The sequence below is a fragment of the Streptococcus infantis genome, from assembly GCF_047463175.1.
In the GTDB taxonomy this organism is placed as follows: Bacteria; Bacillota; Bacilli; order Lactobacillales; family Streptococcaceae; genus Streptococcus; species Streptococcus infantis_AC.
Window position 1 is genome coordinate 57,672 of the sequence record NZ_JASHEJ010000002.1, and the last position, 230,686, is coordinate 288,357.

At 39.8% G+C, this 230,686-nt stretch carries 212 protein-coding genes, 1 other RNA gene, 8 pseudogenes and 3 riboswitches (2 of these 224 only partly in view); of the genes and pseudogenes, 35 read left to right on the forward strand and 186 right to left on the reverse strand.

Translation table 11 applies throughout. From position 1 onward, the window contains the following. Positions 1-666, reverse strand: the 5' portion of a protein-coding gene (gene codY / locus QM859_RS04105) for a GTP-sensing pleiotropic transcriptional regulator CodY (protein WP_006150201.1). Its footprint begins 123 nt before the window's first position; the window shows 666 of its 789 coding nt (coding positions 1-666); its start codon is at positions 664-666; its stop codon lies beyond the left edge, outside the window. A gap of 273 nt (positions 667-939) precedes the next feature. After that, positions 940-2,514 (reverse strand): DEAD/DEAH box helicase, encoded by a 1,575-nt coding sequence (locus QM859_RS04110; RefSeq protein WP_036753502.1) that lies wholly within the window; start codon positions 2,512-2,514, stop codon positions 940-942. A 341-nt stretch (positions 2,515-2,855) separates the two neighbouring features. Between QM859_RS04110 and QM859_RS04115 the strand changes: the two genes are divergently transcribed. From QM859_RS04115 to QM859_RS04135, 5 genes are all read left to right on the forward strand, one after another. After that, positions 2,856-4,172, forward strand: a complete 1,317-nt coding sequence (locus QM859_RS04115; protein WP_414262221.1) for an FAD-containing oxidoreductase — start codon at positions 2,856-2,858, stop codon at positions 4,170-4,172. Positions 4,173-4,270: 98 nt separating this feature from the next. After that, positions 4,271-5,614, forward strand: a complete 1,344-nt coding sequence (murT, locus tag QM859_RS04120) for a lipid II isoglutaminyl synthase subunit MurT (RefSeq protein WP_414262222.1) — start codon at positions 4,271-4,273, stop codon at positions 5,612-5,614. After that, positions 5,614-6,396 carry a lipid II isoglutaminyl synthase subunit GatD gene (gene gatD / locus QM859_RS04125; protein ID WP_414262223.1) on the forward strand — a complete coding sequence of 261 codons (783 nt, stop codon included), beginning with the start codon at positions 5,614-5,616 and terminating at the stop codon, positions 6,394-6,396. Before murT ends, gatD begins: the two co-directional genes overlap by 1 nt. Before the next feature lie 115 nt (positions 6,397-6,511). Further along, positions 6,512-7,594 carry a M24 family metallopeptidase gene (locus tag QM859_RS04130; RefSeq protein ID WP_414262224.1) on the forward strand — a complete coding sequence of 361 codons (1,083 nt, stop codon included), beginning with the start codon at positions 6,512-6,514 and terminating at the stop codon, positions 7,592-7,594. A 12-nt stretch (positions 7,595-7,606) separates the two neighbouring features. Further along, positions 7,607-8,503 carry a hypothetical protein gene (locus QM859_RS04135; RefSeq protein WP_414262225.1) on the forward strand — a complete coding sequence of 299 codons (897 nt, stop codon included), beginning with the start codon at positions 7,607-7,609 and terminating at the stop codon, positions 8,501-8,503. 82 nt (positions 8,504-8,585) lie between these two features. On the opposite strand, the gene nadE is transcribed toward QM859_RS04135, so the two are convergent. The 17 genes from nadE to QM859_RS04220 form a co-directional block, all read right to left on the reverse strand. Next, complete coding sequence (gene nadE / locus QM859_RS04140; protein WP_414262226.1) at positions 8,586-9,410, reverse strand: ammonia-dependent NAD(+) synthetase; 825 nt, start codon at positions 9,408-9,410, stop codon at positions 8,586-8,588. Further along, on the reverse strand, positions 9,407-10,867 hold the full coding sequence (locus tag QM859_RS04145; protein ID WP_414262227.1) for a nicotinate phosphoribosyltransferase: 1,461 nt from the start codon (positions 10,865-10,867) through the stop codon (positions 9,407-9,409). The genes nadE and QM859_RS04145 overlap by 4 nt, the downstream gene beginning before the upstream one ends. Positions 10,868-10,974: 107 nt before the next feature. Then, entirely contained in the window at positions 10,975-11,463 is a 489-nt protein-coding gene (locus QM859_RS04150; RefSeq protein ID WP_006148151.1) for a DUF6773 family protein, read from the reverse strand. Beyond that, positions 11,453-11,662 carry a helix-turn-helix transcriptional regulator gene (locus QM859_RS04155; RefSeq protein WP_006151491.1) on the reverse strand — a complete coding sequence of 70 codons (210 nt, stop codon included), beginning with the start codon at positions 11,660-11,662 and terminating at the stop codon, positions 11,453-11,455. The genes QM859_RS04150 and QM859_RS04155 overlap by 11 nt, the downstream gene beginning before the upstream one ends. 148 nt (positions 11,663-11,810) lie before the next feature. Beyond that, positions 11,811-12,221, reverse strand: a complete 411-nt coding sequence (locus QM859_RS04160) for a GNAT family N-acetyltransferase (RefSeq protein ID WP_414262228.1) — start codon at positions 12,219-12,221, stop codon at positions 11,811-11,813. Between the two features lie 98 nt (positions 12,222-12,319). Further along, positions 12,320-13,693 carry an amino acid permease gene (locus QM859_RS04165; RefSeq protein ID WP_414262229.1) on the reverse strand — a complete coding sequence of 458 codons (1,374 nt, stop codon included), beginning with the start codon at positions 13,691-13,693 and terminating at the stop codon, positions 12,320-12,322. Between the two features lie 82 nt (positions 13,694-13,775). Beyond that, positions 13,776-14,258: a transcription elongation factor GreA gene (gene greA / locus QM859_RS04170; protein WP_006148148.1), complete on the reverse strand. Its 483-nt coding sequence runs from the start codon at positions 14,256-14,258 to the stop codon at positions 13,776-13,778. A 74-nt stretch (positions 14,259-14,332) separates the two neighbouring features. Continuing rightward, complete coding sequence (gene mltG / locus QM859_RS04175) at positions 14,333-16,015, reverse strand: endolytic transglycosylase MltG (RefSeq protein ID WP_414262230.1); 1,683 nt, start codon at positions 16,013-16,015, stop codon at positions 14,333-14,335. 82 nt (positions 16,016-16,097) lie between these two features. Next, entirely contained in the window at positions 16,098-16,592 is a 495-nt protein-coding gene (locus tag QM859_RS04180; protein ID WP_036753537.1) for a GNAT family N-acetyltransferase, read from the reverse strand. Next, a complete protein-coding gene (locus tag QM859_RS04185; protein ID WP_414262231.1) occupies positions 16,589-17,104 on the reverse strand; it encodes a GNAT family N-acetyltransferase in 516 nt (171 codons plus the stop codon). The genes QM859_RS04180 and QM859_RS04185 overlap by 4 nt, the downstream gene beginning before the upstream one ends. A gap of 8 nt (positions 17,105-17,112) precedes the next feature. Further along, on the reverse strand, positions 17,113-18,447 hold the full coding sequence (murC, locus tag QM859_RS04190; RefSeq protein ID WP_414262232.1) for a UDP-N-acetylmuramate--L-alanine ligase: 1,335 nt from the start codon (positions 18,445-18,447) through the stop codon (positions 17,113-17,115). An 11-nt stretch (positions 18,448-18,458) separates the two neighbouring features. Continuing rightward, on the reverse strand, positions 18,459-19,052 hold the full coding sequence (locus QM859_RS04195) for a cystathionine gamma-synthase (protein ID WP_371499028.1): 594 nt from the start codon (positions 19,050-19,052) through the stop codon (positions 18,459-18,461). A gap of 46 nt (positions 19,053-19,098) precedes the next feature. Beyond that, positions 19,099-22,197, reverse strand: a complete 3,099-nt coding sequence (locus tag QM859_RS04200; RefSeq protein WP_414262233.1) for a DEAD/DEAH box helicase — start codon at positions 22,195-22,197, stop codon at positions 19,099-19,101. 91 nt (positions 22,198-22,288) lie between these two features. Then, entirely contained in the window at positions 22,289-23,455 is a 1,167-nt protein-coding gene (locus QM859_RS04205; protein WP_414262234.1) for a MalY/PatB family protein, read from the reverse strand. A gap of 4 nt (positions 23,456-23,459) precedes the next feature. After that, on the reverse strand, positions 23,460-24,554 hold the full coding sequence (locus QM859_RS04210; RefSeq protein ID WP_414262235.1) for a cystathionine gamma-synthase: 1,095 nt from the start codon (positions 24,552-24,554) through the stop codon (positions 23,460-23,462). Positions 24,555-24,699: 145 nt separating this feature from the next. Next, positions 24,700-26,658: a peptide ABC transporter substrate-binding protein gene (locus tag QM859_RS04215; RefSeq protein WP_414262236.1), complete on the reverse strand. Its 1,959-nt coding sequence runs from the start codon at positions 26,656-26,658 to the stop codon at positions 24,700-24,702. Positions 26,659-26,859: 201 nt separating this feature from the next. Next, positions 26,860-28,482, reverse strand: a complete 1,623-nt coding sequence (locus QM859_RS04220; protein ID WP_006155559.1) for a putative polysaccharide biosynthesis protein — start codon at positions 28,480-28,482, stop codon at positions 26,860-26,862. A gap of 105 nt (positions 28,483-28,587) precedes the next feature. Between QM859_RS04220 and QM859_RS04225 the strand changes: the two genes are divergently transcribed. Continuing rightward, positions 28,588-30,033 carry a UDP-N-acetylmuramoyl-L-alanyl-D-glutamate--L-lysine ligase gene (locus QM859_RS04225; protein ID WP_414262237.1) on the forward strand — a complete coding sequence of 482 codons (1,446 nt, stop codon included), beginning with the start codon at positions 28,588-28,590 and terminating at the stop codon, positions 30,031-30,033. A 33-nt stretch (positions 30,034-30,066) separates the two neighbouring features. Here the strand turns inward: QM859_RS04225 and QM859_RS04230 are convergent, their stop codons facing one another. From QM859_RS04230 to QM859_RS04335, 22 genes and pseudogenes are all read right to left on the reverse strand, one after another. Further along, entirely contained in the window at positions 30,067-30,717 is a 651-nt protein-coding gene (locus QM859_RS04230; protein ID WP_414262238.1) for a DUF1803 domain-containing protein, read from the reverse strand. Further along, positions 30,701-31,213 carry a YiiX/YebB-like N1pC/P60 family cysteine hydrolase gene (locus tag QM859_RS04235; protein WP_414262239.1) on the reverse strand — a complete coding sequence of 171 codons (513 nt, stop codon included), beginning with the start codon at positions 31,211-31,213 and terminating at the stop codon, positions 30,701-30,703. Before QM859_RS04235 ends, QM859_RS04230 begins: the two co-directional genes overlap by 17 nt. A 63-nt stretch (positions 31,214-31,276) precedes the next feature. Then, the gene (locus QM859_RS04240; RefSeq protein ID WP_036755260.1) at positions 31,277-32,212 is read right to left on the reverse strand and encodes a manganese-dependent inorganic pyrophosphatase; all 936 of its coding nucleotides are present in this window, start codon (positions 32,210-32,212) and stop codon (positions 31,277-31,279) included. 84 nt (positions 32,213-32,296) lie between these two features. Beyond that, positions 32,297-32,581 (reverse strand): GIY-YIG nuclease family protein, encoded by a 285-nt coding sequence (locus QM859_RS04245; RefSeq protein WP_414262240.1) that lies wholly within the window; start codon positions 32,579-32,581, stop codon positions 32,297-32,299. Then, complete coding sequence (locus tag QM859_RS04250) at positions 32,571-33,320, reverse strand: tRNA1(Val) (adenine(37)-N6)-methyltransferase (protein ID WP_004252383.1); 750 nt, start codon at positions 33,318-33,320, stop codon at positions 32,571-32,573. Before QM859_RS04250 ends, QM859_RS04245 begins: the two co-directional genes overlap by 11 nt. Before the next feature lie 48 nt (positions 33,321-33,368). Continuing rightward, positions 33,369-33,731 (reverse strand): S1 RNA-binding domain-containing protein, encoded by a 363-nt coding sequence (locus QM859_RS04255; protein WP_004252382.1) that lies wholly within the window; start codon positions 33,729-33,731, stop codon positions 33,369-33,371. 1 nt (position 33,732) lies between these two features. Beyond that, on the reverse strand, positions 33,733-35,133 hold the full coding sequence (locus tag QM859_RS04260) for a bifunctional Cof-type HAD-IIB family hydrolase/peptidylprolyl isomerase (protein ID WP_414262241.1): 1,401 nt from the start codon (positions 35,131-35,133) through the stop codon (positions 33,733-33,735). Between the two features lie 80 nt (positions 35,134-35,213). Then, positions 35,214-35,282: pseudogene (locus QM859_RS04265) on the reverse strand (GNAT family N-acetyltransferase); the annotation flags it as partial. Between the two features lie 262 nt (positions 35,283-35,544). Continuing rightward, positions 35,545-35,784, reverse strand: coding sequence for a 30S ribosomal protein S18 (gene rpsR, locus QM859_RS04270; protein ID WP_000068664.1), 240 nt, complete (start codon positions 35,782-35,784; stop codon positions 35,545-35,547). Positions 35,785-35,815: 31 nt separating this feature from the next. Beyond that, entirely contained in the window at positions 35,816-36,286 is a 471-nt protein-coding gene (gene ssbA / locus QM859_RS04275; protein WP_016466131.1) for a single-stranded DNA-binding protein SsbA, read from the reverse strand. A gap of 11 nt (positions 36,287-36,297) precedes the next feature. After that, on the reverse strand, positions 36,298-36,588 hold the full coding sequence (rpsF, locus tag QM859_RS04280) for a 30S ribosomal protein S6 (RefSeq protein ID WP_002896497.1): 291 nt from the start codon (positions 36,586-36,588) through the stop codon (positions 36,298-36,300). Positions 36,589-36,717: 129 nt separating this feature from the next. Further along, positions 36,718-37,374 carry a CBS domain-containing protein gene (locus tag QM859_RS04285; RefSeq protein WP_006148127.1) on the reverse strand — a complete coding sequence of 219 codons (657 nt, stop codon included), beginning with the start codon at positions 37,372-37,374 and terminating at the stop codon, positions 36,718-36,720. A gap of 261 nt (positions 37,375-37,635) precedes the next feature. Beyond that, positions 37,636-38,346 (reverse strand): ABC transporter ATP-binding protein, encoded by a 711-nt coding sequence (locus tag QM859_RS04290; protein ID WP_006151996.1) that lies wholly within the window; start codon positions 38,344-38,346, stop codon positions 37,636-37,638. Then, positions 38,346-39,110 (reverse strand): ABC transporter ATP-binding protein, encoded by a 765-nt coding sequence (locus QM859_RS04295; RefSeq protein WP_414262242.1) that lies wholly within the window; start codon positions 39,108-39,110, stop codon positions 38,346-38,348. Before QM859_RS04295 ends, QM859_RS04290 begins: the two co-directional genes overlap by 1 nt. Next, complete coding sequence (locus QM859_RS04300) at positions 39,110-40,066, reverse strand: branched-chain amino acid ABC transporter permease (protein ID WP_414262243.1); 957 nt, start codon at positions 40,064-40,066, stop codon at positions 39,110-39,112. Before QM859_RS04300 ends, QM859_RS04295 begins: the two co-directional genes overlap by 1 nt. Before the next feature lie 3 nt (positions 40,067-40,069). Next, positions 40,070-40,939 carry a branched-chain amino acid ABC transporter permease gene (locus tag QM859_RS04305; protein WP_004252371.1) on the reverse strand — a complete coding sequence of 290 codons (870 nt, stop codon included), beginning with the start codon at positions 40,937-40,939 and terminating at the stop codon, positions 40,070-40,072. Positions 40,940-41,054: 115 nt separating this feature from the next. Next, positions 41,055-42,212: an ABC transporter substrate-binding protein gene (locus tag QM859_RS04310; protein WP_414262244.1), complete on the reverse strand. Its 1,158-nt coding sequence runs from the start codon at positions 42,210-42,212 to the stop codon at positions 41,055-41,057. A gap of 88 nt (positions 42,213-42,300) precedes the next feature. Then, the gene (locus tag QM859_RS04315; RefSeq protein ID WP_414262245.1) at positions 42,301-42,570 is read right to left on the reverse strand and encodes a YlbG family protein; all 270 of its coding nucleotides are present in this window, start codon (positions 42,568-42,570) and stop codon (positions 42,301-42,303) included. A 78-nt stretch (positions 42,571-42,648) separates the two neighbouring features. After that, positions 42,649-43,239 carry an ATP-dependent Clp protease proteolytic subunit ClpP gene (gene clpP / locus QM859_RS04320; RefSeq protein ID WP_000613459.1) on the reverse strand — a complete coding sequence of 197 codons (591 nt, stop codon included), beginning with the start codon at positions 43,237-43,239 and terminating at the stop codon, positions 42,649-42,651. A 160-nt stretch (positions 43,240-43,399) separates the two neighbouring features. Next, on the reverse strand, positions 43,400-44,029 hold the full coding sequence (gene upp / locus QM859_RS04325) for a uracil phosphoribosyltransferase (RefSeq protein ID WP_004252365.1): 630 nt from the start codon (positions 44,027-44,029) through the stop codon (positions 43,400-43,402). A gap of 88 nt (positions 44,030-44,117) precedes the next feature. Continuing rightward, a complete protein-coding gene (locus QM859_RS04330) occupies positions 44,118-44,585 on the reverse strand; it encodes a deoxycytidylate deaminase (protein WP_254724389.1) in 468 nt (155 codons plus the stop codon). Positions 44,586-44,603: 18 nt separating this feature from the next. After that, complete coding sequence (locus QM859_RS04335) at positions 44,604-45,161, reverse strand: TetR/AcrR family transcriptional regulator (RefSeq protein ID WP_004252362.1); 558 nt, start codon at positions 45,159-45,161, stop codon at positions 44,604-44,606. Between the two features lie 124 nt (positions 45,162-45,285). Here QM859_RS04335 and QM859_RS04340 point away from each other — a divergent pair, with 124 nt between their 5' ends. Then, positions 45,286-46,131, forward strand: a complete 846-nt coding sequence (locus QM859_RS04340) for a DegV family protein (RefSeq protein ID WP_070677979.1) — start codon at positions 45,286-45,288, stop codon at positions 46,129-46,131. Between the two features lie 56 nt (positions 46,132-46,187). Next, a complete protein-coding gene (locus QM859_RS04345; RefSeq protein ID WP_004252358.1) occupies positions 46,188-47,363 on the forward strand; it encodes a BaiN/RdsA family NAD(P)/FAD-dependent oxidoreductase in 1,176 nt (391 codons plus the stop codon). Positions 47,364-47,404: 41 nt separating this feature from the next. Here the strand turns inward: QM859_RS04345 and QM859_RS04350 are convergent, their stop codons facing one another. Beyond that, positions 47,405-48,145, reverse strand: coding sequence for a MerR family transcriptional regulator (locus tag QM859_RS04350; RefSeq protein ID WP_414262246.1), 741 nt, complete (start codon positions 48,143-48,145; stop codon positions 47,405-47,407). Between the two features lie 230 nt (positions 48,146-48,375). Here QM859_RS04350 and QM859_RS04355 point away from each other — a divergent pair. Continuing rightward, positions 48,376-49,717 (forward strand): annotated as a pseudogene (locus QM859_RS04355) (sodium-dependent transporter). Positions 49,718-49,759: 42 nt separating this feature from the next. On the opposite strand, the gene manA reads toward QM859_RS04355, so the two are convergent. The 3 genes and pseudogenes from manA to QM859_RS04370 form a co-directional block, all read right to left on the reverse strand. After that, entirely contained in the window at positions 49,760-50,704 is a 945-nt protein-coding gene (gene manA / locus QM859_RS04360) for a mannose-6-phosphate isomerase, class I (RefSeq protein ID WP_414262247.1), read from the reverse strand. Between the two features lie 120 nt (positions 50,705-50,824). After that, positions 50,825-50,980 (reverse strand): annotated as a pseudogene (locus tag QM859_RS04365) (family 1 glycosylhydrolase); the annotation flags it as partial. Positions 50,981-51,214: 234 nt separating this feature from the next. Further along, the gene (locus QM859_RS04370) at positions 51,215-51,475 is read right to left on the reverse strand and encodes a SemiSWEET family transporter (RefSeq protein ID WP_025170330.1); all 261 of its coding nucleotides are present in this window, start codon (positions 51,473-51,475) and stop codon (positions 51,215-51,217) included. Positions 51,476-51,797: 322 nt separating this feature from the next. Between QM859_RS04370 and QM859_RS04375 the strand changes: the two genes are divergently transcribed. Beyond that, positions 51,798-52,142, forward strand: a complete 345-nt coding sequence (locus tag QM859_RS04375) for a LapA family protein (protein WP_414262248.1) — start codon at positions 51,798-51,800, stop codon at positions 52,140-52,142. Between the two features lie 177 nt (positions 52,143-52,319). Here QM859_RS04375 and QM859_RS04380 read toward each other — a convergent pair whose 3' ends face one another. The 5 genes from QM859_RS04380 to QM859_RS04400 form a co-directional block, all read right to left on the reverse strand. After that, the gene (locus tag QM859_RS04380) at positions 52,320-52,667 is read right to left on the reverse strand and encodes a VOC family protein (RefSeq protein WP_020901924.1); all 348 of its coding nucleotides are present in this window, start codon (positions 52,665-52,667) and stop codon (positions 52,320-52,322) included. 110 nt (positions 52,668-52,777) lie between these two features. Then, entirely contained in the window at positions 52,778-54,553 is a 1,776-nt protein-coding gene (gene spxB, locus QM859_RS04385; protein WP_049503130.1) for a pyruvate oxidase, read from the reverse strand. Positions 54,554-54,877: 324 nt separating this feature from the next. Beyond that, a complete protein-coding gene (locus QM859_RS04390) occupies positions 54,878-57,100 on the reverse strand; it encodes a heavy metal translocating P-type ATPase (RefSeq protein ID WP_414262249.1) in 2,223 nt (740 codons plus the stop codon). A 9-nt stretch (positions 57,101-57,109) separates the two neighbouring features. Then, positions 57,110-57,481, reverse strand: a complete 372-nt coding sequence (locus QM859_RS04395; protein WP_414262250.1) for a cupredoxin domain-containing protein — start codon at positions 57,479-57,481, stop codon at positions 57,110-57,112. Between the two features lie 10 nt (positions 57,482-57,491). After that, the gene (locus QM859_RS04400) at positions 57,492-57,887 is read right to left on the reverse strand and encodes a CopY/TcrY family copper transport repressor (protein ID WP_414262251.1); all 396 of its coding nucleotides are present in this window, start codon (positions 57,885-57,887) and stop codon (positions 57,492-57,494) included. 183 nt (positions 57,888-58,070) lie between these two features. Then, a riboswitch (TPP riboswitch) is annotated at positions 58,071-58,169 on the forward strand. A gap of 84 nt (positions 58,170-58,253) precedes the next feature. Here QM859_RS04400 and thiD point away from each other — a divergent pair. After that, entirely contained in the window at positions 58,254-59,045 is a 792-nt protein-coding gene (thiD, locus tag QM859_RS04405) for a bifunctional hydroxymethylpyrimidine kinase/phosphomethylpyrimidine kinase (RefSeq protein ID WP_414262252.1), read from the forward strand. 45 nt (positions 59,046-59,090) lie between these two features. Here the strand turns inward: thiD and thiE are convergent, their stop codons facing one another. The 25 genes and pseudogenes from thiE to miaA form a co-directional block, all read right to left on the reverse strand. Continuing rightward, positions 59,091-59,723, reverse strand: coding sequence for a thiamine phosphate synthase (gene thiE / locus QM859_RS04410; RefSeq protein ID WP_414262253.1), 633 nt, complete (start codon positions 59,721-59,723; stop codon positions 59,091-59,093). Beyond that, the gene (gene thiM / locus QM859_RS04415; RefSeq protein WP_414262465.1) at positions 59,716-60,519 is read right to left on the reverse strand and encodes a hydroxyethylthiazole kinase; all 804 of its coding nucleotides are present in this window, start codon (positions 60,517-60,519) and stop codon (positions 59,716-59,718) included. Before thiM ends, thiE begins: the two co-directional genes overlap by 8 nt. Continuing rightward, positions 60,519-61,043: an energy coupling factor transporter S component ThiW gene (gene thiW / locus QM859_RS04420; protein WP_414262254.1), complete on the reverse strand. Its 525-nt coding sequence runs from the start codon at positions 61,041-61,043 to the stop codon at positions 60,519-60,521. The genes thiM and thiW overlap by 1 nt, the downstream gene beginning before the upstream one ends. Before the next feature lie 3 nt (positions 61,044-61,046). Further along, positions 61,047-61,739, reverse strand: a complete 693-nt coding sequence (tenA, locus tag QM859_RS04425; RefSeq protein WP_414262255.1) for a thiaminase II — start codon at positions 61,737-61,739, stop codon at positions 61,047-61,049. A 10-nt stretch (positions 61,740-61,749) separates the two neighbouring features. Then, complete coding sequence (locus tag QM859_RS04430; RefSeq protein WP_414262256.1) at positions 61,750-62,400, reverse strand: energy-coupling factor transporter transmembrane component T; 651 nt, start codon at positions 62,398-62,400, stop codon at positions 61,750-61,752. A gap of 1 nt (position 62,401) precedes the next feature. Next, a complete protein-coding gene (locus tag QM859_RS04435; RefSeq protein WP_414262257.1) occupies positions 62,402-63,787 on the reverse strand; it encodes an ATP-binding cassette domain-containing protein in 1,386 nt (461 codons plus the stop codon). Then, positions 63,788-64,348, reverse strand: coding sequence for an ECF transporter S component (locus QM859_RS04440; RefSeq protein ID WP_000915272.1), 561 nt, complete (start codon positions 64,346-64,348; stop codon positions 63,788-63,790). A 161-nt stretch (positions 64,349-64,509) separates the two neighbouring features. Next, positions 64,510-64,598, reverse strand: a riboswitch (TPP riboswitch). Between the two features lie 123 nt (positions 64,599-64,721). Beyond that, positions 64,722-65,390 carry a TenA family protein gene (locus QM859_RS04445; RefSeq protein WP_414262258.1) on the reverse strand — a complete coding sequence of 223 codons (669 nt, stop codon included), beginning with the start codon at positions 65,388-65,390 and terminating at the stop codon, positions 64,722-64,724. Between the two features lie 216 nt (positions 65,391-65,606). After that, positions 65,607-65,695, reverse strand: a riboswitch (TPP riboswitch). Between the two features lie 147 nt (positions 65,696-65,842). Beyond that, positions 65,843-66,979, reverse strand: a pseudogene (gene lctO / locus QM859_RS04450) (L-lactate oxidase). Between the two features lie 163 nt (positions 66,980-67,142). After that, on the reverse strand, positions 67,143-67,775 hold the full coding sequence (gene pyrE, locus QM859_RS04455; protein WP_414262259.1) for an orotate phosphoribosyltransferase: 633 nt from the start codon (positions 67,773-67,775) through the stop codon (positions 67,143-67,145). A gap of 30 nt (positions 67,776-67,805) precedes the next feature. After that, entirely contained in the window at positions 67,806-68,507 is a 702-nt protein-coding gene (gene pyrF, locus QM859_RS04460; RefSeq protein ID WP_414262260.1) for an orotidine-5'-phosphate decarboxylase, read from the reverse strand. A gap of 207 nt (positions 68,508-68,714) precedes the next feature. Continuing rightward, positions 68,715-69,980, reverse strand: a complete 1,266-nt coding sequence (locus QM859_RS04465) for a cell division protein FtsQ/DivIB (protein WP_414262261.1) — start codon at positions 69,978-69,980, stop codon at positions 68,715-68,717. A 9-nt stretch (positions 69,981-69,989) separates the two neighbouring features. Further along, entirely contained in the window at positions 69,990-71,048 is a 1,059-nt protein-coding gene (locus tag QM859_RS04470) for a UDP-N-acetylglucosamine--N-acetylmuramyl-(pentapeptide) pyrophosphoryl-undecaprenol N-acetylglucosamine transferase (RefSeq protein ID WP_414262262.1), read from the reverse strand. 1 nt (position 71,049) lies between these two features. Continuing rightward, positions 71,050-72,402 (reverse strand): UDP-N-acetylmuramoyl-L-alanine--D-glutamate ligase, encoded by a 1,353-nt coding sequence (gene murD / locus QM859_RS04475; protein ID WP_414262263.1) that lies wholly within the window; start codon positions 72,400-72,402, stop codon positions 71,050-71,052. 94 nt (positions 72,403-72,496) lie between these two features. Next, on the reverse strand, positions 72,497-75,202 hold the full coding sequence (locus tag QM859_RS04480) for an FtsX-like permease family protein (protein ID WP_414262264.1): 2,706 nt from the start codon (positions 75,200-75,202) through the stop codon (positions 72,497-72,499). A gap of 1 nt (position 75,203) precedes the next feature. Next, positions 75,204-75,905 carry an ABC transporter ATP-binding protein gene (locus QM859_RS04485; protein WP_414262265.1) on the reverse strand — a complete coding sequence of 234 codons (702 nt, stop codon included), beginning with the start codon at positions 75,903-75,905 and terminating at the stop codon, positions 75,204-75,206. A 147-nt stretch (positions 75,906-76,052) separates the two neighbouring features. Next, positions 76,053-80,771: pseudogene (locus QM859_RS04490) on the reverse strand (Ig-like domain-containing protein); the annotation flags it as partial. Between the two features lie 289 nt (positions 80,772-81,060). Continuing rightward, on the reverse strand, positions 81,061-82,809 hold the full coding sequence (locus QM859_RS04495) for a glycoside hydrolase family 13 protein (RefSeq protein WP_414262466.1): 1,749 nt from the start codon (positions 82,807-82,809) through the stop codon (positions 81,061-81,063). 231 nt (positions 82,810-83,040) lie between these two features. After that, positions 83,041-83,235 carry a helix-turn-helix transcriptional regulator gene (locus QM859_RS04500; RefSeq protein WP_033584559.1) on the reverse strand — a complete coding sequence of 65 codons (195 nt, stop codon included), beginning with the start codon at positions 83,233-83,235 and terminating at the stop codon, positions 83,041-83,043. A gap of 6 nt (positions 83,236-83,241) precedes the next feature. After that, positions 83,242-83,571 carry a hypothetical protein gene (locus QM859_RS04505; RefSeq protein ID WP_045614114.1) on the reverse strand — a complete coding sequence of 110 codons (330 nt, stop codon included), beginning with the start codon at positions 83,569-83,571 and terminating at the stop codon, positions 83,242-83,244. 396 nt (positions 83,572-83,967) lie between these two features. Next, positions 83,968-84,723, reverse strand: a complete 756-nt coding sequence (locus QM859_RS04510; protein WP_414262266.1) for an SDR family NAD(P)-dependent oxidoreductase — start codon at positions 84,721-84,723, stop codon at positions 83,968-83,970. Positions 84,724-84,743: 20 nt separating this feature from the next. Then, positions 84,744-85,673 carry a ribonuclease Z gene (gene rnz, locus QM859_RS04515; protein WP_414262267.1) on the reverse strand — a complete coding sequence of 310 codons (930 nt, stop codon included), beginning with the start codon at positions 85,671-85,673 and terminating at the stop codon, positions 84,744-84,746. A 14-nt stretch (positions 85,674-85,687) separates the two neighbouring features. Next, positions 85,688-86,311, reverse strand: coding sequence for a cystathionine beta-lyase (locus QM859_RS04520; RefSeq protein WP_414262268.1), 624 nt, complete (start codon positions 86,309-86,311; stop codon positions 85,688-85,690). Next, complete coding sequence (hflX, locus tag QM859_RS04525; RefSeq protein ID WP_414262269.1) at positions 86,304-87,542, reverse strand: GTPase HflX; 1,239 nt, start codon at positions 87,540-87,542, stop codon at positions 86,304-86,306. The genes QM859_RS04520 and hflX overlap by 8 nt, the downstream gene beginning before the upstream one ends. Further along, positions 87,535-88,419 carry a tRNA (adenosine(37)-N6)-dimethylallyltransferase MiaA gene (gene miaA / locus QM859_RS04530; RefSeq protein ID WP_414262270.1) on the reverse strand — a complete coding sequence of 295 codons (885 nt, stop codon included), beginning with the start codon at positions 88,417-88,419 and terminating at the stop codon, positions 87,535-87,537. Before miaA ends, hflX begins: the two co-directional genes overlap by 8 nt. Positions 88,420-88,541: 122 nt before the next feature. Between miaA and QM859_RS04535 the strand changes: the two genes are divergently transcribed. Further along, the gene (locus tag QM859_RS04535; protein WP_001051780.1) at positions 88,542-88,712 is read left to right on the forward strand and encodes a DUF3042 family protein; all 171 of its coding nucleotides are present in this window, start codon (positions 88,542-88,544) and stop codon (positions 88,710-88,712) included. Between the two features lie 195 nt (positions 88,713-88,907). On the opposite strand, the gene QM859_RS04540 is transcribed toward QM859_RS04535, so the two are convergent. From QM859_RS04540 to mecA, 13 genes and pseudogenes are all read right to left on the reverse strand, one after another. Further along, positions 88,908-89,747: a thymidylate synthase gene (locus tag QM859_RS04540; RefSeq protein ID WP_281137895.1), complete on the reverse strand. Its 840-nt coding sequence runs from the start codon at positions 89,745-89,747 to the stop codon at positions 88,908-88,910. 101 nt (positions 89,748-89,848) lie between these two features. Beyond that, a complete protein-coding gene (locus QM859_RS04545; protein WP_074324662.1) occupies positions 89,849-90,808 on the reverse strand; it encodes an ROK family glucokinase in 960 nt (319 codons plus the stop codon). Between the two features lie 105 nt (positions 90,809-90,913). Beyond that, entirely contained in the window at positions 90,914-91,759 is an 846-nt protein-coding gene (locus QM859_RS04550; RefSeq protein ID WP_414262271.1) for an excalibur calcium-binding domain-containing protein, read from the reverse strand. 49 nt (positions 91,760-91,808) lie between these two features. Then, a pseudogene (locus QM859_RS04555) lies at positions 91,809-91,961 on the reverse strand (alpha/beta fold hydrolase); the annotation flags it as partial. 22 nt (positions 91,962-91,983) lie between these two features. Further along, on the reverse strand, positions 91,984-93,705 hold the full coding sequence (gene pabB / locus QM859_RS04560; protein ID WP_269797434.1) for an aminodeoxychorismate synthase component I: 1,722 nt from the start codon (positions 93,703-93,705) through the stop codon (positions 91,984-91,986). A 137-nt stretch (positions 93,706-93,842) separates the two neighbouring features. Further along, a complete protein-coding gene (locus tag QM859_RS04565) occupies positions 93,843-94,046 on the reverse strand; it encodes a helix-turn-helix domain-containing protein (RefSeq protein ID WP_004252288.1) in 204 nt (67 codons plus the stop codon). A 17-nt stretch (positions 94,047-94,063) separates the two neighbouring features. Continuing rightward, positions 94,064-94,540: a DUF2975 domain-containing protein gene (locus QM859_RS04570; RefSeq protein WP_070458987.1), complete on the reverse strand. Its 477-nt coding sequence runs from the start codon at positions 94,538-94,540 to the stop codon at positions 94,064-94,066. 67 nt (positions 94,541-94,607) lie between these two features. Continuing rightward, positions 94,608-95,099, reverse strand: a complete 492-nt coding sequence (locus QM859_RS04575) for a hypothetical protein (protein ID WP_269797435.1) — start codon at positions 95,097-95,099, stop codon at positions 94,608-94,610. 278 nt (positions 95,100-95,377) lie between these two features. Further along, a complete protein-coding gene (gene msrB / locus QM859_RS04580; RefSeq protein ID WP_414262272.1) occupies positions 95,378-96,493 on the reverse strand; it encodes a peptide-methionine (R)-S-oxide reductase MsrB in 1,116 nt (371 codons plus the stop codon). A 9-nt stretch (positions 96,494-96,502) separates the two neighbouring features. Continuing rightward, positions 96,503-97,063, reverse strand: a complete 561-nt coding sequence (locus tag QM859_RS04585) for a TlpA family protein disulfide reductase (protein WP_414262273.1) — start codon at positions 97,061-97,063, stop codon at positions 96,503-96,505. Between the two features lie 158 nt (positions 97,064-97,221). Next, positions 97,222-103,035: a ZmpA/ZmpB/ZmpC family metallo-endopeptidase gene (locus tag QM859_RS04590; protein ID WP_414262274.1), complete on the reverse strand. Its 5,814-nt coding sequence runs from the start codon at positions 103,033-103,035 to the stop codon at positions 97,222-97,224. 1 nt (position 103,036) lies between these two features. Continuing rightward, entirely contained in the window at positions 103,037-103,600 is a 564-nt protein-coding gene (locus QM859_RS04595) for a TIGR01440 family protein (RefSeq protein ID WP_414262275.1), read from the reverse strand. 195 nt (positions 103,601-103,795) lie between these two features. Further along, entirely contained in the window at positions 103,796-104,533 is a 738-nt protein-coding gene (gene mecA / locus QM859_RS04600; RefSeq protein ID WP_070678029.1) for an adaptor protein MecA, read from the reverse strand. A 124-nt stretch (positions 104,534-104,657) separates the two neighbouring features. On the opposite strand from mecA, the gene QM859_RS04605 reads away from it, so the two are divergent. Beyond that, entirely contained in the window at positions 104,658-106,136 is a 1,479-nt protein-coding gene (locus QM859_RS04605; RefSeq protein ID WP_414262276.1) for an oligosaccharide flippase family protein, read from the forward strand. A gap of 116 nt (positions 106,137-106,252) precedes the next feature. Here the strand turns inward: QM859_RS04605 and QM859_RS04610 are convergent, their stop codons facing one another. The 17 genes from QM859_RS04610 to QM859_RS04690 form a co-directional block, all read right to left on the reverse strand. Further along, complete coding sequence (locus QM859_RS04610; protein ID WP_414262277.1) at positions 106,253-108,760, reverse strand: MBL fold metallo-hydrolase; 2,508 nt, start codon at positions 108,758-108,760, stop codon at positions 106,253-106,255. Positions 108,761-108,797: 37 nt separating this feature from the next. Next, a complete protein-coding gene (locus tag QM859_RS04615) occupies positions 108,798-109,610 on the reverse strand; it encodes a LicD family protein (RefSeq protein WP_414262278.1) in 813 nt (270 codons plus the stop codon). A 43-nt stretch (positions 109,611-109,653) separates the two neighbouring features. Next, positions 109,654-111,810, reverse strand: a complete 2,157-nt coding sequence (locus tag QM859_RS04620) for a LicD family protein (RefSeq protein ID WP_414262279.1) — start codon at positions 111,808-111,810, stop codon at positions 109,654-109,656. 20 nt (positions 111,811-111,830) lie between these two features. Then, on the reverse strand, positions 111,831-112,799 hold the full coding sequence (locus QM859_RS04625) for a glycosyltransferase family 2 protein (protein WP_414262280.1): 969 nt from the start codon (positions 112,797-112,799) through the stop codon (positions 111,831-111,833). Position 112,800: 1 nt separating this feature from the next. Continuing rightward, on the reverse strand, positions 112,801-113,628 hold the full coding sequence (locus QM859_RS04630; protein ID WP_414262281.1) for a LicD family protein: 828 nt from the start codon (positions 113,626-113,628) through the stop codon (positions 112,801-112,803). Positions 113,629-113,770: 142 nt separating this feature from the next. Further along, positions 113,771-115,090, reverse strand: coding sequence for an LCP family protein (locus tag QM859_RS04635; protein WP_414262282.1), 1,320 nt, complete (start codon positions 115,088-115,090; stop codon positions 113,771-113,773). Further along, entirely contained in the window at positions 115,087-115,935 is an 849-nt protein-coding gene (gene pheA / locus QM859_RS04640; protein WP_414262283.1) for a prephenate dehydratase, read from the reverse strand. Before pheA ends, QM859_RS04635 begins: the two co-directional genes overlap by 4 nt. Beyond that, positions 115,932-116,408, reverse strand: coding sequence for a shikimate kinase (locus QM859_RS04645; protein ID WP_414262284.1), 477 nt, complete (start codon positions 116,406-116,408; stop codon positions 115,932-115,934). Before QM859_RS04645 ends, pheA begins: the two co-directional genes overlap by 4 nt. Continuing rightward, the gene (aroA, locus tag QM859_RS04650) at positions 116,401-117,684 is read right to left on the reverse strand and encodes a 3-phosphoshikimate 1-carboxyvinyltransferase (RefSeq protein ID WP_414262285.1); all 1,284 of its coding nucleotides are present in this window, start codon (positions 117,682-117,684) and stop codon (positions 116,401-116,403) included. The genes QM859_RS04645 and aroA overlap by 8 nt, the downstream gene beginning before the upstream one ends. A gap of 168 nt (positions 117,685-117,852) precedes the next feature. Continuing rightward, positions 117,853-119,007 (reverse strand): TPM domain-containing protein, encoded by a 1,155-nt coding sequence (locus QM859_RS04655; protein ID WP_414262286.1) that lies wholly within the window; start codon positions 119,005-119,007, stop codon positions 117,853-117,855. A gap of 254 nt (positions 119,008-119,261) precedes the next feature. Next, positions 119,262-119,600, reverse strand: a complete 339-nt coding sequence (locus tag QM859_RS04660; protein ID WP_414262287.1) for a YlbF/YmcA family competence regulator — start codon at positions 119,598-119,600, stop codon at positions 119,262-119,264. Positions 119,601-119,611: 11 nt separating this feature from the next. Next, entirely contained in the window at positions 119,612-120,715 is a 1,104-nt protein-coding gene (locus QM859_RS04665) for a prephenate dehydrogenase (RefSeq protein WP_414262288.1), read from the reverse strand. Between the two features lie 9 nt (positions 120,716-120,724). After that, complete coding sequence (gene aroC / locus QM859_RS04670) at positions 120,725-121,891, reverse strand: chorismate synthase (RefSeq protein WP_414262289.1); 1,167 nt, start codon at positions 121,889-121,891, stop codon at positions 120,725-120,727. Between the two features lie 9 nt (positions 121,892-121,900). Beyond that, positions 121,901-122,968: a 3-dehydroquinate synthase gene (aroB, locus tag QM859_RS04675; RefSeq protein WP_281137792.1), complete on the reverse strand. Its 1,068-nt coding sequence runs from the start codon at positions 122,966-122,968 to the stop codon at positions 121,901-121,903. 18 nt (positions 122,969-122,986) lie between these two features. Beyond that, entirely contained in the window at positions 122,987-123,841 is an 855-nt protein-coding gene (locus QM859_RS04680; protein ID WP_414262290.1) for a shikimate dehydrogenase, read from the reverse strand. Further along, entirely contained in the window at positions 123,831-124,508 is a 678-nt protein-coding gene (aroD, locus tag QM859_RS04685) for a type I 3-dehydroquinate dehydratase (protein WP_004252228.1), read from the reverse strand. The genes QM859_RS04680 and aroD overlap by 11 nt, the downstream gene beginning before the upstream one ends. Next, the gene (locus QM859_RS04690) at positions 124,505-125,668 is read right to left on the reverse strand and encodes a class I SAM-dependent rRNA methyltransferase (protein WP_414262291.1); all 1,164 of its coding nucleotides are present in this window, start codon (positions 125,666-125,668) and stop codon (positions 124,505-124,507) included. Before QM859_RS04690 ends, aroD begins: the two co-directional genes overlap by 4 nt. A gap of 260 nt (positions 125,669-125,928) precedes the next feature. On the opposite strand from QM859_RS04690, the gene QM859_RS04695 reads away from it, so the two are divergent. After that, positions 125,929-127,380 carry an alpha-amylase gene (locus QM859_RS04695; protein WP_414262292.1) on the forward strand — a complete coding sequence of 484 codons (1,452 nt, stop codon included), beginning with the start codon at positions 125,929-125,931 and terminating at the stop codon, positions 127,378-127,380. Between the two features lie 47 nt (positions 127,381-127,427). Here QM859_RS04695 and QM859_RS04700 read toward each other — a convergent pair whose 3' ends face one another. The 12 genes from QM859_RS04700 to cdaA all read right to left on the reverse strand — a co-directional run bounded on the left by QM859_RS04700 (position 127,428) and on the right by cdaA (position 138,888). Beyond that, positions 127,428-128,102 carry a DnaD domain-containing protein gene (locus tag QM859_RS04700; RefSeq protein WP_004252223.1) on the reverse strand — a complete coding sequence of 225 codons (675 nt, stop codon included), beginning with the start codon at positions 128,100-128,102 and terminating at the stop codon, positions 127,428-127,430. Positions 128,103-128,110: 8 nt separating this feature from the next. Further along, the gene (gene metA / locus QM859_RS04705; protein ID WP_414262293.1) at positions 128,111-129,055 is read right to left on the reverse strand and encodes a homoserine O-acetyltransferase MetA; all 945 of its coding nucleotides are present in this window, start codon (positions 129,053-129,055) and stop codon (positions 128,111-128,113) included. Between the two features lie 194 nt (positions 129,056-129,249). Then, positions 129,250-129,762: an adenine phosphoribosyltransferase gene (locus tag QM859_RS04710; protein WP_004252220.1), complete on the reverse strand. Its 513-nt coding sequence runs from the start codon at positions 129,760-129,762 to the stop codon at positions 129,250-129,252. A 141-nt stretch (positions 129,763-129,903) separates the two neighbouring features. Then, positions 129,904-130,497: a hypothetical protein gene (locus QM859_RS04715; protein ID WP_414262294.1), complete on the reverse strand. Its 594-nt coding sequence runs from the start codon at positions 130,495-130,497 to the stop codon at positions 129,904-129,906. Beyond that, positions 130,497-132,365 carry an ABC-F family ATP-binding cassette domain-containing protein gene (locus tag QM859_RS04720; protein ID WP_414262295.1) on the reverse strand — a complete coding sequence of 623 codons (1,869 nt, stop codon included), beginning with the start codon at positions 132,363-132,365 and terminating at the stop codon, positions 130,497-130,499. Before QM859_RS04720 ends, QM859_RS04715 begins: the two co-directional genes overlap by 1 nt. Next, complete coding sequence (locus QM859_RS04725; protein WP_414262296.1) at positions 132,362-133,561, reverse strand: CCA tRNA nucleotidyltransferase; 1,200 nt, start codon at positions 133,559-133,561, stop codon at positions 132,362-132,364. Before QM859_RS04725 ends, QM859_RS04720 begins: the two co-directional genes overlap by 4 nt. Next, a complete protein-coding gene (dapB, locus tag QM859_RS04730; RefSeq protein WP_414262297.1) occupies positions 133,558-134,325 on the reverse strand; it encodes a 4-hydroxy-tetrahydrodipicolinate reductase in 768 nt (255 codons plus the stop codon). The genes QM859_RS04725 and dapB overlap by 4 nt, the downstream gene beginning before the upstream one ends. Before the next feature lie 263 nt (positions 134,326-134,588). Further along, entirely contained in the window at positions 134,589-135,437 is an 849-nt protein-coding gene (locus QM859_RS04735) for a DegV family protein (RefSeq protein WP_414262298.1), read from the reverse strand. A gap of 4 nt (positions 135,438-135,441) precedes the next feature. Further along, positions 135,442-135,816 carry a DUF1149 family protein gene (locus QM859_RS04740; RefSeq protein ID WP_004252208.1) on the reverse strand — a complete coding sequence of 125 codons (375 nt, stop codon included), beginning with the start codon at positions 135,814-135,816 and terminating at the stop codon, positions 135,442-135,444. Positions 135,817-135,882: 66 nt separating this feature from the next. After that, positions 135,883-137,232, reverse strand: a complete 1,350-nt coding sequence (glmM, locus tag QM859_RS04745) for a phosphoglucosamine mutase (protein ID WP_414262299.1) — start codon at positions 137,230-137,232, stop codon at positions 135,883-135,885. Positions 137,233-137,264: 32 nt separating this feature from the next. Then, positions 137,265-138,044 (reverse strand): CdaR family protein, encoded by a 780-nt coding sequence (locus QM859_RS04750; protein ID WP_414262300.1) that lies wholly within the window; start codon positions 138,042-138,044, stop codon positions 137,265-137,267. Next, the gene (cdaA, locus tag QM859_RS04755) at positions 138,031-138,888 is read right to left on the reverse strand and encodes a diadenylate cyclase CdaA (RefSeq protein ID WP_070677122.1); all 858 of its coding nucleotides are present in this window, start codon (positions 138,886-138,888) and stop codon (positions 138,031-138,033) included. The genes QM859_RS04750 and cdaA overlap by 14 nt, the downstream gene beginning before the upstream one ends. 132 nt (positions 138,889-139,020) lie before the next feature. On the opposite strand from cdaA, the gene QM859_RS04760 reads away from it, so the two are divergent. After that, on the forward strand, positions 139,021-139,989 hold the full coding sequence (locus QM859_RS04760; RefSeq protein WP_414262301.1) for an NAD(P)/FAD-dependent oxidoreductase: 969 nt from the start codon (positions 139,021-139,023) through the stop codon (positions 139,987-139,989). A 32-nt stretch (positions 139,990-140,021) separates the two neighbouring features. Here the strand turns inward: QM859_RS04760 and whiA are convergent, their stop codons facing one another. From whiA to rlmD, 12 genes are all read right to left on the reverse strand, one after another. Then, positions 140,022-140,933, reverse strand: coding sequence for a DNA-binding protein WhiA (whiA, locus tag QM859_RS04765; RefSeq protein ID WP_414262302.1), 912 nt, complete (start codon positions 140,931-140,933; stop codon positions 140,022-140,024). Further along, entirely contained in the window at positions 140,930-141,907 is a 978-nt protein-coding gene (locus QM859_RS04770) for a YvcK family protein (RefSeq protein WP_414262303.1), read from the reverse strand. Before QM859_RS04770 ends, whiA begins: the two co-directional genes overlap by 4 nt. Continuing rightward, a complete protein-coding gene (rapZ, locus tag QM859_RS04775) occupies positions 141,904-142,794 on the reverse strand; it encodes an RNase adapter RapZ (protein ID WP_070677118.1) in 891 nt (296 codons plus the stop codon). The genes QM859_RS04770 and rapZ overlap by 4 nt, the downstream gene beginning before the upstream one ends. A 51-nt stretch (positions 142,795-142,845) precedes the next feature. After that, complete coding sequence (locus QM859_RS04780) at positions 142,846-143,226, reverse strand: RidA family protein (RefSeq protein ID WP_001140424.1); 381 nt, start codon at positions 143,224-143,226, stop codon at positions 142,846-142,848. Between the two features lie 9 nt (positions 143,227-143,235). Continuing rightward, complete coding sequence (gene yihA, locus QM859_RS04785) at positions 143,236-143,823, reverse strand: ribosome biogenesis GTP-binding protein YihA/YsxC (RefSeq protein WP_049494688.1); 588 nt, start codon at positions 143,821-143,823, stop codon at positions 143,236-143,238. Positions 143,824-143,831: 8 nt separating this feature from the next. Beyond that, entirely contained in the window at positions 143,832-145,064 is a 1,233-nt protein-coding gene (gene clpX, locus QM859_RS04790) for an ATP-dependent Clp protease ATP-binding subunit ClpX (protein ID WP_247912698.1), read from the reverse strand. 201 nt (positions 145,065-145,265) lie between these two features. Further along, positions 145,266-145,772 carry a dihydrofolate reductase gene (locus QM859_RS04795; RefSeq protein WP_414262304.1) on the reverse strand — a complete coding sequence of 169 codons (507 nt, stop codon included), beginning with the start codon at positions 145,770-145,772 and terminating at the stop codon, positions 145,266-145,268. Positions 145,773-145,899: 127 nt separating this feature from the next. Further along, positions 145,900-146,418 (reverse strand): Dps family protein, encoded by a 519-nt coding sequence (locus QM859_RS04800; protein WP_414262305.1) that lies wholly within the window; start codon positions 146,416-146,418, stop codon positions 145,900-145,902. Positions 146,419-146,566: 148 nt separating this feature from the next. Then, entirely contained in the window at positions 146,567-148,348 is a 1,782-nt protein-coding gene (locus QM859_RS04805) for an ABC transporter ATP-binding protein (protein ID WP_414262306.1), read from the reverse strand. Between the two features lie 10 nt (positions 148,349-148,358). Further along, positions 148,359-150,095: an ABC transporter ATP-binding protein gene (locus tag QM859_RS04810; protein ID WP_414262307.1), complete on the reverse strand. Its 1,737-nt coding sequence runs from the start codon at positions 150,093-150,095 to the stop codon at positions 148,359-148,361. Between the two features lie 124 nt (positions 150,096-150,219). Beyond that, positions 150,220-150,978: a triose-phosphate isomerase gene (gene tpiA / locus QM859_RS04815; protein ID WP_000087887.1), complete on the reverse strand. Its 759-nt coding sequence runs from the start codon at positions 150,976-150,978 to the stop codon at positions 150,220-150,222. Positions 150,979-151,095: 117 nt separating this feature from the next. Further along, a complete protein-coding gene (rlmD, locus tag QM859_RS04820) occupies positions 151,096-152,463 on the reverse strand; it encodes a 23S rRNA (uracil(1939)-C(5))-methyltransferase RlmD (RefSeq protein ID WP_414262308.1) in 1,368 nt (455 codons plus the stop codon). 55 nt (positions 152,464-152,518) lie between these two features. Here rlmD and QM859_RS04825 point away from each other — a divergent pair. The 3 genes and pseudogenes from QM859_RS04825 to ntdP all read left to right on the forward strand — a co-directional run bounded on the left by QM859_RS04825 (position 152,519) and on the right by ntdP (position 154,702). Then, a pseudogene (locus QM859_RS04825) lies at positions 152,519-153,294 on the forward strand (aminoglycoside 3'-phosphotransferase). A 10-nt stretch (positions 153,295-153,304) separates the two neighbouring features. After that, entirely contained in the window at positions 153,305-154,081 is a 777-nt protein-coding gene (recX, locus tag QM859_RS04830; RefSeq protein WP_414262309.1) for a recombination regulator RecX, read from the forward strand. Between the two features lie 87 nt (positions 154,082-154,168). After that, on the forward strand, positions 154,169-154,702 hold the full coding sequence (gene ntdP / locus QM859_RS04835) for a nucleoside tri-diphosphate phosphatase (protein WP_414262310.1): 534 nt from the start codon (positions 154,169-154,171) through the stop codon (positions 154,700-154,702). 77 nt (positions 154,703-154,779) lie between these two features. Here ntdP and QM859_RS04840 read toward each other — a convergent pair whose 3' ends face one another. From QM859_RS04840 to QM859_RS04860, 5 genes are all read right to left on the reverse strand, one after another. Beyond that, entirely contained in the window at positions 154,780-155,547 is a 768-nt protein-coding gene (locus tag QM859_RS04840; protein WP_004252154.1) for an epoxyqueuosine reductase QueH, read from the reverse strand. A gap of 67 nt (positions 155,548-155,614) precedes the next feature. Next, positions 155,615-156,814, reverse strand: coding sequence for an MFS transporter (locus QM859_RS04845; RefSeq protein WP_414262311.1), 1,200 nt, complete (start codon positions 156,812-156,814; stop codon positions 155,615-155,617). Positions 156,815-156,932: 118 nt separating this feature from the next. After that, entirely contained in the window at positions 156,933-158,276 is a 1,344-nt protein-coding gene (gene asnS, locus QM859_RS04850) for an asparagine--tRNA ligase (RefSeq protein WP_223333518.1), read from the reverse strand. Between the two features lie 150 nt (positions 158,277-158,426). Then, positions 158,427-159,605, reverse strand: a complete 1,179-nt coding sequence (locus QM859_RS04855) for a pyridoxal phosphate-dependent aminotransferase (RefSeq protein WP_414262312.1) — start codon at positions 159,603-159,605, stop codon at positions 158,427-158,429. Further along, the gene (locus QM859_RS04860) at positions 159,602-160,090 is read right to left on the reverse strand and encodes a cell wall elongation regulator TseB-like domain-containing protein (RefSeq protein ID WP_414262313.1); all 489 of its coding nucleotides are present in this window, start codon (positions 160,088-160,090) and stop codon (positions 159,602-159,604) included. Before QM859_RS04860 ends, QM859_RS04855 begins: the two co-directional genes overlap by 4 nt. 268 nt (positions 160,091-160,358) lie before the next feature. Between QM859_RS04860 and QM859_RS04865 the strand changes: the two genes are divergently transcribed. Then, a complete protein-coding gene (locus QM859_RS04865; RefSeq protein WP_024053906.1) occupies positions 160,359-160,907 on the forward strand; it encodes an NADPH-dependent FMN reductase in 549 nt (182 codons plus the stop codon). A 42-nt stretch (positions 160,908-160,949) separates the two neighbouring features. Here the strand turns inward: QM859_RS04865 and QM859_RS04870 are convergent, their stop codons facing one another. Next, positions 160,950-162,140, reverse strand: coding sequence for an O-antigen ligase family protein (locus tag QM859_RS04870; protein ID WP_004252136.1), 1,191 nt, complete (start codon positions 162,138-162,140; stop codon positions 160,950-160,952). A gap of 211 nt (positions 162,141-162,351) precedes the next feature. Here QM859_RS04870 and birA point away from each other — a divergent pair, with 211 nt between their 5' ends. Next, positions 162,352-163,287, forward strand: a complete 936-nt coding sequence (gene birA / locus QM859_RS04875) for a bifunctional biotin--[acetyl-CoA-carboxylase] ligase/biotin operon repressor BirA (protein WP_414262314.1) — start codon at positions 162,352-162,354, stop codon at positions 163,285-163,287. A gap of 58 nt (positions 163,288-163,345) precedes the next feature. Here birA and QM859_RS04880 read toward each other — a convergent pair whose 3' ends face one another. From QM859_RS04880 to QM859_RS04955, 16 genes and pseudogenes are all read right to left on the reverse strand, one after another. Then, entirely contained in the window at positions 163,346-164,536 is a 1,191-nt protein-coding gene (locus QM859_RS04880) for an acetate kinase (protein WP_414262315.1), read from the reverse strand. A gap of 50 nt (positions 164,537-164,586) precedes the next feature. Beyond that, on the reverse strand, positions 164,587-165,540 hold the full coding sequence (locus QM859_RS04885; RefSeq protein ID WP_414262316.1) for a class I SAM-dependent methyltransferase: 954 nt from the start codon (positions 165,538-165,540) through the stop codon (positions 164,587-164,589). A 94-nt stretch (positions 165,541-165,634) separates the two neighbouring features. Next, positions 165,635-166,210 (reverse strand): DNA-directed RNA polymerase subunit delta, encoded by a 576-nt coding sequence (gene rpoE / locus QM859_RS04890; protein WP_006148015.1) that lies wholly within the window; start codon positions 166,208-166,210, stop codon positions 165,635-165,637. A 176-nt stretch (positions 166,211-166,386) separates the two neighbouring features. Next, positions 166,387-166,521, reverse strand: coding sequence for a dTDP-6-deoxy-D-glucose-3,5-epimerase (locus QM859_RS04895; protein WP_368909560.1), 135 nt, complete (start codon positions 166,519-166,521; stop codon positions 166,387-166,389). 103 nt (positions 166,522-166,624) lie between these two features. Then, a complete protein-coding gene (locus QM859_RS04900) occupies positions 166,625-167,770 on the reverse strand; it encodes an FtsX-like permease family protein (protein ID WP_414262317.1) in 1,146 nt (381 codons plus the stop codon). 3 nt (positions 167,771-167,773) lie between these two features. Then, on the reverse strand, positions 167,774-168,454 hold the full coding sequence (locus QM859_RS04905) for an ABC transporter ATP-binding protein (RefSeq protein ID WP_075566591.1): 681 nt from the start codon (positions 168,452-168,454) through the stop codon (positions 167,774-167,776). Continuing rightward, positions 168,451-169,026 carry a TetR/AcrR family transcriptional regulator gene (locus QM859_RS04910; RefSeq protein WP_075566588.1) on the reverse strand — a complete coding sequence of 192 codons (576 nt, stop codon included), beginning with the start codon at positions 169,024-169,026 and terminating at the stop codon, positions 168,451-168,453. Before QM859_RS04910 ends, QM859_RS04905 begins: the two co-directional genes overlap by 4 nt. A gap of 134 nt (positions 169,027-169,160) precedes the next feature. After that, positions 169,161-169,306 (reverse strand): annotated as a pseudogene (locus tag QM859_RS04915) (aldo/keto reductase); the annotation flags it as partial. A gap of 122 nt (positions 169,307-169,428) precedes the next feature. Further along, positions 169,429-170,628, reverse strand: a complete 1,200-nt coding sequence (locus QM859_RS04920) for an ABC transporter permease (RefSeq protein ID WP_414262318.1) — start codon at positions 170,626-170,628, stop codon at positions 169,429-169,431. After that, positions 170,625-171,518, reverse strand: a complete 894-nt coding sequence (locus tag QM859_RS04925; protein WP_371620459.1) for an ABC transporter ATP-binding protein — start codon at positions 171,516-171,518, stop codon at positions 170,625-170,627. The genes QM859_RS04920 and QM859_RS04925 overlap by 4 nt, the downstream gene beginning before the upstream one ends. Before the next feature lie 196 nt (positions 171,519-171,714). Beyond that, positions 171,715-174,120, reverse strand: coding sequence for a phenylalanine--tRNA ligase subunit beta (pheT, locus tag QM859_RS04930; RefSeq protein ID WP_414262319.1), 2,406 nt, complete (start codon positions 174,118-174,120; stop codon positions 171,715-171,717). Positions 174,121-174,196: 76 nt separating this feature from the next. After that, positions 174,197-174,706 (reverse strand): GNAT family N-acetyltransferase, encoded by a 510-nt coding sequence (locus QM859_RS04935; protein WP_036757072.1) that lies wholly within the window; start codon positions 174,704-174,706, stop codon positions 174,197-174,199. After that, positions 174,706-175,752 (reverse strand): phenylalanine--tRNA ligase subunit alpha, encoded by a 1,047-nt coding sequence (pheS, locus tag QM859_RS04940; RefSeq protein WP_414262320.1) that lies wholly within the window; start codon positions 175,750-175,752, stop codon positions 174,706-174,708. Before pheS ends, QM859_RS04935 begins: the two co-directional genes overlap by 1 nt. A 278-nt stretch (positions 175,753-176,030) precedes the next feature. Continuing rightward, the gene (ldcB, locus tag QM859_RS04945) at positions 176,031-176,747 is read right to left on the reverse strand and encodes an LD-carboxypeptidase LdcB/DacB (protein ID WP_414262321.1); all 717 of its coding nucleotides are present in this window, start codon (positions 176,745-176,747) and stop codon (positions 176,031-176,033) included. Between the two features lie 11 nt (positions 176,748-176,758). Further along, a complete protein-coding gene (locus tag QM859_RS04950; RefSeq protein WP_414262322.1) occupies positions 176,759-177,220 on the reverse strand; it encodes an HIT family protein in 462 nt (153 codons plus the stop codon). A 1-nt stretch (position 177,221) separates the two neighbouring features. Continuing rightward, the gene (locus tag QM859_RS04955) at positions 177,222-178,259 is read right to left on the reverse strand and encodes a M42 family metallopeptidase (RefSeq protein ID WP_414262323.1); all 1,038 of its coding nucleotides are present in this window, start codon (positions 178,257-178,259) and stop codon (positions 177,222-177,224) included. Between the two features lie 132 nt (positions 178,260-178,391). On the opposite strand from QM859_RS04955, the gene QM859_RS04960 reads away from it, so the two are divergent. Continuing rightward, positions 178,392-178,919, forward strand: a complete 528-nt coding sequence (locus QM859_RS04960; RefSeq protein ID WP_225750645.1) for a DUF1307 domain-containing protein — start codon at positions 178,392-178,394, stop codon at positions 178,917-178,919. 37 nt (positions 178,920-178,956) lie between these two features. Here the strand turns inward: QM859_RS04960 and brnQ are convergent, their stop codons facing one another. From brnQ to QM859_RS04985, 5 genes are all read right to left on the reverse strand, one after another. Beyond that, on the reverse strand, positions 178,957-180,282 hold the full coding sequence (brnQ, locus tag QM859_RS04965; RefSeq protein WP_414262324.1) for a branched-chain amino acid transport system II carrier protein: 1,326 nt from the start codon (positions 180,280-180,282) through the stop codon (positions 178,957-178,959). A 165-nt stretch (positions 180,283-180,447) separates the two neighbouring features. Then, a complete protein-coding gene (locus QM859_RS04970) occupies positions 180,448-180,729 on the reverse strand; it encodes a rhodanese-like domain-containing protein (RefSeq protein ID WP_006152169.1) in 282 nt (93 codons plus the stop codon). Beyond that, positions 180,726-181,316 carry a uracil-DNA glycosylase family protein gene (locus QM859_RS04975; RefSeq protein ID WP_414262325.1) on the reverse strand — a complete coding sequence of 197 codons (591 nt, stop codon included), beginning with the start codon at positions 181,314-181,316 and terminating at the stop codon, positions 180,726-180,728. Before QM859_RS04975 ends, QM859_RS04970 begins: the two co-directional genes overlap by 4 nt. Positions 181,317-181,369: 53 nt before the next feature. Beyond that, a complete protein-coding gene (pepV, locus tag QM859_RS04980) occupies positions 181,370-182,770 on the reverse strand; it encodes a dipeptidase PepV (protein ID WP_414262326.1) in 1,401 nt (466 codons plus the stop codon). A 9-nt stretch (positions 182,771-182,779) separates the two neighbouring features. After that, positions 182,780-183,385 (reverse strand): nitroreductase family protein, encoded by a 606-nt coding sequence (locus QM859_RS04985; RefSeq protein WP_414262327.1) that lies wholly within the window; start codon positions 183,383-183,385, stop codon positions 182,780-182,782. 232 nt (positions 183,386-183,617) lie between these two features. On the opposite strand from QM859_RS04985, the gene QM859_RS04990 reads away from it, so the two are divergent. From QM859_RS04990 to QM859_RS05010, 5 genes are all read left to right on the forward strand, one after another. After that, the gene (locus QM859_RS04990) at positions 183,618-184,427 is read left to right on the forward strand and encodes an amino acid ABC transporter substrate-binding protein (RefSeq protein ID WP_414262328.1); all 810 of its coding nucleotides are present in this window, start codon (positions 183,618-183,620) and stop codon (positions 184,425-184,427) included. 121 nt (positions 184,428-184,548) lie between these two features. After that, positions 184,549-184,743, forward strand: a complete 195-nt coding sequence (locus QM859_RS04995) for a helix-turn-helix transcriptional regulator (RefSeq protein ID WP_036757040.1) — start codon at positions 184,549-184,551, stop codon at positions 184,741-184,743. Between the two features lie 15 nt (positions 184,744-184,758). Then, positions 184,759-185,301, forward strand: a complete 543-nt coding sequence (locus tag QM859_RS05000; protein WP_049494194.1) for a DUF3278 domain-containing protein — start codon at positions 184,759-184,761, stop codon at positions 185,299-185,301. Between the two features lie 10 nt (positions 185,302-185,311). Beyond that, complete coding sequence (locus tag QM859_RS05005; RefSeq protein WP_049494195.1) at positions 185,312-185,638, forward strand: hypothetical protein; 327 nt, start codon at positions 185,312-185,314, stop codon at positions 185,636-185,638. Between the two features lie 26 nt (positions 185,639-185,664). After that, positions 185,665-186,204: a DUF3278 domain-containing protein gene (locus QM859_RS05010; RefSeq protein ID WP_049494196.1), complete on the forward strand. Its 540-nt coding sequence runs from the start codon at positions 185,665-185,667 to the stop codon at positions 186,202-186,204. 85 nt (positions 186,205-186,289) lie between these two features. Here QM859_RS05010 and QM859_RS05015 read toward each other — a convergent pair whose 3' ends face one another. The 4 genes from QM859_RS05015 to zapA all read right to left on the reverse strand — a co-directional run bounded on the left by QM859_RS05015 (position 186,290) and on the right by zapA (position 190,677). After that, complete coding sequence (locus QM859_RS05015; protein WP_414262329.1) at positions 186,290-187,186, reverse strand: TDT family transporter; 897 nt, start codon at positions 187,184-187,186, stop codon at positions 186,290-186,292. A gap of 197 nt (positions 187,187-187,383) precedes the next feature. Next, positions 187,384-189,720, reverse strand: a complete 2,337-nt coding sequence (locus QM859_RS05020) for an endonuclease MutS2 (RefSeq protein ID WP_074324397.1) — start codon at positions 189,718-189,720, stop codon at positions 187,384-187,386. 109 nt (positions 189,721-189,829) lie between these two features. Further along, positions 189,830-190,378, reverse strand: a complete 549-nt coding sequence (locus tag QM859_RS05025; RefSeq protein ID WP_074324396.1) for a CvpA family protein — start codon at positions 190,376-190,378, stop codon at positions 189,830-189,832. Next, positions 190,375-190,677: a cell division protein ZapA gene (gene zapA / locus QM859_RS05030; RefSeq protein ID WP_004252047.1), complete on the reverse strand. Its 303-nt coding sequence runs from the start codon at positions 190,675-190,677 to the stop codon at positions 190,375-190,377. The genes QM859_RS05025 and zapA overlap by 4 nt, the downstream gene beginning before the upstream one ends. An 86-nt stretch (positions 190,678-190,763) precedes the next feature. Between zapA and rnhC the strand changes: the two genes are divergently transcribed. From rnhC to recD2, 3 genes are all read left to right on the forward strand, one after another. Continuing rightward, positions 190,764-191,645, forward strand: a complete 882-nt coding sequence (rnhC, locus tag QM859_RS05035; RefSeq protein ID WP_074324395.1) for a ribonuclease HIII — start codon at positions 190,764-190,766, stop codon at positions 191,643-191,645. Positions 191,646-191,648: 3 nt separating this feature from the next. Next, the gene (gene lepB, locus QM859_RS05040; protein ID WP_414262330.1) at positions 191,649-192,263 is read left to right on the forward strand and encodes a signal peptidase I; all 615 of its coding nucleotides are present in this window, start codon (positions 191,649-191,651) and stop codon (positions 192,261-192,263) included. An 88-nt stretch (positions 192,264-192,351) separates the two neighbouring features. Beyond that, positions 192,352-194,718: an SF1B family DNA helicase RecD2 gene (recD2, locus tag QM859_RS05045; protein ID WP_414262331.1), complete on the forward strand. Its 2,367-nt coding sequence runs from the start codon at positions 192,352-192,354 to the stop codon at positions 194,716-194,718. A 45-nt stretch (positions 194,719-194,763) separates the two neighbouring features. Here recD2 and tig read toward each other — a convergent pair whose 3' ends face one another. From tig to QM859_RS05125, 16 genes are all read right to left on the reverse strand, one after another. Further along, positions 194,764-196,047 (reverse strand): trigger factor, encoded by a 1,284-nt coding sequence (gene tig, locus QM859_RS05050; protein ID WP_142558127.1) that lies wholly within the window; start codon positions 196,045-196,047, stop codon positions 194,764-194,766. Positions 196,048-196,159: 112 nt separating this feature from the next. Next, the gene (locus tag QM859_RS05055; RefSeq protein ID WP_414262332.1) at positions 196,160-196,792 is read right to left on the reverse strand and encodes a response regulator transcription factor; all 633 of its coding nucleotides are present in this window, start codon (positions 196,790-196,792) and stop codon (positions 196,160-196,162) included. A gap of 18 nt (positions 196,793-196,810) precedes the next feature. Next, on the reverse strand, positions 196,811-197,800 hold the full coding sequence (locus QM859_RS05060) for an envelope stress sensor histidine kinase LiaS (protein WP_414262333.1): 990 nt from the start codon (positions 197,798-197,800) through the stop codon (positions 196,811-196,813). Beyond that, positions 197,797-198,495, reverse strand: a complete 699-nt coding sequence (liaF, locus tag QM859_RS05065) for a cell wall-active antibiotics response protein LiaF (RefSeq protein ID WP_414262334.1) — start codon at positions 198,493-198,495, stop codon at positions 197,797-197,799. Before liaF ends, QM859_RS05060 begins: the two co-directional genes overlap by 4 nt. A gap of 94 nt (positions 198,496-198,589) precedes the next feature. Continuing rightward, positions 198,590-199,591: a type 2 isopentenyl-diphosphate Delta-isomerase gene (gene fni / locus QM859_RS05070; RefSeq protein WP_414262335.1), complete on the reverse strand. Its 1,002-nt coding sequence runs from the start codon at positions 199,589-199,591 to the stop codon at positions 198,590-198,592. After that, positions 199,569-200,582: a phosphomevalonate kinase gene (locus tag QM859_RS05075; protein WP_414262336.1), complete on the reverse strand. Its 1,014-nt coding sequence runs from the start codon at positions 200,580-200,582 to the stop codon at positions 199,569-199,571. The genes fni and QM859_RS05075 overlap by 23 nt, the downstream gene beginning before the upstream one ends. After that, positions 200,569-201,522 carry a diphosphomevalonate decarboxylase gene (gene mvaD / locus QM859_RS05080; protein WP_414262337.1) on the reverse strand — a complete coding sequence of 318 codons (954 nt, stop codon included), beginning with the start codon at positions 201,520-201,522 and terminating at the stop codon, positions 200,569-200,571. The genes QM859_RS05075 and mvaD overlap by 14 nt, the downstream gene beginning before the upstream one ends. Next, a complete protein-coding gene (gene mvk, locus QM859_RS05085; protein WP_414262338.1) occupies positions 201,504-202,382 on the reverse strand; it encodes a mevalonate kinase in 879 nt (292 codons plus the stop codon). The genes mvaD and mvk overlap by 19 nt, the downstream gene beginning before the upstream one ends. A 122-nt stretch (positions 202,383-202,504) precedes the next feature. Beyond that, positions 202,505-203,500, reverse strand: coding sequence for a choline-binding protein CbpF (gene cbpF / locus QM859_RS05090; protein WP_414262339.1), 996 nt, complete (start codon positions 203,498-203,500; stop codon positions 202,505-202,507). Between the two features lie 94 nt (positions 203,501-203,594). Then, positions 203,595-204,284: a response regulator transcription factor gene (locus QM859_RS05095; protein WP_006147978.1), complete on the reverse strand. Its 690-nt coding sequence runs from the start codon at positions 204,282-204,284 to the stop codon at positions 203,595-203,597. An 11-nt stretch (positions 204,285-204,295) separates the two neighbouring features. Then, entirely contained in the window at positions 204,296-205,720 is a 1,425-nt protein-coding gene (gene gndA, locus QM859_RS05100; protein WP_223333586.1) for an NADP-dependent phosphogluconate dehydrogenase, read from the reverse strand. A gap of 76 nt (positions 205,721-205,796) precedes the next feature. Then, positions 205,797-207,251, reverse strand: a complete 1,455-nt coding sequence (gene mapZ / locus QM859_RS05105) for a cell division site-positioning protein MapZ (RefSeq protein WP_414262340.1) — start codon at positions 207,249-207,251, stop codon at positions 205,797-205,799. Then, positions 207,244-208,422, reverse strand: a complete 1,179-nt coding sequence (locus tag QM859_RS05110; protein WP_414262341.1) for a THUMP domain-containing class I SAM-dependent RNA methyltransferase — start codon at positions 208,420-208,422, stop codon at positions 207,244-207,246. Before QM859_RS05110 ends, mapZ begins: the two co-directional genes overlap by 8 nt. An 82-nt stretch (positions 208,423-208,504) precedes the next feature. Continuing rightward, positions 208,505-208,886, reverse strand: an RNA gene (rnpB, locus tag QM859_RS05115) — RNase P RNA component class B. An 18-nt stretch (positions 208,887-208,904) separates the two neighbouring features. After that, positions 208,905-209,240, reverse strand: coding sequence for a cell division regulator GpsB (gpsB, locus tag QM859_RS05120; protein ID WP_414262342.1), 336 nt, complete (start codon positions 209,238-209,240; stop codon positions 208,905-208,907). A gap of 69 nt (positions 209,241-209,309) precedes the next feature. Then, complete coding sequence (locus QM859_RS05125) at positions 209,310-209,837, reverse strand: SLOG family protein (RefSeq protein ID WP_414262343.1); 528 nt, start codon at positions 209,835-209,837, stop codon at positions 209,310-209,312. 67 nt (positions 209,838-209,904) lie between these two features. Here QM859_RS05125 and recU point away from each other — a divergent pair, with 67 nt between their 5' ends. After that, positions 209,905-210,501 carry a Holliday junction resolvase RecU gene (recU, locus tag QM859_RS05130; protein ID WP_006150093.1) on the forward strand — a complete coding sequence of 199 codons (597 nt, stop codon included), beginning with the start codon at positions 209,905-209,907 and terminating at the stop codon, positions 210,499-210,501. Next, positions 210,498-212,645, forward strand: coding sequence for a penicillin-binding protein PBP1A (gene pbp1a / locus QM859_RS05135; RefSeq protein ID WP_414262344.1), 2,148 nt, complete (start codon positions 210,498-210,500; stop codon positions 212,643-212,645). The genes recU and pbp1a overlap by 4 nt, the downstream gene beginning before the upstream one ends. A 78-nt stretch (positions 212,646-212,723) precedes the next feature. Here the strand turns inward: pbp1a and QM859_RS05140 are convergent, their stop codons facing one another. Next, complete coding sequence (locus QM859_RS05140; RefSeq protein ID WP_414262345.1) at positions 212,724-214,700, reverse strand: peptide ABC transporter substrate-binding protein; 1,977 nt, start codon at positions 214,698-214,700, stop codon at positions 212,724-212,726. 205 nt (positions 214,701-214,905) lie between these two features. Here QM859_RS05140 and QM859_RS05145 point away from each other — a divergent pair, with 205 nt between their 5' ends. Beyond that, positions 214,906-215,388 carry an S-ribosylhomocysteine lyase gene (locus QM859_RS05145; protein ID WP_045614382.1) on the forward strand — a complete coding sequence of 161 codons (483 nt, stop codon included), beginning with the start codon at positions 214,906-214,908 and terminating at the stop codon, positions 215,386-215,388. Positions 215,389-215,446: 58 nt separating this feature from the next. Here QM859_RS05145 and QM859_RS05150 read toward each other — a convergent pair whose 3' ends face one another. Beyond that, a complete protein-coding gene (locus tag QM859_RS05150) occupies positions 215,447-217,549 on the reverse strand; it encodes an AAA family ATPase (protein WP_414262346.1) in 2,103 nt (700 codons plus the stop codon). 406 nt (positions 217,550-217,955) lie between these two features. Continuing rightward, a complete protein-coding gene (pflB, locus tag QM859_RS05155; protein WP_414262347.1) occupies positions 217,956-220,271 on the reverse strand; it encodes a formate C-acetyltransferase in 2,316 nt (771 codons plus the stop codon). A gap of 238 nt (positions 220,272-220,509) precedes the next feature. On the opposite strand from pflB, the gene dinB reads away from it, so the two are divergent. Next, positions 220,510-221,571: a DNA polymerase IV gene (gene dinB, locus QM859_RS05160; protein ID WP_414262348.1), complete on the forward strand. Its 1,062-nt coding sequence runs from the start codon at positions 220,510-220,512 to the stop codon at positions 221,569-221,571. 35 nt (positions 221,572-221,606) lie between these two features. On the opposite strand, the gene QM859_RS05165 is transcribed toward dinB, so the two are convergent. Next, positions 221,607-222,452: an undecaprenyl-diphosphate phosphatase gene (locus QM859_RS05165; protein ID WP_036756966.1), complete on the reverse strand. Its 846-nt coding sequence runs from the start codon at positions 222,450-222,452 to the stop codon at positions 221,607-221,609. A 61-nt stretch (positions 222,453-222,513) separates the two neighbouring features. Further along, entirely contained in the window at positions 222,514-224,406 is a 1,893-nt protein-coding gene (locus tag QM859_RS05170) for a DUF2207 family protein (RefSeq protein ID WP_414262349.1), read from the reverse strand. Between the two features lie 130 nt (positions 224,407-224,536). On the opposite strand from QM859_RS05170, the gene QM859_RS05175 reads away from it, so the two are divergent. Together QM859_RS05175 and QM859_RS05180 are read left to right on the forward strand one after the other, a co-directional pair. Further along, positions 224,537-226,102, forward strand: a complete 1,566-nt coding sequence (locus tag QM859_RS05175; RefSeq protein ID WP_414262350.1) for an ABC transporter substrate-binding protein/permease — start codon at positions 224,537-224,539, stop codon at positions 226,100-226,102. Continuing rightward, positions 226,102-226,842: an amino acid ABC transporter ATP-binding protein gene (locus tag QM859_RS05180; protein ID WP_006151554.1), complete on the forward strand. Its 741-nt coding sequence runs from the start codon at positions 226,102-226,104 to the stop codon at positions 226,840-226,842. The genes QM859_RS05175 and QM859_RS05180 overlap by 1 nt, the downstream gene beginning before the upstream one ends. Positions 226,843-226,925: 83 nt before the next feature. Here QM859_RS05180 and QM859_RS05185 read toward each other — a convergent pair whose 3' ends face one another. The 5 genes from QM859_RS05185 to ilvN form a co-directional block, all read right to left on the reverse strand. Further along, positions 226,926-227,141, reverse strand: a complete 216-nt coding sequence (locus tag QM859_RS05185) for a capsule biosynthesis transcriptional regulator (protein WP_004251963.1) — start codon at positions 227,139-227,141, stop codon at positions 226,926-226,928. 105 nt (positions 227,142-227,246) lie between these two features. Continuing rightward, positions 227,247-228,143, reverse strand: coding sequence for an SPFH domain-containing protein (locus QM859_RS05190; RefSeq protein WP_004251962.1), 897 nt, complete (start codon positions 228,141-228,143; stop codon positions 227,247-227,249). 82 nt (positions 228,144-228,225) lie between these two features. Then, positions 228,226-229,476, reverse strand: a complete 1,251-nt coding sequence (ilvA, locus tag QM859_RS05195; protein WP_004251960.1) for a threonine ammonia-lyase IlvA — start codon at positions 229,474-229,476, stop codon at positions 228,226-228,228. Positions 229,477-229,556: 80 nt separating this feature from the next. Further along, positions 229,557-230,579, reverse strand: a complete 1,023-nt coding sequence (gene ilvC / locus QM859_RS05200) for a ketol-acid reductoisomerase (protein ID WP_223356143.1) — start codon at positions 230,577-230,579, stop codon at positions 229,557-229,559. 65 nt (positions 230,580-230,644) lie between these two features. Beyond that, a protein-coding gene (ilvN, locus tag QM859_RS05205; RefSeq protein WP_223333610.1) for an acetolactate synthase small subunit crosses the window boundary here: on the reverse strand, positions 230,645-230,686 show its 3' end. Its footprint extends 435 nt past the window's final position; the window shows 42 of its 477 coding nt (coding positions 436-477); the start codon falls outside the window, past its right edge; its stop codon occupies positions 230,645-230,647.

Below are 230,686 nucleotides of genomic sequence, written 5' to 3' on the forward strand. Positions count from 1 at the left end.
AACAATTACAGAACGAGTGATACCGATACGGTCTGCAATGACTGAAGCTGTTAATTGACCTTCATTACCATTTAATTCAGCTAGAATAGCCGATACTGCTCTAAGTTCAGAGTAAGAAAGGGTATTAACCGCCATAGTTACAGCCGTACGACGACGAATATTTTTTTCATCTTCTTCACGTTGGAAGTTTAAGAGTTGAATTCCTACTACTGTGCTGGCAATCTCAACCAGAATCAAATCTTCATCTTCAAACTTTTTATCATTACGCCATATAATCAATGAACCCAAGCGAATACCAGAGACATGGATTGGAGCAATTGTTGTCAAACCATCTGGGAAATCAGAACGACTCTCAGTTGGGAAAATTGTCAAATCATGCTCTACTGGAAGATTGGCCTCCGTATCGTAGATCATGTTTGCACCTTGCACATAATCTTCTGGGAAAGTCTTTGATTGGAAGAATTGCTCTACTCGGTCATTATTAGTTTTGTAGCGCATAAAGTAGCCCAACAAACGACCCTTGCTATTCACAATACAAGCGTTACAGTCAATAATATCTGCTAATTGACGTGTAATGGCATTATAAGGAAGCTCATCTTGTAATTGCTCCTCCGAACGCTTTAAAATTGATGTGATTTTTCTTGTTTTTTCTAATAAATGTGCCATTTTTTACCTCGCATATAATCGCTTTCATTATATCATAAAATTCTGACTACTTCAACAATTATCTGAAAATTGTTTATTGAATTGCAATTCAAGTGTATTCGAAAATTTTTCCTATTTTTTATTATTTTCTTATTGACAGCTTCCTGATTTTTTGATAGAATAATATTACAAGATAACAAATTTATAAATACAAACTTCTCGTATTACTTTTCATATGACTCTCGGTCTCCTTATATATAAAAGCGATCCACCTCAGTGAACCGCTTTTTTTTGTTATTTATCTCCTTTGTTACGAATAACAAAGCCTGTTTTCTTCTCGCTTGAAGTATTGCGTGGTTTTTTAGTATCCTTACGGTAACGCTTCTCTTTATCAAAGCGATCCTTTGAACGTCCACCTTTACGATAGTCATCACGACGTCCATTGCCACGGCGATCACGGTCTCGACGGTCATCCCCACGACGGCCTCCTCGACCACCCTTGCCTTTGCCACCGAAGCCACCACCAGATGGTTTAAATGGTAAAGGTTTTTCACGTGCAATCTCAACCTCAGGAAGACTGTCTGGGTCTTGAACAGTTAGACTGAGAATATACATGGCCAATTCTTCTGGGCTGAATTCTGAGGCCAATTGACGAGCATCCTTGCCAAACTTCTCAAAGTTGCTACGAATCTCCTCATTCGCAAAATCACGTTCAATTTTCTTAAGAGCTACTTGCTTCTTAGCTTGGAAGGCTTCTTCTGCACTTGCAGGTTTAAGACCTTTCATGCGTTTCTTAGTTAAGTTCTCAATGATTTGTAGATAACCCATTTCATTAGGTGAAACGAAGGTAATAGACTGACCTGACTTACCTGCACGCCCTGTACGACCGATACGGTGAACATAACTCTCAGGATCTTGTGGGATATCGTAATTGTAGACATGAGTCACACCTGAAATATCCAAACCACGAGCAGCAACGTCTGTTGCAACTAAGACATCAAGGTTACCATTTTTAAAATCACGAAGGACACGAAGACGTTTGTTTTGGTCCAAATCTCCATGGATCCCTTCTGCACGGAAACCACGGATTTTAAGCCCACGAGTTAGCTCGTCTACACGACGTTTGGTACGACCAAAAACGATTGATAACTCAGGTTGATCAACATCCATAAGACGAGTCATGGTGTCGAATTTTTCTTGTTCTTTAACACGAATATAGTACTGGTCTACTAATTCTGTTGTTAATTCTTTGGCAGCAATCTTCACATGCTCAGGCTCTTTCATGAACTGAACACCAATACGTTTGATGGCATCTGGCATAGTCGCTGAAAAGAGCAAGGTTTGACGATTTTCCGGTACACGAGAGATGATATCTTCAATATCTTCAAGGAATCCCATGTTCAGCATTTCATCTGCTTCATCTAAAATCAAGGTTTCAATATCATGTAATTTCAAAGCCTTGCGTTTAATCAAGTCCAAAAGACGCCCTGGTGTTCCTACTACGATATGAGCACCTGATTTAAGAGCCTTGATTTGTTTTTCAATGCTTGAGCCACCATAGACTGAACGAACTTTTACACCCTTGCTTCTACCAAAGCGGAAAAGCTCTTCTTGACTTTGAACAGCCAGTTCACGAGTTGGGGCAATCACCAAAGCTTGGATAGTTGCTTCTTCTGTTCGAATTTTTTCAAGGGTTGGCAAGCCAAAGGCTGCTGTTTTCCCTGTACCAGTCTGTGCTTGACCGATAACATCTTTTCCTTCAAGAGCCAAAGGAATGGTTTGCTCTTGGATAGGACTTGCTTCTACAAATCCTGCTTTTTCAACTTCTGCTAAAAGGTCGGCAGATAAGTTAAATTCATTAAATTTCACGTTTTTCTTCTTTCTAAAGGTGGTGCGAAGCCACCCTATAGCGCTTAATTTATACTTTTCTTTTCATGACGGTTTTTCATATCTTTATATGAAAGATCGTGTTGCTTCTTTTCCACTAAAGAAAAGTACTGCTTTCTTTGCAACTTATCTAGTATAACACAAGAGAGGGCCAAAAGATAGTCTAACCACTTGATTAAATCATGTAAACGATTTTTCTATTTTTTGAACTTGATTCTCAAAAGCTTCGTGAGACTATTTTAGTCCAATATTTTTTTCCGTAGCAGAATTGTGAAAAAAATTTTTTCTTATGCTAGAATGAAATCAAACAGGAGGATTTAAAAATGTTAACATACGATTTAATTGTTATTGGATTTGGTAAGGCAGGTAAAACTCTTGCTGCCAAACTAGCTTCAGCTGGTAAAAAAGTTGCCCTTATCGAACGCAACAAAGCAATGTATGGTGGAACTTGTATCAACATCGGTTGTATTCCAACTAAAACCTTGTTAGTTGCCGCAGAAAAAGACTTGTCATTTGACGAGGTTATGGCAACAAAAAATACAATTACGAGCCGCCTCAATGGTAAAAACTATGCTACTATCGCTGGTACTGGAGTTGATATCATTGATGCTGAAGCCCACTTTGTTTCTAATAAAGTCATCGAAATTCAAGCTGGTGATGAAAAGAAAGAACTAACTGCTGAAACAATCGTCATCAACACTGGTGCTGTTTCAAACGTTTTGCCTATCCCAGGACTATCTACTAGCAAGAATGTCTTTGATTCAACTGGTATCCAAAACTTGGAACAATTACCAGAGAAGCTTGGAATCCTTGGTGGTGGAAATATCGGTCTTGAGTTTGCTGGTCTTTACAATAAACTTGGAAGCAAGGTAACAGTCTTAGATGCTCTAGATACTTTCCTACCTCGCGCAGAACCTTCTATTGCTGCTCTTGCTAAACAATACATGGAAGAAGACGGCATTGAACTCCTTCAAAATATCCATACTACTGAAATCAAAAACGATGGTGACCAAGTTCTTGTCGTGACAGAGAATGAAACCTACCGTTTCGATGCCCTTCTCTACGCAACAGGACGTAAACCAAATGTAGAACCACTTCAACTTGAAAATACGGATATTCAACTAACTGAACGTGGTGCTATCAAGGTGGACAAACATTGTCAAACAAACGTTCCTGGTGTCTTTGCAGTTGGAGATGTCAACGGTGGACTTCAATTTACCTACATTTCACTAGATGACTTCCGTGTTGTTTACAGCTACCTTGCTGGTGATGGCAGTTACACACTTGAAGACCGTCTCAATGTTCCAAACACCATGTTTATCACACCAGCACTTTCACAAGTTGGTTTGACTGAAAGCCAAGTAGCTGATTTGAAACTTCCATACGCTGTTAAGGAAATCCCTGTTGCTGCTATGCCTCGTGGTCATGTAAATGGTGACCTTCGTGGAGCCTTCAAAGCTGTTGTCAACACTGAAACTAAAGAAATTCTAGGTGCAACTATCTTCTCTGAAGGATCACAAGAAATCATCAACATTATTACTGTTGCTATGGACAACAAAATCCCATACACTTACTTCACAAAACAAATCTTCACTCACCCAACATTGGCTGAAAACTTGAATGACTTGTTTGCGATTTAAGCTAAGACAAACTTATAAAAAACAACCCTCCTAGGGTTGTTTTTTCTTATCCAAAATCTCAAATCTGTCTTTTTCAGCATTTATGATATAATAGAAACATGAAATTAAAAACTATTTTGGGCCTTCTTGCTGGGCGTTCTTCTCACTTTATTTTGAGTCGTCTTGGACGTGGAAGTACGCTCCCTGGAAAACTTGCCCTTCAATTTGATAAAGATATTTTACAACATTTAGCAAAGAACTACGAGATTGTTGTGGTAACTGGAACTAATGGAAAAACATTGACAACCGCTCTCACTGTCGGTATCCTAAAGGAAATTTATGGTCAAGTGTTAACCAATCCAAGTGGTGCCAACATGATCACAGGAATTACGACTACTTTCTTGACTGCAAAATCTTCAAAAACTGGAAAAAATATAGCAGTTCTTGAAATCGACGAAGCTAGTCTCTCACATATCTGTGACTACATCCAGCCTAGTCTTTTCGTTATCACTAATATCTTCCGCGATCAGATGGACCGCTACGGTGAGATTTATACAACCTATAACATGATTTTGGACGCTATTCGAAAAGTTCCTACTGCTACTGTTCTGCTAAACGGTGATAGTCCGCTTTTCTACAAGCCTGCAATTCCAAATCCTGTTCAATATTTTGGTTTTGATTTAGAAAAAGGTCCAGCGCAACTTGCTCACTACAATACTGAAGGTATTCTCTGCCCTGAATGTCAAAGTATTCTGAAATACGAGCTCAACACTTATGCTAACTTGGGAGCTTATATCTGTGAAAATTGTGGATGCAAGCGTCCTGACTTGGACTACCGTCTGACAGAATTGGTTGAGTTGACTAACAATCGTTCTCGTTTTGTTATTGATGGTCAGGAATATGGTATTCAAATCGGTGGTCTCTACAACATCTACAATGCTCTTGCTGCAGTTGCTATCGCTCGTTACCTAGGCGCTGATTCTCAACTGATTAAACAAGGATTTGACAAGAGTCGTGCTGTCTTTGGACGACAAGAAACCTTCCATATCGGTGACAAGGAATGCACACTGGTTCTTATTAAAAACCCTGTTGGTGCTACCCAGGCCATCGAAATGATCAAACTAGCTCCTTATCCATTTAGTCTATCTGTTCTCCTCAATGCCAACTATGCAGACGGGATTGATACCAGCTGGATTTGGGATGCTGACTTTGAACAAATTACTGACATGGATATTCCAGAAATCAACGCTGGTGGAGTTCGTCATTCTGAAATTGCTCGTCGTCTACGTGTTACTGGCTATCCAGCTGACAAGATCACTGAAACAAGTAGCCTGGAACAAGTTCTCAAAACGATCGAAGCTCAAGACTGCAAGCATGCCTATATCCTTGCGACATATACGGCTATGCTAGAATTCCGAGAATTACTAGCCAATCGTCAGCTTGTTAGAAAGGAGATGAACTAATGGTTTATACTTCACTTTCCTCAAAAGACGGCAATTATCCTTACCAACTAAATATCGCCCACCTCTATGGAAATCTCATGAACACCTACGGGGATAATGGAAACATCCTCATGCTCAAGTACGTCGCTGAAAAGCTGGGTGCACATGTAACAATTGATATCGTTTCGCTTCATGATGATTTCGATGAAAATCATTACGATATCGCCTTTTTCGGTGGTGGCCAAGACTTTGAACAAAGTATCATTGCTGGTGATTTGCCTGCCAAAAAAGAAAGTATCGACAACTTTATCCAAAATGATGGTGTCGTTCTTGCTATTTGTGGTGGCTTCCAGCTATTAGGCCAATACTATATTGAAGCTTCTGGAAGACGCATCGAAGGTCTCGGTGTCATGGGACACTATACCCTTAACCAAACCAATAACCGATTCATTGGTGACATTAAAATTCATAACGAAGAATTCGATGAAACCTACTATGGTTTTGAAAATCACCAAGGCCGCACCTTCCTATCAGATGACCAAAAACCACTGGGGCAGGTTGTCTATGGAAATGGCAACAACGAAGAAAAGGTCGGTGAAGGTGTTCACTATAAAAATGTTTTCGGTTCTTATTTCCACGGACCTATCCTATCTCGTAATGCCAACCTTGCCTATCGCTTGGTCACTACTGCTCTTAAGAAAAAATATGGTCAGGACATTGTTCTACCAACTTATGAGGATATTCTCAGCCAAGAAATCGCTGAAGAATATAGCGATGTTAAAAGCAAGGCAGACTTCAATTAATATTTAAATTCCAACATGCCATTAGCTGTTGGAATTTTTTTAGGTTCTTTTCTCCTTCTTCCTTGCATTTTCTCCTAATTTTTGCAAAAATAGAGGGGTAGAAAGAAGGTAGCATATGTCTAAATTACAACAAATCTTAACTTATCTTGAATCAGAAAAGCTAGACGTCGCTGTCGTATCTGACCCCGTCACAATTAATTACCTCACTGGCTTTTACAGTGATCCACACGAACGTCAAATGTTCCTCTTTGTCCTTGGAAACCAAGAACCGCTTCTCTTCGTTCCAGCACTTGAGGTTGAACGTGCGACTAGCACTGTCTCTTTCCCAGTAGTTGGCTACGTGGACTCTGAAAACCCTTGGAAGAAAATCCAAAATGCTCTTCCACAGCTTGATTTCAAACGTGTAGCAGTTGAGTTTGACAATCTCATCTTGACTAAATATCACGGTTTAAAATCTGTCTTTGAAAGTGCTGAGTTTGATAACTTAACTCCATTGATCCAACGCATGCGCTTGATCAAATCAGCAGATGAAGTGCAAAAGATGATGGTTGCAGGTGTTTACGCCGACAAGTCTGTTAAAGTTGGTTTTGACAATATCTCTCTTGATAATACGGAAACTGATATTATTGCGCAGATTGACTTTGCTATGAAACGTGAAGGCTATGAAATGAGCTTTGATACCATGGTCTTGACTGGTGATAATGCTGCGAATCCACACGGTATCCCTGGAGCAAACAAGGTTGAAAATAATGCTCTTCTCCTCTTTGACCTTGGTGTTATGGTCAATGGTTATGCATCAGATATGACTCGTACAGTCGCTGTTGGGAAACCTGACCAATTTAAAAAGGATATTTACAACTTGACTCTAGAAGCTCAACAAGCTGCCCTTGACTTTATCAAACCTGGTGTAACAGCCCATGAGGTTGACCGTGCAGCTCGTGAAGTGATAGAAAAAGCTGGCTACGGTGAGTACTTTAATCACCGTCTCGGTCATGGTATCGGTATGGATGTCCACGAATTCCCATCAATCATGGAAGGAAATGACATGGTCATCGAAGAAGGCATGTGCTTCTCAGTTGAACCTGGTATCTATATTCCTGGTAAAGTCGGTGTCCGTATCGAAGACTGCGGTGTTGTTACCAAGGATGGTTTCGACCTCTTTACAAGCACCAGCAAAGATCTGCTTTATTTTGATTAACGGTATTGTTTTATGTTAAATGATTTCTTTAAATTTGTAGATAACGTTACTAATGAAACTTCTAAAGTTGTAAATGGTATCGCCAATGAAACTTCTAAAGTTGTAAACGGTATCGCTAATGAATCCTCAAAGGTTGTAAATGATATTGCTACTGAGACTTCAAAAGCCGTAAAAGTAGTTGTTGATGAAACTTCAAAAATAACTAGTAATACTGTCGATGGTGTTGTTAGTGTAGCCAATAATACTATAACAGGAATTTCTAATGTTATTAGTATCCCAGGTAAAGTTGTAAATTTTGTTGCTGAAATACACTCATGGCATAGTCAAGAGCGTCTTGAAGAGAAACAAGACGAGGAGCTTAGACAGTCTTTATCCATTCAATTTCCAGAATTCTTAAATCAAGAAGAGTTCAATAGAATAATTCACGAAGAAACCGATAAAATTAATCGATTTAAAAAAGTAGAAATTAACCAAGCTTTAATTAATTTTGAGGTGTATTCAAATAGTCGAATTTCAACTTGGTGTTTTACTTTAGATTATAATGATTATGGAATTTTAACAGGGAAAGTTATAATCTCCAGTGAGAATAGTGATTCAAGTATTCCTGAAAATGTTAGTTTACGAATTTCGGAGCGACTTACTGATATTTTAAAAAATCAGTATATACTTCCACCTGATGATTATGACATTTTACTTGCAAAAGAAGCTTCTGAAGTAAAAGAGCTTTTTGAAAATATTGGATTTCATAATGTAACATTACTTGAAAAAAAATATGAAAAATTACCTTATTTTATTAAGAATTACAAAATACATAGTATTACAATAGGAAATTGCAAATATTTTGATAAAGATTCTTATTTTGATAGTAATTCATTAGTTACAATATCATATTTTATGCAAGATGAGTAACCTTTCCACACTTCATATCTCAAACATTTTAATTAATACTTATAAAAAGAAAGAAGGAAAAGCAGCACTTTTCCTTCTTTTTTTACTCCCAAAACGTATCAAACACGGTGATTGGTAGGTGGCGTTTGTGTTGGCCTTTGTGCCACCATTTTTCAATGGTTGCTTTGGCTTCTTGGCTGATTTGTTTACCTTCCAGGTAGTCATCAATCTCTGCGTAGGTTACACCGAGTGCAACTTCATCTGCCAATCCTGGTTTCTCTTCTTCTAGATCGGCAATCGGTACTTTTTCATAGAGAGCAGGATCAGCTCCGAGCTCCTTCAATAGTTGTTTCCCTTGGCGTTTATTGAGGCGATAGAGAGGAAGAATATCTGCACCACCATCACCAAACTTGGTAAAGAAACCTGTGATATTTTCTGCAGCATGGTCAGTACCAATAACTGCTCCACTATGAGCTCCTGCGAGTGCATATTGGGCAATCATCCGGCTTCTAGCCTTGATATTCCCTTTATTAAAGTCTGACATTGGACTACCAGTAGCCTCTACTGCCACTGCCATTGCATCTACAGAATCCTTGATATTGACCACCAAACTCACATCTGGTTGGATAAAAGCTAGGGCTTTTTGGGCGTCATCCTCATCTGCTTGAATTCCATAAGGCAGGCGAACTGCTATAAATTTATAAGAATCATCACCGGTTTCAGCTCGCATTTCTTCTATAGCTAGTTGGGCAAGACGACCAGCTAAAGTCGAGTCTTGACCACCTGAAATGCCCAATACAAAACTTTTAAGGAAGGGATGTTTTTTAAGGTATTTTTTCAAAAATTCAATGGAACGACGGATTTCTTCTTGGGCATCAATGACTGGTTTAACGCCTAGTTGTTGGATAATGGTCTCTTGCAAACTCATTCTTCTTCTCCTTCGCCCAGAGCTTCTTTACGCATCTTATCAATCAAGTCCATCTTGTCTTGCCATACATCACGAGCCAAGTCAACAGGATAATGTTGTGGGTTAAGAACACGTTTGTACTCGTCCCAGAGCTTGTCAAATTCCTTACGAGCATAGGCTTGGATTTCAGGCAGACTTGGTAAATCATAGACCAGCTTACCGTCCTTAAAGATGTTCACCAAGAGAGGAACGGCATCAAAATTACGGACAGTTTTCTTGATGTAAGTATAGGTCGGATGGAACATCTTAATCTCCGTCATACTAGTAACATCTACACCATCGTATGTAATGTAGTCACCTTCAGATTTTCCTTTTTCACGACTAGTAATGCGCCAAACTTGTTTCTTACCTGGAGTTGAAACTTTTTCAGCATTGCTAGAGAGTTTGATGGTGTTGCGCATCTGACCATTTTCATCTTCAATAGCCACAATTTTATAAACTGCACCAAGAGCAGGTTGATCATAGGCAGTAATAAGTTTAGTCCCTACACCCCAAACATCAATCTTAGCTTTTTGCATCTTGAGGTTAAGGATAGTATTTTCATCAAGGTCATTGGATGCATAAATCTTAGCATCCGTAAATCCTACCTCGTCCAGTTGTTGACGAACTTTTTTAGAAATATAGGCGATATCACCAGAGTCAATACGAACTCCCTTAAAGTTAATCTTGTCACCTAATTCTCTTGCAACCTGAATGGCAGCAGGAACACCGATACGAAGAGTATCATAAGTATCAACAAGAAAGACACAATCACGGTGAGTTGAGGCATAAGCCTTGAAAGCTTGGTAATCATTGCCATAGACTTGAACCAAGGCATGAGCGTGAGTCCCTAAAACCGGAATTCCAAAGAGCTTACCAGCACGCACATTACTAGTTCCATTGGCACCACCAATGACGGCGGCACGAGTTCCCCAGATAGCTGCATCCATTTCTTGCGCACGACGTGTACCAAACTCCATCAAAGGTTCATCATCAATGACCGAGCGAATACGAGCTGCCTTGGTCGCAATCAAGGTTTGAAAGTTGACAATATTCAAGAGGGCTGTTTCAACCAATTGACACTGCGCCAAAGGGCCTTCCACTTGAACAATCGGTTCATTAGCAAATACTAAGTCCCCTTCTTGAGCAGAACGCACAGTTAATTCCAACTTGAGATTACGGAGATATTCCAGGAAGGCACCATGATAACCCAGTGATTCTAAATAAGCAATATCGCTATCAGAAAAGCGCAGGTTTTCTAAGTAGTTCACAATTCGTTCCAAACCTGCAAAAACAGCGTAGCCGTTTTTAAAAGGTTGTTGGCGGAAATAAACTTCAAAAACCGCTTTCTTGTTATGAATTCCTTGGTTGAAGTAAACCTGCATCATGTTAATCTGATACAAATCTGTGTGCAATGTTAAACTGTCATCTTGGTACATATACTGTCCTTCTTCCTTATTTGTAAAAAGATGAAAATGCTTCTTCTTTTCTCATAAATTAGTACTATTATAACACATTTTACCAAGATGGATAAAAAGCTAACAAGCTATTCCATACTCTCAAGTTCATCCATATCTTTCTCAAACTTTTTCTGAGCCCATTCACCATAACTCTTTAAACCTAGGTTTCCAAGAAAGACCCAAGGAAGATAAAAGAGATAGGTAAAGCACCAAGCAAAAAGGTATTTGAAGTTTAATGGATTGTGCTGATAAATCTCTATATTGAACTGGTAGTTTTGCAACATTATAATAGTTGTGATTAGTAGTGTCATTAATAGACATCCCAAAATCGTAAAATGAAAACGACTATAGTAGGTCGCACCGAGGTTTCTCGCCCGGTTGAAGAAGTAAAAAAGTCCAATAATGTTAATGCTGAGAACCATAGTCGGATTAAAAAGACTTGGTGCTAATATAGCAATCATATAAGATAAAAGCAAGAAAACGATAGTGATATGGAAACTTTCTGCTCCTGCTTTATTCATCAGTTGTTCTTCTCTTTCATCCAATAATTGATAATAAAAAAATTTATTTTTCATCTTCTTCCTCCCAAAATAATTGATCCAGGGTTTTCCCTAAGCACCTGCAAATGGATTGGCAAAGTGAAAGCGAAGGATTGTACTTGCCAGCTTCTATCAAGCCGATAGTCTGCCTAGTGACACCCACAGCTTCTGCCAAATCACCTTGTGTCATGTCAAGCTCCACTCGAGCTAACTTTAATTTTAAATTCTTAACCACTTGTTACCTCCTCCTTAATTTTAAAAGTCGCGCTTCTTTTTCAACTTTATTATATCATATATTTTACATAATGCAATATATATCTGTCATTTTGTGAGATTTTTTTTACAAAAAAACTCTACCACTTACATGATAGAGAGTTCTATGTTTACAAATCTTTTTGATAATAGTACCTTTGTCCAGTGTAGGGATAATCTTTTAGGGTAAAGACTTCCTTGTAGCCCTGCTTTTGATAAAAGGCTGGCGCTTGAAACTGATAGGTATTCACAAAAGCAAAGCGACAGTTTCTCTTTTTAGCTTCACTTTCTGCTCGCTGCAATAGTTGGGAACCGATTCCTTGTCCTCGCAAGTCCTCCTTCACAAACAAATACTCAATTTCTAACCAATTCCCGAAAGTCTCTGCTACTAAACCAGCCATGATTTCACCATGTTCATCTTCGACATAAAGGTTTAGTGGCTCACTTTCAGCAACTTCTCTTTTGGAACGATTATAGGAGCGAATCAAGTCTCCTATAATTTGCGATTTCTGAGACTCTGTATTTTCCAATCTTACCTGCATCCAAACCTCCTCGAAGATACTTATAGCTTGATTATAGTCTTATTACCAAGAGCTGTCAAACTAGAAAGCTCATCAACCTGAGTTGATGAGCTTATAACTTATTTTCTAAATTTCCATTGGCTATAAATACCAAAAGCAACAATCCAGATAGCTGAACCTCTTGCTCCCATTACAGTTGATTCTTGTAAAAAGAGAGTTCCGAATACGAAGATGAAGAAGAGCATAGTCAGAGGATTTAGCAAGCGATATTGGGGCATGAGATAGCCATCTGCCATAAAGTCTTTTGACTTGCGATACTTAAGATGGGCCACCATGATTAAGATGTAGATGGCGATATAAACACCTGATGAAGAAGCCGTAATCAAAGCAAAGGCATCTGATACGCCAGGAAGTACATTGATGAAGGCTGCAAGACCAATCAATACCGCAGAAGCAATGATAGCATTCTGAGGAACGTTGTGGCGTGAAAGTGTATCTGCCTTAATAGCTTTCAAGAAACGATTTGGTGAATCATGGGCAATTTGGTACAAATGACGGCCTGTTGAGTAAAGAGTTGAATTCAAGGCTGACGCAGCTGACGTCAAGACAACAAAGTTAATCAAGGCTGCCGCCCACTTAAGACCAACAAGTTCAAATACTGTTACAAACGGTGAATCCGCTGCAGAAAGCTCACGCCAAGGAATAATAGACATGATAGCTAAGAGAGCCCCACCGTAGAAAAAGATAATTCGCAAGGGAATTTCCTTAACCGCCTTGGGCAATACTTTTCGAGGATCCTTAGTTTCAGATGTTGTAACACCGATAAACTCAATCATCAAGTAAGCAAAGAAAACCATTTGAAAGGCCATGACAAAGTTCATCCCTCCATTTGGGAAAAGGGAGAACTGCTCACTAATATTGGCGAGACTTGCTGAACCATATGGAGTTTCAAAGCCAGTCAAGACTAGAAAAATCCCTGTCGCGATCATAGCGAGAATAGCCACAATTTTAATCATGGCAAACCAAAATTCTACCTCACCAAAGATTTTAACAGCAATCAGATTGACCAAGCCCAAAATTGTTAGGAATACAACCTGAATCAACCAAGATGGCCAAGATGGAAACCAAAACTGAACATAGTGAGCAATAGCTGTAATCTCAGCCATACCGATAAAGACTACTGATAACCAATAGGACCAAACAGAGAAATATCCCCAACCTTTACCGAGATAACGAGTAATGAAATTGATAAAGGTATGTTGTTCGGGATCCTGATAAAGCATCTCACCGACTGCACGCATCATGAGATACATAAAACCACCCGTAATCATATAGACAAGGACAATCGAAGGTCCCGTTAAACTGATAGAGCGACCAGCACCTAAAAATAGACCAGTTCCGATTGTTCCCGCAATGGCCATAACCTGAACGTGGCGGTTTGTTAATCCACGCTCCATTTTACTTTTCTTTTTGTGCTTATTTTCTGAATTCATATAGTCTCCTAAAGTTTTTAGAATGAAGAAAAGGAGTAATAGGAAACGCTTTCCCTAAATCCCACTCCTTCTTTTTATCCTATTAAGCGGTTTTTTCAACCTTCAAGATCTTAACATCATAGCTTCCAGCAGGTGTTTCGATTGTAACAACATCCCCTTTTTTCTTACCAATCAATGCTTGACCAATTGGGCTTTCGTTTGACACTTTACCCGCAAAGGCATCAGCACCAGCTGAACCAACGATGATATATACTTCCTTTTCGTCTTCTCCAACTTCTTGGATGGTTACAGTTTTTCCAATGGCAACTTCATTTTTAGCAACGGCGTCGCTGTTAACGATTTCTGCGTAACGAATCTTAGTCTCTAGACTTGAGATTTGTCCCTCAACGAAAGCTTGTTCGTCTTTCGCTGCTTCATACTCACTGTTCTCTGACAAATCACCATATGAACGAGCAATCTTGATACGTTCTACAACTTCTGGACGACGTACTAGTTTCAATTCTTCTAATTCTTTTTCGAGTTTTTCCTTTTCTTCCAAGGTCATTGGATATGTTTTTTCTACCATTTTTCTCAACTTTCTTTTGATTGAATTAATAAATATATGCTTTAAAGCAAAATTATGTGGAAAACCACATAATTTTAGTTTGCGCTATTTGATTGAGGTAATTTACTATTGATATGTTCTTGAACGTTACGATCATGTTCTTCTAGTGTTGTTGCATAGTAAACTTTACCATCTTGAACATTGGCTACAAAATAGAGATATTCACTCTTTGTCTGATTGATACTTGATTCGATAGCATCCAAGCTTGGGCTATCAACTGGACCAGGCATTAGACCTACTTTTGTATAGACATTGTATGGTGAATTAATAGATGTATCAATGGCTGCATCATCAGAGAGACTGATGTTTTGACCAAGTTTGCCTTCTGCGTAAAGGATAGCAATATTACTTTGAAGTGGCATACCGAGGTTTAAGCGGTTATAGAAGATTCCTGCAATCAGCTTACGATCTTCTGTTTTTGCACCTTCTTTCTCAACAAGTGATGCAATTGTTAAGAGCTCATTTACGGTCAAGTTCTTTTCTTTGATAGCAGCATAGTGTGAAGAAAGGTTCTTATCCATAGCTGCAAGCATTGAATCAATTAAACTTTCAACAGTTGTACTTTCTTTGATCGTATAAGTCGCAGGGAAAAGATAACCTTCTAAACGGTAACGAACACCACTATCTTTGGCTGGCAAGCTTGCAAGCAGGTTTGGATATTTGGCAACCTCTTGAGCAATAAAGGTCTCATCTTGAACTTTTGCCTTAAAGGCATCTGCTGTTAAAGGTTCTTTAAAATCACCTTGAAGTTGTCCAACAGCTTGTGCAATTTGTTCAAGCGTATAACCTTCTGGAATAGTTAAATTTGCAAATACTACTTCTTGAGGCTCTGGAGTCCCACCTACTTGCAAGGCTTTAATTAACTCATCAGTGCTCATACTCTTCTGCAAATTATAAAAACCTGACTTTAATTCTGTATAATTTTTATATTTTACATATAAAGTAAAAAGCATACCATGCTTAACTAGGCCAGATTTTTCTAATATTGAACCAATTTCCTGAGTATTAGAACCATTTGGAATCTGAACCTTTACAAATTGTTTAGATGATGGATCTACAGGTTGCAAGGCCGATTCTGCATAACGAAGACCAAAGAAACCACCAGCACCAAGTAGGAACAGCAATACCAATACTGTGACTAAAAATCCTTTCAAGTGGGATTTTTTCTTTTTCTTAGCTGGTTTCGCAGACTCTCTCCGACTTCTTTTAGGAAGTTCATCTACCTCAGTATTTTTCTGATTAGCATTTCCAGTTGTTATTTCTTCATGATTAGTGGCAAAACTTACAGTTCCTTCATCTTCATGTGATTCTTCATGAGTACGATAAGAAACTGAAACTCTAGTTGGAATTGAATGATTCTCTTCTTTTTCCGGAATTGATTGAGATGACTCAACTACTTCTTCTTGTACTGCTTCTGGAATTTCTTCTTGTACTTTCTCTGCAGCTTCTTCTGGAACTTCTTCTACAAGAACAGGACGCTCAGGAACAGTTGGGGCATTATCAATCAATTGATCAACAGCTGCAACTGATTTTGCAATCAACTCCTCTTCCGAAATACTTGGTTCCTTTTTTTCTGAAGTTGCTTCAGAAGGTTTTGCTAAAGTTGAAAAAAGGTCATCCGTTTGTTCAACTTCATTTGCCTCTTTTTTAAGTCGTTCTAAATCTCGCAAAATTTGCTCTTTAAAACTCAACTTTTCTTCATTTGAATTTTCGCTCAAAGGTATTTACCTCCTTGTTGATAATCCTTAATATTATATCTTAAAAACTAAAGAAAAGCAACCTTAGAAGCCTTTCTACTCACTAATTCTTGTTTTCCCAGACCATATCATACCATTCTTCTCCCGCAAATTGGGACTTAGACTTTCCTTCATTGACAAAACCATGCTTCTCATAGTATTCAATAAGGTAGTCATGACAGGTCAGATTGATCCCCTCTCGTTCATGCTTAAGAGCCACTTCTTTCAATGCGGTCAGGAGTTTTTTCCCTAGTCCTAGAGATTGAGCTTTTTTTGCAATAGAAAGACAAGTCACAGATATATAACCACCTTCCTTATGACTGTGGTCTTTTATTTCTTCAGTGAAAGACTGGTCTTGTAAATAACGATGAGGGACTACTGGTCCTTCGATATAACCGAGTATCTCCCCCTCTTTTTCAGCCACTAGAAAGCTCGTTTTTATTTCCTTTAAATGTGCTTCAAAGACAGATCGAGGTATAGCTTCTTCAATAGAAAAATTCTCTAATTCAATCTCTAAAATACGGTCTAAATCACTCAGTCTAGCTTGTCGAATAATCATAGTTCCTCCTGATAAAAAGGATTCTTCCAGCACATGAGAAAATTAACTTCATTTCCGACTCCCAGATCTACTATTCCTTGCTCTATAAATTCATTCATCTCAAAATAAGACAGCAATTCATCTTTACAGACCAGATAAATACTGGGGCTATTTTTCTGAAGAGCGACTTGTTTCATGGCTGCGAGCAACAAGGTTCCAAATCCTTGCCCTTGATAATTCGGATGAACAGATAAAGCATCAATAACAAGATTTCTATTACTAATAGCTTCTCCATCTGCCATCTCTACTATCCATCTACTTACAGAGGATGTAGCAAAATCTATCGCCGAAATATAAGCAATCACCTGATCATCCAAACTAGCTAAGAGAAACGTATCCGCAAAATTACGGATACGTTCTTCTATTATTTCTCTATTAAATGTTTCTTGGAAGTTTTGAGTACTCTCCTGTATCAAGCAAACCTGCTCGATATCAGATTGCTGAACTTCCCTTATTTTAATTGGAAATTCCATGGTTTTCCTTACTGAACATTACTTGTCAAATTAGACAAGAGACGTTCGAATGAGTATTCATATGATTGAATGTCACCTGCTCCCATAAAGACGTATACAGCATTGTCGTGGTCTAAGAGTGGAGACACATTTTCAACAGTGATAACTTGATGTTTTTTATCAATTTTAGCTGCTAAATCCTCAACCTTGACATCACCATGGTCAACTTCACGAGCAGATCCATAGATTTGTGCTAGGTAAACTGCGTCAGCTTGATTCAAGGCTTGTGCAAAATCATCCAACAAAGCAATTGTACGAGTAAAGGTATGCGGTTGGAAAATAGCAACGATTTCCTTGCTTGGGTATTTTTGACGTGCAGCATCTAGAGTTGCGATAATTTCAGTTGGGTGATGCGCAAAATCATCGATAATGACTGTATCGTTAACAATCTTTTCTGTAAAGCGACGCTTAACGCCTCCAAAAGTATTCAAGTGTTCACGCACTAAATTCAAGTCAAATCCAGCTGTATAGAGCAAACCAATTACTGCTGTGGCATTCATGATATTATGACGACCGAAAGTTGGAATGTGGAATTGACCCAACTCTTGTCCACGAAAGTGAACTGTAAAGGTTGAACCTGTTGTAGAACGAAGCAAATCGCTGGCTACAAAGTCATTGTTGTCTGCTTCAAAACCGTAATAATAGATTGGAGCATTTGCCGTAATCTTACGCAACTCAGCATCTTCACCGTAGACAAATAAACCTTTGGTGATTTGTTTAGCATAATCATTGAAGGCGTTGAAGACATCCTCTAAGCTTGTGAAATAGTCAGGATGGTCAAAGTCGATATTCGTAATAATAGAGTACTCTGGGTGATATGGCATGAAATGACGTTCGTACTCGTCTGATTCGAAGACAAAATACTTAGCATTTTCAGAACCACGACCTGTACCATCTCCGATTAGATAGCTTGTATCAGTGATGTGTGACAAAACGTGAGAAAGCATACCTGTTGTTGAAGTCTTACCGTGTGCTCCAGCAACTCCCATGCTGATAAAGTCACGCATAAAGCTACCAAGAAACTCATGATAACGTTTATAGCTTAGTCCGTTCCTGTCTGCATAGGCAATTTCAACGTTGTTATCTGGACGAAAGGCGTTTCCAGCGATGATTTCTATATCCCCTTGAAGATTCTTCTCATCAAAAGGCAAAATTTTGATACCTGCTTGCTCCAGTCCACGTTGTGTAAAGTAGTATTTCTCTACATCAGATCCTTGGACCTTATGCCCCATTTGGTGCAACATCAAGGCCAAGGCACTCATCCCTGATCCTTTGATTCCGATAAAATGATAGGTTTTTGCCATCTTTTTCCCCTTTACTCTGTCATATTTGTCAAGTTCAACTCTTGAGCAATTTTACGTTCTTTTTCTGATTGATTTTCTTTTTTGTTATAAATTTGGCTTTTCTTTAAAAAATCATAATTATTTTTCTTTGGTCCAAGATGCTCTTCTTTGGTTGTCTGTTGCATCTGAGGAGCCATTTCAGCCAAAATATAATGGTTCTGAGTTAGTTTGTCGCTAAATTTTGCTAGCTCTCCAGGATTTTCCTTTTGGAATGGAGCTGTTGGCTGATTTGCCTGTCTTACTACATTATTTGAAGGTTTATAACGTTTCGTAAAACTAACATCTTGAGTCAAATATTTTGCTGAACGTTTCCGTTTTAGATCAGCTCTTGCTTCTTCACGAGCAAGTTCAGCATAGGATTTTTCTTTCTTTTCAGGTAGCTTATCTGATGCTTGAACCAGTGGCTTTTTTTCGGTAGTAATTGGTGACCATTCCAAGTAGTTTTTGTCCTGGTAATCTCCCTTGATATTACTAATGAGATCCGACTCATCATATAAATCCATAAATGGCATCTCTGTCAGCATAATCTCATCATCTGACACTATTGGAAATCGTACTTGTTTCATTTTTATTCCCTTTCAATACTCCATTATAACGTAAAGTCTTGATTTTTCAAGTCTTGGCTTCAGAAATTCCTAATATTTCTTGAATTTCAGTAAGTGTGAGACTTCCACGAGACTCTGTTCCATCCAATACTTCTGAGACTAGATTCTTTTTCTCTTCCTGCAACTCTTGAATCTTCTCCTCAATTGTGCCTCTAGTTACCAGACGATACACCTCAACGGCTTGCTCTTGTCCCATTCGATGAGCCCTACCAATTGCCTGTGATTCGACAGCTGGATTCCACCATAAATCTACCAGAATAACTGTATCTGCACCAGTAAGATTGAGACCAACTCCACCAGCTTTTAGAGAAATCAAAAACACATCGCGTTCACCTTGGTTAAAAGCCTTGGTCATTTCTTGACGCTCCTGTGATGGTGTAGAGCCAGTAATCTTAAAGGAAGTTAAGCCAAGCTGAGGCAACTTCTTTTCGATGCGATCAAGCATTCCCCTAAATTGAGAGAAGATGAGTACACGATGATTTCCCTCAGCAATTTGACTTAGCAGATCTCGTAAACTATCAAGCTTCCCGCTATCTCCCTTATAATCTTCCATAAATAGAGCTGGAGTATCACAAATCTGGCGAAGACGCATGAGTCCTGTTAAAATTTCAACTCGATTTCGTTGAAATTCTGCATCGGTCACTTGTCCCAAACGCTCTTGCATCTGTTGCAGTTGAGCTAGGTAGATAGCTTTTTGCTGGTCCTCCAGTTCATTTTTATAAACGACTTCTATTAGATCAGGTAACTCTGTAAGAACATCCTCTTTTTTTCGACGCATGACAAATGGTTTGATAAACTGTGCCACTCTCTCAGCAGACAATTTCATAAAGTCTTTTTTTGCTGGCAAAAGTCCTGGCAATACAATCTGAAAGATAGACCATAATTCCCCTAGATTATTTTCAATTGGTGTTCCGGAAAGAGCAAAAACTGATGGAACCACAAACTTTCTCAAAATCTTAGCAATTTTGGTTTGGGCATTTTTCATCACTTGGGCTTCATCTAGAAATAGAAAATCAAAAGATAAATTTCGATAGATTTCACTATCCTGACGGAAAGTGGCATAACTGGTCACATAGACCTGATGTTTTTCTGCTAAAATAGTCTCGCGATAAGGTTTCAATCCATGTACGATAGCCACATCCAAATTCGGTGCAAATTTTTTAAATTCATCAGCCCAATTATAGATGAGACCAGATGGAGCAAGAATCAAGACACGGCTATTCTCCTGAAGTTGGCTACTTAAAAAGGCGATGGCTTGTAAGGTTTTTCCAAGTCCCATATCATCAGCTAAAATTCCACCAAATCCATAATGGTCTAACATCTGAAGCCATTGAATCCCTTTTCTCTGATAATCTCTGAGCTGAGCTCGAATATCTAGGGACTTCATCGGAAAATCCTCTGGATGCGTTAAATGATGCGCCAAATGACGAAATTCATCAGTAAAAGTAACTTGATCCTGGTCCTTAAACAGATGAGATAAGGTATAAGCCAAAGACTTGCGAGCCTGGAAAGTAGCACTCTCTATCTCATCAATTCCTAATTCCTCTAAATCTTGTCGAATACGTTTGGTCTGTTCATCGAAATAATAGACCTGATCAGACGAGCTAATATAATAGTCCTGCTTGGCAACGAGAGCCTTCATCGCTCGATTGATTTCTTCTTGATCAATATCCTGGAAATCAAATTGAATTTCTAAAAGACTTCCCTTGGATGATATCTGAACTTGAGGTTTTTGAATCTGATAAAGATCTTGCATGCTCTCTGAAATCTTTAATTCTCCAAGTGCTGCAAAGGCTGGTAATACTTCCTGAAAGAATGTATGGACAGCTTCAGCTTTCAAACTTTGACGCCATGAACGAAAATCCGCTTCAAACCCCGCAGATAAGGCCAACTGAAAAATCTGTTTTTCCAATTGAATGTCACTAGCAAAAGGAAGTTTCTCTAGTTCATTACGATTGGTTACTAGGCAAGTTTCATATTGAAATTGCATATCTAATCGAATAGAACCATCCTCTTCTTGTTCCATATAAAAAGACGGACGGAAGGATTTGATTTGTAGTGAATCAGGAGCCTCTACTTTTCCTAGGCATTTAAACTGTGACAAGGTCGAAGCTAAAAGATCTCGATCACGAGTATCAAACTGTAAGATCTTTCTGCCACCATTATCTAAAGGAACTTTTCTAAGCGCATCTAATAAACTAGCCTGTTTTTTCGTCATCAGGAAAAAATTCCCTTTGTAGAATAATACTTGTCCCCTGTAAAAGAAATTAAGCCCTGTCTGTTCGAAAATCTCCATTTCAAAATAGTTGGATTTTTCTTCAATTCTAAATGAAAACAAACCTGCTTGGCCATCAAAGTCTTGGAAGAGAAGATGATGATAACTCGAAAGTTGGTGGTCAAACTGAAAGGCAACTAATCCCATCAGTAGACTAGCTCCCTGTTCAAAAAAGGTCTTAGGGAAATAGAGATGTCGTCCTTGATTTTGGAAAAAAATATTGTAGTCAATCTTCTCTTCAACCAAACCTAATAAGAAATTTAAGACTTCTTGACTGGCTTTATCAAACTGTTCAAGTTTTAATGAAGACTCGTAATGCTTTCCTATCATGTAGGGTTTGGAAAACTCTATGACTTTTAAGAAAAGAGGGATATCCCTAATCACATAAAATTTGTCTTGCTGAGCAAGGCCAATTCTTAAAGTCCAGATAATGCGATTGGTTCCTACTTCCACCTGACCTTGAGCAGAAAGCCGATAGATGTTGGATTGACGCGGAACTTGGATAGACTTCAAGAATTCTCCTCCGAAAGTCACCTGTGTCTCAACAGTTTCCTTCTCTTCCTGATTAGCCTCCAGATTGAGTACAATTTCTTGTCCTAGTTGATCATTTTTCAAGTAATATTCTAGAGCTGCTAAATGAACACAGTAACCTCTTTTTTTGAAAAAATCACATGCACAAAAAATCAAGTCATCGTCTAAACTATAACGAATTTCTTCTTCCGCTACACGCGCATAGATGCGATGGTCTTGTTCTTTAATGATTTCAATCTGACCAGTTTCGTAGAGTTCCACTCCCTCCATTCGAAGCTTTCCTGGAATCAATTTAGCCATAATTTCCCCTTTACTTTATCTCTTAATTATACCATATTTTCGCCTATGAAAATAGCCTTCTAGGAAGACTTTTCTCCTAAAAGGCTAGTTTTTAAAGATTTGAAAAAGTGGCAATGATTCGTTGGCAGACTTCTTCCAAAATAGATGTTGGCATGGCTACATTGAGACGAGCGTGGAGGGCTCCTTCTTCACCAAAGTCCAAGCCCCTGTTCAGGATAACTTTGGCTTCGTCTCTTAAAAGCTTTCTTAGCTCTTCATCGCTAATATCATAGGCTGAAAAATCAAGCCAAATGAGATAGGTCCCTTGAGGTTTCATGACCTTGATTTTAGTTTCTTTGCCAAATACATCCACTACATAATTGATGTGTTTCTCAATCAGTTCTTTGAGTTCTGTCAACCAATCTTCACCATATCGATAGGCAGTTTCTGTTGCCAAATAACCCAAACCTGAGATTTCATGTTGATTATTAGCCAGCTGGCGCTTTTGGAAAGCAAGTCTCAACTTAGGATTTTCGATAATAGCGTAGGAATTCTTCGTCCCAGCAATGTTAAAGGTCTTGGTAGCACTGCTTAAAATCAGTGAAAATTCTTTAAAATCTTCATTTACCGTGTTGAATGACTGGTGCTTGTTTCCAAATAGAGCTAAATCTTGGTGAATCTCATCAGATACTAGCAAAACTCCATGTTTTTGACACAGTTGTCCAATCTTCTCTAAGACTTCCTTTTCCCAAACGCGTCCACCAGGATTATGAGGATTACAGAGAACGTAGAGTTTCACATCTTCTTCGACAAAGTCTTTCTCCAATTGATCAAAGTCAATCTCAAAAAGTCCGTCATTTTCTACTAGAGAGTTGGTGATTAGTCTACGATTATTGAGCTTAATACTTCGAGCAAAAGGAGGATAAACCGGTGTGTTAATCAGAACCGCTTCACCTTCTTTGGTAAAGGCTTGAATGGCTGTTGAAATAGCTGGCACTACCCCTTCGATAAAGACTAGAGCATCCTTTTCAAAGCGATAACCGTGCTGTTTTTCCTCCCAATTTTGAACAGCTTCAATCAAGCCATCACTAGCATAGGTATAGCCATAGACTAATTGCTCAGCATAGTCATGGACAGTCTGACGAATCTCAGGTAAGACTTCAAAGTCCATATCAGCAATCCAAGCTGGCAATACTTGACGGTCAGTCTCTGCTTCTTTCCATTTGTAGGTATGATGTCCAAAACGATTGGGCAAAGTCGTAAAATCATATTTCCCCATAGTCTTATCCTTCCAAAGCTTGACGCAAATCTTCAATCAAGTCCCTTGCATCCTCAATACCAATAGACAAGCGTAAAAGGTCATCTGTTAATCCATAAGAATGACGAACCTCTGCAGGAATGTCTGCATGAGTTTGAGTGGTTGGATATGTAATTAGACTTTCTACACCACCCAGGCTTTCAGCAAAAGAGAATACTTTCAAAGTATTTAAGATATGAGGGATACGTTTCTCATCTGCTACTTTAAAGGAAATCATCCCTCCACGACCTGTATACAAAACTTCTTTGACTGCAGATGATTGTTCCAAAAAGGCTACGATTTCTTTAGCATTAGCTGTTGAGCGCTCCATACGAAGTGACAATGTTTTAAGACCACGAATCAATTGATAACTATCAAATGGTGACAAAACAGCCCCTGTCGTGTTGAGATTGTAAAAGAGTTTTTCGTACAAATCAGCATTATCTGTCACAACTACACCAGCTAAAACATCATTATGGCCTGCAAGGTATTTTGTCGCTGAATGAAGGACAATATCTGCTCCATCTTCAATTGGACGTTGGTAAATCGGGCTATAGAAGGTATTGTCGACGACAACTTTAGCGCCCTTAGCATGAGCTAATTTTGACAATTTTTCAATATCAAATTCCAACATCAAAGGGTTGGTTGGTGTTTCGATATAAAGTACATCCACATCCTTTTCTAGCTCGGCAATTAGCTCTTCTTCTGTGTTGGCATAGGTAAAGTGGAAACGTCCTTCCTGCTCCACTTGATTGAACCAGCGGAAAGAGCCACCGTAAAGGTCACGAACAGCCAAAACCTTACTTCCTACTGGAAAAACGCTAAAGGCTAACACAATAGCAGACATACCTGAACTAGTCGCCAAAGCATACTTGGCTGATTCAATAGCTGCCAAAACTTCCTCTGCCTTGCAACGAGTTGGGTTTTTGGTGCGTGTATAGTCAAATCCAGTTGATTGACCAAATTCTGGATGTTGATAGGTCGTTGAAAAGTGAATAGGTGTAACCAAAGCACCTGTTGCCTTATCAGACTTAATACCTGCTTGTGCTAAAATTGTGTTGATGTGAAATGATTTACTCATACAATACCTCCAAATCTATAGTAACTATTGTACCACTTATTTTGGATCCTTCGTTTTCTTGTTTTCAAGAGCTAGTTATAGTTTCAAACTATATAAAAACGATAGCTTCCTGAGAAACTATCGTTTTTCCTGTTGAATAGACTGATTACTTAACGTGTTTAGCAAAATCTTCTTGGGCTTTTTTATTAGATTCTTCTTTTTCTTTCAGCCATTTTTGTCTAGCTTCTTCATACTCAGCTGTTGTGACAATCTTATCTTGCAATTTCACGTATTTGTAGGATTCAACACCCTTATTACCAGCTTGAGAGAAGGCGGCAGAGAATGGAACTGTTTTTCTCAATGTAGGTGTTCCACCTTTAGAAACGTTTGGAATTGCTAGAGAGCTATCCACCAACCAAGCTTGTGTTTCAGCGTATTTATCATAACGTTTGTTCAAATCTTGTTCAGCATTGGCTTCTTCCAACATCTTAGTATAGACATCCAAACCAACAGCTGTTGCTTTGGCATTGGTTTCACCAGGTTCTAGACCAAGATTTTGCAATGAGCCACCACTTGTTAAACTTAGAGTATCAAGGTAAGTTGATGGGTCTTGGTAGTCTGGTCCCCAACCACCGTTATAAAGGTCATAGTCTTTTTGTGCAGCTGTATTCGCTAGATAACCAATACTATCCATTTCCTCAGTAGTCAGCATTTGAATATCGATAACGACATTATCTGCACCTAGAACAGATTCAATAGACTGTTTGAAAGAACTTGCCTCTAACACCCCCTTCTTAAAGGTTTGGTCAACCGGTAAATCCAGGTGAATTGGGAATTGAACACCTTTGGCTTCCAATTCTTTCTTGGCTTGAGCAAAAACTTCTTTGGCCTTATCGGCATTGTAGTAAGCATCTTGGGCATCAGCGAAGTTCATATTTTGCCATACTTGACCGTAATTGACCATCTTAGAAGCTACGACATCACCAAAATCTTTACCATCAAGTGTTACAAATGATGGTGGAACGAGCAAGTTTCTGATAATCTTAGTTGCTCCATCTTCCCCTTGAGATTGGGCACCATAAGCAGTACGGTCATAGGCAAAGTTGATAGCCTGACGGAATGATTTATTCAAAACTGCTTCTTGTTGGGCTGTCTTTTCAGCATCAGTTGTTTTTGAAGTATGGTTATAAGATTGTCTATCTAGGTTAAAGTTATAATAGTAGGATGTCGCATCTTGCATGCTGTAAATAATATTATCTTTATTCTTTTCCTTAATTCCTTCAAAGCTCGAACTATTTGGATAGAGACGTGCGTAGCTGTATACTCCTTCCATGAAGTTACGTGCCAAGGCATCTTGGTCGCTTCCATCGTAGTAAGTCAACTTCACTTCATCTACGAATACATTTTTTGCATCCCAGTAATTTGGATTTTTCTTGTATTCCATGACAGATTTAGATGTGAATGATTTGAGAATAAATGGACCATTATACAAGATATTTGCTGGATCCACTTTACCGAAATCATCCCCTTTTGAGTTCAAGAAGTCTGCATTGACTGGAAACAGAATAGTCGCAGTTGTTTTTGAGTTCCAGTAAGTTTCTGGGTGAGTCAAGGTATATTGGACAGTTTGGTCGTCAATAGCCTTTACACCAACTGTTGAAAAGTCTGTTGTTTTTCCGTTGATATAGTCATCCAAGCCAGCAACAGAATCTTGAACTAGATAGAGAGCTTCAGATTTTTTATCCGCAGCATATTTCAAACCAGTTACAAAATCTTGTGCTGTCACTGGTGCATACTCTTCACCATCTGCTGTATACCATTTGGCGTCCTTACGAAGTTTGTAAGTATAAGTCAAACCATCTTGGGATACAGTCCAATCTTCTGCCAATGAAGGAATATAATTTCCATACTGGTCATTTTCCATCAAACCATCTACCAAGTTTGTCACAACATCACCTGTTGTTGCACGATTCTCTAAGAGATAGTTTAGACTAGATGGATCGCTACTATATACATAGTTGTATGTTTTAGTAGAACTAGCTGAGTTGCTACAAGCCGCCAATAGCAGACCTGCACTTAGGACAATGCCTGCCAGCGTCAGATATTTTGCCTTAGACTTTTTCATAAACAGAACCTCCAAATTTAAATATTTGTATCATTATACAGCTATTGTTTTTTTTAGTCAAGCGATTTTATCTAATTTTTACCAAATTATAGATTTTTTTCTACTAATTTTATATTTTATCCTATTTTTAAAATAAAAAAATGAACAATCTAAACTTTTTCGGATAGAAAAGTTCAAATTATTCATTTTATTTATAAATTTTTATGATAATTTTAATCGTGCTCGTAACTGATTTGCTTTTTCCTGTCCAATAACCTTATCCAAGAGACGAGTATAGAGACACATAACTCCGTAAAGCCCGCCACCGATTGTACCAATTAAGGCGACATATAGGAAACTCCAGAAACGTCCAGTTGGTTGGAAGACAAATCCAATAATCCATTGCAAGAGTCCTACTAGAATAAACATAACTAGAGTCAAAATAGTGACTAAGATTGTTCTCTTCAGAATAATCTTTCGACGCGCACCTGTAACCTGACAGATATCACGATACATCAAGACATTCGGAATGATAAGACCGATAGTCGTTGAAATGAGAGGACCATAACTATGGAAAATAGCTATCGATGGTAATTGTAGAACAATCTTAGCAATTGAGCCATAAACAAAATACAAGACTGCCTTGCGGTTACGGAACATAGCCTGAAGCATTGGTGATAAGACCATGTATAAACCGAGGATAGTTGATTGCAAGACCGCAAAGATAAATAAGCCCATAGCCAAGCCATCTGGCTTACCGTAAAAGACTGTATAGAGTGGTTCTCCTACCATAACTACTCCAACTGTTGCAGGTAAGAGGAATAGGAAGAGCATGGTGATACTATCTTGCACCAAGCGAGAAGCTGCTGGTAAATCACCCTTTACATAGTTCTCAGTTAAAAGTGGTAATCCTACACTACCAATCGAAACTCCAACTGAAATCAAAATCATAGTGATTTTATTAGGATTGGCAGAGAAATAAGAAAACATGACAACTAAGTCTTCATTACTATAGTTGGTAAACCACTTCATGCTATTGATAAAGGTCATTTGGTCCAAGATTTGGAAAAGCTGAATAGCAGAACCAGTCAAGATAAAAGGAATAGCTTCCTTAATCGTATCAACCAAAAGACTCTTACTATCAATCTTATCTCGTGTCTCAAAAACTTTTTGGAGCAATCCTTCCTTATAAAGGAAATAAAGCAAGACTGCAAAACTAGCTACCATTCCCACAAAAGCAGCAAAGGTAGATTGGGTAACAGCTGATAGATAATCCTTTGAACCGAGCTTCATGATGATAAAGGTTGCTAAGAGCATCCAAATCACACGGATAACCTGCTCAGCAATTTGACTCATGGCATAAGGCTTTAGATTATTCATTCCTTGGAAAAATCCACGGATAACACTCATAGACGGGAAAATCAAGACAGCCCAAGCTAGACTCTGCATAATGGGAATCAAATCCTTCCCGACACCCGAAAGATCAGCCAACCAAGGTGCAAAGAGATATAAGATCAAAGCAAAGGCAAGTCCCAATACAGTCATAAAGCCTAAGAAGCTTCGAATCAGGGCAAAACTATGTTCTTCCTCATGCATGGTATTGTATTTAGCGACCTGCTTAGCGACCGCCACTGGGATACCTGCTGTCGAAATCAACAAGAACCAAGCATAGATATTGTAACCCATAGTAAAGAGACCATTAGCCTTAGCAGCATATGTGCCCATCCAAATATACCAAGGGATAATGTAAATAGCCCCGAGCAAGCGACTGATAAAGTTACTAGCTGTAAGCCAGGCAGTCCCGCGTAACATCTGGGCCTGCTGATGATTATTTTCGTTAGACATAACTTCCTCATTCAATTTTAATCACTAGGAAAAGTTCCTTATCTTCCATTATAAACTTTTCCTTGTTACTTGTAAAATTCAGACTTTCAGTTTACAATAGAAAGTATGATAAAGATTGAAACTATATTAGATATTTTAAAGAAAGACGATCTCTTCCGTGAGATTATCGACCAAGGACATTACCACTATAATTTTAATGATGTAACTTTTGATAGCATCTGCTATGATAGCCGAAAAGCAAAAGATAATAGCCTCTTTTTTGTAAAAGGAGCTGCTTTTAAGAAGGAATTTCTTCTTTCGGCAATCTCACAAGGACTCGGTTGGTATGTAGCCGAGCAGGATTACGAAGTAGCCATTCCTGTTATCGTCGTTAGCGATATTAAAAAAGCTATGAGTTTGATTGCCATGGAGTTTTATGGCAACCCTCAGGAAAAATTGAAAATCCTTGCTTTCACTGGTACTAAAGGAAAAACTACGGCAGCTTACTTCGCTTACAATATCTTAAATCAGCAACATCGTCCAGCTATGTTATCAACTATGAATACGACTTTGGACGGTAAGACTTTCTTTAAATCTGCTCTGACAACACCTGAAAGCATCGATCTCTTTGACATGATGGCGCAGGCAGTTGATAATGGAAGAAGCCACCTGATTATGGAAGTTTCCAGTCAAGCATACTTGGTGAAACGAGTCTACGGCCTCACTTTTGATGTAGGAGTGTTCCTCAATATCAGTCCTGACCATATTGGTCCTATTGAACATCCAACTTTTGAAGACTACTTCTACCATAAACGTCTCTTGATGAAAAATAGCCGAGCAGTTGTCATTAATAGCGATATGGACCACTTCTCTGTTCTAAAAGAACAAGTTGAGAACCAAGAGCATGACTTCTACGGTAGCCAATCTGATAACCAAATCGAAAACTCCAAAGCCTTTAGCTTCTCAGCTACTGGTAAATTAGCTGGAGATTATGATATCCAGTTGATTGGACATTTTAACCAAGAAAATGCCGTGGCTGCTGGACTTGCCTGCCTTCGTTTAGGTGCTAGTCTTGAAGACATTAAAAAAGGGATTGGTACTACTCGTGTCCCTGGCCGTATGGAAGTTCTCACTCAGAAAAATGGCGCTAAAGTTTTCATCGACTACGCCCATAATGGTGATAGCTTGAAGAAATTGATCTCAGTCGTTGAAACACATCAGACTGGAAAGATTGCTTTAGTACTCGGATCAACAGGAAACAAGGGAGAAAGCCGTCGCAAGGACTTTGGACTTCTCCTCGATCAACATCCTGAAATTCAAGTATTCCTTACGGCTGACGATCCAAACTATGAAGATCCAATGGCCATTGCTGATGAAATTAGTAGCTACATCCATCGTCCTGTTGAAAAGATTGCTGACCGTGAGCAAGCTATCAAGGCTGCGATGTCTGTTACAGTTCAAGAACTGGATGCTGTCATTATCGCTGGTAAAGGAGCTGACTGCTACCAAATCATCCAAGGTAAGAAAGAAGACTATCCAGGTGATGCTGCTGTTGCAGAACGTTATCTATAGTATATTTAAAGAAGGCTAGGAAATATCCTAGCCTTATTTTTTTATAAAAATGAATCGTTCTTTATCAAATTCTACAGCCAACTCATACTTCCCATCTTCATTTTGAACAATGTAGCCTAATAAGACTAGACTATCAACAAAGATATCAGTTCGTTTCTGCATGAGCTGATCTTTTTTGAGGAACTTGAGCAAAAAAGTAGTCATGTACTTGAGAGCATACTCAGGATTGACATCCCCTAAAATTTCATACAGTCTCTGCTGTTCTTCCGTCAGTGGATACTGGAACTTGACCTTGTAGAAGTAATTAGACAAGGTCATCTTTTCCCTTGCAAAATCGGTGTGTTCTTCTAGGATAGCCGCATTGGTTTGATTGCGCAATTCTGTCTTAAAATCTTTCTCCAGGATTTCTTGATAAACAGGACTATCATCGCTCACAAAGACTTCTTGGTCTAGTTCAAGAAATTCTGTAGATTCTAGAAATGGGAGATTGAGATAATAGCGTTTATTCTCTCTCAAAATCAAACCCGCTTTAATGTATTCCTCCAAAAACTTATCAACTGGTATCTCTGGAAACTGAGCCTTGATTTCACGGAGGATAACATCATCATGCTGATCAAGATAGTCTACCAAATCTCTAAAGAATGGTTGTCGCGTCAAGCGAGATGGATTAAAAATCTGAATCATGAAGATTCCTTTCTTTACAAACTAAAAGTGGTGATGCTGCTAATTGACTCGGGTTAGTGCCAGGCTGATTCAGAGGTACAGGAAGACCCAACTCTCGATAATAGTCTTTCCAGAAATCACTGATTTCCTGTGTATCATCCCCAAACTTCATGGGAATGGTCTCAAAAATAGGGAGAATTTCTGCTATATACTGGGAACAATAGAAACCATCTCCATCTGGATAAAAGGACGCATTGTAGGGAGCCCCTAAAAGACTCTCTGCTCGCTTTTTGACCTCTGTACAATCAATCTGCTCATAGCAATAAAGGTCATAGACTTTCCCGTGTTCAAAGAATTCCTCAGGAGACTGAGCAAGAACACCACCTTCCACCGTAGCATGATAGACCTGTCCGTCCAAAAAGATGGCCACATGGCTATAGTGACCAGTAGATTCCTGGATAGCCTGCCCCATTTCTGTATCTTCTCTCACAAAAATCAAATCGCCATTTTCTAACATCTTTCTCTCCTAGAAAAAAAGGAGCCGAAACTCCTTTTTAACAATGGGCTTCCCCATCTATGATTATGCATTAAAGCTTTCAGTCAATTGTGGTACCACTTGTTTCTTACGTGAAACAGCACCTGGAAGGAAAGCGTGGTTGTTTTCAAGTTTGAAGTTGAAAGCTGCTTCTACCTTGTCCATATTAGCACCAAGAGCCAAAATTTCTGAGTTTGAGTTGACGATGTCTGTAATCATCAAGACAAAGTCAGAGTAGCCGTTAGCTGCATTTGCGGCTTGGATGGCTGCTTCGATTTCAGCTTGGCGGTCCAAGACTTCAGCAATATCAACTGTATTCACTTGAGCCACACGAACATTGTTTCCGTTGAGTTCAAATGTCTTGGCATCGATATCAATCAATTCTTCAGCAGATTTGCTTGCCAAGTTTGTACCAGCCTTGAGCATGGCAAGACCGTATTCTTCCAAGTTTACACCAGCCAATTCAGCCAATTCAGGAGCAATGACTTTATCTGATGGGTGAGTGGTTGGAGATTTCAAAAGAAGAGTATCTGAAATCAAACCTGATAGCATCAAACCTGCGATTTCTTTTGGAACAGCTACACCATGTTCTTTGAACATGCGGTATACGATAGAAGATGTGGATCCAACTGGTTCCAAACGCATGTAAAGTGGGCTGGCAGTTTCAAAGTTAGACACACGATGGTGGTCCACCACACCGTAAACTTCTACTTCAGCGATATCTGAAACAGATTGTTGGAATTCATTGTGGTCTGTTAAGATGACTTGCTCTGCATCTTCTGCTTTAGCAGATGTGATCACGCGCGGTGCTTCTACACCAAAATAGTTCAAGACGAAAGCTGTTTCTTCATTTGGAGTTCCAAGAGCAACCGCTTCTGTATCCAAACCGTAAGCTTCTTTTGCAAGGTAAGCAAAAGCTACAGATGAACCAATAGCATCTGAGTCTGGATTTTGGTGACCAAATACTAGAATCTTAGACATGATAATACCTCGTTTCTTTATTCTCTTTATTGTAGCATTTTTTTCAATTTTTGACAAAAATAAGAGGAGCCAAAGGACTCCTCATTACATATCAAAAGCATCGACTAAATTCTTATTTTGACACTCTTTGAGATAATGTTCTTTTTGCATGCGTGTCTTGCGCTTGAAAAGAGCTTCAGCAGACATGGCATCTTCCTTGCTGTCAAAACCTTCCGCAAAGATGAGTTTTACTGGCAAGCGAGCTCGTGTATACTTGGCTCCTTTACCGCTATTGTGCACGGCAATTCTTTTCTTCACATCTGTTGTATAGCCTGTATAGTAGGAACCATCACGGCACTCTACCACATACATATAAGCCTTATGATCCATAGTAAATCTCTTGAATTTCTGGTGTATAAGTACCATCACTATTATGAACAATGAGTGGTGGTAAAACCTTAAAACCACTAGTGGAGCCGTCCTTGATAGCTTCAATCAAAAGCATATTAGCTTCCTTCTCCCGTTTAGGATAAACAAATTGCAGACGTTTTGGAGCCAGATTATGCTGTTGGAGCGTAGCTAAGATATCTAATAATCGATCAGGACGATGAACCATTGCCAAACGTCCATTTGATTTGAGAATACTCTGGGCACTACGACAGATTTCCTTAAGATTGGTTGTAATTTCATGCCGAGCTAAAAGGTAATGCTCACTTTCATTCAGATTAGAATTTGGATCCACTTTAAAATAAGGCGGATTGCATAAAATCAAATCAACCTTGCTCCCCTGAATATGACTAGGCATATTCTTCAAATCATCACAGATGACCTGCATCTGTCCGTCCAGCCCATTTAAACGTACTGAGCGTTCAGCCATATCAGCAAGACGTTCCTGAATTTCTACAGATAGAATTTTAGCCTTGGTTCGGCTACTGGCAAACAGTCCAACAGCTCCATTGCCCGCACAGAAATCTACTATCAAACCATTTTTCGGAAAACGAGGAAAGCGTGACAAAAGTACACTATCCACCGAATAGCTGAAAACCTCTCTATTTTGAATAATCTTGATATCTGTAGAGAAGAGTTGATTAATGCGCTCTCCTGTTTTTAATAATTGTTCTTCGTTCATACTTCCATTATAGCAAAATATAATAACATCACAATGATTTGAGGGATATCAATTACTGTTTTTCTTTAAATGTTCCAAGGCTTCTCGTGTCCAAACAGGCATCATGCGACCAAGCGGCGCGAATCCATGTTTGATGCGATCATTCGAAAAACGTCTCCGTCTAGGAAGTTGATGTTTTTCTTCTTCCAAGGTACGAATGGAAAGGCTAGCCTTCCCTGTATATTCGTCAAAATCTACTACTTGTACCTGGACTTCATCACCGATTTTTAAAACCTCGTAAATATTTTCGATAAATCCTGTCCGAATCTCCGAAATATGAATCAGGCCTGTCACTCCTGTTTCTAACTCAACAAAAGCTCCATAGGGCTGAATCCCAGTAATACGGCCATTTAGCTTATCACCGATTTTCATTTTAGTCCTCAATTTCAATAGTTTCAATTACGACATCTTCAACTGGCTTGTCCATTGCACCTGTTTCGACACCTGCAATTGCATCCAGAACTTCATAAGAAGCTTCATCCGCAAGTTGACCGAATACAGTATGACGACGGTCTAGGTGAGGAGTTCCACCTTGTTCTGCATAAATCTCCGCAATTGGCTCTGGCCAACCACCACGAGCAATTTCTTTCTTAGAATATGGCAAGTGTTGATTCTGCACGATAAAGAACTGGCTGCCATTTGTATTTGGCCCAGCATTAGCCATAGAAAGGGCTCCGCGGACATTGTAAAGTTCTTCTGAAAACTCATCCTCAAAAGATTCTCCATAGATAGACTCTCCACCCATACCGGTTCCAGTTGGGTCTCCACCTTGAATCATAAAATCTTTAATAATACGGTGGAAAATCACACCGTCATAGTAACCATCTTTTGACAGAGCAATAAAGTTGGCTACTGTTTTAGGAGCATGTTCAGGGAAGAGCTTAATACGCAAGTCTCCGTGATTGGTCTTAATAGTCGCAATTGGACCTTCTACTGTTTCAATGTCTACTTGTGGAAAATGTAATTCTTTTTCTACCATACCAAATCCTTCTAAGGCATCAAAGATGCCATCTTCTTCTAATGTTTTTGTAATATAATCTGCTTTTTCTTTGATTTTTTCATGAGAAACACCCATAGCGACACTAATACCTGCATAATCAAAGAGCTCTAAATCGTTAAGTCCGTCCCCAAAAACCATCACATTTTCAGGTTTAAGACCTAATTGGTCTACTACTTTGGCAACTCCAGCTGCCTTAGAACCAGAAATAGGCACCACATCTGACGAATGTTCATGCCAACGTACCATACGTAAAGTCGATGCCAAAGTATCAGGCAAGACAAGGTCATCACCCTGCTCCTCAAAGGTCCACATCTGATAAATATCTTCTTTTTGGTAAAAATCAGGGTCCACCTCTAAATCAGGATAAATCGGGTCTATCGCCTGGCTAATCATCTCTGTTCGCCTTGATAGTTTAGCAGCTTGGCTTCCCACCAAACCATAATCAATCCCAACTTCTTTGGTCCAAGTAATATATTCTTCAACCTTATCTTTAGCAATTTTGTTACTATAAATGACATTGCCCTTTTTGTCCTCAATATAAGCACCATTCAAAGTTACAAAAAAGTCAGGCTTGAGATCACGAATCTCTGGAACAACACCAAAAATGCCTCGTCCAGACGCGATTCCTGTTAAAATTCCTTTTTCACGTAATTGTTTAAAAATCGTTGGAATAGTACTAGGAATAAAACCTGTCTTTGAATTTCGTAAAGTATCATCTATATCAAAAAAGATAATTTTAATCTTCTTAGCCTTGTATCTTAACTTGGCATCCATTATAATACCTCCTTCAATTCACTCTTTCCATTATACCATAAAGTAGAGAAATCCCACATCCCCAATAAAATCCTTGTCTCTTATCCAAATTCCTTTACTAGATACAAAACTAAATCATCATTATTTTGGCTAGTTGCATTCATTTCCAATCGTACAATTCATCTTTGACTTACCCACCTTTACTCTTTCTATTACCATTATAGCACGCCAAGGTCAAAAAAAACTATCTCATGAAAAATAGGTCCACCGGACCCCAACTCGCTCTCACATTTCAATGCTCGTGAAAAAAAGACCCGTCGGGATCTTAATTCGCTTTCTTATTTTCAAGCTCATGAAAAAGAGGTCCACCGGACCTCAACTCGCTCTCACATTTCAATGCTCGTGAAAAAAAGACCCATAAGGGTCTTTTCTTTAATCTTCGTTTACGAAAGGCATCAAAGCCATTACGCGAGCGCGTTTGATAGCTGTTGTTACTTTACGTTGGTTTTTAGCTGAAGTTCCAGTTACACGACGTGGAAGGATTTTCCCACGTTCTGAAACGAAACGGCTAAGAAGCTCAGTATCTTTGTAATCAACATATTCAATTTTATTTGCTGCGATGTAATCAACTTTTTTACGGCGTTTGAATCCGCCACGACGTTGTTGAGCCATGTTTTTTCTCCTTTATAGTATTAATTGTCCATTAGAATGGTAAATCATCATCTGAAATATCCAAAGGATTGGTTGATCCAAATGGATTTTCATCACGTGAAAAGTCTGGTACTGAATTTGTAGGTGCTGAATGACTGGCAGTTGGTGCAGAATAAGCTCCACCACTTTGTCCTTCACGAGCACTACGGCTTTCCAACATTTGGAAATTCTCAGCTACGACTTCTGTCACGTAGACACGTTGTCCTTGCTGGTTATCGTAACTACGAGTCTGAATACGACCTGTAATCCCGACAAGAGAGCCTTTTTTAGCCCAGTTAGCAAGATTTTCAGCCTGTTGGCGCCACATAACGACATTGATAAAATCAGCCTCACGTTCGCCATTTTGACTCTTGAATGTACGGTTTACTGCAAGAGTAAAAGTCGCAACTGCTACATTTGATGGGGTATAACGTAACTCAGCGTCACGTGTCATACGCCCTACAAGTACAACATTGTTAATCATAATCTACCTTCTTACGCGTCAAGTTTGACGATCATGTGACGAAGAATGTCAGCGTTGATTTTTGAAAGACGGTCAAACTCTTTAAGAGCTGCGTCGTCGTTTGCTTCAACGTTAACGATGTGGTAAAGTCCTTCACGGAAATCTTGGATTTCGTATGCAAGACGACGTTTTTCCCAATCTTTTGATTCAACAACAGTTGCACCGTTGTCAGTCAAGATAGAGTCAAAACGTGCTACCAAAGCGTTTTTCGCTTCTTCTTCAATGTTTGGACGAATGATATAAAGAATTTCGTATTTAGCCATTGATATGTTCCTCCTTTTGGTCTAATGACCCCAAGTCATTGCATGGGGTAAGTGAGGTTTGCTCACAATAAACTATTATACTAGAAAAAAATTTTTTTCGCAAGCTTAAAGTAAGTTATATTTTTCTTTTTAGAGTTTTTTTGCAGAAGTTTTTGTAATTTCATCTACGAGAATATTTTCATCCTCGAATTTCTTTTTCAATGATGAAAGATCAATGCTTCCCTCAATTTGTACTTCAATAACAATTTTACCATCCTTACGTGGAATATTAACGGTATGAGAGATATTAAGATTTTCCTCAACGATTAAAGAAACAATCTTACCTAAAACTCCAACTTCATTTTCTGTGATAAAACGAACACGGATTCCTTCTTCACCATATCCAGCGATTTCAAGAAAGGCACTGAATACATCACGATCTGTAATGACTCCATACAATTGTCCGTTGTCAACAACTGGCAAAATACCAATCTTATTTTTAAGCATGAGATAAGTTGCATCTTCTAAACTTGCATAGCCTGAGACAGTAACAACATCTCGAATCATGACGTCTTTTACTTTTGTCTTATTAAGTAGATAATTCATCTCGAAGATTGAAAGACTAGTCGCTTTTGAAGGACTAGCTTCAGCGATTGTCCCTTCTGTTACCAAGCCTACTAATTTATCATTCTCAATAACAGGGAGACGGTGCAAGCCTTGTTCGCGCATCAAATCTGCTGCGTGTGCAACAGTTGTATCAGGACTGATATAAACGACCTTGCGTGTCATAAAATCTTTAACTGCCATAGGAAATCTCCTTTATGTTTATAGTTTTATTATACACTTTTTACGGAAAGCTATCAAACGCTTTCATTTCTTTTTCAAGATTCAGAAAAATCTGAAGGACTTTACGAAAAAGAGCTCAACTTAGAGCCCTTAATCTTATACTTATGTAGATTGTATGATTGCTTTGCAATCTTTATCCGCCGACTAAAAAGGTCCCCCAGACTAGATGTTAATTGCTGACGCAATTTTTATCCGCCGACTAAAAAGGTCCCCCAGACCTTTTTAGCCACCTAGATATGCTTTTCTGACTTCATCTGATGCTGCGAGTTCTTTTCCTGTTCCTGATAGGACAATCTTTCCTGTCTCAAGAACATATCCTCGATCAGCGATAGCTAGTGCTTTATTAGCATTTTGCTCAATCAAGAGAACTGTTGTCCCTTGTTTTTGAATATCTTGGATGATATCAAAAATTTCTTGGATAAAGATTGGCGCAAGCCCCATTGATGGTTCATCTAATAAAAGTAGTTTAGGCGTTGACATGAGTGCACGTCCCATGGCAAGCATCTGCTGTTCACCACCAGATAGAGTAGCCGCATCTTGATTTTTACGTTCTTCCAAACGAGGGAAACGAGAGAAGACTTTCTTCAAATTTGCTTGATTCTCTTCACGATTTTTCTTAAGAAAGGCTCCCATCTCCAAGTTTTCCAAAACAGTCAAACCAGGGAAGACATGACGTCCTTCTGGTACTTGAGAAAGTCCTGATGCCACAATCTTCTGTGCAGGCATTTTTTGGATTTCTTGTCCCAAAAATTCAATTCGACCAGAACTTGGGCGCACAAGTCCTGATAGGGTACGAAGGATGGTTGTTTTACCTGCACCATTAGCACCGATAAGTGAAACAACTTCCCCTTCATTAACTTCAAAGCTCACATCACGTACAGCTTGAATCATACCGTAGTGAACTGAGAGGTTTTCAACTTTTAACATAGACATTAGGCTTCACCTCCAAGATAAGCTTCGATAACACGTTTATTGTTCTTGATTTCATCTGGGGTCCCATGAGCAATCAAACGACCGTATTCTAGAACATAGATACGTTCAGTGACTTCCATTACCAAGTTCATATCATGTTCAATCAGCATGATGGTGATCTTGAATTCATCCTTGATGCGACGGATCAACTCAGTCAATTCTGCAGTTTCTTGGGGGTTCATACCTGCTGCAGGCTCATCCAAGAAGAGGATTTTAGGTTCTGTTGCAAGGGCACGAACAATTTCCAAACGACGTTGTTGACCATAGGCTAAGTTTTTAGCTAAGGTTTCAGAATCACCATCTAAATCAAAGATTTTTAGTAATTCTAAGGCTTTGGCTTTTAATTCTTTTTCATTCTTATAAAAAGCTGGTAAGCGCAAGAAACTTGCAAAAACATGTTGTTCATGATGATTACTAAATGCAATAAGAACGTTATCCAAAACTGTCAAGTCTTTAAAGAGGCGGATGTTTTGGAAGGTACGCCCTAAACCAAGAGCAGCAATTTTATAAGGTTGCTTACCATTTAATAAGTGACCATCTAAGGTTACTGTTCCTTCACTTGGTTCATAAACTCCTGTCAGCAAGTTGAAGAGAGTTGTTTTCCCAGCACCATTCGGTCCAATCAGGCCAACAAGTTCACCTTCGTTCAATTCTAGAGTTACATCTCCAACAGCTGTCAGACCACCAAAATGCTTGGTTAACTGTTTTACTTCAAGTAATGCCATTAGTTTTGTCCCTCCTTCTTACCTTTTTTAAAGAGTCTTAATAGGCTCAACTCCCATGTTCCAAGAAGACCTCCTGGTCTGAAAATCATAACGAGTACCAAGGCCAAAGCATAGATAATCATACGAACGCTAGCCACGTCTTGAAGGAACATATTCAAAATACCAAGAACAATCGCAGCTACAATTGCTCCTGTAATTGATCCCAATCCACCAAATACAACGATAATTAAAACGTTGATAGAGTTGATAAAGCTATAATCTTTTGGCACAACAGAACCGATAAATCCAGCTTGAAGGGAACCTGCAATACTTGCAGTCATAGCTCCAAAGACAAATGCGATAATTTTGATTTTTGTTGTATTGACCCCGACAGATTCAGCTGCAATTTCATCTTCACGAACAGACAAGGTTAAACGACCGATTGGACTACGAAGGAAATTCAGCGTTGCAATTGTCGTAATCACGGCAAAAATGTATACCATTTGCCAATTAGTAAAGTTTGGAATACCGAGGATACCAGCAGCTCCGTTTGTTAAATCACCACCATTGACGATTAGGATACGGATAATTTCAGCAACCCCAAGTGTCGCAACTGCAAGGTAGTCCCCCTTCAAACGAAGGGTAGGAATTCCAACTACCAAGGCAACCAGACCAGCAATGATAGCACCGAGCAACATAGCTCCAAAGAATGCACCATAGGTTGGAGATTTTGATCCGATAATGGCTGCTGCATAGGCACCGATAGCCATGAATCCAGCATGCCCAAGAGAAAATTGACCAGAAAAACCAACGATAAGGTTAAGTCCTACTGCAAGAATAATATTGATACCAATTTGTTCTAGAATCTGAATATGGAAAAGGTTTAAAATACCAAACGAAACTAATAAGCTAATCACACCATATCCAAGCAACAAAAGGAGCAACCAGAGAATATTAACTTTTAAATTTTCTTTCATTGTTTACACCTTCTCTTTCACATTCTTACCAAGGATACCAGCTGGACGAACAATCAAGATCAATAGCAAGATTCCGTACACGATAGCATCACGGAAATCTGACATTCCGAAGGCTGTTGCAAAAGTTTCCAATAGTCCGATTACAAAACCTCCGAGAGCTGCACCAGGAATAATACCGATACCACCTAAAACGGCAGCCACGAATGATTTAATACCTGGAGTCATTCCCATCAATGGTTCAAGAGAGTTGTAGTAAAGGGCAATCAAGACACCTGCTGCACCAGCAAGAGCTGAACCTAAGGCAAAGGTGAAACTGATTGTACGGTTTACGTTAATCCCCATCAATTGAGCTGCATCACTATCTACAGATACGGCACGCATAGCTTTCCCCATTTTTGTTTTTTGCACGATGAGTTGCAAAAGAATCATCAAGACAATCGAAACTGTCAAAATCAACAATTGAATATTTGTTAGACTGATTGGACCCAAGTCATAACGAACTGTTTGGATTGCTTGAGGGAAGGCACGTGTATTGGCACCTACTAGATAGACCATTCCATACTCAAGCAAGAAGGATACCCCGATAGCAGTAATCAATACAGAGATACGAGTTGAATGTCGGAGTGGACGGTAGGCTAGAAACTCGATGATAACACCGAGAATAGCTGAACCAATCATGGACAAAATTAAGGCTAAAAAGAAATTTAAATGGAGGGCATTAATCAAGAAATAACCCATGAAAGCACCCATCATATAGATATCACCATGGGCAAAGTTAATAAGCTTGATAATTCCATAAACCATAGTATAACCTAGGGCTAGCAAGGCATAGACACTACCCAAGATTAAACCATTGACAAGTTGTTGAAGCATATGGTTCACTCTTTCTAAGTTTTATTTTTAGGATTTTATAAAAAAATAATCCCTTTATAAACACCGAAACAGGGAGTGAGTAAAAGCTCATTCCCCATTTACGATATCTATAAAATTAAGGTTTTACGACTTCTGCCGCATCTACTTTACCATTATTCATGGTCATCATGAAGGCTGTTTTCACAGTGTTATGATCTGCATCAAAGCTTGTTTGACCTGTAACACCTTCGAAGTTTTGTGTTTTAGCAAGATTGTTCTTGATATCAACTGAAGTTTTTGCACCTTTTGCAGCATTAGCTACAAGGTAAACTGAGTCATAAGCAAGAGCTGCAAATGTTGAAGGTTCTTCGTTGTATTTCGCTTTATAAGCTTCTACGAATTTCTTGGCTTTATCAGTCATTTCACCTTCAGTAGAGAATCCAGCTACGTAGTAGATGTCTGTAGCTGCAGCAGGTGTTGCTTGTTCAACGAATTTAGCATCACTAAATCCATCACCACCGATGATTGGTTGTTTGATTCCCATACCACGTGCTTGGTTTACAATTTTACCAGTTTCAGTGTAGTACCCTGGAAGGACAATGGCATCGAAGTCTTTATCTTTGATTTTTGTAAGTGCGGCTTGGAAATCTGTATCCTTAGATTGGAACGTTTCTGTCGCTACAATTTCACCTTTATAAGATTTCTTGAAAGATTCAGCAATCCCTTTAGCATAGTCAGATGAGTTATCGTAGTATAGAACGACTTTCTTCGCTTTCAAGTTATCAGTTGTGTATTTAGCAATAATTTGTCCTTGGAAGCTATCGATGAAGGTTGCACGGAAAAGGTAATCTTGACCTTTTGTCAAATCATCTTGAGTTGCTGATGGGGTTACCAATGGTACACCTGCTTTACCAGCATTGGCAACCGCTGCGGCAGTGGCACCTGAAGTTGCAGGTCCTACAAGAGCGTTCACTTTTGATTGGGTAACAAGGTTTGTTGTAACGGTAGCTGCTTCAGCTGTCTCAGATTTGTTATCTTTGTCTACAACTTCGATTTGTTTTCCATCGATACCACCAGCTGCGTTGATTTCATCAACGGCCAATTGAGCACCTTTTTGTTCAGCGCTACCGTAGGCTGCTACTTCACCAGTTTTTTCAAAGTTAAAACCGATTTTTAGTTCTTTGCCGATTTCGTTACCAGTTGAGTTTGAAGCTCCTGACTTCACTTCTCCACAAGCTGCTAAAACAGCTACACTTGCAAGAGCTACAAGTGATAAGGCAAATTTTTTCTTCATAATTTGTCTCCTTTTAATATTCAATTTAAATTATATGTTAAGAATATACCGAATTATCAGAAAATTGTCAATACATTTATCGCGATTTTTACATGATAACGTTTTCGCTATTTCTGTATAGACTACCAACAAAAGGAGTTTCCAATTCTTGGATATGACAAAGTCTCACTTTTTTGATAAATTTCTCTTTTCCTAAACGGCTCACCAGTTCTTCCACTTCTTCTGTTGGGACATAAAGTTGCAGATAACGGTGTTTTTTTGAGTGGTAACAAATATCGCCATAATGACCGAGCTTTTTTGCATCACGATTATAGTATAGGTAGATAATCAGGCCAGACCGACTCTCTTTTTGAAACATATTACAACTTCCTTCTAACAATCTTCTTACTATTATACCAAAAAAAGCAAACTCAGTCGAGTTTGCTTTTAAGGATTATTAGTTTAATGAATTATTTGCCATGATTTCATCGATGAAACCATATTCAAGTGTTTCTTGAGCGCTCATCCAGTAATCACGTTCAGCATCTGCATGGATTTGCTCAACTGATTTGCCAGAATTATCTGCAAGAATTTGCTCCAAAGTCTTACGAGTTTTTAGCAAGTGTTCAGCAGCAATAGCCATATCGGTTTGCTGTGTACCACCACCTGTACCACCCATCGGTTGGTGAATCATGTATTCTGCATTTGGAAGCATGAAACGTTTACCCTTTGCTCCACTTGAAGCAATAATTGTACCCATTGAGGCTGCCATTCCCATAACGATAGTTTGGACATCTGCCTTGATAAAGTTCATAGTATCAACGATTGCCAAACCAGCTGATACAGAACCTCCAGGAGTGTTTACATAAAGGTAAATATCTTTTGTACTATCTTGGGCATCCAAGAAAAGTAATTGGGCGATAACTGAGTTTGCCATATTGTCTTCGACTGGTCCAGTCAACATGATAATGCGGTCCTTAAGAAGACGTGAGTAAATGTCATACGAGCGTTCTCCACGACTTGTTTGTTCAATAACTACAGGAATCATTCATTTCTCCTTTTGATTTCTAATTTCTTTGTTAATAGGATTATTATATATCCTTGGTCAAAAAAGGTCAAATTTTTGCTCTATCCTACTAACAGATACAAAAATTTAACCTCCTTTCAAAACTAAGACTAGGCTATAGTCTCAATGTCACTTTAGAATCTTATTTTGTTCCGAACAAGCGGTCTCCAGCATCTCCAAGGCCTGGAACGATGTAACCATGTTCGTTCAAGCGTTCATCCAAAGCTGCTGTAAAGATTTCTACATCAGGGTGTGCTGCTTGAAGTGCCTTCACACCTTCTGGAGCTGATACAAGGCAGACAAACTTGATGTTTGAAGCTCCACGTTTTTTGAGGGAGTCAACAGCCAAAATCGCTGATCCACCTGTTGCAAGCATAGGATCAACTACAAAAATTTGACGTTGGTCAATATCTTCAGGTAATTTTACCAAGTATTCTACTGGTTGAAGGGTTTCTTCGTCACGGTACATACCAATGTGCCCAACTTTTGCTGCTGGAACCAAACTCAATAGTCCATCAACCATACCAATACCTGCACGCAAGATTGGGACAATTGCCAATTTTTTACCAGCCAACTGTTTTTGAACTGTTTTTGTAATCGGTGTTTCGATTTCTACATCTTCAAGTGGAAGATCACGAAGCACTTCATATCCCATCAACATTGCAATCTCGTCTACTAGTTCACGAAAAGCTTTTGTAGAAGTGTCAGTGCGACGCAAGATTGATAATTTGTGTTGAATCAGTGGATGATTAATAACTTCAAGTTTTCCCATTTTCTGAATTCCTTCTTTCAATTTATTCTTCTTATTATACCAAAAAATGGTTTAAAAATCTTTCTAAACCATTTATTTTTTTATAACTCTAGATCAAATCTGCTGCTTGAAGAGCTGCTTGAACTGTCTCAAGTGGCAAATGTGTTAATTCTGTCCCTTTTTCTTGATAAAGGTATTGGGCATAATCGTCCATGCGATATTGATTAATATAAACCACACGCTCACATCCTACTTGTAGTAACTGCTTGGTACAGTTAAGGCATGGAAAATGAGTGACATAGGCTGTGAAACCTTTTGGAACGCCACGCTCTGACCCTTGTAAGATAGCATTCACTTCTGCATGAAGAGTGCGGACACAGTGGCCTTCAATCACCAGACAGTCATGATCGATACAATGCTCTGTTCCTGATACAGAACCATTATAACCTGTTGAAATAACCTTGTTATCCTTGACTAAAACTGCTCCTACCTTGGCACGTTTACAGGTTGAGCGATTGGCAATCAATAGGGCTTGAGCAGCAAAATACTCATCCCAAGCTAGTCTTTTTTCTGTCATAGCATTTCTCCTCATGTTTTATTTTTTGAAAAATGGCAGGCGTAGATCTGCGATTTTTTCAGCAGGAACCTTCATCCCATCCTTGATCCATTTAAGCAAGACCGATACGATGGCCGAACTCCAAAAAGAATGCAGGTAAGAGCTGACTCCTTTTGATTTTCCATAGTATTTTTCTAGAAATTCTTGCATGGCTTGCACAAAGATTTTTTCTAAGTGATAGTCTAGGGCAAGCTGAATAACTTTGGCTTCTTTCTTGGCTTCTCTAAAGAGGTGAACCCATACGAGATAAAGGTCTGTTTTAACATCGTAATGACTCAATTGCTCCATGATGTTATGAACGCTACGTTTAAAGACACTTTCTAAAATCTCTTCTTTTGAATCATAGTTTCGATAAAAAGCTGCACGAGAAACGCCAGCACGCTTGACTAACTCAGAAATGCTAATCTTGGCCAACTCCTTTTTCTCCAAGAGTTGCAAAAGAGCTGTTTCAATCGCTTCTCTGGTTAGCAAATTAGATTCTTGATTTGATTTTCTAAGGTTTTCAAGCGATTTTTCAGATATTTTACGTTCAGACATAACAATTTCTTTCTACTTGTGACAACAGAGAGGTACTACTTTTGTTTCAAGGGCTTTCATGATATAATTGTAAAAAAAGACAGAACCTTTGTCAATGTATAAGTGATAAAGATGGAGAATTTCTATGACTTGGAAGATTGTAGCTGACTCTGGTTGTGATTATCGCCAGCTGGAAAACCTTGCTTTTGATACTGAATTTGTCAGTGTTCCCTTAAAGATTCAGGTAGCAGATCAAGTCTTTGTCGATGATGCCAATCTGGATATCGATAAGATGATGGAAACTATGTATGCGACTTCTGAAGCTTCAAAATCAGCCTGCCCTAGTCCTGATGATTACTTACGAGCATTCGAAGGTGCCAAACATATTTTTGTAGTGACTATCACTGGAACTCTCTCTGGTAGCCACAATAGTGCTCAATTAGCTAAGAATATCTATCTCGAAGAACACCCTGATACTCAAATTCATGTCATCGATAGCTTATCAGCTGGTGGGGAAGTTGACCTAATCGTCGAAAAGATTAATGATTTGATCAACCAAGGACTTTCTTTTGAAGAAGTCGTTGAAGTGATTACTACTTACCAAGAAAAAACGAAGTTGTTGTTCGTTCTTGCTAAAGTGGATAACCTGGTTAAAAACGGTCGATTGAGTAAGCTTATCGGTACAGTTGTCGGGCTCCTAAATATTCGAATGGTCGGAGAAGCAAGCGAAACCGGAACCTTAGAACTCCTCCAAAAAGCTCGTGGTCCTAAAAAGTCCCTTCAGGCTGCTTATGAAGAGTTAATCAAAGCTGGCTACGCTGGTGGGCGTATCGTCATGGCTCATCGTAGCAATGACAAATTCTGCCAACAGCTTTCAGAGCTCTTACGAGAAAAATACCCACAAGCTGACATTAGAATCATCCCAACTTCTGGACTCTGCAGTTTCTATGCGGAAGAAGGCGGGCTCCTCATGGGATACGAAATCAACTAATAAATCTGACAAGAGATGTCTAATCATCTCTTGTTTTTTTATGGTACAATACTCTTATGAAACATTTTGATACTATTGTCATCGGAGGGGGCCCTGCTGGTATGATGGCTACGATTTCCAGTAGCTTTTACGGGCAGAAAACCCTTCTCATTGAAAAAAATCGGAAACTTGGAAAAAAATTAGCTGGAACTGGCGGTGGTCGTTGCAATGTGACTAACAACGGCACTTTAGACGACCTACTAGCTGGCATCCCTGGAAATGGGCGATTTCTTTACAGTGTCTTCTCCCAGTTTGATAACCATGATATCATCAACTTTTTCACGGAAAATGGTGTTAAACTCAAGGTTGAAGACCACGGACGTGTCTTCCCAGCTAGCGATAAATCGCGAACCATTATCGAAGCCTTGGAAAAGAAAATCATTGAACTTGGTGGGCAAATTGCCACTCAAACAGAGATTGTTTCTGTTAAAAAGATAGACGACCAGTTTGTCCTTAAATCAGCAGACCAGACCTTCACTTGTGATAAACTCATCGTCACAACAGGTGGTAAGTCTTATCCTTCGACTGGTTCGACTGGTTTTGGCCACGAGATTGCTCGCCATTTTAAGCACACCATTACAGAGCTTGAAGCTGCTGAAAGTCCCTTATTGACAGATTTTCCTCATAAGGCCTTGCAGGGAATTTCCCTAGATGATGTAACCCTCAGTTATAGCAAGCACGTCATTACTCATGATTTGCTCTTTACCCACTTTGGTTTGTCAGGCCCTGCTGCCCTGCGTATGTCAAGCTTTGTCAAGGGTGGTGAGATACTTTCCTTAGACACTTTGCCTCAGCTTTCTGAGAGCGACTTGGTGGCATTTCTAGAAGAAAATCGTGAAAAATCCTTAAAAAATGCCTTGAAATCTTTGTTGCCAGAACGCTTAGCAGAATTCTTTGTGCAAGGATACCCTGAAAAAGTTAAACAGCTAACTGAAAAAGAACGGGACCAACTTGTCCAGTCTATCAAAGTTCTTAAAATTCCCGTAACTGGCAAAATGTCCCTTGCTAAATCCTTTGTTACCAAAGGAGGTATTAGTCTCAAGGAAATCAATCCTAAAACGCTGGAAAGCAAACTGGTTCCTGGCCTTCACTTTGCAGGAGAGGTCCTAGATATCAACGCCCACACGGGTGGCTTTAACATCACTTCTGCCCTCTGTACTGGCTGGGTGGCAGGAAGTCTGCATTATGATTAATCTTTAAAGTAAGAAATCGGCAGAGATTACTCCGCCGATTTTTATTTTGTCTGAGTTCTAACATAGTGGGCAATAACATCTGAAGTGTATTGAGCTGTTCCAGGTCCAAATTTGTCAATGTTTTCCTTAAACTCTGGGTTGTAGACGTAACCTTTACCGATATGACCGAATACCTCAATAGAGCAGTCAAATCCATAAGTACGGATGGCTTGCAAGAGTTTAGCAGCTTGCTCTTGGTTTTCGGCCGCTGTTGCAGGCAGACCAGCTTGAAGGTTTTGTGCCAAGGCTTGAAAAATTTGGTTGAAGGCGGCTGTGGCCTCGTCTTCACGACCCTTTTGTCGCTCGAGGGCTTGATCCATAACTTCTTGCCCATATTTCTCTACCGCTTCTTGGTGGTATTTTTGATTGTCTTGATAACTAAATCCCGTGAATTTTTCCTCAATGGTCATTTTTATTTCTCCTTTTTGTTCTTGAATGGTTTTTTGTAAGGTTGAAATCAAGGTGTCTAGATGTTGCCTTTCTCGAGTCAGATAGTCCAGTTGCCTGATCAGATGGGGCAATAACTCTGAAGTTTCTTGTTCTAATAGCTCTGCTATTTTTTCTAAAGAAAAGCCTAGATACTTGTAATAGAGGATAACCTGAAGTCGTTCTAAATCCTCTTGACTATAGGTTCGATAGCCATTTTCTGATTTTAACGGAACCAAGAGTCCTATCTTATCATAATGGTAGAGGGTCTTGACGGAGACACCTGAAAGTTGCGCAGCTTCTTTGATATGGTACATGATTTCCTCCTCACATGAATAGTATATCCCCTTACCTTAGGGTAGAGTCAAGTATTTTATCATATTTTTTATGAAAACATGAAAATCGCTTTCTTGACAGACTTGAAAAATCATGATAGGATAATCAAGTCTATCAATCAAAGATAAAGCTAAAAAGAGCAATTGAGAGAAGGCTATTTGATAATTCAAGTAGCCTTTTCTTATTTTAAAAATAGATTGGAGTTTTAACGATGTCTGAAAAATCGCAATGGGGCTCAAAACTGGGCTTCATCCTTGCATCTGCTGGTTCTGCTATTGGTCTTGGAGCTGTTTGGAAGTTCCCTTATATGACCGCTGCCAATGGTGGGGGGAGGTTTCTTACTGGTCTTTCTTATCTCGACAAATTTAATTGGTTTCCCTCTTCTACTGGCTGAGTTTGCCCTTGGTCGAAGCGCTGGCGTGTCAGCAATCAAAACCTTTGGCAAACTTGGAAACAATCAAAAGTACAACTTTATTGGTTGGATTGGTGCCTTTGCTCTTTTCATCCTTCTCTCATTTTATAGTGTCATTGGGGGTTGGATTCTGGTATACCTTGGTATCGAGATTGGAAGATTATTCCACCTAATCGGAAATGGAGATTATGCCCAGCAATTCTCGTCCATCATTTCTAATCCAGTTATTGCTTTAGGAGCCCAAGCAGCCTTTATCTTCTTGAACATTTTCATTGTTTCACACGGCGTTCAAAAAGGAATTGAAAGAGCCTCTAAGGTTATGATGCCCCTACTTTTTATCATCTTTGTCATTATTATCGGGCGTTCTCTTAGCTTGCCAAATGCCATGGAAGGCGTCGTTTACTTCCTCAAACCTGACTTTTCAAAACTAACAAGTGCTGGACTTCTCTATGCACTGGGTCAATCTTTCTTTGCCCTATCCCTTGGAGTTACAGCCATGCTGACCTACGCTTCCTACCTAGACAAGAAGACTAAGCTGATCCAATCAGGAATTTCCATCGTAGCCTTGAATATCTCTGTATCGATCATGGCTGGGCTTGCGATTTTCCCTGCGATGTCAGCCTTTAATATCCAATCTGAAGGTGGACCAAGTCTCCTCTTTATTGTTTTGCCGCAACTCTTTGACAATATGCCTTTTGGTACTATTTTCTATATTCTCTTTCTCTTGCTTTTCCTCTTTGCGACGATAACTTCCTCAGTCGTTATGCTTGAAATCAATGTTGGTAACATCACCAACCAAGACAATCGTAAGCGTGCTAAGTGGAGTATGATTTTAGGGGTATTGACTTTTGTCTTTGGTATCCCTTCGGCCCTATCCTATGGTGTGATGGCTGATGTCCATATCTTCGGAAAGACCTTCTTTGACGCCATGGATTTCTTGGTTTCCAACCTCCTTATGCCTTTCGGTGCTCTCTGCTTGTCTCTTTTTACAGGCTATATTTTCAAGAAAACACTGGCAATGGAGGAACTTCATCTTGATGAAACACCATGGAAACAAGGACTTTTCCAAGTCTGGCTTTTCCTTCTTCGTTTCATCATTCCAATTATCATCATCGTGGTCTTTATCGCCCAATTTATGTAAATACAAAAAAGGACTTGAGAATATCTCTCAAGTCTTTTCTTTTTATGGATGGCTAACAATCAATTCTAGACCTTGCCCTTCCAAGGTCCAAGCTTCAACATCACTTGGTAAGATAAAGTGACTACCTTTTTGAATTGGATAATCTTTTCCGTCTACAGTCACTTTCCCTTGACCAGCCAAGACGCTCAACAAGCTGTAATCAGCTGTCTTCTCAAATTCAACTTTTCCTGTGATTTCCCACTTGTAAACGGCAAAGAAATCATTAGAGACAAGTATAGTTGAACGCAAATCATCTGCTTTGACAGTCACAGGACGACTATTTGCAGGCTCACCAATATTCAAAACGTCGATTGATTTTTCAAGATGAAGTTCACGCAAGTTGCCATTGTCATCCTTACGGTCAAAGTCATAAACTCGGTAGGTGGTATCACTAGACTGTTGCGTTTCAAGGATTAAGATGCCTGCACCGATAGCGTGCATGGTTCCGCTTGGTACATAGAAGAAGTCTCCTGCCTTAACAGGTACTTTTGTAAGCAAAGCATCCCAGTTTTTATCTTCAATTTGCTGGCGGAGTTCTTCTTTAGACTTAGCATTGTGACCGTAAATAATCTCTGAGCCTTCATCTGCTGCGATGATGTACCAGCACTCTGTTTTTCCAAGTTCGCCTTCATGCTCTAACCCGTAGGCATCGTCTGGATGAACTTGAACACTGAGCCAATCATTGGCATCAAGGATTTTGGTCAAGAGTGGAAATACAGGCTCTGGACGGTTGCCAAACAACTCACGGTGTTCTGCATACAAAGTAGCAAGGTCTGTTCCTTCAAAGCGGCCATTGGCTACCTTAGACACTCCATTTGGATGAGCTGAGATGGCCCAGTATTCTCCGATTTTTTCACTTGGGATGTCGTAACCAAACTCATCACGTAGCTTGGTACCTCCCCAAATTTTTTCTTGCATAACTGATTGTAAAAATAATGGTTCTGACATGTCAATCTCCTGTCTGATTTTTCTCCCCTCATTATAGCAAAAAAAGAGTTCGAATTGAACTCTTTTTCACATCTTATAAATTAGGGAGAAGATTTTATAAAAATAGTGAACAAATGTGCTCTACTCAATGCTTGCACCATTGCTGGCAATGACATCCTTGTACCAGTAGAAGGATTTCTTCTTGCTACGTTTGAGAGTCCCATTTCCTGCGTTATCTCGATCCACATAGATAAAGCCATAGCGCTTGTTCATTTCGCCTGTTCCAGCCGAAACCATCCGGAAAAGTCAGTTTTTCGGTCATAAGTCTACTCAACTTTCTTATTTGCTTGTTCATTTACTTATATTATAGCTCATTCTGAAACCTTTTCTTATAAAATACTGTGACATACTGATACTATTCTACTATTTAAGTTGATCAGATTGTTTTTTAAAAAATTATCCTCTCGAAAAAGCAAATAGCCTCCCCGGAAACAAAAAAAGAAGACTGAAAACTAGTCTCCTCTGTTCCTTTTAAATCAAAGCTGTGATAGCGGTTACTAGGCCAAAAATAATACCTGGTGCATTCGCTGCTGCAAGGGGGATATCTCTTTCTTTTTTGAAAAGACCGTAGTAGACCCATAGACTACAGTTGATCGCTGCAACCAAGGGCTCAATGAAATTTCCTTTTTGACCAGCCAGATTGTCCATGATTTGTGGGAAGTAAGACATATACATCATAACAGACATAAAGGTCGCTACCCAACCTAACATTTTCATTTGTTTTTCAGTTATTTTCAAAACCTATTTCATTTTTACTGAATCTTATTTTATAATCTTCTTTCAAAACAATCAAGACTTTGAAGCTTTTGTTATAAAGATGTAAACTATCACAATCTTGTGAGAAGAAAGAGGGAACAGAAAAAAGACTGGATTGCTCCGATCTGTTTAGTCAATCAAATATTAGAAAATGAATACTCCTTTTCAATGAATCGATTGATGGTAAATAAGCTGTTAGAAATTATTGACAGTATCGAAATTTTCTAGTAAAATGAATTTTGTTAATACCTAAATGGTGTGTAATTTTCTATCAACATAGTCAGGAGAAAAGGAACTTATGCTAAAAAAAATTAATGAATTGTCACTGAAAGATAAGGCTTATCTAATTGGCGGTTTGATCTTATTAGTCATTGTGATCTCCTTTGGTCTGCTCAATCGTCAAACAGTAACTGTCAGTCTTGTCTTTACACAACTATCTGCTCCCTTGATTTTGGTGATTTTTACTTGTCTAGTAATCGGGATCATTGTTGGTAGTGCTATTGGTTTTAGCTATCACCATGGCAAGACTCAAGAGCTGAAAAGCCGCATTGCTGAAGCAGAAACGACTATCCATAAAAAAGACAAGGAGCTTCTCCAGTACAAGGAACAGGTGCAACAATTAAAACAGGAAGCCAAACAATAAGTGTAGAAATCATAACCACCCGTCAGCGGGTGGTTTTTTGTCTCGCACCTAATGGAACGAGACGGACTGAAAATCGCATAACAGAAAAAAAACCGGATTGCTCCGATCTTTCAATAGTTCATATTCTCACATTCTGTTTTAAGAATAGTTAAGGTTATCTTCAAATGACTAAGCCCCTTATTTCATACGATAAAAATCAAGCACTAGACCAGCAGGACCTTTAACTAATAAGGACTCTGTTCCCCAATCCGTTTCACAAGGACCGTGTAAAATCTCGACACCTCTCTCTTTTAAACGTTGGTAATTCTGCTCTAGATCCTCAATCTCAATGTGAAGAATGATACCTGACTGAAAATCTTCCAAAGGAATCAAATGATTTTGGGACAACATTAGACAATGACTGCCAATCGTGAACTGAGCAAAGCCTTGATCAACATAATCTGCCTGTTTATCCAAAATACGCTCCAAGTCAGCACAGACTTGAGGAATACTTGAAACGATGATATCTAATTGATTTAAATTCATTAACTATCCTCCAGAAAAAGACCGGATTGCTCCGATCTTTTTAAGTTTCACTCTATGAAAATCAAAGAATAAATTCTACAAATTTAAAATTTGATTTTCGACGAGAGAAATTATTTAATTGCGCGTGATTGCAATCCTTCTTCTTCCAAGAAGAGGCGGAATGGTACGAGTTCTTCTGCTTCGTATTTTTCCTTGAAGGCTTTGATTGCTTCTTCTGAGTGTTGTTTTGGATCCAACTCAAGTACTTCTACTGGAAGTGGACGATGTGGAGTGATGTGAGCATCGATCACAACTGTCTTACCTTCTTTGTTGAGTTTAACAGCTTCTGCAACAACTGCATCGATGTCTTCGATACGGTTCACAGTGAATCCTACAGCACCTTGCGCTTCAGCGATTTTCGCATAGTCAGCATTAGGGAAGTCACAACCAAACAAGTGTTTGTTTGTGTCCTCGTATTTGTCCTTGATGAAGGCATATTTACCATTTGAGAAGACAACGTTGATAACTGGAAGGTCGTATTGAACGTTTGTGATAACGTCTGGGTAGCACATGTTGAATGCACCGTCACCCATGATGTTCCATACTTGGCGATCTGGATTGTCTTTCTTAGCAGCGATACCACCAGGAAGGGCAATACCCATTGTCGCAAAGAGTGGAGATGTGCGCCACATGTTCTTAGGTGTCATGTGAAGGTGACGAGTAGATGTTTGAGTAGTGTCACCTACGTCGATTGAGTAGATAGCGTCTTGATCAGCATGTTTGTTGATTGCATTGTAGACTTGGTACAATTGCAATTCACCCTCAGTTTTACCTTCGAGTTTGTTCATGTAATCACGCCAGTTTTGGTTGTTCTTCACGTTTGCACGCCACCATGGAGTAGACTCAACTGGGTTTACTTTATCAAGGATAGCTTTAGCTGCTTGACCTGCATCACCAAGGATAGAAGCGTCAAGAGCGTGACGTTTACCAAGTTTGTAAGGGTCGATATCCACTTGGATGAATTTTTCAGTGTTTTTGAATGCTTCGTAAACTTCAGCAAATGGGAAGTTTGAACCAAGGAAAAGAACTGTGTCTGCTTCAAAGACCACTTCGTTGGCTGGCTTCCAACCAACACGGTAAGCAGAACCTGTCAAACCTTCGTAGTTCCATTCGAAAGCTTCAAAGTTTTTACCAGTTGTGATGATTGGTGCTTTGATTTTACGTGACAATTCAGTGATCACTTCACCAGCTTTAACACCACCGTAACCAGCGTAGATCACTGGGCGTTCAGCGTTGTTCAAAATTTCAACAGCTTTATCAATTTCAACTTCGTTCAAAGCAGGAGCGATGAATGAACGCTCGTATGAACCTGAACCGTAGTATGAGTTTTCGTCGATTTCTTGGAAACCAAAGTTTACTGGAATTTCAACGACAGCTGGACCTTTTTTAGAAACGGCAGCACGGCAAGCTTCGTCAATAACTTTTGGTAATTGCTCTGCGTAAGCTACACGTTTGTTGTAAACAGCGATACCGTTGTACATTGGGTTTTGGTTCAATTCTTGGAAGGCATCCATGTTCAATTCGTTAACTGGACGTGATCCAAGGATAGCGAGGAATGGAGTGTTATCCATAGCTGCATCGTAAACACCGTTGATCAAGTGAGTCGCACCTGGACCACCTGAACCAACTGCAACACCGATAGAACCGCCAAATTTAGCCTGCATAACCGCTGCAAGAGCACCTGTTTCTTCGTGGCGAACTTGCAAGAAACGGATATCTTTGTCTTCAGCCAAAGCGTCCATAAGTGAGCTGAGTGTTCCTGATGGGATACCGTAGATAGTGTCTACGCCCCATGTTTTCAATACGTTAAGCATTGCTGCAGATGCAGTAATTTTCCCTTGAGTCATAATGATAACTCTCCTTCAAAATAATTTCATATATTTACAAAAAACGCTTTTATATGTTATTTGAAAACGATTCAGTAAATTTACAATCCTAATTTATCACATTTGTTTTCAGATTCATAAGAATGTGCTCAGAAACTTTCATTCTCTATTACAGTACAGTTTGGAAGCGTTTTGAAAATCTGTTTTAGAATAGCAAAAAAGCGGTTAATACCGCCTTTTTATACTCAATGAAAATCAAAGAGCAAACTAGGAAGCTAGCCGCAGGCTGTACTTGAGTACGGCAAGGTGAAGCTGACGTGGTTTGAATTTGATTTTCGAAGAATATTAATCGACTTTAGTAAAATTAAGCATAAGAGAGCTGATTAGAACAGATACTGAACTAAAGGCCATGGCCAATCCTGCAAGTTCTGGATTGAGTACCAAACCAAGACCAGAAAAGACTCCTGCTGCAATCGGAATACCAATGAGGTTATAGATAGAAGCCCAGAAAAGATTGAGTAGAATACGATTAAAGGTCTTCTTACTCATATCAAAAGCACGTGCCAATCCTAGTAAATTGTTGGTTGTAAGGACAAGATCTGCTGATTCAATGGCAATATCTGTTCCAGAGCCCATGGCAATTCCGACATCGGCTACACTGAGGGCCGGCGCATCATTGATACCATCTCCAACAAAGGCCAATTTGCCATTCTTTTGAAGCTTGTGAATTTCATGTGCCTTTTCCTCTGGCAAGACATTTGCGATTACTTCTTCAATCCCAATTTGCTCTGCAATCGCATGGGCTACTCCAGCATTATCTCCAGTAAGCATGACCGTTCTAAGGCCACGTTTTTTCAATTTGGCAATAGCTTCTTTGGCATTTTCCTTAGGGACATCCTGCAAGGCAATTAAGCCTTTTAACTCACCATCTACGGATAGGAAGACAACTGTTTTTGCTTCTTTCTCAAGCAAATCAAATCGTTCTTGATAATCATGTGGAATAGCAAGGTCAGCTAAAAGTTTAGCATTACCCAGCAAGACTTGTTTACCATTAATAATCCCAGTCACACCTTTTCCATGCAAGGCTTGGAAGTTTTCCACTGGGTAAAGGCTAATTCCTAGTTCAGATGCACGATTAACAATAGCTTGAGCTAGCGGGTGTTGAGATACATCTTCCAGTGAAGCAGCCAAACTTAGCACTTCTCTTTCATCACCAATAACATCTGTCACTACTGGCTTCCCTTCGGTCAAGGTTCCTGTCTTATCAAAAACAACCGTTTGGACTTTTTGGATTTCCTGTAAAACTGTACCATTTTTGAGAAGAATCCCCATCTTGGCACTTCGTCCTGTTCCAACCATGAGTGCTGTCGGTGTCGCAAGTCCTAGTGCACAAGGGCAGGCAATAATCAAAACAGCAACTCCGTAGAGAAGTGACGTCACAAAGCTATCTCCAAGGAAAACAAACCAGATCCAAAAAGTAAGAAGTCCTAAAATGACAACTGCTGGTACAAAAATCCCTGAAATCTTGTCGGTCAAATCTTGAATAGGAGCACGACTCGTTTGCGCTTTTTTCACAAAGTCCACAATCTGAGCCAACATAGTCTCAGAACCCACTTTTTCAGCTCTAAAAATGATCGTACCACTATTATTGATGGTTGAACCAATGACAGCATCTCCAACTGATTTATCGACTGGAATACTTTCCCCAGTCACCATTGATTCATCAATACTCGTTTCACCTTCTAACACAGTCCCATCAACGGCAATTTTTTCACCTGGTCGAACGCGAATGAGATCCCCAACTTTGACTTGTTCTAGAGGTATTTGAACATAAACATCATCACGCAAAACCTCTGCTGTTTTTGCTTGTAGGTCTAATAATTTTTCGACTGCCTGCGAAGTATTTTTTCGCATTTTTTCCTCAAAAACTGCTCCCAAAAGAATGAAGAAGAGGATAAATGCAGCACTTTCAAAGTAAACGGGCAGACCAGTTAAGAGGGCAACTAAGCTATAGAAATAGGCCACTAGGGTTCCCAGAGCAACCAAGGTATCCATGTTGGAATTGTGCTTTTTAAAACTAGCCCAGGCGCTTCTGATATATGGAACTCCAGCTACCAGCATAATGGGTGTTGTAGCTAAAAAGGTGCCCCAACGCATGACTTGGTGACTAATTCCTCCTGTAGACATCCCAATCATGAGAATCACAAGAGGCACAGTAAAGATACTAGTAATCCAAAAACGCTGAAAAAGACTGAGAGACTTTTTAGTTTTTTCAACAACGGTGTAGGTTCCCTTTTGCATCTTCATGCCACATGAAAATTCATGCTCGCCCAAGTCTTGAGGCGTAAAGCGAATGACTTTTTCCTCGTCTTGAGCGATTGGTTCTAGAATCCCTTCTTCTTCGAAGAGAATCTCTTTATAACAGTTTGAAGGTGTCACACGATGAAAGGTAATCTCAGCAGGAATCCCTTTTTGTAGTTGAATATGGGCTGGATGGTAGCCTTTGTCTGCCGTGATACGGATTTTTTGAACACCATTTTCAAGACTTGCTTTTACATTTTCAGTCATATCATTCTCCTATTCTACAATCATCTTACCGTGCATCATATTCATGCCACAAGAGAAACCATACTCACCTGCTTCTTCAGGAGTAATTTCAACCACATATTGGTCTCCCATAGGCAGATTTGCATGCACTCCAAAGTCTGGAAAAACGATTTGATCCAAGCAAGGTGAAGGATCTTTTCGATCAAAAATAATGCGAGCTGGTTGCGATTTTTTAAGGATAATGGTTTCTGGAGTGTATCCTCCCATGACCTCCACTCGAATCTCCTGATAGCCATTCTTTTGTTGGGCTCTCTTAGCATCTTCTTGCGGTTTTTTGAAAAACCAAAAGAGGATAAAAGTAATCATTCCTAAAACAACAATAGATACAAATAGATTTAACATAGCGTCTCCTTTACATACAATTACATCTTACTTCTGCCACAGCACTCTCTTTTTTCTTTGAAATCACTTCTTCCAAGCCTTCCAAGTCAGCTAGGGTAAAGTCACATTCTTCAATCAAATCGGCAAGTAACTGCTTCATCCTGCGGGAACAAAGCTTGTCTTTGATATCCTGAACCAATAAACCTCTACTGTCGTCTAGAGTTAAAAGGGCTGAATAGATAAAGGACTTCCCCTGCTTTTCCCGAGTCAAACATTCTTTCTCCACCAAACGAGCCAAAAGAGTTTGAATGGTCGACTTGGACCAGTCGAACCGCTCCGCCAAAACCATGATCAAATCCGTACTGGTCTGCTCTCCTTGCATCCAAATAATCTTCATGACCTGCCATTCTGCATCTGAAATCTGCATAATCACACCTCCTAAATCTACATTTGTCGATTACAGTTATTAGTATATTCCAAAAATCTACATTTGTCAACTATAATTTTTATTATTTTTTCGAAAATAGAATTCTAATCCTGTAACGAGAGATTTGCAGTCAAATTTTACTATATAAACTATAAAAATATGCTATACTGAAGAAAAAAAGAAAACAACCACTAGGGGTGCGTGAAGCTGAGATTAACGACTGTTAGATCCCTTTGACTCAATCTAGGTAATGCTAGCTGATGGAAGTGGAAATGATAATGAGGACTACCTGATCTTCTATTACTTTCCTCAAACAGACTAGCTTGTTCTTAAGAATACAAACTTCAGTTGGTTGGGAGGTTTTAGATGACTTATTTACCCGTTGCTCTAACCATTGCAGGGACTGACCCTAGTGGCGGTGCTGGCATTATGGCTGATTTAAAATCATTCCAAGCTAGAGATGTCTATGGAATGGCCGTTGTGACCAGTCTTGTCGCTCAAAATACCAGAGGCGTTCAATTAATCGAGCATGTCTCCAACAAAATGCTGGAAGCTCAATTGGAAAGTGTCTTTTCGGATATCAAGCCTCAGGCTGTAAAAACAGGGATGTTGGCAACTACTGAGATCATGGAGATCATCCAACCCTATCTTAAAAAGCTGGACTGTCCCTATGTGCTTGACCCTGTTATGGTCGCTACGAGTGGGGACACCCTGATTGATTCTAGTGCCAGAGACTACCTAAAAACAAATCTGCTTCCCCTTGCAACCATTATCACTCCGAATCTTCCTGAGGCAGAAGAGATTGTTGGTTTTTCAATCCATGATCCAGAAGATATGCAACGTGCCGGTCGCCTGATTATAAAAGAATTTGGTCCTCAGTCCGTTGTTATCAAAGGTGGCCATCTTGAAGGTGGTGCCAAGGATTTCCTTTTTACCAAGGAGGAGCAATTTGTCTGGGAAAGTCCAAGAATTCAAACTTGTCACACCCATGGTACTGGATGTACCTTTGCTGCTGTGATTACGGCTGAACTAGCCAAGGGCAGAAGTCTTTATCAGGCAGTTGATAAGGCCAAGGCCTTTATCACAAAAGCCATCCAAGACGCTCCTCAACTCGGACATGGTTCTGGCCCAGTCAACCATACAACTTTTAAAGATTAAGAAAAACTCTCTAGTTCCCGCTATAAGGAATTAGAGAGTTTTTGATTAGGAAACAATGTCATTTAGCTTTGTTAAAAAGGCTTGTGTTTTTGCCTCAATATCTTCTGCCTGCATCAAATCACGTACGACAGCTACTCCAGCTATACCCGTGCCGATAAGTTGATCAATATTCTCTGACGTCAAGCCTCCAATAGCAACTACTGGAATGGCAACCGTTTGGCAAATGGTTTTCAAGGTTGAAATCAGGGTGATGGGAGCATTCTCCTTGGTCGTAGTTGGGAAAATGGCTCCTGTTCCCAAGTAATCCGCACCCGATGTTTCTGCTTCCAGGGCTCTTTTTACTGTTTTAGCAGTGACACCGAGGATTTTTTCAGGACCCAAGACTTGTCTAGCAACCGAAACTGGTAGTTCATCGTCGCCTATATGCAACCCAGCAGCATCGACTGCTAGACAGATATCCAATCGATCATCGATTATCAAGGGTACCTGATAGGCATCTGTTATTTCCTTGACTTGTTTTGCCAGTTGATAGTATTGATTGGTGGTGAGATTTTTTTCTCGTAGTTGGATGATGGTAACACCTGAACGGCAGGCCGTCTCGACTTTTTCAAGAAAGTTTTCCAAGGAATCTTGGTAGCGATTGGTTACTAGATACAGTCTAAGTGCTTCTCTATTCATAAAAGTCTCCTTTGATGGCTTTTAGCCAGTTTTCATCTCTTTTTAGGAGAGAGAGTTGATTGAGAACTTGGTAACGAAAATCTTCCAATCCCATTCCTTGTACAACTATTCTCTCAGCAGAGATATTGAGATAAGAAACTGCTAGGCACGAAGCTTCAAAGGCAGTCTTTCCTTGGCTGAGAAAAACGGCTGTCAAGGCTCCAACCAGGTCTCCTGTCCCTGTTATCCAGTCCAATTCTGCACAGCCATTCCTCAATACAGCAACTTGATTTTCTGAAACAATGAGGTCCTTGGGTCCAGTGACTAGGAACGACATACCATGATAGGTCTGACACCAGTCTTTCAAAACTTGAAGCAAATCCTTAGTTTCTTGATCTTTATGGCTAGCATCAACTCCAACTCCGTGGTGCTTTAAACCAACAAGACTTCGGATTTCCGACATATTTCCTTTAAGGACTGTGGGCTTGTATTCTAAAAGATCTGTGACTAGATCCTTACGAATGGGGGATGCCGCTACGCCAACCGCATCTACTACCATTGGGAGACAAGCTTGAGCTGCATAAGAAGCTGCCATACGGATTGCTTTCTCCTTCTCAGCTGACAAATGCCCCAAATTGATGAAGAGAGCCTGGCTTTGCTTAGTAAAATCAAGAACCTCACGAGGATCATCTGCCATGACTGGTTTAGATTCCAGAGCCAAAATGCCATTGGCCAGCATCTCGCAGGAAATCTCATTGGTGATGCAGTGAATTAAGGAACTGGTTGCCAGAGGGAAAGGATTTGTCAATTTCTGCATCATTCTATCCTTTCTCCAAAGAAATATCCCTGCACTTTTTTAAAGAATTCCTGCTTGATTAAAAATCGAAAGGCAATAAAGGAAATCGCTGTACCAATCAAGGTTGCTCCGAAAAATCGAGGGGTGTAGATAAACCAGCTGAGCTTGGCCGCAGATCCCGTAAAGAGAACCATGACAGGATAGGAAACAATAGAACCGATAATTCCTGTTCCCAATATTTCTCCTAGGGCAGAAAAGTAAAATTTTCTACCATACTTATAAAAGAGACCTGCAAGGAGGGCTCCAAAGGTAGCTCCTGTTAGGGCCAAAGGGGGAATGCCTTGAGTAGACATACGGATAAAGGCTGTCACTGTAGCCATGACCAAGGCATAAACAGGTCCCATCATGATTCCTGCTAGGATGTTGACCACACTAGACATCGGTGCCATCCCTTCAATTCGAAAGATCGGTGTAAGAACAACATCAAGGGCAATCATCATGGATAAAACGGTTAATTTGTGAACTTGAAGTCGGTGGTTTCTCATTTTCTATTTCTTCTCTGTTTCTAAGGACTGCAAATCACTCGTCCATGTTTGGTGTTGGTAAGCCATCTCCCAAAACTTGGCTTCCATGTGGACACTTCGGTGGAAGGCCTCTAGCATTTTTTGTTTGTCTGTCTCGTCGCTTTCTCGATAGAGCTGATTAACCAGCGCTTCTTCCTCTTTAATCTGCTGTTCTAACTCATCGGTGATATAGGTTTCAATCCACCGTTGATAAAGAGGATTCGGGGATGGTTTGCGATTAAGTGCCTTGCCCAAATCATGGTATAACCAAGGACATGGAAGCAAACTAGCAAAAGCAATGCCCAAGTTTGACTCTGCAAACTGTCGATAAATATGAGAAATGTAATGATAACAGGTTGGAGCGATTGGATGTTGCTCCATTTCCTGGTCACTGATTCCCAATTCCTTGAAAAATTGTTGACGGATAAACAACTCACCCTCCACTAGACTCTGGGCATTTTGTTTCAAGAGTCTTTTCATCTCCTCGTTGGAAGTCTTATCAGCCAAGAGGTGATAGGCTTCTGAAAAAGACTTCAGATAGTAGGCATCCTGAATCAGGTAATAGCGGAAAATAGAAGGTTCTAAATTCCCCTCTTGTAACTGTAATACAAATGGGTGATGAAAGGAAGCCTGCCAAGCTTCCTTAGATAATTCCATCGCAATATCTGTAAATTCCATAATAACTCCTTTATAGAAATAGACTGGTTTGAAGCAATAAAAAGAAAAGTAGGTAGATCAATTTTGTCCTCTGAGAAATATAAAAAGTCCGATAACTATTCTCCACCTGTGCATGCTCGTCATATCCGTGCGCAGACAGAGCTCTCAGGTAAAGATGACGCCATCTAAAAACCGTCATCAGAACCTTACTGTAAATCAAGGGCGACCAAACATGCAATTTTTGGCCACGCAGTAAGCAAGCTTCCTTGAGAGACTTGATTTCTTGCTGAATGAGGGGAAAGGCATTGAATACCACAATCAAGGCATAGGCCCAAGAACGCGAGAACCCCTTTTGAGCCAAGTACAAGAGAAGCTCTTTTAGGGAAATACTGGAAACAAAGACAAGACCGATACAAACTGTCACAAAAGCTCTCGTCCCAAGTATCACTGCCTGCGAAGCATCCCCATGTAACTGAACTGCCCAGTAGTTGGCAAAGGATGGTAAGATGGCAAGCAAAATCATCCAAGCCAACATTTTAAATCGACGATAATAGAGCATAAAGAGGATGCAAAATGCAGCTACCGAAAGATTTAGAGCAATCGAAGGAATGAAGGATGTTTCCAAGGATAAAATTAGAAAGAAGAGGCTGATAACTGGTGTCTTGGTTGCTACTTTGATCATACTACCTCACCTCCCCTAGAGTATCATTATTCAGAGATGGGAGAGGTTTGCTGATGGTCACGTCTTGGAGATGACTGAGACCCTCACTAGTCATCTCAATCCAATAATCGACCACAGAAATCAAGGGATCTAAACGATGGCTAATGATCAAAAAACTTCTTCCTTGATTGCTCTCCTCCACAATCCACTGGCAAAAATAATGGCAAGCTCTATCATCCAAACCAGCAAAAGGTTCATCTAGCAGAATCACAGAAGCCTTGCTGGTCAAGATGGTCAATAGCTGAAGAATCTTTTGCTGACCACCACTTAATTGATAAGGACTCTTATCGAGTGCCTGATCCAAATTAAAAAATTGTAATGCTTGGAGAATCCGCTGATTACTTTCAGAGTTTAAGCTATCTAATTGCAGTTCCTCTCTCAGACTGACTCGGATAAACTGTTTCTCAGCTTCCTGAACAACACCCGTCAGATCACGATACAAACTCTTTTTCTTTTTCAGGACTTTCCCCTTCCAAGTAATGAGCCCTTTATACTTTTGAAATTGAAGAATAGATCGAAAGAGGGTTGATTTCCCGACACCATTATCACCCAAGATACAGGAAATTCCTTGGTGGAATGTAAAATCAGCAATCGAAAAGAGGGGGCGATTTCCCAGCTCACAAGTTACACGGTCCATATGGAATAGTTCTGGACTAGAGGCAACTTCCTTTGAAGAAACCTGTATCATCTCAGAGGTAGGGATTTTATTTATTTCCCTTAGTTGCCCGTCTCTTAGCTCCACCATATGGTCAATGTAGGCTCCATAGTCTGATAAATCATGGTCGCACAAAATAACTGTCTTCTCATCAAGGGCCAACTCTTTTAGAATCTCCAATATCTCCAGCCTGCTCTTGCGGTCAATAGAAGCAAAGGGCTCATCCAAGAGATAGACCCTAGGGTTCATAGCAAAGATAACAGCCAGCGCAGCCTTTTGCTTTTCACCACCTGATAAGTGATGGATGGAACGGTTCAAGATTGCCTCGCAACGACATTGCCGGACCACCTCTGCTATTTTAGCATCAATATCTTGAAGTGGATGCCCGATATTCTCCAAGGTAAAAACCAGCTCCTCAAACAAGTTCTCCATGGTGAATTGATGATTGGGATTTTGAAAGAGAATACCAACCGTCTGGACACGTTCAACGATAGAAAGCTGACTGACCTGACTCCCATCTATCAAGACTTGACCACTATAGGGAAGAGAACTGACTTGAGCAATGACTTGAAAGAGGCTGGATTTTCCTGAACCACTACTCCCAACTAACAAGGTAAAGGCTTGCTCATGAAAAGTAAAATCAATCGGTTCCGAAAAGATTGGGGATTGAATCCCTCTTAATTTCAGGCCCATCTATGCCTTTCCTCCAGCTGCAAACTGATGATAGAGTTTGACAATGGCACGAACCAAGATGGTACAGAAGAAAAAGACGGAAATAAAACGCACCACCAGCAAGGAAAGGACAAAAGGAAGGGAGAAGGCATAGTAACCTAATTTAATGTATTCATAGACAAAGCTAAAAAGCGTAATCCCAATACTATTAGCAGTTAGAGAGAGCCAACTTTCATAACGATTCTTGGTCACAAGAAAGCCAAATTCACTTCCCAAACCTTGAACCAAGCCAGACAAAAGGGCACCTAGACCGAATTGACTACCATAAAGGACTTCAGCAAGCGCAGCGAGCACTTCTCCAATCGTTGCGCTTCCCACTCTTGGAACAAAGATGGCAGCAATGGGCGCAGCCATACACCAGAGACCAAAGAGGATTTCATTGGCAAAGGCCTGCAAGCCAAGAGGGGCTAAAATCAGAGTGAGGATATCAAACAGATAGCCCGAACCCACAAAAACGCCACCAAAAAAGATAGACAAGAAAGCAAGTAAGATAACATCTTTTAACTGCCATTTTTTCAACATAAAAAACTCCTTTTTTAAAGAAAAGTGGGGCATTCAAGGAGGTGAGCTACCAAAAGGCTTGCCGTCAAGCCTATCCTCTTTTGATAAACAAAAAAACTCCAATTACAAACGAGAATTAGAGTTTAGCTTACAAGATTAGACAGTTTCTTTCGACATACGAAAAAAACCTTTTCACATTTCCCTTCGCCAGTATTAACTGTATCAGGTTCAATGGGTATCATCTCAGCCTAAAGCACCCCAAATGTCTTTATTATTTTATTACTGGACCAGTATAACAGAATTTGAAAGCCTTAGCAAGAACTTTGACTGGAAAATATATTTATATAGTTTGTTTGTTCATTCTTTTAATCTACATAAAAGGATTGAATTTATCCTATAATTCATAACCAATATCAAAAAAGGCTAATTCTAAAGCAACTGCTTGATTCCAGCGCTCCTGAAGTTCTGTCAAATCTTCTCGATTTTTCCCGACACGATTAAGTTCATCAACCAGAAATTGAACCCACTCTGCAAAGAAAGGACCTCTGTGGAGATTGATCCATTCCGAATGAATATAGGCTTCAGGTAGTGCCAAATCTTTAGAACCCCAGTCTAAATAAAGACCTTCTGCAATGACCAGCATGACCAAAAGATGAGCATAGTCTGATGAATCCACTGCCGAATACATAAGATCCTGAAATGCCTTTGTTACAGGGTGCAGGTCCACTTCTAGATAGTCATGCTCTGCTACATTTAACTCTTTGAAAGCCTTTTGGAAGTAACCATCTTCATCTGCTTCAAGAAAGCCTAGTTGCTTGGCAAAACGAAGTTTGGATTCAAGCTGGTCTGCTTGAGCTACACAGGCACCCAGCATGGATAAGAAGGCATCAAAGAAATGATAATCTTGAATCAGGTAGTCTTTTAAGACCTTATTCTCAATTGTCCCCGCAAAAAGTTCCTTAACAAAACGATGATTGATTGCAGCCTGCCAATCCTTCTGACTGCTTTTTAATAATTCTCCAACGGTCAAACCCGGCTGAAATGCATAGTCTTGTGTTTCCATATTTATTTTTCCTTTCTTTACTCCTTAGTAATCAATAAAATATCAAGAGATACCAAGCAAAATCGTAATTCCACTTGAGACTTTTAAAGAAAATCGAGGGCATTTGCAGAGCTACCTAAAAAAGCCTATCCTCTTTTGATAAACAAAAAAACTCCAATTACAAACGAGAATTAGAGTTTAGCTTACAAGATTAGATAGTTTCTTTCGACACACGAAAAAAACCTTTTCACATTTCCCTTCGCCAGTCTTAACTGTATCAGGTTCAATGGGTATCATCTCAGCCTAAAGCACCCCAAATGTCTTTATTATTTTATTACTGGACCAGTATAACAGAAATTGAAAGCCCTAGCAAGATATTTGACTGAAAATATATTTATATAGTTTCTGATAACGATATAATCTTTCTATACACGAAGAAAAACCTCCACATCAGGTGGAGGCCGTCTTCATTATCAATACAATTTTAAGTCACGAGGGTCGACTGGGAAGGTTGGGTTGTATGGGTTGTGACGGAGTTTGAAGTGTTTGACATCCTCAATAGTCTGAGTTCCAGATAATTGCATGACTGTCTTCAATCCTGCATTCAAGTGCTCAAAGACTTGACGCACACCAACACTGCCTCCAAGAGCCAAACCATAGATCACAGGGCGACCAATAGCTACCAAGTCTGCTCCTGAAGCCAGGGCTTTAAAGACGTGTTGACCGCGACGAACACCAGAGTCAAAGACAATTGGTACACGTTTATCAACTGCTTCAGCCACTTCTTGAAGCGAGTCAATGGATGCTGGTCCACCGTCGATTTGGCGGCCACCGTGGTTGGTTACCCAGATACCAGAAGCACCTGCGGCAAGAGAGCGTTCAACGTCCTCACGACACTGTGGACCTTTCACATAGACAGGAAGACCTGAGTAAGCAGCGATAAATTCTACATCACGTGGAGACAAGCGTTGTTTAGCTGATTTGTAAACAAAGTCCGTTGATTTTCCAGCACCTTCTGGCAGGTATTCCTCAACAATCGGCATGCCAACTGGGAAGACAAAACCATTGCGCTTGTCGACCTCACGATTGCCCCCTATAGTAGCATCTGCTGTCAAGACAATCGCTTTATAACCTTCATCCTTTACACGGTCCATGATATGGCGGTTGATACCGTCATCCTTACTAAAGTAAAATTGGAACCAGTGAGGTGTCCCTTGAAGGGCTTCTGTAATTTCTGGAAGACCTACAGTAGAGTAAGAGCTAGTTGTGTAAAGAGAACCAAACTCATGCACACCACGCGCAGTCGCCACTTCACCCTGTTCATTTGCTAATTTATGAGCCGCAACTGGAGCCATAATGATAGGTGAAGATAGCTTTTCACCTGCAAATTCAATCTCTGTACTTGGATTTTCAACATCACAAAGCGTATGTGGAACGATGAGTTTGTGGTTAAAGGCACGGATGTTCTCACGTAAAGTGAAAGTATCCTCTGCTCCACTAGCGATATAACCAAAGGCAGCTTTAGGAATGACTTGTTACGCCATTGGCTCCAAATCATAAGTGTTAATAAAATCTACAGGTCCTTCTGCATCGCTTGTTTTATATGACATAAAATTCCCTCCTATTTGAGTAAGCGCTTTCCTATTTCTTTACACATACATCTTAACTCTTTTTCATAGAATTTTCAAAAAATTTGTCTTGGAATTTCAAACTGATTACCTGGACCTTTCAAAAAATCAGGTAACCCTAAGGGTTACCTGATTTTTATATACCTTAAACATTTTGCCAATTTTCTTGGTCTTCTTTAAAGCGTTTGAGGAGAGCAAGTCCTTCTGGTGTGATGTAACCTTCTTCTTGGGCTAGGTGAATGAGCTCACTGTAGTTTGAAAGAGTCACTAGTTTGACACCAGCATCCGCAAAGTTTTTATCAGCTTTTGGTAATTGATAGCTAAAAATTGCTACGACACCAAGCACATCTGCTCCTTCACGTTTAGCAGCTTCTACAGCTTCAAGAACCGAACCACCAGTTGAAATGAGGTCTTCCACAACGACCATTTTTTGTCCTTGAGCTACACGGCCTTCGATTTGGTTTCCAGCTCCGTGGTCTTTTGGTTTGCTGCGGATATAGGCAAAGGGTAGATTCATCTTATCAGCTATAATGGCACCATGAGGAATACCTGCAGTCGCTGTTCCTGCAATCACTTCTACCTCTGGGAATTCTGACTTGATGGCTTCCACAAAACCATTCTCAATCAAGGTACGTGTCTCTGGGTAGGCAAGTGTTACACGGTTGTCCGTATAAATTGGTGACTTGATTCCTGATGCCCAAGTGAAGGGCTCTTCTGGTTTGAGGTAAACGGCTTTAATTTTCAATAGATGGCTAGCAATGTCTTTAGCAAGTGTCATGGGATTCTCCTTTGTATTTTTACTTTATTCTTATTTCCAGTCTTGTGTCCATTCATCCTTGATAGCATGATAAGCTGCTACTGGATCAGTGGCTTGAGTGATTGGGCGTCCGACAACGATATAGTCACTACCAATATGATAAGCATCTATTGGTGTCATGACTCGTTTTTGATCTCCTACTGCAGCGCCTGATGGACGAATGCCGGGTGTCAGGCAAATAAAGTCTGGACTGGTAGCTTCTTTGATGAGCTTCACTTCCTGAGCTGAACAAACCACACCATCTAAACCTGCTTCCGCAGTTTTCTTGGCATAGTGAATAACCGATTCTTGAAGACTGGTTTGAATATTTTGAAACTCTCTCATTTGCTCCTCAGAGGTTGAAGTTAACTGAGTGACTGCAATCAATTTGGCTTCTTTCCCAAGGCCTTCACGCGCAGCCTTCATCATCTCTACACCACCTGCTGCATGAACATTGGTCATATCAACGCCCAGATGAGACAAGACCTTCATGGCTGATTTGACTGTATTTGGAATATCATGGAGTTTAAGATCCAGAAAGACACTATGTCCCAAACCTTTCAGATAAGATACAATCTCAGGTCCTGTAGCATAATAGAGTTCCATACCTACCTTTAGATAGAGGCTCTCTCCTGCTGGAAAAAGAGCTAAAAATTGCTTGACTGCCTCAAAGCTTGGAAAATCAAGAGCAATAACTGGACGATCTTCGCGCATACTTTTCTCCTTTTACCTTTGTAAGCTAGAGAGCATGAAAAAAGGAACCTGCCTACAGCAAGGTTCCACGAAAAATGGGTAGTCTCCACCCTTTCACCGTCTAACCTTAGCTGCCTCTCTGGACTGCTTTAAAGGTTTTTTACTATTCTATTATTTAAAGCGGTACTTGTCAAGTAAAAACAAGTAACTGAACGAATCATTTGAAACTTAGCGACTCTGTGTTGTTTGAGTCGTCTGTGTTGTTTGATCTTGATTTCCTTGCTCAGCTTGTTTTTTCTTCTCTTCTTCCTGCTTCTTCTTTTCCTCTTCTTTGGCTTTGACTCTTTCGTCATCCAGAGCCTTATCCACTAGACTATAGCTATAGATACCAACCTCCATGTCAATACCACTAGGAACTGTCAACTGTGGTTTTATCTTACTATAGTATGGTAATTTCTTCCCTAGTTCTGATAATGGCACCAAAATCTCGTCTGTGTCATACATGGTAATCTTTAGAAGGTCACTTGTTACCTTGCTTGGTGCAAGTTCAATCTTCTCAATCTCTTGCTTAATTTCTGGACTAACTTCATTTAGCTGAGAAATTAGGGTTTTAATCTGTTCCTCATCGTTAAATAAAACAGATATGTATTTCTCAGGTAAGTTGTCAGAACTAACGGCAGTTGATTCAATACTTCCACTAGATAAGATTGGATAATAGTTATCTCCTGAAACTGAATAGGCTACAATTTCAAATTCTTTAACTTCAATGGTGAAGTGAACTGGGAATTGATAAACTATCTTAGCTGATTCAATCCAGTGATTTGATTTAACCATTTCCGCATGCTTATCTTTATTTAAGAGCAAGCTGATTGTATAGTCACTGTCACGAATGCCAGACGCTTCTATAACTTGGTCCGCACTTGTCTGAACAGTACCCGTAACCTCAATATGTTTCATTGTAGCTAGAGGGCTTAGAAGATAAATAGACAAGAATAAGATTATAAAACCTGGGACGAGGATTGTAACTGCTCGCCAGATATGTATAGAAGGAATGGCTGGTTTTGGAGGTTTACTCTTAGTTTTTACCTGTTTCTGTTTCTTAACCTTTTCGTCAGCTTTTTCTTTTTCTACTTGATCCTGACTCTTAGAGTCCTCTTGAGGAGTTTCCTCCGAATCTTTTTCTTCATTTGAAGTCTCATCGCTTGTATCCGAATCCTTCTCTTCAGATTTTTCGGATTCTTCGTCCACTTCTTCAGAACTCGTAGAGTTTTCTTCCGTTCTTTTGCTCAAATACTCGTGGTGTTGTTTTTGCCATTCTGACACTTCTTGAGCACTTTCAGAAGACTCTGATACTTGTTCTTCTTTTTCACGAGCTTCTTCTTCGGCACGTTTCGCCTCTTCTTCAGCTTTTTTTTGAAGATATTCTTGATTTCGTTTTTGCCACTCTGACAATTCCTTGCCTTGAGTGTCCTGATTCTTTTTATCCTTTGACATCAATTTTCCTTATGATAAATCTTTTTTTAGTAACTCATAAAAATCTGCCACAGATTTTAATTCCTGAGAATTCTTCATCGTATTTTGATAGATCTCTTTGTTGGTCAAAAGTTGATTTACTTTTTCTTCCAAAGTAGACAAGGTCAAGTCACTCTCTTGCAACTCCTCAGCATAGCCTTTCTTCACAAAATAGGCTGCATTTTCAATCTGATCTCCACGGCTAGCTTCACGACCCAGTGGTACAATGACGTGCAATTTAGCCATAGCAAGGAGTTCAAAAATCGTATTGGCACCACCACGAGTGATGACCACATCAGCCATATTCATGAGTGGTTGATAGAGTTCCGTCGCATAATCAACACGGTAGAGGTTTGAACTTAGTTCATTTAAACTAGCATCACCTGTCAGGTTAATGATATTATAGCGACTAATCAGCTCTTCCTTGTGGTCTGTGACTAATTGGTTAAAGACACGCGCCCCAGCAGAGCCTCCAACAAATAGAAGAGTTGGTAACTTGTCGTTGAAAGAAGTTCGGATATCCACCATTTCTTCCGGTTCTTCCATAACTGGACCAGAAACCTTGGTCACAGCTCCTACATGTTCTACCTTAGTGAGACTAGACGCTTGCTCGAAAGTAGAGTACATCTTAGTCGCAAACTTATAGGCAATTTTATTGGCCAATCCCATAGAGAGATCAGACTCGTGGATGAAGACTGGAACTCTGCATACTCGCGCTGCGATAACAGGCGGAACAGATACAAATCCACCCTTAGAAAAGAGGGCTTGTGGACGAACTCGAAGCATGATAAAGAGCGATTGAAGAATTCCAAAAGCAACCTTAAAGACGTCAACCATATTTTGCCATGAGAAATAACGACGTAATTTCCCTGTTGCAATCGAATGGAAGGTAACATCTAAACCTGACTTGAGAATTTCATGATGCTCAATCCCATTTTTATCACCAATATAGTGGACTTCCCAGCCATCTTCGATGAACTTAGGCATTAACAAAAGGTTGAGGGTAACGTGTCCAACCGTTCCCCCACCAGTAAATACTATTTTTTTCATATTATCCCTTTAACTCCGCTACAGTGTCGATGAAAAGATCTCCACGTACTTCAAAGTTAGCATACATATCCCAGCTCGCATTGGCAGGACTGAGGAGAACAACATCTCCTTCTTCCGCAATTTCATAAGCCTTTCGAGTTGCGTCTGCAATATCAGTCGCGTCGACATAAGGCACACCAGCCTTATCCGCTGCACGTTTGACACGTTCTGCAGATTGACCGAGGATAACCATTTTCTTAAGTCCAGTAATATTAGGAACCAATTCGTCAAACTCATTGCCACGGTCCAACCCACCAGCAATCAAGATAACCTTGCTATTATCAAATCCTGACAAGGCTTTTTGAGTTGCCAAGATATTGGTTGACTTACTATCGTTATAAAATTTAACGCCATTGATTTGGTCTACAAACTGGAGACGGTGTTTGACACCACCAAAGGCTGACAAGGTTTCCTTGATGATTTCATTGTCCACACCACGAAGTTTAGCTACAGCAATGGTTGCAAGAGCATTTTCCACATTGTGGCTACCTGGAACACCGATTTCATCAGCTGCCATGACTTTTTCACCACGGAAGTAAAGAAGACCATCTTCAAGATAAGCACCGTCAACCTTTTCAAGTGTTGAGAATGGTATTACAGTCGCATTTGTCTTTGTCGCAAGTTCTTTAGCTAATTCCTGGTTGAAGTTCAATACTAGGTAATCAGCTGCTGTCATATTGCTTTGGATATTCCACTTGGCTGCCACATAGTCTTCAAAAGAACCGTGATAGTCAATATGTGTTGGCATCAGGTTGGTGATAACAGCAATTTCAGGATGGAATTCCTGGATTCCCATTAATTGGAAAGAAGAAAGTTCCATGACAAGGGTGTCCTTATCTGTCGCAGTTTGAGCAACCTGACTAGCAGGATAACCGATGTTACCTGATAAGAGCCCATTTTGTCCTGCAGCAGTCAGAACTTCACCAATCATGGTTGTGGTCGTTGTCTTACCATTTGAACCAGTAATACCGACGATTGGTGCATCAGAAATCAAGTAGGCCAACTCAACCTCTGTCAAGACTGGAATGCCTTTTTCTAAAGCTTTTTCAATCATAGGATTGCTATAAGGAATACCAGGGTTTTTCACCATGAGAGCAAAATCTTCATCCAATAATTCCAAGGGATGACCACCAGTTACAACCTTGATGCCCTCTTCCAAGAGACTTTGCGCAGCTGGATTTTCCTCAAAGGGCTTACCATCATTCACCGTTACGATGGCTCCTAGCTTGTCCAAGAGACGTGCCGCAGACTCACCTGATTTAGCTAAACCTAGGACTAATACTTTCTTATTTTCAAATTGATCAATTCGTTTCATATCTAGAACTCCATTTCTACCCTTACTATTTTACCATTTTTATGAAAATAAAAAAGCCACAAAGGGCTTTCTTATTTGTTTTTTGTGTAAAAAACTATTCTACCGACTTGAGGGCTTCTAACATATCCACCTTTCGGAGATAATGATTGACAAAAACTCCTAGGATGGTCAAAATGACACTGACAGCTAGAACTGGAATGAGATAAACTTCCCATCCGACCTTTGGTTGAAAACGGAAGGTACCGGGTGCGATCATCTGAATGAGGAATTGATGGAGATAAAAGCCTGATACCAATCCTACAATCATTCCAATTAGTGACAATATGATAGTTTCCCGATAGATGTAAAGGGTCACTTCTTTGTTATGAAAACCAAGAACCTTGATGGTTGAGAGTTCCCGAATCCGTTCAGCAACATTGATATTGGTCAAATTATAGAGAATCACAATAGCTAGTAGCACCGATACCAGCACCAAAATCGCCATGGTATGATTCAGAGAATTAGCAAAACTTTCAAAGAGCTGAATGGTGGAAGCGTTTTGAACGAGGCCACTGACAGCTACCTGGTCCATAAATTCTCCTGCGACTCTTTCAGTATTCCCTTCACTTTTATCCTTAAGTTGGACCAGATAGGTGTTCATCTTGGGAGCTTGACCATATATCTCCTCATAGGTCGCCTGATTCATATAAACAAAGTGACCTACATAGTGCTCAGTAATAGCACCTACTTTAAAGGTTTTCCCATCTATTGTAAAGTTGTCACCAACAGAAACTCCAGCCAACTGAGCTAATTTATCTGTTAGGATGACTCCACCTGATAAGCTCAGTTTTTCTCCATTTTTTTCTAAATGGACAAAAGGTTCCAGGTCATCCTTATCCGTTACCATGATGGTCACTGTCTGAACTCCAGCCTTGCCTGTATACTTTTCCTCAACCTGTTTGAAAGAAATTAAACGATAGTTTTCAACTTCATCACTCTGCAATTTTTCTTCTAGTTTGGCCTTATCAGAATCTGAAGCTCGAGAATTGACAGAGAGAATCATCTGATATTGTTGCAGATCCTTAAACTGCCTATCAGCAACTCCTACCACAGAGGATTGAATACCAAGTCCTGCAAAGAGGAGGGCTACTGAACCTGCAACCCCAAAAATGGTCATCAGCATGCGTTGTTTGTAACGGAAAATATTGCGGGCAGTTACCTTTTGGGTAAAGCTCAAATGGGACCAGATAAAGGTTATCCGCTCCAAGATAATCTTTGATCCCTTGGCTGGTGGCTTGGGTAGTAATAATTGTGCTGCTTCTTCATGCAATTCTCTGCGAGATACAAGGTAGGCAGGTAAAACGCTAGCTATTAAACTTAGTCCCAGAGCTAAACAACTATAGGTCCAGTAGAAATGCTGCTGACTCTCACCAACGATCATTCGTTCAGTGATGATATGCGAAATTGTGGGTGCTAAGACATAATGACCAATCAGAATTCCTAGAAGGGTGCCAAGAGTACCAGCAACCAGACCATAAATTACAAACTTAGCAATGATATCCTTGCTATGGTAGCCTAAAGCCTTAAAGATACCAGCATTGGTCCTTTCCTCGTCTACAAATCGTGTCATGGTGGTAAAGGTAACCATGGCTGCGACGGCATAGAGAACAACTGGAAAAATATTCCCTACGGCACGAATACTCATGGCTGAGTTACTATACATGAGATAACCTTGACCAGTAGGAGAGCTTTTTCGATTGTAAACATGATAGGTTGGCTCTGTCAGAGCATTGACTTCATCCTGACTGGTCTGCCATTTATCCTTTTCGATCGCCAGATTCGTTTCAGCTTGGCTTAGCTTTTCCTTTTCTTGCTTTAGTTGTTCTTTTGCTTCTTCTAACTGACTAGATGCTTGACTTTTTTGTGGTTCTGGAAGTTGGCTTAACTGTACTTCTTGACCTTGAAGCCGACTCTCGGTTTCTTGTAAGCGTTTCTTTCCAGCTGTCAAGTTGGTCTCTGCCTGGTCCAGTTGCTTCTTTCCTTCATCAAGTGATTTTTGAGCGTCTTTCTTCATTTTCTCAAGTCGAGCTTGACCATTATCAGCAACTAGCTCCTTGAGTGTTACCTCTTCTTCCTCGAGTTTCTTTTCGTAATCGGTGTAAAAAGGGTTAACATCTGTTAGACTAGTAAAACGTAGGCGGACAATCGTGTAAACAGAGCTCTTAAAGTTACCTTTTGTTACAACTCCATAGGCTGATAAGTTCCCATTACCACTGGCTGAACTCCCCATATCCGTCTTTGAAAAAATATCTGGAGAGTGGATAAAGCCTGTAATGGTATAACTTTCCCGCTTCAACTGAGAATTGCTAGCATTCTTTTGGCTCAGATGAATAACTTGACCAATCTGATAGCGATCTTTCAAAAAGTCCGCCAAGGCCAATTCATCCTCTTGCTCAGGCAAGCGCCCTTGGGTCAACTGAAATTTTGAAATCTTCTCTGTATTGGAAAATATCCTTATAGCATCTTGGCTACCTTCTAGAGTTAAATCTGTCATATAACCAAATTCAATATCTGCTCCTGATATAGTTTGCAATTCTGTCTGATCTGCCTGATCTAGACCGTAATCTGCTATAACAATAGTATCTGCCGCATTGGTATTTTTCAGAAAAGTCCAAGCTGTTCGCTCCATATTGGGACTGGCCACTTTGAGACCGACTAGGGCCAAAGAACCTAACATCATCAAAGTTAGAATGGATAGAAATCGCCCTTTTGAACCTGTGAAAGACTGGAGCAGGTCTTTCCAATATATCTTCCTTTTCATATCAGTACTCCAAATCATCAATATCCTGTGGTTGAGGATTGATAACAACGCTCTTGACACTGGCATCATGCATCTGAATCACCCGATCAGCTATAGGAGCAAGGGAAGCATTATGGGTCACGATGATAACGGTGGCTCCTTTTTTACGTGACATATCTTGAAGAATCTTTAGAACCTGCTTACCAGTCTGGTAGTCCAAAGCTCCCGTAGGTTCATCACAGAGGAGAATTTTAGGATTTTTAGCCACAGCTCGAGCAATGGAGACTCGTTGTTGCTCACCACCTGACAACTGGGCTGGAAAGTTATTAAGACGGTGACCTAAGCCTACATCCTTGAGAACCTGCTCAGAATCCAAGGCATCGGTAACAATTTCTGAAGCTAGCTCAACATTTTCCTTAGCAGTCAAGTTAGAAACCAAATTGTAAAACTGAAAGACAAAGCCAACGTCATCTCTGCGATAGTTGGTTCTCTGATGGGAAGTGAAATCCGAGATATTGATTCCGTCAATCCAAACTTGTCCTTCATCATTGGTATCCATTCCACCTAGAATATTTAAAACGGTTGACTTTCCTGCTCCAGACGAACCAAGGATAATGACTAGTTCTCCCTTTTCAATCTCGAAACTCACATCTCGATTGGCTATGATTTCTGTATCTCCAGTATGATACCTCTTATAGCTATGTTTCATTTCAATATAGGACATCTTATCTTCTCCTTCCCTACCCCTTATTTCACCCTTATTATAACTCTTTTGCGGTGAGAATTAAAGCAAATATAAGATAGAAAAGAGAGGACACTTTGGTCCTCTCTGCTTCAGTTTTTCTCATTACTTCCACGTGTGTGCTCAACAGAAGTGGAGACGGTATTCACCTAGAATATCTCCGTTTTCAGCCTTAACGACAACACGAACTGGATCCCCTTCACGAACGCTTGGAATCACTGTTGCAATACCATTATCTGATACACTTGCCGTTACAGTTGGTGCTTGGTCTTCTTTAGCTTCTAGATAATAGTCAGTCAAGCCAGGGTTAAAGTTTGGCAAATCTTTTCCATCTACTTGGATTTGAGCTTGAGCTTTCTTAGCTGCAGCTACTTGTTTAGAGAAGATTTGAATTTCTGTAATGGAAGTACCCCATTTACCATCTGGTCTAACCATACGGATACGAACCGCATAGGTATTGACTTTATCAAAGCTAAAGTGAGTCATTTCTCCAGCTCTTACTTGACCTGGAGCTTTAAGATTTGTCACTTGTTTCCAGTTATTGTCATCGTTAAAGACGTGGTCTTCACTGGCTACAAAGCTTGGATTTTTAGGAACTGTTGGAACATCTTTTCCTACATAGTATTCGATGACATAAGACTTAGGTGCACCAACACCGTGGTCTTCGTGGAAGGCAACATTGAGATTGTCAACCGAACGTTTAGACAGGATACCAGAATCACCAAAGAGGATTCCCACTGATGCTTCACTTGTACGGTTCCAGTTTGTCCAACGGTTAGCTGGTTGATCATTAAATGAGATTAGTTTGTCATTGACATTGGCTACCGAGTCACTTGGATTTGAGTCTGATGCAAAGGCAAGTGGTAACTCTGAACCTGTCCACTGATCAGAAATATTTGCACCAGTTTCAGTTTGAGTAGATACACGAACATGAAGTTTCGTTGGTAACTGAGTCCCTTCGACATGCCCTGTAACGGTAAAGCTACCTTCAGTTGCATATTGGCTTGGGTCAATAGCATCCCAAGTCACTTTAGCTGAAGATACTTGGCCGTTTGAGTGGTAAGTACGAACACTTTCTGGTAATTGAGGAGCTTCTGAAACTGGAGTTGTTGTAGTCACTTCTTCGACTGCAATGATACCTTCTACAGAAACTTTAGCATGAGCTTCGTTTTCAATTCCTTCTACTTTACCTAGAACATCAAAGCTATGGTATTTAGCAAGGTCTTCCTTAGCAACTGCTTGCCAAGTTACCTTGTGAACTTTTGGAAATCCTTTGTCATACTCTACTGTTACTGTATCAGGTAGACTTGGTTCTTGGTTCAAACCTGTCACGACACTTACTGGACGAATGGCCTGGACAACTTTATTTTCAGTATTTGCTTGGATGTTCAAGTCAATCTGACCTTCAGCTCCTTCAAATTGAGCTTTCAAAGTTACTTGACCAGGTTTATGCAATTCAAGCATACCTTTACGAACAGCTACGTCTCCTTCACCTGATGTTGAGAAGGTTACCTTGTCAGCTTTTAATACGGCCTGAGTTCCATCTTGATAATGAGCCAAGACTTTGATGCCAACTGTTTGGTCTTCTTTCAGTGCGTCAGCATTTTCAACTTCTAGGCTTAAACGTTCAATCTGAGGAGCTTCTTGTAAGAATTGGATAGCATAAGTCTGAAGTGCTCCACCATCATTTGGTTGAACATAAATACTAGCACGCATACCATTTGCTTCGTTAGCTTGAATAACAGTAACTTGCGCATTTTCAGCTAAAGCTTTGACTTCAGGCAAAGTAGCTCCATAAGCAAGTTTATGGTATAGAACTGGTTGATCAGTTGAAAGACCTTCTACAGGCTGGTCTGCAACAGTTACAGTCGGTACTACTGGTGAAGCCGCTTGACCTTCGGCAACTACGAATGTAGCAGCGATTTCATCATCTCCTGAAATTCCTTTAGCTTGGATACGAGAGCCTGGGATAGCTAATTTAGCTTGATCTTGTGCTGCAACTTCCCACTTATCAACGTCATAGCTTCCTACAGTACCATCTGACAATACATAGGTAACAGATGGGTCAACCGTATTTAGATCTGTACTTGGTGCAATTCTCTTAACTACAGGTAATTCTGTTTCGAGGGCCAAGACTTCAACACGCGCTTCTACATCACGACCATTTGCCACACCTTTAACAGTAAAGATACCAGGTTCGTTGACATTAACTGCTGACCATTCTACTGGAAGTTTTTCACGGCTACCATCACTATAAATAAATGCTACTTTTGAAGGCATTTTCACTTCTTGACCGATTACTGTACGAACTTTAGGAACCTCTGTACCTAAAACAGTTTTTTCCTCTTGGTCTTTCTTACCTGTGAAGATAGTTGTTTGACCAGATTTCAAGAAATCAGAGTGGGCAGTCAAGGTGAATTTACCTGCTTGCTCAGTTGATTTAACAATCACAACACCCTTACCATTAAAGGCTTTGCGAATCCATGAACCATCTGCTTGTTCTTTGTAACGTTCACGGCTGGCTTGTTCCCCGTTATCCACACCAACAATCTGACCTTGTCCATGCAACTGGAAGCGAACAAGATTATTGGCAGTAGGAACTACGTTACCTTTACTGTCAACAATTTCGTAATAGATATAAGTGAGGTCTTTTCCGTCAGCTGCGATAGCATGTTCTTCTTTGACCAAACGAACCCCTGCAGGTTCTCCAGCAGTCACAATCTTATCACGAGCAATGATGTTACCAGCTTCGTCACGAGCTACTGCTTCTAAAGTACCAGCTTCAAAAGCAACCTTCCATTCAAGGTAAAGTTCATTAGCGTTGGCACCTTCTTGGTAAGTACGTCCATCACTTGTTTGTTTTTTAGTAAATGTCTTCTTGCCTAGAGTATTACCGTTCAAGAATAGTTCTACACTTGCCGCATTAGAATAGGCACGGACTGGAATATTACCATCTGCATCCGCTACATTCTCTTTTAGGGTAGGATTTTCCCAGTTCCAGTGAGGAAGCAAGTGAACCATTGGTTTCTTCTCAGCAGAAACCCATTGGCTTTGGTACAAGTAGTAGTCATTCTTTGGAATACCAGCTGTATCTACGATACCAAAGTAAGAACTCTTAACTGGAGTTTGGTTTTGGTTGTGCCATGGAGTAGGTTCACCGATATAGTCCGTACCTGTCCAGATGAACTGACCTGCATAACCCGCATTATCACGGTCAAAAGTCCAAGATGCTGTAGCTGTTTTACCCCAACCAACACGGTCATTACCGTAGTCTGATTGCTCGTAATGACGGTAAGCCTGATTGCTGTGGACCAATTCACATTCTGGACGGAAATAACTTCCACGTGTACGAGTAGCTGAAGAAGTTTCAGAACCGTAAATCAACCAGTTTGGATGTTTCGCACGAAGTTTCTTGTAGTTGTCTTCTGAGTAGTTAAAACCAACGGCATCAAGTTCATTGGCAATCTTTTCATGGTCACCACTACCATCACCAAAACGGAACTTATCTGCTCCCATAGTGACATAGCGTGTCTTATCAACAGCCTTAATAACTTGAACCAAGCGTTTAACTGTTGCTAAAGAACGAGGTTTTCCGTCTGCTTCACCGATTTCATTACCGATAGACCACATAACGATAGCAGGGTTGTTCTTTCCTCGTTCAACCATGGTACGAAGGTCAAAATCAGACCATTTTTCACCTTTTTTAGCGTCTGGGTGAGTAGCATCTTTATCAAAGAAGCGACCATAGTCATACTGTTTCTTACCACCATACCAAGTATCGAAAGCTTCTTCTTGGACCAACAAACCAAGCTCAGCAGCGATTTGTAAAGTTTGCTCACTAGCTGGGTTGTGGGTTGTACGGATAGAGTTCACACCCATATCCTTCATTTGTTTCAGACGACGGTATTCTGCCTTATAGTTTTCTTCAGCTCCAAGAGCTCCATGGTCATGGTGAAGAGAAACCCCATGGAATTTAATGCGTTCACCATTCAAAGAGAAGCCTTCATTTGGTGTCCAGTTGTAGTAACGGTAACCAAACAAGTCCTTCTTAGCATCGACCAATTGACCATCACGATAGACACGAGTCACTAATTCGTAAAGGGCAGGCTTGTCGCTATTAACTGTCCAAAGTTTTGGTTTATCAACTTGTAAAATAGCATTCAAGCTGGCTGATTGATGAGCTTTCAATACTTGACTAGCGGTACGAACTAGATCCGTTACAGCTTGACCATTACGTTCAATGATTTGATACTCAGCAAGAATTTCATGATCTTTATCATCAGTATTGACAATCTTACTGGTTACATGGGTATCTACCTTGCCATTCTGCTGTTTTTCAAGATCTGGTGTTAAGATAGTTGTTCCATTTTTCTCAGTATGAACCTTATCTGTGACTTGAAGGGTAACATCACGGTAAATCCCGCTTCCTGAGTACCAACGGCTACTTGGTTGTTTGTTGATTGCATGCACTGCTACGACATTCTCGCGACCGTCTTTATGGAGATAGTCAGTGATGTCATATGAGAATTGGTTGTAACCATTTGGATAGTGACCAACTAGCTGTCCATTTACATAAACCTGAGAATCCATGTAAACCCCATCAAATGTGATACGAACATTCTTATTGAGGTCTTCTTCATCGAGTTTAAAGGTCTTACGATACCAAGCATCACCACCATTGAGTTGCCCACCTTCGTTTTGGGCAGGTGAGTTATGGTCAAAGTCATTGTAGATACTCCAGTCATGAGGGAGGTCTAATTTCTTCCAGCTTGATACATCTGCATCCGGCTTGACCGCATCTTTAGCATTGGCATTGAGCTTGAAATGCCAGTTTTGGTTGAATTCTCTTACTCGATTATCAATCAATATGTTCTCCTATCCTTGCTCTTTATTTTCATGAGTCATCATCTTTATTCATATTTTATACAATTACAATAGATACATCAATAGTTTCCCGAAAAAAGCATACTTCAGACTATGATTACTAAAATTAGTAGAAAATATTGGATATAAAAAACTGTATTGAGGCATTATGTAGAATTACTAAATCATATAAAAAATAAAAGGTCGCTCCTTTATAGAAACAACCTTCTAAATTATTTTTCACTGATATGGCATAATACCCCAATGAACCATGCTAGTCTATCATATAAACTACAAATCCATCTGGCAAGATGACTTGCTGACCATCTTCAAACTGGCAATGACTCGCTAGATTAACTGAATCTCTGTCTAAAGCATATTTCTCAGAAGACTGATTAAAAATGGCTTGCACTTCTTTTCCTTGGTAGTTCCACTTCAAGGATAGGACATCTGGTTTCAATTCTTCCAAGCGATAATTTCCATGCTGAATAATGCTTGCAACTTCCTTACGAACCTTGATTAATTTCTTCATAAAATTCAGCATGTCATTGTCCTCAGAAACACGGTCCCAAGGCATGACACGACGGCAGTCAGGGTCTGGTCCACCAATTAATGCTAGCTCTGTTCCGTAATAGATACAAGGAGTCCCTTTTTGAAGATAGAGGAAAGTTAGGGCAGCCTTGACATGCTGGAGATTTCCTTTGGCAGTTGTAAGGATACGCTCTGTATCGTGAGAATCCAGAAGGTTAAACATTACCTCTGAGATTTGTTGCTTGTAGTACATAGACTGGCGATTGATTTCTGAAATAAATTGCTCCGTCTTTTTACGCTGACGCAAGAAATAATCCTTGATACTTTCAGAGAGTGGGTAGTTCATGACCGCATGGAACTCATCCCCTTGTAGCCAAGGCTGAGACGTATGCCAGATTTCACCTAAAATATACAAATCAGGCTTTTTAGCTAGAACTGCCTTTCTAAAATCTTTCCAGAACTGATGGTCAATTTCATTGGCAACGTCCAAGCGCCAAGCATCGATATCAAAATTTTCAACCCAATAAGTTGCAACACTTAAAATAAATTTTTTAACTTCAGGATTTGCCGTATTTAACTTAGGCATATAGCTAGCAAAGGCAAAGGTATGATAAGGGAGTTGTCTTGGATTCTGAAGTTTATCCTCAGTAACTGGGAATTCTTGGATATGGAACCAATCTTTATAAGGTGACTTTTCGCCGTTCTTTAGAACATCCTGCCATTGGACTGACTGGTTGCCAATATGATTAAATACTGCATCTAGCATAATCTTGATACCACGTTTGTGGGCTTCCTCGACTAGATTACGAAAGACTTCCTTGTCTCCAAAGTGACGGTCAATTTCAAAATAATCCGTCGTATCATACTTGTGATTTGTCGTTGCTTCAAAAATCGGACATAGGTAAAGTCCAGTGATTCCCAAATCTTTAAGATAGTCTAAATGGTCAATAATCCCTTGTAAATCTCCACCAAAAAAATCATCCATGTTAGGTGCAATGGCAGCATCCCACTCTCGAGCTCCATCTGGAGTCAAATTAGGATTTCCATTAGCAAATCGTTCTGGGAAAATCTGATACCAAACGGTATTTGAAACCCAGTTAGGAACTTGGCAACCGTCAATTTTGTGAATATAAGGAAGCTTCAAGCCATTCCCTTCAGCATCCAAGTTTTCTTGAGTATGTTCTACACACCCCTTATCACCGTAAAAAACACCCTGACCTTCCTCATCAAGGATCTCAAAGAGATACTGAATGCGAGCGAAATCAACCGATACCGTAACTTGCCAATAGTCAAATAGGGCATCTGAGGTTACTTTGGTCATTTCTTTCTTAGCTTCATACTTATCCTCAATGAAAATAAAGGGATCTCCATAGTGTAAGATAACCTTCTGGACATCATTTTTCTTCGTTCTAATTCGGATATGTAGCTGACCTTCTTTGTAAAGATAAGCATATTCTGATTCTGGTCTATGATAAATGGCTGTTAATTCCATCATTTGTCTCCTAAAATTAATAAAACGCAAACGTTTTCATAATTGCTAGTTCTAGTATACTATTTTAGCTGTTTATTTGCAATTTTTATACTAGTTTTACGATAGGTATATTGATGGACAAGGGTAAAATTGAGTAGACTCTTTTTGAGCTTTAAAAAGAGAGTTTCCATGAACTGGAAAACTCTCTATCATTACGAATCAGATGATTAGAATAAATGCTATTTAATATCTTTAATCTTCTAAAATGAAAATTTCTTCAACATGTAGTTGTAGCAATCTTGCAATTTTCATTGCTAGTTCAAGTGTAGGATTGTACTTGTCATTCTCGATAGCAATAATGGTTTGTCGACTAACTCCTAATATTTTTGCCATATCTTCCTGACGTAGTCCTTCAGACTTTCTTAGCTGTTTGATATTATTTTTCATACAGCATTAGTATTTCTGAAAACAATAAATGCCAATTGCCAAAACTACGATAAGGATAACAACCATCAAAATCACTCCTTGAACAAGTTTATTTGGTTCTTTAAAATCCTCATCACCGTCAATCATTTTCTGTTTTATGGCAGTTTGTGCAAATCCTTGAACACAAATAGATAAACATAAAATCAGACATGGTAACATTTCAAGTTTAATGCCTTTTGTAATAGATTGATAAATATTAAATACTGTCCATCCACATAAGCCAAATAGAGCCATTTTATAACCCCATTCCTCAGAACGTAGCTGAATCGCTCTGTCCATTTCATCCATTTTTCTCATAGTCCTGTTTCTCCAATCCGTCAAAATAATGTCAAGAGCTCTTTACATTTCTTATTATACTCTAAATCGATAAAATGTCAAGATATTTTAACATTTTTAATTTTTTTATTTTCTTCATCTATTCTAAGAATATTACTAACTCAGTCTCACATCCTAGTCAATCTGACAAAGGGCAAGTTCTTTTAATCCTATTTTATCTTGATTTCATAAGCTTCGGCTATAGATATACTTTCAGTTATGTTAGACTCGAAGTTTATCCTCTCTTTTCTGCTTTCTTATCTCTATTTATACCTTAAATGGGCTTAATCGTTATAAACTGCCTGTTTATCATGAGATATTTGTCTACAAATTGACAACAGAAAAAATAAAAAGCCATTCCTCAAGGGAACAGCTTTCTCACTTATAATTAAAAGTTTCTCCTGCCAACTTATCTGCTAACTTAGGAAAGAGGGTATAGAATTTATGAGCTAAATTTAGCAAGACTGGGAGATTGAGCTCGCGTTTGTTTTTTCCTATGGTCTTAACAATTTTTTTAGCTACTGCATCTGGCTCGAGTAGGAAGCGGTCGACCGATTTGAGGTAGGTCCCATCTGAGTCTGCCTGGTCAAAAAATCCTGTACGGATAGGTCCTGGATTAACAGTCGTCACATAGATACCATAGGGCATGAGCTCAAGGCGAAGAGCATTTGAAAAACCGATAGCCGCAAACTTGGTCGCAGAGTATAGACTAGACTTAGCAGTCGCAATCAATCCTGCCATGCTGACGATATTGATGATATGACCTTTTCGAATCTCCTTCATACGAGCTGCAAGCAAACGTGATAGATTCATGAGAGCAAAGGTGTTAACATCAAACATTTGATGAATGTCTTGATCAGAAATCTTGTCAAAATCTTCAAAAATCCCATATCCAGCGTTGTTAATCAAGACATCAATCTTGCCATAACGCTGATAGAGTTCAGCAACTAGTTCTTCTAAGGCTTGAGCATCGGTAATATCAATCTCAACCAATTCAGCCTGAGGATGATTTCCGTATAGTTGAGATAATTTATCCTTATTTCTACCGAGTAAAATGAGTTGATCATCTGGCAAGAGTTTGACCATTTCTTGGGCTAGACCCCCGCTAGCACCTGTAATGAGAATAGTAGACATACTTTTCCTTTCTCAATCTTCTAGATTTCCACTTCTTCCAAGTCTTTGACCACATGGACGTTTTCAAAAATCGTTGCAGCATCTTTCTTAAGCTGGCTGATATCTTTTGAAAGAAAACGGGCGCTGATATGGTTGAGCAAGAGTCGTTTGGCTACCGCTTCTGTTGCCACCTGCGCAGCCTGCATATTGGTTGAGTGGCCATGATTACGGGCAATTTTTTCATCACCTTTACCATAAGTGGACTCATGGACAAGGACATCTGCATTGACAGCCAGACGCACGCTGGCATTGGTTTTTCGAGTATCCCCTAAAATTGTAATAATCTTACCAGGGCGTGGGGCTGAGATATAGTCTGCTGCCTTAATCTCGGTGCCGTCTTCTAGGACTACATCCTGCCCGTTTTTGATTTTACCAAAAAGCGGTCCAAATGGTACGCCGGCAGCCTTTAATTTTTCAGCATCCAGAGTGCCTTCTAGGTCCTTTTGCATAACACGGTAGCCCACACAGAAAATAGTGTGATCCAACTCTTCCGCATAAACTGTAAATTTATCGGTTTCAAGAATTTTCCCTAGAGAATCTTGGTTGAACTCATGGAAATGAATCTTATAGGGCAAGCGTGAACCTGACACTCGTAGACTGGTCAAGACAAAAGATTTGATGCCTTGGGGACCATAGATTTCCAAATCTGTCTGCTCTTCATTTGCTTGAAAGGCACGACTAGAGAGAAAACCAGGCAAACCAAAGATATGATCTCCATGCAAGTGTGTGATAAAGATTTTGCTGACCTTGCGTGGTCGAATCGTAGTTTCCAGAATGCGATTTTGCGTTCCTTCTCCACAGTCAAAGAGCCAGACTTCGTTAATCTCGTCCAAGAGTTTCAGGGCGAGACTTGAAACGTTGCGGGCTTTAGAGGGCTGACCAGCCCCCGTTCCTAAAAATTGAATATCCATTCGATACTTTCTAATTAATCAATATATAACATAGCAGTGCGGTTTTCCGAGCGATAATAAAACTTGCCAGAAAAAGCTCTAGCTTCTTGTAGTAAATCCTCTTGGCTGTAGCCTTTAAGTCGCTGTCTTCCATCTGCTAAATTTTCCAGATCTGTCAAGGCTGTGAGATTTTCCAGGCTGACTACTTCCTCTTCACCAATCGCCTTCATGTAAATCTTACCAGACTCCACAAAAACTAGCTGATGGGGAAAAATTTGCGCAATCTCAAAGAGTAATTCATCCGTAATTGCTTCCTCATTCTCTGAGAAAATGCGACCAAGTCCTTCTTTCTCGTAGCAAAATCCAAAGGATTTACCAGATAGATTGAGGCGAATAAAGGGCTTGCTTTCTTCCGTGAAACTTGGTTCAACATTATAGAGGTTCAGTTCTTGGCTGACTTCTGCAAAATAATCGGTCGCAGCTTGAGGACTTTTTTTCTGGTAGAGCTCGGCAAAGTAGGCATTCACTACGCTGGGTGGAGGTGTAATGAGAGCTAGTTGCTCCTCTTCAGACCTACCAGCTAAAAGTTGGTCCAAATATACCTTGTCTAGACTTGTATAGCCACCATATTTGAGAGCTAACGTTTTGATATCAGTCATAAAATTCTTCTAATCTCCATTTATTTTTCTCAGAAATGTAACCTGTAATGACTTCGCCGTCATCTTGGTAATCACGTTCTTCCAGAACCGCTACACTTTCCAAATCATGAATCTTGTAGGACTTAGAAAAAGGCACGCGTAGGGTAAATGATTCAAAAATTTCCTTGATTTTATCTAGCAGTAAAGCCTGCAACTGTTCGCGACTATCTTTAGACTTTGCTGAAATCAGAGCATATGGCGTTTGAGTAGGCGTAAAGTTCTCCACCAAATCCGCTTTATTATAAAGGGTCAAGCGAGGAATATCCTCCATGTCCAAGTCTTTCATAATGGACAGAACTGTTTTTTCATGTTCCTCATGGTAAGGATTGCTGGCATCGATGACATGGACCAGGAGATCTACATGCTTGCTTTCTTCTAGGGTTGATTTAAAACTCGACACCAACTCTGTCGGTAGGTCTTGAATAAATCCAACGGTATCTGTCAAGGTTACCTGTAGATTCCCCCTCAGGTGGATGCTTTTAGTTGTTGCATCTAGAGTTGCAAAAAGCTCATCCGCTTCATACTGGGTCTTGCTGGTCAAAGCATTCATAATAGTTGACTTACCAGCATTGGTGTAACCAATCAAACCAATCTTAAAGGTGCTTGACTCCAAACGTTTTTCTCGAACTGTTGCCCGATTTTTCTCAACCACCTTGAGTTGACGTTCGATATCTGTAATCTGGTTGCGAACACTACGACGGTTCAGTTCCAACTGGCTTTCACCAGGTCCACGGGAACCAATTCCCCCTGCCTGACGGCTAAGCATAATCCCTTGGCCAACCAAACGAGGCAAGAGATACTTGAGCTGCGCAAGATGAACTTGGAGCTTCCCTTCATGGCTTCGAGCTCTCATAGCAAAGATATCTAAAATCAACTGCATACGGTCAATGACCTTGACAACTAAGACTTCCTCGAGGTTAACATTTTGCCGTGGTGTCAGACGGTTATTGACGATGACAGTCGTGATTTCTTCTGCGTCCACCATTTGAGCAATTTCTTCCAACTTACCAGAACCGACAAAGGTCTTAGAGTCGTATTTTTCACGCTTCTGTCTGTAGCTATCGACTACAACCGCACCCGCCGTCTTAGCCAGACTAGCCAGCTCTTCCATGGAGAGGTCAAAATTATCCATGCTCTGGAGTTCAACACCAATGAGCAGGACTCGCTCCTCTTTTTTCTCCGTTTCAATCATCTAAAAACTCCTCAATCTGGCTTAAAATACGGTCTTTTACACCAGATTCTCCTATCTGATAAAAGGTCACCTGCATGCGATTGCGGAACCAGGTCAACTGGCGCTTGGCAAATCGACGAGTCGCTTGCTTGAGACTATCGCTAGCCTCCTCCAAACTCTGCTCTCCTCGAAAATAGGGGAAGAGTTCCTTGTAACCTATCCCTTTAGCAGCCTGCACATCTGGATAATGGTCAAACAACCACTTGGCTTCGTCTAGAAGTCCAGCTTCAAACATCAGGTCCACTCTGTGATTGATACGCTCATAAAGCTGACTACGCTCATCATCCAAGCAAATAATCAGCGGATCATATAAACTTTCTTGATTTTCCAAATCTTGACCAAAATGAGCAATCTCCAAGGCACGCATAGCACGACGACGATTAAACTGAGGAATTTCAAGACCTGCTTGCTCTACCAGATGAACTAACTCCTCATCCGAAACAGGTTCTAAGTTAGCTCGGTAAGCTAATATCTCCTCATGAGGTGTCTCCCCACCTAGATGATATCCCTCTAGTAGACTCTGAATATAAAGTCCTGTCCCACCAGCGATAATAGCAAGTTTACCGCGATTTTGAATATCCTCGATGGCTGCCTTTGCTTCTGAAACAAAATCAAAAGCCGAGTAAGACTCGGTTACATCTCTCACATCAATCAAATGATGAGGGACAGTTGCCTGCTCCTCCGGACTTGCCTTGGCTGTTCCAATATCTAGTCCTCGGTATACTTGTTGGCTATCCCCACTGACTACTTCACCATTGAATCGCTGAGCAACTTCAATGGCTAGGGCAGTCTTTCCAACTGCAGTTGGACCAACAATCACAATTATTTTGCTTTTCATCGTTTTTCCTTGAAAAATTCCCATTTTTTCGTTACTATTATTATATCACAAAATAGACAGGCAGAAAAATGCTATATCTTAAGCTATTTCCGTCTGATTTATAAATAAAAGGAGGAAGACTCATGGCTAAAGGATTTGCTAAAGGTCTCGTAACAGGTGTTGCAGGAACTGTTGCTGCTGTTGCAGGTGCAGTATACGCATTCAAAAAGAAAGTGATTGAACCAGAAGAACAAAAAGCAGCTTTCATCGAAGAAAACCGTAAAAAAGCAGCTCGCCGTCGCGTATCACGCTAAGCAACAAAAGAAGTTGGAATTTCCAACTTCTTTTTTTCTATTCTTTTATACTTGAAAATCAAAGAGCAAACTAGGAAGCTAGCCGCAGGTTGCTCAAAGCACTGCTTTGAGGTTGTAGATATGACTGACGAAGTCAGTTACATATATCTACGGTAAGGCGACGCTGATGTGGTTTGAAGAGATTTTCGAAGAGTATTAAATAGCTAGGTCAAACTTCAACTGCGGTTTCACTGGATCATAGTCAACCAACTCAAAATCTTCTGCTTTAATATCAAAGAAGTTGGTCTTGTCTGGTACATTCAAGACCAAACGTGGTTGGCAATTTGAAGGTTCACGACGGAGCAATTCCTGAGCTTGTTCAAATTGATTATCATAGATATGAAGGTTATTGATAAAGTAGAAGAATTTTCCAACCTTCCAACCAAAGTGTTTGGCAATCATCATTTGAAGAGCCACATACTGCATGGCATTGATGTGATGAGCTACAAGCATATCATTAGAACGCTGGGTCAAGGTTGCATCCAGATAGATGTCCCCATCTACACGACGGACATCAAACATGGTCTGAAAGGCACATGGAAGAAGGCCGTCTGTTTCCTCAAAAGCTTGGTAATCCCAGAGAGAGATGATATTGCGACGGTTCCAAGGATTAGCTTCTAACTGTTTGAGAATCTTGTTAATGATGTCATGCTTCTTAACAATAGCCCCGTAACGCTCACCGATTGTCCCTGTATCTCCAACTTCCCAGTCATTCCAGTAGTGAACATTGTACTTGTCATTGAGAACTTCTAGGCTATTTGTCTGGTCTTGATAAATCCAAAGAACTTCCTTGATAGCTGATTTGATAGCAATTGGACGTAGGGTTGTGATGGGAAATTCACCCTTGGACAAATCATACTCCGCAAAAGCACCTGTGATGTACTTGGAGTTAGCCACTGTTCCATCCTTATACTTGGGACGAGCTTGTTCTGAAAAGACTCCTTCATTGAGAATTCGCTCAATATTTTCTTTAAAAATCTTATCTGCTTTTGTCATTTACTCTCTCCTCAACGTTTATTCTTAACTAGTATAGCATAAAAAAAGAAAGGAGGAAAATCACTCGCTTCAAGATAGTGATTTTCTCCTTCTTTTGTTTCTTATTGCAAGACAAGTGATGCTGCTCCAATCACTCCAGCGTCATTTCCTAGAGTTGCAAGAGCTAATTTCGTTGTTGTACGAACTTGTGGGAAGGTATTTTCATCATAAACTTTTTGCACGCCTTGGAGAAGGAATTCCCCCGCAGCTGAAACTCCACCACCGATTACAATCGTTGATGGATTTAGGATAGAACCGATGTTGGCACATGCAATACCCAAGTAACGTGAGAAGTTACGATAAACAATCAAGGCAAGGTCGTCTCCTTCTTTTGCAAGGTCAAAGACAGTTTTGGCTGTTACTTCTTCACCGTCGTCGATCAAGCGTTTCAAGGCCGCATCGCCTTCGTATTCATCTGCATAACGACGAGTCAAGTTGACAATCCCTGTTGCAGAAGCAACTGTCTCAAGACAGCCTTTTTTACCACAGGTACATGCGATTGGTTGGTCAAAGTCAACAGTGATGTGACCAAGCTCACCAGCAGCACCAGCAACACCGTGGAGCAATTTGCCTTCTGCCACGATACCGCCACCAACACCTGTACCAAGTGTCATAAAGACAACGTCTGGTTGGTTTTCACCAGCCCCCATCCAACGCTCACCAAGAGCCGCTACGTTGGCATCATTATCGATGAAGAATGGAATACCCAAGGCTTTTTCAATCTTTTCTTTGATTGGTTGAAGAGTTTTCCAGTTGAGGTTGTAGGCTCCGATAACAGTTCCATTTTCACGGTCAACTACACCAGGTGAACCCATACCAATCCCTTGGAAATCCGTAGCTGACAATCCAAGCAAGTTCAAACGATGTTGAATTGATTCAATCATATCGTCTACGATATGGCTTCCTTCATCCAAAATGTTAGTCTTAATAGACCATTTTTCTTGGATTTCTCCTTCTTGAGTTAAAATTGCAAACTTGACAGAAGTTCCACCAAGGTCAATCCCAATAATCTTTTGACTCATCTTTTTCTCCTTTATATTTATTAATGGAAATGCTTACAGACATAGTATAACAAAATCGTTAGATTTGTGCAAAGCTTTGCATTACCTTTCCAGATTATTTCTACTCTATGGTTTCCACAAACCAGAAGCATCTACATAATAGCGTCCACCATCCACTCGCTCATTCTTAGCCATTTTACCATCCGATTTCAAATAGTAATTTCCTTGCCATGCATTGCGAGCATAAGATCCATCTGATTTCAAGTAATACCAGGCTTGGTAAGAAGAATCATAGACCCACTCACTCTGAGCCATTTTCCCATTTGACTTGAGGTAATATGAACCTTGCCAAGTATTATGCGCATAAGCTCCATCTGATTTGAGGTAATACCAAGCTTTGTAGTAAGAATCATAAATCCATTCACCCTGAGCCATCTTACCATCTGATTTGAGATAGTAACTTCCCTGCCAAGCATTACGTGCATAAGATCCATCTGATTTAAGGTAATACCAGGCTTGGTAATAGTTATCGTATACCCACTCATTCTCAGCCATTCTTCCATCTGACTTGAGATAGTAAGCACCCTGCCAAGTATTTGTTACTGGTTTCCCATTTTCAGAAAAATAGTACCAAGATCCATTCTGACGAACCCAGCCACTTTCAGCTGCTACACTTGAGGTAGGTGCTGCACTATTTGGTGCTACATTGGTGTTAGCTTGTGATGTACTCGACTTTTTCTCTTTTAAAACACCCTTAGGCGCATTCTTCGATTCACAGGCAATCCCATCATGATCCTTATCTAGAGTAGTAGAATACCCTGGTTCTCCCTTATGAATATCTGCATAACCATTCTCCCAAGCTTCCTTACAGCTTGAAAAATGGATACTTTCATCTGCCACAACTGGATGTAAAAACAAAGCTAGAGCAGGTAAAGAAGCTAGACCAAGTTTTAATAAATGACGTTTGTTCATGATTTCCTCCTAAAATTATAATATTAATCTCGATATTATTTTATCAAACTTATTTCAGCAATTCAAGAAAACTTCTAGTTATTTCTGCAAACTCTTTTAGTTTTGCCCTATTCAAGATATGAGGGCCGTCAGGGATAATCTGAAATTAAGAATCTGGCAACAGTTGTTGAATACCTTCCATAACCTTTAGATTAGGCTTATCCATGTAAAAATATTAGTTTCATTTAGTTCTCCTTCATTGACAACTCATACAAGCCCCTAACTGCATTACAGCCATAAATAACTTCTGCTTCTTTCAAATCTGATAAAATCAAGACCTTCTCTTCTACCTGCCCACTTTCAAGTAAATGCTGGCGATAAATCCCTGATAAAATGCCAAGAGTACTAGGTGGGGTATAGAGCTTACCATCCATTTTTAAGATTAGATTCCCAATGGAGGTCTCAAGCAATTTTCCATCAGCAGTGTGATAGATGATTTCCTGCTCTCCCACTGTCAAATGTGGTCGGTGTGTCGTCTTAAAGTAGGTAAAGGCCTGCTCCAAATCCGCTTCCTGTAGACAAAGTTTGGCCTGACAAAAGTTAGAGCTAAGTGGTGTCAATACTTGTCGTTCAATTTCAATCTCTCCAGATTTGCTGAGACTGATTCGTATCCGATAATCTTGACAGATGTCACAAGACTGGTACTCCTTCTCTATTTTTTGTCTCAAAACTTCTTGGTCAAATGGAAAGGCAAAATAACGACTAGCCTTTTGCAATCTTTCTAGATGTTGCTTTTCAAAGAGCAATTTTTTCTGGTTGATTTTCCCTGTCGTAATCAGCTGAAAACAAGGCTGTTTTCGATAAAGAACCGCTGCTTTTTGCTGGACTTCACGGTATTCTGACTCCCAAGTACTATCCCAAGTGATGCCACCTCCGACACCATAGATGGCTTGCCCTCCATGCAGTTGAATGGTTCGAATGGCTACGTTGAAAATCCGTCTACCATTGGGAAGTAAGAGTCCAAATGTCCCACAGTAAACTCCTCTGGGTTGGGGTTCCAAGTCCTTGATAATTTCCATGGTCGCTATCTTGGGAGCTCCTGTGATGGAGCCACATGGAAAAAGCGAACGGAAGATTTCTACTAGATCAACATCCGGTCGTAACTGACTCTTGATAGTCGAAGTCATCTGCCACACCGTAGAATACTGCTCCACTTGGCATAAACGCTCCACATGCTCACTACCAACCTCAGAAATACGATTCATGTCATTGCGCAAGAGATCCACTATCATCATGTTTTCTGAACGATTTTTGGGATCCTGTTCCAACCAAGCCGCCTCTTTCAAGTCGTCATCGTTATTCAAACCACGTTTAGTCGTCCCCTTCATAGGACGAGTCGTCAACTCACGACCATTTTGCTCAAAAAAGAGTTCAGGACTCATGGAAATCACTGCCATATCATCATGCTCTACGTAGGCATTATATCCCGCTTCCTGCTCAACCACCATACGATTGTAAATGGCAAAAGGATTAGCACTTAAATTCTGCTTGAGTTGGACAGTATAATTGACCTGATAGGTATCTCCTTGTCTTAAATGATGGTGAATTTGGGCAATCGCCTTTTCATAGTCCTCAGCAGATGTTACTTCCTGCCAATTTGATGGCAAATCCACCTCCTCATAAGTCAGAGGGATACTGGATTTTTCTACACTATCATGAATAGTGAAATAGAGGAGATACTCTCCTAACAAGGGACCTGAGTGTACTGCTAATTTTTCCTCAAAAGCTGGTGCAGCCTCATAGCTGACATAGCCCACCACATAGTAGCCTTGCTCTTGGTAGCTTTCCACTTGTGCTAATAAGTCCGCCACTTGTGCTAAATCTCTGGTTTTTAACTCTTTGATAGGCTGGGTAAAGGTGTATCTCTCGCCCAAAGCCCTAAAATCAATCACTGTTTTTCTATGCATATCCTAAGTATACCATAAATAAGAAGGTCCCTAGAATTTATCTAGTCAGTATTTTTTATCAGATTATCAGGAAATGTTTTAGAATTCTTTATATAATTTAACAAAATAAAAAGGTTCAGCTTATGCTGAACCACTTTTTAATCTGGCACATATTCCAATATATCACCAGGTTGGCACCCAAGTTCTTTACAAATGGCTTCTAGCGTTGAAAAACGTATAGCTTTGGCCTTACCTGTTTTCAGTATTGAAAGATTTGCGGGAGTAATACCTACACGTTCTGCTAAATCTCCTGAACGCATTTTTTTCTTTGCTAATTCGACATCTAGATTAATAACAATCATGTGATAGTCTCCTTTCTCTAAATTGTAAACTCATTTTCTTCTGCAATTTCGTTTGCTTTTTCAAGGACTTTACCAATTGTCCAAACAACGAGAGCAGTAACCATGAAAGTTATATTTAGAAATGAATAACCATTGAGTGTCAAAATACCATCTCCTAGAAATGAGGCAATAAAGAGAGAAAGAGAAATACGATTAGCAAGTTTGACATTATAACTTGTAAAAATCTGTTCATGAATAATATTTTGGAAGAACTGTCTAACACAGAATAGTACAAACAGAATGATAAAGCTATTGATAAAGGACAAAGCACTCACTAGTATTGAAGTATTCACCATATCAGGTTTTAAGGAAATAGTCCCAAGGTTAAATAGGCTAATCTCAGTTACATTGAAAACTGTTAAAAGGATGGATATAACTAAAGATACTCCCAAGATAAAAAGTAGGATATTAATAAAACCTAAAGCAAATGGTAAGTAGGAATTTTTCTTAGACATTAATTTCAAAACCTCGTTTCTAATCTCTACTATATTATACAATATTAGTAAGTATTACGTACATGTATTATGCTACTTTATCTGAAAATTGGTTTTTGATAGAGGTAAGCACCAAGCTAGCAAGAAACAAAAATGCTGCAATCGAGAAGTTAAAAATAATATGAGCTGGGTTAAGAATAAGTTCTGTAATACCTTGGATTGCTCCTACTAGTGTCATTAAAACTGCACCTTTTTTCAAGAATGAAATGGTTGTATCTTCAAAAAAATCGCTTTCCTTAAAGTCCTTAGCAAACTGTTTTAATTTGATAAGGCCATAAGTCAGAAGTGTATTACCAGCAACAAAGGTTAGAACAAAGGCATTAACCCCTCCCCACGCTTCGTAGCCTGACCTTGTTACCTCTCCACCTTCAGGCATTAGTTGGCTGATATCAAATTGACCAAGTAGAAGAACTAAGGAAGCGATACTAAAGAAACTGAGGGTAAAGATTCCGAAATTAGAGCCTAGTGTAACAAGTGATTTAGTAAAGTTTACGATTTTAGTTGATGTAGTTTTTTTCATGATGATTTCCTCTTTTATAAAATATTTTTAGTTTTAGCAACAAATGAGCTCTTTTTGTTACTACTCGAAAACTTATTATTGTTTATCGATATGTCTAGTATAGCATAATTTTTTTGAAATGCAACACTTTTTTATCGTTTTTTGATAATTTTTTTCTTTTATTTAAAAATATCTTTATTTAAGAGCAATTAGACTCCAAATATTAAAGTCAACACTTCTAAAAAAATCAAATATGAATCCAAAACATTTTTAGTAAACTCTTTTTAAGAATATCACGTTCACTCAACATAATCTAACAAATAACCATAACCCTTTTCTTTCATTTGATCCTTTGGAATAAAACGGATAGACAGGCTGTTAATACAATAGCGAAGTCCCCCCTTGTCCTGAGGTCCGTCTGTAAAGACATGTCCTAAGTGGGAATCACCAGTTCGGCTTCTGACTTCTGTTCTGACCATATTATAAGACTTGTCTTCCTTGTAGGTCGCAACATCTGGACTGATAGGCTGGGTAAAGCTTGGCCAACCACAGCCCGATTCAAATTTATCTTTCGAAGAAAAGAGGGGTTCACCTGTCGCCACATCTACATAAAGACCTGCTTCAAATTTATCCCAGTAACGATTTGAAAATGCCCGTTCTGTTTGACTATTTTGAGTCACTGCATACTCTTCAGGAGAGAGGAGTTTTTTCAATTCATCGTCACTCGGTTTTGGATATTTACTCGCATCAATAACAGGATAGGATGCTTGATTGACATTGATATGGCAATATCCATTTGGATTTTTCTGGAGATAGTCTTGGTGGTAGTCCTCAGCCACGATAAAATTAGATAAGGCTTCCTTTTCAACTGCTAGAGGCTGGTCATACTTTTGAGCAACTTGCTCAAAGACTTGATTGATGACTTCTAGGTCTTTTTCATCTGTATAGTAGACTCCCGTGCGATATTGGGTTCCTACGTCATTACCTTGCTTGTTTTTGCTAGTTGGATTGATAATGCGGAAATAATGGAGCAGGATTTCTTTTAATGTAATTTGATTGGCATCATAAGTCACATGAACAGTTTCAGCATGGCCTGTTTGACCGATCAATTCATACTGGGTTGTTTCTCCTCTGCCATTCGCATAGCCAGAAACAGCATCTGTCACACCTGCTACTCTTGAAAAATACTCTTCAACTCCCCAGAAACAGCCTCCCGCTAGATATATTTCATGTAGGTCAGCATCTTTATCTGGCTCCGTTTTTTTCTTAACACCTTGACCTTGGCTAACTGCTGCCTTCTCAATTTGAGAGGTATCGGTGTAGCTAGCGCTTCTTCTTTCCAAAAGAAATAAAATTCCGATGATGATGCAAATGAACACTCCAATTAAGAGTATTGTTTTTAATTTATCATTCATGATGAGCCTCTAATCTATGCTTTTTAGCGTCTGTAAAATAGTTTCTTTGTCCATAAAACCTGGCTGGGTCTTAACTAGTTTGCCTTCTTTATCAATAAAGACCTGAGTTGGATAAGAACGGACTCCGTAACTTGCTAAGAGTTTTCCCGAAGGGTCTAATAGGACAGGGAGATTTTTATAGTCCAAACCCTGATACCATTTTTTGAAGGCTTCTTCTGCTTGTTCCCCTTTTTGACCAGGAGAAACAACTGTCAAGATTACAAAGTCATCGCCAGCTTCTTTTGCCAGTTCATCGGTATCAGGGAGGCTGGCTAGACAAATAGAACACCATGAAGCCCAAAATTTGAGATAGACTTTTTTGCCTTTGTAATCTGATAGGCGATACGTTTTACCATCAACTCCCGTGAGTTCAAAGTCTGGAACTTCTTCCCCTTTTTTTGCAGTTTGAGAGCTAACTTGCGCTTGTTTGTCTTCATTTTGCTTATCAGCTTGATTCTCCATCTGATTGTTACAAGCCGATAGACAGACCAGACTAGCGCAGACCAATACAGTTGCTTGCCATTTTTTCATTTTCATCACCTTTCTCGTTCATCATATGAATATAGATATTGTATTATAGCTCTATTATATACCTATCACCCTAAAAATACTTGAAATCTGTTTGGAAAATAAGGCATCTTTTGGGACACAAAAAACTCCCACCTGCTTAGCAGGTGGGAGTCAATTGATTATTTAAAGATAGAAGTTTTAAAGCTATCTGTTTGTTGAAGAAGTTTCTTAAAGAGTTTTTCTTTAAGTGATACGGTGTTATCAAATTTGACAGAACCATTACTTAGAGTGGTCTTATCTTTATCAACTGCTTCAGCAAATGCTCGTTTCAAGTCTTCATAACTATTGTATGTTTTACCATCGATTTCAATAGACTGAATTCCTTTTTTAGCGTTATTCACTACTTCTTCGAAGTAAGCTTTCTTCCAATCTTCAAGATTGTTGAATTTTCCTTCAGAAATCTTGTTGATGATGAAATCGTCACCTAGGGTCTCTTTACCAGCTTTCTTAGATTCAGCTTTTAGCATGTTAGAAGCATAGTTTAGGAAGCCTTTTTCGTAGCCATAGTAACCCCAGATTCTGAAAGTATTGTGTTTGAAGGACATAGCTCCAGGAGCACCTTCACTAGTATTCCCACCGTAGATACCAGACATCATTGGAACCGTGACATAAGCAGAATCAAAGTCAGATGGATTATAAACTCTGTTACCTGGGCCACGGTTGGTCATGAAGTTGTTAGTTACTAGGTCATCTACTGTACGTAATGGAATAGCCTTTTCCTCATCACTCAAAGGTCGCACCTTATCGAATTGATTCTTGGTGTTATTTCCTCGGTATTGTTTGTCTACTTTCTTGAACCAAGCGTTGTTTAAATCTTGATTTGCTTTATTGAGGACAGCTTCTCCTTCAAGATAATCCAGAAGCATGAGCGTATCATTATAGCCCTTCATGTAACGATCAATTTCGTCACGTGACTTCAGATCATTTGGATTAGTGTTATACCATTGATTTCCATCATTAGGACGTTCATAAGCCATGTTAAGACCTAGGGCTTTGTATTCACCATTTGGATTTGATACTGACGGAGTTTGTAACATTCCTTGAGCAAATGCTTCAAGATCTGTTCCTTCACGGTGTCTTGAGCCACCTAGGTAAACCATTCGGTCATTTACGTGAGTTGTTTCATGAGTAAAGGCAGACACCCCAAAATCACTAATCATGTCCGTCACCATAAAGAAGACAGAATCATCCTTATATGGATTCGCATAAACGCGAGCCACAGCTCCCATACGCCAATCAGTCGCATGGTAACGGTCTGTAGGTCCATACAATTCACGGATAGGTGCCACATCTTTACCACTGTTTGTATGGCCATAACGATCAGTACTAATGCCTTTATAATTCTGGTTGTCCAGTACAGGTGTTGGAACCATATTATTGCTCTTCAAGAGCTGATTACGTACTTTATCTAGAGATAGACGTGACCAGAAATCTAAGTAATTCTGTTGTCCTTTAGCAACCTTATCAATTTCAGATTTGAAGGCATTCCGTTCTGCTTCAGTGTTCTTACCATATTTTTCAAATGAACTATAGGCCATGGTATTGTATGTTGAAATCAAGAACATATGGGCATCTTTTAAGTTCAAGAGTGGTAAAATCATCTTGCCATGCATATCGTTATTTAAGCCTTCGTAAGCTCTATGTTTCTTATCAGCAAAATCAGGATTTGTTGTTTTTGGTTCCACGATATAGACATTATCTTTAGTTGCTTTTATAAACCAATCATTCAAGTCTGTATCTTTTGTGAAGAGTTCCATGTTATATTTCAGGAAGTCATTTAGGTTGCCAGAAAGAGTATTTTTAGCAACTACTTCACGGAAGGCATCGTGTGTACGAGTTCCTTTGACATAATCTTCTTTTGAACCAATTTCAATCAAACGGTCTAATACACTTACATTCTTACCATAGAAGTCTGGCTTAAACAACATGAGTTGCTTGATATTGAAATCATCAAACTTCACTCCGTAATAACGGTTAAGGTAAGATAGGCCAAGGAGAATCGCTGCCTTGTTATCATCAATTTTCTTGATTAAAGCACGTTTAGCAGCCTCATCTGTGTTTAATTGATGATCCTCATTTTCAACCAACTGTTTCACAAATTTAGTAAGATTATCCTTAACTTCTTTGAAGGTTTCTTCAAGATAAAGGTTCTTAATAGCATTAACTTTGTTTGGACCAGTTCTACCAAGGTGCGTGTAGATTGGGTCAGATTGTAATTCCACAGGACTCAATTTTTCAACAATAGCATTGATGAGATCACTACGGTCCTTGTCAACCATATTCGGAGTATAAACAACTTCACCAAGTTCTGCAATACCGTACTCTTTCACTTGTTTCACTTTTGAATCTTTAGGCGAAATGGTAAAGATATCTTTTGTCTTATCTGCATAGTGGATCATAATATGATCAGCATCAGCTAATTCCGTCACAAAGGTATTGCCTTTCATAGCAGTTACAGACAATACTTCTTTAGTCAAGAGAGGACTTCCTGCAGCTAATTTATTACCTTGGTCTACAATCCACTCTTTGTTATAGAAAGGTTGAAGTTTTGCGATATTACGGTAAGCTAGCTCACGAGTCGCATCATAACTATCAATTGCTTTGTACTGATCATCTTTGTTTAGACTGTTATTAAGCTTGTCTTCAATAGGTTTGCTGCTGGTAAATTTATCAGCAGTAATTCCCATTGCTTCAATTTTCTTCTCAGCTTCAGCCAGTGAGATACTTGGAATTTTACGTGAATTGTTAAAGGATTTTTTACCTTCACTCACATCATCAACACTATAATTACGTTTGGTTCTTGAATATGTGAAGTAGTCGTCAGCATCAATATCCGAGTGACCAAACACCATTTCACCTGTTTTGACTTTCATCATAGTGATGTTGTCTTCAATAGTACCTAAGGCCCAGTTGGTACCCAGCAATCCACCAGACTGAACAGCTTCTTTCAGTTCGATAGAACCTTTAGCAACTGAATTTCTAAGGACCCCTTCTTTACCAACCGTATAGTTATTAGCACCATTTTGCGATGAATAGACTAGACCTGCAGCTTTGGCTTTATTACCAGTGATCTCAGCATCAACGTATGCTTTCTCAACAACACCCTTCCAGTTTTCACCAAGAATACCAGCTAAATAGCCTCCTCTATTGCCAGCAGCATGAAGTTTACCGATAAAGGCGACATTACTTACTTTTCCACTACCATCAATTTTATTGATAATACCAGCTACATCATTGTTACCGACAACACTTCCGGTTACTTTGACATTTTCAATAGTTGCATTGTTTTTGATAACATTGGCGATTGGAGCTACTCGATCAACTCCAGGCATATCAATATTGACATTTTCCAGTAAGAGATCCTTAACAGAACCACCTTCAATGTTTCCAAATAATGGTCTAGTGATATTATGAATAGCAAATTTATTACCATCAGTACTTCCTAATGAACCTTTAAAGGCATTGGTTACATAAGATTTGCCAGCTGGCGGTACATTATTAGCATTCATATTGCTACCAAGCTTAAAGGTACCAGTAGGATTTGCTTGCATAGCTTTCACAAGTTCATTAAAGTCGTAGTAGACATCACCTTCATGAGCTTTTGGCTTAGGTAAATAGTGTACATACTCTTCAGTGAAACGATTTTCTGCAGTACGTTGAATCAAATCAGGTGCTTTAGCAGTTACTTTGTAAAGTTTATTTCCATCTACAGTAACTTCTTCGATTTTATCAACAGCTAGTTTCGTAGCCTTGTTATCGTAAGTCGTAACTTTTAAGTAGTAAGACTTAACATTCGATGGTTTCTCGGACAAAAGACTACTATCGGTCTCATTACCTTGGTCATCCACACTGATTAAGCTTGTTTCCTTAATATTTTTGACTTCAACTTTTTTAAGGTCGATTCTCAATGGTTCTTCTTTAAGAATTTCTTCTTCGTCACCATTACCACGATCATACACCATAGTCGTCGCAAGTGTATAATCCTTGTAATAATCTAGATCAGCTAAAGCTGTCGCAAGATTAGACTCTGAAATAGCAAATGTCTTAATAACTTGATCGCCTTTTTTCAACACTGCTTGAATAGACTTGATAGTCACTCCATCTGGTTTTTTTAGGCTATAAGTTGCATTTGCACTTCGATTCAATTCTTCTGTATCAACTTTAGTTAATGTTAGAGTAGGTTTTTCTAATTCCTTAGTACCTTTTTTGATAATGTGGTCTTGTGCCTGTTCAAGAACTTCTTCTGAAACAGTAGGTGCATCTGCAGTTTTCACACCCTTGATAGTTTTGTAGACTTTGGTAATTTTCTTCTTACCATTCTTGCCTACCTGAGCAACTGTTTCAGTTCCCTTGAGTAGACTAGAATCTTGTTCCATTATCGTTTTAAAAGGAACTTCTTCAACAGAAACTTCTTCGGTTTGGCCTTCAGTTGGTTTGGTTCCACGACTGATTTTTTCAGCTACAGGAGCTTTAACAACTTCCGTACTAGTGCTGATAGCTTCGCCAACTTTCTCCCCATCTACAGTTTTGTAGACACGATGTATGAGTTGACTACCAGCTTCACCCTTTTGAACAACACTTTCTTCGTCAGTATAGCGATTAGAATCCGATAGGTATTCTGTAGAATATGGAATTGTAACAGTTTCTGTTTCTGTCACAGTTGATTCTGTTAGATTGTATTCTGGCAAGCTCGGTTGAATGAGGGGTTCACCTTCGTGTCCTTCTTCCTGAGTCCCTTTAGCTGTTACTTCATCTGTATAGACTGGGAGTTCAGGTTGGATTAGAGATTCACCTACATGACCTTCTTCTTGAGTACCCTTGGCTGTTACTTTTCCTGTATAGGCTGGGAGTTCAGGTTGGATTGGAGATTCGCCTACATGACCTTCTTCTTGAGTACCCTTGGCTGTTACTTCTCCTGTATAGGCTGGTAATTCCGGTTGGATTGGAGATTCGCCTACATGACCTTCTTCTTGAGTACCCTTGGCTGTTACTTTTCCTGTATAGGCTGGGAGTTCAGGTTGGATTGGAGATTCGCCTACATGACCTTCTTCTTGAGTACCCTTGGCTGTACTATTCTCTGGTTGGGCTGGAGACTCTGGTTTGACAGGGGATTCACCAATAGGAGCTTCTTCTTGGGTGCTCTCTGTTGTTTCTTCACTTGTATGAACAGGAGGTTCTGGCTGAACGAGAGATTCGCTTCCTTGAGTTTCTCCCTGTGTTGCTGTAGTTGTAGTCTCTTCGCTGTAGGTTGGAAGCTCTGGTTGAACAAGTGATTCGCCTTCACGAGCTTCTTGTGTCACTTTATCTGTAATCAAGTTATTATCTTGATTATTTTCAGGCATTGAAACTTTCAAATCAGCTTCTTTGAAGTAACCAATGTAGTCATATCCATCAATTTGAATAACTCCATTGGCTAAATCTTCTTGACTACAAGCAGAAATTGTTTGGTTATAAGATAAAAGAATTTGATTTTCAAAAGCTTGAATAGTCTGAGGAACGAAGTAGCTACCTCCAAGTGCACCAATAAAAAGAATACCTGCTATCTTATTAGGTCGCTTCTTAGAGAATACTAGTACAGCTAATGCAGCTGTCGCAAAGCCAAAACCAACGAGACCTAGCTCTTTACTTCCAGTACTTGGTAACAGCTGGCTTCCAACTTCTTTTTTTCTATAAACAAGATAAACAATATCATCTTGTTCTAAATTCGACGGAATCTCTCTATGAATAAGGGCTTTTTCAGCTTCTGTCAACTCTTGCTCTGCCAAATAGCGATAGTGTACCTGATTTGGCTCACAAACTTCATTAGCTGCTACTTGATCAAGCAAGAGACTGTTAGCACCAAAAAGCAAGGCCCCGATGACAGCAGAACCGACTCCAACAGAGAACTTTCTAATAGAATATTTTATAACCTTTTCAACTTGTTTCTTTTCCATTTTACGATTTCCTAATAGCATCTTGTGGATATTGAGCACGTGCCCCTCCAATCAGTTTTGGACGACTAGCGAGGGCAGTTACGTGGGCTTGGCCGATTGATCTCAAAACTGGACGTATCGGTACTTGAACATGCTTGATATGCATCCCTATAGCCGTATCTCCAATATCGAGTCCTGCATCAGCTTTGATAAATTCGACCTCAACTGGGTCTTTCATATAGCGAAAAGCCGCCAATTGACCTGATCCTCCAGCGTTCAGTGTCGGAAGAACACTAACAATCTCAAGATTGTATTTGATTGCAACCTCTCGTTCTACTACCAAGGCCCGATTGACATGTTCACATCCCTGAACTGCTAGGTGGATTCCTCGGGCTGATAAGATTTCTAAGATTCTTTTAACAGTTAATTCCCCAATTTCTTGACTAGAGGCTTTCCCGATGTGTCCTCCTATCACCTCACTGGAAGATAAGCCCAAAACAAAGAGAGCTCCCTCATGGAGAGAAGCCTTTGCCAACACATCTTCTAGGATTTCCTCTACCTCTTTTTGTAAATGTCCTTGGTCCATACTTTACCTCGCTTACTTCCTTCTATGATATCGTTTTTTCATTATTTTAGCAAGCTAAGTGACGTGATAGAAAGTATTTATCTATAGTACCTCAATTGAGTTTACAAAAATTATTGTATAGTCTAAACCTAATTAAATCCACATCTAAAACGAAAAAAACAGAGAATTCTAATTCTCTGTCTTTTTTCAAATACTTCAAACTTTTTGGAGTCCTTGGACGGCATCGTGATTGATGATGATTTGACCGTATTCTTGGAGAACTGAACGGCTGATATCACTATCATCTGCAAATTCACGCATGCGAGCCAATAACCAAGCCGGATAAAGACTTGGATGATCTTCTACATCAACCAAGACTGTTAGATAGTATTGGTCGTTCATCTTGTAAAGTTCTGAAGTCTCCATTTGATAATCGACTGTTTTTGCAAAAGAAACCAAACTAGTTAAGTCGTCAAAACGTAGGATGTAGTAGATATAAGGTTCTCTTTTCCCTTCATCCACCTCAGCAATTTCATCAATCGCCGCTTCTTCCTCTTTTTCAACCTGCTCTAGAGATTGGATAGCTTCAATGTCTTCTTTAGTTTTCTCGGCCATGGTTTTTTCCAACGTTTTCAAAAATTCATCTGGAGACATTTTTGCTAGTTCATCCATATCAGGAAGATCTGCCAAATCTTCAAAATCCAAGTTTTGGTCAATCTTAGACTTGGTCACAAAGACATCCACCTTATCAGGTTTCGGTGTCACTCGGAAGCTAAGCATACCTGTATCCAAGAAACTGTCTGGCATCTCTAACTCATCCAGAATGGCATAGAAGAACTCTTCTGTTTTTTCTTGTGGAACGAGAAAGTCTGCGATTTCCATTCCACGATCCATCAAATCTTCTAAAGACATGGTGATTTTCAAAGTCGTATCACTGATTTGTTTCATTTTCATAGTTCGTAACCTCATACTTTCAGTTCTATCTATTATACAAGATTTAAATGATTTTATCAAAAGAATGGCGTTGGAATGTGATATAATACTAGTATCTATTTTAGAATGTAAGAAAGAAAGTTTCATGAAAAATATAAAAGTTAATGCTTTGGCTAGCTTGCTGGTCAATATTTTAAACATCGTTTTTCCCCTGATTACTAATCCCTATCTAACACGGATTCTTAGTAAATCAAATTACGGCTACTTTAACACAGCTAACACCTGGGCAAGCTTTGTCATTCCACTAGCTGCCTTTGGGATTTACAATTATGGGATTCGAGCAATTAGTAAAGTAAAGGATGACAAAAATAAGATTAATTATGTCTTTTCTAAGTTGTTCTATATTTCGCTCATTACTTCAGTTGTAACAACAGCTATCTATTTCCTCTTTATTTATTTTGATACTAGTATTGTCAATCTAAAAATTCTTTACTATATCCTTGGAATCCAAGCTCTCTTCCAATTTCTGAATATCGAATGGATGAATGAAGCCTATGAGAATTATTCTTTTATCCTTTATAAAACACTCGTGATTCGTATTGGAATGTTAGTCGCTATCTTCGCTTTCGTTAGGACACCTGATGATATTGTTCCTTATGCTACAATCATGAGTGCAACAACCATTATCAACTATCTACTCAGCTTCCTATGGATTAAACGAGAAGTTTCCTTTGTCAAGATCGAAGTTATTGAACTCATCAAAGCATCTAAGCCACTTCTGACCATGTTGCTTCTAGCAAATGCCAATATGCTCTACACCTTGCTAGACCGTATGTTCATCACCAAAGGACCTGATGAGAATTACATCTCCTACTACACTATTGCTTCAAGTATTGTTATGCTGATTGCTAGTGTCCTGAGTGGAGCTATCAATGTCAGCATTCCTCGACTTGGTTACTACTTAGGAAAAAAAGATTTTCATTCTTATAAGTATCTGGTCAACCAAGGTGCATCTCTCTTTTTCTTCCTCATGATTCCGACTAGTATCGGAATCATGGTTTTAGGAACCTATGCGACTGTTATTTACTCTTCTGAGAAATATATAGAAGCAGGAATTGTAACAAGCGTCTTTGCCTTTCGAACCATTATCTGGGCTATCGAATTAATCCTTGGAAAGCAAATTATCTTTATCAATGACCATGAAAACCGATTAACAGCTTTCTACTTTATGGGGGGCGGTGTCAATGTCATCCTAAACTCTCTACTCCTTTTCAACAACATCTTTACTCCTGCCTACTACATCGGGACAACGATTATTGCTGAGGCAATTGTGGTTCTACTTGAAATCCGCTTTATTCAGAAACATAAACTCTTGGATTTGAAAGAAATTTTTGGAACATTAGCTCGCTACACAATTGTGTCATTAGGCTTTATTCCAATTTACTATATCTGTAAAATTCTCTTCCAAGTTCATTCATACACAGTGAATATGGCTATGCTCAGTATGGTAGTAGCTACAATTGCCGGATGTGCTATTTATTATGCTTTCGCTCTCTTTATCATTAAGGATAAAACCCTTCACTATGCACTAGATCTAGTTCGTGCAAAAATCAAGCGAAGTTAACAAAACACCTATAAAGCTTAAGCTTTATAGGTGTTTTTATTGTAGAAAAAATTAATTAAAAATCAGTTAGAAACTTAATTCTATTCTTAGCTCGCTTGTGTTTTAGGTTCAGTAGATTAATTTTTTTCCTCAGATGTAACAGATAAGCTTTCTGTTTGTTGAGTTCTCTCAACTTCTGTTGTTTCGAAAATATGCCCCTGACTTTTTGCCACAGTTTGTTCCTGAGTTGTTTCCTCGGTTGTAACAGTCGTCCAAATTCCATCTGCATTGAGCTTGTACCCGTCAGGACTTGTTCCATTTCTTAGGAGAGAACCATTTGTTTGGAAATAGTACCAGTTACCATTCAGTTGTTTCCAGCCAGTTTCCATGGCACCACTTGCATTGAGGTAATAGCGTGCCCCATTTATCTCTTGAAGGCCTGTTTGCATGATACCATCCTTGTCTAGATAGTACCAAAGTCCATTTTCTTTGAGCCAACCTGTCTTCATCGCTCCACTATTTGTAAAGAATCTGTATGAGTCATCGAACCACTTCCAGCCCGTTTGCATAGCTCCACTTGCATTTAGATAGTAGCGAGTACCTTCGATTTCTTGAAGGCCTGTTTGCATGATACCTTCTTTATCTAGATAATACCAAAGATCGTTTTCTTTGAGCCAGCCTGTCTTCATTGCTCCACTACTTGTGAAGTAACTATAATGATTATCAAACCATTTCCAACCTGTTTGCATAGCCCCACTTGCATTTAGATAATAGCGAGCACCTTCAATTTCTTGTAGGCCAGTTTGCATGATACCTTCTTTATCTAGATAGTACCAAAGACCCTTATCTTTGAGCCAACCTGTCTTCATTGCTCCACTGCTTGTGAAGTAGCTATAATGATTATCGAACCACTTCCAACCGGTTTGCATGGCTCCACTTGCATTTAGATAATAACGAGTTCCTTCAATCTCTTGTAGGCCAGTTAGCATAACACCTTCTTTATCCAAGTAATACCAAGTATCTTTATCCTTGATCCAGCCTGTTTTCATTGCTCCGGAACTTGCAAAATAGCTCCAATGCCCTTCAATCGAGATCCAACCGGTTTGCATAACTCCCTTATTATCAAAGTAGTAGGTTACTCCATTGATTTCCTTTTTACCAACTATTTGTTTTCCTTCTTCATCAAAGTAGTACCAGTTCGATTCAATTTTTTGCCATCCAGAGCCTGTCTCATCTGACTGTAATGCCCCACTACTTGCAAAGAACATTTTCTTACCATTAAAGACTTGTGAGCCAGTAAGCATTTTACCATCTTTATCAAAGAGGTACTTCTGCCCACCGATTTCAGCTAGCTGATCATATCGTCTTGCACCGTTTGACTGGATGTAGTACCAAGTATTATCATGATAGAACCAACCACCCTTCTGCATTTTACCATCATTGTTTAGATAGTAGTCATTAAATTTTGGTTCTCCATTCCATTCGTCAGTGATACGGAGCCAACGACCACTCTGCATTTGACCTTTTCCGTTAAAGAAATATGTAGCACCAGCAATATCTTGCCAACCGATAGCCATCTGACCATCTTTTAAACGATACTTCCAGTAACCATCTTCTTGATACCATTTCTCATCAACAGTAGGAATATTCGGAAAATCTCCTGAAACATTTGTAAAGCCTTTATCACTAATATCAAATACAGTTGCATCCTGAGTTTGGCTAGATGCGTGAATCACTTGAATATTTTTCTTTTGGAGATAATCTCTCGTTGAAGCAACATTAATGTCACCTCCAGTTGTTTGAATGACCATACTAGGGGAAAGATGATTAATGAAGTCAATTGTATTAGAAACTTTAGCATCATAGTGATGATTCCATTTCATCATATCTACTTTGCCAATCACAGGACCTAGCTTATCTTCTGCTCCCTCAGCGTTATCTAAGTCACCACCAAGATAAATTCTTTTTCCTGCTACAGTTACTACTGCTACAATTGAATTGGAATTATCATCAAGAACTCTCTTTAAGTTCCCATCAGAATCATATTCATTTTTATAATTATAAAGCTGAATATCCATGTCACCAAATTTGAACTTGCTATCTTCATCTTTTATGTCTTGAATAAGTGTAACTCCCTTATTCTGTGCAGCACGAAGAGCATTATCATAATTGAAGAGGTTATCCCACAATCCCCAAGTACTTGTAATTCGTTGATCCGAATATTTTTTCAAATAGAATTTATCGACTTGATAGCGATTAAGAATTTCATCTGCTCCACCTATATGGTCACTATGAACATGAGTCCCTAGTATAAAGTCTAATTTCTTGACACCTAATTGATCAAGATGGCGAATCAACCGATCTTCCAAAACTTGATAATTGTTAATAGAAATTCCCCATCGATTTGGATAACGTGTATCCGTTCCATCCGGAAAATCATAATCCTCTCCCATATCAATCAAAGCATAGTGGCCATTACTTTCTAGTAAAATAGCATCACTTCCAGAGTTAGCTTTTGTATTGATAAAGTGGATACGATTCCCTGAACCTGTTGAAATAGTATCTGCATTCACTGTTTGTGCTTGAATTATTGATGCTGATAAGATCAAGGCACTAAGTAATATTGATTTTTTCATAGTTTTCATAAGGCATTCAACTTTCTCTTTTTTATATACTCTTTCATTAATCAATCCAATAATTATTTTCATTCCCTGGTGTCTGTTGGTCAACAGGGGGTGGGGTCATATAATCTTCACCAAACTCATAGACAAGAATCTCATGGTATCTTCTTGGTACTTTTAGAATTAGATTTTCATACGACATATCAATTGTATCATACAACCATTCTTTTTTAATACCAGCTGGATAGTAAGAGTCATAAGTTGAACAAACTAAGTCTGTAGAATTTTCAACACTGTATTTTAATGCAAGTTGTTCAAGTTTTTGATTCCATAATTGAGGAGAAGTAAATCTAAATATTGCTGATGCAATATAACGAGGAAGATTTTTAATTCCTCCGTTTTCATATTTAATTCCCTTAAAGTTTAACGACGATAGACGAATTAATTGCTTATAGAGCTTCATTTTCTTACGATCTTGTTCATCTGTAACAAGACCATCATACGGGAAGACATCTACACAAGTTCCAAGAACAACACTTGAATCTAAAAGATTCGAATCTCTCCGTGTTCGAATATCGTAAACTCGCATATAACTATATGGATATCCCTTGGTTTCTCTAAAAGAAATCAGCTTATAGTATGGGTGGTTATCATTTTTTAGAACTGCATATAACTTTTCAAATTCATCTCTAGCTAAAGAAATGTCTGTATCATCATCCCAAGGAATAAAACCTTTATGACGAACTGCACCTAATAAAGTGCCAAAATCGATAAAATATTTGATGTCGTGTTTTTTACAAACTTGGTGTAAGTATTCTAGAATTCCAAGCTCAATTTGCTTGATTTCTTCAAGGCTTAAGATTTTTTCAGACATTATTTATCGCTCCTAATCTCTACTTCTTTGTTTAAATAATAATCTATTGATTTTCAGTAATCTTCCACAATTTGAAGTCATGATGCGAAACTTGTTGCTCAACTGGTGGTAACTGCATATAATTTCCATAATCTGAAGTTAAAACTTCATGATAATGTTTTGGAATCATAAATTTCTTACCTTCAAAGCTACCAGCTTCAACTTGTTCTAACCACTCACGTTTCCAAACGGGCTTATTCATATCTTTATAGACAACATAGTCCACCAATTCATAATCTTCTACTTTTCTAGATTTAGCCAATTCATCAATCTGGGAAACATACTTATTTGTGTTAGTGAAATAAAAGATAATAACAGAAATATAGCGGATAATTGAATTTACTACACTTTTACTATTCGTAATTCCTTTAAAAGTGTAGCAACTTAATTGACGCTTTTTAATGATCTTAGTCATCTTATCTTTAAATGCCTGATCATCTTCATATCCATCTACAGGAAAGATATCAACATAAATCCCCATATCTGAATCAATTCGAACATCTTCTTCAACCAAATAGGTATGATTGTCTTGAACTTTCATAAAAGGATAGACATAATTGACATTATTTTTATAAGACATTAATTCATAGCGCTCGTCTGGATGTGCAATCATATAATCTTGCAGTTTTTCATAATCATCACGAAGCATACAAATATCCATGTCATCGTCCCAAGGAATAAAACCTTTATGACGAACTGCACCAATTAAACTACCATAGGACAAGAAGTATTTGACACCAATTTTATGACACACTTCATGGATATACTCCATGATTCCTAACTCCATTTGTTGAATTTCAGAAATATCAGTTACTTCTTTGTAACGAATATTTTTTTCTTTTTCACAAATCATTAGACCATATCCCACAACTAACCAAAAAATGATGTTGATGAAGTTGGTTGAATACATAATTTGGCTCTCAAACAACTGACCAAATAAGATTCCAAAGAATAGAATCATAATCAGTTTTTCAGTATTTTTCTTGGATTTAATCAAGTAAGAAACAAAGCGGAAACCTACATAAACAATGATAAGTATGAAAGAAAAGAGGCCCAAGAATCCGGAACTCACAAAAATGGTAACAAAGATATTGTGGAAATTACCTCCAATAAGTGAGTTTTTAATTTCAAATTTACTAAAATATTTTATGTAATAATCTGATACGTTTCGAACACCATAACCAAATAGAGGTTTTGCACGTCCCATTTTGATTGCATTTTTCCAAATATACGTACGTCCACTTGGAGTTGTTTCAATCAAGTGAAGCTCCCCATTTTTCTTAGCAACATCCGAATCAGTTTCAGAATAAGATTCACCTTTATTTAAGTCAATTATAGTTGCCTTGGCCGCTGAAATATATACCGATGTTAAATAACTAATACCAATATTGCTACCTGTTAGTAAGATACTAGCTACTAAAAAAGTTAGCCATTTTTTGGCAAATCTTCCCCTAGTGACAAAAATACAATAGAATACTAGCATTAGAAGAACTGATAAAAGAGCTCCCCTACTTTGCATGGTTGCAAAATAAACTAACTGAACGACATTATTAATTTTAAGATAAACAGAGTATTTGCTTCCCTTATGTATTAAATACATAGCAAAAACGATACTAATGTATGAGAAAATCGCACTGGCGTTAGGGTTAACAAGTCCCCATAATCGGCCATTCATTACTCCGTAATAATAAGAGTTCTCTCCAATCTGAAATAGAATTAAAACTCTTGAAAATAATAAAGCAAAAGCAAATATAGCCGAACCAAATGAGACAATCTGTATGGTTCCTGCAATCATACCTAATAACTTCCTTAGCTGCTCAGGTTTTACCATGGTAAATAATAAAACATAAGCCAGCATAAAGAAAATTTCAACCATATTTCCGAGCAGGTGTCCAGATCTATTAATGAGCGCTGATAAAAAGTGACTGCCCACTAAAAGACCAAATAGGGTAAGAAACTTCTTATCTATCTCTATTCGTTTCCAATTAAAAAATAAAGTTAAACAAATTGACAGAACAACAACTGCTGAAAGCCCCTTATAAATCGGATTGGTGACTTTATAAATTAACGAACTCATGCTTAAAATCGAAATGAAAACAAAAAGATATGAAATCCACAGTTTTGATTTTTCAAAGCATTCATTCATTTTTGAAAAATTCATCTTCAACTCCTTTAATGACATTATTTATTCAAGCCTACAATTTGTCTATAAATCCATGGAGAAATTCCTAGTGACAAAATGGCTATTTTCCGCAAACTAGTAAAATAAGGATCTCTCAATATTTCCGAGATATGACTAACTATCCACTTTCTCAATTGAGTTTTCTCTTTATTATATTCTGTTGAATCTGTGAAGATTATTTTATCGTACACTGTAATATAAGACCAAGATTCTCTATTTACTAATTCTGGTTTTAATTGAGGAAAACATTGATAAACTTTAGGAATAATGATTTTATATACTTCTATAGTATCAAAAACATGACTATTCACAGATGTAGTTGCGCTTCCCTCTCTATGATCATAATAGTATATTGGTTTATCTATAAAAACACTAGTGCATTTTGTTTCAAGTAAAACTTCTGTTAAGAATAGAGCATCTTCTGCTAAATGATAATCTGTACTGAATCTAAAATTTTCAATCAATTGCTTATTAAATAATTTTGCAACAGGGAAAAAAGAAGTTCGAGTAGTCATCAAAAGTTCTTTCATGGTTTGCTCAGCAGACCATACTGACTCTTGACCTGAAAAATCAGGCAAATCTGTCACTTGTCCATTTTTTACATGATGCAAACGAGCAACTGAGAAACCAACAGAAATATCTGATCTTACTGCACTTATCAAAGTTTCCAAATAATCTGGCGTAATAAAATCATCACTATCAACAAAAGTTATCCATTCTCCGGTTGAGTTTTGAATACCTACATTTCTAGCATTGGAGACTCCAGCATTCTCCAGATGAAAAACCTTGATATTCTCATATTTAGAAGCCAGCTGATCACACAAGTCACCACTCTGGTCTGTCGAACCATCATTAATAAGAAGCAATTCAAAATTGGTAAAAGTTTGCTTTATAATCGACTCAACACATCGTTCAAGATAATTTTCTACGTTGTATACAGGAACAATGATACTAATTTTTTCTTGCATTTTATTCTCCCTTATATTCTGTATAGCTCTTATCCATATCTGCTATTATGGCATCGTGGTGAGGTACTTGCTTGTCTGCAGGCGGTGGTGTCATATAGTCACCAAAAGCTGTGCTAAGATAAGCGTCATAACCAACCGGAATAGGCATTTCTGTTCCCTCGAATGGTAGGAAAACGTTGTCTTCAAAGGCCTGAATTGGATACTTTTTCTTCATGTATCCTGGCCCTGAACATAATTCTGTAATGCCATCACTTTCAGCTGGTCCATACTTGGTCATTTCTTTCTCAGCCTTTTTCCAGATACGATAGCGAAGCGATTTAGGAGTTAATCCTAGTAAAATGGTACTACCCCACTTCATGAGAGCTCCATGCTTTTCTGGAATGGTTTGTGCACAAAATAGAGAATAAATCAAAGCCCAGCGGACTTGTTTCTTGCGCTCTGCTGGATTTTTAGGGTAGTAGTCCAAGGGAAGAACATCCAAAGCCAAGCCGTGGGGAAGATCCAAATCTTGTTGGTAAGGCTTGATACAAGTCGTCTCCTTATCACGAATGGTGATAAAGAGGTTACGGTCTACATAGTCTTTAGAACTCTTTGATAGGAAGTAACGCTTATCCGCATATAGAGGCCATAACTCTGCTAGTTTTTCATAGTCCTTTCGTGGCATAAAAAAGTCCAAATCATCATCCCAAGGGATAAAACCTTTATTTCGTAAAGCTCCAATTGCTCCACCACCACACAAATAACAGAGCAAGTCATGTTCTTTACAAAAGGCGACAAAATATTCAGCCATCTCTAAGCTACGGGCTTGAATTGCCTTTAAATCACTCATCTCATTCTCATCCTCTTCTATAGAATTATATCATTTCATTATACCATAAAAATGGTCAAAAAATCCATCTAACCATGTGAAAAATCAAAGCCCGAGACACCCATTTGATGAGGTGTTTCAAGCTTTGATTTTAATGTTTTTATCATCTAAATCCCATTTGGGCTAGCTTATTCTGGTAGGCTTTTTGATCCACTCGAAGTGCTAGACCTCCATAGACATCATAGTCATCTACCCAGTCTCCAAGTTCCGGTACTGTTAGTCTTTCAATACCGTTCTGACCTCCTTCGAGGACGGATAAACCGTTGGTTAATAAGAAAGTATAAGGAAGGTTTGTCGATGTCATGGCGAATACTTTACCAAGTGCTTCTGAACCTGTGAAAAGTTTTGTAGGATCTTTAATTTGCTGTAAAACAGCAGTCATGACTTGTTGCTGTCTACGAGTACGGCCATAGTCCCCTTCATCATCATCGCGGAAACGTGCATAGTTGAGAAGAGTAGAACCATTCATTTGTTGTGTTCCGACTTTAATAGTTTGTGTTGGTGACTCGGTTTCTGTCGCATGCAAGTCATCACCGACTGTAGCTTCTGTAACTGGAACACCATTTAGAGTTGAAAATTGAGCATCAATAGTCACACCATCAGGGAAAAGGGTATCAATGGCAGTCGCAAAGGCTTGGAAATCTACAAGAGCATAGTATTTGATATCTAGGTCAAAATTATCTTTAAGGACCTTACGTACCATTTCAGCCCCTTGTTTTCCTTCTTGTTCCCCCAATTCGTAGGCTAAGTTCAACTTGTGGTCAGTTTGTTTTTGTCCGTTAATAACTTGGCTATAACCATCAATATAAACTAGGTTATCTCGCATAAAACTTACAAGCTTAAGTTTTTTATCTTTACCACTTACATTCAGAACCATAATAGAATCTGTCCGTGTTTCTGCACTATTCTGTCCAATACGGCCGTCTGTCCCTAAAATAAGAATATTGACACCATCTCTTGTATCCTGTCCATTGAAAACTTCAACTTGGGCAGCCTTGGCATCTTTCGACCCGCTTGAGCCATTCGGATTGGCTGACTGGAAACCTTTCAAGAACATGAAAATCATTCCTACTGCAGCACAAAGCAACAGCATTCCTAACCAAGCAAGTATGCGTTTAAAGCGAAAGACTCTTTTTTTCTTTGGATTCTTCTGCTTAGGAATTTTAGCTTTTTGTTGCGGTAGACTACAACGTCGACTAGCACGACTTCGATTAGTATAAGTCGGAAGACCTGTGTTAGGTTCCGTATAGTCTTGGTTTTCTGCTTCTTCTACGGCAACTGAACGAGCTTCTTGTTGACCATCCAGCTTAGCTTGTAAAAAAGCAAACTCTCTCTTTTCTTTATCATTCAGATAGTGGATGTTTTTTAATAGATAGTCGTAACGTAGTTTCTCATGGTGTGTCAGAGGATTTTCTCTAGTCATTCCTTCTCCTTCCCTTTATCCTGTATGGTATAGATAGGGTAAGCTCCTAGCACTTTAAAGTGGATCCCAATCGTTTCTAATTCTTTTTGAGCAAAATGGACCAATTCTTTATCAGCATAGTCCACATCAATGATAAAAAAGTACTCACCTAGTGCTGTTTTTAAGGGGCGACTCTCAATCTTAGTTAGGTCAATCCCGCGCCAAGCAAAGGTCGAAAGCGCCTTATATAAGGCTCCCGGTAGATTGTCTGGCAAGGTCAATGCTAGACTCATTTTCTTAGCATTTGCATTCAAGGGCATTTGCGGTGCCTTGGGACCTAACACCCAAAAGCGAGTAAAATTGGCTTCCATTTCTTGAATGTCTTGAGCAATTAATTCCAAACCATATTCTCCAGCCGAACTTTTGGGGGCAATGGCAGCAAAAGGCTGATCTGGATGCTCGGAAACATAGCGCGCAGCGTATGCTGTACTAGCAGTGACTTCTAGTTGAGCATCTGGATAATGCTCATCAATAAATTTCTTCCCCTGTGCCAAAGCTTGTGGGTGAGAAAAGATTTTCTCAATTTTAACTTGCCCTGGCACCGCCATCAACTGTTGATGAATTGGCTGCACAATCTCCGCCACAGCTTGAATACGAGCTTGATGAAAAAGATAGTCCAAGGTTTCATGAACACTACCTTCAATGGAATTTTCAACTGGCACTACTGAATAGTCTACTAAGCCCTGTTCATAAGCTTTGATAACGTCCGTAATATTTGAAAAAGGCTCTAGTTCCTCATGAGGAAAAGCCGTCTGCACCACATGGTGCGAAAAAGATCCTTTAGGACCTAGATAGGCAATTTTCATGTCAATTCCTCTATAATTTCCTCTGGACTTAGCTTGGACACATCGATAACTTTAGTAGCTACTTCCTCATACCAAACCTGTCTTTCTTTAAAAATCGTAGCTAAACCTTCCTTGCTATTCTTTAAAAATAGTGGGCGTTGATTATCCTCATCGGCTGAAATTCGCTGGTACAGGGTCTCAAAATCTGCTTTAAGGTAGGTGTTGTCTGGATTTTGCTTGAGCAAGGCACGATTACGTGGCGAAATAACAATCCCTCCGCCTGTAGAAATAACTTTATCTGTCTTTAGCAAGTCAGCTAGGACTTCTTCTTCTAGCTGGCGAAAGGCTACCTCTCCTTTTTCTTCAAAAAAACGAGCAATCGGCATCCCCAGTCGGTCTTCCAGCAAGGCATCCATATCTACGAAGTCAGGATCTAGCTTTCTAGCAATAGTAGTTTTTCCTGAACCCATAAAACCTAGTAAAACCTTAGCCATGAATCAAAGTCTCCAAATCATCAAAGAAGCTTGGATAGCTAGTATTAATAGCTTCGGCTCGATCCAATTCAACTTCTCCATCTGCAACCACGAGAGCTGCAATGGCTGTCATCATACCGATACGGTGGTCTCCAAAGGTGTTGACTTTGGCTCCATGGAGGGCAGATTTCCCTTTAATAATCATTCCGTCTGCTGTAGGAGTAATAGTTGCTCCCATACTATTTAAAGCATCCGCAACAACTTGAATTCGATCCGTTTCTTTGACCTTGAGTTCTTCTGCATCTTTGATAACTGTTTGACCTTGAGCTTGGGTAGCAAGGAGCGCGATAATCGGCAATTCATCAATTAAACGTGGAATCAAGGCTCCACCAATTTCTATCCCTTTTAGGTCTGAAGTTTCAACAGTCAAGGTTGCAGACTTGGCAATTGGATCAATATCAGTAATCTCTAATTTCCCACCCATAGCTCGGATAACATCGATAATACCTGTACGTGTTTCATTAATACCGACATTCTTAAGTACCACTCGAGAATTTGGCACAATCAAACCTGCTACCAACCAAAATGCTGCACTAGAAATATCTCCTGGTACGACAACCGTTTGTCCACTAAGTTTCTGTGGCCCTTGAACAGTGATTTTCTTCCCATCGACACTTAAGTCTCCACCAAATTGACGAAGCATATCTTCTGTGTGATTACGAGTGCACTCCTTTTCAATGATGACTGACTGACCTTGAGCCTGCAAAGCCGCAAAAATCAAGGCTGACTTGACTTGGGCAGAAGCGATTGGCAATTCGTATTGAATAGGTCTTAAGTTTTTCGTTCCCTTTAAGTGCAACGGTGGCAAGTCTCGCTCTGTCTGACCTGAAATGGTAACTCCCATTTTTTTCAAGGGAAGAGTTACACGATCCATTGGGCGTTTAGAAAGACTATCGTCTCCAAACATCTCTACTTCAAAGTCTGCACCAGCAAGGACACCTGAAATCAAACGAATAGATGTCCCAGAATTCCCCATATCCAGAGCGTTCTGAGGGGCTTTCAATCCATCCATGCCAACACCTTGAATGGTAATAACCCCATCTTTATCCTCAATCTCAACCCCAAGATCACGAAAGACTTGCATGGTCGAAAGGACGTCTTCACCACGCAAGATATCATAAACCTTAGTTTCCCCCTCAGCCAAGCTCCCAAAAATAATAGAGCGATGACTGATGGACTTGTCCCCTGGCACGCGAACGCTACCATTTAAGTGTGTGATATTTGTTTTTAATTTCATACTGGTCCTCATACTGGCAATACTTTTTCTTATTTTATCATAAAAAGTCAGAAATTTCTTAAAAATTCCTGACTTTATGATAGTTAAAAATATTTTTTAATAAACTTTTACCTTTTTGATTTATTTCAACTTAAAGATTTTTAATAGCAGTTCTTTTTCATTTTCAATTTACCAGCTATCTGAAGAACCACCACCATCAAATCCACCACCACCCCAATCATCTGAAGACCAAGATGAACTAGAACTATCCGAATCATATCTAGAGGAAGAAGAATCTGATCTACCATAAGAACGTGACTGTACTTTTAGTGAAGCATAGTAGCTTTTTCTGAGTTCGGAAGTCCAAGAAGCATTCCTCACAAAATCTTTATCATTTGGATAGAGTTTCCCCTTCCCATTATAAGAGTATTGAGAGCGATTGAGCCTATCCAGTTGCTTTCTTTTAACTTCTGCGTAGTATGCTTCTATAAGTAATGTAGTCCAAGTGTCATTAGGTAGAAAACCTTTTGAGTCTGGATATAGCTTGTTATATCCTTCGTAGTTATATTGAGACCTAATTAAACGCTTATTTTTTTTATAGTCAGATTTACGTTCTTCAGTCCACGTATCGTTAGGTACAAAGTCAGGAAAATCTGGATACAGTTTCCCCTTTCCTTCGTACTCATACTTAGAAAAGCGACATCTTTTTAGGTACTTGAACCACGATGCTAAACTTAGTAAAAGAAAGAATATTGGATAGAACAATATCGGAGACGAAATGTAATCTAAGTACTTACTAAAGCCTTCATTATTTTTTAATGATTTTTCATAGCTTTTTGAAAGTCGATTAGTTTCCTTCTTGTTTATGATTTCAGCTTTTCTAGACTCCGCTTTAGAGATACCTACTAGAATTCTGTTAAGAGCATCAGTATATTTCCCTTCTTTCATGTAAGGCTTAGAATCATTTAGTAAAGAACTGGCCATGGAGTCAGTAAGCCAAATTGCTGCTTCGTTAGATGTTTCAATACGAAACTTCCTATCCTTTATAGCAATAGCAATTAAAATTCCACTGTTGGAATCTTGTTTGCCAACTTTCCATTTGCGTGCAACCTCATTGGCTACCTCTTCAATACTGGAACCGTCCAGGGTATCTACAATATAAATACCTACTTGGGTTTCACTTCCAGCATTCATATTCTCTAACGTTTCTGCAACACTAGTGGTTAAATAACCATTAGGATCGTATATACCATTTAAAGGCCGATCTGGAACAGCTATATTAGCCGCCACTAGAGGCATAAAAAAGAATAAAGGGATAATTAAGAGTAAAATTAACTTTTTCATAGGAGATCCCCCACAAGACTAATCAGTTAAATTGATTTTAGGGACAAACTTTGCATCTTTCTCTGTTCCAATTAACTCAGCTCTATAGTTAGAAAACTTCAAATTTGTTTTGCATTTTGATTATTAGTAAAGACAACAATTCCCACAGTCATTATTAAACAGTCTGGGCTAATAATTCTAGCTTACACAGTAGTTTACCGATAATAAAAATACGATTGAGAAAATACCGATAAATCATAAACAAAATAAGTTTTTTATTTTAGCAATTCTGAAATCGGTTCAAAAACAATTTTTTCAATATCAGATAGATAAATAGAAAGTTGTTGCTGTTTTGCAAAGAATTTTGACAAGAGAGCATTACCTTGAATCAGCTTACCAAAAGATTCCATTTTTTCTTGGAAAGAAGCATCTGGCATTTGACCAGTTTGGGCCATGACTTGGATTTCATGCTGAAAATCAATATAATCCGCAAAAATTTTGCTTGCTTCTGCATCTGCTTGGATGGCATCTCTAGCTTCTTTAACCGCCTTGTATTCAGGCAATTCTCGTAGTCCACGACTAAGTGCATTTGCACTATCATAAATATTTGACATGATTGTCCTCCTTATTTAATTACGACTGTGTAGTCAGTATTTTCTGTAATGACTTGCTCAGCACGTTTTAAATCCTGAGCATTCTTAAAGGAAATTTGCAGAATCCCGTGAACATCCTCACGGTTTTCCTCATTGATATGGATATTGACCAAAGAAGTTCCACGTAGCAATTCCAAGATGCGTAAAATCACATCTTCCTCATCGGGAACATCTACATAAAGGTCATAAGAACTATCTACACCACCACGTTTATGGATTTCCATAACTTGGCGTTGCTCACGCGCTTGATTGAAAAAGTTCCAGATTTGGTTTTCATCACCTGCACTGATTGCCTGACCTATCTCATCCAAACGCCCCTTGAAATCCTCGATGCGTTCAATAATCGTCTCTCGATTGGATAAGAGGATAGAAGTCCACATTCCTGGCTCACTTTCGGCAATCCGAGTCATATCTCGAAATCCACCGGCCGCAAAGCGTCGCGCCATTTCGTGCTCTTCAGCATAACTTGCAGTTTGTTCCATCAAGCCTGATGCTAAGATATGCGGAAAGTGACTAATCTGAGAAGTCACTCGGTCATGCTCTTCAGCATCGATTTCAATGAAACGAGCATGAAGACCTGACAACAAGTCTTTCATTTCTTCGAGCGTATCCGGAGTTGTCAGACTAGATGGCGTGAAGATATAATAGGCATTTTCAAAGAGGTTGACATCTGCAGAGGCCGCTCCTGTCTTGTGGCTCCCTGCCATGGGATGGGCCCCCACAAAGCGAACAGACTTATCAGCAAAATACTTCTCTGCTGTAGCTACGATAGCTGACTTGGTCGATCCAGCATCAGAAATAATGACACCTTCTTTCAAGTCCAAGTTGGCCAATTCCTTAATAAAGGCAATAGTTTGCTTGATTGGCAAGGTAAGAATGATGACGTCTGCAAGTGGAGCAAAACTGGCAAAGTCATCCGTCGCTCGGTCAATCATTCCTCTCTCCAAGGCAATGTCTCTAGACGCTTGACTACGATTGTATCCTAAAATTTCATAATCAGGATGATCCCGCTTGATTCCGAGTGCCATGGAAGCACCAATCAAACCTAGTCCTGCGATATAGATGGTTTTTGCCATAAGAACTCCTTAATAATTCTTTGTATACTCCCGATGTTTCGCAACAGCTTCTTTTAATTCTTCCAGATTATCAGAGGAGAATTTCTCAAGGATTTCTTGAGCCAAAACCGTTGCTACAACTGCCTCCATAACAACACCTGCTGCTGGAAGAGCAGTAGGATCACTTCTCTCTACTGTTGCTTTATAAGGCTCATGAGTTTTAATATCGACACTCATCAACGGCTTATAAAGAGTAGGAATTGGCTTCATAACTCCACGAACGATAATCGGTTGGCCGTTGGTCATACCACCTTCGAAACCTCCAAGGTTATTAGTCCGACGAGTATAGCCATCTTCTGATGACCAGAGGATTTCATCCATGACTTGGCTACCCTTAAGATGGCCTGCTTTAAAACCAAGACCAAACTCCACACCCTTAAAGGCATTGATAGAAACAACAGCTTGAGCTAGCCTTGCATCTAGTTTACGATCCCATTGGACATAAGAACCAAGACCAACCGGAACACCTCCGACAACTGTTTCTACAACACCTCCGATGGTATCCCCATCTCGCTTAATCTGGTCAATATAGTTCTTAATCTCCTGCTCACGTTCTTGGTTGACGATAGAAACTTCAGACTGGGCAGCCAGTTTCTTAATCTCTGAGACTGTTAAGTTTTCTGGAACATCGATTTCCTTACCACCAAAGACAACAACATGGTTAGCAATTTCGATATCAAGCTCAGCTAAAAGCCGCTTGGCTACTGCTCCAACAGCAACCCGCATAGTTGTTTCACGGGCAGATGAACGTTCCAAAGAATTTCGCAAATCATCAAAGCGGTATTTGATGCCCCCAACCAAGTCTGCGTGACCGGGACGAGGATGTGTGATTTTTCGTTTGCTTTTAAGCTTATCTTCAATATCATCGGCAGACATGATATCTAGCCATTTTTGATGATCCTTATTGATGACATCCATGGTAATAGGTGCCCCTGTCGTCTTACCATGACGAACTCCAGAAGTGAAGACAACCTGATCGCTCTCGATTTTCATACGTCCACCACGCCCGTAACCGCCTTGGCGACGTTTGAGATCCTCATTGATATCTTCTGCAGTCAAAGGCAGTCCTGCTGGAATTCCTTCAATAATTGCTGTCAGACGAGGACCATGTGATTCTCCTGCTGTTAAATATCTCATACATTCTCCTTATTTTACTAAGTAATCTTTCATTTCTTCGAGAGAAACTGGGTGAATCATCGCTGAACCAAGCTCAGGTACCAAGACTAACTTCATGGTATTGCCACGCGCTTTTTTATCATGAGTCAAAGCCTGATAGAGCTTGTCAAGGTCCCAGTTTTCATAATCAACAGGAAGACCAAACTTCTGACACATCTCTCGGATGGACTGAGTTATTCCCTCTGGCATGAGGCCTTTGCCTTCGGCTACCTTAGAGACCTGAACCATTCCCATAGCTACTGCCTCACCGTGCATGACTTTTCCGTAACCAGCAGTTGCTTCAATGGCATGGCCAATTGTGTGACCAAAGTTGAGATATAAACGAATGCCATTATCCAACTCATCTTCAACTACCATCTTGCGCTTGACCTGGCAAGAATGCTCAATCAAACTCTCGGAATGTTCCAATATGCTTTCGACAGAACCATCCATATCAGATAATAGGTCCCAAAGCTCTGGATCTTCGATCAGGCCATACTTGATGACTTCACCCATCCCTTCAATCAACTCTCTCTTACCCAAGGTCTCAAGAACAGTTGGGTCAATCAAAACACCATCCGGCTGAGCAAAAGTACCCACCATATTCTTGGCAAAAGAGGTGTTAACTCCAGTTTTTCCACCGATAGAGGAATCAACCTGGGCAGTCAAACTAGTTGGAATTTGAACGAAATGAATTCCTCGCATGTAGGTTGAAGCCACAAAACCAGCCAAATCGCCAACTACACCACCGCCGAGGGCAACGATGCCATCACTACGAGTTAAACCTTGCTTAACTAAAAATTCATAGACTTTTTGAACTGTAGTCAAATTTTTTCGTTCTTCGCCCTCTAAAAAGTCAAAAACTGCCACTTGAAAGCCAGCATCCTCCAAACTCAATTTAACCTTTTCTGCATAGAGTGAAGCCACACGGTTATCCGTTACGATAACAACTTTTTGTGGTTGCCAAAGTTCGCGCAACCATTTTCCTGCTTGAGACAAGCATCCTTTTTCAATCTGAATATCGTAAGGATGATGTGGAAGGTCTATTCTAATTTTCATAGCAGGTCTCCTTTTTCTTTATTGGTACTTTTGTTTTAATAATTCCCAGATTTGATCTGTTGGCATTTCCTTGTCTGTCCATAACTCAAAAGCTTCAGCAGCTTGATAAAGCAACATGCCAAGGCCATTGATAGATTGATTTCCCTGGTTTCTTGCCCATTTTAAAAATGGTGTTTCAAAGGGTTGATAAATCACATCTGCTACCATGAGTTTCTCAGGTAAAACGATGCTGGTTGGGATCGGCTGAGAGGTTCCATCCATGCCCACACTAGTAGCATTAACCAAGAGGTCTGCTTGAGTGATGCTGTCTTGAAGATCTTGAACATCCTCTAATGCAAATAAATCTACTCTAAATCCAGTCGTATTCTGTATTTTTTCTAAGTAAGGTCTTGTTTTTTCCATGGATGAAGAACGAACAAAGACAGAAATCTGACTCACTCCATCCAAGATTGCCTGTGCCAAAATTGCCTTGGCTGCACCGCCTGCTCCTAACAAAACCAGTCTTTTCCTTGATATTTTAAAAGAAGGCAAGCTCTTAAAGAATCCCTTGCCATCTGTGTTATATCCAATTAATGTTCCTTCTCGATTCACAACTGTATTAACTGCACCAATTAAACAAGCCTCTGCGCTCAACTGGTCCAGATAAGGAATCACTTGTTCCTTGTAAGGCATGGAAAGATTGATTCCAAACATCTGGTAGCGACGAATATTAGCAACTGTTTCTGCTAGTTCAGTCGCATCTACTTCCCAAGCAAGATAAACACCATTGGTATTGGTTGCTTCAAAAGCGCTATTGTGAATAAAGGGAGAAATGGAGTGTTTGATAGGATTTGCGACTACAGCTGCTAAACGTGTGTAGCCATCAATCTTCATTTAGAAGCTCCCTAATTTTTTTCATGCTAGATAGTGAAATTTGTCCTGGAGCACTAGCTTCATCTAGACTTGCAAAAGACCAACTAGAACCAGTCACATCTGAAGTAATACGAGAGACCTTGCCCACTTTTCCCATAGAAATCGTTACATATTCTTGTTCAGGATTCAGTGTTTTAAAGCCACGTGTAAAGTTCATCAGATCCAACACATCTTGTTCTGTATTAGCCATAACAGCTATTTTCACAACCTTAGGATTTAAACTTGTTAACTCAGACAAGATTTCCATTAGATTCTCAGGTGTTTCTTGGAAGTTATGGTAGCTCAAGACGAGATTTGGAAAGTCCAACATCTGATCAAAAACATCCTTGTAGCTAAAATATTCAAAATCAATATAATCTGGTTGATAAAGCTGTGCCACTTCCTTGATCATTTGAACATACTCTTCTGAAGAGAGCTCAATTTGACCACCCTCGGCACGAGTACGTAAAGTGAAAACAAGCTCACGACCTGCAAATTTTTCAAAAATAGCTGGCGCTACCTGCAAGATAGCTTCCTTGGGTAAGAAGTCTGCTCTCCACTCAATGATATCTGCATCATGATACCGCATAACATCAATAGCCTGAGCCTCTTCTATACTTCTTGGCATGACAGAAACAATTAATTTCATTTACTAACCTTCATGGTAATCACTTTGAGGTAATTACTACTTTCATCTTTTTCATTGTAGACAAAGTCTGCTGGAAGTCCATATTTATGAAGGACCTGATACTTTCTACCTGCAAATCCTTTGTCGATTTGTTCTGTGAATTTTTGACGGGAAACATTAGCCGCATTGGTACTAGCAATAATGATTCCACCTGGGTTTAAAATCTCTAGACTTTGGGAAATCAACTTATGATAATCCTTAGCTACAGAGAATGTTTGTTTTTTATTTCGGGCAAAGCTAGGCGGATCCAGAACAATCACGTCATAGCTTAAACCTTTTCTTTTAGCATATTTAAAATATTCAAAGACATCCATGACGATAAAATGATGGTTTTCAAGACTAATGCCATTAGCTTCAAAATGAGCTACTGACAACTCTTTCGACCGTTTGGCTAGGTCAACCGAGGTTGTTTCACTCGCGCCTCCCATGGCTGCAGCAACTGAAAAAGCAGCTGTGTAGGAAAACATATTGAGCAAGGATTTCCCCATTGCTAAACCATCAACTAAGCTCCCACGAACTTCATGCTGATCCAAGAAAATCCCTGTCATAAGGCCGTCATTCATAAAGACTTGGTACAAGACTCCATTCTCGAGAACAGTGAAATATTCAGCTGCTTCTTGACCATAGATATGAGCAGACTCATAGTCTAGACCTTTAAAGCGAATCTTTTCATAGGCACCTAAGACTTCTGGAAACACCTGAGCAAAGGCGGCTATAATCTCTTGGCGAATTCCATAGATATAGGAGTTATACCAGGAAAAGACAACATAATCTCCATAGAGATCCAGCGTCATTCCACCAAATCCATCGCCTTCTTGATTAAACAAACGAAAGGCAGTTGTCAACTCATCTTGATAGTAGGAAGAACGTTTTTGTTTGGCTTTTTCAAACAAGCTTTCAAAGAAGGTTTGTTTAAAAGAAATGTTCTGGTTGGTTACAAACCAACCAATTCCCTTATTTTGACGAGATAAATAAGCCTTCCCTAAAAACTCATTGCTTTGGCTGAAAAGTTCAACTTCCTGATCAGTTTCAGATAAATCTGGAAAATCAACTTCTTCCAAAAGAACCTGACCTTTGTGGAGTTTTTTTTCAACACGCCGACTGACGAATACTTTATTCATAGATACAATTATATCAAATTTGTTGAAAATTCACAAAGTAGAAAGTGATTTCTCCATTGATGTCATAGGAACTATCCAAACTTTTCGTTTCTGCTTGATGATTTCTAAATGAGAATGGTCATTTGTGTTGAGAAATTTCATTCTATTACCGTAAAAATAGACATTCACATCCTGAGGTCTATTTTTGTAGCGCAAACGTTTGCGCATTTGCTTGCTTTGTGGTAAAATGATTGTCAAATTGTTAAGTATGAGGACTATCTATGAAAAATCAAACCCTAATGCAATATTTTGAGTGGTACCTTCCCCACGATGGACAACACTGGACGCGACTTACAGATGATGCTGAGCACCTTGCAAATCTAGGGATTAGCCACGTCTGGATGCCACCTGCCTTTAAAGCTACCAACGAAAAAGATGTCGGTTATGGTGTCTATGACCTTTTTGACCTCGGTGAATTTGACCAAAAAGGAACTGTGCGTACCAAGTACGGTTTCAAAGAAGATTATCTTCAAGCCATTCAAACACTTAAATCACATGGGATTCAACCTATGGCTGACGTCGTCTTAAACCACAAGGCAGCTGCAGACCGTTTAGAATCCTTCCAGGTTATTGAAGTCGACCCAGAAGATCGCACAATTGAACTTGGAGAACCTTTTACCATCAATGGTTGGACAAACTTTACTTTTGATGGAAGACAAAACACCTACAATGATTTCCACTGGCACTGGTACCATTTCACTGGAACTGACTATGATGCCAAAAGACGGAAGTCTGGTATTTACCTTATCCAGGGAGATAATAAGGGCTGGGCCCACGAAGAATTAGTCGATAACGAAAATGGTAACTATGACTACCTCATGTATGCGGACTTAGATTTTAAACATCCTGAAGTGATACAAAATATCTACGATTGGGCTGATTGGTTCATGGAAACGACTGGCGTAGCTGGTTTTCGCTTAGATGCTGTCAAGCATATCGATTCCTTCTTTATGCGTAATTTCATTCGTGACATCAAAGAGAAATATGGACAAGACTTCTATGTCTTTGGAGAATTCTGGAATCCAGATAAGGATGCCAACCTTGACTATCTCGAAAAGATTGAAGAGCGCTTTGACCTTGTCGATGTCCGACTCCATATGAATCTCTTTGAAGCAAGCCAAGCTGGTGCAGACTACGATTTGCGTACCATCTTTAATGATAGTCTGGTTCAAATCAAACCAGATAAGGCTGTAACCTTTGTCGAAAACCATGATACTCAACGAGGACAAGCTTTAGAATCTACTGTAGAAGAATGGTTTAAACCAGCAGCCTATGCTCTTATTCTTTTACGCGAGCAGGGTCTCCCTTGTGTCTTTTACGGAGACTACTATGGTATCTCTGGTCAATATGCTCAGCAAGATTTTAAAGAAGTTCTTGACTGTCTGCTAGCTATCCGAAAAGATTTGGCTTATGGAGAACAGACGGACTACTTTGATGACCCTAATTGTATCGGTTGGGTTCGTTCTGGAGCTGACAACCAATCGCCTCTTGCCATTCTTATCTCAAACGCTCAAGAGAATTACAAAACCATGTTTGTAGGTCCAGAATGGGCTGATCATACTTTTGTTGATTTGCTTGGCAACCATTCAGACCAAGTGACTATTAATGCTGAAGGATATGGTGAGTTCCCAGTTGCTGAACGTTCTGTAAGTGTTTGGGGACTTACTTATTAAGAACACAAAAAAACTTGCCATAGGCAAGTTTTTTTTATTACTAAATATTAGTCTTTCCATAGATCCATGGCATTTTTAAAATCAGATGAAACCTGAACATTTTGAGGGTTTGTTGCCTCTCTCTCTTGACGTTTCGCTTCTACCTGGGCTACACTCCTAATCCCTTCATGACGCCAGTTTCGTAGGATAGCTTGGATATATTTCCAATTTGGTTTTCCATTTAGAACAGCTTCTCGTAAGGCTTCTTTTATCAAATCCGCACTAGTTCCGTCTTCTTTCAAACTCTTTTCCAAGTCTTCAATTTCAAATGGGCTCAATAGACGACCTAGCTCCTGTTGGAAAGTATCTACCAAGCTCTTTAAATCATTTGGAGCAGATTGCACCTGGTTTGGAGCTTGTTTTTCAAACAGTTGATCTAAGCGCTCCAAGGCAAGAGTTGCATCGAAGATTACTTCTATTTCGCCATTCAGTTCAATGGTTCGGTATTGAAGCAACCCTTTCTCAGTCAATCGTGAAATAGCTTGATTGACTTCAGTGACATTTTTGCCGATTTTTTCAGCAATCTGACTTGGAGACAATTCACCTAAAGCCGTTGTATTCTGTAGGTAAAAGAACTGCCAAACCAAGAAATCATCGCTTGACGAGAACAGTTGATTGTAATGTAAGAGCAGGTCACTCGGTAACACTAAGTTTCCTGATTTGAAAGCATCTAAATATGTCATAATTCCTCTTATAAATATCCAAAATGAGACACATCATCTTCCGCACTCTTCCACTCAAACGGTGTTTCTTGGTAAACTGCATAATTTACCCAGTTACTGAAAAAGAGAGCTGCAGATGAACTCCACCTCATACATGGGAGTTCATGAATGTCATCATTTTTGAAATAATTTTCTGGTATATGTGGATCTAAACCAGCATCTAGATCTCTGAAATATTCCTTTGCAAGCGTATCGCGATCATACTCTAAATGCCCAAAGCTATATACTTCTCTCAAATCTCGACTCGCAAGGATAGAGACTCCTACCTCTTCTCCTGATGCTAAAATCTCTAGATTTGTTTTATTCAGGATATCTTCTTTGTGAACTTCTGTATGGCGAGAATGAGGGGATACATATAAATCATCAAAGCCTCTCAATAGGAGATGACCTTCTTTCAAAACATCTTGAGGATAAATCCCAGAAAGTTTCTGCTCCATCTGGTATTTATCTACACCATAGCGATAGTATAGACCTGCCTGTGCTCCCCAACAGATATGCAGGGTTGAAAAGACATGGGTCTTGGACCAATCGATAACTTGGGTAAACTCTTGCCAATAGTCAACCTCCTCAAATGGAAGGTGCTCAACTGGAGCTCCTGTAATAATCAAGCCATCAAAATACTCGTCTTTGACTTCCGAGAAGGTCTTATAAAAAGTCTCCATATGCTCTGAGCGAGTTGTTTTTGATTGGTGACTTTCCATATATAAGAAATCAATATCTAATTGCAGAGGAGTATTGGCCAAATGTCTTAAGAGTTGAGTTTCTGTTACAATCTTTTGCGGCATTAGATTTAAAATAAGAATTTTCAAGGGTCGGATATCCTGATGAGCCGCCCGTTGATCATCCATGACGAAAATATTTTCTGTTTGTAAAATCTCAACTGCTGGTAATTTTTTATCAATTCGAATCGGCATGGAAATCTCCTAACTGTATCATACTGGACTCAAGTAACCTGACTGTCATCAAATGGAAAAATCCAGCTGATGACACTTCTTCCCTTTATTATACTGTAAGAAGATATAGTTTTCAATTATAGTTTTTCTCTAACTAGATATAGCCTTTTTTTATATCATCATTAAGAGAAAACAGCCCTAGGGACTGTTTTTCATTAATAATGCATCAAAACTTTATAATCGTAATCTCCGATTGCCTCACGACCTTTTAGCTCGTCAAGCTCAATCAAGAAGGCACAACCAGCTACGACACCACCTAATTCCTCAATCATTTCGATTGTCGCTTTAACAGTACCACCTGTTGCCAAGAGGTCATCTACAATAAGAACACGTTGACCTGGTTTGATAGCATCTGCGTGCATGGTCAAAGTATCAACACCATATTCTTTTTCGTAGTCAGCTGAAATCACTTCTCGTGGTAATTTCCCTGGTTTACGTACAGGTGCAAAACCAATTCCCAACTCAAAAGCAACTGGACATCCAACGATAAATCCACGCGCTTCTGGCCCTACGATCATATCAATCTTTTTGTCAGTAGCATATTGAACAATTTCACGAACAGCATAACTGTAGGCATTTCCATCTGCCATCAATGGGCTGATATCACGGAAAGTAATTCCTTCTTGTGGATAATTTTCAATACTTGCAATGTAATCTTTTAAGTTCATAGCGTTTCTTTCTTTTAAAGTTTTTACTCCTTATTATACCATAATTCCTAGAAAAGCAAAATAGAAAGAAGCCTTGGAATATCGTTCCAAAGCCCCTCAGCCCTTCATAAAATTCGGAGATTCTCTCGCTCAATGAAATCTTTACTTCTTTTTGCTTTTAGAGCTTTGATTTCGTTGACGATTTTGTTGGATGCGCCACTCTCGCTCAAAGTAGGACATGGTTTCAAATACTCTCTTTGGTAAGCCAACATCCAGCAAATAGATTGGGATTTTCAAAACGTTAGAATGTTTTGAACTTGTAAATCTACTTCGAAGACGATACCAGAAAAAGTTGGATTTTAAAAGTTCCTTGTCATAAAACTGAACCTCAATCATATAAAAATCCCTTGCATTTCTACTACCCTTAATTCTCGTGAGAGCAAACTTTTCTACCTGTCCCCAGGAATAAAACTGCCAGTCTTTCTTTGGATATGGTTTATAGGAAAATCCTTGAGCCGTACATTTCAAATACTCTTTATCAGAAAAAAGCCGTCGCAAATGTTGATACAAAATGAAGCCAACGATGATGATTAAGAAACCAATAAAGAGAATTAAAGCCACCAATCCCGCAGGTGCTTCTTCGGGATAGCTCATCAAAAACGAAAAAATCCAAAGTAGAAGAGCCAATTCTATTAGATAAAGAATAAGGCTCAAAACGATTTTCTTACTACTCCATTTAATAATTGTTTCTTCCATTATACTAACTCACTTAAATATTCATAGCGTTCATATTTTTCCAGCAAGTCTTCATTTTTCTCGTCTAATTCTTTTTGAAGGGTAGCTAGTTTCCCAAAGTCAGACCCATTTGCTAGCATTTCTTCCTCTATAGAAGAGATGCGGTTTTCCAAGGATTCGATGTCACCCTCAATACTTGCCCATTCCTGCTTTTCTTGGTAAGTCATCCGTTTCTTCTCTTCACGGACTTTGACGACTTTTTCCTTGTCAGCCTTTTGGATTTGAGTTACTGCTTCTGCTTCAAAGGCCTTTTCATCTAGATAATCTGTATAATGGCCAAAGAAAGGACGGATGGTCCCGTCTTCAAAAGCAAGAATCTTAGTTGCTACCTTATCAAGGAAATAGCGATCGTGACTAACTGTCAAGACTGGTCCTGCAAAACCTTGTAAGAAATTTTCTAGAACTGTTAAGGTCGCAATGTCTAGGTCATTTGTTGGTTCATCCAAGAGAAGTACATTGGGTTTTTCAAGGAGTAATTTGAGGAGGTACAGACGCTTCTTCTCTCCACCTGACAGCTTCTCAATCAAGGTGCCGTGAGTTGAGCGTGGGAAGAGAAATTGTTCTAATAATTCTGCAATGGATGTCGTAGTACCACCGCTAGTCTTAACCTCTTCTGCCACTTCCTGCAGGTAATTGATAACCCGCTTACTTTCATCCAAACCTTCGATTTGTTGAGAGAAATAAGCAATACGAACTGTTTCACCGATGATAACTTGTCCTTCACTCGCTTCAAGTCTTCCTGCAATAAGGTTAAGAAGGGTTGACTTCCCAACACCATTGTCCCCAACGATTCCGATACGGTCTTTGGCTTGTACCAAAAGATTAAAATGTTTCAGAATCGGTTTATCGTCATAGGCAAAGGAAACATCCTTAAACTCGATAACTTTTTTACCGATACGGCTAGTTTCAAAATTCATGCTCAAGTCTGTCTCAAGGCTAGTATCTGAAACTTCCTTTTTCAAGTCATGGAATCGATTGATACGAGCTTGTTGCTTGGTCGCACGAGCTTGCGGTTGCCGTCTCATCCAAGCTAATTCTTGTTTGTAAAGTTGTTCCTTTTTGTGAAGAAGAGCTGCGTCACGCTCATCCTGTTCAGCCTTGAGGCGAACATAATCTTGGTAATTCCCCTGATACTCTGTTAATCCACCTCTATCCAATTCAAAAATTCGCGTAGAAAGAGCATCCAGGAAATAGCGATCGTGAGTGATGAAGAGGACGGTCTTCTTGGAATTCTTCAAGAAAAGTGTCAGCCACTCGATGGTCGCAATGTCCAGATGGTTGGTTGGCTCATCAAGAAGCAAGAGATCATGATTTCCTAAAAGCACTTGCGCCAATTGAACCCGTCTACGAAGACCACCCGACAAAGCTCCAACAGGAGTTGATAATTCTTGAATGCCTAGTTTACTGAGAACAGTCTTGACCTGACTTTCGATTTCCCATGCTTGGAGGGAATCCATCTCCGCCATAACCCGTTCTAAACGAGCCTGCTTGTCCTCACTATAGTTAAGTATGAGCAGTTCATACTCACGTATTAACTGGATTTCCTTCAAATCACTTGATAAGACAGTATCCAAGACAGTCTTGCTGTCATCAAAATCGGGATTTTGAGTCAGGTAGCCAATCTTGTAATCACTCTTTGCTGAAAAAGGGCTAATATCGCCATCATAACCTGAAACACCTGAAAGCACATCTAGAAGGGTCGTTTTCCCAGTTCCATTGACACCGATAAGACCGATACGATCTAAGTCGTGGATGATAAAAGAAATATCCTTAAAAACAGTCTTATCACCAACTGATTTGCTTAGTTTTTCAACGATAAAATCACTCATTTTCTCTCCCTTAAGTATGCATGAATGGCTTCCACTTCATTATCTAGATTACCATCCACAATAGCGTACTCAATTTCCTCTAAAACATCTCCTAATTCTGGACCTGGATGATAGCCATATTCCTTGATGAGAATGCCACCATTAATTTGCATTTCTTTCTTATCATGAATAGTCAAGCTTTCGTAGGTTTCTGTGATTGCTTGTGGGTTGACTTCCTTCCCTTGAGCTCTGCGAAGATTTTCAGCCTGTAAAAGCAAGTCCAAATCAAAACGGTAACAATCACGTCTACCAAGCTCCCCTTTTTCTCGGAGAGCCAAAATAGACAGCAAATCCTGTACCTGCTTGGCGAATTGGCGTGAAGTCTTCCAATGTTTCAAAAATTGTTGAGCATCTTCCACTTCTAAAACCCATAAAAGTGTTGCCCAAGCTTGCTCAGAAGATTCAAAAGTAAAATCTTTTTCTAAATCAAACAAAGACTGGAGTTTCTCCTGACTGCCTACCATATCTGGAAGATAATCATAAGCTTGACTCTCAATCATAGATGATAAACCTACTTGCCAATAGGGAGCCAGTAAAAGCTTATCAAACTCGACAAAGGTGCGCTCCACAGAGATTTTATCTAAGAGTGGCGTTAAGGCCTTCATCGCTTCAAACGTTTCTTGCTCGAGTTCAAAACCAAGACTAGCTTGGAAACGAAAGCCACGCATGATGCGTAGCGCGTCTTCGTTGAAACGTTCACTAGCAACACCGACAGCTCGCAGAACCTGATTTTCTAAATCTTTGAGACCATCAAATAAATCGACGATTTCCCCTGTCTCATCCAAGGCAAAGGCATTAACTGTGAAATCTCGGCGTTTGAGATCTTCTTCGAGTGAACGAACAAAAGAAACTGAACTTGGTCTCCGATAGTCTACATAGACATCCTCTGTTCGAAAAGTGGTGACTTCGTACTCTTCATCTCCATCTAAAACCAAGACAGTTCCATGCTCAATGCCAATATCAGCTGTCCGTGGAAAAATCTGCTTGGTTTCTTCTGGATAGGAGGACGTCGCGATGTCCACATCATGAATGGTACGATTTAGCAGGGCGTCCCTAACGGATCCACCAACAAAATAAGCCTCAAATCCTGCTTCTTTAATTTTTTCTAATACTGGTAAAGCCTTCTGAAATTCAGAAGGCATCTTTGTTAATTTCATAGTAAGTGTTCTAATCCATAGACAAGCTCATGACGCTTGACAACTTCTTTGATTCCCAAATTCACCCCTGTCATGAAGGAGCTACGATCATAGGAGTCATGACGCAGAGTCAATCCTTCTCCCTGATTTCCAAAAATGACCTCTTGATGAGCTACCAGACCTGGTAAACGAACCGAATGGATTCGCATACCATCAAAATTAGCTCCACGTGCTCCCGCAATGAGTTCTTCCTCATCACAAGCACCTTGTTGAATAGACTCACGAACTTGAGCCATCAACTCAGCTGTTTTAATAGCTGTCCCGCTCGGCGCATCTTTTTTCTTGTCATGGTGAAGTTCAATAATCTCCACATTTGGGAAGTATTTAGCTGCCTGTGCCGCAAATTGCATGAGTAAGACAGCACCCAAGGCAAAGTTAGGAGCAATTAAGCCCCCCAATCCTTTGGAACGAGACAATTCTTTTAATTCTTCGATTTCTTGACTGGTGAAACCTGTCGTTCCTACTACTGGAGCAAAGCCATTTTCAAGAGCAAATCGTGTATTCTCATAGGCGACAGCTGGTGTAGTAAAGTCTACCCAAACATGGGCATCAAAGCCTGCTAAGGCATTTTTATCATTGAATACTGGAATTCCTTGCCATTCAGATGCAGACTCAAAAGGATCCAAAACAGCTACTAGTTCAAGTTCAGGATTAGACAAAACCATCTGACAAGCAGATTGCCCCATTCTTCCCTTAAAACCAGCAATAATCACTCGAATACTCATCTTTACTCCTATTTAAGATACAAAGCCTGCAAGAACACAAAGTGAAAATAGGAGTTCTAATCAAGGAGTAGATACTCCTTGGAAGAACTATCTTTTTCACACAGGGTTCCAGGCGTGTTCAATTGCTAAGATACAAAGGACGTTAGCTGCCCATGAAAAATAGGGAATGGCGCTGACTTTCCACGAAAGGCAAGACAGGCATCTTTTTTCAAGAGGCAGATAGTCCGTGTTCAATTTTAAGATACAAAGCCTGCAAGAACAATTTAGACGATTGGTGTATAACCTAAAGCAATACTTCCTTCTCCAAGGTGAGTCCCGATGACACTACCGAAGGTTGCGATTGAAATGTCTGTAGCTACTCCGCCGTCTAACAAAAGCTGACGCAAGTCTGCTGCTTTTTGAGGAGCATTCCCATGAATTACAGTAATCTGATAATTTCCATTACTTGTTACTTCTTTGACAATTTCAACCAAACGTTTTGTTGCTTTCTTCTCTGTACGAACCTTCTCATAAACTTCGATAACACCTTGGTCATTGAAATATAGAATTGGTTTAATGCTAAGAAGATTCCCTAAAATAGCTGCGCCATTTGATAAACGACCACCTTTAACCAGATGATCAAGGTCGTCTACCATGATAAAGGCAGAAGTATTTTCAATCTGTTCCGTTAACTTGTCTAGTATAGACTGGAAATCATCTCCCTGATCAGACCATTGAAACACACTTTCCACCATAAATCCTAGGGGCGCACTTGTAATGCGAGTATCAGGAAAAGCAATGGTTAAATCTTCGAACTCATCCGTCATATACTGGATATTCTGGTGAAATCCTGAGATTCCAGAAGATAGGAAGAGACCCAAAACATGAGTATAGCCTTTTTCTTTTAATGATGATAAAATTTCATCCAACTTTGCAATACTTGGTTGACTTGTTTTAGGTAGTTCAGATGAACGAGCCATTTTTTCATAAAATTCTTGAGCGGTTAGATTTACACCTTCAACATACTCCTGTCCGTCGATATTCACAGGAATATCAAGCATAAATAAATCTTCTTTCCGCAAGGTTTCCGCTTGTAGAAAAGCAGATGAGTCTGTTATGACCGCTAATTTCATTCTTTTAAAACTCCAAATTAATTCCTGGTAAGTCTAGTGCAATTTCCGTCACTTCATAAGTCAAACGGTTTAGCATATCCAAAGAAGGACGAGCAAGCGTCTCAACTTCTTCTTGACTAAAGTCACTTGGTTGATCTACGATACGACCTTCAACATGGTTCACTTGAGAAATAGTACCACTGATAACAAATTTATCAAAGACAATCATAAAGCTTAAAACAACTACGAGAGAAGTCACCTGATTTTCTTGGTCATGTTGAAGTAGTTGGAAGTTCACATCAACCTTTGTTTCAGGAATTCCGTTCTCATTTTCCCATTCAAAATTACGCGCATCAAAGTGATACTGACTAACAAATTCTTGTTCACGTTTTAAATTCATCATATTCTCCATGGTTACAATTTACTTTGACATTGTAACATATTTTCTTATTTTCTGCTAACTTTCCTAAATTCCGATTTCTGCTTTCACAACTTCAGCAATGGTATCCACATAGTAATCTACTTCTTCAGTTGTTGGTGCTTCAGCCATGACTCGCAAGAGTGGCTCAGTTCCACTTGGGCGAACGAGAATACGTCCGTTACCTGCCATCTCTTCTTCCATCTTATCGATAATAGCCTTGATAGCTGGTACTTCCATGGCTTTGTCTTTCATGGTGTTTTCCACACGGATATTAACCAATTTTTGTGGGTAAATCGTCACTTCTGAAGCTAGCTGAGACAAGCTCTTACCTGTTTCTTGCATAATCTTAGTCAATTGAACTGCTGAAAGTTGACCATCACCAGTTGTATTGTAGTCCATCAAGATAACGTGACCTGACTGCTCTCCACCGAGATTGTAACCTGATTTTCTCATTTCTTCAACGACATAGCGGTCTCCAACAGCAGTAACAGCTTTATTAATGCCTTCACGATCCAAGGCTTTATGGAAACCAAGGTTGGACATAACTGTTGTTACAATTGTATTTTGTGCCAATTGACCTTTTTCAGAAAGGTATTTACCGATGATATACATAATCTTATCACCGTCGACAATCTCACCGTTTTCATCTACTGCAATCAAACGATCGCTGTCCCCATCAAAGGCTAAACCAATAGCAGATTGACTTTCTTTGACAAGTTCTTGCAAGGCTTCTGGATGAGTCGAACCAACATTCAAGTTAATGTTCAAACCATCTGGAGTTTCTCCAATGATAGTGATTTGAGCACCCAAATCTGCAAAAATTTGACGAGCACTTGTAGAAGCTGCTCCATTTGCAGTATCCAAGGCTACCTTCATCCCTTCAAGAGCTGTTCCAGTTGAAACCAGGTAGGCTTCATACTTGCGTAATCCTTCTGGGTAATCAACAACAGTACCTAATCCTTCAGCACTTGGACGTGGGAGAGTATCTTCACTGGCGTCAAGCAAGGCTTCGATTTCTGCTTCTTTTTCATCGTCTAGCTTAAAGCCATCTCCACCAAAGAATTTAATCCCGTTATCAAGGGCTGGGTTGTGGCTAGCTGAAATCATGACACCTGCGCTCGCTCCTTCAGTTTTCACCAAATATGCTACTGCTGGCGTAGCAAGTACTCCAAGCTTATAAACGTGAATTCCGACTGAAAGGAGGCCTGCAATCAAAGCTGCTTCTAGCATTTGACCTGAGATACGAGTGTCACGTCCAACAAAAACCTTAGGCGCTTCTGTCGCATGTTGACTGAGGACATATCCTCCAAAGCGACCCAATTTAAAGGCCAATTCTGGCGTTAATTCTACGTTTGCTTCTCCACGGACTCCGTCCGTTCCAAAATATTTACCCATTTTATCATTCCTTTTATAGTATAATGTTTATTTTAAGATTCTGACTTCGTCTCTTCTGCTGTCGTTGAAGAGTTTTCAGTAGATGAAGTATTACTTGTTGTGGTTGTGCTACTTGTTGTTCTTACAGCTTTGGTCGTTACTTTCATAGTAGTTTCAAAAGGTGTAATCACTGTTGGTAAGACAGCTCCATTTTTATCAACAGCTTGCAAAGGAACTGATCCAGAATAGTTCCCTGTAATCTGTTCACTCGTTGGTAAAACTGCAACAATCCGATCAATCTTAGATAGTGTATCCGCATCACTAGTTACTGAAACTTTTTCATCAGAAACAGTCACACGTTCGATTATAATCTTCTCATCAATTTGACTAGAATCAATTTGAGGGATAACAGGTACATTATCTCGAGTAACTTTCTTACCAATCTTGACTGTAATTTTTTGTGGTGTTGCTACAGCTGTCAAACCACTTGGAAGATTTTCAATGGTCAAGGGAACTTCAATCGTTCCTTCTGTAGCCTGGGTCAAATCAGCAGTCACTTTAAATTTACGAGTGCTCTCTTGCATCTCACTAGCCAAGGTGACTCGATTCGAACCCGTCAAAAATACCGTTACTTCTGAGCTGAAACCACTGATAAAATATTGCTCACTATCATACTGAATATCAATCGGTACATTGACTACTGTATTGGTATAGGTTTCAGTTTTAGTTTGTCTTGCGTTGGTATTGTTTTGATAATTGATTGATGTTGCATAGATAAACAGGACACATGCAAAGAGGAGTGAGGAGATGATATAAAGACTATTTCTTTTCATTATTCCAGCCTCCTAATAGACGTTCTTTTAAGCTTAGTTCTTGTTCATCCTTAGGTATCAGAATACGACGTAGTTCTTCCTCGAATTCTTCCAAACTTAGATCATGTTTGAAGACACCGTTATAGGTGATAGATATACCTCCAGTTTCTTCAGATACAACAAAAGTAAGGGCATCTGAAACTTCTGATAAACCTATGGCTGCACGGTGACGAGTTCCGAACTCTTTGGAAATACCTGTGTTTTCAGTCAGTGGTAAATAGGCAGAAGTTACTGCAATCCGATCTCCACTGATAATGACTGCACCGTCATGGAGAGGCGTATTAGGGATAAAGATGTTAATTAATAACTCAGCAGAAATCTTAGCATCCAAAGAAATTCCTGTAACGATGTACTCCTGCAAGGTTCTCACACGTTGAACAGCTACCAAAGCTCCAATCTTTCGCGGGCTCATATACTCAACCGATTTTACAAAAGCTTGTACCATCTGCTCCTCTGAACTCATAGGAGTATTTGAAAAGAAGTCCGTAGCTCGACCTAATCGTTCCAAACCTGTCCGAATTTCTGGAGAAAAGATAACAACCGCTGCGATAACTCCATAGGTAATCAATTGGTTAATCAACCAGGAAATAGTCGTCAAGCCTAAAAAATTAGCCGCAATCTGAGCTAAGATAAAAACTAAAACGCCTCGAACCAGAATCATAATCTTGGTTCCTGCAATTGATTTTGTAAATTGATATAAGATATAAGCGACGATTAGAATATCAATCACATTTATCGCAATACTCCAAGGACTGGAAAACAAACTAGACCAGTATTGAAGATTAGATAATTGCTGAAAATTCATCCTGTGTCCCCTCTCCAAAAAAGCTTCTCTTCATTATACCATTTTTAATGGAAATTTTCTCCCCCCTACCTCATTTTAAATTGGTAGAAAATATGATAGAATAAAATGATAAAAATGAAATAAGGAGAAACCATGTCTGAATTATATGATATCACCATCATAGGGGGTGGCCCAGTTGGTCTTTTCGCAGCCTTTTATGCAAATTTACGTCAAGCTAAAGTACAAATCATTGACTCTCTTCCTCAATTAGGTGGCCAACCTGCCATTCTTTATCCTGAAAAACAAATTCTTGATGTCCCAGGTTTCCCAAATCTCACTGGTGAAGAACTAACTAATCGCCTCTTAGAACAACTAAAAGGTTTTGATACACCAGCACATCTCAATGAAACTGTTCTTGACATTGAAAAAGAGAATGATGTTTTTAAGATAACAACTACTAAAGGTATTCATAGTAGTAAAGCTGTCATTATCGCTATGGGTGGAGGTGCCTTTAAACCGCGTCCACTTGAATTGGATGGTGTTGATAATTATGAAAATATCCACTACCACGTTTCTAACATTCAGCAATATGCTGGCAAGAAAGTAACCATCCTGGGTGGAGGAGACTCTGCTGTGGACTGGGCCTTAGCTTTTGAAAAGATTGCTCCAACTACACTTGTTCACCGTCGAGACAACTTCCGTGCGCTTGAACATAGTGTCCAAGCTCTTCAAGAATCATCTGTTAGCATCAAAACACCATTTGTGCCAAGTCAACTTCTTGGAGATGGAAAAACTCTTGACAAGCTTGAAATCACAAAAGTCAAATCCGATGAGACCGAAACTATTGAACTCGACCACCTCTTTGTCAACTATGGCTTCAAATCATCAGTTGGTAATCTTAAAAACTGGGGACTTGACCTTAACCGTCACAAGATTATCGTCAATAGCAAGCAAGAATCAAGCCAAGCTGGAATTTACGCTATCGGTGACTGCTGCTACTACGATGGTAAGATTGACTTGATTGCAACAGGTCTTGGTGAAGCACCAACTGCTGTCAACAATGCCATTAACTACATCGACCCTCAACAAAAAGTACAACCAAAACATTCAACAAGTTTATAAGAAAAAAACCACGAATCCTTGAATTCGTGGTTTTATAGTTCATCAGCAATTTTATTAATCTTTCTCAGTCGATGATTGACACCACTTTTTGTGAGTGGATTTGTCAAACTGTCTGCCAATTGCTGGATAGAGTAGTCCGGATGTTGAATACGCAAATGTGCTACTTCCTGCAAATCTGCTGGAAGATTATCCAAGCCAATTCTATCTTTGATTTTACTGATATTGTTGATTGTTTTCATACTCGCAGAAACCGTACGAGCGATATTTGCTGTCTCTGCATTATTAGCACGATTGAGATCATTCCGAGTTTCTCGAAGAATCTTGACGCCTTCAAAAGTATCTCTCGCCTCCATGGCTCCCACTAAAATCAGAAAATCCATAATATCTTCAGCTCGCTGAAGATAGGTCACTGCGCCTTTTTTTCGTTCGATAACCTTTGCATCTAGCAAGAACTGCTGCAAGAGCGAAGCAATCCCTTGGGCGTGATCTACATAAACCGAACTAATTTCCAACTGATATTTGCCTGACTCGGGATCTCTAATGCTCCCATTTGCTAAAAATGCCCCACAGAGATAGGCACGACCTGCTTCCTCATCTCCTAAAATCTCTGGATCAATCCCAGTTTCCAAGCCAAAGAAAGAATCGGCCAAACGCAAATCAGCTAAAAGTTCTTGAACACGCTCATCTGTAAATACAGTATAGACGCGATTTTTCCGTAGATTACTTCTCTGGTGGTGACGAATCTCAGACTTGATGCCGTAAAAGTGCAAGAAAGATTCATAGAGATGACGAGCCAACTTAGCATTTTCTGTGATGACGGACAAGGTCAAACCAGAGCTCGATAAACCAATACTACCAGACATCTTGATAATAGCTGACAATTCATGACGACTCAGGTGGTGCTGACTTAAAATTTCTTCTTTTACTGCTACTGTAAAACTCATTTTCTCACCTGTATGATCCGCATAAGCTCATCTACGATTAAATCACCATCGTGAAAGGCTCCCCCATTTTCCAAGCGTAGAAAGTTGGATGAAATGACACGTGGGACTTGCTTACGCAAACCTTCAAAATCATGCTCAACCTGCACCAAATACTCATCAAAACGGTTGGTATCCATATAGTCCCTCGGAACCTTTTCGATGTTAACAAGGACAGTATCGATAAATGGACGGCCCAAATGACGATGTAAGACTTCTACGTGATCACTATCTGAGAAATGCTCCGTTTCTCCACGTTGGGTCATAATATTGCAGACATAGGCAATCTCTGCCTTAGTCTCTAGAAGAGCCTGACCGATTTCTTCGATGACGATATTAGGTAAAATCGAAGTAAAGAGGGAGCCTGGACCCAAGACAATCATATCACTCTGAAGAATGGTATTGACAACTCTGCGACTTGCCTGTGGCTTTTTATCATCTAGAGTATTTGTCACATAGACATGGTCAATCATACCTGGATGATCTGCAATGTGACTTTCCCCAGCTACTTCTGAACCATCTTTAAAAACAGCATGGAGTGTCAAAGGATGATCACTTGATGGGAAAATCTTTCCTGTAGTATGGAAGAATTTACTCAGCAACTGCATGGCATTATAGGTCGAACCCTGCATTTCAGATAATCCAGCTATGATAATGTTTCCTAATGGATGACCAGCAAAAGCACCTGCATCCTCTGAAAAACGGTATTGAAAGACCTTTTCATAGAATTTTGGCATATCTGACATGGCCACAAGGACATTACGTAAATCCCCTGGAGGTGTCAACTGTTGAATATTCTTACGCAATTCACCTGAAGAACCACCATCATCCGCAACGGTTACTATGGCTGCAATTTCGACGTCTTTTTCCCGTAGACTATTTAAAATAACAGGGATTCCGGTTCCTCCACCAATTACCGTAATTTTGGGTTTTCTCATGAACGGTTTACCGTTTCCTTTCTTCGGTCTTTATCACGATGACTTTCATTTACAGGCCAACTTTTAGATAGGTCATTCGCTAAACGCTTGGCAAAAGCAACACTTCGGTGTTGGCCACCAGTACAACCAATCGCAATAGTTAAGACTGATTTGCCTTCTTTTTTATAGCCTGGTAGGATTGGTTCAACCAAGGCTAACAAATGACGGTAAAAATCTTCAGATTCTTCATGGTTCATGACATAGTCATAAACTGCCTGGTCCTCACCTGTCTGATTACGAAGTTCTGGCAAATAGTATGGGTTTGGTAAAAAGCGAACATCAAATACCAAATCGGCATCAATTGGAATGCCGTATTTAAACCCAAATGACATGACCTCGATACGGAAAGACTGCGTTTGTTCTTGGTCCGAAAATTGCTCTGCAATAGTCTTGCGAAGTTCACGAGGAGTTAACTCTGTTGTGTCAACCACATTTTGGCTCATGTTTTTTAATGGAGCCAAGAGTTCACGTTCCAGCTTGATACCGTCCAAGATACGACCATCAGCTGCTAGAGGGTGACTTCTTCTAGTTTCCTTATAACGTGCTACCAATTCCTTATCAGCCGCATCCAAAAAGAGAATCTTGAAGTCAAGATCATCTTGGTTTTCCAATTCATCCAAGACAGCCTGAATCTCTGAGAAGAAAGAGCGACTTCGCATATCCACCACTAGGGCTAACTTGTGGTCGTCATCCTTAGTCTCTACCAACTGCAAAAACTTTGGCAAGAGAGCTGGTGGCATATTATCAATCGTAAAATACCCTAAATCTTCAAAGGATTGAATGGCTACAGTTTTCCCTGCACCACTCATCCCTGTTACAATCACCAGGTGAAGTTGTTTCATTGTCATCATAGTCTCCTTATATCAAAAGAAGTTTGGAAGAACCAAACTTCAACTCGCTTATCCAATCTCTGCGATGACTTCAATTTCGACTTTTACATCGCGAGGAAGACGAGCCACTTCCACAGCTGAACGAGCTGGAAATTCCTTGTTAAAGGCTGTTTGGTATACCTCATTGAAAGGTACAAAGTCGTTCATATCGCTCAAGAAACAAGTCGTTTTAACAACATGGTCAAAATCTGTGCCTGCTTCTGCCAAAATAGCTCCAATGTTTTTCAAAACTTGTTCAGTCTGTTCTTGGATCGTTTCTCCTACGATTTCTCCAGTTTCAGGAGATAAAGGAACTTGACCGCTAGCAAACAAAAGGTTCCCAACGATTTTTCCTTGAACATAAGGTCCGATTGCCTTTGGAGCTTTATCTGTATGAATTGTTTTTGCCATATGTATTCCTCACAATTTTTCTAAAATAGCATCCCAAGCCTGGTCCATTCCTGCTTTTGTAACGGATGAAAAGAGGATGAAATCATCACTTGGATCAAAGTTTAATTTCTTTTTAATAGCTGATTCGTGCTTGTTCCATTTACCACGCGGAATCTTGTCTGCCTTGGTCGCCACAATGATGACAGGAATCTCATAATATTTAAGAAATTCGTACATCTGTACATCATCTGCTGACGGATCATGACGAAGGTCAACGAGACTAACCACTGCTCGAAGATTTTCACGAGTCGTTAGGTACTCCTCAATCATGCGCCCCCACTTTTCACGTTCCTTTTTGGAAACGCGAGCATAACCGTAACCAGGCACGTCCACAAAGCGCATCTTATCATCAATATTAAAGAAATTAAGCAGTTGTGTTTTTCCTGGTTTTCCAGAGGTGCGAGCTAGATTTTTTCGATTGAGCATGGTATTGATAAAACTAGATTTACCAACATTTGAGCGACCTGCAAGAGCTATCTCTGGAAGTTCATCCTGCGGATAGTGGGACTTGTTAGCTGCACTCAGCAAAATCTCGGCATTGTGTGTATTGATTTCCATAGTCACCTCTAGGCTGTCTCTAGGATTGGCTTAGCTGTTCCATCAACTGCTTCTTTTGTGATACGGACAGTTTTCACATTTTCTTGACTTGGAACTTCAAACATAACATCTAGCATGGTTTCTTCGATGATTGAGCGAAGACCACGGGCACCAGTTTTACGTTCGATGGCTTTGTTGGCAATTTCCTGAAGTGCTTCATCGTCAAATTCAAGCTCAACATCGTCATATGAAAGCAAGGTCTGGTATTGTTTAACCAAGGCATTTCTTGGCTCTTTCAAGATACGGACCAAATCATCTACGGTCAACTGCTCCAGAGCTGCAAAAACGGGCAAGCGTCCAATCAACTCAGGAATAATTCCGAATTTTTGAATATCTTCTGCGATGATTTCTTGCATATAAGAGCTGTTTTCGTCAATGGCCTTGTTGTTTTGTCCGAAACCAATGACTTTTTCACCCAAACGCTGTTTGACAATTTCTTCGATTCCATCGAAGGCACCACCTACAATGAAGAGGATGTTCTTAGTGTCCACTTGAATCATTTCTTGTTGTGGATGTTTACGTCCACCCTGAGGAGGTACGCTAGCTACAGTTCCTTCGATAATCTTGAGAAGGGCTTGTTGCACACCTTCACCAGAAACATCACGTGTGATAGAAACATTCTCACTCTTCTTAGCAATCTTGTCAATCTCATCGACATAGATAATCCCACGTTCTGCGCGTTCAATGTTAAAATCAGCTGCCTGCAAAAGTTTGAGGAGGATATTTTCAACGTCCTCACCCACATAGCCAGCTTCAGTAAGAGCTGTTGCATCCGCTATAGCAAATGGTACATTCAAACTTCTAGCAAGAGTTTGAGCAAGGAAAGTCTTCCCTGATCCAGTTGGGCCAATCATTAGAATGTTTGACTTTTGCAAATCAACATCTTCAGTCTCTTCACGAGTGTCATGGAAATTGATGCGTTTGTAGTGGTTATATACAGCCACTGCCAAAGCACGTTTAGCACGATCTTGGCCAATCACATAGTGGTTCAAAATGTTTAGGAGTTCGATTGGTTTTGGTACCTCAGACAAGTCCGCCAAAACTTCCTCAGCCAACTCCTCACGAATAATTTCCTGGGCCAACTCCACACATTCATTACAGATAAAGGCATTGTTCCCAGCAATTATTTTTTTAACTTCTTCTTGGCTTTTGCCACAAAATGAGCAATAAACCATCATATCATTTTTCCTATTTGTAGACATGATTCCCTTCCGTTCTAACTATTCATTCTATCTAAAATAAGGTCATATAAAAAGCATGAATGCTATTTACCAAGTTTGTAAAAGCATTAAGCCAAAGTAGAGTAGCAAGTCCAAAGCGCTTTTTACGAAAAGCGTGTGTTCCAGCTACAAGACAGACAGCACACAAAAGAGCTGTAAAAAATCCAAAAATACTGCGCTCCATTAGACTTCCTTTCTCTTTCTATATTCGATGGTAAAATCATAGACATTTTTCTCATCTTTGGAATAAGATTTGCTTGCAGCAGTCTCAAAAGCAGTCAAGTCAAAATCTTCTGGGAAATAGGTATCCCCTTCAACTTGAGCATGAATTTGTGTCACAATAATCTCATCGAGATAAGGTTCAAACAGCTGAAAAATCTGCTTGCCACCAAGGATATAGAGATTCTTAGCCTGATGATGATACCAGTCTAAAACATCCTCAACATTTTGAAAGACCAGAGCACCATCGATTACTTCTTCAGGATTGCGCGTCAAAATCAAGGTTTCACGTCCTGGAAGCAATCGTCGACCCATCCCATCAAAGGTGACACGACCCATTAAAATGGCATGATTCAAGGTTGTTTCTTTAAAATGTTTTAACTCTGCTGGCAAATGCCAAGGTAAACGATCCTCTTTCCCGATCACACCCTTTTCATCTTGAGCCCAAATGGCTACGATTTTCTTTGTCATGCTTTCATCCTTTTCATTGATAGTTCTATTTTATCAAAAATCTTCAAAAAAGACTGTTTTGGAATGCCCTCCTGAATAGAAAAAATCCGTAGAAAACTTCTACGGATTTTTAGAAAAATACAATATCTTACAAACCAGGTGCTTGTCCTAATTCTGCTGCAAGCATCCAGACTGTTTTTTCAAGATCTGCCTTAGCACCAACGAAGATATCATTGGTTACATCATCACCTTCTTCATCTGTTACATCCAATGCTTTTTGGAAAAGAGTGATAAGGTAACGATAAATTTCAAGGACACGTTCCAAACTTTCTTCTACGTTACGGAACTCTCCAGCTCCTTCTTCGATTTCACTGTGTTGAAGGAATTCTGTCAAAGTAGAGTAAGGTTTGCCACCAAGAGTGATCAAGCGTTCGCTGATTTCATCAAGGTAACCATCAAGGCTATCCATGTATTCATCCATCTTAGGATGCCATACCATAAAACCACGTCCACGCATGTACCAGTGAACTTGATGAAGAGCGATATGCGCTACGTACAAGTCAGCCACGGCTTGATTCAAGACTTCCTTTGTTTTTACTAGCGCTTCAGGAGCTGTCTTAGATAATGTTGTTACGTCTTTTACTGCTTCTTTTTTCAATTCTACCATCTTTCTCACCTCATTATTATTTTTTGTAACCATCTTTATTGATTACTACATCAGTATACTACTCCTAGTAGACAAAAGCAAGGAAATTAACTCATATTAAAAAAGTTCTAATTGACTGATAATTTAAGAAAATGAATGGCTATGTATTCTAGCTATTTTCTCTGTTTTTATTCGAAAATTGACTTTGATAAAGGTCATAATAGAAACCTTTTGCAGCTAGGAGACTTTCATGATTTCCTTGTTCGATAATCTGCCCATCTTTCAGCACCAAAATTTTGTCAGCTTCCTGAATTGTCGAAAGTCGATGGGCAATGACAAAGCTTGTTCTCCCCTTCATCAAACGTTTCATAGCCTTTTGAATCAAGAGTTCTAGACGAGTGTCAACTGAAGAAGTCGCTTCGTCCAAAATTAAGATTGTAGGATCCGCCAAGAGAGCACGCGCGATAGTTAACAACTGTTTTTGCCCAAGAGAAATATTACTTGACTCTTGGTTCATTTCCATGTTATAGCCACCAGGAAGGGTGCGGATAAAGTGGTCAACATTGGCCGCCTTAGCAGCTTCAACGATTTCTTCATCTGTTGCATTCAGATTTCCAAAGCGAAGATTTTCCTTGATACTTCCTTCATAGAGCCAGGCATCCTGTAGGACCATCCCAAACTGTCGACGATAGTCCTGACGAGACAGATCACGAATATCTTGGCCATCCACTAAAATGGCACCAGCTGTCACATCGTAAAAACGCATGAGAAGGTTAATCAAGGTTGTTTTCCCTGCTCCAGTAGGTCCAACGATAGCTACCATCTCTCCAGGTTCAACATCTAAGTTGAAATTACGAATCAATGGTTTGTTTTCCACATATTGGAAATCGACATTTTTGAAACTAACTTGGCCTGTCAATGGTGCTAGTTCTTTCACTTCAGCAGTTTGGACTTCTTCCTGTTCATCTAGAACTTCGAAGACACGATCAAGCGAAGATTTAGCACTTTGCATTTGTCCAGCTAACTGAGTAATATTTTGGATCGGCTGGCTGACCTGCCACACATATTGAACGAAGGCCTGCATGTTACCAATCGTCAAGCGCCCTGCAATAACCTGCAAACCACCTAAGACAGCAACAATCAGGTAGGTTAAATCAGATACGATGTGAAGGGCAGGCATCATCAATCCTGAAATAAAGCTCGCCTTAAATCCGACTTGTTGCAATTCATCCGTAATCTTTTCAAATCTCTCTTGAGAGTTTTCTTCACGTCCGAAAAGTTTTAAAACATTGAAACCTGTCAAGTTTTCCTGTACAAATCCATTCATACGTCCCAATATAGCCGCCTGCTGCTTAAAGTATGGCTGCGAACGATTTAGAATCGTTTTAGCTCCAAAATAAGTCACTGGGATCGACAAGATAACAATGATAGCCAACTGAAGATTGAGATAGAGGACCATACCCATAACAAAAATAATGGTAAAGACTGCATTAACAATCTGTAAGAAGGATTGTTGGAGTGCATTAGATACGGTCTCTACATCACTAGTAAAACGTCCCAGCAAATCTCCAAATTGGTGCTTGTCAAAGTAGGACACAGGGATGCGGTTGATTTTTTCGCTCATTTCATTTCGCAAATCCTGTATCATAGACTGGACAGCATTGGTCATGAAATAGTTTGAGTAGTAAGAACCCAACTCATAAAAAAGACCACGCAAGAGATAGATCACCAGAATCACTGCGATATAGCTTGTATTAATCCCTGCTCCTGCAACACCATTTGCCATGGCAAGGAGGTTGCTGGTTAACTCAGTGATAGCAAGCCCCAATACAAAAGGCTCGATAACACTCATAATGACGCTGACTATTTTCAAGAAGACTGCAAAGAAAACAGAGAAACGGTAGGCTTTTAAATAGCTCCATAGACGAGCTAGACTAGATTGTTGTTTCATCCTTTACCTCCTATTCTTCTGTCAGAGATGCATTTTTCAACTGCGACTCAGCAATTTCTCGATAGATGTCATTGGTTTCCATCAATTCTTCATGACGTCCACGACCAACGATTTCGCCCTTATCAAGGACGATAATCTGGTCCGCATCCATAATGGTTCCAACACGTTGCGCAACAATCAATACCGTAGCATCTTGCGTCACTTCCTTGAGACGACGACGCAAGATAGCATCTGTACGGTAGTCCAAGGCTGAGAAGGAATCATCAAAGATATAGATATCTGGACCCTTGATGACTGCGCGGGCAATCGACAAGCGTTGTTTCTGACCACCTGATAGGTTGCTTCCCCCTTCAGCCAGATGAGTTGCAAAACCTTCTTCTCGACTTTCGATAAAGTCTTTGGCTTGGGCTACATCAGCTGCTTGGTCCAAGTCCTCATGACTGGCGTCCTCTTTTCCGTAACGGAGATTATCTGCGATAGTCCCTGTAAAGAGCAAGGCTTTTTGTGGAATAAATCCAATTTTCTGGCGGAGTGATTTGAGACGGTAATCCCGGACATCAACACCATCGACCTTAATTTTCCCCAGTGTAACATCATAAAAACGAGGAATTAACTGAACCAGAGTAGACTTACCTGACCCAGTCGAACCGATAAAAGCAATGGTTTCTCCCGGTTTAGCAGTAAAGGAAATGTTATGCAACACAGGGCTTTCTGTTTCCCCAGGATAGGCAAAGGTTACATTATCAAATTCTAAGTAACCATGTGTTTCTGTTTCTTGAATTCCGTCCTCATTTGGATCAATGGAAATAGGCATATCCATGATTTCCTTCAAACGTTCACTAGATACAGCCGTTCTAGGGTACATGGTAAAGAGGTTTGACAGGAAGAGGAAGGACAAGAGAGCGTGGAAACTATACTCGATAAAGGCCACCAAATCCCCAATCTGCAAACTTCCATGCTTCAGTGGATCAAGGGCAAACCAAACGATAGCCACAATCATAGCAATAATGATTTGAACAAAGAGCGGCTCTGTTAAACCAGTTAATTTGAACAAGCGATTGGAATTATCCGCATAGATTGCATTTTTCTCTTCGAAACGTTTTTCTTGGAAATCTTCACGAGCAAAGGCACGAATCACTCGTAGTCCCATCAAATTTTCACGGACATACTGGTTAATCTTATCCAGTGTTTTTTGTTGCTTTTCAGATAAGGGACGCGTTTTGACCGCCACATAAATGACTACTACAGCTAGAAAAGGAACGGAAAAAGCGACAATCCAGGCTAGTGAAGGACTCGTCAAGAAAATCATGAGAATACTCGACAACATCATCATGGGAGTGATAACACCCAACTTAAGCGTTTGTTCTGCAAACTGCATGAGGACAAAGGCATCACTGGTAATACGAGTAACTAGTGAAGACACACCAATTTGTTCATATTCGTGATGAGAATACTCTTGCAGCTTAGCATAGACATCATCCCGCATGTCCTTAACCATATTCGTGGTCAGTTTACTAGCAGCATAAGCCAGAACAACCCGTCCAAATGTTCCCAAGACGATAATAACCAACATGATGATGGCCCAAAAATAGAGTTTATCCTGGTCACCTTGGTTGATTCCCTGATCAATCATGCGAGCCAGAACAGTCGGTAGACCAAGATTGACAATGACAAAGAAAATCGCCCCGAGAAAGTCTAACACTAACCACTTGGGATAGCGTTTGAGATAAGACCAAATATAAAGCATAATTCTCCTTTCTTTTTCTTCTAAAATGCAGAAAAGAGCGTGCTTTCGCACGCCATTTTACTAAAAAGAAGACAGGCAGTCCAAACCTCTAGAGGGGGAACTGTCTGTCTCAGATATTTGAGGCTTATTTTACAAAGTCAAGCAATGCCAAGAAGCTTTCTGGGTCAAGTGATGCACCACCAACAAGAGCTCCGTCAACGTCTGGACAAGCCATGTATTCAGCAACGTTTTCAGGTTTAACTGAACCACCGTATTGAACACGTACTTTATCAGCAACTTCTTGACCGAAGTCAGCAGCTACAACGTCACGAACAACTTTACACATTTTTTGTGCGTCGTCTTGTGAAGCTGATTTACCAGTACCGATAGCCCAGATTGGCTCATAAGCGATAACTGTTGAAGCGACTTGTTCTGCAGTCAATCCAGCAAGAGCAGCAGAAACTTGAGCACCTACGAATTCTGCTGCTTTACCAGCTTCGTAAGTTTCAAGGCTTTCACCACAACAGATGATTGGAAGCATACCGTTAGCAAAGATTGCTTTTGCTTTTTTGTTAATGTCTTCGTCTGTTTCGTGGAAGTAGTCACGACGTTCTGAGTGACCGATAACAACGTAGTCAGTACCGATTTCTTTCAAAACTTGTGGGCTAGTTTCACCAGTGAAAGCACCAGCATTTTCAAAGTAGCAGTTTTGAGCAGCAACTTTAAGGTTTGAACCTTTAGCAGCAGCAAGAACAGTTGTCAAATCGAGAGCTGGAGCTGCGATACCTGCTTCAACAAGGTCTGCTGAAGGAAGTTTTGATGCTACAGCTTCAACGAATGCTTTTGCTTCTTCTGGGTTTTTGTTCATTTTCCAGTTACCAGCGATAAATGGTTTACGTGACATTTCACATACCTCTTTTTTCATTTTATTTTCTACTTATTTTATCATAAATAGAGGGAGCTTGCAAATCTTACTCTGTAACTAGAAGTCTTCTTTTCAAAAACTTTCCAGTTGCCATTTCTATTTAAAAGCTGGCTTGCGCCTCGTTAATTTGACCACTGCTTCTGTTCTAGCCGTGTGGGGAAACATATCGACAGACTGGATATAATGCAGGTCATAGACCTCCATCAATCTAACTAAATCACGCGCCAAGGTAGATACATTGCAGGATACATAAACCATCTTTTCAGGAGCGTATTTGACGATGGTATCTAAGAGCTTATCATCTAAACCAGTACGCGGCGGGTCTACTATCAAAGCATCGGCACGATAGCCTTCCTTGTACCAACGAGGGATAATTTCTTCGGCAGTTCCTGCTTCATAGTGAGTATTGGTATAACCCATTCGCTGGGCATTTTCTTTGGCATCCTCAATGGCTTCCGGAATAATATCCATCCCTCTCAAACTTTTGACTTTTTTAGCAAAGGCAAAACCTATGGTCCCAACACCACAATAGGCATCGATCAGATGGTCGTCCTCAGTCACGTCCAATGCTTTAACAGCTTCACTGTAGAGAATCTCCGTCTGTTCAGGATTGAGCTGATAGAAAGCTCGCGGTGAAAGAGAAAATTCATAATCTAGGACTCCCTCGCCTATACTATCCCGCCCCCAAATAATCTCTGTCTTATCCCCATAAATCTCACTAGTTTTAGCAGTATTGGTATTGACTGCGACGGTCACAACTTCAGGATAATCCTTGACTAGGTCTTTCACAAATTGAGTCAGATTTAATTGACGATTGGTCACAATGATAATCTGAACTTGCCCAGTTTTCCGTGCTCGACGAACCATGATGGTCCGAACCCCAAGGATTTTCCGTTCATCTGTAATCGGAATTTGATGATAGGTCAAGAGTTCAGCAATGCGATTGGCAATAGCTTGTGTCTCCTTATCTTGAACTAGGCAGTCCTTTAACTCGACTAGATAGTGGGAATTCTGAGCATATAATCCTGCCTTGACTTGACCTTTAAACTTTCGTGTTTGAAATTGCAGTTTAGCCCTATAATACTTTGGTTTCTGCATGCCAATGGTTGGTCTGATTTCATAATTTTCGTATCCTGCAGGTGCAAATTTCTTCAGAGCTTGATGGAGAAGATCTGTCTTGAACTCCAGCTGCTTATCATAATGTAGATGCATGATCTGACAACCACCACACTCATTATAAATAGTACAGTCTGGAACCACTCGAAACTTAGATTTTTTATTGACCTCAAGCAGTTTTGCCTCAACGTAGTTACGCTTAACAGAAGTCACCTGACAATAGATATCTTCGCCCTTGAGGGCACCTGGAACAAAAACGAGTGTTTTCTGGTAAAATCCGATACCTTCCCCGTTAATCCCCATGCGCTTGATTTTTAATGGAATTTTTTGTTTGACTTTAAGACTCATAAGTCTATTATACCACGTAGTTTCTCAATGTTTAAGAATATGTTACAATAAAACCATGAATACAGAGACATCCCATTTTTCCCCATTGGATTTTCCTGAGCAATTACGAACTTATATAGAGAGGGCAACACTTTCTGACAGCTCTTCTCATTCAGGCGCAACAGTTCTCTATCTTGACTCAGGTTACTATTTAAAAATAGACCAAAAAGGAAGTTTAGAGCGAGAAGCTAGCATTGCAAGTTGGTTTGAACAAGAAGGAATAGGAACTCCAGTCATCCACTATCTATCTACAGATAAAGACTACCTCCTGACTAAAGAGGCTATTGGCCATGATGCTCTCGCTTTTTTAGATCAACCAGAAAAAATTTGCCGTACCATGGCAGAGGCTCTTAAAAAGCTTCACAGCTTAAATCCGAAAAATTTTCCATCAGATAATCATTTACAAGCCTATAAAGAAAGAGCCTTGAAAAACTATGAAAAAGGTGAGTTCTATGACAAGGTGCTCCTACCCCAATTCCAAATCAACAGTCGCGAAGAGGCCTTCCAACTCATCCAAGAACAAGGGCACCTTTTAAGACAGATGCCTTTATTCACGGGGATGCCTGTCTACCAAACTTTATTCTAAAAGATGCTGACCAATTCTCTTGTTTTATTGACCTTGGTTTGGCTGATTTTAGTGACCGACATATCGATCTCTTTTGGGCAGTTTGGTCCCTCAACTATAACCTACATGACCCTAAATACGCTGAACTATTTCTTGACTATTACGGGCGAGAACAGGTCGATATACATAAACTTCGACTCGTTGCTGCCTTTGAAGCGTTTGGATAAAAGGAAAACCATGAAAATCACAAAACTTGAAAAGAAAAAAAGACTCTATCTGCTAGAGCTTGACAGCGACCAAACCTGCTATATTACTGAGGATACCATTGTTCGCTTTATGCTGACCAAGGATAAGGAAATTAGTCCAGAGGAGTTTGCAAAAATTCAATCCTTTGCACAATTTTCTTACGGAAAAAACTTGGCACTCTACCACTTATCCTTCAAGGCTCGTACTGAAAAAGAAGTCCGAGATTATCTAAGTAAACATGAAATCGATGAGAACATCATCCCCAAAGTCATCCAATCTCTAAAAGATGACAACTGGATAAATGACCGACAATATGCCTATACTATTATCAACTCTAATCAGCTATCAGGAGATAAGGGAAGCTATATGCTGATGCAGAAGATTTCTCAAAAAGGTGTTGCCAAATCCATTATCCAAGAAGTCTTACAAGAATTTGATATGACGGAAGTGGCAGAGCGTACAGCAGAAAAACTACTGAAAAAATATCAGAGTAAACTACCTGCCCGCGCTCTACAAGATAAGATTATCCAAAGCCTAACCAATAAAGGATTTTCTTACTCAGAAGCCAAAACAGCCTTTGACCAACTGGATAGTCAGGTAGAAGAGGAAACTGTTCAGGAGCTTATTTTTAAAGAGTTGGATAAACAATATCGAAAATATTCACGAAAGTATGAAGGATACGAACTGAAGCAACGTTTGACACAAGTTTTGGCAAGAAAAGGTTATGATTTTTCAGATATAGCCAGTGCTCTTAGAGAATATCTTTAATTTTTTCATGAAAAACTAAGAACTTTAAACAAAAATGTGATACAATAGTAAACGATAAACTTATAAATTGTAGAAAGTTGGTTAGTTATGAAACTTCCAAAAGAAGGCGACTTTATTACAATTCAAAGTTATAAGCATGATGGGAGTCTTCACCGCACTTGGCGAGACACCATGGTACTAAAAACAACAGAGAACGCTATTATCGGCGTCAATGACCATACACTCGTTACCGAGAGTGATGGCCGTCGTTGGGTGACTAGAGAACCGGCTATTGTTTACTTTCACAAGAAATATTGGTTTAATATTATCGCTATGATTCGTGAAAATGGTATCTCCTACTACTGCAATATGGCAAGTCCTTACTATCTGGATGAAGAAGCTTTAAAATACATTGACTATGATTTGGATGTTAAAGTTTTTACAGATGGTGAAAAACGCCTCTTGGACGTTGAGGAGTACGAACGACACAAGCGAAAAATGAAGTATTCTTCTGATCTAGACTATATTCTGAAAGAGCATGTTAAGATTCTTGTTGATTGGATTAACAATGAACGTGGCCCCTTCTCTCAAGCCTATGTCAACATTTGGTACAAACGCTACGTAGAACTAAAGAATCGGTAAAGTTGTCAGAGGTCAGGATTAAAATCCTGACCTCGTTTTTTTATAATCAAAAAACCTGCCTTAAGGCAGGTTTTCCTTTAAATATCTAACTTTGTAACAGTAAATTTAATGTGGGAATAGTCTTTCTCAATATCCTTATCTACCATAAAGGCTGTTGCATCCTTCTTGACCTGCACCAAGTCGATATTCTGGGCTTGAGCTGCATAGACACAGCCACAGTAACATTGGCGATAAATGTCGTACTCTTCACACATTTCTACAGAGCGTTTGTAGCCTTGATTTTTCTTAAAATCGCTGGGAAGATAGTGAGTGGTGTAAATTTTCTGCACATCAATTCCAATACTATTGATGGTTTGCGAATTTTTATGAGGGCTGATAGTTAGGGCAGAGCCAAAGTAGTCAAATCCTAAGTCCATAGCCACTTGCGCTGTCTTGTCCAAACGATAGTCAAAGCAAACTTTGCAACGGTCCCCACCTTCAGGTTCTTCTTCCAAACCTCGAACCAGTTTACGGTATTCATTGGGTTCGTATGGTGCTTCTAGGTATTGAACATTATTTCCTGTTCGCTCATTAAAATCACTTACAAACTTTTGGGTCACATAAGCACGCTTGTGATACTCAGCTTTAGGATGGATATTTGAATTAGCAAAATAAATGGTCACATCGGCATACTTAGTCAAGTACTCTAAAGTGTAAGTACTGCAGGGAGCACAACAGACGTGCATGAGAATAGTTGGTCTTTCTTCATTTTTTTCCCAAACTTGGACCATCTTTTGCATGACACGGTCATAGTTGATCTTTTGATTGGGATTCATCTTGCTTAGAATTTCTTCTACATCAATCATGCTCTTCTCCTTTTCTTCTTGTTATTGTACCACAGGATACTACTTTGAGCAAATAGGGTTTCGTGCTTTATTCAGTTTTCAAGTCCTGATTTAATAGCTTACCCATCCTTTTTAGGCTGATTATTAATATAGGATAAATTAAAAGTAAGATAAGACCTAGAACTAAAAAAACAGCTACAAGACCCCAACGATCAATCAACCAACCTGTCAGTGGGAAAATGACAATCATGGAAAGACTAAAGAGCATGGAATTGATACTAAGCATAGTCGCTCTTACACTAGACGGTAAATAGCCTTGTAAATCATTGAAATAGATTGGTTGATAAACTGCATAGAGTGTATCGGTTAAAAGATATACGATAAGAAAAGCAAAGGGAGTTCCAGAAAACACCAATAGTAAGGCCAAGCCCGTTAGTGCAACAAGAGTCGGAAAAACTCGATTGCTATTCCATTTTTCACCAATTTGACTAGCTACATAAACTGCTATAAGATTTAAGCCACTACCAATCAGCATGACCAGCGATACCTGCCATCCTGCTAAGTCACTTACTTTCTGCTGATAGTAAAAGTAAAACATGCACATGAGTGTTCCGACTAGCTGATAAGTCATCATCCAATAAAAGAGTACTGGCTTTTCATGCCATTCTTTTCGAACTTGCAGGACAATCGTTTTAAAGGTTAATGCTTCATTTTTTTCTCTCTTAGCCATTGGTTCTTTCATCAAATAAATCAAGATTATAGAAAGAAAAGATAATCCAATAGCAATTAGATAGGTCCAAGCCAATGCTCCGTGAATAAAGAAGCCTGCCACAACTGTACCTAGGGTTCGGGTGACTTCTGCCACACCAGACAAAAAGCTAGAAATCTGAAGATAACGGTCCTTTTGACCCGCTTCTATCGCAGAATCATATAAGAAAGCGGTGCTGGTCCCCGAATCAAAATTGTAGGACCAAGCATTAACCATCATAGCGACAGCATAAATCCAAAAATTCCCCTGACCAAATAAAATCAAGATAGAGGATACAATACTGGCCAAGCGAGCCAAATAGAGATTGGTCTTGTAGCTAAACCGATCGGCCAACATACCAGACGGAATTTCACATAAGAGGCTTGTCCCGTGAAAGATACTTTCTAATAGACCGATTTGAAGTAAGGAAAGACCATTTTGAATGAAAAATAAAATCCAAAAACTGGTGATTCCAAAATAAGATGTAAATTCCAGACCTGCCAGGAGTGGAATATTGCCTTTGTAAGTTCTTTTAAACATTGTTTTCTCTCTTTCAATATGTATTATGATTGTTTCTAAAAGACTTACTGAGATTTGCCTACATTTTCTCCACCTCTTTCATTTAAAGTAAAAACGCCAGCTGGCGTTTTTATAGTTATTAAGGTTTGATACGGTGCAACATACGTGGGAATGGAATAGCTTCACGGATGTGTTTAGTTCCAGCTGCGAAGGTTACCATACGCTCGATACCGATACCAAATCCACCGTGTGGTACTGTACCATATTTACGAAGGTCAAGGTAGAATTCGTACTCTGTAAGATCCATTCCAAGTGATTCCATCTTAGCGACAAGGGCATCGTAGTCTTCCTCACGCATGGAACCACCGATGATTTCACCGTAACCTTCTGGTGCAAGCAAGTCTGCACAAAGCACGCGATCTGGGTTCCCAGGAACTGGTTTCATGTAGAAAGCTTTGATGTCTGCTGGGTAGTTAATCACGAAGGTTGGTACACCAAAGTGGTTTGAAATCCAAGTTTCGTGTGGTGAACCAAAGTCATCTCCATGCTCAAGATGTTCATAGTCTGCATCTTCGTCGTTTTCATGCTCTTGCAAGAGGTCAATGGCTTCATCGTAAGTAATGCGTTTGAATGGCTCAGCAATATAGCGTTTCAAGAGCTCTGTATCACGCTCCAATGTTTCCAAAGCTTGAGGTGCACGATCTAGAACACCTTGAAGCAATGCTTTTACATAAGCTTCTTGCAAGTCAAGTGACTCATCGTGTGTCAAGTATGAGTACTCAGCATCCATCATCCAGAACTCTGTCAAGTGACGGCGAGTCTTAGATTTCTCTGCACGGAATACTGGACCAAAGTCAAAGACGCGACCTAGAGCCATAGCACCTGCTTCAAGATAAAGCTGACCAGATTGACTCAAGTAAGCTGGTGTTCCAAAGTAGTCTGTTTCAAAAAGTTCTGTAGAATCTTCTGCCGCATTTCCTGAAAGGATTGGGCTATCAAATTTCATGAAGCCATTCTTATCAAAGAACTCATAAGTTGCATAGATAATAGCGTTACGGATTTGCATCACTGCTACTTGTTTGCGTGAACGCAACCACAAGTGGCGGTTATCCATCAAGAAGTCTGTCCCGTGTTCTTTTGGAGTAATTGGGTAGTCTTGCGATTCACCGATGACTTCAATGTCTGTAATATCCAACTCATAACCAAATTTTGAGCGTTCGTCTTCTTTAACAATCCCTGTTACAAAGACTGAAGTTTCTTGGCTTAGACGTTTGATCGTATCAAATTTTTCAAGACCTACTTCTTCACCAAATTTCTCGATAAAGTTTGGTTTGAAAGCCACGCCTTGGAAGAAGGCAGTTCCGTCACGCAATTGCAAGAAAGCAATTTTTCCTTTTCCTGACTTGTTAGCAACCCAAGCACCGATAGTGACTTCTTGACCAACGTAGTCTTTTACTTCGATAATTGTTACACGTTTTGTCATGTTTTATCTTCCTTTTTTTGTTTAACTTGTCTAAAGACATTATTACCCACTATTGTACCACAAATAATGCCTGATAGCTAGATTGTTCGACAGAAATTCATAAGTTTTTAAACACAAAAACCTCCGCCAAGGGGACGGAGATTTAGCTTCTTATTTTTCCATAAATTGGTGCAAGCGACGAATAGCTTCTTTGAGTGTATCTAGGTCTGTCGCATAGCTGAGACGGACATTCTCTGGTGCTCCAAATCCTGCTCCTGTAATCAGGGCCAGACCCACTTCCTCAAGAATAGCCGTTGTAAATGCTGTTACGTCTGTATAGCCTTTCATCTCCATAGCTTTTTTAACATTTGGGAAGAGATAGAAAGCTCCTTGCGGTTTGACTACTTCAAAGCCAGGGACTTGGCTCAAGAGAGGATAAATGGTATTGAGACGTTCCTCGAAAGCCTGACGCATGGTTTCTACGGAGTCTTGTGGACCAGTTAAGGCCTCGATTGTTGCGTATTGTGAAACAGCGGTTAGGTTAGAAGTTGTTTGACCAGTCAATTTGCTCATAGCAGCAATAATTTCTGGATCACCTACTGCATAACCAACACGCCATCCTGTCATAGCGTAGGCCTTAGACACTCCATTGATAACAATAGTTTGTTTGCGAATAGCTTCTGAAAGACTGGAGATTGGAACAAATTCATGACCGTTATAGACCAAACGACCATAAATATCATCTGCTAGGATAAGAATATCATGTTCAACAGCCCAATTTCCAATGGCTAATAATTCCTCACGAGAGTATATCATACCGGTCGGATTAGATGGTGAGTTAAGAACCAAGACCTTAGTCTTACCTGTGCGAGCAGCTTCTAATTGCTCCACAGTTACTTTAAAGTGATTGTCTTCCTTAGCTTGGACAAATACTGGAAGACCTTCAGCCATCTTAACCTGATCCCCATAGCTGACCCAGTAAGGAGTAGGGATGATGACCTCATCACCTGGATTAATCACAGCCATAAAGAAAGTATAAAGAGAGAACTTGGCACCAGTCGCAAAAGTGACTTCATTTGCCGCCACAGAATACCCATAATAGAGCTCAAAATAGGTATTGACTGCAGCTTTTAACTCAGGCAAACCTGAAGCTACCGTATAGAAAGACGCGCGACCATCTCGAATGGCTGCAACCGCAGCGTCCTGAATATTTTCAGGAGTATGAAAATCGGGCTGACCTAAAGTCAAGAAAAGAACGTCTTTTCCTTCAGCCTTTAACTTCTTTGCTCTTGCATCACTAGCCAGAGTAACGCTTTCTTCCATCTCTAAGACACGTTTGGATAATTTCATTGTTTCTCCTTTTCGACTAAGGCGCCAGATTCAAAATCTACCAGATAATAGTCTCCTCCGGACTTGATTTCCCAGACAGGCTTTTCAGCGTACCGTCCGAAGGTAATCTTGTCGATCTCAGTTGCTCCTTTTTCTCTGACAACTGCTTCTGCTTTTTCTTGAGAAGTACCATTTTCTAGTTGATATACGTAAATATTGTTGCTACTTTTCTCTATTAAGACAGCAACTGGTTTCTGGTTCTTATCTTGGCCAAGAACACTATAATAGCTTTCTAAACCATTGAAGATATCAATCTGGCTAACCGTTTCTAGATTTGCATACTGCTTAGCGAGTCTTTCACCTTCTACCTTTGCAGTTTGATAAGGCTTCATGCTGAGCCATACCAAGTAGAGAAAGGAAGAAGTGACGACTAGAGTTAACAAAGTTATACCAATAATGTACTGAAATAATAGGGAATTTTTTTCTTTTTTCTGTCTCTTTTTCACTCGTCTATTTTACCATCTATCCTAGTGAATTACAAGTGAAGTTAGGGGAGGAATCTGGATTTTCAATACGTTTTTAGGATATCATTACATAACTTCAAGCCGTGTTTTTATAGACTTTTCTACAGTCTTCATTTTTAATTAAAAACTTAGATTCTATTGATTTTATTTTCTGAGCATATCCCTTGCAAATGATTTTATCGTGTTGTAACATATATTGTAACAACAGAGTGGTTCTGATTAAAAGATTAAAATTAAAAGGAGACTCCCTATGTCTAAAAAAGTATTGTTTATCGTTGGTTCACTTCGTGAAGGTTCATTCAACCACCAAATGGCACTAGAAACTGAAAAGGCACTTGCTGGCAAAGCCGAGGTAAGTTACCTTGACTACTCAGCCATTCCTCTCTTTAGCCAAGACCTTGAAGTTCCTACACTTCCAGCTGTTGCAGCGGTTCGCGAAGCTGTTCAAGCTGCTGATGCTATCTGGATCTTCTCTCCAGTCTACAACTTCTCAATTCCAGGGACTGTAAAAAACTTACTAGATTGGCTTTCACGCGCCATTGACTTGTCTGACACTCGTGGAGCATCTGCTCTTCAAGATAAAATTGTTACGGTATCATCTGTAGCTAACGCTGGACACGATCAACTCTTTGCGATTTACAAAGACCTCTTGCCATTTATCCGTACACAGGTTGTTGGTGATTTTACCGCAGCTCGTGTTAATGATTCTGCCTGGGCAGATGGTAAACTAGTCCTTGAAGATAGCGTTGCTGCTTCTCTTAAACAACAAGCTGAAGATTTACTTCGAGCTATTCAATAATAAAAAAGATAGTAGAAAATCTCATTTCTACTATCTTTTTGTTTATTCAACAAATTCTCCAATCATACTATGTTTTAATGGTAAACTACACATTACTAAAAGGAAAATGAAGGAGGACTGAATCCAAAAGAGGGCCAAATCAAAAATTCCATGCACAGCAACTACTGTTAAGAATGAAAGATAAAGACCAACAATCGGACGCTTGCTCGGCTCCTGACTCATATCAATCAACATTCGAATTGGACCAGAAGAAGCTATTCCTAACAATACCGTTCCAACCACACCGTAACTCAATATCGTATCAATGTATATACTATGAGCATGTTCGTGATAAGGAGCAAAAATACGAGGATAGGAATGCATATAAGTTAGGGGCCCCTCGCCCCAGAAGGGATTTTGTTTGAATAAGGTCATACCTGCATTCCAGATCGACACTCGTTCTTCCATAGACGAATCGAGCGTTCCCATTCGAACTCCCAAATCACTCGAGAAGAGAAAGGCTAAACCAACACCAAAGACTCCGATACTGAGCCAGAAGGCACGCCAGTTCTTAATGGTAGTGAAAAGATAAATAATCGCACCAAAGATAATAGCTGGAAAAGCTGTTCTATTTTGGGTGAAATTCAAGCCAAACAAATTTGCAAAGATTGCAATGAGAGAGAAAATTCTCAACCATCTCAATCTAGTCGTACTAATTAGGTAAAATCCAATCATAATACAGAAGCAACAGATAATCCCATAATAATTAGGATTAAAGAAAGCTACCTCTGCACGGTTCTGATGCCAGACCTGCATCTTAGGTGATAAGAAAGTATAATCAAATTTCTTTACAATCTGAAAGTGCTCTAAAGCTGCAAAAACTGATGCTAGCACACTAAGCGACATAACCGATTGCAATACTAATCTGAAAAACTTAGGGGTTAAATGGGCTTGGTAATAGTAAAAGAAAATTGCAAAGAGGAACATTCCTAAAGTGGAAACCATCCCCATCACATTTTGAGCTAAAAGAGAGATAACACCGCTATAGCCGATAAATAATAGTAAGATAGAATGGTGGGACAATCGTTTTAATATCCCCTTCATCTCTCCTGTAAATATTAGACCTATTAAGTAGGCGATAAAAATAATAACAAAAATATAAAAAGGCAAGAAAATACTTAGAATAACAGCAAGCAAGACTAGCTCTTGCTTGGATAAGCCTTTCAATTTTTCAATGATACCTATTGATTTCACAACAGATCCTTTCTCTCTGCGCTATAAAGCTCAGATAAATAAACTATTAAAACATTTTACCATTTTTCAAATGATTTGAAAACCACTTTGTCCATGTCATCCTGACTAAAACTAGGTAAAATTTTATAGCGAGCTAAGATATCTCTCAAAGCGCGCATCCTTTTTTAAAAATATGGTACAATAAATCTAGTTGTTCCAGAAAGGACCTAGTATGAAATCCTACCAAGAAGTTTACAAAATCTTAGCTCATGAAACAGATTATTTAAGCGGAGAGAAAATCGCTGAAATATTAAACCTCTCTCGCACCTCTGTTTGGAAGGCTATCCAACGCCTCCAGCAGGAAGGTTTAGAAATTGACAGCATCAAAAACCGTGGCTACAAACTTCTTCACGGTGACCTAATCTTACCTCAAGAAATAGAAGCTAACAGCCCAATCTCAGTTCAATTTAAACCCATCACCAAATCAACCCAGAGTGATGCTAAGGAGGCCATGGAAGCTGGTGCCAAAGGAGACACACTCTACCTATCAACAGGCCAAACTATGGGACGTGGTCGATTTCAACGCCCCTACTATTCTCCAGAACAAGGTGGAATTTACATGTCTCTCCACCTCAAGCCCAATCTCTCTTATCTAGATCTACCGGCTTATACACTCCTGACTGCAGCCGCAATTTATAAGGCTGTTAAAAACCTTTGTCTAATTGATTTAGATATCAAATGGGTAAATGATTTATACCTAAATCAGAAAAAAATAGCCGGTATTCTAACCGAAGCCATCACTTCTGTCGAAACAGGCCTTGTCACAGATGTTATTATTGGTGTTGGTATCAACTTTTCTATCGCTGATTTCCCCAAAAACCTACAAGGAAAAGCTGGAAGTCTCTTCTCTCAAAATAGCCCAATCACTCGCAACGAGCTGATTGCAGAAATCTGGAAATGTTTCTACGAAACTGAGGCCGATGAGCTGCTTTACCTTTATAAAAAACAATCAATTGTTTTAGGCAAAGATATTTCCTTTAAGAAAGATCAAGAAATCATCTCAGGAAAAGCTTGTGATATCTCTGACCAGGGTCAACTACAGATCCAATTAGCTACTGGTGAAAAAATCTGGCTCAATAGTGGCGAAGTTTCTCTCACTAAATGGTGAAGATTTTTTAAAAATAAAAAAACGACCTCTCTTTCGAGAAGGTCGTTTTTCTTATCATTTATTTTTTCAAACGCTCAACATCACGCGCAATCACAAGTTCTTCATCAGTTGGGATGACAAGTACACGAAGTGTCGCAGCATCTGTAGAAATGTCTCCAGTTACTCCAAAGACATTTTTCTCTGGATCTACATCACAGCCAAACCAAGAAATACCTGAGATGACTTTCTCACGGACAAGCGTTGCATTTTCACCAACACCAGCAGTAAAGATAATAGCGTCTGCCCCGTTTAGGACTGCCAAGTATTGTCCAATGTGTTTTTGGATACGGTCAACATACATTTCAAATGCCAAAGCAGCATCATGATCCCCTGCTTCCATTGCAGCAATCACATCACGCATATCACTAGACTTCCCTGAAACACCCAGCAATCCTGACTCACGATTAAGAATACGACTGATGTCCTCAGGCTTGTTAAAGTCCTCTGTATATTGCATTAAATAAGGAATGATGGCTGGGTCAATATCCCCTGTACGAGTTCCCATCATAACACCACCAAGTGGAGTGAATCCCATAGAGGTATCGATTGATTGACCTCCCTTAACAGCTGTGATAGAAGCACCATTACCGATATGGCAAGTGATCAATTTCAACTCTTCTAGTGGACGTCCCAAAAGTTTTGCTGCTTCTTGAGCAACGTACTGGTGACTTGTACCGTGTGCTCCATATTTACGAACCTTGTTTTCTGTATAGTACTTAGTTGGTAATGGATAACGATATGCCTTTTCTGGCATTGTTGTGTGGAATGATGTATCAAAGACTGCTACACTTGTGATATCTGGTAACAATTCTTTGAAGGCACGAATACCAGCTGCATTAGCAGGGTTGTGCAATGGAGCAAGAAGTCCTAGTTCTTCAATTTTTTCTAAGACATCACCTTCAACAACTGTAGACTCTTTGAAGTATTCTCCACCTGCAACAACACGGTGTCCGACACCAGTAATTTCATCATAAGTTTTAATAATATTAAAACGAATCAAGTCATCAAGTAAAATCTTAACAGCCAAGGTATGGTTTTCAATATCAAGAACTTGTTCTTCAGAACGACCATCAAACTTAACTGTTGAAACAGAATCCTTCAATCCGATTCGCTCAATTAAACCTTTTGCAAGCACCTTTTCTTCTGGCATTTGATATAGTTGCCATTTCAAGCTAGAGCTTCCAGCGTTAATTGCAATGGTTTTTGTCATAAATTTATTCCCCTTTTTAAGCGTTTTCAACTATTATACCAAAATTTGCACTAGATTTCATGCCCTTGACACCAATTTTGAAAATTTTCCTTAAATTCCATCAAAATTTCAGGGTCACGAAGACTGGTAAGTGGATAAACAAATGGTTCAACTCCTTCTCCTGTCTTCTTTTGTAGGACAAAAATGCTCTTAGACTGAGCTCCTTGAGCGAAGAGATCCTCTGGTAAGGCCACAATAGCCACTAGTTGGGCCTGTTCATTCAGCCATGATTTCAAAAGGTCACTCTGAGGACTTGTCAGGAGATCTGTTGGAGCTAGAAAAATCGCATAGCCTCCTGTCCTGAGATACTTGAGTGATTGTTCCATTAACAAATGATGAGCATAAGTATGTTCATTCTTAGCCGCTACTTGATAACGTGAGGCTGTCTGATTATCTGGATAGTAACCGACAGGCAGGTCGCTCACAATGATGTCACTTTCTTTTAATACTTGTGGACGCACTGCGTCTCCTTGGACAAAGCCCATTTGAAGATCCATTACTTCTGCCATGCTTGCCGCCAAGTCAATCAAGAGGTCATCAAGTTCTATTCCCAGGTAGTCTACTTTTTTGTTTATAGATGTCAAGAAGCTAGTACCCAGAATTCCCATCCCAGATCCCAATTCCAATAAGCTCACATTTTCAGCAGGGAAAAGTTGTTCAATGATAAAAATCATCAAGTGACCAACCGCATCTGGTGTGAACTGGTGATTGGCTTGAAGAGGTTCTGTTTGAGCTGCCTTCATTAACAAAAATTGATAGGTCCGTAACCACTCCTCTTTTCGAAGTGCCAAACGTTTTAAAACTTGATTGTTTTTCTTGACATCTTCCAGATTTGTTTGACCATCCAGATAGATCCCATTTTGTTCAATCAAGGCATCATAAAAGCTTGTCGCCAAATCGTTTTGAATGATTTGGACATTTTCTAGTAAATAGGTATATGCTTGTTCAATTTTTTCAAAATCCATAATCTTATCTTACCAAAACTTGGATTATTTTTCCATTCTGCCTTATGAGAAAATAAACTTAAAAACAACAAGGAGATTTCCTTGTTGTTTGGTATTATTCTTCCTCTTCTTCAGAGTCTTCGTCGTCTTCTTCAACGAGATCGACATCTTCCCCAAGATCGTCTGGTGCGATTTCGTTGATTTCAGCGTCGTAGGCTTCTACTTCGTTCTTCTCATCGTCTGGATTTTCATCATCATAAGAAAGAGCTGGATCTTCTTCGTAGGCATCCTCATCCTCTGGATCATCCGCACCATAATCAATGGCATCCGTATCTCCATCCATAAAGGCATTAACACGTTTTTTCTTAGCCTTAGGTGCTACTTCTTCATCGTCACTTTCTTCAAGAGCAATGATTTCTTCGTCAATTTCATCAACTCCATACCATGAACGAAGGCCCCATTTGTTATCTCCAAGAGAGATGAAGCTCCCATCAAAGTTCAACTCTGTATAGAACAAAGGTAGTGCTTCGCGAATATCGCTATTAGAGGTACCAAGATAGTTTTGGATTTCATTGACCAAATCGCTAAAATGCATTTCGTGGTCGCGACCACGTTGTTCCAAGATGGCACGAGCCACCTCAATCATAGATAGTTCACTTTTTTCTTGCCCAGCAAATACTTCTAATTCCAAAGCGTTTCTCCTCAATTTTACTACTATTACCAGAGCAAACAAACTCTGGTCTCATTTTATCATGTACTCTTTATTGTACGATAATTTTCCTTATTAGTCAAAGGTTTAGAAGAAATTAATGTGAAATATTTCAGCTACTTTAAAGACCTGTAAACTACACTCACAGGTCTATTGATTTATTTATGACACAAGGCCGCAGCTCCAATACCAACCACAAACTGCAAGAGGATCCCTACAGAGATAAAGGACCATTTGTTGCGCCATATTAAGTAAAAGGCCCCTTTCAGATCCTGCCAGTAACTCCGTTTCATCTCAATCCCTTTCTTTTTCTTTCATTCCCCTAGAATATCGGAAAAGCCCTCCCTTGTCAATGCGTTTCAAAAGAAAAAGGCTGGGTAAGCCAACCTTTTCTATTTATTCAGCTAAGAGCACTTCTTTGATGGTTTGTTTTTGGAGTTTTCTGTTGGATAGATAAAAGAGACTTTCATAAACCACAGCAAAAACGATCAAAGTCCAAAAGCACACATTCCAGTCAAAGTTGTGCTCAATCTTTTCAGGTACCGTGTCTTTGATCACACCAATCAAGATTTCCATGATGCCATATTGATAAACCGTCCCAAGGGCAAATCCTAGATAGGCCCAGAAACGATAGGGAACGAGAATATGACTTTGGCATTCACGATCGGTGTAGCCAAAAGCCTTCATAAGAGCCAAAGTTTCGCGACTTTCTGAGACCACAATTCCCAATGACAAAAAGAGGATCGAGAAAGAAAGGATCAAACCAATCATAATCATCATCGTTTGGATGATGTCATCAGTATAGTCCCTTAGGCCAAAAGACAATTGAACCATGGCCGCGAAACACATGGAGCCAAAGACCACAAAAAACAAGATCGATTTTCTCCCCCAAATCAGCGACGAAGACAGCTCTTTTAGGAAGGATTTCTCTTTCTTAGGAGCCCTCTTTCTCCTTTTGACCTTGATTGGACTTGGGGATCTTTTCAATAAGCGAAGGGCCGGCGTTTGTAGTTGTCTTCTAGCATAACAAATCGCAAGGACCATAAAGAAAGTCGTTGGCAGCATCACCAAAGCAACTAAGAGCTGCCAATGAAAATGAATGGTAATGTCTGGCAAAATCCCCTTCTCATTGCGAAAGTCATAAAAATGTCCCATCATTAGAAAAGAAGCGAAATAGCCAACAAGCGCTCCAACTCCAAAACTGAATCCAAAAACCCAAAATCGTTTCGCCAACTGGCCATTGCTATAACCCAAAGCCTTTAAAATTCCTAATTGTTCCTTGTGGTCATCGACAAATTGTTTGATATAAAAACACATGAGAAGGATCGACGTCAAGGACAAGACAACCCCACTGACCATGGCCACCATCCAAGATAGCGAAACCTGGGCATCATAGTAGGCCGTAATCATCGGATTGGTTTTAGAAATCTCCAACTGCTCGATATCCAGGTAAAAATTCAAGAAGAGATTGGCCACAAAGACCGCACAGGCTCCAATGATACTGACGACAACTAATTTTCGAATATCTTTTACTGAAAACATGACTTACCATCCAATCTCATAGGCAGTCTGAGGCTGATCGTTGGTTACAACTTGGGTAATCTTGCCACTATTGACGCGAATGATGATTCTGGCCATATCCGCAATATTTTGGTTATGAGTCACCATAATTAAGGTAAAGCCCAACTTTTCCTTCAACTTCCAGATATAGTCGAGAATCTTGCGCCCTGTTTCTTCATCGAGGGCCCCCGTCGGCTCATCTAAGAAAAGAATCTCAGGCTTTTTGGCTAAGGCACGAGCAATAGATACTCTCTGCTGTTCCCCGCCAGACAATTCACTCGGATACTTGTCTAGCTTATCACCAAGCCCCAAATCTTCGATGATCTGCAAAAAAACATGATTGTTTGCCAGATCAGCTCCCATCTTAACATTTTGTCTAACCGTGAGATTCGGCAATAAATAATACTGCTGAAAAATAAAGGCAATCTTCTCACGTCTAAAGGCTGTCAATTGAGCATCTGTGAGTTGAGACAAATCCTGTCCTTGAATGAGAATATGCCCCTCATCTACCTTTTCTAATCCTGATAACACGTTTAAGAGGGTTGACTTTCCTGATCCAGAAGGACCTAGGATAACTACATCATCCTGGTCTTGAATCTGCAAATCAATCCCTTTTAAAACCTTGGTTTGGCCGTAGCCTTTGTAAACATTTTCTAGTTGAATCATTTCTTTCCTACCATTTCTTTGATGAGAGATTGACAAACTTCTGTCAATAAACCAATCACTTCTTCCATGCTGAACTGATAAATACCAGAAGCAACCATAGAGGCCATCCCGTGTGAGTAGATGAATAGATGCTGGTACAAGCGACTAGCCTCCTCTAGCGTCAACGGATAGTCTGCGACAATCGAATCCAGAACCATTTGGTAACTATGATCCTTCATGGGAAGAAAATCTTGAAAGCGACGAATCGGATCTTTGCTAGGATTTTGGAAAAGCAATTGAAAGAGTTGGGGCTCTTTTGAGGCAAACAGGATATAAGCAACCCCGACAGATCGAAAAGGCTTCTCATCTTCTAGGGCCTTGCGAATATACTCCACCACTACCATTTCCGCAGCAACAATAACCTCTGCTTGTAACTCAGCCATATTTGCAAATTGCCCAAAAATGACTCTTGGTGTAGCTCCCAGTTTTTCCGCTAATGCTCGAGCCGTCAAACTAGCTATTCCCTCTTCTCTCACCAATTGTAAAGCTGTCCCAATCATAGCCTCTTTACTAAATTTAACCTTAGGTGGCATAAGACTCCTTTCGCGCAACATTTGTTGCGCAACACTTGTTACACAAAAGAATACCATAACAAAAAAGACTTGTCAAGAAAAATATGTAAAGTAAAAAAACCATCTCACTGATACAAGCGAAGTCTGGTCTACTAAATCTGATCCCGAAGATTCGAACGGCGCTTAAAAACTTTACCCAGAAGGACCTCAAGCCATAGATATCCGCTAGGTCAAAGGTGTTGATGCCAATCGCAAAGGCCGCCTCCACCTCATCTTCACTCATCTGGCTGATCAGCATCATCCCAAGGGCAATGATTAATAAACGCTCATTTTCATTCTTCTTTCATTATAAAGTAAAGAAGACCAGACAGCAATGAATTCGCAAAGCAAAAACACCTCCAGTATTCACTGAAGGTGTCTCTTTTAGTGATAGCTCAATGCACGTTTAAAGGTTTTCCAGATGCCTAAATCATCCGTTTGGAGGACTAGGCTAGCATACATACGTCCGATAAAGGCTGTTGCAGTCACGGCGAATACAACTGTTATCGCAAGAGAAATCCAAGCCTCGATGCTATTTGCATAACCATTAATGGCTCTAAAAGGCATAAAGAAAGTAGAAATAAAGGGAATATAGGATCCAATTTTCAAAATCAGATTGTCTCCTGCAGCGCCTAGGGCAGTAACGCCAACAAAACCAGCTATTATCAAAATCATCAACGGAGATAAGGCCTTACCAGAGTCTTCAGGTCGAGAAACCATAGAACCTAAGAAGGCAGCCAAGACAACGTACATGAAAAGACTAACCAAGACAAACAATAAGGTGTTCAGAGAAAAAGCTTCTCCCAAATGACTTAGAATACCTGAATTAGCCAAGAAAGGCATATCCTTAAAGAATAAAATAGCTCCAAGTCCGCCTACAACATAAATACCAATATGAGTCAAAATGACAAGAAGTAAGGCAATCATGCGCGCGTAAAAGTAGTGGCTAGCACGAATACTTGAGAAGACCACTTCCATAATTTTTGTCCCTTTTTCACTGGCTACCTCTTGAGCAGTGACACTGGCATAAGTAATCAAGATCATATAGAGGAAGAAGCCTAGTCCTGCCGCCGCAAAGGTTTGGACCATCTTTTTACTTTCCTTAGATTCATCAATCTGCTCTGAGAATTGAATCGTTTGTGCCAAGTGCTGTTCCTGTTCCTGAGATAAATGTGCCTCCGAACGATTGAGTTGGTATTGGAGCTCATTCAACCTAGTTGTCACGGCTAACTTTATACCACTTTCAAGTGAAGTTTCACCGTGATAGACTGCCTTGAGAACACTACCTTCTTGATCAATCGTTAGATAGCCCTTGATTTTTTCATCCTTGACAGCTTCTTGGGCGCTTGCTTCATCCTTATAGTTAAAATTAATGCCATTGGTCGATTTAAGACTCTCTGTTACAGCAGGCACCGAACTAACTACTGCCACCTTATTATTCTGAGCCAGAGAGGAACCTTGGAGATAGCCAATTCCGCCAGACAAGCCGATAAAGAGAAAAGGCGAGATTACCATAAAGAAGAAACTCCAGGATTTGACATGACGTAGATAAGTTTCTTTGATTACAACCAACATATTTCTCATACTTCCACCCCTGATTCTAGTTTAAAGATTTCATCAATTGTCGGAGCTTGTTGGTCAAAGGTCGCGATATAGTGTCCTTGAGTCAAGATAGCAAAAAGCTCCTGTCCAGCATTTTCATCATCTAGGATGAGCTTCCAAATCCCCTGCTTGGTCAAGCTAGCATGTGTGACATGTGGGAGTTTTTCCAAGTCTTCCTGGCTCCTTTCACTTGCAACAAAGAGTCGCGTTTTGCCGTATTGATTACGAACATCTTGGACTGGTCCATGCAAGACGACACGCCCATCACGAATCATAAGGATATCATCACATAGCTCTTCGACATTGGTCATGACGTGGTCTGAAAAGATAATGGTTGCACCACGTTCTTTTTCTTTGAGGATAACCTGCTTGAGCAATTCGGTATTGACTGGATCCAGACCACTAAAAGGTTCATCTAGAATGATCAGATCTGGTTCATGCATTAAAGTAATAATCAGCTGAATCTTCTGTTGATTCCCTTTTGAGAGACTCTTAATCTTGTCTGTCAATTTCCCCTTAACTTCCAGTTTCTCCATCCATTGAGGGAGTTTTTCTTTGACTTCTTTTGCATCCATTCCTTTTAACATCGCTAGGTAACGAACCTGCTCTAGAACTGTCAACTTAGGCATGAGACTACGTTCTTCGGGTAGATAGCCAATCTGAGCATAGGTTTCCTGACGAATTTCCTGGCCATCAAACTGAATTTCTCCCTGATAATCTAAAAATTTCAAAATACTGTGGAAAATGGTTGTTTTCCCAGCTCCATTTTTTCCAACTAGACCTAAAATTCTTCCAGGCTGAGCTTGAAAATCAACGCCAAACAAGACTTGTTTGGGACCAAAACTTTTTTCAAGATTGCGGACTTCTAACATAATCCACCTCCTACTAATCTTACCCTCATTATACTCCTTTTTTTAGTTATTACAAGGATTTATGTACATTTTTATTAGTAGAATTTACTAGGTATTTTTTATATCAAAACGAATAAAATACAACTTCATTTTTCTTTCCAATATTCGGCATTTACAAAGACAAAAAAATCCATCCCTCAGGATGGATTTTAGACTGTTAACGCACTTCTGCATTCACTTTTTCTTCAAGCGATGCTTGGATTTTTTCCATGTAGCGTGCGACTTCTTCGTCAGTCAAGCTATCTTCTGGATTTTGGAAGGTCAAACTGTAGGCCATAGACTTCATGCCAAGTCCTAGTTTTTCACCTGAGAAGACGTCAAAGAGTTTGATGTCTGTCAAACGTTTCACGCCTGCAGCTTGGATGGCGTCTACCACATCTTGGTGAGTCACTTCTGCTTTGAGGAGAAGGGCGATATCACGGCTGACTGCTGGGAATTTAGTAATTTCCACAAAGGCTGCTGCTGGTTGAAGGGCTGCCTCAATAGCTGAAAGGTTAAGCTCCGCTACATAAGTTTCTGGAATATCGTAAGCCTTAGCCGTCACAGGGTGCACTTGACCGAGGAAACCGACTACTTGATCACCGAGTGAGATCAAGGCTGTGCGTCCTGGGTGAAGACTCTTGATCTCTTGCGTTGCTGTATAGCTCGCTTCAAGACCCAAGCGAGCAAATAGAGCTTCCAGAATTCCCTTAGCATAGAAGAAATCAACTGGAACCGCTGCTGTTTGGAAGTCTTTTTCAGCGACTAAACCAGTCAATGCAAAAGCAAAGCTGTTGATTTCGTTTGGCAAGTCTTCTTTTGGATTACCTGTTTGTTCAAAGACTTTTCCAACCTCATAAAGAGCCAAGTCTTTGTTCTTACGCGCTACGTTATAAGCTACGGTATCCAAAATACCTGAAACCATATTTTGACGGAGAACAGAACGGTCCACAGTCATTGGCCACATGAGCTCCGTTAAGTTACTTGGTGCAGTCGTAAATTCAACGGCTTTTTCAGGAGTTGTCAGAGCGTAGGTGATGATTTCTGTCAATCCAGCACCTTCTGCAATGGTACGAACTTGACGACGAAGCTTTTGTGTAGCTGTTAATTCACCGGCTGTCCCATCATCTTTTGGAAGGCTAGTTGGCAAGCGATCGTAACCATAAATCCGAGCGATTTCTTCAAAGAGGTCCGCTTCGATAGTGATATCCCAACGGCGACGTGGAACGCTAACTGTGAAGGCTTCTGCATTTCCAGAAAGGCCAAATCCTAGACGACGGAAGACATCCTCTACATCCGCGTAGGAAAGCTCCGTACCAAGGACACGGTTAACGTCTGCAAGGGTTGAAGAAACTTCTACATCAGAAGTGTCCAATCGTCCTGCTGAAACAATGCCTTTACGCACTGTCGCACCAGCCAATTCAGCAATCATACTTGCTGCTGCATCAAGGGCTTCATTAACCGTTGCCACATTGATGCCTTTTTCAAAGCGAGAAGATGATTCAGAACGAAGGTTGAGACGACTACTTGTCTTACGGATAGATTTGCCATTGAAGACAGCAGCTTCAAGGACGACACGAGTAGACTTTTCAGAGATTTCTGTAGCTTGTCCACCCATGACGCCTGCAAGGGCAACTGGTTTGTCAGCAACAGTAATGACTAAATCAGTTGTTTCCAACTCACGCTCTTCCCCATCCAAGGTCACTAATTTCTCACCAGCACGTGCTTCACGCACACAGATGTCATTTCCTTCAAAGGTATCCAAGTCAAAGGCATGCATAGGCTGACCAAAGTAAAGCAGGATATAGTTGGTCACGTCGACGACATTGTTAATCGGACGGATGCCTTCGTTCATGAGGAGGTTTTGCAACCATTGTGGACTAGGTGCGATAGTCACATTGTCCAAGATACGAGCTGCATAATAAGGAGCCTTGTCTGTGTCAATGTTGACTGAAAGAGCATCTGCTGCAGCTTGGTCTGTTTCTGTTAAAGTAAATTCTTTAAAATTGACTGCCTTGTCATAGATAGCTGCTACTTCGTAAGCTACCCCACGCATAGAGAGAGCGTCTGCACGGTTTGGAGTGATGGAAAGCTCGATGATTTCATCATCCAAGTCTAGGTAAGAAAAGACTTCCTCACCTGGAACTGCATCATCTGGCAAGATTTGGATGCCATCTGCAAATTCTTTCGGTACAACAGAGTCAGAAATCCCTAATTCACCAAGTGAACAGATCATCCCGAGTGACTCTAAGCCACGGATTTTCCCTTTTTTAATCTTGTAGTTGTCAGCGATGCGAGCTCCTGGAAGAGCCACCATAACCTTGATACCAGCACGCACATTCGGTGCACCACAGACGATTTGACGGGCTTCTTCTTCGCCAACGTTAACCTGACAAACATGAAGGTGAGTTTCGGGCACATCTTCGCAAGACAAGACCTCACCGACGACAATTTTTGAGAGACCAGCAGCAGGTGATTCCACACCTTCTACTTCGATCCCTGTGGTTGACATTTTTTCAGCCAACTCTTGTGATGGTACATCAATGTCCACCAATTCTTTTAACCATTTATAAGATACAAGCATAATTTAGTTCTCCAGAATGACAGTTGTCACTCTAGTTTTTTTCCTTTCCTATCATTTCATTAGAAGAATCATCTTCTTACCTTAATTTCTTTTTCAGTAACCAATCCGTATCTACCTTTTGCCCAACCATAAAACGATGTTGGCTAAATTTTTCAAAACCATATCGATAATAAAATACTTGAGCTTTTGTATTATGCTCCCAAACACCTAGCCAAGCCCAGGAAAAACCATTTTTTTCGGCATGTTCCAGAGCGAATTCAAATAGTTGCTTACCAAGTCCAAATCCTTGATATGTTTGTAGCACGTAGAGGCGTTGAATTTCAAAAGCGTTCTCTAATTCTCTCTCGGTTTGAGCATTTCCCCAGTTGACTTTGAGAAAACCAGCTATCTCCTCTTCATGCATAATGAAATAGGTTTCGGAGTCAGGATCTTCCAACTCAGTTGACAAAACTCTCAGATTATAAGCCTCTTCAAAGTATTCCTGTAACTGCTCTTCCGTATTATCATGAGCAAATGTTTCACGAAAGGTTTGTTTGGCAATTTTTGCCAACACCTCAACATCTGCTATTTCCACTTTTCTAATCATTATTTAAACTGTTCTGAGAAGCGGACATCTCCTTGGTAGAATCCACGGATATCGTTGATTCCGTAACGAAGCATAGCTACACGTTCTTGTCCAAGACCAAAGGCAAAACCAGAGTATACAGTTGCATCGATACCACTCATCTCAAGGACACGTGGGTGAACCATACCGGCACCCATAATCTCGATCCAACCAGTTTTCTTACAGACGTTACAGCCGGCTCCTCCACACTTGAAGCACGAAACATCCACCTCAACAGATGGCTCAGTGAATGGGAAATAAGATGGGCGTAAACGGATTTGACGCTCTTCACCAAACATTTTTTGTACAATTAACTGGAGGGTTCCTTGTAGATCCGCCATAGAGATGTTTTTCCCAACAACCAAACCTTCGATCTGGTGGAACTGGTGACTGTGGGTTGCATCGTCTGTATCACGACGGAATACACGTCCTGGTGAGATCATCTTCAAAGGGCCTTTAGAAAAATCATGGGCATCCATCGCACGCGCCTGAACTGGAGACGTGTGAGTACGGAGCAAGATTTCTTCTGTGATATAGAAAGTGTCCTGCATATCACGAGCTGGGTGATCCTTTGGAAGGTTCATACGTTCAAAGTTATAGTAGTCTTGTTCTACTTCAAAACCATCCACTACTTGGTAACCCATCCCGATGAAGATGTCTTCAATTTCCTCACTAGTTTGTGTGAGGATGTGACGGTGACCAGTCGCAACTGGGCGACCTGGAAGCGTCACATCGATGCTCTCGCTGGCAAGTTGTGCTTCCACTTTCTTTTCTTCCAAGAGCTTAGCTGTTTCTTCAAAGGCAGCTGTCAAAACATCACGTGCTTCATTAACGTGTTTTCCGATAACAGGGCGCATTTCAGCTGAAACATCTTTCATCCCTTTAAGAATTTCAGTAAGAGAACCTTTTTTACCAAGGACAGAGACGCGCAATTCTTGCATTTCTTTTTTATTTTCAGCAGTAATCTGCTTCAGGCTAGCTAGCGTTTCTTCACGAAGCGCTTTTAATTGTTCTTCAATAGTTGACATAATTCCTCCATCAGTCTCTCGTAGATAAAAAGAAAACCACATGCCAAAAACTCCACACTCGGAGCGTTGACACGCGGTACCATCCGTTTTTATCTGACAAGTCAGACCTTTATTTCCGAATCCATAGGCAAGTGAATTCACCCAGCTTTCATATAGAGAGCTTTCAGTCACGGCTCTCCTCCCTGATATACTTCCCCTGAGATACTAGTCTTGCAGATTCCTATTTAATTATTATTCATTTTATCAAATTTCAAGCATTCTTGCAAGATATTTTGCGACTAATCAACATAGTCTCCACCCTCGAAACCGTAATACTCTTCCAAGCTGAGACCACTTGCAGCGATTTCCTTGGCTTCTTTTCCGACGTAGCGAAGGTGCCATTCTTCAGCCATATAGCCTGTTTCTTTTTCCTTACCTTTGAGATAGCGAACGACAAAACCATAGTCTGCAGCATGGTCCAATAGCCATTGGGCAGCCTTTTCTTCAGTCACTAAATCTCCATTTGTTCCAATTAGGTCAAAGGCAAGGCCAGTTTGGTGTTCACTGTAACCAGGTCTTGCAGAATAACGGTCAGCCTCAGCCTTGCCATCTTTATCTACATAGTTTTGATAAAGCTGAGTTTGAGTTTCATAACTTCTAAAACCACTATAGTTGTCGCTAATCGGGAATCCTGCTTGTTGCATAGCTGCAATGAGTTTCAACAGTTCTGCTTTAGCGGTAGGATTTTCCCCTGGATTATAGTCTTTTGACATAGGATAATGCTTATTAGCGACAACAATCTCATCGTACTTGCCTTGAATGCTGTAGTGATCTCCTTTGTCTACTACTTCTGCTTTCTTTTGACTAGCTGCCTGAGACTTACTTCCCGCAGTTCCTTCTTGGACAGTTTTTTCTTCCGTTGAAGTCTGAGTTTCTGAAGTTACTGGCTTTTCTTGTGAGCAAGCCGCTAATGTCAAGGCTAATAATCCTGATAATACAAGATATCTTTTCTTCATCTTTAATCCTTTCATTTTACTATCTGGTTTAAAGTTTCTGATAATGTCGCAATCAAGTTTTCCAGTCTCCAATCTTTAACGTGATATTCCTCAGCAACCATTTCTTCCCATGGGACCCACCAAACTGGACCACGATCATTAAGACCGTGTCCCTTCATATCACCCTCTCGTCTCGGGAAAATATGCCAGTGAGCATGGGCATCTCCATTTCCTAACAACTCTACATTCATCTTTTCAGCAGAAAAGGCTTTAGAGACAGCTTCCTGAACCAGGCTCATTTCCTCTAAAAAGCGGAGTTTGACAGTTGGATGTAGATGATGTAATTCTGTCACATGTTCTTTTGCTAGGAATAAAGTATAGCCTTCAAAATACTGGTGGTCTCCAATGACAACATAGCCTGTTTCCAGTTCTTTTACAAAGTAGGGATTTTCCCCTGCCTTAATCAATTCAATTCGATCACAAATCAAACACATATCAGTCCTCCAACTCACTCTTGAGATAAGCGTCCACCATACGCTCGGTAGCAAGAACAGAATCAATATGAGTTCGCTCGTAAGAGTGACTAGACTCGATACCCGATCCTAGAAGAGCGTGTTTGACTTCTGCTCCAGCTGACATGGCTGCAGATGCATCCGAACCGTAAAATGGATAGATATCTAGTTTAAATGGAACGTCCTGCTCTTTTGCCAAGGCAACCAGATGTTGACGGAATTCATAGTGGTAAGGTCCAGAAGCATCTTTGACACAGATTGACACTGTGTACTCATCCGTCTGCTGGTCATCTCCCATTGCTCCCATATCTACCGCTAGATATTCAACAACTTGACTTGGGATACTTGAGTTAGCCCCATGCCCCACTTCTTCAAAGACTGAAAAGGCAAAATGAGTAGTAACTGGAAGCTCAATCCCTTCTTCTTTATAGACTTTAAGGAGATTGAGGAGAATAGCTGCACTCACCTTGTCATCCAAATGACGAGACTTGATAAAGCCTGTATCAGTTACGATTGTTCGAGGGTCAAAGCTGATAAAATCTCCAACTTCGATACCGAGTGTGCGTGTTTCCTTATCATTGGTTACTTTTTCGTCCAAACGTACTTCCATATTGTCCTGCGTACGTTCAGCTGTCCCCGCATCCTTGTATACATGACAAGAAGTCTGGTGGATCAAAATCGTACCTGAAACTGTTTTTCCTGTACTAGCCACATGGACCGTACAGTTTTCACCTTCAATCATATTCCAAGGATAGCCTCCAATACGGTCCATTTTGAGGCGACCGTCTGGTTTAATAGCACGAACGATAGCTCCCAAAGTATCTACATGGGCAGTTACATAGCGATGTTGTTCGTCATTTTTACCTTTGATTGTAACGTTAACACCACCTTTAGCAGTACGGACAGGTTGATAACCTAGTTTTTCAAGAGTCTCGACCAAATAATTGGTAATTTCACGGGTAAAACCTGTTGGCGACGCGATAGCAGTTAGTTCTTTGATATATTCTACAGTTTGATTCATTTCTTCACCTCTTGCTACCATTATATCATTTTTTACATCTTAGTATGTGTGAAAATAGAAAACTAGGATAATTTGAATATAAAAGTATTTTATGGTATAATAAAAGCAGTTCTTAAGAAGAAAGGAAAAAATATGAATAAATTTTTCAAAATGACGCTTCTCTTAGCTCTACCGCTGGCATTCTTGTTGGGATGTTCAAAACAGTCATCAACAACTTCTAACTCTTCATCAACTGAGGTAAAAACCACTGAGGCTGAAACAACTGAAAAGAAATCAGAGTTAAAAACTGTAACTTTTGTAAACGATTCTCAGCCTGGTGTCCAGTCAACATTGACCTATACAGTTGACGGTGATAACGTTGTGAAACAAACTGCTCACAATGTCGCTGACCCCGAAGTCCTAAACAATACTGCAGATGATTTAAAAAATTTTGTCGAAGAAACCTACAAAGGATATAAGGGTCTCAAGGGGGTAACTTTATCTGTCGAGATTAAAGATGGTAAAGTCGTACAAGATCTTGAGATTGACCTTTCAGTTGCAAGCATTGACGAACTTAGAAAAGCTTTACCAGAAGAATACTCAGGTGTAGGGAAAAACGTTAGCTTTAAAGCCTCTAAGAAAATGTTAACAGACCTTGGTTATAAGGAAAAAACGAACTAAGAGTAATAAAAAAACCTTGGCATAAGCCAAGATTTTTTTATTCCATCTCAAAAGCTTCACTCTTTTGCTTATTTGGAAGAACAAGGGAAAGTAAAATCCCAATAATCGCTGGTACTAACCATGGCAATGAAGCCTTAGCAAATGGTAGAGCATTCACAATATTGGCAAGGAAGGTCACTTCAAATGAACTTCCCAAGACACTAGCTACGGCAATAGCTGTAACAAGACCCATTGTCAATTGCATACCTGGTTTTGAAAGTGGTATAAACTTGTTCACAATCACAATCATAACAATCACAATGGTAATTGGATACAAGATAACTAGGACAGGGATAGAATATTTGATGATTGCATCAAGACCGAGGTTGGCAATTGCAAAACCAATCAAGGTAAAGACAGTCGCATAAACCTTATAGCTAAGTTGTGGGAAACGTCCGTTAAAGAATTCAGCAGTTGAAACAATCAAACCTACAGTCGTTGTGAAGCAAGTTACTGTTACCATGGCTGCTAGGAATAATTGAGCTGTTGAACCAAAGATTTCTTGGGTCGCTTGTGACAAGATATAAACCCCTGGAGTTCCACCCTTCATCGCTTCTTCTGTCATTGGGAAGTGATTTCCAAGGAAACCTAGGCCAATGTATAGAGCACTAAAGCCAAGCGCTACGACAATTCCGACTACCCAAATGGTTGAGATGTACTCTTTTTTACTCGAAAATCCAAGTTGTTTCAAGGTTTCAACCGCAATTACACTAAAGGCAACAGATGCGAGAGCATCTAGAGTATTATAGCCTTCAAGGAATCCTGCTCCAAATGCTGAAGCTTGATAAGCTGCTGTAGCTGCTTGTGGAGCATTTCCACCATATTTGAGGGCTCCAAGGATTACCAAGATGATAATTAAGAGGGCAAAAACTGGTGTCAAAACACGACCGATACGATCCAAAATCTTTGAAGGATTAAGCGCGATTAAGAATGCTGCAACAAAGTAGATAAGGGTAAAGACAATCAAGCCTAGACCTTTGTCAGCATCTGCCAAGAGGGGACTAATCCCTACTGCATAAGAAGTTGTTGCAGTACGTGGAATGGCAAAGAATGGACCAATCGACAAGTACAAAACTGCTAGATAAAGCGTTGCAAACCAAGGGGAAATCTTTGTAGAAATCTCATAGATATATCCCTTAGGATTTAAGGTCCCGATGATCAAGGTCAAGACGGCAAGTCCGACACCTGAAAGTACAAATCCTGCAATGGCAGGGAGAAAGTGTTCCCCAGATTGAGCACCTAGGGTAGGGGGGAAAATCAAATTACCCGCACCAAAAAATATTCCAAACAGGAGTAATCCCGTTAAAGCACCTTTTTTAGCCATAAACTCTCCTTATAAAAAATAAAATACTTTCTTAGTATAACATGATTAAAGGCTTGAAAAGGCTATCTCGAAATAATTTTAAAATGTTTTCAATTTTCTGATTTTTAGAGTAAATAAACTCCCTTTAAAACCTTTCTTATTTTCGGTCTTAAAGGGAGTTTTTTCTTATTCTAAGGCATCCATGCCACCTTGGACATTGATAACCTCATATCCTTGTTCTGCTAAAAATTGACAAGCGCGTGCTGAACGCATTCCTGATTTACAAATCACATAGTAAAGATTATCCTTATCTAGTTGTTTATAAGTATCAGCTAATTGGCTGAGAGGTAAATTACGAGCACCTTCTAAATGAAGAGTCTCAAATTCCTCTACTTCTCTCACATCTAATACAGAAAGCGACTCTTTCTGGTATAGTTGGTAAAAATCATTAAAAGTAATTTCTTTCATTTTTCTTCTCCGAGAATTTTTTGAATTCTTTCTTTCAAGTCAGGCAAAACATCTGCTTCAAACCAAGGATTTTTTTTCATCCAGATTTGGTTCCGAGGTGACGGGTGTACCAGTGGGAAATAATCTGGCAAATAATCCTTAAAGCGATGCACACGGTCTGTTACCTTGCCACTGACTTTCTCATGCAGATAGTAGGACTGGGCATACTGCCCAATCAAGAGCGTCAATTGAATATCTGGTAATTCTTTCAAAAGTTTAGGGTGCCACTTTTCTGCAAATCCAGGTCTAGGCGGTAAGTCACCGGATTTTCCATGCCCTGGAAAATAGAAATCCATAGGCATGACTGCAAAATAACCTGAATTATAAAAAGTATCCTCATCCACACCCAACCAGTCTCGCAAGCGGTCGCCACTTTTATCCTTCCAGTAAAGTCCTGCTTCTTGGGTTTTGAGACCAGGTGCCTGCCCAATGATATTGATACGAGCAGTTTTTGGAGCAGCAAAGAGAGGTTCGATTCCTCGCTCAGTATAGTGTTGATTTTGTGGATCAGCCATGATGGCTTGTTTGATTCTTTCGATTTGAGACATCTACTCTCCCTCCAAAAAGAAGTCTAAGCATAAAATCTCAGACTTCTATAGCATTATTTGATCAATTCATAGATAGCTTCAGCGTAGATGGCTGCTGCGCGGAAAAGATCATCCAAGGCGATAAATTCGTTGGCTTGGTGCATAGTGTCGATAGAATCTGGGAACATAGCACCGTAGGCTACACCACGCTCTAAGAGACGTCCAAATGTTCCACCACCGATAACTTGTTCGTGACCTTTAAGACCTGTTTGTTTTTCATAAACATTCAACAAGGTTTGAACGAGTGGATCTTCCATTGGCACATAGTGAGGAGTGTGACCATGCTCAGAAAGGCTAACTGAAGCAACAGGCAAGGTTTCAAGAACTGACTTGATTTGCTCTGGGCTTGTTCCTTTTGGATAACGGAAGTTGAGGGCAATAGTATTGTCAGCACTTGATTCGTCGAAGCGGAAAACACCCGCATTCATAGAAAGGGCACCCATCTTTTCATCCACATGAGCTACTTTCAAGTTCTTGCCTTCGTGGTCGTTCAAAAGAATCTTACCAGCAATGTCAAGATAGTCTTTTGCAGGTCCTTCAAAAGCAAATTGGCTTAGGAAGAGGGCAAGATAAGTTGCACCATTGACACCCGAAGCAGGCATGGCACCATGGGCTGATTTACCAATTACAGTCACCTTGTACTGACCGTTCTCTTCTTGGATGTCTCCTCTGAGTTTATGCTCTGCAACGAAGGCATCTAGTTTCCCTTGCAAGTCAGCTAAGTCACCTGAAACGACTGCTGTTGCTGATTCAGGAACCATGTTTTCACGCAAGCCACCTGTGAAGCTGTGAAGACGAGCTGCACCAGTATTTTCACCAGCAAAGTGGAGGTATTCTGTGATGTTCCCTTTTTCACCATTGATGATAGGGAATTCAGCATCTGGAGAGAAGCCAAAGTCTGGTTTTGCAAGTTCTACATGCTCAAAGTAGTAGTCCATATCTGCCCAACCTGATTCTTCGTCTGTTCCCACGATGAAACGAACTTTCTTAGAAGTTGGAAGACCCAATTCTTTGATGATTTTCAAACCATAGTAACATGCTGTAGTAGGACCCTTATCGTCAGAAGCACCACGCGCATAAAGACGACCATCTTTGATAGTTGGAGTGTAAGGGTCAGTGTCCCAACCGCTACCTGCTGGCACTACGTCCATGTGGGCAAAGATTCCGAGAACTTCTTCTCCTTCACCAAACTCAAAATGTCCTGCATAATTGTCGACATTTTTTGTTGGGTAGCCATCACGGTCTGCAATTTCAAGGAATTTTTCCAAGGCTTTTACTGGCCCAGGTCCAAATGGATGCTCAGCATCTGCCTTACTATCATCACGTTCTGAGTTGATTTCCAAAAGGCTAAACAAGTCAGCCAAGAGGTCTTCTTTGCGTTTTTCTACTTCTGCTGTAAAATCAATAACTGTCATTTTTTCTTCCTATCTCTTCTCGATAATTTCATCTACTGGCAAGCGGTAGCTTGGTTCCAACTTCTCATCTGTGTATCCAACTGTGATCAAAAGTTCTGGACGGAAACGTTCTTCGATTTCCAAGACTTCATTGACTTTTGATTTGTCAAAACCAAGGATAATGTTTGATCCGATTCCTTGGTCAGTCAAAGCAAGGACCAAGTTCATAGCTACTAACCCTGCATTAAGGGCCAAGTAGTCACTAACTTGTTGGTCGCTGTAACGCGCAAATTCGGCTGGAAGATTTTTCAAGAAGTATTGCAGTTGCTCTTCTGAGAAATTATTGGCACCACCAATACGAGCAATCTTGCGGGCGCGTTTGGCTAAGTCTGTATCTGTAAACAAGGCAATGGTTACAGGTGCAGATGCTACTTGCTCAAAGTTTGAACCGTAAGCCAATTTTGCTAGTTCAGCATTTCTCTCACGAACCACAACAAACTTCCAAGGCTGACTGTTGTGAGCGCTAGGTGCCAAGGTTGCGATTTCGATAGCTGTACGAACATCCTTTGGATCAACAGGTTTATCAATAAAATGCTTGGTCGCATGACGTTTTTTATTTAACTCAAGAAATTTCATAATTGATTTCCTTTTCTATTTCTACTGCTTCCATTTTACCACATTCTGAAAGAGCTTGCAGAGATTTTTCATTTGTGGCCTAAATTATATTTTTCTTATCTGATTTAAATTTTAGATTACAAACTCTAACTGAAAATTATAATATTTTTCTATCACTTCCATAAAAAATATATATTGGATATCTGATTGATTGTCTGGTAAGCTAGATACCATTAAGTCAAAGGAGACTCTTATGAAAAAATTATTCTTATTATTAGCCATTAGTCCCTTGTTGGTTGCCTGTGGACAAGCCAAACAGGATAGTGCTTCTAGTTCCACTGCTAGTCCTAAAACCATTGTCGTAGCAACTGCTGGAGACATCCCACCTTTTGATTTTGAAAAAGATGGTAATTTGACTGGATATGATGTTGAGGTTTTAAAAGCAGTAGATGAAAAACTGGATCAATACAAGATTGAATTTCAAAAAACAGCTTGGGAAAGTATCTTCCCTGGAGTGGATGCCGGCCGTTATCAAGCAGCAGCCAATAACCTAAGCTACACCAAAGAGAGAGCCGACAAATACCTCTACTCACTCCCAATCGCTAAAAATCCTTTGGTTCTTGTGAGCAGAAAAGACAAGGTTCTTACTTCTCTCCAAGACATCGCTGGTAAAACAACTCAGGATGATACAGGAACTTCTACTGCCAAAGTCGTTACAGACTGGAATCAAAGCCACTCCGACAATCCTGCAACCATCCAATACTCTGGTGAAGATGTCGCAAAACGTCTGACTGACCTCGCTAATGGTGAGTTTGATTTCCTAATCTTTGATAAAATCTCTGTTCAAAAGATTATCCAAGACCGAGGTTTAGACTTGAACGTAGTCGACTTGGAAAGCAATGATAATCCAAACAACTACATCATCTTCTCAAGTGACCAAAAAGAATTTAAAGAGCAATTTGACAAGGTCCTCAAAGAACTCTACCAAGATGGAACCCTTGAAAAACTCAGCAAAACCTATCTCGGTGGTTCCTACCTACCAGATGCATCAGAATTAAAATAAAAGGATTGGCTAGGCCAATCTTTTTTTCTAGCAAAAAATATGTCAAAAATAGTTGACATTTTATTTTCAAAAGAATATACTATAGTCAAATATATGTGACACAATCTAAAAAGGAGGAAGCATGAATCGTGTGAAAGAATTCCGCAAGAAACTGGGCATGTCCCAGCTTGAGCTCGCCAAGGATATCGGTGTCTCGAGACAAACCATCAATATGATTGAAAACGACAAGTACAATCCAACCCTGGAACTCTGTCTCAATCTCGCCCGCAGCCTCCAAACTGACCTCAACAGTCTCTTTTGGGAGGATGATTTTTAAAAAAGGAGCAAACTCATGAAAAAAGAAACCTTTACTGAAAAACTGATCAAACGCACATACGGCATTTCTGAGCCCCTTGACGAATACAAACGGCGCGAGGCCGATCGTATCGGTAACCAAGTCTTTATCATCCTCTTTTATCTGATGATTTTCGGAAATCTTATTCCACTCCTTCTAGCCTATAAATTTCCTCAACTAGTGGCTCTGGTCTATCCTCCTCTGATTTTAGTGATTGCCCTCATCGCTGCTAGCTATCTCACCTATCAAATGCAAAAAACAGGGATTACAACTATTGAACCAGATATGCTGAGTGAGAAAGAAAGTAAGCAACTACACTACCCAGGTCTTAAAGCAGGTTTGTTCTTTGGTCTATGGATGTTTTTTATAACTCCTCTTCTCAGTATACTCATAGGTGAAAGTCCGGACTATTTTAATTCTCTTCTCACTATAAGAAATGGTGTATCAAGCATTCTCGGTTCTATCTTCTTCGGAGCAAGCATACAGTTCCTCATCTCCCGTCGCATTGCAAAAACTAAGAAAGATCCGGATGAGGATTAGGAGGTACCTTATGAAATCACTAGTAACGTTACTTACCTATCATCTTTTGTTCAGTTCTCTACTCGCCTTCATCATCATTTCAGGGAACTTGCCCATCTACGAAATAGTCCTTGTTCTTGTCTTTGTTCCAGCACTCAACAAAGGACTGACTTATCTAAAGATAGATTCCCAAAAAACGCGCATACTCAACTTAGCACTATGCTTTATGATTATATCCTTGCCACAACTGACGGTTATTTCAAGCGATTGGAAATATTATTTATTATTAATTATCGCTAGCCTTTCTTCTACCACTTATCTTTATTATCTCTATCAATTCGTAAAAGCAACAAAGTAACATCGTTCATTTAGGAGAAATTATCCATGCAAAAAGAAGACTTAACAACTCGCTTACTTCGAAATTTCTTTCATATACAAGGGCCTTTTGACGAATGCCGTCAAGAGGTTATCTACAAGGCTTGCGCCCGTTCCATGGTCCAAATCTTTTACTCTTCCTTCTTTCTCTTCCTGTTCTATATTTTGTTCGGACGCTTTATAGAAATTGTTCGATCGCTTATGCCCTACCTCTATTTTGGACTCATTCTGTTCATGAGTATAAAAGCTCAAAGAGCCGTACAAGAGCTTCATCTTGAAAAGGATGACAAATCAGAAATCATCTACAAAACCTACAGCAAACGCCAAATAAAAGTTCGTAGTTGGTTGGTATTTATAAGTATTGAGATTGGCTTATTTGCTCTGTTGCTCTTTCATAAACTCTTCGTTCAACAGATGTCCCTTTCAACTTTCTTGGAAAAAATCATCCAAACAGAGATAATGATTCCCTTACTTGTCTTTGGTCTTAGTATTGGAGCCATCTTTGGGACTATGGTCTACAGCTTTTTATCACTACATAAGGAAAAGTAAGAAACTACTTGGATTGTTGGTTATAATAGATTTGAACCTAACAGAAAGAACAAACCCCTAACACTTCTCCGTGCTAGGGGTTCTTTTAGTTCCTTAAATATCGTATATACTCTACTAATACGTAGATGAGGATTGTTAAACAAATGATAATCTCTAACCAAACGAGAAGGTTGAGGACCGGAAACTGCAGAATGCCTTGGGACATTTTCAATGAAGTTGCTGTGATGATGGTTGGAAAGGTTAGGGCTGAGAAAGCTGGTTGGAAACCTTGTTTTAAAATCCTTGGCAAGCGACTAAGGACAAAGAAAAAGAAGGTCTGTGATGCAAGGATCATAACTAGTAAAATCCAACTAGGAAGACTGTATCCTCCTACTCTCACTAATGCTGCCAAAAGGAGAGAAAATGGAGCACAATAGATTCCTTCTTGCCCCAGCAAAGCCAGCGGTAATGGATTTTTCCTCAAATCTTGATAAATTAGTGGGTAAAGGATAAGGGTTAAGATAAAACCAAAAACCCAAGCTCCATAGGCAATCCCAACAATGCCCACTACCGGGTAGGTCAAACTTGCTACTGCTATTCCTACATAAAGAACTGTCCAAGTTGGTGTTGCACTGGCCCTTTGTTTAACCAAGACATAGTTCTTTGTAAAGTATAAGATGAGGTAAACATCTAGAAGAAAAGCAAACCACCAGAGAATCTGTGCAACAATGCTCATGTTCGGGGGTAAGATTCGTAATAAATACGTTGATAAAATCATCCCTGCCATGGGAAAGGTTGCCATTCCTGACAAAACAGGGGCTTTCTTTAATTCTTGCTTACTTTCATGCCAGTTATTGAGGTGGCTCACCAAAAAATAAAACCATAAAATCAAGCCTGACAAACTAAAGACGTGTGATAAAAGCGGAAAAATATCCAAGATGAGATTTCCTGCTCCAGCCAATCCCAATAAGCAACCTGAAAAGGCTAAGGGGAGTTTTTTCATACCAACCTCCAATAATGACGTTACTATCAGTATAGCATAAATAAAGCTCAGCTAGACAAGCCTTCATCAATTTTTTTGGCTATAAAACGATTGTCCCCTTTTAAAATACTCACTAACAATAATGATTAAAATAAATTCATCAAAAAAGTACCTATCACTTGATAGGTACTCTTTTGACATTTCATTCTATAGCTTAGTTAGCCTTTAAAGGTAACGATAGTCGCTCCAGAACCACCTGCATTTTGTGGCGCATAGCCAAAGCTCTTGACTTGCTTGTTTCTTTGGAGATATTTGGTTACCCCTTCACGGATGACTCCTGTACCGATACCATGGATGATGTCCACTTGAGCCATGTTGTTGAGCAGGGCTTGGTCGATAAAGGCATCCAAGGCTTCCATAGCTTCCTCATAACGTTTGCCACGAAGGTCTAGTCGAGCCTGTGGACCTTTACCACCTGCCCGTTTGACAACGTTCACTTGTTTCTTCTTGACTGGTGCTTCTTGCTGAGCCTGAACCAAGTCAAACTCTTTTTCTTCAAGCGTCATCTTAATCAAGCCAACTTGAGCTTCCCAGCGACCATCCTTGAGTTGATTGGTCAAGGTACCTCGTTGACCATAGCTTAAAACGATGATATCATCCCCAACTTTTGGAGCTCGTTTTTTCTTAGCCTTTTGGAGAACCTTATTTTTAGAAAGATCAACTTTTTCAGGTGCTAACTTCTTGAGTTTGGCCTTGGCTTCGATAATTTCATGTGGTTTTAGTTGTGATTTGCTGTGAAGATTTTTTAGAATATCATCACTTTCTGCCAGAGCTAAGTCAACAATCTCCGCAGCTTGCTCACGCGCCTTATTGAGTTCTGTTTCCTTTTCACGATTGAGCTCGTTGTAGAGTTTTTTAAGCGCACGGTTCATCTTGAGGTTTTCTTGCTCAACTTGGCGAATATTTTCAAGGCGTTTACGGCTTTCAAGCGTCTGCTCTTCCAACTGCTCAATAATGCGATTGACATCATTGTCTTGATTAATCTGCTTGCTAGCGTCACCTACGATGACATCTGACAAGCCGAGACGTTTAGCAATCTCAAAGGCGTTGCTTCGACCAGGTACGCCTTGCATAAAGCGATAGGTCGGGCGCAAGCTAGCTGTATCAAACTCCATGCTGGCATTCTGAACATAAGCCGTTTCAATCCCATAGGCCTTGAGTTCAGGATAGTGAGTGGTTGCCATAGTCTTGACCTGACGTAAACGCAAGTCTTCTAGGATAGACATGGCAAGGGCTGCACCTTCTTGGGGGTCTGTTCCTGCTCCAAGCTCATCTAGTAACAAGAGCGAGTTTTGGTTAACCTTACCGAGAATATCAACGATATTAGTCATGTGACTAGAGAAAGTTGAAAGACTTTGTTCGATGGATTGTTCGTCTCCGATATCCGCAAAGACCTCCTCGAAAATCCCCACACGACTTCCCTTATCAGCCAAAATCGGCAAACCTGACTGGGCCATCAATTGCGTCAAACCTAAGGTTTTGAGCATAATGGTCTTACCACCTGTATTGGGACCAGTAATGACGATGGCTGTTAAATCCTTACCAAAGTGTACATCATTAGCAACAGCATTTTGCACCAAGGGATGGCGAACATGGAGGAGTTGAATCTCCTGTCCTTCAGAGACTTGTGGCACTACTGCTCCTGTCTCTTGGATAAAGCGAACCTTAGCCCGAATCAAGTCCAAATATCCAATAATCCAGGCATCATTTGCGATTTCAGCTGCATGTGGTCGTACACGCTCAGAAAGCTCTTGAAGGATACGCATCATCTCATAGCGTTCATCTGCACGAAGACTGGCGATTTCTTCGCTCAGCTTGACTACTTCACGCGGTTCGATATAGACAGTGTTCCCGCTGGCAGAAATATCATGAACCACACCGGCAATCTTATTACGATAGGTGTTTTTGACAGGAAGAACCTGGCGACCATTTCTACTAGCGATGATACCTTCAGTCAACATCTGAGCCTTTTGTTTGAGAAGTTCTTGCAAGACGTCACGGACTTGGCTCTCACTATCATGGATTTTACGGCGGATTCGAGCTAGTTCTTCACTAGCAAAATTCTCAATAAATCCAGCTTCATTGATGGCTTGGAGATTTCCCTGCAGATGTGGAAAATCATGAAGTTTCTCAAACCAATTTGCCAAGTGGTCCAAGCGTACATTTTCAAGATTATCATAGAAATTTTTTAGTTCACGGCTGGCAAATATGACACGTTTAAGAAGGAGAAATTCCTCTATGTTGAGATCAGCACCCATCTCCAAACGTTTGCAGGTAGCCGCAATATCTTTTGTTGCCGAAATGCTGAAATGAGGATGCTCAACAAAGAGTTCTTGCATCTCCTTCATCTCTGCAAAGGCCTGTCTAATTTTATCAGCTTTATCTGTTGGGACTAGCTCTTTTAACTGTTCTAGTCCTTGTTCCGTCAAAAGACGAGGTTCAAATAAAGCCTTGATCTTGTTAAATTCTAACGTTTCTAGTATTTTTGTATTCATCTTATTTCCTTAGTATAAAAGTTATGGCTTTTCTTATTTTCAACTCTTTAAATCAATCTCTTACTTTTCGAAATTGTAAACAAAAGGCTAGGAATAGTTCCCGCCCTTTTTAACCGATTATTTTAGTAACCCAAAGCTGTTTAATAAAATTAGTTGTGAATGGAATGCTTTGGATGATATGTCTAGCTACAAAGCTATTTTCAAGTGAATTTTGAACAATTTGTAATGGCACAGTCGCGAGAATCGTTAGCATCATCTGGAGGACAAACAAGGTCACACCGATTGATAGCACACCCGCACCGATACGGTAGTATTTCCCATCAAGTATCTCACTTGGTACTAGGTTTAGAAAAAGACCAAACAAACGGCCAATGCAGTAAAAAATCGTAAAGGCTAAGAGGAAGCCGACACCTGCATAAAAAACCTTATCTAGTTGGAAAAGTTGATCGGGTGGGAAAAAGAAAGTTCCCTGTCCTTCCTGCGGATTAGCATAAGGGATTAATAAATTGAACTTCTGTCCTAAAGCTAGGTAATATTTGCTTGCAAAATAAGCTGAGACAATCGTTGCTACAAGATAATATGCTTGTAAAATAATTCCTCTGCGGTAGCCAATATAAAAGCTCCAAGCAAGGATTAATAAGAGTAGAATGGAAATCATAGGGAATCCTCAATCTTACTCTGCTCTTGTTTAGCCGCAACCACCTTATAACGGAGTGATTCTAACTCTTGCTCCTTATCATCAAACTCGATCTCACGGCTGAGCTGTGTTGACAAGCAGTTAACTGCTAAAAGGATAGCTACTGTCTCATCATCAGCTCCAGGCATTTGTTCTTTGATTGCTTCATACTTTTCCGTCGCAACTTTAGCAATCTCCTCCATGAAAAGATTGTCATGTTCAGTTGTCAGCGTTAATGTTTTTTTCCCAAATGTAAACTTGAATCGATTTAAATTTGCCATAAAATTCACCTCAAGATATTATACCAAATTTCACTTAGTTTGTCAGTTTTTACCAATTCTAGCGCTTTTATGGTACAATAGAGACTATGGCAAGTATCACATTAACTCCGAGTGAAAAGGAAATTCAGACTTTTGTTCAAAAGCATGAACATGCACTCACTCCTAGTAAAAATCCTTATATTCGCTACTTTTTAAAACTTCCTCAAGCCAGTGTTTCCGTCTATACATCTGGGAAAGTCCTCTTGCAAGGGGAAGCTGCTGAAAGCTATGCTAGCTTTTTTGGTTATCAGGTAGCACAAGTAGTTAGCGGGCAAAATTTCCCCTTAATTGGAACAGATGAAGTCGGAAATGGTTCCTACTTCGGTGGTCTGGCTGTAGTGGCGTCATTTGTAACTCCTGATCAGCATGACTTGTTACGAAAACTTGGGGTTGGAGATTCTAAAACACTAACTGACCAAAAGATTCGTCAGATTGCTCCCATTCTTAAGGAGAAGATTCAGCATCAAGCACTCCTTCTTTCGCCAAGTAAATATAACGAAGTCATTGGTGAACGCTACAACGCTGTTTCTGTTAAGGTAGCTCTTCACAATCAAGCAATCTTTCTCCTCCTTCAAAAGGGAGTTGAGCCTGAAAAAATTGTTATTGACGCCTTTACAAACTCACAGAACTATGAAAAGTATCTAAAAAATGAAGCCAATCATTTTCCTAATCCAGTCACGCTAGAGGAAAAAGCTGAGGGCAAGTACTTGGCTGTTGCAGTTAGCTCCATTATTGCGCGTGATCTCTTCCTAGAAAATCTTGAAAATCTAGGCCGAGAACTTGGTTTTCAACTTCCAAGTGGGGCTGGAACGGCTTCCGACAAGATAGCTAGCCAAGTTCTTCAAGCTTACGGTATGCAGGGACTCAATTTCTGCGCCAAACTACACTTTAAAAATACTGAAAAAGCAAAAAAAATGCTAGAAAGGTAAATTATGAAATACATTATAAATTTTTTAAAAGAATGGGGAATTATCTTCCTACTTATCGCACTAGTAGGGCTTAGTCGTATCTTTCTTTGGAGTAATGTGCGTGTAGAAGGACACTCTATGGACCCTACTCTAGCTGATGGAGAAATCCTCTTTGTTGTCAAACACCTCCCTATCAATCGCTTCGATATCGTAGTTGCCCATGAGGACGACGGAAACAAGGATATCGTTAAGCGTGTTGTCGGTACACCGGGTGATACCGTACGTTTTGAAAACGACAAACTTTATATCAATGGTCAAGAAACTGATGAACCATATTTGGCAGAATACCTCAAACGATTTAAAGAGGATAAACTCCAATCTACCTATACTGGAGAAGGTTGGGATGGAAAAAAAGGCGAGTATTTCAGAAATCTTGCTGAAAAAGCTCAAGCTTTCACGTTAGATGTAAATTACAACACTAGCTTCACCTTCACTGTTCCAGAGGGGCAATACCTCCTACTTGGTGATGACCGTCTGGTATCTAGTGATAGCCGACATGTTGGTACTTTTAAAGCAAAAGATATCATTGGAGAGGCAAAATTCCGTTTTTGGCCACTCAAACGTATTGGAACAGTCTAATATCACTAAGAGGCCGAGAATACTAATCTCAGCCTCTTCTCATTCTATTCTGAATGATAGATTTCATTCAGGAATGTAAAGGAATTATATGGAAGTCTATTTTACAGGTACGATTGAACGTATTATTTTTGAAAATGTCAGCAACTTTTACCGTATTCTCCTTTTAGATATAGAGGATACCAATGCTGAGGACTTTGATGATTTCGAGATCATTGTTACAGGGACCATGGCTGATGTTATCGAGGGAGAAGAATACACTTTCTGGGGGCAGATTGTCCAACACTCCAAATACGGAGAACAACTGCAGATTTCCCGTTACGAAAGAGCAAAACCAACTAGTAAGGGTTTAGTCAAGTATTTCTCAAGTAGCCATTTCAAAGGGATTGGTCTCAAAACTGCCCAAAAGATTGTGGAACTCTATGGGGAAAATACTATCGATGAAATTCTGGAACATCCTGAAAAACTTGAGACTATCTCAGGGCTGTCTTCTAAAAGTCGTGAGGCCTTTGTATCTTCACTCCGTCTCAACTACGGGACTGAAATGATCTTGGCCAAGCTTGCCAACTATGGCATTCCTAATAAATTAGCTATTCAAATTCAGGATACCTACAAAGAGGAAACTATTGATATCGTTGAAAATTATCCTTACCAGTTGGTAGAAGATATCAAGGGATTGGGTTTTACCATCGCTGACCAATTGGCGCAAGAATTGGGCATTGAAAGCCAGGCACCTGAACGTTTCCGAGCAGGACTCATTCATAGCCTTTTAAACGCTTGTATGGAAAGTGGGGATACTTATGTTGAAGCTAGAGACTTATTAGAAAAGACTCTAAATCTACTGGAATCCTCACGTCCTGTAGAACTGGAACCAAGTCAACTTGCTCAAGAATTGTCCAATCTCATTGAAGAAGAAAAAGTCCAACAGGTTGACACTAAAATCTTTGATAACAGTCTCTTTTTTGCAGAAGAAGGGATTCACAATCACCTCATTCGTATCCTTGAAAAAGAAGAAACCGATAAACAAGAAACAGAAATCATCCAGGAGCAGATCGCAATTGTTGAGGAAGAATTAGGCATCCAATACGATGCCATTCAAAAACAGGCAATCTGCGATGCTATCCAAAACAAGGTCTTTATCCTGACCGGCGGACCTGGTACTGGAAAAACCACTGTTATCAATGGGATTATTGCCGTCTATGCTCTATTAGAAGGACTGGACCTTCGAAATAAAAGTAATCTACCGATTCTCCTTGCTGCTCCAACTGGTCGTGCGGCTCGTCGCATGAATGAGCTAACAGACTTGCCAAGTGCAACCATTCACCGCCACTTGGGTATGACTGGAGATGACGACACTAGCCATTTAGAAGATTATCTAGATGCTGATTTTATCATCGTAGATGAGTTCTCAATGGTAGATACTTGGCTAGCCAATCAACTCTTCTCAAATATTTCCTCTACTAGTAAAATTCTCATCGTAGGAGATAGTGATCAGTTGCCTTCGGTTAGCCCAGGTCAAGTTCTAGCTGATTTGCTCCAGATTCCAAGTATTCCGCAAACACGCTTGGAACGAATCTACCGCCAGAGCGAAGAATCAACCATTGTCACACTTGCGAGTCAGATTCGTCAGGGAATTTTACCTGCAGATTTCACTCAGAAAAAAGCAGACCGTTCCTACTTTGAAATCTCTAGTAATCATATCCCAGCTACTATTGAAAAAATCCTAGACGCTGCCATTAGAAGTGGCATCCCTGCTCGAGACATTCAAGTTCTGGCTCCTATGTATCGTGGAACAGCAGGAATCGATGCCATCAATCAACTCATGCAAGAACTGCTCAATCCTCTTCAAAAGGGACAGATTAGTTTTGAAGCAAGCCAGTTTCAGTATCGCACGGGAGATAAGGTCATTCATCTGGTCAACGATGCAGAAGTCAACGTTTTTAACGGAGACCTAGGCTACATCACGGACCTCATTCCTGCTAAATACACCGAATCCAAACAAGATGAAATGATGATTGACTTTGATGGGAACGAAGTCGTCTATCCACGCAACGAATGGTATAAGATTCGTCTTGCCTACGCCATGAGTATCCATAAGTCGCAGGGAAGTGAGTTTCCAGTTGTTATCCTTCCCATCACCAGTGCGAGCAAGCGTATGTTAGAGCGTAATCTCATCTACACTGCTATTACTCGGGCTAAAAGCAAACTCATTCTACTCGGTGAACTTCAAGCCTTTGATTATGCGACTAAACATATAGGGACAGCTCGAAAAACCTATCTGATTGAACGTTTCAGCGACTTAACTGAAAGCTCTGAGGAACTAAATGAGCCAATTCTTGAAACAGAAAACCAGATTGATCCTCATCAACCATACATCCTAACTGAAGATAACTGGACTAGTATCCCAGCCATGATTGGGATTAGCCAAGATGACCTTGATGAGTTTTTCGGAAAATAAAGCACCAAAAAACCACCGAATCCGGTGGTTTTTTATCTTTTCAGATTATTTTACTGTTGCAGTGCTTGTGATCAATTCAACAGCTTTCTTGATTGTGATATCGTGTTTCAACATATCTGCTGAAAGCAAGCTTTGTACTTGGGCAACTTCCATGTTGTAATCTGCAGCTAATTGCTCAATTTCTTTTTGGATTTCTTCTTCAGTAGCGTCAAATCCTTCAGCTTTAGCAACTGCTTCGATAACAAGATTAGTCTTAGTGCGTGACTCAGCTTCTGCTTCATATTGTTTGTGAAGGTCTTCTTGAGTAGTTCCAGTAATTTGGAAGTACATGTCAGGGTTGATACCTTGACGTTGCAAGTTTCCAAGGAACTCATTTACTGAGCGGTGAACTTCTTCGTGGATCATTTCTTCTGGAAGTTCTACGATTTCAGCATTTTCAACAGCTTTATCGATTGCAGCACCTTCTACAGCATCTTTATATGCTTCTTCTTTAGCAGCTGCCAATTCTTTACGATATTTTTCTTTCAATTCGTCAAGAGTTTCAACTTCTTCGTCGATATCTTTTGCAAGCTCATCGTCAAGAGCTGGAACTTCTTTAGCTTTAACTTCGTGGATAGTTGTTACGAATTTAGCTTCTTTACCTGCAAGGTCTTCTGCTTGGTAGTCTTCTGGGAATGTTACGATAACGTCAACAGTTTCACCAGCTGAATGTCCAACCAATTGGTCTTCAAATCCAGGGATGAATTGACCTGAACCAAGTCCAAGTGAGAAGTTTTCACCTTTTCCGCCGTCAAATTCAACACCGTCGATAGAACCAACAAAGTCAATAACAACAGTGTCGCCGTTTTCAGCAGCACCTTCTTTGATCACCAATTCAGCCAAGTTGTTGCGTTCACGTTCGATACGCTCTTCAACATCAGCGTCAGTTACTTCTTTATCTACATCAACTGATACTTCAAGGTTTTTGTATTCACCCAATTTTACTTCAGGTTTTGTAACAACTTCAGCAGTGATAACCCAATCTTGACCTTTTTCCATAGAAGTTACGTCGATTTTTGGTTGAGCAACTACTTCAAGACCAGCTTCTTTAACAGCTGCTTCATAAGCGTCTGGTAAAAGAGCGTTCATTGCATCTTGGTAAAGTGCTTCTTCACCAAATTTTTGGTCGAAGATAGGACGTGGAAGGTGACCTTTACGGAAACCTGGAACGTTAAGAGTTTTCTTTACTGAGTTAAATACACGGTCCAATTCTGGTTTGATTTGGTCTTGAGAGATAGTGAAAGTCAAGACACCACGGTTTGTTTCTTTGTTTTCAAATGATACAGACATTCTGTCATTTCTCCTTAAAATTTTTAATACAGTCCATTATACCACATAGTAGCGAACTTTTTCAAGTAATGGATGCGCTTTTCGTCCATGCTTCAGTTACATCCTATGTTCCCTAAAATTCATCAGAAGCCACCAGATGATGTTGGAAAGCATAAACTGCTGCCTGGGTACGATCACTGACCTCAAGTTTGGCTAGAATATTGGAGACATGGGTCTTGACTGTCTTAAGGGAGATAAAGAGCTCATCTGCAATGCGCTGATTTTCATAGCCCTTAGCAATCAGTTGAAGGACATCGCGTTCTCGCGCAGTTAATTCTTCGTGAAGTTCCATATGATTGCGGTGGTATTCTACTTTCTTACTCACCTCTTGTTCGATCGCTAGCTCTCCAGCTGCCACCTTTTGAACAGCATGGAACAATTCATCGGCACTTGATGTCTTGAGCATATAACCCCTAGCCCCAGCATTTAAGACTGGCATGATTTTTTCATTGTCTAGATAAGAAGTCACAATCAAAATTTTAGCCTCCGGCCATTCTTTGAGAATAGCTAGAGTTGCGTCAATTCCGTTGACTTCAGGCATAACAATATCCATGACGATCACATCTGGACGAAGCTCCAAGGCCATGGAAATCCCTTCGGCTCCATTAGTTGCTTCTCCAACAACCTCTACATCTTCTTGTAGTTCAAAATAACTTTTTAAACCAAGACGCACCATTTGGTGGTCATCTACTAATAATAGTTTCATTTTATTTCCTTTTTTTAATCAATCAAGCAAGGGGATCCGAATATCCACTGCCAAACCCTGCTTTGGTGCTGTTAATAGTTGTATGCTCCCTGCCATATCTTCCACTCGTTCTTTGATATTGCGTAGTCCATAACTTAGTTCATCAACATCATCTAACTGAAAACCACGGCCGTTGTCTACTACCTTTAACTGCAAGCCTGTTTCCGTTTGATAAAGATAAACATCTAGACAAGAAGCTTGGGCATGACGGAGAGTATTACTAATCAATTCTTGGACGATACGAAAGATATGTTCCTCAATTTTTTTAGGTAATTCGTCTATCTCATATTTAAAGCTAACTTTGAGTTCACTTTTTTCTTCCAATTCTTTAAGAAGCAACTGAATCCCCTCAACTAGACTCTTTTGTTCCAGTTCTATCGGTCGCAAATGTAAAAGCAGAATACGCAAATCTCTTTGGGCTGTCTCCAAAATAGCTGTCACACTCTGGAGTTGTGTCTGCATCTTCTCTTTGTCTAATCTGGAAGCTTGTTGACTGAGTCCCGATAAAATCATATGGGCAGCAAAAATTTCCTGACTAACTGTATCATGCAAGTCACGTGCTATTCGCTTGCGCTCCTTTTCAATAATCTGTTCTTCTTTAAGCAATACCTGGTTATCAGCTTTTTGAATGGCCTCTGTCAACAAACCGAGCTTGCCTGATAAGTTTTTAAAACTTGCGTCTAAGTCGTCATCCCCTAGACTTTTAATATCTTTACCAGCCAGCAGATTCTTAAGATTAGCTTGGATTTTTCTACGCGAAATCTCGTCAACCATTATCCAAAATAGGACTAATAAAAAGGCTAGAGCAAGACTAAACATCAAAGCCAAAAATAGGATTTTTTCTGTCTTTTCTAAATCTTGGAAAAGAGAAGTCCATTCCAAATCTAAGACCTTAAAAATGCTTCGAAATAGAAAAACAACAAAGAGAAATGAGGTGAGACCAATTAAAATATAGGGTTGTTTTTTCATCCTCTCACCACCTCAACATCTCCAACCATCGTTGTCAAAAGAATCTTAACACTCTTGGGACTCTTGAGATAATCTCTGGTTTCTTGATGAAATTGCTCATTACGCAAAGCACGTTTAGGCTGGTCAAAAAAGGTTAAATCTCCGTACAGAGAATTGACGCTTAGACTGACTTCAACATCCACTGGTACGATAATTCTAGTCGTACCAACCAGTTTTCTCAAGATGATGACATTATCATGATTGCTCAAAATCACGTGCTCTAGATGAATGGTATCCTTCCCCATAAGGCGAAAGAGATTGATATCATCAAAACGACAAGTCTGATAACTTGAAAAATGGTGGAGATTTCCAAACCAGCGATTTTTCTCCCTCTTTACCGTCACAACTTCTTCAAAAACCAGATTGGTATCTTCTCTTTCCTGGTTCATCATAGGGTAAAGTAGCAACAGGCTGTATATCAAGGCAACAAAGATGGCTAAAATGACAAAGGGATTGAGCATGATGATAAAGAAAAATAGGATGCTCACTGCTACTAAAATAAAATTGTTTCCCTGTTTTCCAGTATAATATCGAATCAGCAGTAAAAACAAGAGCAATATCAGTAGAAAACGGGAAAAATGCTCTGATACCATCATAATCAGAGCTCCTGTTAATAAACAAGCTTCAATAAATAGAAAAATTTGGAATTTTCTCATGTATCCGTCCTCTCCATTTAATTGTATCACAAATCCCAAAAGTCACATCAGTCTGAGGAATGATAAAGAGACCGGGACTAAAATCCCGATCTCCTTATAGTTGATCTTTTGCTTCTTTTAATTTTCCATAAAGGAGATAGTCGACCTCTTGCAAATCCTCAATTTTTTTACAATTAAGGGCACACATAATCAAGCGCAGGTCTTCTTTCCAGCTTTCAATAATGGAAATAACGACATCAACAGAGTAATTTTCAACCAGCTCTAACATAGTGCGTGATAGACCAACTGCCTTGGCTCCAAACACCAAGCATTTGATGATATCTAGTGGATTGCGAACTCCTCCACTAACCAAAAGTTCCATCTTGTCTTTCCAGTCTTGGGCATTCAGAAGAGCTTGCATGGTCGATTGACCCCAGTCATTTAGGTAGTCACGCTGTCCACTGCGACGGTTTTCGATATAGGCAAAGCTCGTTCCCCCACGACCAGACAAATCAACGGTTCGTATTCCCATCTCATAAGCCTTAGCAATGGTTTTCACATCCATACCAAAGCCGACTTCTTTTAAAACGAGTGGCACAGAGATTTGCTCAGCATAATCTTTCAGATTATGCTGCCATAATCTAAATTGACGTTCACCCTCTGGCATGAGCAATTCCTGCATGACATTAACATGAACTTGTAATAGAAGGGGATTCATCTCTTTTACTGTTTGTAATCCTAGTTCTACAGGTTTGTCTAAGCCAATATTGGTTCCAAGAAGGAGGTCAGGGTAACTAGTTTTGACTGAAAAAGAATCATCTGAAGGATCCTTGAGTGCAGCGCTGTATGAGCCCGTCACAAATAAAATCCCACAAGCATCTGCCACCTGAGCCAGCTTTTGATTGATTTCTCTCCCCTTATCGCTTCCACCTGTCATAGCATTTATATAAAAAGGAAAGTCCCACTTTCGACCTGCAAATTCTGTCGAAAGATCAATTTCATCTAAGTCATATAAGGGGAGCGAAGAATGAATTAGTTCAACTTCATCAAAACTATTATAAGAACTGTTTTGTTCAAGGGCATAGCGGATGTGTTCATCCTTCCGATTTGTCGTCATGTTCCATCCTTTCTTGATACAAGAGCTCAATTCCTAGATCAGCCCAGCGTTTTTTCAGTAATGTGGTCGAATCTCGGTCAAAGCTAAGTGCTATCCCACAGTCTCCACCACCAGCACCACTACTTTTAGCGACAGCTTTCAAGTCTTTGCTGGCATTTTTTAATTGCCTGAGCAAAGGTGTGTAAATATCTGAACTCAAGCCTTCTAAAAGTTGGCTGGCTTGTTCTATTAAGTCTATAACGGTTTCTTCTTGACCTACCTCCAAAGCCTTCACCAAGTTAGCTACTGTTTTTTTTGAAGCCTGTAAAAAGCTAGCGTTCATATTATCCTTGATTTGCTTAACCATGTGACTAGATACAGCCACTTCCTTGGTCCAACCAACCAGAAAATCAAATTTCAAAGCTGGTTCAACACTCCTAATAGAAAAGCCCCAGTCACGTGTTAATACAGCCTGCAGTTCTTCCTTTTCTAGCCATTGTGACACTTTCTCACGGTCAAATGACTGATAGAGGACTAGGTCTTCTGATACGATACAGGCAATGTCCCCCATGGAGCCATTGTCCCCACGTTTAAGAAGTACAGCACTCGCCAGTTTAAACAAAAGGTCTATTTCGGCTGGTCTTTCATAAAAAGCAAGCATAGCCTTGATGACCAAAACAACCACACTGCCACTAGAACCTAGGCCAAATTTCTTCCCCTCGCGTTCCATTTTCCCACGAATGTCTAAAGAAAAAGGCTGCAGTTCAACTCCTTGGGTAGTTAGATACTCCTCCACCAAGGCAACTGTTTCTTGAATCAAGGCATAAGAAGAATCCGGTCGCAAGTCTACACTATAGGAAAACATATCTGAGTAGAGTCGATAATCATTAGAGGCTTTAATCTCAGCCGTCATATAGATGGGAATAGCCTTGATTAAGGCTAATTGACCTGGCTCTAAAATGGCATACTCACCAGCCCAATAGAGCTTCCCACAAGTTTTAACAATCGTCATCTTGGCTCAAATCCTTTGTTTTTGAAACGATTAAGCGATAGCGTTGACTTAAAAGTTCTGATAAGTGTTCCAAGTCTTTTTCTAAACAAAGAACCTTTACATTAGGTCCTGCGTCCATGGTAAAGTAGCAAGATTCTCCTTGTTCTCTAAGCTGACGAACAAAATCCATTGCCTCGTAACTAGCATCTGTCAGATAAGAGAAGGATGGAGTGGCTGTTTTTGTCGTAGCATGCATAGCCAAGGCGTTCTTCTCTGTCAATTCTCCAACTTTCTTAAAGTCATTTTCCTTGAGGTAGACTAACATATCCTTGTAATCTTGTTCAGATTGACGAATCCACTCATCAAAAGTTGTCGAAGTCTCCACACACAGCTTCATCCCATCTCGACTGGAAATTGATTTTTTCTGGTCTTCTAAGACCAACATAATCATAGCTAGTTTCAAGTCAGTTTCGACAGGATAAATCTCTCCACTATCCTTGTCCCAGGCTGCCAAGGGGCCATAAAAACTACGAGATGAAGAACCCGATGCAAACTTAGCTTCCAAGGCCAATTCTCTGCGATTCAGCCCAAGTTGGAAATAGGCGTTACAAGCTTTGACCAAGGCAGATAAACCACTGGAACTTGAAGAAAGGCCTGCTGCTGTTGGCATATTGTTCTTCGTATCGATGCGAACAAACCCTGCTCCTTCAGGACGGTAGCGGTCAATGATTTTACGCATCTTGGCATGCTCAGCTTCGTTTTGCAACTGACCATTGATGTAAAAGGCATCCGCCTTTGCATCTGCTGGTAAAGGAGAAAGTGTCGTCTCCGTATACATATTTTCTAAAGTCAGAGAGATACTGCTAGTCGCAGGAACCATCTCTTTTTCTGCTTTCTTTCCCCAATATTTAATAATAGCAATATTGGCATAGGAACGTACTGTTACAGGCTTTCGATCCATGTCTGAACAGCTCCTTTCTCTTCTAATCTTTCAGCTAAATCTTGAGCTTGGTGATAGTCGGCTACTAAGGCTATGATACAGCCACCTAAACCACCACCACTCATCTTAGCACCTAAAGCTCCATGTTGAAGAGCAGTTTCAACCAAGGCATCAGCCTCAAGGCTACTAACTCCTATTTCTTTTAGATTTCCATGTGCTTTTGTTAAAATCTCTCCCAGCATCACGGCATCTCTTGCCTTTATTGCTTCTTCTGCTTGCTGGGTCAACTCTCCAAGTGCATACAAGAAAGGTAAAGCTTCCTTACCCTTGCTCTCAACAACTTGGATAGCTTCACGAGTATGTCCATAGACTCCTGTATCTGCAATGACCAGATAAGCCGACAAGTCCATGGCTAGTTCTTCAAAACCAACATTCTTGATAAAACGAATAGGCTGGTCACTAAGACAGGTCTTGGCATCCAATCCACTAGGATTCATATGGGCAATCATCTCAGCGCGATTGACCAGAATTTCTAACACATCTCGCGGTAGTTTTTCTTGGTAATAATCAAATACAGCGCGAATAGCCGCAATGCTAATGGCTGCCGAAGAACCCATTCCACGTTTTTCTGGAATAGCAGAGTCAATTTGGCAACGGATGTATGCATCTGTGATATTCAGATACTCGAGAGAAGCATAAACTGCCATGGACAAGGTGTCCTCTTCAAAAAGACGCCATGGTGTCGTTGCTGGAACCACCCGACAAGTCACTTCAACCTCTAAAAGAGGCAAGGAGATAGCTGGATAGCCGTAAACGACTGCATGCTCTCCTATTAAAATAATTTTACTATGTGCCTGACCGACACCAACTTCTTTTGTCATTTAATCCTACTATCAGACGAAAAGCGTCTGTTTCTAGATAAAATTTTAGAACTTTATTCCTTTCTATTTTATTATATTTTCACAAAAAAAGCGATTGTTTCCTTCACAATCGCTTGTTTTCATTACTGTACCCATTCACCATTATAGTTGACGTAGTAGCCACCTACTGCAGTATTCACAGCTAGGGCACCTGAACTATAGGCGTAGTACCATTTCCCATTGACTTGGAACCAGCCTGTCTTCATATCCCCATTGCTTTCATTGAGATAATACCAAGTTGAGCCATCTTGAAGCCAGCCTGTCGCCATAGCTCCTGATGAACGGAGATAATACCAATATCCACTGATAGAAGCCCAACCTGTCTTCATATCCCCATTTTCAGCATCAAGATAATACCAAGTGGAACCTTCTTGGTACCAACCAGTTGCCATAGCTCCTGATGAACGAAGATAGTACCACTTGTTACCAAGATATTGCCAACCAGTTTGTATTGTAGCAGTTGTTGGATCTAGATAGTACCAAATCGAATCATCGTTTATCCAGCCACGTGCGAGCTCCCCAACAGTCAATCTGTTGATGCGAGAATCAAAGCCACCATCCTTCTGTAAATAATACCAGTGCCCCTCATCATGAACCCAACCGGTTTTTAAGGTGTGATAACTTCTTTGGTCTTCAAAATAGTAGACTCGTTTCTCTGCTGGACTATCATATTGTTCCCCATGATGTTTGTTGGTATTTGTAGCAGTTTTTGCTTCTAAAACTTGCTTACCAACAAATTCTTGTAGTACCCCATCTTGACCAAAGTAGAACCAATCTGGTCTAAAAGCAACATCTTGCCTTATAGAAGAACCAATCGTAACCCCTTCGTGTGGAGCAGGTATATATTGCCAGCCGACAACCATCTCTCCAGATAAAGGATCAAAATAATAGTACTTACCATCAATCACTCGCCAGTAGGTTTCTTTGAGTTCCCCCTTCTTGTAGTAGGTTCTACCATTTTCTTGGACAAATTGCCAGCCTTCCGAATCAGCATCATCCGCAAACACTGCACTTGTCGCTAGCAAACCAAAGAAAAAGACTGCTAATGCGATTTGCATCATGTTTTTCAAAAATTTCATTCTTGCTTCCTCCAAAATGATTGTAGCAAAGACTAAACTATATGTCAATATATAATGATTTCAAAAAAAGCAGTTACACAAGGTAACTGCTTTTCTATTCTTGCATGGTGTAACCCACACCACGCACGGTTTTAATGTAACTTTTTTGACCTTTTACGTCAAGTTTGCTACGTAGATAACGGATATAAACATCCACGATATTGGTTTCGGTCGCACTTTCATACTTCCAAACACTTTCCAGCAACTGCTCTCGAGTTAAAACTTTCTTGCTTCCCATAAGGGTAGCCAAAAGGTCATATTCACGACGTGTGAGGGCAATCATTTCCTCACCACGATAGACAGTATGATGTTCTACGTCCATACGCAGATTGCGATAGGATGTCGGAACCTTCATTTGACTACAGTGTTGGTCGATAAAATCCCGACCTCGGAAAATTGCTGCAATACGAGCCACCAAATCATCAATAATGACTGGCTTGTATATATATGAAACAGCGAAACGCTGGATTGTTTCAAGTTGGTCTTGCAATTCTTCTCGATGGTCCAAGACTATAATAACCGAAGCTGGCTTAGTCCGACTCAACTGTTCTGCAAAACCCTGGGCTGTCATATCCCCTAGATGAGCATTCAGTAAAATCAAGTCATAGTCAGTCTGAAGAGCCATGGAGAGGGCTTTTTGACCCTCTTCTACCTGATCAACTCGGTATTGCTCTTTTTGGAGTTCCAGACTTAAAAAATGAGCTAGATTTCTTTCTTTCTCAAGTAATAAAATCCGTTTCCCCATGGCTGACCTACTTATTTTTCGTCATACCAAGAGTAGTGGAATGTTCCTTCTTTGTCTTTACGTTGGTATGTGTGGGCACCAAAGTAATCACGTTGTGCTTGGATCAAGTTTGCTGGAAGGTCAGCTGAACGGTAGCTATCAAAGTAAGTGATGGCAGCTGAGAAGGTTGGTACTGGTACACCTGCTTGAACAGCAAGAGCTACGATATCACGAACTGATTGTTGGTACTTAGCTGTTACATCCAAGAAGTACTCATCCAAAAGAAGGTTAGCAAGGTCTGCATCACGGTTGTAAGCATCTGTAATCTTTTGCAAGAAACGAGAACGGATGATACATCCATCGCGCCAGATAGATGCGATATCTGCAAATGGCAAGTTCCAGTTATTTTCTTTAGAAGCTACACGCAATTGCGCAAAACCTTGTGCGTAAGAGATGATTTTTGAGAAGTAAAGGGCTTGGCGGATCTTTTCGATCAACTCAGCCTTGTCTCCTTCAAATTTGAAAGCAGCTGGTTTTGGAAGCACCTTGCTAGCATGAACACGTTCTTCTTTGTAAGTAGAGATGTAGCGCGCAAATACTGACTCAGTAATCAGTGACAATGGCACACCAAGGTCAAGAGCTGATTGGCTCGTCCATTTACCAGTTCCTTTGTTTCCTGCAGCATCAAGGATATAGTCAACGATTGGACCATCTTGACCTTCGTCGTCTTCGCGTCCAAGGATATCCGCAGTGATTTCGATCAAGTAGCTATCTAATTCGCCTTTGTTCCACTCAGTAAAGATTTCAGCCATATCTTGAGCTGAAAGGCCAAGCAAGTGTTGCATCAAGTCATAGCTTTCTGCAATCAATTGCATATCACCGTACTCGATACCATTGTGGACCATTTTCACATAGTGACCAGCTCCATCAGGACCGATGTAAGTCACACATGGTTTACCATCTTCTGGTGCTTTTGCAGAGATCTCTTCAAGAACATCTGCTACCAATTCATAAGCTTCTTTTTGTCCACCAGGCATGATAGAAGGACCTTCAAGGGCACCTTTTTCACCACCAGAAACACCTGTACCAATGAAGTTGATACCAGAGTTCGCCAATTCTTCGTTACGACGGATAGTATCTTTGTAGAACGTGTTTCCTCCGTCAATCAAGATATCGCCTTTATCCAAGTGTGGAAGAAGGGCTTGAATGGTTGCGTCTGTACCAGGTCCTGCTTGAACCATGAGCATGATACGACGTGGTTTTTCAATTGAGTTTACGAAGCTTTCAATATCATAGCTTGGCACAAAGTTCTTTTCAGGATGGCAAGCAACAACATCTTCTGTTTTTTCTTTACTACGGTTATAGATAGCAACTGTGTATCCACGAGATTCAATATTAAGGGCAAGGTTACGACCCATTACGGCCATACCAACAACACCAAAGTTTGCTTTTGTCATGTGACACTCCTCTTATTTAATAAGTTTTATTTTATCACGTTTATCTGTGAAAAGAAAGAATTTTATAACAATTTGACTAGTAGTCTAAATCATCCGCATGGCCAGAACCATTCCCAACAAAGTATCCTGTCTTACAGTTTAGAGTGAAGAGATAAGTTCCATCTGGTTTGTAAAGATTGTAATATCCATTGCCATTCACAATATTTACACGTTCCAAGATATATTGGTTTCCAGTGATATATCCACGCGCACGGGATGTCTCAAGGATCTGTTCAAGAACACCATCTGCAAAGGTCCAGGCAGGATTACTACTATCGTTTACAGCAGATTGATTATACGGTACTCGGCTAGCACTTCTTTGCAAATTAACACCTTCGCTTGACAAGCCACTATTAGTAGATGCCGCAGTATCACTTGTTGAAGTAGATGGACTGCTTTCTGTTGTTGGGCTTGACGATTCCTGGCTCGCTACTGTTGTCGAAGCCGTTGTTGTACTTGCTAATTGACTCTTACCAAGGCTGATTGCTTTATCAAGCAGTTTATCAATTTCTGTATTACCAGTCTTGATTTCCGTGAATTTAGCATCCGCTTTGATTTTTGCATTTGTATCCAAGACACCATCTGTAATAGCTGGAGTTTCAAATTGAGAGTTCACTTCTTGGATAGCCTTTATTTGGGTTTCTAAACTATCATATTTTGATTTGGCTAAAGTGTGTTCTCTCGCTCCTTCTAGTTTATCTAGAAGTTCTTTCAATTGATTTAGTTGACTAAACTGGCTATTTTTAAGAGCCGTTTTGTTTTCATCAGTATAAAACGTGTCGTAGAGCGTATTAAATTGTTCATAGACTGACTGATTACTTACCAAACCTGAATCTGCCGCCTTCGTTTGAAGCTCTTGAGAAGAACGCGTAATCTGACGATAAACGTAATAGCCACCTCCAAAAATTAAGAGGAAACCTAAAATAATAGCTGACAAAATTGCCCATTTCTTTTTATTTTGTGGTTCATCATCTGCTTGAGCAGAACGAGACAAGGGTTGAAGTTGTTCTTCATTTCTCTCATAAACCACTTCCTCATAAACCACTGCAACTTCGGAGTTATCAACCTCAGCCATTTCCACAGCTTCCAATTCATCCTTAAAAGGTTGCTCGAGAACTCTCGTTTCCTCTTCTTCGGCTTCTTGGGCAACGATTTCAGTTGTATCTGTGGCTACTACAAGAGCAATCGCTTCCTCTTCCGGACTTAACACATTTTCTTGTTCAGTAGTTTCTCTCACTTCTTGGATCATATCATCCAAGCTTTGAGTAGACTCCTCTTTTTTCGTTTGTAAATTTTCAAATTTGTCTGCTTCGATTTCTTCACGGTGTTGCTTGATATATTTATCTAAGATGGTATCATCTGGAGTCACACCTGCTTCAATCTCTTCGTTCTTACGAATAGCCTGACCAACCGTTAAATCTTTAGCCTCTTCAAATTCAAATTTAGATTCTTGCTCATCCTTGTGATGGCGATCGCGTCTTTTCTTACTCATTTGCATTCCTTTCTACTTTGACATCTTGTCTTTTCACTCGTTGACCAAAATATTGATATAAATCAACTTTCAAAGTACCGTTATAGAGTTTTCGTTTTTTATCTGCCTGACTACCATATTTACTTTCAAAAGCTTCATCACTGGTCAGGATAAACTTACTCCAGGTTTTGAGTGGAGCAAATACGTCTCCCATCTCAGCATAGAGCTTGGTTACCCCTGCGTCATCTGATAAGCGTTCCCCATATGGTGGATTCGAAATAATAACTCCATTAATCTTATCTGTTCGCAAATCCTGCACGCGCATCTGCTTAAAGTGGATATCCTTAGAAACCCCCGCAACCTGAGCATTTGCCTTAGCAATTTCCACCATGCGGCCATCGATATCACAGCCCATGATGTCTAGCTCAATCTCACGATTAATCTTCTTGCTAGCTTCCGTACGAATCTCCTGAATCAAACGATCACTAACCCAATTCCATTCTTCGAAAGCAAAGGAACGGCGTAAGCCTGGTGCCATATTACGAGCAATCATAGCTGCCTCAATACAGAAGGTTCCTGAACCACAGGTCGGATCAATCAAAGGTTTATCTGGATACCAGTTTGATAATTGCAGAATTGCTGCTGCCATGTTCTCTTTAATAGGAGCGCCACCTTTTTCAGTACGATAACCTCGTTTGAAAAGACTAGAACCACTTGTGTCAATCATGACCGTAGCTACATCTTTAAGAATTGAAACCTCTATTTTAAACTCTGGGCCATTTTCCATCAAGGGAACGCCTTCTGGTCGAGCATAATGTTTCTGCAATTTCTTGACAACTGCCTTTTTAGAAATAGCTTGAACACTAGGTTCATTATGAAGTTTTGATTTGACACACTTAGCCTTTGAAATTGGAAAACGCGCTCCAAGTGGTAAATAGTTTTCCCAATCTAAGGCAAAAACTCCTTGAAAAAGTTCTTCAAATGTTTTTGCGGGAAAAGTTCCAACAACAATCTTAATCCTATCTGCAGCTCGTAGCCACAAATTGGTTTCAATAATTGCCTTTACATCTCCTTCAAAGCGAACGCGACCATTCTCAACTTGACAATCATAGCCAAGTGCACGCACTTCCCGACCTACAACAGCCTCTAAGCCTGCTGCAGCAGTCGCGATTAAATTAAATGTTTGTTTCATGTCAGTCTTTAAAGACCTTTCTCTTGTTCACCTTTAAAAAATGAGGTTGAGAAAATTTCTCAGCCCCAACCTATATGCAATTTTCTATAAGCCATGTTTTGTTCCAGAAGTGACTAGGACCACTTCTTTCGATAATCATCTGTCTACCACTAACAGCTAGAAGCTGCTAGCAGTCAGAGTACTACGTTCGTTTCCGCGCACTCCATGCCCCGACCAAAATTTGGGTTGCTAGCTTGAGGGGTTTACCGCGTTCCACTCTCTCTGTTTCCAGAGAGACTTCGTCACTGTGGCACTTTCAGAGCTACTAAAACATATCCGAAAACTTAGTCTATTCACTCGCCGTAACGATTTCTCGTCCCTAGGCTTATGGTTTCGCCTAGCACAAACACTACAGGCATCACAGCCTGTGCTAGCATGGACTTTCCTCATGAAAAGATAAACTCTCCACGCGATTATCCAAAAATTGCACAACTGTATGATTCTTAGAAATCAGAATTTTCTACGATTTGTTTTCCAAATACTTCTTTTTCAAGACGATTCAAGCGTTTCAAGATATCAAAGTTAGTCATAGAAGTCGTACTTCCAAGCTCAGCATGCTCAGATGTTACAGATACAGGTTCCACTTGAGGTTTGTTCGCCAATTGTTCTTTCAATTCTGCGACTTCCAAGCGCAATGATTTAACCAACGCTGCATAGGTTTCATAATCCTTGATAACGTCATCTAAGAATTCATCTACCTCTGCTTTACTGTATCCACGTACCTCTCTTCCGAAATCCTGCTCAAAAATATCCTTTGCTGTAAAAATAATACTTGCCATGTCTCTCTCCATTCTCAGTTACTAGTATTATTATATAAAAAAAGGCAAACAAAAAGCAAGGTCAAAGCCTCAATTTTCGGAAAAATTTTCGGCTATTTCGTTTAAATCCTCAAATGTTAATCTTTTTGTAATATAGTTGTCTTTCTTTTTCATCAGTTCGTAAAAAAATCTCAGTTTTGTTTCGTTTTCTTGATCATAAAAAAGATAGGCCCCATCTGTATTTTCAAGTAAAAAAATCTTGTAATCTCTCAATTGACCCTTATGCTCATAAGCCGGATAGGCATACTTGATAAAATCGACTTGTTTAAAATCACTCAATTTGATCTGATTTGCTTCATTCCAATTCGAGCCATGTGTTTCAAAATCAAAAATAGTCGCTAGTTGGAATCCATAGTCATCTTTCATTTCCTTGGCGACTTCTAAAACCCAATGTTCAAAACCAAGAGAACCTGTAAACACTAGCCATTGCAACCCTTCCTCAGCCAATCTTTCCAAATCTCTTCGAATGGCTTTTTTGATAATTTTTAAGCGAATGTCCTTTTCATTAAACACTCCCAAATCAAAAGCTGAGTATCCCAAAACCAAGGCTGTATGCATTTTTTCACCCTTTCTGAAAACCTTTGTGGTATAATAGAGTGATGTTATTGTACCAATAAGGAGGACTATGGTCAACTATCCACATAAACTTTCATCTAAACCAAGCAAAACTTCTCTACCTCAAACTAAAAATTTCGCAAATCGAGGTATGAGCTTTGAAAAGATGATTAATGCTACCAATGACTACTATCTATCACATGGAATAGCAGTCATTCACAAAAAGCCAACCCCAGTTCAGATTGTTCGGGTCGACTACCCTCAACGGAGTCGCGCTAAAATTGTCGAAGCCTATTTTAGACAAGCTTCAACTACTGACTACTCGGGTGTTTATGAAGGATTTTACATAGATTTCGAAGCAAAGGAAACCAGACAAAAAAATGCTTTCCCGATGAAGAACTTCCATTCTCATCAGATACAGCATATGGAACAGGTTCTTGAACAAAAGGGAATTTGCTTCGTCCTAATCCATTTTTCTTCTTATCAGGAAACATATTTATTACCGGCGATTGACCTTATCCGTTTTTATCAACAGGATATGGGGAAAAAATCAATGCCGCTTGATTATATTCGAGAGCATGGTTATGTGATTGAACAACAAGCCTTCCCTCAAATACCTTATCTCGATATAGTCAAACAACATTTACTAGGTGGTAAAACAATATGAACAAACAACTTATTTGGCGCATTGCTAAATATCTAGGAATTGGATTTTTAGCAGCCTTTATTGCTGCAATATTGATTGGTGGAAGTGTCTTCTTCTACTATGTATCTAAAGCACCAGAACTTTCTGAAAGCAAACTTGTCGCAACAACTTCAAGTAAAATTTACGACAGTAAAAACGAATTGATCGCTGACTTAGGAGCCGAGCGTCGTGTCAATGCTCAAAGCAATGAAGTTCCAATTGAATTGGTCAATGCAATTGTCTCTATCGAGGATCACCGTTTTTTTAACCATAGAGGAATCGATAGCATTCGAATAGCTGGAGCTTTCCTGCGAAACTTAACTAGTAGAGGTGGACTCCAAGGTGGTTCAACCTTGACGCAACAGTTGATAAAATTAACTTACTTTTCAACTTCTTCGTCAGACCAAACAATCTCACGTAAGGCCCAAGAAGCTTGGCTAGCTATTCAGTTAGAAAGAACTGCGACCAAGCAGGAAATTTTGACATATTACATCAATAAAGTATACATGTCAAATGGTAACTATGGGATGCAGACTGCTGCTCAAAATTACTATGGTAAAGATTTAAAAGACCTTTCTATTCCACAACTTGCTCTTCTAGCCGGAATGCCACAGGCACCTAACCAATACGATCCTTATTCCCATCCAGAAGAAGCAACAGAACGTCGTAATCTAGTCCTATCAGAGATGCAAAAGCAAGGTTATTTAACAGCTGAGCAATATGAAACGGCTATAAACACACCTATCACTGATGGTTTACAAAGTCTTAAAGGAAGCAACTCCTACCCTCCATACTTAGACAATTACCTCAAAGAAGTGATTGAACAAGTTGAAACAGAGACAGGCTACAACCTTTTAACTACTGGAATGGATGTCTACACTAACGTAGACCAAGACGTTCAAAAACGACTTTGGGATGTATACAACACGGATGAATATGTAAACTATCCAGATGATGAAATCCAAGCAGCTTCTACTATTATTGATGTATCAAATGGTAAGGTTATTGCTCAACTCGGCTCTCGCCACCAAGCCAGCAACGTATCTTTTGGTATTAACCAAGCCGTTGAAACCAACCGTGACTGGGGTTCTACCATGAAACCAATCACAGACTATGCCCCCGCATTAGAGTATGACATTTATGACTCTACTGCCTACATGCTCAAGGATGTACCATATAACTTCCCAGGCACCAGCACTCCAGTCTACAACTGGGATCGTGGCTATTATGGTAACATCACTCTTCAAACTGCTATCCAACAATCTCGTAACGTACCAGCAGTTGAAACTCTCGATAGAGTTGGACTCGATAAAGCCAAAAAATTCTTAAACGGACTTGGCATTGATTATCCAACCATGGTATATGCAAACGCAATTTCAAGTAATACGACTGAATCAGGTAAACAGTACGGTGCAAGTAGTGAAAAAATGGCTGCCGCCTATGCTGCATTTGCTAACGGTGGTATCTATCACAAACCAATGTATATCAATAAAATTGTCTTTAGCGACGGTAGTTCAAAAGAGTTTTCTGATCAAGGTACTCGTGCTATGAAAGAAACAACCGCCTATATGATGACAGAAATGATGAAAACAGTATTATACTCTGGTGCAGGTCGAGACGCTTATATATCTTGGCTCCCACAAGCAGGTAAGACAGGTACATCAAACTATACAGATGATGAAATTGAAAATTACATTAAGAGATACGATTATGTCGCACCTGATGAAAATTTTGTAGGATATACCCGTAAGTATTCTATGGCTGTTTGGACAGGTTACTCTAATCGCCTTACTCCTATCACAGGAGATGGTTTCAGAGTTGCTGCAAAGATCTACCGTTCTATGATATCCTATCTCTCAGAAGATGATTCCCCTGGTGACTGGACAATGCCAGAAGGACTTTATAGAAGTGGAGATTACGTCTTTAAGGATGGTGCACGAAATAATTGGATAACCCAAACTCCCCAACAACCTATTACAGAAGTTTCAAACGTAACAACTGAAAGTCAAACCTCTGTCACTGAGACTACTGACTCTAACACCACCCAAACCCCTTCGACACCAAATACTAATCAAAATCCTCAACAGACCCCTCGACAAAATCAAAACTCTCAAAGGCAACAATAATCAAAAAAGACCTGGGAAACATCTTCCTAGGTCTTTTATTAATGAAAAAGTGGAGTTAATTACTAACTCCACCTTCTTTTATTTTACATGGTTTGCAAGATCTTCTTGCACTTTTTTATTAGATTCTTCTTTTTCTTTCTTCCATTTATCTTGAGCTTTTTGATATTCATCAGCAGTTACTGGTTTATCTTGAAGTTCAAGGTACTTGTACAAGAGGGCTTCACTCATACCCTTGTTACCTGAGTAAGCAAATGGAAGGGTGAATGGTACCATCTTAGACAACATTGGACGTCCAGTTTGAGAAGTTGTTGGGATAATCAAAGCACTATCTGTCAACCAAGCTTGGGCAGCAGCATATTTATCATAACGTTTTGAAACATCTGTGTCTTCATTACCAGCTTCAACAACCATCTTTTCGTAATCTTCCAAACCAACTTGTTTTGCAGCAGCGTTGTTTGTACCAGCATCAAATCCTAGATAAGTCTTAGTGTTTTCACCAACAGATGGTTTGATGATATCAAGGTAAGTAGATGGGTCAATGTAGTCTGGAGACCATCCAACGTTATCTGAGAGATCCCAATCTTCTCCAGCAGCTGTTTCAGCAAAGTAGGTAACATTAAGAACTTCATCTTTTTGAAGTTGTTGAATGTCAATGACAACATTGTCAGTTCCTAACGTTGCTTCAAGCGATTGTTTCAATGATTGAACACGTTGAACTTTTGTAGTATTAGTCTGGTCAACTGGCATATCCAAATGAATTGGGAATTGAACGCCTTCTGCTTGGAGAGCTGTCTTAGCTTTAGCAAATTCTGCTTTCGCTTTTTCAGGATTGTATAGACCATCTTGAGCGTCGTCTAGATTCACATCTTTCCACTCGTCACCATAGGTTACCAATTTTTCTTTAACTAAGTCACCAAAGTTTTTACCATCAGCTTGAACAAATGTTGGTGGTACGAATAAGTTACGAAGTAGTTTTGTCGCTCCACTTTCTCCATTGACCTGAGAAGCATAGGCTGTTCTATCAAAACCAAAGGCAATGGCTTGACGAAAGTCTTTGTTTAGGAGAGCTTTTTTAGTTGAAATTTTTTGCTCATCTGTAGTCTTAGAGGTGTACTTGTAAGACTGACGATCAATATTTGTCCCAACCAAGAAAGTTGCAGAATCTTGTGGTGTATAAACGATGTTGTCTTTAAACTCTTTTTCAAGTTTAGGATATCCTGCACTTGTTGGGAAGAGACGAGCCATTGAGAAGCCGCCAGCCTTAAAGGTGTCTGCAAGTTTGTCTGTATCTTGACCATCCCAGAATGATAGTTTTACTTTATCAATATGAACATTGTCCTTATCCCAGTAGTTTGGATTTTTTTCAAATTCTACTGAAGATTTAGCTACCAATGATTTCAACAAGAAAGGACCATTATAAAGGATACTGCTTGGATCAGTTGCTTTGGCAAAGTCACTTCCTTTGGAAGTAAGGAATTCTTCATTGACCGGTGCAAGAACACCCATAGTTGTTTTAGAGTTCCAGAAGCTTTCAGGTTTGTTCAAAGTGTATTGAACTGTCTGATCATCAATTGCCTTGATTCCAACTTCAGAAAAGTCTTTAACTTCACCTTTCACATATGCATCCAGACCCTTAATAGAATCTTGGACGAGATAAAGGGCTTCTGATTTATTATCAGCTGCATATTTAAGACCTGTTACAAAGTCTTGAGCTTTCACAGCTGCGTACTCCTCACCTTCAGAAGTATACCATTTAGCATCTTTACGAATTGTATAGGTATAAGTCAAACCATCTTGAGATACAGACCAGTCTTCTGCCATTGATGGCACAAAGTTTCCGTAGCGGTCATTTTCCATCAAACCATCGATGACGTTACTAGTGATATTAGCAGTTGCAGCTTTACCAGTTGTCAAATAGTTGAGGTTGTCTGGGTCAGTTTCATACACGTAAGAAAACGTATTTCCACTTTTTGCGCTCGAACCTGAACAAGCTGCCAAAACACCTGACGCTAACAGAGTCACCCCTGCTAGGGCCATTACTTTTGAAAATTTCATAATAAACTCCTTTATGACTTTTTATACATTATAGTCCCTTTTTCGCCAAGTGTCAATACAATTTTCAGAATTTTTCAAATTGATTTGAAAATATTTTTTCCTATTTCTAACTTTTCAATAAACATCTGATACAAAATTCTTTTTTTGACAATTATCAAATAAATCTTTATGATATAATGAAAGAAGAAAGTTGAAAGGAAATACTATGACAAAAGAAGTTATTGTTGAAAGTTTTGAACTTGACCACACCATTGTTAAAGCACCTTATGTCCGTTTAATCGGAGAAGAAACAGGTCCAAAAGGAGATATCATTTCTAACTTTGATATCCGCTTGGTTCAACCAAATGAGGACTCTATCCCTACTTCTGGACTTCATACCATTGAGCACCTCTTGGCTAAGCTAATCCGTACTCGCATCGACGGTATGATCGATTGTTCACCATTTGGTTGTCGTACAGGGTTCCATATGATTATGTGGGGACGTCATTCTAGCGCTGAAATCGCAGCTGTCATCAAGGATTCACTGAAGGAAATCGCTGAAACAACAACTTGGGAAGATGTCCCAGGAACAACTATTGAATCTTGCGGAAACTACAAGGATCACAGCCTCTTTTCTGCTAAGGAATGGGCAAAATTGATTCTCCAACAAGGAATCTCAGACGATGCCTTTGAACGTCATGTCATCTAATAATAAAAAAGAAACCAGCTTTTGAACTGGTTCCTTTTTTTATTTTCAAAATCTTGATTTAGGCTTTTTCACGAATGACCAAAACACCATCTTCCATGTCAGCTTCTAGGTGTTTAGCATCAAGGTTATCCAAGTGGAAGTCTGTGACTTTGTCACGGATTTGTTGTTCAACCACACGACGGAGTGGACGAACACCCATGACTTCATCGTAGCCTTCTTCAGTCATGTATTCTTTAGCAGCTTCGCTCACTACCAAGTCAATGTCTTTCTTAGAAAGTGTCTTGTTAACTTCAACCAACATAAGGTCTACAATCTTAGAAAGATCTTCTTTGCTCAAGTGTGAGAATTCAATCACAGCGTTGAAACGGTTCAAGAATTCTGGACGGAAGTAAGGTTTCAAACGATCCATAAGTTCTGGTTTATCAGCATCTTCTGTCAAGTTAGCTTCGTAACCAAAGCCTGCGTTTGAAGTTGCGATAATCACCGTATTCTTGAAGTTGACAGTATTACCTTGACCATCTGTCAAACGACCATCATCCAAGACTTGAAGGAGAAGGGTGATGACTTGAGGGTCAGCCTTTTCAATTTCGTCGAGAAGGACGATTGAGTATGGGTTACGGCGAACACGTTCTGTCAAGGTATTGTTGTTGTCATCATAACCAACATAACCAGCTGTTGTACCAATCAATTTAGAAACGGCTGTGCGGTCGCTGTATTCTGACATGTCCAAACGGATGATGGCATCCTTCGTTCCGAACATATCAAGCGCTAATTGTTTGGCCAACTCAGTCTTACCAACACCAGTAGGACCTACAAAGAGGAAGCTACCGATTGGACGGTTACCTTCGTCAAATCCTGCTCGATTACGGCGGATCGCACGTGCTACTGCCTCAACAGCTTTATCTTGACCGATAACCTTAGTTTGCAAACGGTGGCCCATATCTTTCAATCGTTCGATATCGGTTGCACCCATTTGTGATACTGGGATTCCAGTCATCCGTTCGACAGACTCAGCTACATCATTTACAGTAGCTGTAACCTTGTGATCTTCTGTATGATTAGCAATTTGCTTTTCAAGCTCTTCGATACGGACTTTTGCATTTAGAGCTGCTTCGTAATCTTCTTTAGCCGCAGCTTCTTCTTGTTTAGTTTTTTCCGCTTGAATTTCGTGCTCAACTGCATGTACATCTGTAACTGGGTGTTGTGCTGCCAAGTGAGCAGCTGTCACATCCACAAGGTCAATAGCCTTATCCGGCAAGCTACGTTGTGGAATATATTGAACAGAGTAATCAACGGCAGCTTTCAAGACTTCATCTGGCAAAATAACATTGTGGTGTTGTTGATAAAGATCTCGAATACCTTGAAGAATCTTGAAAGTATCTTCAGCAGATGGAGCATTAACTTTTACTTCATTAAAACGACGAGCAAGGGCTGCATTTTTCAAGATGGTATTACGGTATTCATCTTGAGTTGTTGCCCCAATCACTGTCAATTCCCCACGTGAAAGAGCTGGTTTCAAGATATCAGCAAGACCTTTAGACCCTTGACCATCACCTGTGCTACCAGCACCAAGGATTTGGTGAATTTCGTCGAAGAAAAGTATAATATTTCCAGCTTCTTTGACTTCGTTTACCAAGTTTTGAATGTTTTCTTCAAAGCTACCACGGTATTGAGTACCAGCTTCAAGTCCAGAAATATCAATAGAAATGATCTCTTTGTTCTTGATTGCTGCTGGAACATCACCATTTACAATTGCTTGTGCAAGCCCTTCAACTACAGCTGTTTTACCGACACCAGCATCACCGACGAGAACTGGATTATTCTTTGTGCGACGAGAAAGAATTTCAGAAGTTTCTTGGATTTCTTTATTACGTCCAATCACTGGGTCCAACTTCCCTTCACGAGCTTCTGCTGTTAAGTTACGTCCAAGTTTTTCAAGAATCCCATCTTGTTTCATACCTTTACCTTGAATGTACTGAGTTTGTTCACTTCCTTCGCTTGGAAGTTGACCGGTTTGACGGTAAATAGCGAATTCTTCAGGTGTTACTTCACGGCCGTTAATCAAGTAACGACGATTTTCTGAACTGTATCCACGCATACCGCCCATCAATTGGTTAAATAAATTATCCATGTTGTTAAAGTTATTAAAGTTGTTATTCATATTTCATACCTCGTTTGTTTTCAAATTTACTTAGTCAAAATAATTTGACCTTATCTGACCTTTGTTTCAAAAAATTTAGACTAGCTATTTGCTACTCTACGTATAATTTCAGGTTTTTCTTTATCCAATACAGGTTTTTCGATTGGACTTCTAAAAATACTAATGTTAACCATAGGTTGTACCTCTTTTCTAGGTTTTACCCATACTTTGATCTTAAGATACTATATACAATCACCTTAAAATCAAGGTTTTCTAAGGACTTTCATTATCCTTATGTTCTCAGTATATCACTTTGGTCAGTTTTAGTCAACATATTTGACCAAATTTGACTATTTTTTTTTAAAAAAATTTTTATAACAAAAAAACCAGTCAGAGTGACTGGTTTTTGATTTACTATTTATAAATCTTAGCTCAATGCATCATCCATTGAAAGAACTTCGTGGAAGACACGTTGTGTTAATTCAGTTTTTTGTTCCGGAGTAAGGTATTTAGTGTTTACACAGTATCCAGAGATACGTACGATTACGTCTTCACCTGACATGATCTTTTCGTAAACATCGTTCAAGTCCATAACGTTCAAGTTAACGTGTTGTCCTCCGTTTTCGAAGTAACCATCAAGGATTGTTACCAAGTTATCAACTTGTTCGTCACGAGTTTTACCAAGAGCACGTGGTGAAACTTGAGTTGTCAATGAGATACCATCAGCTGCATAACCAAAGTCAAGGCTAGCAAGTGAGTTCAAGTTTTGCAACCATCCACCTTTAGCTTTGTTAGATGGGTTAGCACCTGGTGAGAAGAATTCAAGTTTAGACAAGTTCACAGAACCATCTTCGTTGAGGTATACACCTTTGTGGACTGGTGAGTTACCAGTTTGTTTAGAGTAAGCAACGTTAGATGTGATTGTCAAAAGTGATACAGTAGCTTCTGCGTCTTTGTAAAGTTTGTGGCTACGTAGACGAGTTGTGTAAGCTTCGATCAACCATTCTGCCAATTCGTTTGAACGTGGGTCATCTTCACCCCAACGTGGGTATTCCCCGATTGTTTCGTAATCGTAGATGTAGCCATTTTCGTCACGGATTGGTTTAACTGTAGCGTACTTGATAGCTGACAATGTATCAACAGTGTTTGCGAAACCACAGATACCGAATCCCATGTTAGCACGTTGTTTAGTTGGCAAGAAGGCCATTTGAACAGCTTCGTAGTTGTACTTATCAGTCATGTAGTGGATGATGTTCAAAGCATCTACGTAAGTGTCAGTCAACCAGTCAAGAGATTTTTCAAAGTTAGCTTTAACTGATTCGAATTCAAGGACTTCGTCACGGATTGGTTCGATATCAAATACTTTGTAGTCTTTATGAACATCGTCATAACCACCGTTCAAACCAGTAAGAAGAGCTTTAAGAACGTTAACGCGAGCACCGAAGTACTGGATGTTGTGACGTTGATCTTCGTTTTCTGGGTCAAGTGGAGACACACAACATGAGATACAGCTCATTTCACCGTATCCGTCTTTAGCCATAGTTGTAACACCTTCGTATTGGATTGAAGAGTGTTTGTGGCTCATGTGCATACAGTAGCGACGGAAGTTGTATGGCAATTTGTCAGTCCAAAGAACTGTCAAGTTTGGTTCTGGAGAGTTACCGATATTGTCAAGAGTGTTCAAGAAACGGTAGTCCATCTTAGTAACACGGTGACGACCGTCGTTACCCATACCAGCCATAGATGTTGTGATGAAGGTTGGGTCACCTGAGTACAATTGGTCATAAGCTTTTGTACGAGCAAATTTAACTGTACGAAGTTTCATAACGAAATCATCAATAAATTCTTGGATTTCTGATTCAGTAAATGTACCACGAGCAAGGTCACGTTCTGCGTAGATATCCAATACGATTGGCACACGTCCTAGAGATGTTGCTGCACCGTTGATAACACGGCAGACAGCCATGAAGGCAATGTTTACCCATTGGATAGCTTCTTTAACGTTCATCGCTGGTTTGCGAACGTCAACTCCGTAAAGATCACCCAAGCGTACAACTTGTTGCAATGCTTGATATTGAAGGTTGATTTCTTCACGAAGACGGATTGTTTCTTCATCGATTTCTTCGATTGAGTTCCAATCGTTCACTTTTTCTTGCATCAAGTAGTCTGCACCGTAAAGAGCAAGACGCGCATAAACACCGATGATACGTCCACGTGAGTATGCATCTGGAAGACCAGTTACAGTGTGAGCGTGGCGAGCACGACGGATGTTTGAAGTGTAAGCACGGAAGATACCGTCGTTAACAGTTGTTACATATTTTGTGAAAATTTCGTGAACAGCTGGGTCTGGCTCGTATCCATTTTCTTTCAAAGTAGTTTCAGCCATACGGATACCACCTTTTGGCATGAAGTTCAATTTGAAGAGTTCGTCATTTTGGATACCAAAGATAACTTCGTTTTCTTTGTCGATGAATCCTGCAGGGATATCAGCGATAGAAGTTGGACGAGTGTCCATTGGGAAACGAGTTTCTTCGTAGTGTGCTTTAGTTTCTTCTACGATTTTTTTGATGTGAAGTGAACGCTCTGTTGGTCCTGCAAGGAAGCTTTCATCTCCATCATAAGGTGTGTAGTTAGCTTGTACAAAGCGTGATACACTTGCTTTTTCTTTCCAGTCAACACCTTTAAAGCCTTCCCAGGCTTTGTCAAAAATGTCCTGTGCTTCAACAACTGTCTTAACAACCATGTTAATGTCCTCTTTTATCTTTCTAGTAACAGTAATCTGTTACATTCATGTATTCAGTATAACACACAGTAAACGATTTCAACAAGTGAAATTACTATTTTTCAACACTTTCTTTTATAATACAGTTGTTATTTTAGTACAAACTGTATTATATTTTTGAAAAATAATTAGCTATTTCCTATTTTTTCAGAAAAAAGGTATAATAAGGCTAGAAAAAATACTAAAGAAAGGCCATTTCATGCTGATATTTCCACTGATGAATGATTTATCCCGTAAAATTATCCATATTGACATGGATGCCTTTTTTGCTGCTGTAGAAATTCGTGACAATCCTAAACTTAAAGGCAAACCCGTTATTATTGGTAGCGACCCTAGGAAAACAGGTGGTCGGGGTGTTGTTTCAACCTGTAGTTATGAAGCTAGAGCATTCGGCATTCACTCAGCCATGAGTTCCAAAGAGGCTTATGAACGCTGTCCTCAAGCTATTTTTATTTCTGGGAACTATGAAAAATATACTACTGTTGGCCAACAGATTCGAGCTATTTTTAAACGATATACGGATAAAATTGAACCCATGAGTATCGACGAAGCCTATCTAGATGTAACTGAAAACAAGCTTGGTATCAAATCTGCTGTTAAAATTGCTCGTTTAATTCAGCAGGATATCTGGAATGAATTGCAATTAACAGCTTCTGCTGGTGTATCCTACAATAAATTTTTAGCTAAAATGGCAAGTGACTATCAAAAGCCTCGTGGTTTGACAGTCATTCTTCCTGATGAAGCTGAAGATTTTCTCAAACAAATGGATATCGCTAAATTCCACGGTGTGGGCAAGAAAACAGTTGAAAAACTCCATCAAATGGGTGTATATACGGGTACTGACCTTTTAGAGATTGCTGAAATCACTCTCATTGATCGTTTCGGAAGACTCGGCTTTGAACTATATCGTAAGGCTCGAGGTATAGATAACTCTCCCGTCAAATCAAATCGTATCCGTAAGTCTATTGGTAAAGAAAAAACTTACAGTAAGATTCTAAGTCTAGACGAAGATATTAAAAAAGAGCTAACTCTCCTTTCGGAAAAAGTTGCTCTTAGTCTTCAAAAATATGAAAAAAGTGGTAAGATCGTCATTTTGAAAATCCGCTATGCTGACTTTTCTACTTTGACAAAACGAAAAACACTAAATCAACAAACACAAGACTCTGAAGAAATTGCTCAAAGTATTATCCAACTCTACGAAACACTGAGTGATAAAGACAAGGGGGTCCGTTTATTAGGAGTCACTGTGACTGGATTTTAAAAACCTTGAAGGAATCTACCCTCAAGGTTTTTTTCTTATACAAATAGTCGAATGAAGCTATAAAGTAGCAACACACTCCCAAGGACAATACGGTATTTACCAAACACTGTAAAGTCGTGTTTTTTGACATAGCTGGTCAAGAAACGAATGGCAACCATGCTGACTGCAAAAGCCACTACCATTGCTACCAAGAGCAAGAAGAATTGACCAAAACTCAAGACTTCTCCAGCCTTGATGAATTTAAAAATCTTCAAAGCGCTGGCTCCAAACATAACTGGAATTCCTAGATAGAAGGTAAATTCTGTTACCACTGAACGACTAGTCCCATTCAACAAACCACCTACGATAGTTGCTCCGGAACGGCTAGTCCCTGGTAGAAGGGCCAAGACTTGAAAAAGACCGATATACAATGCTGTTTTGTAAGGTAATTTGTCTAACTCAGTAACTGTTGGCTCAATCGCTTGCGCTTTGTTACGTTTTTCAAGATAGATAAAGGCAACCCCATAAACAATCAACATGATGGCTACTGAAACCATATTATGGAAGTGAGTATCAAACCAATCATCAAACTTAAAGACTAGGAGAAGAGGTAGGGTCGCAACAAAAACTTTGGACCATAATTGCCAAGTTCTACGAACTTGAACTTTATCCTTACCTGGTTTGAAGGGATTAAGCTTGTTAAAGTAGATAACCATAACGGCTAAGATTGCACCCAGCTGAATGACTACGTTAAACATAGACATGAAGGCTTCATTTTGATCTTTATACTGGATAAATTCTTCTGCTAAAATCAAGTGACCAGTACTTGAAATCGGCAACCATTCCGTAATTCCTTCAACAATACCAAAAAAGATTGATTTTAAAATTTCAAAAAAATACATAGATTACTCCTTTTTCTATCCTCCATTATATCATACTTTTAAAGGCTGTGTTGAGTTTTATTTAGAAAGCACCAACACTTCCACCACCGCCACCGCCTGAGAAACCACCACCAGAGCTACCGCTTCCGGATGATACAGAAAAGGTACTTGCTGTATTTGCGACACTGGCATAATGGCTCATTTGCGCTGTTGAATGGTAAAACATGCTATGCCAGCCATAGGCTACATAGAGATTGATATCTGGATTTTCAACTTTGATCTGGTGAACCTTCATCAAATGGCTAACCTTGTCAGCATATCCAAACAAAGTTGCATACACTAATAGACGATTCCAAACAACAATACTTTCCAATTCAGCCTGATCCAGTCGTGCAATGTCACGCAACATATTTTCAAAACTGGTCCAGAGATAGTAGACTTCTGCTCCTGCTTCATTTAGGACACCATCACGATTATCTAGTCGAAGCTTCCAATAATAGAAAACAGCCAAAACTAAACCTAGAAAACCAAGTACTGGCAAAGGGAGGTAAAAATAAGCATGAACATCTAAACTGTACAAGAACAAACCAAATCCGATAAATAGAGGTAGGATAGTAGAAAGTCCCATACCCACTTGCAAGGCCTTTTCCACACCAGTTAAAGGACGATAGTAATCTGGGAGCCCCCAGAAGTTAACCCGATTTCTCACTCCTTCTTGCATCTCTTTCAATGCTTCTTCGAAAGAGGATTTTAGCTGACGCCCCCTTGCTTGAATCCGTTTTTCATCAGCAGCTTTGGCTCCACGATAAAGACTATCAGATACCTTGTAATCCGCAAACAAATTGGAAAGAGTTGTTTCTTTTTTGCCTGAAAAGGCCAGATTTAGGCAGTCTTTTTCAAAGCTTGATAAACCATCTTCTTTTACCAGCCTCAAACCAACTGCGTCTCCCTCTGAAATAATAGAGACATTCCCACGGTCAATCACATCTAACAAGGTAGCTTGAATAAGTTGGTCAAAGGTGAATTTACCTGCTCCTTTGGTTAGAGGACTCACTTCCTCCAAGGAGGTCGAGTAGACAGCCTCTGATAAAACCATAGGCTCTAATTCCATCGGCGGTTCATAGAGACGATGATTTTTGGCATATTCGACTGAAGGAGTGGTTTTTCTTCTATAGATGTAATAGAAGCAGATACTCAATAACAAGGAGATGGAAAGTATTGAAGGAAATACCCAAGTAACGAGTTGTTTACTCTGATCTTTTTCTCTAACAATCGACTCTTCTATCTTATTAAACTCTTCTAAACGATTTCCTTTTAAGCCCTGATCTGTAGCGCTAGCAAAATCAGTTCGAGGCCAGTAGGCGTGCAACTCAACTCCGCGCTTAGACGGAAGATTGTCTAAACGAATAGTATAGTCATGACCACTCTGTTCAATCCTTCCATCTCTATAGAGTTGCCCTGTGTGGAAAAAGAGTTTTTCGGCCCCATTATCTCCCATCACATGAAACTCAAATTTTTCAATAGATTCTGAACTATCTGTTAAGGGTTGCCAATTTAATTCAGCGATATCATCATATAAGAAAAGAAGATTTTTCAATTGCCAGGTAAGTTCCACTTCGACCCTGTCCCCTTCCTGACCTGGATTATAGACTTTAACAGTATAACCATTCGTTTCTTCTGTCACTTCGCTAGTAAGATTTTCGATTTTATGACCATTTTTAGATACCTCAACCTTTGGCTGAGGATCAATATAAAATCCGCTAGGCATCTTGCCAGCACGTCCAAGTCCCACGATTTGGCCCTTAAAGTCCTCCTCAAACTGATAAACTATCTTCTGTCTAAATTCTGCTGTATTGTCTGCATGAATATACAGTTCTCCCTTATAGGATGGAATGCTGAAATCCACGGCAAAAACCAATTTTGGAACAATTATCAGACAAGTAAATATAAGTACTATTAACCATCTTTTTTTCATAATATAGCCTCTTTTGACCTTTTTCTCATTATATCATTTTTTTACAAGTAAGGGTTTACTAAGATTGAAAAAGTTCCGCTTTTTCGATACAATAGAGGGAGCCATTTTTAGACTAGAAATAGGAGAAAACATGAAAAAATTATGCTTATCTATCCTTGCTAGCTTAGCCCTTACTCTAGGACTAGTTAGCCAGGTCCAAGCCGATGAATATTTACGCATCGGAATGGAGGCAGCTTACGCACCATTTAACTGGACTCAAGATGACGACAGTAATGGCGCTGTCAAGATTGATGGAACAAACCAATATGCTAACGGTTACGATGTTCAAATTGCAAAAAAAATCGCTAAAGATCTGGGTAAAGAACCACTCATTGTAAAAACAAAATGGGAAGGACTTGTTCCAGCCCTGACTTCTGGAAAGATTGATATGATTATCGCAGGTATGAGTCCAACCGCTGAACGTAAGCAAGAAATTGCCTTCTCAAGCAGTTACTACACCAGTGAACCAGTACTTTTAGTCAAAAAAGATTCTGCCTATGCAAACGCTAAAACACTAGATGATTTTAAAGATGCAAAAATCACTTCTCAACAAGGTGTTTACCTTTACGACTTGATCCCTCAAATTCCAGGCGCTAAAAAAGAAACTGCCATGGGTGATTTCGCACAAATGCGTCAAGCTCTTGAAGCTGGTGTCATTGACGCTTATGTTTCTGAACGACCAGAAGCCCTAACTGCTGAGTCAGCAAATGCCAAATTTAAAATGATTCAGCCTGAACCTGGTTTTAAAACTGGGGAAGAAGATACCTCTATCGCTATCGGTCTTCGTAAGGATGACGAACGTATCAGCCAAATCAATGCTAGCATTGAAACCATCTCTAAAGATGAACAAGTTGCCCTAATGGATCGTATGATCAAGGAACAACCTGTTCAAGCTACAACTACTGAAGAAAACAGCAGTAATTTCTTTAGCCAAGTTGCTAAAATTCTAACTGAAAACTGGCAACAACTCTTGCGTGGTGCTGGAATCACACTTTTAATTTCAATTATCGGTACCATCGTTGGTCTCGTTATTGGTCTTGCTATCGGTGTTTTCCGTACTGCGCCTCAATCTGAAAATCAATTTATCTACGTCATTCAAAATATAGTTGGTTGGATTCTCAATATCTATATTGAAATTTTCCGTGGAACTCCTATGATTGTACAATCTATGGTTATCTACTATGGAACTGCCCAGGCTTTCGGAATTAACCTAGACCGTACTCTCGCTGCTATCTTTATCGTTTCTATCAATACCGGTGCCTACATGACCGAAATCGTTCGTGGTGGTATCCTAGCTGTTGACAAAGGACAATTTGAAGCAGCTACTGCACTTGGTATGACTCATAATCAAACCATGCGTAAGATCGTTCTACCTCAAGTGGTTCGAAACATTTTACCTGCAACTGGTAATGAATTTGTCATCAACATCAAGGATACTTCTGTATTGAATGTTATCTCTGTTGTAGAACTTTACTTCTCAGGAAATACAGTAGCAACACAGACTTACCAGTACTTCCAAACCTTTACTATTATCGCAGTTATCTACTTTGTCCTCACCTTTACAGTAACACGTATCCTACGCTATATCGAAAAACGGATGGATATGGATACTTACACTACAGGTGCTAACCAAATGCAAACGGAGGATTTGAAATAATGAATCAACCCATTCTTGAAATCAAACACCTCAAAAAATCCTATGGACAAAACGAGGTCCTAAAAGATATTTCCCTTACTATCCATAAAGGAGAAGTTATTTCTATCATTGGAAGTTCCGGTAGTGGTAAATCAACCTTCCTACGTTCGATCAACTTACTTGAAACACCAACTGAAGGCGAAATCCTATATCACGGTGAAAATGTCCTCGAAAAAGGCTATAACCTCACTCACTATCGAGAAAAACTAGGAATGGTCTTCCAGTCCTTCAACCTCTTTGAAAACCTAAACGTGCTTGAAAATACAATCGTTGCCCAAACAACTGTACTCAAACGTGATCGCTCAGAAGCAGAGAAAGTCGCTAAAGAGAACCTTGAAAAAGTTGGAATGGGAGAGCGCTACTGGCAAGCTAAACCTAAACAACTTTCTGGTGGGCAAAAGCAGCGTGTTGCTATTGCTCGTGCACTTTCTATGAATCCTGATGCCATTCTCTTTGATGAGCCTACATCAGCCCTTGACCCTGAAATGGTCGGTGAAGTTCTCAAAATCATGCAAGATTTAGCTCAAGAAGGCTTGACCATGATCGTCGTAACCCACGAAATGGAATTTGCTCGCGATGTATCACACCGTGTCATCTTTATGGATAAGGGTGTCATTGCAGAAGAAGGCAAACCAGAAGATCTATTTACTAATCCCAAAGAAGAACGTACAAGAGAATTTTTACAACGCTATCTTCGATAAGAAAAAAGACTGCAATGGCAGTCTTTTTTTTATTTCCAAAAATGAAAAGGCAGATTCTTTTCGAACCTGCCTATATCCAAAGACTAATCTTCAAATTTTTCATGATTTTTATTGTAGAAATCAATTAAGCCGAGGGCTGTTTCAAAGGAAATGTTTTTAACTTTTGCACGTCCTTGAGCCAAAGCAATGATAGACATCTCACGGGCATTCGTTTCCTTAGAAATACGATACCCTGTGATCTTCTTATCACGAACCCAGCTAACAACTGCTTCTACTTTTTCAAAGTTAGACTTAGCCATGTTATTCTCCTATTTTTTTCTTTGCGCAACTTCATTCTATATGTTTTTATAATATTTGTCAATTAAAACACATATATTAATAAAGTTATTGCGTTAAGATTATAATTATTTAGCTTTCAAAGCTGATAATATATGGGTTCGAATATCTTCAACTCCATTAGGATTTGCTGGCAAGAATATTGTATTATTTCCTTGTTTATCTGCAAAATTATTCAATGTATCCAAATACTGATTAGTTAATAGGATTGACATAATTTGTTCTTCAGTTAATTCGACATTGGCTCCTTTTAACTCTTTAATAGAATCAGCAAGTCCATCAACAATTGCTTTCCGCTGCTCTGCGATCCCCACACCATGGAGGCGATCTTTTTCTGCCTCAGCTTCTGCCGCTGTAACGATCTTAATTTTATCTGCTTCAGCCAATTCTTGAGCTGCCACTCTCTTACGTTGGGCAGCATTAATTTCGTTCATTGATTGTTTGACTTCTGCATCCGGCTCAACTTTGGTAATGAGCGTCTTAACGATAATATACCCATACGTTGACATTTCTTCCGCTACTTGCTTTTGAACTTCTAATGCAATTTCATCTTTTTTCTCAAACAATTCATCCAAAGTTAACTTAGGAACAGATGAGCGCAATGCATCTTCAATATAAGATTTGATTTGAGCTTCAGGTCTCATCAATTTATAGTAAGCGTCTGTAACGTTTAACTCATTTACACGATACTGAGTTGCGACATTCATAGTCACAAAAACGTTATCTTGGGTTTTGGTTTCAACCACGATCTCACTTTGTAAAAGGCGTAGCTGCACACGAGCTGCAATTTTGTCAATGCCAAATGGTGCCCGTAGATGAATACCACTATTACTTAACTTTTGATACTTACCAAATCGTTCGATAATTGCAACAGACTGTTGACGAACGACATAAACAGAGCTCACTAACATAGCTCCTACAATAAGCATTAGAATCACTAGAACAAGTAAAACTTGTAAAACCATGGGAATCTCCCCCTTTCTTCACTTACATTATAGCACTCGTATATAGGTTAGGCAAATGATATGATAAAAATTTTATAGGATATTAAACAAGCATATTATATAGAGTTTCATTCCCATTCAAGTTAATATAAGACGGATCAAATTTCTCCATTCGGTGAATCAAGCCCGCATAATCATGCTTGTTAGCAAGAGCAATCCCGATTAAGACTGGTCCTGTTCCCTTGCTAGCACGTTTAATATACTCAAAACGTGTGATGTCGTCATTCGGTCCTAAAATATCATTTACAAACTCGCGAAGTGCACCTGGACGTTGTGGGAAGTTTACCACAAAGTAATGCTTGATTCCATCGTAAATCAAGGCACGCTCTTCCATCTCTGGCATACGGTTGATATCGTTATTTCCTCCAGAGATGATACAACAAATAGTCTTACCTTTTATATAATCTGACAGTACTTCCAAAGCTGCTACACTAGCAGCACCTGCAGGCTCAGCTACAATCCCCTGTTTAGAGTATAGATCTATCAATGTCTCAGAGATTAAACCTTCATCCACTCCGATAAGCGTTTCAACATTTTTACGGGTTGCTTCATAGGTCAATTGTCCAACCTTCTGCACAGCAATCCCGTCTGCAAACTTATCGATTTCTTTGAGTTTAACCGGACCTCCAGCCTCAAATGCAGCCTTCATGGAACGAGCTCCGTTGGCTTCTACACCCAGAACTTCAATAGCCGGATTCGTTTCCTTTATATAAGTAGAAACTCCTGCAATGAGTCCTCCACCTCCTACAGGCACCAAGACAGTATCAAAATCAATGGATTCTTTTCGCGCTTCTTCTAAAATTTCATAAGCTACTGTTCCTTGACCAGCTTGAACATAGGGATCATCAAAGGGATCAATAAAAGTACGATTTTCAGCAACTGTATAGTCCTGAGCCGCCTTAGCTGAAGCATCAAAGGTATCTCCTACCAATTTGATAGTTACAAAATCTCCACCAAAGAAACGAACCTGACCAATTTTCTGTTGAGGCGTTGTAATTGGCATAAAGATTGTTGCAGGAATTTTCATCTCGTTACAAGTGTAGGCAACACCTTGAGCGTGATTTCCCGCTGATGCGCACACTACACCACGTTCACGTTCTTCCTTAGTCAATTGTGAGATGGCATAATAAGCTCCACGAATTTTAAAAGAGCGGACTCGTTGAGCATTTTCTTTTTTGAGATAAATTTTAGCTCCGTATTTTTCTGATAAATAATGATCGTAGTCAAGTGGTGTATTGGCTACGACACCACTCAGAACCTTGTGGGCCTTCACCACATCTTTTGCACTAAGCATAATCTTCTCCTTGATTCTTTTTCAAGATAAAAAGCGGGTTAGGTACCCCCCAACTCGCCTTCTATTTTTATTCTCAAAAATTAGTTGTAGATTTTGAATGCGTCATCGTCGTTTTTACCAACAAATGGCATTGCTTTACGCAACTCTGCACCAACCTTTTCAATTTCAAGGTTAGCTGCTTGTTCACGGTAAGCAGTCAATTTTGGACGTCCAGCTTTGTAGTCGTTCACAAAGTCGTTGGCAAATGTACCATTTTGGATGTCCGCAAGAACGGCTTTCATGTTTTCTTTCACTTGTTCAGTGATAACACGTGGACCTGAAACGTAGTCACCGTATTCAGCTGTGTTAGAAATTGATTGACGCATTTTCTTGAATCCACCCTCGTAAATCAAGTCAACGATGAGTTTCATTTCGTGAAGTACTTCAAAGTAAGCCAATTCTGGAGCGTATCCAGCTTCCGTCAAGACTTCAAAACCTGCTTCGATAAGGGCAGTCAAACCACCACAGAGAACGGCTTGTTCACCAAATAAATCTTCTTCAGTTTCTTCTTTATAAGTTGTTTCCAAAAGACCAACGCGTGCTGAACCAACACCTTTACACCAGTCCATGGCGATATCTTTAGCATTTCCTGTAGCATCTTGGTAGACAGCGTAAAGTGCTGGAACACCAAATCCTTCTTCATAAGTACGACGTACCAAGTGACCAGGTCCTTTAGGCGCACACATGAAGACATCTACATCCGCAGGAACTTTGATGAATTCGAAGTGGATGTTGAAACCATGTGCAAATCCAACAGCATTACCAGCTTCCAAGTTTGGAGCAATTTCTGCTTCGTACAATTCTTGTTGGATTTCGTCTGGAGCCAAGATCATGATAACATCAGCCAATTTAGTTGCTTCTGCTACTGTGTAAGTATCAAAACCATCTTCTTTTGCTTTGTCAAAAGATTTACCTGGACGAACACCGATGATCACATCGTGACCTGAATCACGCAAGTTTTGAGCGTGAGCATGACCTTGTGAACCATAACCGATAACAGCGATTTTTTTACCATCAAGTGCTGCTACTTTTACATCTTTTTCGTATTCCATTTGAACTGCCATAGTTTTTCTCTCTTTTCTATTATTTATTGCCTGATAGGCTAGATTAACAAATTTAGGTTGGATTTTTAATCGCGGGTAAATCCAGTTGCTCCCGTCCGAGCGATATT

Excerpts from the sequence above, each read along its gene's own strand:
- QM859_RS04115 (WP_414262221.1), top strand. The coding sequence starts at position 2,856 with ATGTTAACATACGATTTAATTGTTATTGGATTTGGTAAGGCAGGTAAA.
- murT (WP_414262222.1), top strand. The coding sequence starts at position 4,271 with ATGAAATTAAAAACTATTTTGGGCCTTCTTGCTGGGCGTTCTTCTCAC.
- gatD (WP_414262223.1), top strand. The coding sequence starts at position 5,614 with ATGGTTTATACTTCACTTTCCTCAAAAGACGGCAATTATCCTTACCAA.
- QM859_RS04130 (WP_414262224.1), top strand. The coding sequence starts at position 6,512 with ATGTCTAAATTACAACAAATCTTAACTTATCTTGAATCAGAAAAGCTA.
- QM859_RS04135 (WP_414262225.1), top strand. The coding sequence starts at position 7,607 with ATGTTAAATGATTTCTTTAAATTTGTAGATAACGTTACTAATGAAACT.
- nadE (WP_414262226.1), bottom strand. The coding sequence starts at position 9,410 with ATGAGTTTGCAAGAGACCATTATCCAACAACTAGGCGTTAAACCAGTC.
- QM859_RS04145 (WP_414262227.1), bottom strand. The coding sequence starts at position 10,867 with ATGTACCAAGATGACAGTTTAACATTGCACACAGATTTGTATCAGATT.
- QM859_RS04150 (WP_006148151.1), bottom strand. The coding sequence starts at position 11,463 with ATGAAAAATAAATTTTTTTATTATCAATTATTGGATGAAAGAGAAGAA.
- QM859_RS04160 (WP_414262228.1), bottom strand. The coding sequence starts at position 12,221 with ATGCAGGTAAGATTGGAAAATACAGAGTCTCAGAAATCGCAAATTATA.
- QM859_RS04165 (WP_414262229.1), bottom strand. The coding sequence starts at position 13,693 with ATGAATTCAGAAAATAAGCACAAAAAGAAAAGTAAAATGGAGCGTGGA.
- greA (WP_006148148.1), bottom strand. The coding sequence starts at position 14,258 with ATGGTAGAAAAAACATATCCAATGACCTTGGAAGAAAAGGAAAAACTC.
- QM859_RS04180 (WP_036753537.1), bottom strand. The coding sequence starts at position 16,592 with ATGATTATTCGACAAGCTAGACTGAGTGATTTAGACCGTATTTTAGAG.
- QM859_RS04185 (WP_414262231.1), bottom strand. The coding sequence starts at position 17,104 with ATGGAATTTCCAATTAAAATAAGGGAAGTTCAGCAATCTGATATCGAG.
- murC (WP_414262232.1), bottom strand. The coding sequence starts at position 18,447 with ATGGCAAAAACCTATCATTTTATCGGAATCAAAGGATCAGGGATGAGT.
- QM859_RS04195 (WP_371499028.1), bottom strand. The coding sequence starts at position 19,052 with ATGAAACAAGTACGATTTCCAATAGTGTCAGATGATGAGATTATGCTG.
- QM859_RS04200 (WP_414262233.1), bottom strand. The coding sequence starts at position 22,197 with ATGGCTAAATTGATTCCAGGAAAGCTTCGAATGGAGGGAGTGGAACTC.
- QM859_RS04205 (WP_414262234.1), bottom strand. The coding sequence starts at position 23,455 with ATGGGGAAATATGATTTTACGACTTTGCCCAATCGTTTTGGACATCAT.
- QM859_RS04210 (WP_414262235.1), bottom strand. The coding sequence starts at position 24,554 with ATGAGTAAATCATTTCACATCAACACAATTTTAGCACAAGCAGGTATT.
- QM859_RS04215 (WP_414262236.1), bottom strand. The coding sequence starts at position 26,658 with ATGAAAAAGTCTAAGGCAAAATATCTGACGCTGGCAGGCATTGTCCTA.
- QM859_RS04220 (WP_006155559.1), bottom strand. The coding sequence starts at position 28,482 with ATGTCTAACGAAAATAATCATCAGCAGGCCCAGATGTTACGCGGGACT.
- QM859_RS04225 (WP_414262237.1), top strand. The coding sequence starts at position 28,588 with ATGATAAAGATTGAAACTATATTAGATATTTTAAAGAAAGACGATCTC.
- QM859_RS04230 (WP_414262238.1), bottom strand. The coding sequence starts at position 30,717 with ATGATTCAGATTTTTAATCCATCTCGCTTGACGCGACAACCATTCTTT.
- QM859_RS04235 (WP_414262239.1), bottom strand. The coding sequence starts at position 31,213 with ATGTTAGAAAATGGCGATTTGATTTTTGTGAGAGAAGATACAGAAATG.
- QM859_RS04240 (WP_036755260.1), bottom strand. The coding sequence starts at position 32,212 with ATGTCTAAGATTCTAGTATTTGGTCACCAAAATCCAGACTCAGATGCT.
- QM859_RS04245 (WP_414262240.1), bottom strand. The coding sequence starts at position 32,581 with ATGGATCATAAGGCTTATATGTATGTGGTAGAGTGCCGTGATGGTTCC.
- QM859_RS04250 (WP_004252383.1), bottom strand. The coding sequence starts at position 33,320 with ATGAACGAAGAACAATTATTAAAAACAGGAGAGCGCATTAATCAACTC.
- QM859_RS04255 (WP_004252382.1), bottom strand. The coding sequence starts at position 33,731 with ATGAAAATCGGTGATAAGCTAAATGGCCGTATTACTGGGATTCAGCCC.
- QM859_RS04260 (WP_414262241.1), bottom strand. The coding sequence starts at position 35,133 with ATGGATGCCAAGTTAAGATACAAGGCTAAGAAGATTAAAATTATCTTT.
- rpsR (WP_000068664.1), bottom strand. The coding sequence starts at position 35,784 with ATGGCTCAACAACGTCGTGGCGGATTCAAACGCCGTAAAAAAGTTGAT.
- ssbA (WP_016466131.1), bottom strand. The coding sequence starts at position 36,286 with ATGATTAACAATGTTGTACTTGTAGGGCGTATGACACGTGACGCTGAG.
- rpsF (WP_002896497.1), bottom strand. The coding sequence starts at position 36,588 with ATGGCTAAATACGAAATTCTTTATATCATTCGTCCAAACATTGAAGAA.
- QM859_RS04285 (WP_006148127.1), bottom strand. The coding sequence starts at position 37,374 with ATGGCAGTTAAAGATTTTATGACACGCAAGGTCGTTTATATCAGTCCT.
- QM859_RS04290 (WP_006151996.1), bottom strand. The coding sequence starts at position 38,346 with ATGTCTATGTTAAAAGTTGAAAACCTCTCAGTTCACTACGGTATGATT.
- QM859_RS04295 (WP_414262242.1), bottom strand. The coding sequence starts at position 39,110 with ATGGCATTACTTGAAGTAAAACAGTTAACCAAGCATTTTGGTGGTCTG.
- QM859_RS04300 (WP_414262243.1), bottom strand. The coding sequence starts at position 40,066 with ATGAAAGAAAATTTAAAAGTTAATATTCTCTGGTTGCTCCTTTTGTTG.
- QM859_RS04305 (WP_004252371.1), bottom strand. The coding sequence starts at position 40,939 with ATGCTTCAACAACTTGTCAATGGTTTAATCTTGGGTAGTGTCTATGCC.
- QM859_RS04310 (WP_414262244.1), bottom strand. The coding sequence starts at position 42,212 with ATGAAGAAAAAATTTGCCTTATCACTTGTAGCTCTTGCAAGTGTAGCT.
- QM859_RS04315 (WP_414262245.1), bottom strand. The coding sequence starts at position 42,570 with ATGTTTCAAAAAGAGAGTCGGTCTGGCCTGATTATCTACCTATACTAT.
- clpP (WP_000613459.1), bottom strand. The coding sequence starts at position 43,239 with ATGATTCCTGTAGTTATTGAACAAACAAGTCGTGGAGAACGCTCGTAT.
- upp (WP_004252365.1), bottom strand. The coding sequence starts at position 44,029 with ATGGGAAAACTTGAAGTTATTAATCATCCACTGATTCAACACAAATTA.
- QM859_RS04330 (WP_254724389.1), bottom strand. The coding sequence starts at position 44,585 with ATGACAGAAAAAAGACTAGCTTGGGATGAGTATTTTGCTGCTCAAGCC.
- QM859_RS04335 (WP_004252362.1), bottom strand. The coding sequence starts at position 45,161 with ATGTCTGAACGTAAAATATCTGAAAAATCGCTTGAAAACCTTAGAAAA.
- QM859_RS04340 (WP_070677979.1), top strand. The coding sequence starts at position 45,286 with ATGACTTGGAAGATTGTAGCTGACTCTGGTTGTGATTATCGCCAGCTG.
- QM859_RS04345 (WP_004252358.1), top strand. The coding sequence starts at position 46,188 with ATGAAACATTTTGATACTATTGTCATCGGAGGGGGCCCTGCTGGTATG.
- QM859_RS04350 (WP_414262246.1), bottom strand. The coding sequence starts at position 48,145 with ATGTACCATATCAAAGAAGCTGCGCAACTTTCAGGTGTCTCCGTCAAG.
- manA (WP_414262247.1), bottom strand. The coding sequence starts at position 50,704 with ATGTCAGAACCATTATTTTTACAATCAGTTATGCAAGAAAAAATTTGG.
- QM859_RS04375 (WP_414262248.1), top strand. The coding sequence starts at position 51,798 with ATGCTAAAAAAAATTAATGAATTGTCACTGAAAGATAAGGCTTATCTA.
- QM859_RS04380 (WP_020901924.1), bottom strand. The coding sequence starts at position 52,667 with ATGAATTTAAATCAATTAGATATCATCGTTTCAAGTATTCCTCAAGTC.
- spxB (WP_049503130.1), bottom strand. The coding sequence starts at position 54,553 with ATGACTCAAGGGAAAATTACTGCATCTGCAGCAATGCTTAACGTATTG.
- QM859_RS04390 (WP_414262249.1), bottom strand. The coding sequence starts at position 57,100 with ATGACTGAAAATGTAAAAGCAAGTCTTGAAAATGGTGTTCAAAAAATC.
- QM859_RS04395 (WP_414262250.1), bottom strand. The coding sequence starts at position 57,481 with ATGTTAAATCTATTTGTATCTATTGTTGTTTTAGGAATGATTACTTTT.
- QM859_RS04400 (WP_414262251.1), bottom strand. The coding sequence starts at position 57,887 with ATGCAGATTTCAGATGCAGAATGGCAGGTCATGAAGATTATTTGGATG.
- thiD (WP_414262252.1), top strand. The coding sequence starts at position 58,254 with ATGACTTATTTACCCGTTGCTCTAACCATTGCAGGGACTGACCCTAGT.
- thiE (WP_414262253.1), bottom strand. The coding sequence starts at position 59,723 with ATGAATAGAGAAGCACTTAGACTGTATCTAGTAACCAATCGCTACCAA.
- thiM (WP_414262465.1), bottom strand. The coding sequence starts at position 60,519 with ATGCAGAAATTGACAAATCCTTTCCCTCTGGCAACCAGTTCCTTAATT.
- thiW (WP_414262254.1), bottom strand. The coding sequence starts at position 61,043 with ATGAGAAACCACCGACTTCAAGTTCACAAATTAACCGTTTTATCCATG.
- tenA (WP_414262255.1), bottom strand. The coding sequence starts at position 61,739 with ATGGAATTTACAGATATTGCGATGGAATTATCTAAGGAAGCTTGGCAG.
- QM859_RS04430 (WP_414262256.1), bottom strand. The coding sequence starts at position 62,400 with ATGATCAAAGTAGCAACCAAGACACCAGTTATCAGCCTCTTCTTTCTA.
- QM859_RS04435 (WP_414262257.1), bottom strand. The coding sequence starts at position 63,787 with ATGGGCCTGAAATTAAGAGGGATTCAATCCCCAATCTTTTCGGAACCG.
- QM859_RS04440 (WP_000915272.1), bottom strand. The coding sequence starts at position 64,348 with ATGTTGAAAAAATGGCAGTTAAAAGATGTTATCTTACTTGCTTTCTTG.
- QM859_RS04445 (WP_414262258.1), bottom strand. The coding sequence starts at position 65,390 with ATGGAAACACAAGACTATGCATTTCAGCCGGGTTTGACCGTTGGAGAA.
- pyrE (WP_414262259.1), bottom strand. The coding sequence starts at position 67,775 with ATGACACTTGCTAAAGACATTGCTAGCCATCTATTGAAAATTAAAGCC.
- pyrF (WP_414262260.1), bottom strand. The coding sequence starts at position 68,507 with ATGCGCGAAGATCGTCCAGTTATTGCTCTTGATTTTCCAAGCTTTGAG.
- QM859_RS04465 (WP_414262261.1), bottom strand. The coding sequence starts at position 69,980 with ATGTCAAAGGATAAAAAGAATCAGGACACTCAAGGCAAGGAATTGTCA.
- QM859_RS04470 (WP_414262262.1), bottom strand. The coding sequence starts at position 71,048 with ATGAAAAAAATAGTATTTACTGGTGGGGGAACGGTTGGACACGTTACC.
- murD (WP_414262263.1), bottom strand. The coding sequence starts at position 72,402 with ATGAAACGAATTGATCAATTTGAAAATAAGAAAGTATTAGTCCTAGGT.
- QM859_RS04480 (WP_414262264.1), bottom strand. The coding sequence starts at position 75,202 with ATGAAAAGGAAGATATATTGGAAAGACCTGCTCCAGTCTTTCACAGGT.
- QM859_RS04485 (WP_414262265.1), bottom strand. The coding sequence starts at position 75,905 with ATGTCCTATATTGAAATGAAACATAGCTATAAGAGGTATCATACTGGA.
- QM859_RS04495 (WP_414262466.1), bottom strand. The coding sequence starts at position 82,809 with ATGGAATTAACAGCCATTTATCATAGACCAGAATCAGAATATGCTTAT.
- QM859_RS04500 (WP_033584559.1), bottom strand. The coding sequence starts at position 83,235 with ATGAAAAATAATATCAAACAGCTAAGAAAGTCTGAAGGACTACGTCAG.
- QM859_RS04505 (WP_045614114.1), bottom strand. The coding sequence starts at position 83,571 with ATGAGAAAAATGGATGAAATGGACAGAGCGATTCAGCTACGTTCTGAG.
- QM859_RS04510 (WP_414262266.1), bottom strand. The coding sequence starts at position 84,723 with ATGTCTACTATTCTCATTACAGGTGCTAGCGGGGGTCTAGCCCAAGAA.
- rnz (WP_414262267.1), bottom strand. The coding sequence starts at position 85,673 with ATGGATATTCAATTTTTAGGAACGGGGGCTGGTCAGCCCTCTAAAGCC.
- QM859_RS04520 (WP_414262268.1), bottom strand. The coding sequence starts at position 86,311 with ATGACTGATATCAAAACGTTAGCTCTCAAATATGGTGGCTATACAAGT.
- hflX (WP_414262269.1), bottom strand. The coding sequence starts at position 87,542 with ATGATTGAAACGGAGAAAAAAGAGGAGCGAGTCCTGCTCATTGGTGTT.
- miaA (WP_414262270.1), bottom strand. The coding sequence starts at position 88,419 with ATGAAAAGCAAAATAATTGTGATTGTTGGTCCAACTGCAGTTGGAAAG.
- QM859_RS04535 (WP_001051780.1), top strand. The coding sequence starts at position 88,542 with ATGGCTAAAGGATTTGCTAAAGGTCTCGTAACAGGTGTTGCAGGAACT.
- QM859_RS04540 (WP_281137895.1), bottom strand. The coding sequence starts at position 89,747 with ATGACAAAAGCAGATAAGATTTTTAAAGAAAATATTGAGCGAATTCTC.
- QM859_RS04545 (WP_074324662.1), bottom strand. The coding sequence starts at position 90,808 with ATGAGTCAAAAGATTATTGGGATTGACCTTGGTGGAACTTCTGTCAAG.
- QM859_RS04550 (WP_414262271.1), bottom strand. The coding sequence starts at position 91,759 with ATGAACAAACGTCATTTATTAAAACTTGGTCTAGCTTCTTTACCTGCT.
- pabB (WP_269797434.1), bottom strand. The coding sequence starts at position 93,705 with ATGCATAGAAAAACAGTGATTGATTTTAGGGCTTTGGGCGAGAGATAC.
- QM859_RS04565 (WP_004252288.1), bottom strand. The coding sequence starts at position 94,046 with ATGATTGTTATTAATCTAGATGTCGAATTAGCAAAGAAAAAAATGCGT.
- QM859_RS04570 (WP_070458987.1), bottom strand. The coding sequence starts at position 94,540 with ATGTCTAAGAAAAATTCCTACTTACCATTTGCTTTAGGTTTTATTAAT.
- QM859_RS04575 (WP_269797435.1), bottom strand. The coding sequence starts at position 95,099 with ATGAAAAAAACTACATCAACTAAAATCGTAAACTTTACTAAATCACTT.
- msrB (WP_414262272.1), bottom strand. The coding sequence starts at position 96,493 with ATGAATGATAAATTAAAAACAATACTCTTAATTGGAGTGTTCATTTGC.
- QM859_RS04585 (WP_414262273.1), bottom strand. The coding sequence starts at position 97,063 with ATGAAAAAATGGCAAGCAACTGTATTGGTCTGCGCTAGTCTGGTCTGT.
- QM859_RS04590 (WP_414262274.1), bottom strand. The coding sequence starts at position 103,035 with ATGGAAAAGAAACAAGTTGAAAAGGTTATAAAATATTCTATTAGAAAG.
- QM859_RS04595 (WP_414262275.1), bottom strand. The coding sequence starts at position 103,600 with ATGGACCAAGGACATTTACAAAAAGAGGTAGAGGAAATCCTAGAAGAT.
- mecA (WP_070678029.1), bottom strand. The coding sequence starts at position 104,533 with ATGAAAATGAAACAAATCAGTGATACGACTTTGAAAATCACCATGTCT.
- QM859_RS04605 (WP_414262276.1), top strand. The coding sequence starts at position 104,658 with ATGAAAAATATAAAAGTTAATGCTTTGGCTAGCTTGCTGGTCAATATT.
- QM859_RS04610 (WP_414262277.1), bottom strand. The coding sequence starts at position 108,760 with ATGAAAACTATGAAAAAATCAATATTACTTAGTGCCTTGATCTTATCA.
- QM859_RS04615 (WP_414262278.1), bottom strand. The coding sequence starts at position 109,610 with ATGTCTGAAAAAATCTTAAGCCTTGAAGAAATCAAGCAAATTGAGCTT.
- QM859_RS04620 (WP_414262279.1), bottom strand. The coding sequence starts at position 111,810 with ATGAATTTTTCAAAAATGAATGAATGCTTTGAAAAATCAAAACTGTGG.
- QM859_RS04625 (WP_414262280.1), bottom strand. The coding sequence starts at position 112,799 with ATGCAAGAAAAAATTAGTATCATTGTTCCTGTATACAACGTAGAAAAT.
- QM859_RS04630 (WP_414262281.1), bottom strand. The coding sequence starts at position 113,628 with ATGAGTGATTTAAAGGCAATTCAAGCCCGTAGCTTAGAGATGGCTGAA.
- QM859_RS04635 (WP_414262282.1), bottom strand. The coding sequence starts at position 115,090 with ATGACTAGAGAAAATCCTCTGACACACCATGAGAAACTACGTTACGAC.
- pheA (WP_414262283.1), bottom strand. The coding sequence starts at position 115,935 with ATGAAAATTGCCTATCTAGGTCCTAAAGGATCTTTTTCGCACCATGTG.
- QM859_RS04645 (WP_414262284.1), bottom strand. The coding sequence starts at position 116,408 with ATGGCTAAGGTTTTACTAGGTTTTATGGGTTCAGGAAAAACTACTATT.
- aroA (WP_414262285.1), bottom strand. The coding sequence starts at position 117,684 with ATGAAATTAAAAACAAATATCACACACTTAAATGGTAGCGTTCGCGTG.
- QM859_RS04655 (WP_414262286.1), bottom strand. The coding sequence starts at position 119,007 with ATGAAAAAGTTAATTTTACTCTTAATTATCCCTTTATTCTTTTTTATG.
- QM859_RS04660 (WP_414262287.1), bottom strand. The coding sequence starts at position 119,600 with ATGTCAAATATTTATGATAGTGCAAATGCACTTAGTCGTGGACTACGA.
- QM859_RS04665 (WP_414262288.1), bottom strand. The coding sequence starts at position 120,715 with ATGGCAAAAACCATCTATATCGCAGGACTAGGTTTGATTGGTGCTTCC.
- aroC (WP_414262289.1), bottom strand. The coding sequence starts at position 121,891 with ATGAGATATTTAACAGCAGGAGAATCACATGGTCCTCGTCTGACAGCA.
- aroB (WP_281137792.1), bottom strand. The coding sequence starts at position 122,968 with ATGAAAATTAGAATAGACCTTCCACATCATCCTTACGATATTCAGATT.
- QM859_RS04680 (WP_414262290.1), bottom strand. The coding sequence starts at position 123,841 with ATGAAGATTGATGGCTACACACGTTTAGCAGCTGTAGTCGCAAATCCT.
- aroD (WP_004252228.1), bottom strand. The coding sequence starts at position 124,508 with ATGAAATTAATTGTTTCTGTCATGCCAAGAAGTATAGAAGAGGCTCAG.
- QM859_RS04690 (WP_414262291.1), bottom strand. The coding sequence starts at position 125,668 with ATGAATAAAGTATTCGTCAGTCGGCGTGTTGAAAAAAAACTCCACAAA.
- QM859_RS04695 (WP_414262292.1), top strand. The coding sequence starts at position 125,929 with ATGAAAAATCAAACCCTAATGCAATATTTTGAGTGGTACCTTCCCCAC.
- QM859_RS04700 (WP_004252223.1), bottom strand. The coding sequence starts at position 128,102 with ATGACATATTTAGATGCTTTCAAATCAGGAAACTTAGTGTTACCGAGT.
- metA (WP_414262293.1), bottom strand. The coding sequence starts at position 129,055 with ATGCCGATTCGAATTGATAAAAAATTACCAGCAGTTGAGATTTTACAA.
- QM859_RS04710 (WP_004252220.1), bottom strand. The coding sequence starts at position 129,762 with ATGAACTTAAAAGATTACATTGCAAGTATTGAAAATTATCCACAAGAA.
- QM859_RS04715 (WP_414262294.1), bottom strand. The coding sequence starts at position 130,497 with ATGGAAGAAACAATTATTAAATGGAGTAGTAAGAAAATCGTTTTGAGC.
- QM859_RS04720 (WP_414262295.1), bottom strand. The coding sequence starts at position 132,365 with ATGAGTGATTTTATCGTTGAAAAACTAAGCAAATCAGTTGGTGATAAG.
- QM859_RS04725 (WP_414262296.1), bottom strand. The coding sequence starts at position 133,561 with ATGAAATTAACAAAGATGCCTTCTGAATTTCAGAAGGCTTTACCAGTA.
- dapB (WP_414262297.1), bottom strand. The coding sequence starts at position 134,325 with ATGAGTATTCGAGTGATTATTGCTGGTTTTAAGGGAAGAATGGGGCAA.
- QM859_RS04735 (WP_414262298.1), bottom strand. The coding sequence starts at position 135,437 with ATGAAATTAGCGGTCATAACAGACTCATCTGCTTTTCTACAAGCGGAA.
- QM859_RS04740 (WP_004252208.1), bottom strand. The coding sequence starts at position 135,816 with ATGAATTTAAAACGTGAACAAGAATTTGTTAGTCAGTATCACTTTGAT.
- glmM (WP_414262299.1), bottom strand. The coding sequence starts at position 137,232 with ATGGGTAAATATTTTGGAACGGACGGAGTCCGTGGAGAAGCAAACGTA.
- QM859_RS04750 (WP_414262300.1), bottom strand. The coding sequence starts at position 138,044 with ATGAAAAGAAATAGTCTTTATATCATCTCCTCACTCCTCTTTGCATGT.
- cdaA (WP_070677122.1), bottom strand. The coding sequence starts at position 138,888 with ATGAATTTTCAGCAATTATCTAATCTTCAATACTGGTCTAGTTTGTTT.
- QM859_RS04760 (WP_414262301.1), top strand. The coding sequence starts at position 139,021 with ATGTCTGAATTATATGATATCACCATCATAGGGGGTGGCCCAGTTGGT.
- whiA (WP_414262302.1), bottom strand. The coding sequence starts at position 140,933 with ATGAGTTTTACAGTAGCAGTAAAAGAAGAAATTTTAAGTCAGCACCAC.
- QM859_RS04770 (WP_414262303.1), bottom strand. The coding sequence starts at position 141,907 with ATGAGAAAACCCAAAATTACGGTAATTGGTGGAGGAACCGGAATCCCT.
- rapZ (WP_070677118.1), bottom strand. The coding sequence starts at position 142,794 with ATGACAATGAAACAACTTCACCTGGTGATTGTAACAGGGATGAGTGGT.
- QM859_RS04780 (WP_001140424.1), bottom strand. The coding sequence starts at position 143,226 with ATGGCAAAAACAATTCATACAGATAAAGCTCCAAAGGCAATCGGACCT.
- yihA (WP_049494688.1), bottom strand. The coding sequence starts at position 143,823 with ATGGAAATCAATACACACAATGCCGAGATTTTGCTGAGTGCAGCTAAC.
- clpX (WP_247912698.1), bottom strand. The coding sequence starts at position 145,064 with ATGTCTACAAATAGGAAAAATGATATGATGGTTTATTGCTCATTTTGT.
- QM859_RS04795 (WP_414262304.1), bottom strand. The coding sequence starts at position 145,772 with ATGACAAAGAAAATCGTAGCCATTTGGGCTCAAGATGAAAAGGGTGTG.
- QM859_RS04800 (WP_414262305.1), bottom strand. The coding sequence starts at position 146,418 with ATGGTAGAATTGAAAAAAGAAGCAGTAAAAGACGTAACAACATTATCT.
- QM859_RS04805 (WP_414262306.1), bottom strand. The coding sequence starts at position 148,348 with ATGAAACAACAATCTAGTCTAGCTCGTCTATGGAGCTATTTAAAAGCC.
- QM859_RS04810 (WP_414262307.1), bottom strand. The coding sequence starts at position 150,095 with ATGCTTTATATTTGGTCTTATCTCAAACGCTATCCCAAGTGGTTAGTG.
- tpiA (WP_000087887.1), bottom strand. The coding sequence starts at position 150,978 with ATGTCACGTAAACCATTTATCGCTGGTAACTGGAAAATGAACAAAAAC.
- rlmD (WP_414262308.1), bottom strand. The coding sequence starts at position 152,463 with ATGAGTCTTAAAGTCAAACAAAAAATTCCATTAAAAATCAAGCGCATG.
- recX (WP_414262309.1), top strand. The coding sequence starts at position 153,305 with ATGAAAATCACAAAACTTGAAAAGAAAAAAAGACTCTATCTGCTAGAG.
- ntdP (WP_414262310.1), top strand. The coding sequence starts at position 154,169 with ATGAAACTTCCAAAAGAAGGCGACTTTATTACAATTCAAAGTTATAAG.
- QM859_RS04840 (WP_004252154.1), bottom strand. The coding sequence starts at position 155,547 with ATGATTGATGTAGAAGAAATTCTAAGCAAGATGAATCCCAATCAAAAG.
- QM859_RS04845 (WP_414262311.1), bottom strand. The coding sequence starts at position 156,814 with ATGTTTAAAAGAACTTACAAAGGCAATATTCCACTCCTGGCAGGTCTG.
- asnS (WP_223333518.1), bottom strand. The coding sequence starts at position 158,276 with ATGACAAAACGTGTAACAATTATCGAAGTAAAAGACTACGTTGGTCAA.
- QM859_RS04855 (WP_414262312.1), bottom strand. The coding sequence starts at position 159,605 with ATGAAATTATCCAAACGTGTCTTAGAGATGGAAGAAAGCGTTACTCTG.
- QM859_RS04865 (WP_024053906.1), top strand. The coding sequence starts at position 160,359 with ATGTCTAAAAAAGTATTGTTTATCGTTGGTTCACTTCGTGAAGGTTCA.
- birA (WP_414262314.1), top strand. The coding sequence starts at position 162,352 with ATGAAATCCTACCAAGAAGTTTACAAAATCTTAGCTCATGAAACAGAT.
- QM859_RS04880 (WP_414262315.1), bottom strand. The coding sequence starts at position 164,536 with ATGACAAAAACCATTGCAATTAACGCTGGAAGCTCTAGCTTGAAATGG.
- QM859_RS04885 (WP_414262316.1), bottom strand. The coding sequence starts at position 165,540 with ATGGATTTTGAAAAAATTGAACAAGCATATACCTATTTACTAGAAAAT.
- QM859_RS04895 (WP_368909560.1), bottom strand. The coding sequence starts at position 166,521 with ATGAAACGGAGTTACTGGCAGGATCTGAAAGGGGCCTTTTACTTAATA.
- QM859_RS04900 (WP_414262317.1), bottom strand. The coding sequence starts at position 167,770 with ATGTTTTCAGTAAAAGATATTCGAAAATTAGTTGTCGTCAGTATCATT.
- QM859_RS04905 (WP_075566591.1), bottom strand. The coding sequence starts at position 168,454 with ATGATTCAACTAGAAAATGTTTACAAAGGCTACGGCCAAACCAAGGTT.
- QM859_RS04910 (WP_075566588.1), bottom strand. The coding sequence starts at position 169,026 with ATGCCACCTAAGGTTAAATTTAGTAAAGAGGCTATGATTGGGACAGCT.
- QM859_RS04920 (WP_414262318.1), bottom strand. The coding sequence starts at position 170,628 with ATGAGAAATATGTTGGTTGTAATCAAAGAAACTTATCTACGTCATGTC.
- QM859_RS04925 (WP_371620459.1), bottom strand. The coding sequence starts at position 171,518 with ATGTTAGAAGTCCGCAATCTTGAAAAAAGTTTTGGTCCCAAACAAGTC.
- pheT (WP_414262319.1), bottom strand. The coding sequence starts at position 174,120 with ATGCTTGTATCTTATAAATGGTTAAAAGAATTGGTGGACATTGATGTA.
- QM859_RS04935 (WP_036757072.1), bottom strand. The coding sequence starts at position 174,706 with ATGATTAGAAAAGTGGAAATAGCAGATGTTGAGGTGTTGGCAAAAATT.
- pheS (WP_414262320.1), bottom strand. The coding sequence starts at position 175,752 with ATGTCAACTATTGAAGAACAATTAAAAGCGCTTCGTGAAGAAACGCTA.
- ldcB (WP_414262321.1), bottom strand. The coding sequence starts at position 176,747 with ATGAAGAAAAGATATCTTGTATTATCAGGATTATTAGCCTTGACATTA.
- QM859_RS04950 (WP_414262322.1), bottom strand. The coding sequence starts at position 177,220 with ATGTGTTTGATTTGTGATCGAATTGAATTGATTAAGGCAGGGGAAAAT.
- QM859_RS04955 (WP_414262323.1), bottom strand. The coding sequence starts at position 178,259 with ATGAATCAAACTGTAGAATATATCAAAGAACTAACTGCTATCGCGTCG.
- QM859_RS04960 (WP_225750645.1), top strand. The coding sequence starts at position 178,392 with ATGAATAAATTTTTCAAAATGACGCTTCTCTTAGCTCTACCGCTGGCA.
- brnQ (WP_414262324.1), bottom strand. The coding sequence starts at position 180,282 with ATGGCTAAAAAAGGTGCTTTAACGGGATTACTCCTGTTTGGAATATTT.
- QM859_RS04970 (WP_006152169.1), bottom strand. The coding sequence starts at position 180,729 with ATGAAAGAAATTACTTTTAATGATTTTTACCAACTATACCAGAAAGAG.
- QM859_RS04975 (WP_414262325.1), bottom strand. The coding sequence starts at position 181,316 with ATGTCTCAAATCGAAAGAATCAAACAAGCCATCATGGCTGATCCACAA.
- pepV (WP_414262326.1), bottom strand. The coding sequence starts at position 182,770 with ATGACAGTTATTGATTTTACAGCAGAAGTAGAAAAACGCAAAGAAGAC.
- QM859_RS04985 (WP_414262327.1), bottom strand. The coding sequence starts at position 183,385 with ATGAAATTTCTTGAGTTAAATAAAAAACGTCATGCGACCAAGCATTTT.
- QM859_RS04990 (WP_414262328.1), top strand. The coding sequence starts at position 183,618 with ATGAAAAAATTATTCTTATTATTAGCCATTAGTCCCTTGTTGGTTGCC.
- QM859_RS04995 (WP_036757040.1), top strand. The coding sequence starts at position 184,549 with ATGAATCGTGTGAAAGAATTCCGCAAGAAACTGGGCATGTCCCAGCTT.
- QM859_RS05000 (WP_049494194.1), top strand. The coding sequence starts at position 184,759 with ATGAAAAAAGAAACCTTTACTGAAAAACTGATCAAACGCACATACGGC.
- QM859_RS05005 (WP_049494195.1), top strand. The coding sequence starts at position 185,312 with ATGAAATCACTAGTAACGTTACTTACCTATCATCTTTTGTTCAGTTCT.
- QM859_RS05010 (WP_049494196.1), top strand. The coding sequence starts at position 185,665 with ATGCAAAAAGAAGACTTAACAACTCGCTTACTTCGAAATTTCTTTCAT.
- QM859_RS05015 (WP_414262329.1), bottom strand. The coding sequence starts at position 187,186 with ATGAAAAAACTCCCCTTAGCCTTTTCAGGTTGCTTATTGGGATTGGCT.
- QM859_RS05020 (WP_074324397.1), bottom strand. The coding sequence starts at position 189,720 with ATGAATACAAAAATACTAGAAACGTTAGAATTTAACAAGATCAAGGCT.
- QM859_RS05025 (WP_074324396.1), bottom strand. The coding sequence starts at position 190,378 with ATGATTTCCATTCTACTCTTATTAATCCTTGCTTGGAGCTTTTATATT.
- zapA (WP_004252047.1), bottom strand. The coding sequence starts at position 190,677 with ATGGCAAATTTAAATCGATTCAAGTTTACATTTGGGAAAAAAACATTA.
- rnhC (WP_074324395.1), top strand. The coding sequence starts at position 190,764 with ATGGCAAGTATCACATTAACTCCGAGTGAAAAGGAAATTCAGACTTTT.
- lepB (WP_414262330.1), top strand. The coding sequence starts at position 191,649 with ATGAAATACATTATAAATTTTTTAAAAGAATGGGGAATTATCTTCCTA.
- recD2 (WP_414262331.1), top strand. The coding sequence starts at position 192,352 with ATGGAAGTCTATTTTACAGGTACGATTGAACGTATTATTTTTGAAAAT.
- tig (WP_142558127.1), bottom strand. The coding sequence starts at position 196,047 with ATGTCTGTATCATTTGAAAACAAAGAAACAAACCGTGGTGTCTTGACT.
- QM859_RS05055 (WP_414262332.1), bottom strand. The coding sequence starts at position 196,792 with ATGAAACTATTATTAGTAGATGACCACCAAATGGTGCGTCTTGGTTTA.
- QM859_RS05060 (WP_414262333.1), bottom strand. The coding sequence starts at position 197,800 with ATGAAAAAACAACCCTATATTTTAATTGGTCTCACCTCATTTCTCTTT.
- liaF (WP_414262334.1), bottom strand. The coding sequence starts at position 198,495 with ATGAGAAAATTCCAAATTTTTCTATTTATTGAAGCTTGTTTATTAACA.
- fni (WP_414262335.1), bottom strand. The coding sequence starts at position 199,591 with ATGACGACAAATCGGAAGGATGAACACATCCGCTATGCCCTTGAACAA.
- QM859_RS05075 (WP_414262336.1), bottom strand. The coding sequence starts at position 200,582 with ATGACGATTGTTAAAACTTGTGGGAAGCTCTATTGGGCTGGTGAGTAT.
- mvaD (WP_414262337.1), bottom strand. The coding sequence starts at position 201,522 with ATGGATCGAAAGCCTGTAACAGTACGTTCCTATGCCAATATTGCTATT.
- mvk (WP_414262338.1), bottom strand. The coding sequence starts at position 202,382 with ATGACAAAAGAAGTTGGTGTCGGTCAGGCACATAGTAAAATTATTTTA.
- cbpF (WP_414262339.1), bottom strand. The coding sequence starts at position 203,500 with ATGAAATTTTTGAAAAACATGATGCAAATCGCATTAGCAGTCTTTTTC.
- QM859_RS05095 (WP_006147978.1), bottom strand. The coding sequence starts at position 204,284 with ATGGGGAAACGGATTTTATTACTTGAGAAAGAAAGAAATCTAGCTCAT.
- gndA (WP_223333586.1), bottom strand. The coding sequence starts at position 205,720 with ATGACAAAAGCAAACTTTGGTGTTGTTGGTATGGCCGTAATGGGTCGT.
- mapZ (WP_414262340.1), bottom strand. The coding sequence starts at position 207,251 with ATGAGTAAGAAAAGACGCGATCGCCATCACAAGGATGAGCAAGAATCT.
- QM859_RS05110 (WP_414262341.1), bottom strand. The coding sequence starts at position 208,422 with ATGAAACAAACATTTAATTTAATCGCGACTGCTGCAGCAGGCTTAGAG.
- gpsB (WP_414262342.1), bottom strand. The coding sequence starts at position 209,240 with ATGGCAAGTATTATTTTTACAGCAAAGGATATTTTTGAGCAGGATTTC.
- QM859_RS05125 (WP_414262343.1), bottom strand. The coding sequence starts at position 209,837 with ATGCATACAGCCTTGGTTTTGGGATACTCAGCTTTTGATTTGGGAGTG.
- recU (WP_006150093.1), top strand. The coding sequence starts at position 209,905 with ATGGTCAACTATCCACATAAACTTTCATCTAAACCAAGCAAAACTTCT.
- pbp1a (WP_414262344.1), top strand. The coding sequence starts at position 210,498 with ATGAACAAACAACTTATTTGGCGCATTGCTAAATATCTAGGAATTGGA.
- QM859_RS05140 (WP_414262345.1), bottom strand. The coding sequence starts at position 214,700 with ATGAAATTTTCAAAAGTAATGGCCCTAGCAGGGGTGACTCTGTTAGCG.
- QM859_RS05145 (WP_045614382.1), top strand. The coding sequence starts at position 214,906 with ATGACAAAAGAAGTTATTGTTGAAAGTTTTGAACTTGACCACACCATT.
- QM859_RS05150 (WP_414262346.1), bottom strand. The coding sequence starts at position 217,549 with ATGAATAACAACTTTAATAACTTTAACAACATGGATAATTTATTTAAC.
- pflB (WP_414262347.1), bottom strand. The coding sequence starts at position 220,271 with ATGGTTGTTAAGACAGTTGTTGAAGCACAGGACATTTTTGACAAAGCC.
- dinB (WP_414262348.1), top strand. The coding sequence starts at position 220,510 with ATGCTGATATTTCCACTGATGAATGATTTATCCCGTAAAATTATCCAT.
- QM859_RS05165 (WP_036756966.1), bottom strand. The coding sequence starts at position 222,452 with ATGTATTTTTTTGAAATTTTAAAATCAATCTTTTTTGGTATTGTTGAA.
- QM859_RS05170 (WP_414262349.1), bottom strand. The coding sequence starts at position 224,406 with ATGAAAAAAAGATGGTTAATAGTACTTATATTTACTTGTCTGATAATT.
- QM859_RS05175 (WP_414262350.1), top strand. The coding sequence starts at position 224,537 with ATGAAAAAATTATGCTTATCTATCCTTGCTAGCTTAGCCCTTACTCTA.
- QM859_RS05180 (WP_006151554.1), top strand. The coding sequence starts at position 226,102 with ATGAATCAACCCATTCTTGAAATCAAACACCTCAAAAAATCCTATGGA.
- QM859_RS05185 (WP_004251963.1), bottom strand. The coding sequence starts at position 227,141 with ATGGCTAAGTCTAACTTTGAAAAAGTAGAAGCAGTTGTTAGCTGGGTT.
- QM859_RS05190 (WP_004251962.1), bottom strand. The coding sequence starts at position 228,143 with ATGGTTTTACAAGTTTTACTTGTTCTAGTGATTCTAATGCTTATTGTA.
- ilvA (WP_004251960.1), bottom strand. The coding sequence starts at position 229,476 with ATGCTTAGTGCAAAAGATGTGGTGAAGGCCCACAAGGTTCTGAGTGGT.
- ilvC (WP_223356143.1), bottom strand. The coding sequence starts at position 230,579 with ATGGCAGTTCAAATGGAATACGAAAAAGATGTAAAAGTAGCAGCACTT.